This window comes from Methylophilus sp. OH31 (genome assembly GCF_000576615.1).
GTDB lineage: Bacteria > Pseudomonadota > Gammaproteobacteria > Burkholderiales > Methylophilaceae > Methylophilus.
The window spans coordinates 1-169221 of the sequence record NZ_BAUS01000010.1 but is presented as its reverse complement, the minus strand read 5'-3'; the positions used below and the strand labels follow the sequence as shown (position 1 = coordinate 169221).

Here is a 169221-nt window from a genome sequence, read left to right as displayed (position 1 = left end):
ACTCTTCGTATGCGAAAGTAGGTCATCCCCAAGCTCCTATTCTAAAAAGGCCTCAACACTCGCGTGTTGAGGCCTTTTTTATTGCTTCAAAATATCTGAAGGCGACACCTTGCATAGGCGCAGCAGCAGTAGATACAAAACAGAGATGCTCTGCTTGTAAAAACCTGCTCATTCTGGAAATCAATACTTTGCATTTTGCGGGCAGAAAAAAACCCGGTGCAAGCACCGGGTTAAAGTCTATTTAGATATGCTCAAAATAGACTGCCATGAAATCTGTACTGCTTATTGTTTGCACCGCTTGGGCGGTTGTTAATTAGAGTCTTCTCCCTCGTTTTAAGTATAGTAAAAGACTCGTGGGCCGCTGTCATTGACCCAAGTGGGCTATTAAAAAATGAGGGTGAATTCCTGGTGATTTGCTGCGTTACGTTGACTGCTGGGCATCGCATGTCCAGCTTTGAATTTAAAAGGAAATTTGGTATAATCGAAATGATAGATGGGCGTTACGCCCATTTTTTGTTTTCGGACGTAACGTTTTGAATTAAGGGCGCGTATGCAAAACCTGCATTCGGTGGTTGAAAAGACGGTTACCCAGTTGGGGTATGAGTTGGTTGATTTTGAAACAGCCAATCGTGGCAAGTTGCTGCGCGTGTTTATCGACAAACTCACGCCGAAAGACAATAAAGACAGCGTGACGATTGATGATTGCGTGTTGGTCAGCAATCAGCTCGGTAATGTATTGACGGTCGAGCTGGATATTGATTATGACCGTCTTGAAGTGTCCTCTGCCGGTTTGGATCGTGTGTTGAGCAAAGAGACGGATTTTGTGCGCTTTGCCGGTGAGCGTGCGCAAATCAAATTGCGCATTGGTATTCAGGACGATGGCCCTAAAGCGACAAAAACCAGCCTGCCAAGAAAAACATTTCTGGGGCTGTTGCAAGGGGTCGAAGAAGGTAAGGTAGTAGTTGAGTGCGATGGCTGGATTTATAGATTGTCGCTGGATAATATTGATAAGGCTCGTTTGAGCCCTGTCTTTGATTAATTTGTTATAGCTAATCCGTACGGTGAGTTGGAGATTACGATGAGTCGTGAATTATTGTTGTTGGTTGATGCCCTTGCACATGAAAAAAATGTGGATAAAGAGGTGATTTTTACTGCCTTGGAACTGGCATTGGCTTCGGCAACGAAAAAGAACCATGAAGAAGGTGCTGATATCCGCGTGGAAATTGACCGCGAAACCGGTGAGTACGCAACCTTTAGACGTTGGCAATATGTGGAATACGACCTGCTGGAAAGCTCTGCTTACCAATTCGATGAAGAGGATGAGCGTGCAGCCAGCAGACAGATTGGTGATTACTACGAAGAGCCATTAGAGTCGATCTCCTTTGGCCGTATTGGGGCACAAGCTGCCAAGCAAGTGATTTTGCAGAAAGTGCGCGAAGCTGAGCGCGAGCAAATGATTCAGGATTTCCTGGCCCGCGGTGAGAGCCTGGTGACTGGCGTGATCAAGCGTATGGAAAAAGGCAATGCGATCATCGAAGTTGGTCGTATTGAGTGCCTGTTGCCTCGCGAAGCCATGATCCAGAAAGAAAACCTGCGTGTCGGTGACCGTGTGCGTGCTTATCTGTCTCGCGTCGATCGCGGTGGCCGTGGCCCGCAACTGATACTGTCACGCGTGGCGCCAGATTTCCTCAAGCGCTTGTTTGAGCTGGAAGTGCCGGAAATTGAAGAAGGTTTATTAGAGATTCGCTCTGCGGCACGTGACCCGGGCTTGCGCTCTAAAATTGCGGTTAAAACCAATGATCAACGCCTGGATCCAGTTGGTACTTGCGTTGGTATGCGTGGTTCACGCGTACAGGCAGTCACGTCTGAGCTCGGTGGTGAGCGTGTAGATATCGTGTTGTGGAGTATGGACCCGGCGCAGTTTGTGATCAATGCACTGGCCCCGGCTGAAGTGACCTCCATCGTGGTTGATGAAGATGCGCACAGCATGGATGTGGTTGTGAATGAAGAGCAGTTGGCCGTCGCCATTGGCCGTAACGGTCAAAACGTACGCCTGGCTTCAGAGTTAACCGGTTGGAATTTGAATATTCTGACTGAAGAAGCAGCTGCACAGAAGAGTCAGGATGAGTACGCTAAGATCAGCCAGTTGTTTATTGAAAAGCTGGACGTGGATGAAGAAGTGGCTGATATTCTGGTGCAAGAAGGCTTTAGCACGCTGGAAGAAATCGCTTATGTGCCATTGGCTGAAATGTCTGAAATCGAAGCATTTGATGAAGATACCATCAATGAGTTGCGCTCGCGTGCGCGTGCGGCTTTGCTGACAGAGGCCATTGCCAAAGAAGAGAAGGTCGAAGAAGACACCAACGACTTGATGACACTGGACGGCATGGATGCAGATACAGCCCACAAACTGGCTGCGAGCGAAATCCACACCAGTGAAGATCTGGCTGAGCTAGCCGTCGATGAGTTGGTCGAGTTGACAGGAATAGATGAAGAGCGTGCCAAGTCATTGATTATGACCGCACGTGCACCTTGGTTTAAGTAACCTATGCGGTTAAGACATCATGCATACATCTTAATTAAAAAATAAAGTAATTGAACTGGAGCAGTACATGGCACTTTCAACCGTCGCACAATTTGCCGCAGAGCTGGGTCTTCCAACGACTCTGCTCATCGAGCAACTGAAAAGCGCAGGCGTTAATAAAACGTCTGTGGATGATTTTTTGGAAGAAGGTGACAAGGCTGCCTTGCTGGATTACTTGCGTAAAGAGCATGGTGCGGCGAATGCCCCCAAAAATAAAATCACTTTAACCCGCAAACAAAACACCGAGATCAAAAAACTCGATAGTTCAGGTAAAGCACGAACCATTCAGGTAGAAGTGCGCAAAAAACGCGTGCTGGAGCGCCCGGAGCTTGGCTATGACCAGCCAGTAGATGCTGCGTACGATGAAGCTGAAAGTGTTTTGCCTGAGGTGTTGGAAGAGCTGCCACCAGAAATTGAAGAAGTGGTTGTTGAAGCGCCCGTGGTGGAAGAAGTGCCTGAAGTCTTACCAGAGCCGGAACCTGAGCCAGTTGAAGTGCCTGTTGCTGAAGCTGCGCCTGTGGCGGAAGTCCCGGTGGTCGTGAAAAAAGCGGCTGTGCTTTCTGCACAAGAAATTGCCTTGCGCGAGAATGAAGCTGTGCGCGCTGCCAAATTGGCTGCCCTGCAAGCTGAGGATGTGAAGCGTAAGCAGGCATTGACCCTGCGTCGTGCTGAAGAAGAGGCCAAACGCCAGGCTGAAGCAGAAGCGGCTAAAAACAAACCGGCCGCGACCAAATTGTCTGAAGGTACATTGCACAAGCCAGCGAATAAAGTCGCTGACAAGCCTGAAAGCAAAGACAAGAAAGCCAAGACCGATAACCGCGATTGGACTGACAACGAAAATAAAAAACGTGGCATTAAAACCCGTGGTGATGCCCCTGCTGCTGCTGGTGCCCAAGGCTGGCGCACACCCAAAGGCAAGCATCACAAATCAAGCAAAGATGATCAGCACGCATTCAATGCGCCAACTGAGCCCTTGATCAAAGAAGTCATGGTGCCTGAAACGATTTCAGTGGCTGATTTGGCACATAAGATGTCAGTGAAGGCTGCCGAAGTGATTAAGGCCTTGATGAAAATGGGCATGATGGTGACCATCAACCAGGTCTTGGATCAAGACACCGCGATCATTCTGGTTGAAGAAATGGGCCATAAGGCACAAGCTGCCGCCGCTAATGACCCTGAGAGCTTCCTGGAAGAAACCGAAACGGTTGAAGCCGTGATGCAAGCGCGTCCGCCTGTCGTTACCGTTATGGGTCACGTTGACCATGGTAAAACCTCGTTGCTGGACTATATTCGTCGCAGCCGTGTTGCATCTGGCGAAGCCGGTGGCATTACACAGCATATCGGTGCTTATCACGTGGAAACCCCGCGCGGCATGGTCACTTTCCTCGATACCCCTGGTCACGAGGCGTTTACCGCCATGCGTGCACGTGGTGCCAAAGCGACTGATATTGTGATTCTGGTGGTGTCTGCCGATGATGGCGTGATGCCACAAACCATTGAAGCGATTCACCATGCCAAGGCAGGTAACGTGCCTATCGTGGTCGCGATCAACAAGGTCGATAAACCAGAAGCGCAGCCAGAACGCGTCAAAAGTGAACTGATTACACATGAAGTGGTGCCGGAAGAATATGGTGGTGAAGCCATGTTCCGTGAAGTGTCCGCCAAAACCGGCAAAGGAATTGATGAGTTATTAGAAGCTGTGTTGTTACAGGCTGAAGTGCTTGAACTGATGGCACCACAAAACACCCCGGCCACCGGCCTGGTGATTGAAGGTCGCCTGGATAAAGGCCGTGGCCCTGTGACTACCGTATTGGTACAGTCCGGCATATTACGCCGCGGCGATATGTTGCTGGCGGGTACCGCTTATGGTCGCGTACGTGCCATGTTGGATGAGAACGGCAATGATATTAAAGAAGCAGGTCCTTCTATTCCGGTAGAAGTGCTTGGTTTGTCTGATGTACCGAGTGCCGGTGAAGAGACCATTGTGTTGAATGACGAACGTAAGGCACGTGAAATTGCATTGTTCCGTCAAGGCAAGTTCCGTGATGTGAAACTGGCTAAACAGCATGCAGCCAAGCTGGAAAATATTTTTGAAAATATGGGTGAAGGCGCAGTGCAAACACTGAACCTGATTATCAAGTCAGATGTTCAGGGTTCTTTCGAAGCCTTGACCACCAGCTTGCAGAAACTGTCTACCAGCGAAGTGCGCGTCAATATTATTCATACTGCGGTGGGTGCGATCAGCGAGTCTGATGTGAACCTGGCTGCGGCGTCCAAAGCGGTGTTGATTGGCTTTAACGTGCGTGCTGATGCCGGTGCCCGTAAGTTGGTCGAGAACCTGGATGTAGACCTGCGCTACTACAACATCATTTACGAAGCTGTCGATGAAATCAAGGCGGCCCTGGGTGGCATGTTGGCGCCTGAGCAGAAAGAGCAAATGATTGGTACGGTAGAAATCCGTGAGGTTTACCGTATTTCTAAAGTGGGTGCTGTGGCTGGTTGTTACGTACAGGATGGTATGGTTAAACGTAACTCCAAAGTACGCGTGTTGCGCAACAATGTGATTATTCACACGGGTGAGCTGGATTCGCTGAAACGCTTTAAAGATGACGTTAAAGAAGTCAAAAACAACTTCGAGTGCGGCCTCTCTCTCAAGAACTACAACGAGATCGAAGTGGGCGATATCCTGGAAGTCTACGAAGTCGTTGAAGTGGCTAGAACGCTGTAATGGCCAAGGCATTTTCCCGCAATGACAGAATCTCTGAGCAAATGCGCCGTGAACTGGCGGATTTGCTCATGTTCGAGGTCAAAGATCCGCGCGTGCAGATGGTCACTTTGACTGGGGTCGAGGTGACTGGTGACATGGCACACGCCAAGGTTTTTTATACGGCGCAAAAGAATAGCAAAGGCTTGCAGGCTGGCCTGGAAAAAGCGGCAGGTTTTCTGCGTTCGCAATTGGGTAAGCGCATGATGATACGTACTGTGCCACAATTGCATTTTGTCTATGACGAATCCATAGACCGCGGCATGCATATGGACAAGCTGATCAATCAAGCTTTGTCCGATACGCCTCCGCAAGACTAATTTTTATCCTCTTCAGCTATGCAAATCAAACGCATTAAACGCGCCATAAGTGGTGTGTTATTGCTCGACAAGCCGTATGGCTTTTCCTCCAACCAGGCCTTGCAAAAGGTCAAATGGTTATATCAGGCGCAAAAAGCCGGGCATACCGGCACGCTGGATCCTCTGGCAACCGGTGTGTTGCCGATTTGCCTGGGCGAGGCAACCAAGTTTGCACAGCATTTAACCGATGAAAATAAAACCTATGTCGCCACAGTCAGGTTTGGTGTCACCACAACGACTGGCGATAAAGAAGGTGACGTGATCAGCCAGGTGGACTGTCATATCACGCGCGAAGATGTTGAACGTGTGTTGCCGCAATTTATGGGTGAAATTACCCAGGTGCCGCCCATGTATTCGGCACTTAAAGTGAACGGTAAGCCTTTATATGAATACGCGCGCGATGGTGTCGAGCTGGAGCGTGCGCCACGCCAAGTGACTATTCATGCGCTACGCGTGCTGGGGTGTGCTGATAACAGTGCAGAGATTGAAGTGTGCTGCAGCAAGGGCACTTATATTCGCACCCTGGGTGAGGATATTGGTAAAGTCTTGCAGGCAGGGGCGCATTTAACGGCTTTACGCCGCACGGCGACCGCCACTTATCAAATTGCGCATACAGTGAGCATTGAAGCACTGGAGCAGATGACCGCTGAACAGCGTGATGCCTTGCTGCTGCCGGTAGATACGGCGATCACGGCTTTACCCAAAATCCTGCTGCAAGAAGATGCGGCTTATTATTTTAAACAGGGCAATCCGGTGTGGGTATCAGGCAGTATTCCGGCAGGTGAGCTGCGCATTTACAGTGAAGCTGGCCTGTTTCTTGGCGTCGGTTTTCAGCAGCGTGATGGTCGCGTCGCGCCGAAGCGCGTCGTCAATCTATAAGCTGACCAGCTGACTTGCCACTGTCGCGGCAAGTTTCTACAATCATAGGCTTACTCTATTGGGCCAGTATCCATGAGGCGATGCCTTACTCCGCTTGTGTTGAGTCTCTTGCTGCCTTGTTTGCCTGAGGCTGCGGCGCAAGGTGACGTATCCGCCGCCCCGGCCAAGACGACCATTAGCATACTGTACGACACACGTTTTGAAGCCCATGATCCTGGGCCCGATCACCCGGAGCAAGCGCGCCGCGTCAGTGCGATTGTGGAGCGATTGCAGCATAGTGCGTCATTGCGGCCGTTTTTACGCTGGCCTGCGTTTGCTGCGGCTACGCGCGAAGACTTATTGCGTGTGCATAGTGCCGCCTATCTGGATCTACTGGATGCCGAACAGGCACGCGTCCATGCCGGAGCGCACCAGCCGCTTAGCACCGGTGACACCGTGATCTCACAGCACTCGGTAGCCGTGGCGGCATTGGCTTCCGGGGCGGGGATAGCCGGTATCGATGCAGTGATGACACAGCAGTCAGCGGCGGCATTTGCCCTGGTACGGCCACCCGGGCATCATGCCACCCGCGAGCGCGGTATGGGGTTTTGCCTGACCAATCATATCGCCGTCGCCGCGCGTTATGCGCAACAACGTTATGGCATTCAACGCATTTTAATTGTCGATATCGACGTGCATCATGGCAATGGCACACAGGCGATTTTTGAGGCAGATAACAGCGTTTTTTATTTCAGTGCGCATCAGCACCCGCTATATCCCGGCAGTGGCCGTCCTTCTGAGCAGGGTATTGGTGCCGGGCTCGGCTACACGATGAATGTGGACGTACCCCCGGGCAGCAACGAGCAGGTGCTTTTGCACGCATTAGACCAGCAGCTGGTGCCTGCCATGCAGCAATTCCGTCCGCAACTGATCCTGGTATCGGCCGGGCTGGATGCACATGCGGGTGATCGTTTGGGCGCGTTGCAATATTCTGATGAAGGCTATGGCAGGATCGCTACCCGTATTAAACAGCTGGCGGATACCTACGCGCAAGGGCGTATGCTATGGATGCTGGAAGGCGGCTATGTGCCCGCGCAAAACGCCAATGCCGTGGAGTCTATCCTCGCGGCATGGCTGCATTAGGCGTGACCGTTCACTCAATTGTCATAAATATATGTTAATATATTCAATATGTTAAAGCGTTTTTATGTCTATTTCCTGTTGTCGGTGCTGTTTGCCATTGCGCAAACCGGCATTGCGACGCACGAAATCAGCCATATCAAAGAGCTGACGCAACAGTCTCAGCCTGACAAAAAACAAGGCAATGAACCTTGTACCTTGTGTATCAGCCTGGCACATGCCGCAGCTGCGCTGACGCAAACGCCGCAGTGGAGTTTGCCTCCACTCAACGGATTTACGCCTCCAATCGCCGCGGTGTTCGCGGTCGTGACCAGTTGCGTCGCCGTTTATTCTGCGCGCGCCCCACCTTTCATTATTTCCGCCTGATATTAATCGCGCTCCTGGATTGGCATTAGCCATCTCTGGCGCTTATTTATTCTGAGTACAGTGCAACGCGCACTGTCTCTATCGTGTCTGGAAATAACAATGAATATGATCAACAGCATGACGCCACATTCCTGGCGTCAAAAACCGCTATGGCTAGCGATGATGGCCGCATTAACCACCCCTGTCTTCGCTGCAGATAACACTTCAAACATCGATCTTGATCAAGTCCCGGTCACGGGTAATCCTTTAGGTGTCGCTTCTGATGATATGGTCGTCCCTGTGTCGGTGATTGGCGGGCGCGAATTGAGTTTGCGTCGCCAGGGCACATTAGGTGAAACGCTCAATGGCATTCCAGGCGTTACTTCTACACAGTTTGGCCCTAATGCTTCACGCCCGATTATCCGCGGCATGGATGGCGAACGTGTACGTATCATGCAAAACGGTGTTGGCGTGCTGGATGCGTCTTCCCTGAGTTTTGACCATGCCGTTGGTATTGATCCGCTGATTATTGAACAAATTGATGTGGTACGCGGACCTGCGGCTTTGCTCTATGGCGGTAGCGCCATGGGTGGTGTGGTGAATGCCATTGACCATCGTATTCCCAAAGAGTCACTCGATGGCTATACCGGTCGTGCGGAAGCGCGGTTTGGTGGGCCGGATAATACCCGTAACGGGGCGGCAGTGATGGATGTCGGTAACGGCGTATTTGCGCTGCATGCAGATGTTTACAGCCGCGAAACCAGTGACCTGGAGATTCCTGGTTATGCGGTTTCAAAACGTAAAAGTCGTGCAGACGGCACGGCGCGAGATAGCAAAGGCAATGGCAAACTGAATAATAGCGATGCGCTCGCTAATGGCGGTGCATTAGGGGCGGCCTGGACCTTTGATACCGGTTACCTCGGTGTGTCTTATGCAGACTCCAATAATAACTATGGCACGGTGGCAGAAGACAATGTGCGCATTGACATGCAAAACAAACGCCTGGAGTTAGCGGGTGAGGTGCGTGATTTAAAAGGGCCCTTACAAAAACTCAAGCTGCGTATGGCGCACACAGACTATCAGCACGTTGAACTGGAAGATGGCGTGGTCGGCACTACGTTTAAGAACCGCGGTGTCCAGGGTAGCCTGGAAGCAACGCATGCTTCTTTTGCCGGGATTAATGGCGTGTTGGGTTACCAGTTCCAGAATACGCGTTTCCAGGCACTGGGCGAAGAGGCATTTGTGCCTAGCGTGACCACGCAAGACCAGTCTGTGTATGTGTATGAAGAGTATGCGATTAATCAGCACAAGCTGACGTTTGGTGGCCGTACGGGTGAAACAACCGTTAATTCAGCGGATAGTGCCAATTTTGGCGCTGGGCAAAATAAAAGTTTTAATCCTAGCAGCTTTGCCTTGGGAGGGCTGTATGCCATTAATGACAGTTGGAACGCCACGTTCAACCTGTCACATAACGAACGCGCGCCAAGTTATTTTGAGTTGTATGCCAACGGGGCGCATATTGCCACTGGCCAATTTGAGGTGGGTAGCACGCAGCTTAAAAAAGAGCGTTCGAATGGCATAGATGCGCAACTGAAATGGAAGTCGGGAGGCAACAGCGTCACTTTGGGCGCTTATGCGACCAAGTTCCAAAATTTCATTGGCGTGTTTAATACAGGCAACTCGGTGCTGGTTGATGGCGAATTGTTGCCTGAAGCTGAATTTAGAGCTGTCCCAGCCCTATTTAAAGGCGTGGAGCTGGAAGGCAAGTTTGCCTTGAATGATGAGTGGGCGCTGAAGTTGCGTGGTGACTATGTGCATGCCAAAGACACGCGCAATAATGACTATCTGCCGCGTATCTCACCTTTGCGCCTGGGTGGCGGTCTGGATTACCATCTGGGAGGCTGGAATGCGCGTCTAGATGTGTTGCATGCCTTTAAGCAAAACGATGTGGCTGAGAACGAGTTGAAAACCAACGGTTACACCAACCTGAGTGCTCTGGTTGCGTACAAGTTGCCTGTGAAATATCACGTCGAGTTATTTGCCAAAGCCAATAACCTGCTCAATGATGAGATTCGCGAACACGCATCTTTTCTCAAGGATATTTCGCCAGCAGGCGCACGGTCTATCCTGCTCGGTGCCAGGGCTGATTTCTAAGGTAAATGGATGAATAAAAAAGGTTGGCATTGCCAACCTTTTTTATTGCTGCCAATTATGGTGCGATTGGTGACATTAACCTAGCAGGATCAAGCCCCATACTACGCCCAGGTTAATCAGTGCCAGTAATACGGCCGCACTGCCAATATCCTTGGCGCGCTTGGCAAGGGCGTGGCGTTCAATGGACACGCGATCGACCACGGCCTCCACGGCTGAGTTCAGTAACTCGACAATCATCACCAACAGCACGCTGCCGACCATCAGGATGCGGTGCAAGGCTTCTGCTTCGAGATAAAATGCCAGTGGAATCAATACCAGTGACAGCCAGACCTCCTGGCGGAAGGCATCTTCATGTTGGTAGGCGGCTTTAAAGCCATCCATGGAGTAGCCAAAAGCATTGATTAAACGACGAAGACCAGTTTTGCCTTTAAACGGGCTTTCCTGGTGGCTAGATGATTGATTGTTTTGCATGGTTTATCTCTAAATTGCGACATCAGATTTTAACATGCGCTATGATAGCGCTTTTAGCAGTATAGTGAGGAACGAACATGGCAAGATTGGTGCAATGTGTGAAACTGGGCAAAGAGCTTGAGGGCATGGATTTCCCGCCTTATCCCGGTGAGTTGGGCAAAAGGATTTATATGCACGTCTCCAAAGAGGCCTGGGCAGGCTGGTTGAAGCAGCAAACCATGCTGGTTAACGAAAACCGTTTGAGTCTGGCTGATGCCAGCGCCAGAAAGTATTTGGCCGAGCAGACTGAAAAGTACTTCTTTGGTGATGGTGCTGATGTCGCGAGTGGTTATGTGCCGCCCAGCGCTTAATTCGTGCATTTGATTGAAGGCATTAAAAAAAAGCACTCCCAGGAGTGCTTTTTTGTTTTGGAACCATCTTAAGATTGCGTTTCGCGCTGAATGTCTTCCAGGCTGGTGTGGCGCACATCTTTGCCTTTCACCATATAGACGACGTATTCAGAAATGTTTTTGGCATGGTCGCCAATACGCTCAATCGCTTTCGCTACAAACAGCACTTCCAGTGACATGGAAATGGTGCGTGGATCTTCCAGCATAAACGTAATCAGCTGACGCATGGCGGCGCGGAATTGCTCGTCCACTTGCTCATCTTGCTTGGCCACTTCTACCGTCTGGCTCACGTCCAGGCGGGCGAAAGAGTCTAATGAGGTGCGTAGCATTTCACGCACAATCCCGACCATGGTTTTAATCTCATTAAAACGGGGTTTGTACATGCGGTCTTGTTCGTAGATGCGCTGTGCCGTACGGGCAATTTTGGTGGCCTCGTCGCCAATACGCTCAAGGTCGGTGATGGTTTTCACCATCATCATGATCATGCGCAAATCACGTGCAGCAGGTTGTCTGCGGGCGATGATATGGCTGCAATCCTCGTCGACTTGTACTTCGAGTGCATTGACGCGTGTGTCACGCTCCATCACATCCTTGGCCAGATTTACATCGGCACTGGTGAGTGCCTCCAGCGCATTCACAATCTGCTGCTCAACCAGTCCCCCCATTTCCAGAACCTTGGCACGTACTGATTCCAGTTCAACATCATATTGTTTAGAGGTATGTTCAAATTGCATGACAAATTTTCCTAATTATTGTGCCGGTGCAGGTTACCAGCACAATATGACAACTTCATGATAATTTTGCAATTACTTTGTCAGTGTTTTGACACCGTTTGGCGTGGCCAGCAACAAGACGTTAGCTGGGCGCGCTGCGAACAGGCCATTGGTGACGACGCCAACGATGGCATTGATTTTGGCTTCCAGTGCGATTGGGTCGCTAATGGTCAGGCCGTGCACGTCCAGGATCAGGTTGCCGTTGTCTGTGGTGAAGTCACGCAACTGTGGTTGGCCGCCCAATTTGACCAGTTCGCGAGCGACATGGCTGCGTGCCATTGGCAACACTTCTACCGGCAGCGGGAACTTGCCCAATACGGGTACGAATTTGCTTTCGTCGCAGATACAGATAAAAGATTTGGCGACGGCGGCTACGATTTTTTCACGGGTTAACGCACCACCACCGCCTTTGAGCATGTGCATGTGTTCAGTGATTTCGTCGGCACCGTCTACATAAATATCCAGGCTGTCGACGCTGTTCAAATCAAATACTTCAATGCCGTGGGCACGCAAGCGTTGTGCCGTCGCTTCTGAGCTGGCCACCGCGCCGGTAATTTTATGTTTTACTTTGGCGAGTTCATCAATAAAGAAATTGGCGGTTGAGCCTGTACCCACGCCGATAATGCCGTCTTTTACATAAGTCACAGCGGCTTTCGCTACTTCCAGTTTCAGTGCGTCTTGTTGTGCTTTATCCATTGCCATTTGCTTCAATCCTTGATTAATTCTTTATAATACAAACAATTCTCTATCATACACTGCAACCCTGCGGTTTTAAAATCTTAACGCCTTTCATGACCATCAATTACCGCGAAAAAATCGAACACTCCCAAGTCTATGCTGTGGCCAGACACACGCCTTTGGATGAGATGCCTAACCTGTCTGCCCGCTTTAAAAATCGGGTGTTATTGAAGCGTGAAGATATGCAGCCGGTGTTTTCATTCAAGCTGCGTGGTGCTTATAACAAAATGGCCAATTTACCGCCCGATGCGCTGGCGCGTGGTGTGATTTGTGCCAGTGCCGGCAACCATGCGCAAGGTGTGGCGCTGAGTGCACAAAAGATGGGCTGCCGTGCCGTGATTGTGATGCCGACGACAACCCCGGCGATTAAGGTCAATGCGGTGCGTTCGCGTGGGGCCGAGGTGGTGCTGTTTGGCGACAGTTATTCTGATGCCTATGCGCATGCCCTCAAAGTAGAGCAAAGCGAAGGTCTGACCTTTGTACACCCGTATGATGACCCGGACGTGATTGCCGGTCAGGGCACGATTGCGCTGGAAATTGTGCAGGATCACCCGGAGCCGATAGAAGCGATTTTCTGCTGTGTCGGCGGTGGCGGTTTACTGGCGGGGATTGCGGCATATATCAAAGCCGTGCGCCCGGAGATCAAAGTGATTGGCGTTGAGGCGCAAGATGCGGAAGCGATGACAGAGTCAGTGAAACTTGGACAGCGCGTGATGCTGGAGCAAGTCGGCTTGTTTGCAGATGGCGCTGCGGTGAAGCAGGTGGGCGAGCATACCTTTGCCCTGGTGCAGCAGTATGTTGACGAGATGATTGTGGTCGACAACGATGAAGTGTGTGCCGCGATTAAAGATGTGTTTGAAGACACGCGCAGTATTCTCGAACCTGCCGGTGCCTTGGCCTTAGCCGGCTTGAAAGCCTACAGCGAAAAACACCAGTTGCAAGGCAAAACTATGATTGCCGTCGCTTCTGGCGCCAATATGAATTTTGACCGCCTGCGCTTTATCGCTGAGCGCGCCGAGCTGGGTGAGCACCGTGAAGCCGTGTTTGCGGTGACGATTCCTGAAACGCCGGGGGCGTTTAAAGCATTTTGTCGCCAATTGGGTAGCCGGAATATCACTGAATTCAATTACCGTTTTTCTGATAACAAGCAGGCGCATATTTTTGTTGGCCTGGCCGTGCATAACCCGGCGGAGGCGACTGAGATCGCCAGCACATTGGAGGCTGCGGGCTTGCCAACGCTGAATTTGAGCGATAACGAAATGGCCAAGCTGCATTTGCGCCACCTGGTCGGTGGGCATGCGCCACAGGCACAAAACGAAGTGGTTTACCGCTTTGAGTTCCCGGAAAAACCGGGCGCTTTAATGAACTTTCTCGAATCCATGGGTCACAACTGGAACATCAGCTTGTTTCACTACCGTAATCATGGCGCCGATTTTGGCCGTGTGTTGGTGGGGATGCAGGTGCCGCCAGAGGATAAGGCTGCTTTTGAGCAGTTTTTGCAACAACTGGGTTACCCTTACTGGGATGAAAGTCAGAATCCGGCCTATCGCTTATTTCTAGGGTAATTGGTTATAAATAGCCAATATGGTGGCTGTTTACAGCCTTTGTTGGCGGTGGTGATGTGAAAAGTAGTTGTGCGCCGTGGTTTGTCGGCGAGTATGATTCTTGCTGCAACTATAAGCTTTAATAAAAAAATCAGGAGATAAATGCAATGTTGAATTCATCAATGGCGCGTCGTACGCGCATGAGCTTGCTATTACTGGCATTAGTCGCCAGTGTGGCAGCCTGTAACAAGCAGGAAGAGCCGGCCGCCGAAGCCGCCGCGCCAGCCGCTGAGGTCGCAGGCGCTGTGGCTTATGTGTCTACGCAAGATGCTGGCGTGAACGTGATTGACCTGGCGACCATGCAGGTCACCAAGCAATTTGACGTCAAGGCACAAGGACCGCGCGGCCTGGCGGTGACGGACGATGGCAAGCAGTTAGTCGTTGCCACGCGTGAGAATGGCAGTGTTTCTGTTATTGATACGGCCACCGGCGAGGTTGTGAAGCAAATTGAGGTGGGTAAAAACCCTGAGTTCGTGCGTATTAGCGGTAACTTTGCTTATGTGTCGTCTGAGCCAAGCGCCAAAGCTGGTCCGCCACCTAAACCAGGTGAAAAGCATGAAGAGGACGATGACGATGATGAAAAAATTCCGGCCAAAATTGCAGTGGTGGATTTGAGCAAAGGCGAAAAAATCCGTGAAATTACCGGCGGCCCGGAAACGGAAGGCCTGGAGTTTTCAGCAGATGGCAAGCAACTGGTGATTACCAATGAAGCAGATAACACCGTGACTGTGCACAATATTGAGACCGGCGAACTGGTGAAGACCATCGCGACACATGAGTATGGTGATAGACCGCGCGGTATTAAAGTTTCTCCTGATGGCAACACCTATCTGGCAACGCTGGAGTTTGGGAACAAGTTTCTGGTGATGGATAAAGACTTTAATGTGGTGCGCACCGTGGATACGGCTGAAACACCTTACGGCATTGCTTACGATAGCAAAGGCGAGCGTATTTTTGTGGCCACCAATAAAGCCAAATTGCTGCAAGTGTTTGATGCCAAATCCTTTGAAAAGCTGAAAGAAGTGCCCACGGCTAACCGTTGCTGGCATTTCAGCTTTACCCCGGACAACAAGAATATCTTGCTGGCCTGTGGTAAGTCTGATGCTGTGCTGGTGATTGATGCCGACAAGCTGGAAGTGACCAGCCAGGTAGAAGTGAAAAACATGCCTTGGGGCGTGGTCACCTTCCCGAAAGCCATGGGTAGCCTTGAGCAAGCCAAATAAGCGAATCGCCTAGCTATAAAAAGCCCGCAATTGCGGGCTTTTTAATTTGAAACGAGGCGCAGGCTTAAGCGCTGCGTTTGCGGATCCAGAAGGTGAATACGCCTTCGGCTTCTTGTGTGTCCAGCAAGGTATGGCCAGTTTGACGGCAAAAAGCGTCAAAGTCTTTTTTGGAGCCAGGGTCTGTGGCAGTGATTTTAAGCACTTGTTCAGCCGTCAGCTCATTCAGGGCTTTTTTGCAGCGTAGGATAGGCAGCGGGCAGTTCAAGTTGCGGGCATCAAGATCTTTATCGAATTGCATGAGCTTTCCTGAAAATAAGTTAAGCCGCTTGTATGGGTAGGCCAGCACGCGCCCAGGCCAGGATGCCGCCTGCGAGATGAGAAACATCGGTGCGGCCTTGCGCCAGCGCAAATTCGCCTGCGGACACCGAGCGCACGCCGCTGCGGCAATAAAACACAATTTTTTTGTCTTGGGGAAACTGGTCGAATACGGCGGTCAGATTGCCTAAAGGTACATGCAGTGCACCGGGCAAAATGCCGGAAACCAGCTCGTGATCATTGCGGATATCAACAAGCAGCAATGATGGATCGTTTAGTAATGGGTGTAACTCATCCGGTGTTAAGTGTTTTAATGACATCAACAAACCCAGAAAAAGAAGTGCGCCGAGAGGCAGGTAAGGAAGTGGTGGCCAGAGGCAGAATCGAACTGCCGACACGAGGATTTTCAATCCTCTGCTCTACCGACTGAGCTATCTGGCCAACAGCAATTTGGGCATGTCCCGAATTGCAAGACGCGCATTATAGCAAAGATCGCCAAGAATGCACACAAAAGATAAAAAAAATCCTGATATGCTGCACATAGGTTATTTTATGCCGCTTGCGAGCCGGTTGAATCATGCTCAGTGTGGCCGGTTTGGCAGGTTATTGAAACAATCTGCGTCAGTGCGAGTCACAAAAGTGAGGGTTTGTTAATGGGATTGGGTGGGTGTGGAAAATAGGATAAAGCGGATGTCGAATGCCATCATGATTTTGGGTGAAGTGCTGGGGGATGTGTTTCCCGAACGAACCATTATAGGCGGTGCGCCTTATAACGTCGCCAGGCATTGCCATGCCTTTGGGCTGGAGGTGCATTTGCTGACGGCGGTGGGCAAAGATGCGCTGGGCGAGCGTATTGTCGACGAGATGCAAGATTGCGGCTTGTCGATTGCTGGCGTGCAACATTCTGATACTTTGCCCAGCGGGCAGGTCATGGTGCATTTGGACGCACACGGTCACCGCTTTGAAATTCTGGATCAGCAAGCCTACGATGACTTGCAGTGGCCGCCGGTGCAAGCCTTAACTAAGCAGCATCCGCCACGCCTGGTCTATATCGGCTCGCTGGCATTGCGGCATGCGCCTATGCAGGCGCTGGCTGACCAATGGCTAAAAATGTGTACAGCCACGGTTTTTTGCGACATTAACTTGCGTGCGCCGTGGTATGACGCGCACAGCCTGCGCCAGGTATTGCAGGCCGCAGATCTCCTGAAAATTAATCATGAAGAGTTGCCGGAGGTGTGCGCGCTGGTGGGCTTGCCTGTGTCGTCAGATATTAACGACCTGGCGCGGCAGTTGCTAATGGTGTTCGGTTTGAGTGAGGTGTTTGTCACCTGTGGCGAGCAGGGCAGTTTCTGGCTGGATGCTTATGGCAATGGTTTTAGAGCGCCACCGATGAAATTGCAATCGCCTTTTGTCGATAGCGTGGGGGCGGGTGATGCGTATACGGCAGTGGTTATCCGTGGATTGCTGGCCGGTTGGTCGCGGCAAACCATGTTGACACGTGCCGCCTGGTTTGCCGCCTCGATTTGCGGCATTCGCGGCGCAGTGCCAGCCCAGGCAGGTTTTTATGATGATTTCTTATAGCTTGTATCGGGGCCATGAGTCAGAAATTAATTCATAAAAACAGAAGCTTAATCCTATAAAAGACTATGCAAGGCAGGGACTTGCCGATATAATGCGCGGTTCGTGTAATTTGAATGTCGGCGTGGTAAGGCAAATAGGTTGCTTGGCTGCCGCGACATTGACGCTAACTCAAAGGAAAAAAGATGGCTGTTACCGCAGAACAATCCGCAAAAATCATTAAAGAATACCAACGCAGTGAAGGTGATACCGCAAGCCCGGAAGTACAAGTGGCTTTGTTGACTAACCGTATCACTTACCTGACTGAGCATTTCAAATCCAACAAAAAAGACAACCACTCACGTCGTGGTCTGTTGGCCATGGTTAGCCAGCGTCGTCGTTTGCTGGACTACCTCAAAGGTAAAGACGTTAGCCGCTATCAAACGCTGATCGAGCGCTTGAACCTGCGTAAATAATTTGGTTGAAGTGTGACACTTAACACTGTTCACTTTTAACGAAATAAAAGCCGATGGCATGGTGATTGCCTCGGCTTTTTTGCTTTAAAAAATCACCAAAAACGCGGTGGCTTCTGTGAGTGCGTTGCAGCTGGATAAGCAGATGCAGCGTGTTGATGGAAGTCACCACAAATCGGGAAATACAGCCGTCGCGCGTCCAGCAACCCAATGAGGAGCGCTTAAACGCAGTAAGCGAATGCTGTCTTTTCATTATTGAGATTGGCTATTAGGTAGTGAATAGCCATGGTAGAGAAAAGGAAAAATATGTTTGAAATTACTAAAAGAAGCATCCCGTTTGGTGCGCATACCCTGACATTGGAAACAGGTGAAATTGCACGCCAATCTGATGCGGCAGTGATCGTCAGCTACGGGGATACCGTTGTGCTGGTGGCTGTGACTGCCAAGCGAGAAGTGAAAGAAGGTCAGGATTTCTTTCCATTGACCGTGGATTACCAAGAGAAGACTTATGCGGCTGGCCGTATTCCTGGTGGTTTCTTCAAGCGCGAAGGCCGTCCTTCTGAAAAAGAAACACTGACTGCACGTTTGATCGACCGTCCATTGCGTCCGCTGTTCCCTGATGCGTTCTATAACGAAGTGCAGGTCGTGGCGACGGTGCTGTCACTGGATCCGGAAATTGATTCCGATATCCCGGCGGTGATCGGTGCCTCTGCGGCATTGGCATTGTCTGGTATTCCTTTCTACGGCCCATTAGGTGCGGCACGAGTAGGTTATATCAATGGCGAGTATGTATTAAACCCTGATGTTTCATTGCTGAAAGACTCTGCATTGGATCTGGTGGTTGGTGCAACTGAATCTGCGGTGATGATGGTTGAGTCTGAAGCCAAAGAACTGTCTGAAGAAGTGATGTTGGGCGCGGTTGTCTTTGGTCACGAGCAAATGCAACCAGTGATCAAGGCGATCAACGAAATGGCTGCAGAAGCCGGTAAAGATGCTTGGGATTGGACACCGCCAGAGCCAGACACTGCCTTGATCGAAAAAGTGGCTGCGATTGCTGCTGACGACATCAATGCCGCGTTTAAAATCAAATCTAAAGGTGAGCGCTCTTCCACACTGGACGAAATCAAGTCACGTGTCATGGGCACCTTGATTACGGAAGAAACTTCTACGCTGGAAGCCAACAAGATTAAAGACGAGTTCTTTAAACTGGAAGCTAAAACCGTACGTAGCCAGATCCTGAACGGCGAGCCACGTATTGACGGCCGTGACACACGCACTGTGCGCCCGATCACCATCCGCTCAGGTGTCTTGCCACGTACACACGGTTCTGCCCTGTTTACCCGCGGTGAAACACAAGCACTGGTAGTCGCTACATTGGGCACTGGCCGTGATGAGCAAATCATTGACGCACTGTCTGGTGAGTACACTGACCGTTTTATGTTGCACTACAACATGCCTCCTTACGCAACTGGTGAAACCGGCCGTGTGGGTACGCCTAAGCGCCGCGAGATCGGCCACGGTAACCTGGCTAAACGTGCTTTGAAAGCAGTACTGCCTAAAAAAGAAGACTTTGACTACACCATGCGTGTGGTGTCAGAGATCACTGAGTCTAACGGTTCTAGCTCCATGGCGTCTGTCTGTGGTGGTTGCTTGTCCCTGCTGGATGCTGGTGTGCCATTGACTGCACACGTCGCTGGCGTGGCAATGGGCCTGATCAAAGAAGGCAACCGCGTGGCTGTACTGACTGACATTCTGGGTGACGAAGACCACCTGGGTGATATGGACTTTAAAGTGGCTGGTACCGACAAAGGCGTGACCGCCCTGCAAATGGACATCAAAATCACCGGTATCACGGCACAAATCATGCAAGTGGCACTGGCGCAAGCCAAAGAAGGCCGCGCGCACATCCTGGGCTTGATGAAAGAGGCTGTGTCAGGTGTTAACACCGAAATGTCACAGTTTGCACCACGCATCATCAGCATGAAGATCAATCCGGACAAAATCCGTGACGTGATCGGTAAAGGTGGCGCAGTGATTCAGGCACTGACCAAAGAAACCAACACCAGCATCGACATCGAAGATGACGGTACCGTGAAAATTGCATGTACGAATGCTGATGAAGGTGCTGAAGCCCAACGTCGTATTGCACAGATCACCGCTGAAGTTGAAGTCGGCCAGATCTACGAAGGCCCAGTGGTCAAGATTCTTGATTTCGGTGCTGTCGTGACTTTGTTGCCAGGTAAAGATGGCCTGGTACACATTTCACAAATCGCCCACGAGCGCGTCAAAGCGGTGAGCGATTACCTCAAAGAAGGTGACATCGTGAAAGTGAAAGTGGTTGAGCTGGATGACAAAGGTAAAGTGCGTTTGAGCATGAAAGCTTTGATCGATCCACCTGCAAGAGAAGAAGCACCAGCGGCTGAATAAGTCGTGTGTTGTTAAAAAAAGCCCGCGTCAGCGGGCTTTTTTGTGCCTGTCTGTCATGCCATATCAAATAAAAATATGTTTGCGTCAATATACGTATAGGTCATTGTGGTCCACTGCTTCATAATGCCGTCGTATGAATAATAAAAAAAAGATCATACGATAGAGGGTAAGTACACCGATGACAAAATATTCAAAGATTGCCATGGCGATGGCAGGGTTGTTTGCCAGCGTACCCACGCTGGCTAATGAGTCTATAGACTTGGAGGAAATCCAGGTGCGCGCGCATTACGACAACGCTGTTGGTTCATCAGATGCGGCCAGTGAAGGTAAAGTCAACGCTAGCCTGATTAAGAACCGGCCAATTGCGCGTATTGGCGAGATACTTGAATTCGTGCCCGGCATGATCGTGACCCAGCATAGCGGCAGCGGTAAAGCCAACCAGTTTTACCTGCGTGGCTTTAACCTCGACCACGGCACAGACTTTGCCACCTATGTGGACGAAATGCCGGTGAATATGCGCACGCATGCGCACGGACAGGGCTATACCGATTTGAATTTCCTGATTCCCGAGCTGGTTAGCCATTTGCATTATAAAAAAGGGCCATATTCAGCCGAAGAAGGTGATTTCTCCTCGGCCGGGGTTGCCCGTATGCACCTGGTGAATCGGTTGCCGCAAGGCATCGCCAGCCTCACCGTCGGCAGTTATGATTATCAACGCCTGTTACTGGCCAACTCTATAGCGCTTGGTCAAGGTCATTTACTGTATGCGCTGGACGTCAATCATTACGATGGCCCCTGGCAGGTGGCCGAAGGCGTCAAGAAATATAATGGGTTGTTGCGTTACAGTGAGGGGGATGCGCATGACAGCATGACCCTGACCGCCATGGCCTATCATAATCAATGGACGTCCACCGACCAGATTCCGCTGCGCGCCGTGCACAGCGGGCAGTTGGGGCGTTTTGATGCGGTAGATCCAACCGATGGCGGCGACTCATCGCGTTACAGCCTGTCGCTGACCAGGCAGCACCGTGACCAGCAGGGCGGTTGGCAAGTCAGTGCCTATGCTGTGCGTTCCACGCTGGATTTATACAGTAACTTTACCTATTTTCTCAATGATCCCGTAAACGGGGACCAGATTGACCAAAGTGAAAAACGCACCATGCTGGGCGTCAATCTTAACAAATCCTGGTTTGGCGAGCTGGCTGGATTGCCGATGGAGAACAAGCTTGGCTTGCAAACCCGTTACGATAAATTATCACCAGTCGCCCTCTATCACACGGCACAAACAAAACGTTTATCCGTGAGTCGCGCAGACAAGGTAGAAGAAAGCAGTGCTGGGTTGTATGCAGAGAACACGCTCTGGTGGCATGAGAAATTGCGTACCGTGGCCGGGCTGCGTTATGACCGTTATCAGTTTGACGTCAAAAGCAGCATCAACGATAACTCAGGCAATACCAGTGATGGCATCACCTCGCCCAAGCTGTCGGTGATTTTTGGGCCGTGGGCCAGCACGGAATTTTTCTACAATATTGGCAAAGGATTTCATAGCAATGATGCACGTGGTACCACGCAAACCCGCTTGTCCAACGGTGGTGTGGCCTCGCCTGTGACGCCGCTGGTGAGTACACGCGGCAGTGAAGTCGGCGTGCGCACCGAATGGATTCCCGGCCTGCAAAGCTCGCTGGCATTGTGGCAGCTGGATATTGATTCGGAACTGTTGTTTGTTGGCGACGCTGGTGAAACTGAACCCAGCCGCGCCAGCCGTCGCTATGGTGTGGAGTGGAATAACCATTATGTCGTCAACGACTGGCTATTGCTCGATATGGATGTTGCATTCTCCAAAGCCCGCTTTAGAGACAACGACCCGGCAGGGCAATACATCCCCGGCGCAATCAACAAAGTGGCCTCCCTGGGAGCGACAGTGACAAACTGGGGCAACTGGTTTGGCAGCATGCAATTACGCTACTTTGGCCCCAGGGCGCTGATAGAAGATAATTCTGTGCGCTCAAACGCCACGTTCCTTACCTATGCCCGCATCGGCTACCGGTATAATCAACGCACCAGCCTGACACTGGATGTGTTTAATCTGTTTGACCGCAAGGCCAGCGATATCGACTATTACTATGAGTCGCAACTTAAAGGCGAGGCTGCACCGGTCAACGATATTCACTTTCACCCGGTAGAACCCAGAGCTGCACGACTCACATTGACCTATCAGTTTTAGCAAGGACTTAGCCCATGCGACGCATCACGATTTCTGTTGAGGACGACCTGGCCGACGCCTTTGACCAACTGGTGGCCGTCAAAGCCTACGTGAATCGCTCAGAAGCCTTTCGTGACCTGGTGCGCAAAGCCCTTGATGAGGACGTGATGCAAAACAATAACCACGCCCAGGCTGATTGCGTTGCATCGCTCAGTTATGTTTACAACCATCACGAGCGCCAACTCGCCAGTCGCGTGAACCAGTTACAGCATGCACACCACCATGTGATTATTACCGCACAGCATGTGCATTTAGACCATGATAACTGTATGGAAACAGTCATATTGAAAGGCAAGATCGCCGAAGTGGAGGAGTGCGTGAATGCTATCTCGTCACAAACGGGTGTGACGCATGCGAGGGTACATATTATTCCGCGGTAGTTGAGCTGCCACGGTTGTTGGGTTAGCTAGGTTGTCCCAATTGAGCACTCGAGTGCTCAATTGGTAGTAACTATCTCAACGAGGCGATATCGTGTAAATGCAAGTCGTTGAGTTGGATGAGAAAGGTCAGGTACGTTTGTGCTTTTAAAATCTAAATTTTTTCAATTAAAGTTTTATTGGAGATTATGAGTCACAACGCAATTCTAATTGGCTAATTGTATGAGCTGATCTGCACCATCATGTGATGTGGTTACGCAATATAACCGCATTTCTGCTTTATCTGCTTCAGTTTCAATTTCTGCTATATTCTTTTTTGCCGACTTCATTTGTGTTTCACCAAGTGTTGCATCATCAAAGCGAGGGACCGCCATTATCAAAGCAGCAGAAGAGCCTATATATTTGCTAGCACCAGCTAACTCCCACAATTTGGCTCTTGCTGAACTTACGCTCTGTTGCTGCCTCACCGAGTGAAGTACTGAAAAGTGGATGATAGTTTTATTCGATATGAAACCAAACTTGACTGGCTCTCCACCTTCAAATAAGGGGGACTGGCGATTGAAGTATCCAGAGTATTCGGGGTGTAAACTTATGGTACGTTCTCTTACTTCGGTAAGAAAGCGCTTATTAGCGTCACTGACTACAGGTTTATCATCATCATTTGAGTCATCAAGTAAATCTATATTACACATACTTGAGTAAAGTAAAACCGCTTGGCGTAAAGCTTCGAAACGACTGTTTGCTTGAGAAGTATGCACTTCACCTTTTTGCAATCCCATCACCTCAGGCAAGTTTGTTAAACCAATCGTCTGGGCCATTTCTTGTTGTAACTTTAATGCTGTGTCTATTAAATTTTCTAAGTTATTCGCAGCAGGTCCGTAAAGAGTTTTCAGAATGTCGCTCTTGATAAGTCTGTGAGCAGAAATCTGATCCTCATAGTCCACAATAGCGCCAGCCATAATACGCTCGCCTGAGCCCATTACTGGTTGCCAATATATTGGTGTCCAAGTTGCAGTTCTGCTCATTGTAGTTTTTCAGCTAAAAGGTCGTTGGGTTGTGGAAATCGGTTTAACACTAATGCTACTAAATGCGGCATTCTGGATTTAATATATTCACTGAAATTAGTAGTGTCAAGATTGGCGGCGGCTACAGTTACTTCCTCAACTACACTCAAAGATAGCGATCTGGCAGCGGCAACAGCAGCTTGTATCATTGCAGTCCCATGTTGATTGCCTAGTATCGAAAGTTCGACAAGCTTATTGGTATCTGGTTGCGGTATTAAATTAAAACTACGTTCATGGTCAATAAAATAAGGCTCGCCACCGTCCCAAAGTATATTGCCAATATTTCTGTCTTTATTACCTATGGCTTCATCGACTGCTATTGCAATAGGGGTCTGTTTCCATTCTCGAACTATATTAGCCATGCGAAGAAGAATTATTTGTTGTAGCTCCGCCGGTAATGAATCATATTGGAACTTTTGTTTTAAACTAGGATAAGTAACTTCCGCACTGCCATAAGCATATGAACCGTTAGTGCTTACTAAGATAGGCTCTGGTACATTTAATCCCCATTCTCGCAAAAGTAGGGCTGCAAAACATTCCGCAGCAATAGCAGGCAATGATAACTCTTTAAGGATAACGGCTATGTCTGTGTCGTTTGTACGCACAACAGCGCGACAGGGCTGTGTTATACCATCACCAATTTTTGCTCCTTTTACAACTAGTACAGCAGTTCTGAGTTCCATATCGGTTTTTTTAGGATTTTTAATTTTAAAAACATAACCTTATTTGGGGATAGTGAATAGATGTTTTGATAGTTAAGTTTTGATTTGCATTCACTGTGATTAGTCTCTAGGTTACTTTGAGCATAAGCTATCGTCAATTGGAAAGGCAAATTATAGGAGTTTCGTGCCTAAGGCGACTTCGTGCTCCGGTATGCATAACGTTACATTGCCTTCCACATCATGAAAGCCTGTCACCAGGCACTCTGACATCAAGGGCCCAATTTGTTTGGGCGGGAAATTCACTACGGCGACCACTTGTTTGCCGATTAAACTTTCAGGACTATAAAGCGCTGTGATTTGAGCACTGGATTTGCGTACGCCAATCTCTGGGCCAAAGTCGATATGCAGTTTATAAGCGGGTTTGCGAGCCTCGGCAAATACTTCGGCCGCAATCACTCGCCCAACGCGCAACTCCACTTTGGTGAAGTCATTCCATTCGATTTGGGTCATATCACCATATCCTTAAAGATCATCTGGCGATGATCTCCGAAGTTTTAAATCAACGTTAATGATCATATTCTGCAAGTGTTTATCCAAAGGTCAGGGCAATAGCGCGCAGCGTGCTAAAAGAGGTGTCTATCATTACCGCATTTTTTGCGGTGATTGAAAGGGCTTATTACCGCACGTTGAAGTATTTAGTGATCAATGGCGCGCATTAACGAATCAGCGCAGAGATCGCTTTAAATTGTGCATGTGTGGCGGCCTGCATGGGTTCAAACAGCATGGATTCGGTATTGGTGATGATGCAACCGGCCGCGCGCAGGCGTTCGATGGCATTGTTGCGATTGGCTTCATCGCGTGAAATAACGGCATCTTCAACAATAAACACCTGTTTGCCAGCGGCCAGGGCATCGAGTGCGGTTTGTAGTACGCAAATGTGTGCTTCCAGCCCGAATAATACGACTTGTGGTGCAACGCTGATGGAAGAGGCTTGTAGTGTCGGCTCTTGCCAGGCAGAGAAGGCGAGTTTGGCGTATCTGGGTGTGTAATCAGGCAATAACGATTGCAATTCTGGCAAGGTCTCACCCAGTTTTTCCGGGTATTGTTCAGTGACCCATAGCGGAATATTCAGCAACTGTGCACCTTGCAGCAGGCGTTGGATGTTCTTGACGACTGCTGCCATTGGGGCTTCTGCCATCGCTGCGCATAATCGTGTTTGCACATCAACAAGCATCCAAACAGCATCTGTGCTGGCTATGGCAGATTTCATGGCTATCTCTTGGTGAGTTGCTGGTCTATGTCCTGCAGGTCGGCTTCGTTGATAATGCCGCTGGCCGTTTTGAGGCGGATGATGCTGACCAGGTAGTTGTAGCGGGCCTGTAGTAAATCGCGTTTGGCGCTAAAGTGTTGTTGTCTGGCATTAAGCAGGTCTACGCTGGTGCGGATGCCGACTTCATAGCCGAGCTTGGTGGCGTCTAACTGGCTTTGGCTGCTTTGCAAGGCCTGTTCCAGTGCCTTGATTTGTGCAATGCTGCTACTCAATCCCAGGTAAGCACGTTGTGTTTCCAGCATGGTCTGTCGGTGGACATTTTCGAGGTCATCTTGTGCCTTCTGCTTGTTGTAAGCCGCCTGCCTGATGCGAGAGTCTACCGCGCCACCCAGATAAATCGGCACGTTGAGCTCTACGCCGATCACCGCATTTTGCAGGTCTGTCCCAAAACGGTTTTGGCTACCGTTGTAGTGGCTGTCGGTGTAGCTGGCGACCGCATCCAGGGTCGGATAGTGTCCGGATTGGGCGATGCTGATATTGCGGTCACTGATTTCAATCTGCGCCTGCTGGATCTGAATATTCAGGTTGCTGGCGGCAGTCACAGTTTGCCAGTCTTGCATGGGTTTGAGTGCCGGTGTGATTTGCAGGTCGTCACGCACTTTTGCCAGCGTTTGTGGCGGGTTGCCTATGATGGCTTGCAGGCTATGCTGCGCCACAGCTTGCTCATTTTCTGCCGCAATTTCCTGGGCCACGATCAGGTCGTAGCGCGCCTGCGCTTCGTGTAGGTCAGTGACGGTCGTGATACCGGCCTCAAAGCTGGCTTTGGCCTGTTGCAGCTGTTGCTGGATGGCCTGTTTTTGCGCGGCCAGCAATTCGATGCGGTCTTGTGCCTGCAGCACATCAAAATAGGCCTGTGTGGTGCGCAGCATCAGTTGTTGCTGGGTCAGGTGTAGCTGCTTGTCGGTGACGCTGACCTGCACCTTGCTTAAGTCTATGCGCTCAAGATTTTCTTTGCGGTAGATGGGCTGTCGCGCTTCCACTTTGGCGGCGTAGCCTTCAAAACGGTTGACACCTGCTGGCAGCGGTACATTGGCGGTGTTGTACTTTAGGTCGGTGTGATTGGCAGAGGTGCTGGCACTGAGCGCCACGTTGGGGCGGTAGCCTGCCTTGGCTTGCTCAATCAGCTCTTGTGCCGCCAGGTTGCCATGACCAGCCGCAGCCAGTTGCGGGTCGTTTTGCTTGGCTTGCAGATAAACATCAAACAGGCTTTGCGGCGCGGCTTCTGCCCATGGCCCCAGCCAAAGGCTGCTTAGGAGCAATATCCAGTGAGCAGGGCGGCTGAAGGTCATAGGCGTCTTGGATGTAATGGCTGAGAGGTTTAAAAGCTGAATGCCTGAGCCTGCGGGGCGTTTTGCATTTCTGCCAGGCTGGTTTCAAACAGCACATCCTGTTTGTAACTATGCTCTGCCAGACGCTGAATCAGGGTGGCTTGCATCACTGGTGCCTGACCCAGCACGATCAGCAGGCGTCCGCCGATGCTGAGCTGGTAGCGCACCCCTTCTGGCTCTACCGGGCTCGACGCAGTAAACACAATCGCGTCATAAGGGGCTTGTGATTCGTAGCCGTTGTGGCCGTCTAACTCAATCACCTGCACGTTTTGAATGCCTTGTTTGGTCAGCGATTGCGTCGCTTGTACGCATAACTCGGGGAAGATTTCCAATGCAGTCACTTGTGCGCAATGCTGCGCCATCAGTGCCGCCAGGTAGCCACTGCCGGCGCCTACCAACAACACTTTATCTTTGGCTTGCAGTTGCAGCGCCTGCAAAAAGCGGCCTTCTACTTTGGGGCTGAGCATTTGCTGACCATGTGCCAATGGGATCTCGATATCGGCAAACGCCAGTCCGCGATAGGCTTCCGGGACAAAGGCTTCGCGTGGCATATTGTTTAACGTCGCCAATACTTGCGGGTCCAGCACCTCCCAGGTGCGAATCTGTTGCTCAATCATGTTAAAACGTGCGGTTGCCTGATCTGTCATGTCTTGAATCCCAATGTCGATTATTGATAAGCCGTATTATAGGGCACTTCTATAAATTCAATTTGCGTCGCGATACTGCGTTTCTCATAAAAAATTCTTCCTTACATATAAGCCATATGCGGCGTCATCATTTTTTAATCGCGCCTGGTCTGGCTTAGCCACTTGAGTTTATAAAAATGCCCTAGCGTTTATTGCGCCGTGATTGCATGGTTCTTGCCGTGAATCCGGCCCAGAATGTATACAGTGCGGGCACAAACAAAATGGTCAGGATGGTTGCTGCTGCCAGCCCGCCCATAATCGCTACCGCCATCGGGCCAAAAAACACGCTGCGTGTGAGCGGAATCATGGCCAGGATGGCCGCGGCTGCCGTGAGTACAATCGGCCGGAAGCGACGCACAGTGGATTGCACTACCGCTTGTTCCAGCGAGGCGCCTTCGGCAATATCCTGCTTGATCTGGTCGACCAGGATGACGGAGTTACGCATGATCATGCCGGATAGCGCAATGCTGCCCAGCATAGCAACAAAGCCAAACGGCATATTGAAAATGAGCAGGGCAAAGGTGATGCCTATCATGCCCAGTGGCGCCGTGAGCACCACCAGGATGACGTTAGAAATACTGCGAAGTTGCAACATGAGCAGGGTAAACACCACGGCCAAAAACAGCGGTGCGCCTTTCGCCACCGATGTGGCGCCCTTGGCCGCCTCTTCAATCGCACCACCAGTTTCAACCGTGACCCCGGGAGGAAGTTTTTTCAAAATGGGCGTAATCGCTTGTTGAATTTGAGTAGACACCACCGGCGCCTGCATATTGCCGCGTAAATGCGCACGTACGGTGAGCGAAGGCACACGGTTGCGCCGCCAGATCACGCCCTCTTCAAAACCATGGTCGATATTAGCCACCTGTGCTAGCGGTACGCGCTCGCCACGCTGGCTTAACACTGTTAATTGCGCCAGTTGTGATAGCTGGGCATGTTGTTCATTGCTGCTGCGCATGACCAGGTCTATGCGCTCGTTGCCTTCCCTGAATTCGCTGACTACCTGCTCGAAGTATTGCGTATTCAGCAATTGCGCAATGTCTGTCGAATTTACACCTAACAACCTGGCTTTGTGCTGGTCGATATCGACATGAATCACTTTGCTAGGTTCTTCCCAGCCCAGCTGCACGTTGCGCAAATGCGGGTTGGCGCGCATGGCATCGGCAATTTTGTGTGCAACCTCACGAATCGCTGGCAGGTTTTGCCCATCCACCCGGAACTGTACCGGGAAGCCCACTGGTGGACCATTTTCCAGGCGCAACACAGAACCGCGTAATTGCGGAAAATCGTGTTCAAACAGTGCCAGCAGATCGTTGCGCAGCGCCTCGCGCTGCGCCAGGCTATTGGTCAGGATCACCAGTTGGGCAAAGGCACGATGTGGCAATTGCACATCCAGCGGCAGGTAGTAGCGTGGCGCACCCGAGCCCACGTAAGACACCACGTTTTGCAGTGCGCCATGCTGTTTCTGCCAGTTTTGCAGCCATTGTTCCAGTTGGCTGACGGCCGCATCGGTAGACTGGTCGCTGGCGTTTTCGGCCAGGCGTAAATCAACCACAACCTCAAGCCGGGTGGAGTCTGGAAAGAACTGTTGCTGCACCTTGCCGAAGCTCAACATGGCCACCACAAACAGGGCAATCGTGGCCAGAATGACGCTGCCCTTGTGCTGTACACACCAGGCGACAATGCCTTGTAGTCGCAGGTAAAACCTTGTTTCATAGAGTGATGCCGGATGGTGAGCACTTGCTTCGCTGTGGGGGTGCTTGGCCTTGGGTAGCAAATGATAGCCAAGGAACGGAATCACAATGACCGCGGCGATCCACGACAGTGTCAGTGCAATAGCCGAGACCTGGAAAATAGAGCGGGTGTATTCGCCAGTCGACGATACGGCGGTGGCAATCGGCAAGAAGCCCGCCACCGTGACCAGTGTGCCGGTCAGCATGGGCATGGCGGTCGAGGTATAGGCAAACGATGCGGCTTGCATGCGGTCCCAGCCTTGCTCCATTTTGGCAGCCATCATTTCAACCGCGATAATCGCGTCATCCACTAGCAGGCCGAGTGCCAGGATCAGCGCGCCCAGCGAGATTTTGTGTAAGCCGATGTCCAGCCAGTCCATGAACAGAAAGGTGCCTGCCAGCACAATGGGAATCGCCACTGCGACCACAATGCCGGTGCGCCAGCCCAGTGAGAGCAGGCTCACGGCCAGCACGATAATCAGCGCTTCGCTGAGCGAGCGTACAAAATCTTGTACCGAGTGTTGCACGATATCCGGTTGCGAGGTGACCAGTTGTAGCTGCACGCCTAGTGGTAATTGCTTTTGTACGCTGGTGATGGTGTGCTGCATGGCTTTGCCCAGGGCGATGACGTCGCCGCCCTGTTGCATGCTGACGCCAATCAGCAAAGCCGAGGTGCCGTTAAAGTGGATACGCTGTGCGGGCGGATTGGCATAACCATGTCTGATGGTGGCGATATCTCCCAGGGTCAGGTTCTGGTTGCCTGCCCTGATCGGGAACTGGCGCAGGTCTTCCAGGGTTTGTAAGCGACCACTCACATTCAGCCGGATTCTTTCCGGGCCTGTATCGAAAGTGCCTGCGCCTGTGACTGCGTTTTGCTGTTGCAGCAGTTGCGCTAATTGCGCCGGACTGATGCCCAGGGAAGTCAGTTTCTGGTTGGAAATTTCAATGATGATTTTTTGTGGCTGCTCGCCAAATAAATCCACTTTTTCTACATCGGGCAATTTGAGCAGGCGCGCCCGCACCCATTCGGCTTGTCGTTTCAATTGCTGTGGATTGAGACCATCTGCCGTGATGGCGTACATGGTGCCGTAGACATCGCTGAATTCGTCATTGAAGGTCAGGCTTTGCAGGTCGCTGGGGAAAGTGTGGCGGATATCACCGATTTTTTTGCGTACCTGATACCACAACTCCGGGATTTTCTCTGAGAACGTATTGTCACGAATAACGATAAACACCACCGATTCGCCGGGCCGGGAGTAGCTACTGGTGTAGTCAATAGACGGGATTTCTTGCAGCTTTTTCTCGATTTTGTCTGTGACCTGCTGCTCGACTTCCTGGGCTGATGCGCCAGGCCAGCTGCTGCGAATCAGCATGACTTTGAACGTGAACGGTGGGTCTTCGGACTGGCCAAGGTGTGTGTAGGCAAAGATGCCGCCTAGCAATGTCAGCACGATAAAGTACAGCACCAGTGCCTGGTTTTTAAGTGCCCAGGTCGACAGGTTGAAGCCTGGTGTGGCTTGCGCTTCGTCACTGTGGTGTGGCGTGCTCATTAGCGCAATACCTCTTGGCCGGGCGTGACAGGTTGCACCAGCATGCCTTCGGTCAGCGTATGGATGCCGATGGTGGCGATGGTTTCCTGTGCCTGCAAGCCGCTGGTAATCTCGATGCCGCTTTCTGTGAGTGTGCCTGTGGTCACCTGGCGCAGATGGGCCTGGTGCTTGGCGTCAATCACCCACACACTGGCCTGCTCGCCATGGCGGGTGACTGCGGTGCTAGGTACGATTAAGGTTTGCGCTGTCGTGGCTTGCTCAAAGCTCACTTGTGCCGTCATGCCCAGTTTGATGCGCGGATCGCTATTGAGTAATTGAATACGCAGGTCAAACGCATGCGTTTGACTATTGGCCGCAGGCGAGATTTCACGGATGCGCCCTTGGTAGGTTTGCGGCACATCATTCAGGCTGATGCGCGCGCTATTGCCCACATGCAGGCTATCTATCAGTGTTTCAGGCACTGCAATCAGAATTTCCAGCGTCTGCAAATCATAAATTTGCGCAATGGTTTGCCCGGCGGCTACTACTTGGCCCGGCTCGGCCTGAATCATGCCGATGACGCCAGAACGGTCGGCTAGCAGTTGCGTGTAGCCAGTCTGGTGCTGGCTGACTGCGGCTTGCGACTGGGTTTGTGCCAGGCGTGCCTGCGCTGTCTTCACCTGGGTTTCGTAACTATCCAGTGCAGATTTTGAAATAAATGTTTGGCTGTATAACTGCTGGCGCCGCGCCAGTTCAGCTTGTGCCAATGCCAGGTTGGCCTGAGCGGTCTGCACTTCGGCATTGGCAGCCTGTGCATTTAAACGGCTGTCGTTCGGGTCTAGCTGCGCGATCAGCTGGCCTTTTTTTACCAGCTCTCCGACGTTGACTGCGCGGGCAGTAATCTTGCCTGCAATACGAAAACCGATGTTGGACTCGTAGCGTGACTTCACTTCACCGGTATAACTGGCCGCAGCGTGCGTGCCGCTGTTGCCGACGGACATGACCCAGACCGGGCGCGGTGCCGCGGCTTCTTCAGGTGCCTGGTGGCAAGCACTCACGAGTAAGGCAAGGCAGGTGCTGCAGACAATAATGAATGATTTATGCATGCGGAGATTCTTTCATTAATCCATGCAAGCACATCTCCAACATGGCTTGCATACGGGACTCAAGGGGGCGCCAATTGATCCAGGCATCATCTGCCAGGTTGATTTGCAGTGCACATAAGCCATGCATGGCCGCCCATACCGTTTGTGCGATCAGTGCCGGGTCGGTCAGGGTGGGCTTGAACACGCCTGCATGCCAGGCGCTGGTCACCACGCCTATCAGTTGCGAATAGGCATCCTGCTCAGGGTTGTTTTGTTCAATGCTGGAAAATGCAGGATCGCAAGGAGGATGCTGGGTCATCATCATCATGCGGTAATGGTTGGGGTTGGTCAGCGCAAATTGCACATAATGCTGCCCGAATTGCACAAAGCGCTGTAGCGGATCGCTGATGCTGAGCGTGGATTTTAAGGCTTGCGCCAGTTTGATCACATCCGCATCCACCACCGCTCTTAGTAACTGCTCTTTATCGCTAAAATAAAGGTAAAGGCTGGTGGCTGAATAGCCCACGCGTTGTGCCACGGCACGCATGGTGACGGCTTCTACACCCTGGTGAATAAACAGCTCTCTCGCCGCATCCATAATGGCGATGCGCACGGTCTGTTTTTCAGCGTCAGTTTTAACCTTGGGAGGCATTCAGCGGTTTTATTTATAAAAATAACATCGTTAACTTAACACTGTTATTTTTAAATGTCAAATCATGCTGGTGTTTCTGCGCGGAATGGTGCAGAGTAACATATGTGATACACCGGTAGCCAGAAGCGGGGCTGAGTCGCTGGGTAAATCAATGCGGCAGCAGTTTGTCACCGGCATGCATCATACCGATGCCTGTAGCGCCCATCGGGCGATAGGCAACGCGTTCAAACATGACAAGGAGCGATCAGTATGAATGTACGGCAGCGTTGGGTCAGTTTTGCAGGGCGGGTTTTGTTGTCTCTGATTTTTATTATTAGTGGCATTGCCAAGATCATGGATCCGGCAGGCACCATTGCTTATATAGAAAGTGCGCACCTGCCCTTACCGCAAGTGGCTTATGTGGTGGCACTGATAGTCGAGTTAGGCTTGGGCATTGCTTTACTGGTTGGCTTTAAAGCGCAATTGGCCGCAGCAGGGATTGCCATTTTTACCTTTATCACCGCATTGATGTTTCACAGCAATATGGCTGATCCAGTGCAGGTCATAATGTTTCTGAAAAACACCACCATTATTGGCGGTTTGTTGGTGATCATCGCATTTGGCCCTGGTGGCTACAGTGTGGATGGCGGCAAGCACGTGGTGTTAATGGAATAAGGTTTCGTCATTGCGGCTGCCAGCGACTCAGGCAGCCGTTGCTTGGAACCAGTGGCGCAAATGCTCGATCAAGGCCAGTGCATTAGCTGACACCTGTTTGTGGTAAGGATACATGGCATAAATGCCCGCGCGCTGCATGCGGTATTCTGCTAATACCTCAACCAGGCGCCCCTCTTGCAAATCTTCCAGTACATAAAAGGCCGGTAAGCCGGTAATGCCAAGTCCGGCGACGGCGGCATCACGCAATACTTCTCCGTGGTTTGATTTTAAGCGCGCCTGAATCGGGATGCGGTGTATCTGGTCGTTTTCGCTAAACAGCCACTCGCTGGCCCGGTGCGTTAAGCAGGCATGTTTGGAGAGCGACTGCGGCGAAGTGGGTACGCCATAGCGTGTGATGTACTCCGGGCTGCAGCAATAGCACATTGCCGCATCTTCCAGCTTACGTGCCACCATGCCTTCTTCGGGCTGGTCGGTCACGCGTATCACCATATCATAGCCTTCGCTAATCATATCCACATGCCGGTTATCTGCATCCAGCCAGACATCCACCAGGGGATGTTGTTGCATAAACGCAGTGAGGGCAGGCGCCAGCCGCAAGTTGGCATAAGACAGCGGCACAGACATTTTAAGCAGTCCACGCAACTCGTCCGAGCGATTACTGATTTCGAGTTCAGCATCGTGAATAGCTTGCAGGATTTGTTGCGCGCGCTGGAAAAATACTTTGCCGGTTTCTGTTGGCGACAGTTTGCGGGTCGTGCGTAACAACAAGCGCACGCCTAATCTGGCCTCCAGCGCAATGATGCGGCGGCTGACTAGTTGCTTGGAGATGCCAAGCGCGTGCGCCGCACTGGTGAAATTGCCGTGTTTGACCACCTCCACAAAAAAGTGCATTTCCTCTAATGAAGCCATTGATTGTCAACCTATATGAGACAGTTTTACTATTATGCGTGGGATTATCATTTTTTTGTTTCAGGAATACAATGCCATTCATCAGCCAAATAACGGCAGTACACATTTTCTCAGGGAAATGTGCGATGTGCGGCTGATCATCGCATCGCACAACCACAACAAGGAGTACAACATGAACGCAATCCAATCCGCAGCCAGTGTGGCTGGTCGTATTTTGTTATCACAGATTTTTATTATCAGCGGCTTGAGTAAGGCAGCGAATCCGGCTGGCACCATTGGCTATATTCAAAGTGTAGGCGCGCCATTGCCAGAGGTAGCGTATGCGATTGCCTTGTTTGTAGAGCTAGTGCTTGGCATTGCTTTGCTGGTGGGCTACAAAACGCGTTTGGCCGCGGCTGGCATAGCCGTGTTTACTGTCGCCACGGCATTTATGTTCCACAATAACCTGGCCGATCAAATGCAGCAGATCATGTTCCTGAAAAATCTGACCATTGTTGGTGGCTTACTGATGGTGGTGGCATTTGGCGCGGGTGCGTTTAGCCTGGATAACCGTCGCCGTTAATATAGGCGGAGTGTATTCATATGACGACCTTGTTTGTGTCACATGGTGCGCCAACGCTGGCGATCGAACCGGGTAACACCGGCGAGATGCTGGCCGAGGTGGCCGCCGCCTTGCCCAGGCCGGATGCTATCCTGGTCGTCTCTGCCCACTGGGATACGCGCGTACCGACAGTCAGCCTGGCGAACCAGCCGGAAACCATTCATGATTTTGCCGGCTTTCCGCCAGCGTTGTATGCAAAGCAATACCCGGCACCGGGCGCACCAGCATTGGCACAACAGGTAGCGGCATTGTTGCAAGCGCAGGATATTGCGGCGCAAGCGCATCCACAGCGCGGACTGGATCATGGGGCGTGGGTGCCGCTGATGCTGATGTACCCGGCGGCAGATATTCCGGTGACGCAGTTGTCGATTCAAAGTCGTAGCACGCCAGCTGAACAGTTTGCGCTGGGCAGGGCGTTGCAGGGCCTGCATGAGCAAAATGTGCTGATTTTAGCCTCAGGCGCCATTACGCATAATTTGTCAGACTTTTTTACGGCTGACAGAAATGCCGCCCCTTTGCCCTATGTGTTGCCTTTTGCCGACTGGATGGCTGAACGTATTCAAACGCAACAATGGCAACACATGTTCAATTACCGTGCTGAGTGTCCACAAGGGAGTCAGGCGCATCCGAGTGAAGACCACTTGATGCCATTGTTTGTCGCGGCGGGCAGTGCCACTGGTGAGGCCATACGTTTTACGCCAGAAAACACTTATGGTATTTTGGCCATGGATGCTTATCTTTGGGCGACTAACGGGGTCGGTATCGATAAGCCGCTAGCGTAAACCGTATTGGTTTAATTTATTCCAGAGTGAGCGCTCGCTGATCTCTAATAGCTTGGCTGCCTTGGTTTTGTTGCCCTGACAATCATCAAGGGCTTGTAGGATCAGGCGACGTTCAATCGCCTCTGTCGCGCGTGGAATAGACAGATTATTATTGTCAGTGGCCAACGGACTGGACTCTGTGTTTACCGGTATCAGCTGTTGTGCAATATCGGCAGGCAAGTGTTGCTGTTGTATCGTCTGGCTGCCAGCCAGAATCGCGGCGCGTTCCAGAATGTTTTCCAGTTCGCGCACATTGCCTGGCCATTGATATTGCTGCAAGCTCAAGCGCGCACTTTCGCTAAGCTGGCTTTGGCGTTTGCCTAGAAAATAGTCAGCCAGCAGGCTCACATCTTCGCCGCGCTCACGTAGCGGCGGAATCTGTAGTTGAATCACATTCAGACGGTAATAGACATCTTCGCGTAGCTTGCCCTCTTTGACCGCTTGCAAGGGGTCACGGTTGGTGGCGGCGACGACGCGCACGTCCAGCGCAATCTGCCGGTTACCCCCTAGTTTTTCGACGACGTTTTCCTGCAGCACGCGCAAAAGTTTGGACTGTAACTGGATAGGCATTTCTGTGATTTCATCCAGGAACAGGGTGCCGCCATTGGCCAGTTCAAATTTGCCGACCCGCTCTTTTACTGCCCCGGTAAATGCGCCTTTCTCGTGCCCGAACAATTCAGATTCCAGAATATCGACCGGGATCGCCGCACAGTTCACCGCCACGAATAATTCTGACTTGCGCGAGGAGGCGTCGTGCAATGCTTTGGCCACCAGTTCTTTACCCGTGCCAGTTTCACCAACAATAAATACCGTCGCCCGTTCTGGCGCCACTTGCTGAATCATCTGCTTGAGCGATTGCATGGGTGCACTATTGCCAATGAGGCCGGTGACAGGCGGTTGGCTGCTTTCCTTTAGAAACGTGTTTTCGATCTGGATACGATTCACCGCCAGGGCTTTCTGGATAGCGATTTCCAGGGTTTCTAGTTCAAACGGCCGCAGAATATAATCGCTGGCGCCCAGTTTCATGGCTTCAACAGCGGTTTTAATTTCGCCTTGCGCCGTCACCATGATAAATGGCAACTGTTCATATTGTTTGCGGATGGCACTCAGCAATTGCAAACCACTCATGCCAGGCATGTGCAGGTCGCTCACCACCAGGTCAATTTGCTGTTGCTGTATGAGTTCCAGTGCTTCGCGGCCATTGCCCGCAGACAGCGCCCGGTAGCCCGCCTGGCGCAGGCTGATTTCCAGCAGTCTGCGCATATGCGGTTCGTCATCGACAGCCAAAATAGTGTGTTGCGGGGTGGACATGGTTATGCAGTCGCTAACGGAAGTGATAAGTTAAATTGGGCCCCTTGCCAAGGGCTGGTGCTATAGTTGATTGTACCATCGTGCGCTTCGATGATTTGCTTCACCACGGCTAGCCCGAGGCCAACGCCGCCAGCGCGTTGGGTAAAAAAGGCTTCAAATAAATGCCCTTGCTGTGCAGGCGGGACACCAGGGCCATCATCTGCCACCGCAATATGGGCACACTTTGCATCTGCTGATAGTTGCAGCTGAATGCGCCCGCCCTCCGGCAAAATCTGAATCGCATTCATGAGCAAGTTGACCAGCACTTGTGTCATCTGGTCCTGGTCTGCCTCAATGATGACCGGCTGCGCGGCTTGTAGTGTGAGGGTAATTTGCTTTGCCTGCGCCGGTTTTTGTAGCATGGCGACGACATGCTGCAAGTGCGCTTGCAGGTCCAGCGGGATTTTATTCGGCAGCCGCGGGCGGGCAGCATCAATCAGGGCGCTGACCAGTTTATTCAGGCGTTCGGTTTCTGAAATAATAAAACCAAGCACTTCGCGACCATCTTCACTCAGTTGCGCCTCCCTGAGCAGCACATCAGCCGACGAGCGCATGATGCCCAGTGGTGTTCTCACTTCATGACTCATGGCCGCGGCCATTTCTCCTACCACGGCTAATTTGGCAGCGCGGGTCAGTTGCTGCTCTGACTCCGCTAAGTCTGCAGCCATTTTGGTATAAGTCTGATGAAGGGCCTGCACTTCGGCCGGACCACTGAGTGGGGGAATCACCACATTGGGTTGCCGCAACTGCTTTACGAAACGGATAAGATCTTCGAGTGGCTGTGTAATCCGTTTGGCTATCGGCCTGACCAGAATCAGTGAGAAAAACAGGATGGTCACTAATAGCGTCAAGAAAATAAGTCCTAGCCGATGTACGGGTGCGACGGCAACATCATGTTCTTTATTGAGTTTTATCGCCCAGCCATGGATAGGTAATGTACTTTGTATCGGCACGTGGGTATGCAGGCCAAGCCGTTGTTGTGTCCAGTTTTTGGACTGAGCCAAGAAGCGCTGATTTTCGTCCATGAGTGCCAGAGTCGTCGCATGTTGGGCGGCATGGTCCAGCAAGTCCTGTATCACTGACCAGCTAAATGTGGCAATAAGATGGCCGATCGGTTGTCGTGTGATATTGGAAAAAACCGGCGTAGAAATCATCAGTTGATCATTCTGCAAATGGTAGATGGTGATGGGGTGGCCGTCATCTGTGAACGAAAACCAGACCGGTGGGCTAAAAAGCGGCTGGCTGATGCGTTGCGGGTTGCTGGATGAGATGATGGTTGATTGCAGGTCCACCACGTCAATGGACACATATTGTGCAGCATAACTTTTACGTGTTTCTGCCAGAAAGATAGACAGACGCTTGTCGATGTCGCCAATTTGCATATCTTGCATGATGGCTAGCTGGCTCCAGCTGCGCACGTTTTGCACGCGTTCAAACAGCACCCTGTCAATGTGCTCGCCAACGGCTTTACCTGTGGTTTGCAGGTCATGTTTGATCTCTGTGCGTAAGGCCGTGCGAGCCTGGTAGAAACTCAGCACACTGACCAGCAGCGCGGGCAGTAGCCCGGCCAGCAAAAATGCGATCAGTAGCATTTTTCGTATGGTGAGAGGTGCGTGTTCAGGCATGGAGTATGAGAAAATAACGACTTAATTATAGGCGTTGTACTAGCTTAATCGGAAAGTGCTTATGTTCACTATTTTATTGCGCTGTGCAGTCAGTGTAATCAGCCTCTGCTTGATGTGCAAGCCGGTGTTTGCGGAAGATGAGTCTTCGCTCTGGGAGGGCTTCCGCATAGGCGGCTACACCAGCGTTGATTTGCATGTTCCACGTACAGAGCCAACCCGGCTGAACTGGAATGAGTTAAGCATGATCGTGACGTGGGACAAAAATACGCGTATCAAGTTTTTCGGGGAGTTGGACCTGGAAAATGTTGCCAGTTATACCCACGCGCAAGGCCTTGATTTCCGGGAAGCCTATATCAACCCGGAGCGCTTATATTTTGACGTGAATTTGCATGAAAAAGCGAATTTACGGATTGGTCGCTTTTTAACGCCATTGGGCCGCTGGAATCAGCTGCATGCCTCACCACTGGTGTGGACGACGAGCCGGCCATTAGCAACAACTGAATTGTTTCCGAGCTTCACCAGTGGTTTGCAATTATTCGGTAATCTGCCTTTTAAAGAGCGTTCGTTAGACTATCAGGTCTATACGGCGATGATGAATTCACAACCAGAAAGCCGCGGTGAAACACAATATAAAGACGCACATGGCGCTCGTATTGCTATCAATAATATTCTCAACCTGAGCGATGAAAACGCCGGATTGAATACCGTAGGCTTGAATGTTTCCAGCTACCGGGATGAAAAACCCAACGGACTCAGGTATCGCCTGGTGGGGTTGGATTTTTTATTGGAGTTTGATCGCTGGGAGTTGAGTGGCGAAACCTATACGCGCAAAGCAGAGCATGGTCAAAATGGAGGTAGCGGCTCATATTTACAAAGTGCGTTTTTAATCAAGAATGATTGGTACTGGATTACCCGCCTGGAAAGTTTGCATCAACCAGACTCCCGGGATGCTGAGCGCTGGGTGCTTGGTGTCACGAAGCGGCTTAAGCCCAACCAGCTGCTTAAATTTGAAATCGTGGGCGGTAGTGGCGAGTATGAAGACGTGCCGCGCGGATTTGCGACTTCATTTGCGATGATGTATTGATGCGTTTTAACGTGCTTAAGTACTGGATTGTGTTGGCTGGTTGCCTGCCCTCATTCGTGATGGCAGAAGAGCCTGTGATCGCGGTGATTGTCTCGGCGCAAGCGGCTTATAGTGTGCCCGTGACGGTCAATGATCTTGCCCCAATTTATTGGCGTAAAAAACTATATGGCAATCAGGGGCGGCCATTGCATCCAGCTAATTTGTCGACGGAGCATCCCTTACGCCAGCGCTTCTCGCAGCAGGTATTGCATAGTAGCCCCAAGGCGCAACTTGGTTACTGGAATGGGCTTTACTTCCAGGGTATTCAACCGCCTTATACTGTGGAGTCGCAAGAAGCCATGATTCGCTATGTGGCTTACACGGAAAGCGCCATTGGCTATATCGAGGCTTGTAAATTGGACGAACGTGTACGCGCTTTAGTGTGGCTCACCGCTAATAAGATACAGAGTGAGCCACCAGTTTTACACTGTGATACTGGTAATTAGTGCGCGTTAACTGGTTTGGGGAGTAGGTGTTTGCGCTGCTCTTCCTGTAACTCCCTGTTTTGCCCCAACCAGCCAAATTCGGCATGGCAGACTTCAGACTTTAATTCATAGGCCGTCAGCAGCGTACAAAACACATCATCATGGCTGAGTGGATAGTTCGCATATTGGGAAATTTGCGGCAATTGATAGTCAAAGTGCTGGCCTACCCACACAATCGCTGGTACATGTGTCTGTTCTTGCGGGGCGATCATGTACGGCGCGGCGTGCAGGTAGATACCATGTTCACCGAGCGACTCGCCATGGTCTGAGACATACAGCATGGCTGTTTCACGGTGGCTATCATATTTCTTCAGAAACTGAATCACTTCCGACAAGAAGTAGTCGGTATACAAAATAGCGTTGTCATATGAGTTGTCAATTTCCTGTTGCGAGCACTCTGACAAACGACCGGTTTTGCAAATCGGCGTGAATTTTTTGAATTCATCCGGATAGCGACGATAGTATTCCGGACCATGGTTGCCCATCTGGTGCAAGACGATCAGGATGTCATGGTCTTTGTTTTTTTCAACAAACTTGTCCAGTCCGCTCAGCATGCCAATATCGCGGCATTCATTGTCGTCACACGCCGGATTGTGCGCCGGGGACTTGAAATCTTCATAAGGGACACGTAGGGCGACACCCTTGGAATCAGAGTTGTTATCTCGCCACAATACCTTGATACCTTGGCGGCTGAGTACATCCAGTGCATTTTCCATATGCAAAGCCTTTTCTTCATCGTAATGCTTTCTGCTCAGCATTGAAAACATGCATGGGACAGACACGCCGGTCGATGTGCCACAAGACGTGACTTGTTTGAAACTTACAACATTTTCTTTCGCCAACCTTGGGTTGGTGAGGCGGGGATAACCATTCAATGAAAAGCGATCAAAACGCGCGGTTTCGCCAACCACCATGATAATCAGTTCATGGTGCTGGCCTTGTTCAACATTGCGCACATCTAATGCCGTTTTTTGTAAGCCGGTGATGTGGTGCGTGAACAGTTTCTGAGAGGTCCACTTAATCAGCGAGTAGTGAAAAAAAGTCGGGTTTGCATACATACGCACCATTTTATGCTCACGAATAAAGGTCGCGTAATCTGCAGAACATGGCATGATCACCAGTACCATGCCCAGCATCAGCAGGCCAATTTGTTTCAGCCTGACGCTGATGGTATCACGCTGGAAAAAGCGGTCCGGTGTTTTCTTGATCAATATCAATGCTGGAATCACACCCAGCAATAACATTTTGATCACGAAGCCCCATGACAACAGCCCCATCACTTCGCGCGTGTCAGTTTTGGCCGCATTGTCCAGCATGATATGGTCAATAATCACGCCAAATTCATCCATGTAGAAGGCCGCCCATGCCGCAGAAACCATGACCGCAGATAACACCCATCGTGCTGACTTCCCGTGACTTAAGAGCATTAACCACAGCGTAATACTAAAGGTAAAAAACAGACTGATGCTGACGATAAATCCTGCGTTATGCGCGTTCCATGGATAAATGTTGAGCAGGTGCTCAAATAAGGCATGGTTGCTGGTGAGCATCAGCCAGAGACTGACGCCCCAGATCAGGCAAATTTGTGGGGTAAATAAAGCACGCGAAATACGCGCGAGTGCTGAAGAAAGACTCATGAAAGACGACTCTTGGAAAAAGTGAATACCATTAATAACCAGCCGCACATTAACCAAAGCGAGGTCAGTGTGTGCGACAAAAAGTGGGCACCCCTTAATTGTTGTGCCCAGCCTAACATAAACCCAACAGCCAGCCCGGCAATGGCTACCAGTAATGCCTTGCGCGGAGCCTGCGGCAACCACAGCAAGCAGAGAGCTGACAACCATACGCCACTGGTGGCATGCCCAGCCGGAAAGCAATGGCCTGCCTGCATGGCAGGGTGGCTACTGAATGTAGGTACCCAGGGCGAGGCACCACCGTAGCGTGCAATATCCCATGGACACGCATGCGGCATTTGATGCTTGAGGCACGAAATCACGACGGCGTTCACTAAGGCGAGCACGGTGATCCAGCGCAACGCGTATATCGTTGATGCTGAAAAGTGCACAGGCAACTTTTCAGACGGCACATAAGCCAGCAGCAATAGCAATATCCAAAAGATGGTCAGTATGGTTTTGGCATAGGTATGCATGACCGTTTCCAGCAAGACATTGTGTTTGAGTGTAAATGCATGCTGATTGACATCGAAGGCGCTGTCTGCAAGCCGGATATCCAGTGACGTGCCATTTGCCAGCCACACAATGATGACCGCTGCGCACAGCCATAGCCACCACAGCCTGATTAATGTTCTGCCAGAGACCCAGGGTTCCATAAAGCTAACTTGTTTGCGTTAAATTGTTGTGTGCCTGGCAAAGGTTTCAATTTGCCAATAAAAGGATCACCGACCAGAATGTTGTCTTGCAAGAAGGCCGTATTGACCAGGCTTTCATCGGCCTTGAAGCCATCGAATGAAAGGCCAACCATGTCGGCAAACGTGTAAATAAAATCTGCGTTGTCATACTGGCGATGGCCTTGTATTCCGGCAAATACCGTATTGCGGTTAAACCAGTCGGTGGAGTGCCAGACCATGAAAGGAATGCTGTACATGGGCAGTGTAGGCGTGGCCTCATTCCTACCTTGAAAGTTGTAGGGTGCACTGTCATACACATCTTCCCCGTGATCCGAGAAGTAGACTAGCAGGCTATGCTGACGCTTGGCTTTCAGGGTTGAAATTAACTGCGACAATATCCAGTCGTTGTAGCGAACTGCATTGTCATAACTGTTAATCTGATCCACCTGCTTGTCATCCATATGAGGGTTAGGCAGGCCCTGGTTAGACTTGAATGTTGCAAAGGTTTTTGGGTAGCGATGGTCATACTTCATATGCGTACCTAGCAGATGCACCACGATTAATTTCTTCTGATGCGGATCCTCCAGGCTTTTGGCAAATGGGGTGAGTACCTTGTCATCAAAACTGAACGCATTTTGCTGGCGTTCATTATTGAGGAAGTATTGCCGATCTGCCTGCTTGGCGAAGGTGGTCAGCATGGTGTTACGACCGGTTAAACTTTGCTGGTTGGTGATCCAGATCGTGAAATACCCCGCCTGCTTCATCATGGCAATCAATGACGGTTTATTTTTATAGTCGTCGGGATGCAGCTGGTCTGCAAATGTCAGGACTTGTTGCAAGCTTTCAATGGTGTTCGGCCGTGGTGAATAAACGTTGTCAAACAACACCAGCTCATCTTTGATTTTGCTAAGCTCGGGATTGGTATCTCTCGGGTAGCCATAAAGGCTCATGTGCAAGCGGGATGTCGATTCGCCAATGACCAGTACCAGTGTGGTTTGCTCTGGTTTGGCTTGTTCGCTAAGGTTTTTTAATGGCGGTATCTTACGCAGGCTCAGGAGAATGTTCTCGACTTCAGCCAGTTGTTTTTGATAGTTGAAGTAACCTAATATCAACTGAAATGGCGCCGTTGCACCAAAGTGCCGGTCTATGCTTTTCGAGGCGAGATGCCAATGCCCATGGAGGGCGTGCTTTACCGGGGATGTCAGGGCCAGCATGATGGCAATGATTGAATAGCTCAGTGCTTTGGTGCGACTGAGCTGGGCTGGTTGCAAGGTGCGCCAGATTTGATAGGGCACCAACAGATACACCAGAAAAACAGCAGCAAACCACCACACAAAGTAATTCTTGAGATACTCCTGTGATTCTGTCTGGTTAGACTCAAACAAAATCATCATTAAACTTTGTGTGAGCTCCTGGCGATAGACCAGAAAATAGGCCAGCCCTGGTAAAGCCAGGCACGCAATGCCTATTCCAATAAAGGCGCTCAGCGAGCGCATCTGGGCAGGTTTCCACCACAAAGGAATCAGCCACAAGGTGGTGATCAGCGCTGCATCTTTAAATCCCTCACCGGTGACGGCGCCAGATATCCATAATAGCAATGGTGTGAGGCCGCTCAATATCAGGAATAGGCCGTAGGCTTTTAAAAATTGATACATAACTTTCTGGGCTTTTAGTTTATAAAACGGCGACGTTTTGAAAATATGGACGGAGCAATGCAATTCATATGCCGTTTCTATAGTGAGCGAGAGTTGTGTTAACTAACTACTTGAATACAATAGTGAAATTATTTTTATGATAGGCTGGGCAAGCATTGTGAAGAGCCGCTTCGACAACACATTATGCAAAAAATGCAGGCTTCATTATGTTGAGGGCGTAAGGTCTCTGCAAAAAATGCAGAGGAGTATGCTTGTTTTTTATTTAAGCAATTGATTTTAATGATAAATATATTTGGCATGCTGTTTGCAGTTAGCTGAACAAGATTGTTTCAGCGAAAGAAATGGCATGCTGCATTCAGAGTCAAGTACACCGTTTTACCATGCATCATCTGCTTATGAATTGAGGAACTTTGCCCAAGCGAAAAGGTATCAAGTGAATGAGATTACGGGTCATTTGGTTGAGCGGGGTGCGCCGTGCCGCCAGGAGGTGGAAGCCTTTATTGCGGCGGTATTTAAGCAGGTGTACGGCGCGCAGGTGAGTCACTTTATGCCACAACTGGTGGCCTTGCGTGATGCCAACGGCATTTTAATGGCCGCGTTTGGCTTGCGTAATGCGGCACAAGAGCGTTTGTTTCTGGAGCAATATCTGGATGAGCCGATTGAGCAACTGATGTCGCGCCAACTCGGCAGAAATATACGCCGCGAAGAAATTACCTGCATAGGCAATCTGGCGGTGGCGAATCCGCGCAATGCCGGTGTGCTGATTGCGCATGTGATTCAACATAGTTTGAGCATGAATTTGCCGTGGGGCGTGGCGACCGCGCATCATAGCCTGCAAAATGGCCTGATTAAAGGCGGTGTCGATTTGTTTCCGCTGGCCATGGCGAACCCTGAACGCTTGAGCGCAGAGGAACGCGCAAAATGGGGCAGTTATTACAAGCATACACCGCAGATTGTGGCGATTCGTGGTGTAGCTGATCCTTTATAAACGCCAACCATCATGATATTGCAACAGATTCATGCGCAGGCAACACAAAATCCGAACCGGATCGCCCTGGAAGGGCCGTCTGCGCAGCTGACTTATAGTGAACTGGCGGCGGAGATGACGCGCGTGTCTGGCGCCTTGCGCGCGGTGACCAACCGTGCCACTGTGGCGCTGGCGCTGGATAATAGTCCGGCCTGGATTGTATTGGATTTAGCGGTGTTGGCTGCTGGCTGGAGCAACGTGCCACTGCCGGCGTTCTTTTCTTCGACACAAAAACAGCATGCGATTAAGGATGCTGGTGTTAGCCTGATCTTGACTGATATGCCAGCTTCCTGGCAGCAACTATACCCTGACAGTGTTGTTGTCGCTGAATGGCAGGTGGCTGGTCAAGCGGTGACAGTCTTGCGCATCCATGCCCATGATCGCGCCGCCGCTGCCGATAAAATCACCTATACCTCCGGTACAACCGGTGCGCCTAAAGGGGTTTGCCTGTCTGCACACACGATGGGGCAGGTCGCCAGTTCTATTGCCAGTCTGATCGTGCCGGGTGCAGCTGATCGCCATTTCTGCGTGTTGCCGCTGGCCACATTGCTGGAAAACGTGGCGGGCGTGTATGCCAGCCTGATTTCTGGCGCAACGGTGGTGGTATATCCGTGCCACGCAGTTGGTTTTACTGGCAGTCAGTTTGACATCAGCCGCTTGTATCAAGGCCTGCAAGATAGTCGGGCGACGACTGCGATCCTGATTCCTGAGTTGCTGCGTGCGCTGGTGATGTATGTGCAAGCAGGCCAGGCGCCGTTGGCATCGTTGCGTTTTGTCGCAGTCGGTGGCGCCAAGGTGGTGCCGGCGTTGATACTGCAAGCCCATGCGCTAGGATTGCCTGTGTTTGAAGGCTATGGCTTATCAGAGTGTGCGTCGGTTGTTGCACTCAATACGCCACAATCACACAAGCCAGGCAGTATAGGCAAGCCCTTGCCACATGTGCAGCTACGGGTGGATCTGACAGGCGAGCTTTGGGTGAAAGGCGCTTTGTATGATGGCTACACTCAGCCCGAGGGTGGTATTGTCGAGCCGGTGCTGGACGAAGAGGGTTATCTGGCCACTGGTGATCTGGCTTATCAGGATGATGATGGTTATGTGTATCTGTCAGGCCGCAAAAAAAATATGTTTATTACCTCGTTTGGGCGCAATGTTTCGCCTGAGTGGGTGGAGAGTACATTAATACACCAGCCCGCATTGCAGCAGGCGTGTGTATTTGGAGAGGCGAGGCCGTTTAATGTGGCGATTGTGGTGCCGCAGCCGCCGTTTACCACAGAGCAAGTGGCGCAGGCGATTGCGCAAGCGAATCAGCAGCTGCCTGACTATGCGCAGGTGGGAGATGTGGTGTTTGCTCACCAGCCATTTAGCCCGCATAACGGACAACTCACGGCTAATGGCCGCTTAAAGCGCGATGTGATTGCCGCTGCTTATATGGCTGAAATCAATGCGATTTACGAAGGAGTTTAAATGACTTTTTATCAGCAATTATTAAGCGCGACCGAGCAGGAGCGTAACACCTTGATGACGTTGCCGCTGATTGTGCAAGGTGCACAAGGTAATATCACTCTTGACATCTACCGTGCCTTCCTCACCCAGGCTTATCACCATGTCAAACATACGACCCCATTGCTCATGGCCTGTGGTGGCCGACTTAGTGGAGAATACGAGTGGTTGCGTACAGCGATTGGCGAATATATCGAAGAAGAAATGGGGCATCAGGAATGGGTGCTCAATGATATTGCTGCTTGCGGCGGTGATAAAGAGTCTGTGCGCCATAGCGCGACGGCTGCCGATGCCGCCAGTCATGAAACAGAGATGATGGTGGCTTATGCTTATGACATGATCAATCGTGTGAATCCCTTAGGCTTTTTTGGCATGGTATTGGTGCTGGAAGGCACCAGCACCGCCGTGGCTACACAAGCCGGTGAAAAAATCATGCAGGCCCTCAATCTGCCGAAAAAAGCCTTTAGCTACCTGCTTTCACATGGCTCGCTAGATCTCAGCCACGTGACCTTTTATGAGGGTCTGATGAACCAGGTGACCAAGCCTGAGGATCAGCAAATCATTATTCATGCCGCAAAACGCTTTTACCGCTTGTATGGTGAGATTTTCAAGCATGTGGCGGCACAGGCGGCTGCCAGTCAACCACTGGTGGCAGCAGCTTAGGAGTCGGCGATGGAGTTACGTAATCTGCATGTGGTGTTGACTGGCGCAACAGGTGGCCTCGGGACCAAGCTCGCCCTCGCACTTGCTGCGCAAGGTGCTGTCGTCGGACTGGTCGGGCGGGATCCGGTCAAGTTGCATGCGCTGCAAAAAAGAGTCGCGGCGCAGGGTGGCAAGTCACATATTATTGTCACCGATCTGGCTCAGCCCAATATGGCCAGCCAGGTATTAAAACAGTCTTTGCGCGAGATGGGGCATGTGGATTTACTGATTAATAATGCCGGTATTATCGAATTCACCGAGTTTGCCGAGCAAACCGAGGTGAGCATCGATAATATGGTGCATACCAATGTCACGGCGACCCTGGTTTTAAGCCGTGAGTTTGTTGCTTATTTTTTAAAACGTGGCCGAGGCCATTTGGCGTTTGTTGGTTCTATTTTTGGCTCGCTAGGCTTCCCGCATTTTGCTACCTATTGCGCGAGCAAATTTGCCATTCATGGGTTTAGCCAAGCATTGCGCCGTGAGTTGGTGGATGCCAATATTGGCATCACTTACATTGCACCCCGCGCCATTGCCACCCCCATGAATGATGACCGCACCAACGCCATGTGGCAGGCCTCTGGCCAGGCTGTGGATAGCCCGCAAGACGTGGCAGATAAAATCGTGCAGGCATTGCAGAAAGATAAGCAGGAGCTGTTTGTCGGCCAACCGCAAAGCTTGTTTGCCTGGCTGAATGGACTGGCCCCCAGGCTGGTGAATATGGGCCTCAAACGACAGGTCGCGCTGGCGAAGAAGTATTTATAAATGTGATTGTTCTGAAGTGAGTAATAGGTGCGGGTTCATGTAGAACATTCTTTTCCATCCTTGCTTTTCCAATGTGATCTCTGCCGGGTTGGGCATAAGCCTGAGAATGCTGTAATGCAGATGGGGAGCCTTGCTTCTGGCGTTACCGCTATTACCTACCGTGCCGATCAGGCTTTTCTGCGTGACCAGGGTCAATGGCTGCGTTGCCACCGACTCTAAATGTGCGTAGTAGTGAATACGTCCTTTGGGCGAAAGGATTGCGACGACATTTCCGCCTCTTTCAATGTTTCCTGTGAATATGACTAATCCGTTACTTGCTGAAAGCACAGGGGTTTTCTTGCGGGCAAAAATATCTATACCTTTGTGTACACCCGACTTTCCCCAAGGGGCAAACCAGTAACTGTCTTGGTTCCAGTCTTTAGCTGTCGCCGCTTGCACCGGAATGACCGTGTTTTCGGGCATCATGCTTGCCAATACTGTGCAAATGATCAGTCCGTAAAAAATCTTTTTCATCGCTGGCCTCACTTATACGGGCGGCAAGTGCCGCCCTGAAGTTTTATGGATGGCTAAGTGCGTACCAGTTCACTTTTCTGGTCACTATCATGGTGAAGGTCAATAGGCTGAATACCAGCAAGGAGCCCATGAGCAAGGCATTGTCTTCGGAAATCAGAATGCCATATAAGGTGCCATACAACAGGCTCAGCTTGCAGGAAAATATGATGCCATAACGCCTGTTCTGCAGGATGTTCGCCAGATAGTAACCAATCAGGCCGATGCAGGCTGCGCTGGCAATCAGATAGGCATAGCTAAAACCAATATGCTCTGCCAAAGAAATCAGCAGTAAATAAAATATTGCCATGGCTAAGCCAACCAATGTGTATTGTGCGGGGTGAATGCGCAGTTGTTTCATCACCTCAAAGATAAAAAAGCCCGCAAAGGTTAGCCCTATAAACAATAAACCATATTTTGTGGCCCGATCTGACAGGCTGTAGATGTTGACTGGTTCAACAAAGCCGACTGTGATCGCTTCGAGGGGCAGGTTCGCAGATGTGCGGTTTAAACTGGAGAGCAGTCTTTCCTGAATATTGCTGGCGAGTGATGAGACCTCCCATTGGGCATCGAAGCCTTTATCACTAATACGTTGGCTGTTAGCATCAGGTAAAAAGTTACCGTCAAAATGTGGGTGTTGCCAGCTGGAGTGTAAGCGCACGCTATTCTTGTCTGCCAGTGGGATCAGATTAAATTGCTGCATCCCTCGCAGGTGTAGATTCAGCTTGAACGATACCAAGCCTTGTTCTGGTTGCAAGTGGCCCAGATCCGCATGGATGCCTGCACCCAGCAAAGGTAATTGCGTGCCTTGTTTCAGGCCTAATGTTTGGGTGCCCCAATGCAATACCGGTTGACCATCTATACCCCGTGTGTCACTGAGCCCAATCGCAAGTGAGGCCTCACCAAAACGGATGCTGCCGTTTGTATGCTGAGCTTGCACCTTGATTTGATTTAAATTGAAGCCGCCCGCAATATCCCCATTAAAGCGATACATGAGGGCTTTGAAAATGCCGCGTTGTTTATAGTTGTGCGCAAAGTCGCCCGTGACCGTCAGTGTACTTGGCAGCAGGTAGAGATGCCCCTCATCCTTACGTTCAACTATCTTGCTATCCTTATCTCTGCCTACCGTTTCGGTGTAGTGTTCGGTATAGGGAATCACCAATATGGGGCCGGTAAATGTTTGTGCCTCGGTGGAGGATTTTGCGATATTGCTTTCTACGTTAGCTTGCCTGGTCTGGCGTTCGAGAATCAGGTCATTCACATAGCCCAAGGCCAGCGACATCAGTAATATCAGCGCCAATATGCCAAGGGATTTATATAAAAATGGTTTTTGCATTGCAAACTCCTCAATGAAAGAGTTTGCAGCATAAAACTGGCAGGTGAAGCCTTGTTGTGTTGAATGTGAGGCGAGTGTGAAGTGCGCTTGAGTATTTAGCCCGGCCAGCACAAACTGGCAATTGCCCCATTGGGATGTACATTGGTAATGGATACATCGCCATGATGCAAAGCCATGATTTGCTGCACAAAGTTCAGGCCAAGCCCCGTGCTTTTTTGGCCGGCATGTGGTGTATTGGCCGGCCTGGGTAAAGAGTAGAATTTGTCTTTGATTTTATCCAGGGCGTACAGCGGGATCCCGCTGCCCTCGTCTTGAATGCTTAACTGGATGCCAATGTCAGTCTTGCATAATACGATATGAATGTGGCTGTTGTTTGCACTGAAATCCAGCGCATTTTCCAGCAAGTTACTGATGGCCTGACCACAGAGGAAAGCATCTCCTGCTATGGATAAGGAGGTGTCTAGGGTTGTTAGCAGCTGGATATTTCGCTGTGTGGCGCGGTCTTGAATGAGCCGGAGTTGTTGTTCTACCAAGTCAGACAAGGCAATGTGTACGGGGTGTACCAATACTTGTTGTTGTTCCAGCGCGGCCAGTCCCAGTATGTTTTGTATCATATGTTGCAAGCGCTTGGTCTGTATCTTGATGCTGTTCAGAAAGTGTGTCCGGTCTTGCTCGGGCATTTCTGGGGTAATCAGTTCAGTTGCCGCTTGTATGGCCGTCATTGGGCTTTTTAACTCATGGGTGAGTTGGTGTATGGCCTCCTGAATATGCTGATGACCATCCAGTTCATCGCGCATGGTTTTCATGGCTTGTGCCAGCTCTGCTAATTCGTCGTTGCTTGAATCTGGCGCGACGGCTTTATGGCCTTGCGCGACCGCTATGGCGTAATCTCTTAAGCGGTGAATGGCGCGAGTGAAGCGCCATGTAAATAAAATACCCAAGCATAAAGAGAGCGCTAGCAACAGTATGCCCCAACGCATGATCTTTGCCTGGGCGTGCAGGATAAATGGTTGCATGGTGCTATTAGGTTTCGCTACTGTCAGTACGCCGATCAGCTTATCATTGTCCATGACCGGCGCAGCGACATACATTACTGTCTCGCCGTCTGGTCTGGTTGGATCTACAGGGGTGGTTCTTGCACCATATCGGCTTTTCAATGTCAGGTAGACATCATTCCAGCGGGAATAGTCTTGCCCGACTGCCTGATGATCAGAATCAAATACAACCATGCCGGTGCTGTCGGTGATATATACTCGATAATCTGCAGATCGTTTGGGCACTCCCCAAATGTTGGCTGTCCCCGACTTGTGCTGATAGTCATGCAAGCTACGCGCAAATTGACCGTTTTGGATGCTGCCTTGCTTCAGGTCATCTTTGGCCAGTTCGGCCAATAAATTGGCGGTATCCACCAAGGTGTCCTCCATTGCTTGGCGTACACCAGGTTTGACTTCGTCTACAAATACCGCTAATACAAACCATGCGGCAAGCCCCACCAGTAAAAAGTATCCCAGGAAAATTTTAAGGCTGATTTTCATGCAGTTATGATTATGGGAGCAAGCTGTAACCCATACCTCTATGCGTCACAATTAACGTTGTTGCGGGTAGTTGATGTGCGAGTGAAACTTCGCGTAGTTTGCTGCGCAAGGTTTTTACATGCGTATCGACAGTACGCTCCATGGAGTCTTCTGCCGATTGCCAAACGGTATCCATCAGGCTGGCACGCGAAAATACGCGATGCGGTTGCAATATCAGTGTTTTGAGTAACAAAAATTCATAACGTGTGAGCGGCAACAGCTGTTGCTGATAATAGATACGACTGGCATGTTCATCCAGTTGAAATCCTGTGGCAGCGTGGTCAATTTCAGGATGTAAGCGTCGTTGAATAGCCTTGATTCTGGCGACAATTTCCCTGGGACTGAACGGTTTGGTGACATAGTCATCAGCACCTATTTCCAGTCCTAAAACTCTGTCTACTTCGTGATTGCGTGCTGTCAGAAATAAAACCGGTGTATTACAAAAGCGCCGCAGTTGTTTGCAAACATCAAATCCGGTCATATCAGGCAACCCGATATCCAGAATAATCATGTCGAACGATTGTTTTTTTAGCACATCCAATGCTTGTTGGCCGAGGACGACGTGGTGGGCCTGCATTTGCTCAGCTTGACAAGCATAGATGATGGTTTCGGCAATCGAGGGTTCATCCTCGATGATGAGAACGGAGAGAGACATGGCTGCATTGTAGAACAGAATGATCTACAGATACCAGTCAGCGGTATGGCTGATCTAGGTGGAGCATCACTGGCTCGCTGTTGTCGACAACCGTGCACAATGAACAGCAAAGCTAAGTGCCTATTCCCACTCCAGCTGCGGATAGATCACATTCACATTGCGTCGGTTGGCAATATCGAACAATTGCCATTTGTCGTGTTCAGAGGCTGCTGCGGAGTCCATAGTTTGTTCCATGCTGATGCCCTTTTTGATGCTATTGCGGACGTCAGCTAGCAGCAAGTTGAGGTAGCGTAGCTCGTTGCCAATAATGGTTGGTTGATCTGCGCTTTCCAGACCATGCCCAGGAACAATCAGTGCATAATGTGACTGGTTCATACGTTCAAGTGTCGTAATCAGGCCTTTGATATCCCCTTCAACGACAGGGGTGCGTTGCGCGAATAGCAAGTCGCCGGTAAACAAGGTGTTGGTTTTGCTATCGAGTACGGTTAAGTCGGTATGGGTGTGCGCAACCGTTTGTGCCTGTAGCTGCAATGTGCGCCCGCCCAGATCCAGCGTTAATTGATCATGCACGGCAGTATCCGGCGTGACAGTGGTGCTGGCTTTGCCTGCCTCACCCAGCAGGCGGGCATTGAGTTTTTCGTATTGCTCTTTGCGTAACAGCATGGTGTTAGCCAGCTTGTCATGGCCGATGAAATGCGTTGTGCCATTTTGGAAAGCGGCATTACCGTAGGTGTGATCAGGGTGTACGTGCGTGTTGATGACATAACGTATCGGCAGCGGACTGATCGTTTTGATGGCTTGCAGTAATTGTTCACCTGTATGCTTGCTGCCACCGCTATCAATCACAGCAATGGCATCGCGACCAACCACGACACTCAGGTTACAAATGTCGCCCTGGTAGCCGTCGTCAATATCCAGATGTTTGCCGTGATGAACATAGATGCCGTCAGCAATCTGCTTCAGTTCAAAGTCGTCAGCCCATGCCTGGCTACATAACGTTACAAATGCGCACATAAGACTGACGCAAAACCAGTTGATTTTTGATAACATGCTGACTGAACCCATGAATGTTTCATGCATCATAATCAATTCATTCATCATTACAAAGTGACTGCCGTCACAAGTCTTTCAAGGAGAACACATGAGTTCAACGCAACGGTATACCAAGGTTGCCATTATTTTGCATTGGCTGATTGCGCTGGCTATCATTGCCATGTTTGCACTGGGCTGGTACATGGGCGGGTTGCCTAAAGATGGTCCTAAGCAAACCGCTTTTGATCTGTTTGACTTCGGCATCTACACCTGGCAAATGGATGAGCCTGCCAGCGCCAGAACCTTATATTTTAACCTGCATAAATCGTTGGGTTTTAGCTTGTTTTGGCTGATCCTGTTCCGTGTTTACTGGCGGATTAGCCATACACCACCTGCCATGCTGGCTAGCTACTCTGCGTTAGAGCGCAAAGTGGCTACAGGTGCGCATCACCTGTTGTACCTGCTGATGGTGGCGATGCCGTTGAGCGGTGTGTTAATGACGCTTTACAGCAAATTTGGCTTGAAATGGTTTGGGTTGGAGGTGTTTGGCGGCCTGGATAATGCTGATTTGCGCGATGCCTTCAAAGAGTCACATGAATTGTTTGCCAACATCTTGCTGGCGGTATTTATTGTGCATGTACTCGGTGCACTCAAACATCGTTTTGTGGATAAAGATGAGACCTTGTCTCGCATGTCTTTAAAGTAGTCAGTTATTCCGCATATAAAAAACCGCCAGCTAATGATTGGCGGTTTTTTTATTGGCCCCTACGTTACAGGTGATACTGCGGGCTGAGCTTGCGCAGGGTTTCCAGCATGCAGGCGGCATGTTCAGGCGGTGTCCACTGCGTAATGCCGTGGCCCAGGTTGAAGACGTGGCCATGACCATTACCATAGCTTGCCAGGATGCGGGCGACTTCTTTTTCAATCGCGGCTGTTGAGCTCAGCAGAATGGCTGGATCCATATTACCTTGTAGCGCAACCTGGTTACCAACACGTTGGCGTGCTTGCGCGAGATCGACGGTCCAGTCCAGACCTAGCGCATCTGTACCAATGGCCGCCTGTTGCTCCAGCCACAAACCGCCGCCTTTGGTGAAGACGATGCTGGGCACCGTTTTACCTTCCGCAGTCTTGGTCAGGCCGGCGACAATTTTTTGCATATAGTTAAGCGAGAACTCGATATAGGCGTCATGTGACAGTGCGCCGCCCCAGGAGTCAAAAATCATCACGGCTTGAGCGCCTGCGGCAATTTGTGCGTTCAGGTATTGAATCACGGTTTGTGACGTGATTTCCAGAATGCGATGCAACAGCTCAGGTCTGGCATAGCCTATCTTTTTGGTATTGAGGAAGTCGGTACCGCCTTTGCCTTCGACCATATAAGTCGCCAGGGTCCAAGGGCTGCCGGAAAAGCCGATCAGCGGAACGCGGCCATTGAGTGCCTTGCGGATGCTGCTGACCGCGTCAAACACATATTGCAGTTTGGACATATCCGGCACTTCCAGCTTGAGGATATCTTCCTCTGCTTGCAAGGTGCGCTCAAATTTCGGGCCTTCACCCTCTTCAAAATACAAGCCCAATCCCATGGCATCCGGCACGGTCAGGATGTCACTAAACAGGATGGCCGCATCTAATTGCGGGTAGCGATCCAGCGGTTGCAGTGTGACTTCAGTGGCAAATGCCGGGCTTTGGCATAACTGCATAAAGCTGCCTGCGGTTTTCCGGCTCTCACGGTACTCCGGCAAATAACGACCCGCCTGACGCATCATCCAGACCGGCGTGTATTCTGTGGGTTGGCGCATGAGCGCGCGTAAAAAAGTATCGTTTTGGAGTTGAGTCATTGGATAGCAATTGCCTCATCTGTGATGAGGCCGGTCAACAATATGTGAAAGCATGATTATAAAGGCCAAGCTGCTATTTCACCCGAAAGAATGGTGTTTTTTTGCGATATGACAAATAAAAAACGCCGATGATATCCATCGGCGTTTTTGAGGGGGCCATTTTGCTGAGTTAACGTGGCAACGTCGAGCTACCCATCAAGAAAGCATCGACTTCGCGTGCACATTGACGGCCTTCGCGGATAGCCCATACCACCAGTGACTGGCCGCGACGGATATCGCCAGCAGCAAACACTTTGGCTTTGCTGGTTTTGTAACAGCCTTCGCCATCGGTGGTGGCTTTGGCATTACCACGATTGTCTTTTTCGACACCAAAGGCGTCCAGTACTTTTTGTACTGGTGAGACAAAGCCCATGGCCAAAAATACCAAGTCCGCTGGAATGGTGAATTCAGAGCCTGGTACGTCGACCATTTTGCCGTCTTTCCACTCTACGCGTGCGCCTTTGAGCGCGGTCAGTTTGCCATTTTCACCAATCAGTTCTTTGGTGGTGATAGACCAGTCGCGGTCTGCGCCTTCTTCGTGTGAACTGGAGGTGCGCATTTTGAGTGGCCAGTTTGGCCACACCAGTGATTTGTTTTCTTTTTCTGGTGGTTGTGGCATCAATTCGAACTGGGTGACGCTGGCGGCGCCATGACGGTTGGAGGTACCTACGCAGTCAGAGCCGGTATCACCGCCGCCGATGACGACGACATGTTTACCGGTGGCTTTGATCTGGTTGGGCACAGTATCACCGGCGACCATTTTGTTGTTTGGTGTCAAAAAGTCCATGGCGAAATGCACGCCATCCAGTTCGCGGCCTGGGACTGGCAGGTCACGTGGCAATTCAGCACCACCGGCCAGGATCACGGCGTCGAAGTCACGCTCGAGGTCGGCTGCACTGACGTTTTCGCCTACGTTCTGGTTCACCTTAAAGGTCACGCCTTCGGCTTCCATTTGCGCAACACGGCGATCAATGTTGGATTTATCCAGTTTGAAGTCTGGGATGCCGTAGCGCAGCAAGCCGCCGATACGGTCATTTTTCTCCAGCACGGTCACACTGTGGCCCGCACGTGCTAATTGTTGTGCTGCTGCCAGGCCTGCAGGGCCTGAACCTACCACGGCAATTGTTTTGCCGGTTTTGTTGGGGTTGATTTGCGGGGTGACCCAGCCGTTTTCCCAGGCTTTGTCGATAATCGCGTGCTCGATGGATTTAATACCAACGGCATCATTATTGATATTCAAGGTACAGGCCGCTTCACAAGGTGCCGGGCAAATACGGCCTGTGAAATCAGGGAAGTTGTTGGTGGAGTGCAATACATCAATCGCACTACGCCAGTCCTGGTGATACACCAGGTCATTCCAGTCTGGAATGATGTTGTTGATTGGACAGCCGGTCGTACAGAAAGGAATGCCGCAATCCATGCAGCGCGCGCCTTGCTGTTTGGCCTGGTCGTCTGTCAAATGCAGGACGAACTCTTTGTAGTTTTTGACGCGATCTTTGACCGGCAGATTCTCTTCTGCCAGGCGGTCAAATTCCATGAAACCTGTGACTTTACCCATGTGAAATCATCTCTTCCCTGTTGCTTTGTTCAGACGCAACCTTAACAAGGCCCCGCGCGAGGCGGGGCATACAATTAACAAAAACGATTAAGCGGCTTGTTTGGCAGAAGCTGCAGCCATCTCGGTCAGTGCACGTTTGTATTCGTTCGGGAATACTTTGACGAATTTCGCACGTGAGGCCGGCCAGTCAGCCAGAAGCTCTTTTGCCCGCGGACTGCCGGTCAGCGCCAGATGCTGCTCGATCAGGCCTTTCAGAATCACTTCATCAGGCTGACCCAGGTGCTGCACTTTACCTACATCGGCTTCGGCGGCTTCCACTTTGTCCAATGACACCATGCTCATATTGCAACGTTGGGCAAATTTGCCATCAATGTCGTAGACATAGGCAATACCGCCGCTCATGCCCGCTGCAAAGTTCTGGCCAGTTGGACCCAGGACCAGCACAGTACCGCCAGTCATGTATTCGCAGCCGTGGTTACCCACGCCCTCAACCACTGCCGTTGCGCCGGAGTTACGGACGCAGAAGCGCTCGCCTGCGACGCCACTCAAGAAGCTCTGACCGGTGGTTGCGCCGTACATGACGGTATTACCGACAATAATGTTCTCGTAAGACAAACCGCGGAAAGTCGCTGGTGGCTTGATGATGATGCGACCACCACACAAGCCTTTACCCACGTAGTCGTTACCTTCGCCGGTCAGCTCAAACGTAATGCCCTGTGCCAGGAACGCCGCAAAACTCTGGCCGGAGGTGCCGGTGAATTTGACGTTGATGGTGTCGTCAGGCAAGCCTGCATGACCATAACGGCTGGCGACTTCGTGTGACAGCATCGTGCCCACGGTACGGTTGGTGTTGACGATAGGCAACGCGATGCTGACTTTTTCGCCTTTTTCCAATGCTGGTTTTGCCAGTTCAATCAGTTGATTGTCCAGGGCTTTGACCAGGCCATGATCTTGCACGTCATTGTTTTTGCGCGACACGCTGGCTGGCATTTCTGGCAAGTGGAATACCTTGCTGAAGTCCAGGCCATTGATTTTCCAGTGCTCAATCCCGGCTTTCATGTCCAGCAAGTCTGCGCGGCCAATCAGGTCTTCAAACTTGGCAATGCCGATGCTGGCCATCAGTTCACGTAACTCTTCTGCAACGAAGAAGAAGTAGTTCACCACGTGTTCTGGTTGACCGGTAAATTTCTTACGCAGCTCAGGGTCTTGTGTCGCCACGCCAACCGGGCAAGTATTCAGATGACACTTACGCATCATGATACAGCCTTCAACCACCAGTGGTGCGGTAGCAAAACCAAACTCATCTGCACCCAGCAAGGCGCCGATCAGTACGTCACGGCCGGTTTTCATCTGGCCATCGACTTGCAGCACGACACGGCCACGCAACTGGTTCAATACCAGTGTCTGTTGGGTTTCGGCCAGGCCGAGCTCCCATGGTGTACCGGCATGTTTGATCGATGAAATAGGTGAAGCACCCGTACCGCCGTCATGACCTGCGACCACAATGTGGTCGGACTTGGCTTTGGCCACACCGGCAGCCACCGTGCCGATCCCGGTTTCTGACACCAGTTTCACAGAGATAGACGCTTTAGGATTGGCGTTTTTCAGGTCGTGAATCAGCTGTGCCAAATCTTCAATCGAATAAATATCGTGGTGAGGCGGTGGGGAAATCAAACCTACGCCAGGCACCGAGAAGCGCAGTTTCGCAATGTATGGCGATACTTTATGGCCTGGTAATTGACCACCTTCACCTGGTTTAGCACCTTGTGCCATCTTGATCTGGATCTGGTCGGCGCTGCTCAGGTATTCAGCAGTCACGCCAAAGCGGCCAGAAGCCACTTGCTTGATGCGTGAGCGCATGGAGTCGCCCGCTTTCAAGGCTACATCGGCTTCAATCAGGTCGCTACCCAGCACTTTAGCAATGCTGGAATCTATTTGTACCGGAATAAAGCGTTTAACGTCTTCACCACCTTCGCCGGTGTTGGACTTGCCGCCAATGCGGTTCATCGCCACTGCCAGTGTGGCATGTGCTTCGGTGGAGATTGAGCCCAGTGACATGGCGCCAGTCGCAAAGCGTTTGACGATGTCTTTGGCAGGTTCAACCTGATCCAGCGGGATGGCTTTACCAGCTGCTTTGATTTCAAACAGGCCGCGCAAGGTCATGTGACGGCGGGTTTGATCGTTAATCAGTGCAGCATACTCTTTATACGTGTCGTATTGGCCGGTGCGGGTCGCATTTTGCAGCTTGCTGATGGACTGCGGGGTCCACAAGTGCTCTTCACCACGGACGCGGAAGGCATATTCGCCACCCGCTTCCAGGGCGTTGGACAATACCGGGTCGGTACCAAAGGCCTGGCTATGCAAGCGTACGGTTTCTTCAGCAACCTGTTCCAGGCCGATACCTTCAATCTGGCTGACGGTGCCAGTGAAGTAGTCGTTGACGAACTGGCTGTTCAAGCCAATCGCTTCGAAAATCTGTGCGCCACAGTAAGACTGGTAGGTCGAGATGCCCATTTTGGACATCACTTTGTACAAGCCTTTGCCGATCGCTTTGACGAAGTTTTTGCCTGCTTTTTCAACATCGCTGGTCATGGTCTTCATGGTTTCATATACCAACCATGGGCACACTGCTTCGGCGCCGTAACCTGCCAGCAGGGCAAAGTGATGCACTTCGCGTGCAGAGCCAGTGTCAATCACCAAGCCTGTGCTGGTACGCAAGCCCGCTTTAACCAGGAACTCATGCGTTGCAGAACAAGCCAGCAAGGCTGGAATGGCGATGCGGCTGGCAGACACACTGCGGTCAGACAAGATCAGCACGTTGTAGCCGTCATGCACGGCTTTTTCGGCCTGGTCATGCAAGATGTCCAGGGCCTGTTTCATGCCTGCTTTACCAAGGGCTGCATCATAAGTCAGGTCCAGCACGATGGACTTGAACTGGCCTTTGGTCAGGGACTCGATCTGTTTGAGTTTTTCCAGACCATCCAGGCTCAATACCGGTTGGCCACTTTCCAGGCGCAATGGTGGGTTGGTTTCGTCAACCGCCAACAGGTTCGGTTTCGGGCCGATAAATGTCACCAGCGACATCACCAATTCTTCACGAATCGGGTCAATTGGCGGGTTGGTTACTTGTGCAAACAGCTGCTTGAAGTAGTTGTACAAGGTTTTGGCCTTGTTGGACAACACTGGCAGCGCCGCGTCGTTACCCATGGAGCCTGAGCCTTCTTCACCGTTATCCAGCATTGGCTGCAGCACAAACTTCAGGTCTTCCTGCGAATAACCGAAGGCTTGTTGCGTATCCAGCAAATCCGCATTCAGACTGACTTCTCCGCTACCTACATTCGGCAGCTCGGTCAGATGGAAGCGCGTTTGCTCAATCCATTGACGGTAAGGCTTGGCTTGCGCCAATTCAGTTTTTACTTCTTCGTCGTCAATGATGCGGCCTTGCTCCATGTCGATAAGCAACATTTTGCCTGGCTGCAAGCGCCATTTTTTAACGATTTTTTCTTGCGGGAAAGTGATCACACCCATTTCAGATGCCATCATGACGATGTCGTCTTCAGTGACCAGGTAGCGCGCCGGGCGCAAACCGTTACGGTCCAGGGTCGCACCGATCATTTTGCCATCAGTGAAAGCCACGGCAGCCGGGCCATCCCATGGTTCCATCAGCGCAGCGTGGTATTCGTAGAAGGCGCGACGGTCTTCATCCATCAATGGATTGCCAGCCCAGGCTTCCGGGATCAGCATCATCATGGCATGCGGCAGGCTATAACCACCAGCAACCAGCAACTCCAGACAGTTGTCAAAACAGGCGGAGTCAGACTGACCTTCGGCAATCAATGGCCACAGTTTTTCCAGATCTTCGCCCAAGACGGCGGATTTCATTGTTTCGTGACGTGCCGCCATCCAGTTGACGTTGCCTTGTACGGTGTTGATTTCACCATTGTGCGCAATCATGCGGAATGGGTGGGCCAAATCCCAGGCCGGGAAGGTGTTAGTGGAGAAGCGCTGGTGTACCAGGGCTAACGCTGATACTACGCGCGCATCTTTCAGGTCTGTGTAGTAGATGCCTACTTCGTTTGCCAGCAGCATGCCTTTGTAGACAATGGTGCGGGAGGAGAAAGACGGCATGTAAAACTGTGCTTTGTCTTGCAGGTTGAGTGCGCGAATTGCATGCTCAATACGCTTGCGGATGACAAAACATTTGCGTTCAAAGACGGTGCTGTCAGTGGTCGTGCTGGCAATAAATACCTGGCGCATCACTGGCTCAACGGCGCGCGCGGCATCAGCAATGTTGCTGTTGTCGACGGGCACATCGCGCCAACCCAGCAGGGTTTGGTTTTCTTCAGCGATGATTTGCGCAAAAATAGCTTCGCATTTGGCGCGGTTGTCCGCGTTTTGTGGCAAGAAGGCCTGGCCAACTGCATATTGACCAGCAGCAGGCAAGGTCATGCCCAGCTTGGCGGCTTCTTCGCGCATAAAGGTGTCAGGCATCTGCATCAGCAAACCAGCACCGTCACCCAGTTTCGGGTCGTAACCAGTCGCGCCGCGGTGCGTCAGGTTATCCAGTAATTGCAGGCCCTTGGCGACGATATCGTGGCTTTTCTGGCCTTTGATATGGGCCACAAAGCCCACGCCACAGCTATCCTTTTCGTGGCGTCTGTCGTATAAACCCTGAGATTGGGGAGCTAAACCAAACTGGTCGTCCAGAGCGGTTGCGGTATCTTGAGAAGCACTCATCACGTTGTTGTCAGACTGCATGTCCATTGCCAGATTCTTCACTTACAAAACATTTGGAGGAACCTTCAATGATACCGTTAAAGTTTAGCAATTTCAATTGTTTAGCCTGCGTTAAATAACGGATAAATCTATTTTTTTATCTTAATTGAGAATGGTTTTTATTTACCCATGAAAAATGGCAGCAGAGACCGAAGTTTGGCGGTTTTTACGGCGGCAGTTGCGCAAGCTGTGTACGAGATGTGCGCTGTTTTAATTGAGGAAAGTGGGCTTTTGCGGATTGACGTCTTGAAATAAGGCGCGCATTTGAGGTGTCTTATTTAAGCGCCCAATGTGGGGCTTGTTCTTTTGTATGGTCTGCTGGTTTTATTTGCATCACGTGGCACACCGGCGGATGGGCGTGCCACGTGATCATGAGGAATTACAGGCTTGCGAAAGCGATTGCCGCCGCCTGTACTGTTTGCGCGATATCTGCATCGGTATGTGCTGCTGAAACAAAACCTGCTTCAAAGGCCGATGGGCCGAGGTAAATGCCGCTGTCCAGCATGCTGTGAAAGAATTTGTTAAAGGCGTTTTTGTCTGCCTGCATCATCTCTGCATAGCTGCTTGGGTGGCTGGCACTGAAGTACAGGCCAAACATACCGCCGACACTCTGTGCGCTAAATGTCACGCCTGCGGCTTTGGCGGCTTGTGTCAGACCGTCTGTCAGCTTGGCAGTTTGTGCTGTCAGTTTTTCATAAAAGCCTGGTGTTTGCACCAACTTCAAGGTGGTCAGGCCTGCTGTGACCGCCACCGGATTGCCCGAGAGCGTGCCTGCTTGGTAGACCGGGCCTAATGGCGCTAATACACTCATAATGTCTTTGCGGCCACCAAAAGCACCGACCGGTAAGCCGCCGCCGATGACTTTGCCCAGTGTTGTCATGTCGGGTGTGATGCCATACAAGGCTTGTGCGCCGCCCAGGGCCACGCGGAAACCGGTCATCACTTCGTCAAAAATCAGTACCGTGCCGTGCTGGGTGCACAGTTCACGCAGGGTTTGCAAGAATTCCTGATGCGGCACGATCAGGTTCATATTGCCAACGACGGGCTCCAGAATCACGCAGGCGATTTCATCGCCGATGCTGGCGAAGGTGTCTTTGAGCATTTGCGTGTTGTTGTAATCCAGCGTCAAGGTGTGAGCAGCCACTTCTGCGGGTACGCCAGCCGAGCTGGGTTCGCCAAAAGTCAGCAGGCCTGAACCTGCTTTCACTAATAAAGCATCGGCGTGGCCGTGATAACAGCCTTCAAATTTGATGATTTTGCTGCGTTTGGTAAAGCCGCGCGCAACGCGGATGGCACTCATGGTGGCTTCGGTGCCGCTGCTGACCAGGCGTACTTGTTCCATGCTAGGCACCAGCGCGTTGAGCAGCTCGGCCATTTCCAGCTCAAGGCCGGTGGGTGCGCCAAAGCTCAGGCTGTTGGCAGCCGCTTGCTGCACGGCGGCGATGACTTCAGGATGCGCATGCCCCAGGATCATGGGGCCCCAGGAGTTGATATAGTCGATATATTCTTTACCATCAACATCCCACAGTTTGGAGCCCAGGCCTTTTTTAAAAAAGATGGGCGTGCCGCCCACGCTGCGAAACGCGCGTACTGGCGAGTTGACGCCGCCTGGAATCAGTTGCTGGGATTTTTCAAACAATTGCTGGTTGCGAGAGGTCATGGATTATGCAATCTGGTAAACATCAAAAAAACGTATTCTATCAGAGCGGGCAGGCTTGATCATGCTGGTGTAGATCGCTAGTGCAAATCGCTGCAAATCATTAGTGCAGCTGTTGCAGGCGCTGTTGAATGTCCGGCCAGGCCTGGCTGTCCAGTTGCTGGATATGCTGCTCGGCATTGCTTAGTAGTGTGGGTTGTTGCGTTTGTTGCGCCAGGATAGCCAGACCGCTCCAGGCATCAAGATGCGCTGGCTGCAAGCTAACCGCACGTTCATAGGCTTGTTGCGCAGCGGCAGCCTGGCCTTGGCCATGCAGTGCACTGCCCAGGTAAAAACTGGCTTCTGCCGATTGCGGCTCCTGGGCCAGCCATGCGCGTGCAATGCCTTCTAATGCTCGCCAATCCCCGGTTTGATAAGGCTGTACCACTTGCATCAAATAAGGGCGCGCGTCCGCTGGCAAGTCCCAAAAGGCGGTGGCATCGGGCACGGTGGTGGTTGCGGCGCGCTGTTGCATCAGGTTTTTTATCCACTCTACAGGCACGCTGTAAAAATAAGCATCCTTACCCGGGCTTTTAAACGTACTCAGAGATACCAGCTCGCCCGCCTGGTTGAAGGTTGGGCTGCCACTGGAGCCCATAATAAAGGCAGCATCCGTGCGTACAATGAGGCTGCCGTCGTAAGGGTATAAGGCACGCACCTTGCCTGCGATGGTTTGTGGTTTCGGTGGGCCGCCTGGAAAGCCAATCGAAAACACGTCATCCCCATAATGCAGAGAGGCGGCTGAAGCGAGTTTGACCGCTGGTAATTCAAGATATTTGAATTTCAGCAGGCAAATATCATGTCGCCAGTCGGCAATCATCTCGACCGGACTCATACTGTCGCCAAACTTTGAAATGCTGATGCCGTTGCTATTCGCGACCACATGGCAGTTGGTGGCAACCGTATCTTTATCAACGACGACGCCACTGCCGACACCATGGCCACCGCTATTGGTCAAGGCGTGCACTTTTACCACGGAGGCTTTCAGGTGGTAAACCAGGTTAAGGTCAGGTTGGGCATGCGCTGCCTGTGCCAGCAGCCAGCAGGTCATTAAGATAAAGAGGTGAGGCAATAAGCGCATATGAACTCCCGGTATAGGATTGCGGGTCGTGATTGCAATCTGTTTTTGATTCAAAAATGCAAAAAATTCTCATTCCGGCCCATAAACCCCGTGAAAAGCCGTGCAAACAGCGCTAGAATAGCCGATATTTTTGATTGTCTTAAGGATTTACCATGCTGATTACAAGCGAAATCGTCGATTTGAACACTCCAACCGGAGTGATGCGTACTTATGTGCATCGTCCAAAACACGATGGCAAGGTGCCTGCGGTTTTGTTTTACTCTGAAATCTTTCAGCAAACCGGCCCGATTGAACGTGCTGCACGCTTTTTAGCTGGCCATGGTTATGCCGTGCTGGTGCCAGAAGTGTTTCATGAATTAAACCCGATTGGTACCGTGCTGGGCTATGACGACGCCGGCCGCGATAAAGGCAATGCCGACAAAATGGCTAAAGACGTACAAGCCTATGATACTGACAACCGTGCCATGATTGATTACCTGAACGCACAAGCCTGGTATGACGGCAATTTGGGTGCTGCTGGTTTCTGTATCGGTGGCCACCTGGCTTTCCGTGCCGCGTTGCAGCCAGAAGTCAAAGCCACCGCCTGCTTCTACGCCACCGATTTGCATACCAATATTATTCCAAACAAACCAGGCCAGCACAGCATGGAGCGCGTCAACGAGATCAAGGGCGAGTTGCTCATGATCTGGGGCAAGCAGGATCCGCATATCCCGGGCGACAAGCGCGCCGAGCTGTATAACCGCTTTGCGGCCTTGCCAGGTTTGCATTACACCTGGCATGAATTCAATGGCCAACATGCCTTTATGCGCGATGAAGGTGAACGTTATGATGCGCAGTTGGTCAACCTCGGGTATCAGTTGACCTTGCAAATGTTCGGAAACGTACTCAAGTAAGTGATTGCTAGCAAACTTGAGTGAAAGAAAACTATGGTGCTGAATATGTCATGCCAGTTGCGAATTTCAAAACAACGAGCATGCGGTATTCAATACATACCCTAGTCCAAGCACAGGTCAAAAGCCTGTGCTTTTTTTTCAACTAAATTAACCATTTATTAGAGATAACTATGACTATAAAAAATGCGGATATTGGATTGGTGGGATTGGCAGTGATGGGCCAAAACCTGGCACTTAACATTGCGGATCACGGCTATACCATTGCGGTCTATAACCGTGATCCCAAGAAAATGCTGAACTTCATCGAGGAATGCAAAAAGAATGAGCCTTCGCACGAGCGCGTGGTGGGTCATGCCGATCTGGCTTCTTTTGTATTAAGCATCAAACGTCCTCGTAAAATTGTGCTGCTGGTGAAGGCCGGTAGTGCGACGGACGTAACGATTAACGCTTTGCTGCCTTTTCTGGAGCAGGGTGACATTATTATTGATGGTGGCAATGCCTTGTGGACGGACACTATCCGTCGCGAAAAAGAGCTGGCTGCCAAAGGCATCGAGTTTATTGGTTCTGGTGTTTCCGGTGGTGAAACCGGCGCCCGTTTTGGTCCTTCCCTGATGCCATCCGGCACACGCAAGGCCTGGTCTAGCCTGGAGCCGATCTGGCGCGATATCGCTGCTAAAGTCGACCCTGTGACTGGTGCTCCATTAGAAGGTGGCGCACCAGGCAAGCCGGTGGTAGGTGGCTTCTCTTGTGCCGAGTATATCGGCCCGGATGGCGCTGGCCATTATGTGAAAATGGTGCACAACGGCATTGAGTACATTGATATGCAGTTGATTTGCGAAGCCTACTGGCTGATGAAGAACTTGCTGGGCATGCCAGCAGACGAAATCGGTAAAGTATTTGCCGAGTGGAACAAAGGTGAGTTGTCCAGCTTCCTGATTGAAATTACCGCTGATATCCTGCAGCAAAAAGATCCTGCCGGTAAAGGCTTCCTGGTGGACCAGATCCTGGATACGGCTGGTCAGAAAGGCACCGGTCAATGGACCGCCGCCAACGCACTGGAATTGGGTGCGCCTGCGAATGCGATTGCCGCTGCGGTATATGCGCGCGCTTTGTCCAGCCTGAAAGAAGAGCGCGTAGAGGCGAGCAAGATCCTCAAGGGCCCGGCGATTGCGCAAGAGAAAGACAAAGCAGCCATTATTGAGGCGATCAAGAATGCCTTGTATTGCTCAAAAATCTGCGCCTATGCACAAGGCTTCCAGCTCATCGACAAAGCACAAGTGGCTTACAACTGGAAACTCAATTTCGGTGAAATTGCCCAGATCTGGCGTGGCGGTTGTATCATCCGCGCGCGTTTCCTGCAAAAAATCACTGATGCCTATGCATTGAACTCGCGCCTGAAAAACCTGATGCTGGATCCATACTTCACCAATGCGATGAATGAAGGCCAGGCTGGCTGGCGTAAAGTGATTGCGCTGGCAGTGACCAATGGTATCCCGGCGCAAGGCTTTGCGGCCGCGTTGGCTTATTATGATGGTTACAGAAGTGCAGATTTGCCAGCAAACCTGTTGCAAGGTCAGCGTGACTACTTTGGCGCACATACTTATGAGCGTAAAGATCAGCCGCGTGGTCAGTTCTTCCATCTGGATTGGCCTGAGGCTGGTCGTCCGCAACTGGCGATTGAGTAGGTGCTTTGCCGGGCGCCAGTCATGGTGCCCGTAGCATGCATAGATAAGTCGGATGCACAAACAAAAAGATGGCGCTGGTCGCCATCTTTTTTGTTTTCTATCTTTAATATTTGTCGCCTTGCCTGAAGTCTCAGGTTTGGAGGGAGCAAGGGCCGCTACAGGCTGAATAAGATCAGTGTATGACACTCAATGCAGTTTCTGCATTGAGCCAGAAATCGTGACCCGCTACCGGGTCTTGCGCCAGCTAAAGATGCGTGATTAAACGCAGTCGCAGCTGGATTCCAGAAAGCGGTGTAACTCGTTAATTGCTTTCGTGTGTTGCTGTGCTTCAATAGCCGCTTTTGCATCTGCCAGGTTGGCGGCGGTATTCAAGCTTGGTGCATAAATTTCGTCCACTAAAAAAATTTTGGACGGACTTGCCTGGTGTGACTGTGCGATTTGCATTTCAATATTCCTTTTGGGATTTCCAATATTCGGGGCACAAAACGACGAATTGTGTTCGTCGTGCATGTGGCGCCAAAATTAACAAAAAGTTCCTTGTACAGCAATGTGATATCCGCCGTGATGACCAAACTTGTCAATTTCTTACGACATATTTGTATTGCTACAACATACAAGCAAACATGGTGCCATGTTTAATGACCTTAACGCATATCAATCCTGTTAGGATGACAGGGCTTCAATTGCGCCTGAAAAAAAGACCGCACATGAAAAACTGAAAGCCAAATGTGCTGATTTTTCGTAAAATATCGGCTTGATCAATCAAAAATGAAGAGCAGTATGCAAATTTTTGTCAACGGTAAGGCTACGCCACTGCCTGCAGAGGCCATGAGTGTGCTGGCGCTGGTAGAGCATATGCAGCTCACTGGCAAGCGCATTGCCATTGAGCGCAACGGCGATATTGTGCCGCGTAGCCAATTTGCCGAGGTGCAATTGCAGGCGGACGATAAACTGGAAATCGTGGGTGCCGTTGGCGGTGGCTAGTCACCGACTGCTGATATAGATGATTGAGTTAAACGCATTGAATAGAGAGTTTTTGAATATGAATGACGCTTTGGTAATCGCCGGTAAGTCTTATCAGTCCCGCCTGTTGGTGGGCACCGGTAAATACAAGGACTTCACGCAGACGCGTGCGGCCATTGACGCCAGTGGTGCAGAAATTATCACCGTGGCCATCCGCCGGACCAATATTGGCCAAAATGCTAACGAACCTTCTTTACTGGATTATTTGCCACCCAGTGAGTTTACCTATTTGCCGAATACGGCTGGCTGTTATAGCGCTGATGATGCCGTACGTACATTACGCCTGGCGCGTGAGTTGCTGGATGACCATAGACTGGTCAAGCTGGAGGTGCTGGGTGACCCGAATACCTTGTATCCCAACGTGACCGAAACGATTGCCGCTGCCAAAACCCTGGTGAAAGAGGGGTTTGAGGTGATGGTGTATACCTCGGATGACCCGATTATTGCCAAGCAACTGGAAGACATCGGCTGTGTGGCGGTGATGCCGCTGGCCTCACTGATTGGGTCGGGCATGGGGATTTTAAACCCGTGGAACTTGCAGATCATTATTGAGAGCGCCAAGATCCCGGTGCTGGTCGATGCCGGTGTCGGTTGTGCCTCTGATGCGGCGATTGCCATGGAGCTGGGCTGTGCCGGGGTGCTGATGAATACGGCGATTGCTGCGGCGCGTGACCCGGTGCTGATGGCCAGCGCCATGAAAAAAGCGGTTGAAGCCGGTCGCGAGTCATTCCTGGCTGGCCGTATGGCGAAAAAGCTGTACTCTGCCAGCCCGAGCTCACCAACCACGGGCATGATAGGTTAATCATGACGGATACTGGCTTATATGCATGCGAAGTCTCGGTGGTGACCGAGTATTTGACTGCACAATCGTCGCCCGGGGCGGGGCAATATGTGTATGCCTACACCATTACCATCCGCAATACCGGCAAGACGCCGGTGCAACTCATTAGCCGCCATTGGGTCATTACTGATGCCATGCAGCAAGTGCGCGAAGTGAAAGGCCTGGGTGTGGTAGGCGACCAGCCGCTACTGGCACCTGAGGCTGAGTATAGCTATACCAGTAGTGTCATGTTCAGCACGCCTAGCGGTGAAATGTTTGGCACGTATCAAATGGTTGCGGTAGATGGTCACTGGTTTGAAGTGGACATCCCGACCTTTTGGTTACATCAGGCGGCCGGTTTGCACTAACTGTATTGATACCGCTTGCTGAATCCGGCGCATTCCTGCGTCACATATCGAAACTGCCAAATATAAACATTGCAAAAAGCAAAACAGTGATAGCCACCAACCATACTTTTAAATTATGCCAGGCCATGTTGCTGGCCTCCCTATTTTTTCTGGCAGGTTGTCAAAGCGTGCCGCCCGCGACCAAGCCGCCAGTTATTAAGCCAGCCACGCCAGGTAAACCCGCTGTGGCACCTGCGCCTGAAAAACCAGCGGCGACCAATGTGCCGACGCAACCTTATGCTTTGTTAAAGGCCGCCAGTTGGACTGATTTGCCCGGGCTGGCCAAAGAGGATTGGGTCACCAGCTGGCGTGCCTGGATGCAAGGCTGCCAGGGACTCAAAAACAAAGCTGACTGGCAAGCCGTCTGTGCCGTGGCTTTGCTGATCAAGGCCGACGACGCTGCGGCCATACAGGCTTACTGGCAACAGTATTTCAATGTGTATCAGACACAGCAACCAGAAGGTGCGCCGCAAGGCTTGATGACCGGTTATTACCAGCCGGTATTGAAAGGGGCCCGCGCGGCTAGCGCACGCTATCCGGTGCCTCTGTATAAAACACCTGCCGACCTGGTGACGGTGAACTTGTCCGGGCTGTTTCCTGAGCTCAAATACAAGCGTGTGCGTGGCCGCCTGCAAGGACAGTCACTCATCCCTTATTATACGCGCGCAGACATCGAACAAGCGCAATCGCCGTTGGCTGGCAGCGAGTTGTTATGGGTGAATGATGCAGTCGAAGCGTTTTTCTTGCAGGTGCAAGGCTCGGGGATTGTCGAGCTTGAAAACGGCGAGCGATTGCCGGTGGGCTACGCGGATCAAAACGGGCATCCATATCAATCCATCGGCAAGCTGTTAGTCGAGCGTGGCGAGATGGTGGCAAGTGAAGCCTCCATGCAGGGAATTAAAACCTGGGGGCAACAACATCCTGACCAATTACGCGCATTGCTGGATGCGAATCCTAGCTATGTGTTTTTTAAATTATTGCCTGCAGGTTTGTCCGGTCCGCTCGGTGCGCTGGGCGTGCCGTTAAGTGCCGCCCGTAGTATCGCGGTCGATCCGTTTTATATTCCACTGGGGGCGCCCGTTTACCTGGCCACAACTTATCCAAATTCGGAGGCGCCTTTGCAGCAGCTGATGCAGGCGCAAGATACCGGTGGCGCCATCAAAGGTGGCGTACGTGCCGATGTCTATTGGGGTGAGGGCGAGTCTGCTGGCAAGCTGGCAGGCGCGATGCGCCAGCAAGGGCAGTTGTGGGTATGGTTGCCTAAAACGTTCCCGCTACCACACTAGCTGCTATGCACCGCATGCATGACAGGCAAGATTTCGGTTGGCAAGCACATGTGGTTGGTCGGCTACCGTTGCGGCCCTGGTTGCAGGAACGTGGCTCGTTAACGGCTCGATTAAAGCGTCAATATCCGGATTTCTCAGTCAAGGTGTTGTCTCAAGGCTGGCGCAAGCCTAACGTCGATGAGCAGGCAGTGTTACGATTGCCTGCCGCCACCCATGCCTGGGTGCGCGAAGTCATGCTGATGGGGCAGGGGCAGCCGCAGGTATTTGCACACAGCGTCATTGCCCGTAAGGACTTGCGAGGGGCATGGTGCCAATTGCGCAATATTGGGCGTGTGCCATTGGGTGCGGCACTGTTTGCCAATGCCAGTGTGCAGCGTGGTCGTTTACACTACCGAAAATTGTCACCTGCACACCCGCTGTACAAAGCTTTTTACCGTCATTTTCCTGAGCAAGCGCGGCAGGTGCTATGGGCTAGGCGCTCATTGTTTTGCCTGCGGCATTATCGTTTGCTGGTGACTGAAGTGTTTTTACCGTCCTGCGCCCAGCCGCCTGGTCGTTAATCCTTATCAGGAATCCTTTTTATGCAACTTCTCGCCAAATGGCATGCTTATTACCGGCTGACGCGGCTGGATAAGCCTATCGGTATCTGGCTGTTATTGTGGCCTACGCTGTGGGGGCTGCTGATTGCAGGGCAAGGGCAGCCACAGTGGTGGGTTGCCTGTGTATTTGTGCTGGGGACAGTGTTGATGCGGTCGGCAGGCTGTGCATTAAATGATATTGCTGACCGGCATTGGGATGGCGCCGTTGCGCGCACAAACAAGCGGCCGCTGGCGACCGGTGAAATCTCCGTCAAAGAGGCTTACCTGGTCGCCATCGGATTGTCGTTACTGGCGTTTGCGCTGGTTTGTACACTGGGCTGGCAAGTCGTGTTGTGGTCTGTGCCTGCATTGTTTCTCGCCGTCAGTTATCCTTATACCAAACGCTTTTTCGCCATTCCACAAGCCTATCTGGGCATTGCCTTCGGTTTTGGCATCCCGATGACTTTTGTTGCCTTGCAGGGGCAGGTGCCTGCGGTTGCCTGGTGGCTATTGTTGGCCAATGTCTGCTGGTCGGTGGCTTATGACACGGCCTATGCCATGGTCGACCGCGAAGATGACCTCAAAATTGGCATCCGTTCTTCGGCTATCACCTTCTGGCGTTTTGATGTGCTGGCGATTATGGCTTGCTTTGCCGCCATGCTGCTGATTGTGGGCTATGTAGCGCAAGTGCTGGCGCTGGGCTGGCCATTCTGGCTGGGCTGGTGTGTGGCGGTTGCGCAACTGTGGCGGCAATACAGGCTGATTCGTCACCGGCAGCCTGGTGATTGTTTCAAGGCGTTTCTGGAGAATGTCTGGATTGGTGCGGCATTGACCGCCGGGTTGGCAGCCAGTTACTGCTTAGGCGGACTTGCGTAATGTTGAAGGCTCATCCAGTTCGAAGGTGAAATCTGTCCAATACTGGAAGGGCGTGTGTTCAACTGGCGCCAGAATATAAAGATCTTCTGACAGCTGTTGCAACTCACGCAAGTTGCCATTGATCGGTTCTTCATGGTCAGCCGCTTTTGGCGCGGGCGGCACTGCTGGCAAGTTTTGTGTCTGGCAGGCAATTTCTTTCAACAACATCAGGTCTTCAAAGACGCTGCGCTCAAAGCCCATGCGTGGTACCAGTCGCGTGTTGTAAACCAGGTCGTCAATCAAGGCAATCACCTGCGGTGTGCCCCAGGCTTGTTGCAAGGCTTTCATGACGCGCGGGAAGGATTCAATACCTTGTTGCTTCAAGTCCGGCGCGTGCTCCACGTTGAGGTTGAAATGTTTGCGGCATTCGCCGGCAACAATATCAAATTCTTGCTGCTTGCCTTCTTTCGACAGCAGGTCCAGCAAATACAGCCACATCCAGGGTGAGGATTTCGGATGCTTGGCCAAATGCTGCTGCAAATGATCAATCGCCTGATTGACCCGGCCATGTGTGAATAATCGCGAAGCATCTTGCATCACCGCCTGTGTACTTTGCTGCGAGCTCACCTTCAGAGGCACGCCGTGTGGCATCACCGTATCATCGTTGGCATGCATGGGCACTGATTTTAAGCGGCTGCTTGTTTTGGTCGTGGCAGGTGGCTGAGTTAGCGTATTTAAGCCATGTGTGTCACTTGCCTGCTGAGTCGGCAAGACGGTGGCTGAAAAAGGTTTGCCACTCAGTGGGCGCGTCGCCGGGCCCGATGTGCCATCGGTAGGTATAGATGCAGCGTCACTTTGTTTCGCTGTACGGCGTGACTTAATCACTTTTGGCACGGCGGCGTGGCGGCGTAGCCAGTCAGCAAAGAAAAAACCGCTGGCGATCAGCGCGAGCCCCAAGGCAATGACCAGTGTGCGTAATAGGTGATTTTCGTTTTGCAGGTGAGTAAGCTGGGTTTCTAGTGTCGCCAGGATGTCCGCCTGCGCCAGGTTGCTGGCATACAGGACATCAGATTTTGTCTGTAATTGTTTGAAGTTTTGCTGCAAATCGTTAATTTGCGCTTGCAGTGCCGTATAAGCTTCTACTGGGATGGCAGGCGGCGCGGGCGGTGTTTCAACCACTTCTGGTGAAATCACTGCAATGGGCACAGGAGTCGCGTTGCTGATGGGTGGCGTGGCTGCAATAGCGATTGAAACCGTATTGTCGGGCTGAATGGTCACAGTCTGCCGCGTGTGCTGGCAGCGATCAGTCAAGGTCAGTGTCAGCGGGCTGGCAATGGCAGCGTCAGACCACAGCATCAATACGCCCTGCTGGCTACCCAGGGTCGTGTATTCCAGGTGAACAGGGCTGGTCTCTGGCGCTGATTGTTTGGAAGATTGGCTCAGGTTGAAGCAACTGATATCTGTGTCTGCCTGAACATGACTCAGCGGTAGCTGGGCCAATAATGGCTGGCCTGGCGCAGATTCAATCGTGAGTGCGCCAAATTCAGCGGCTTGTAGCAACGATGTAAACGCAAACAGCACGGAAGCACAAAGCCCTCGCCAGCCAGTGGCAGCGCGAAAACGGAGTGATTTAACCTGGTATATGCCTGAAAGCATCTAAAATTATTTTTAGTAGTGTTGCTGCTGTTTAATTAAGTGACTGTGGTTTAAATCAATCTAAAGTAAACGGATGCAGAAAGTCAAAACTTGAGCTAATATAGCATCCGATTGCAATTATCCTTGAAAAAACAAGGCTTGTTTGTGATAAAAGCACGTTTTATATCAAGTAATTTGCCTAATTGATGGCAAAAAAGCCACAAAATAGCTTGCCTCAGTCAGCAACCTGATTCCATCAGGCTGGTTACGATTATTTTAGAATATTTCGTTGACAAGCTTTCTTATGCTGGCATATAATCCGCCCTCTTAATTTATACGCTATAACTCGGTAGTTATAAAATGAAAACTTTTTCAGCAAAATCGCATGAAGTACAACGTGACTGGTTCGTGATTGACGCCACAGACTTGGTATTGGGTCGTCTGGCCAGCGCAATCGCTCATCGCCTGCGTGGTAAGCATAAAGCTATTTACACACCACACGTGGATACAGGCGACTACATCATTGTAGTCAATGCGGACAAAATTAAAGTAACTGGTAACAAAGCGGGTGACAAGCTGTATCACCGCCACTCCGGTTACCCAGGCGGTATCACTACGACTTCATTCTCAAAAATGCAAGACCGTTTCCCAGGTCGTGCGTTGGAGAAAGCTGTGAAAGGCATGTTGCCAAAAGGTCCTTTGGGCTATGCCATGATCAAAAAAATGAAAGTGTATGCGGGCGACAAGCACGAGCACATTGCGCAGCAACCGCAACCATTAACCATCTAATTTAAGACGATTAGGATAAAACATGATCGGTAAATACAACTACGGCACAGGCCGCCGCAAAAGTTCAGTGGCACGTGTGTTCCTGAAGTCCGGCAGTGGCAACATCGTGGTCAACGATAAGCCAGTTGACACATACTTTTCACGCGAAACTTCTCGCATGATTTTGCGTCAACCGCTGGAATTGACTAACAACACAGCAAGCTTTGACATTCTGGTCAATGTGCATGGTGGTGGTGAATCCGGTCAAGCGGGTGCAGTGCGTCATGGCATTACCCGTGCGTTGATTGACTATGATGCAGCTTTGAAGAGCGCATTGTCTCACGCTGGTTTCGTAACACGTGATGCACGTGAAGTTGAACGTAAGAAAGTCGGCCTGCGTAAAGCGCGTCGTCGTAAGCAGTTCTCCAAACGTTAATTTCCAGCGTTTGTTACAAACCTGTTGTGCAAAAAGGTCGCATTGGCGGCCTTTTTCATTTATATTGTTTTACTTTTTATGCATGGGTCGTCATCGAACGCGCATCTGGTAAAGATATGGAAAAAATCAAAGTTGGCATTGTAGGTGGAACGGGTTATACCGGTGTTGAGTTGCTGCGTTTGTTAGCAAGACATCCTGATGTGCAATTGCAAGTGATTACCTCCAGGGGCGAGGCAGGTCTGCCGGTTGCCGATATGTTTCCCAGCTTGCGTGGCGTGGTTGATCTTAAGTTTAGCGATCCGGCCACGGTCGACCTGACGCAATGTAATGTCGTCTTTTTTGCCACGCCGCATGGCGTTGCCATGGCACAAACGCCTGCGCTGGTGGCAGCTGGGGTGAAGGTCATCGATCTGGCTGCTGACTTCCGTCTGCAGGATGCCACTGAATTCGAAAAATGGTACAAATTGCCGCATAGCTGTACTGACGTATTGAAAGATGCCGTCTATGGCTTGCCTGAGTTGTATGCCGCTGACGTGCAGCAGGCAGACGTCATCGGTAATCCTGGTTGTTACCCGACCACGGTATTGCTTGGTTTGGCACCGCTACTGGAGCAGGGCTGGATTGATTTCTCCGTACCTATCATTGCGGATGCCAAGTCTGGTGTCTCCGGTGCCGGTAGAAAAGCCGAAGTGGGCACCTTGTTCTCTGAGTCCAGTGATAACCTGAAAGCCTACGGCGTGGCCGGACACAGGCACCATCCTGAGATTCTGGCCCAGTTAAAGAAACTGTCCGGTAACGACGCGGTCAACCTTATATTCGTGCCGCATTTGATTCCCATGATCCGTGGCATGCTGACCACGTTGCATGTAAAACTCAACGCACAGGGCAAGCAGCAAGTGTTGCAGCAAGTCTATGAGCAGCGTTACCAGGGCGCCACTTTTGTGGATGTGATGCCTGCAGGCTCTCTGCCTGAAACCCGCTCGGTACGTGGTGCCAATGTTTTGCGGATGGCGCTATACCCACAGGCAGGCGATTATGTCACAATCGTTGTCGTGCAGGACAATCTGGTCAAAGGCGCATCTGGCCAAGCCGTGCAGAATATGAATTTGATGTTTAACCTGGCGCCGGATGCTGGTTTGCAAGTGCTGCCTTTGTTGCCATAATGATCAGGCCGATACGCAGAAGACTGAGAAACCATTTTGGCCTGACCGCCAAGCAGGTGGCAGTGCGCTCTCATCGGCCCTGGTATTTTCAAAGCATGCTGGCGGTGACCTATGTCGTTATCGGCTTTGCCTTGGCCTACTGGGTGGTGCATGATGATGATGGTGAGCATATACGTCAGCGTTTGCGGCAAGTGACCACTGAAAATATTGAATTACAGAAAAAACTGATTGCTTCGCAGCGGGAGTTGCAAGTGGAGCTGGCTACCAGTAACAACCTGGCCAAAACCCTGACGGCGCAGCAGGATGAAAGCATCAAACTGAAAGAAGAATTGGTGTTTTACAAGAATATGACCAAGCGTTAGCCGCCTGCATGATATGGCTGATGCTCAATGGCCATCGCCATTTAAGTTAATTCGGAACAGGAAGTAGCATGTTTTTCAAAAAAAGCGTTCAAATCGACAGTCATATTGATACCTTGATCGGCCATGAAACACAGATTAATGGCAATATGCAATTTGCGGGCGGGTTAAGGGTCGATGGTTTGATTGCCGGGAATGTGATTGAAAAACGTGAGCATCCCAGCACGCTGATTATCAGTGAAAATGGCGCCGTGACAGGCGCCGTCGAAGCTTCTAAAATTGTTTTGAATGGCATGATACGCGGCCCGGTGCGCTCTTCAGTGTTTATTGAGTTACAAAGCAAGGCCAGAATCGTGGGTGACTTGTACTATAAATCACTTGAAATGCACACCGGCGCGGTGATTGAAGGAAAACTGATTTACCTGGGGGAGCCATCTGAGGCTGCCGTCCCGGAAGCGACTTGAAATTAAAACTTTCGTCGCCATATTGTTATTGAGAATTTGACAGGAGTCTATGATGACCGCAGAAGCTACCCTTGAAATGCCCGTACCGTTGGTGTTTACCGACAATGCCGCCAAAAAAGTGAAAGAACTGATTGATGAAGAAGGCACGCCAGACCTGAAACTGCGTGTATTCGTCAGCGGTGGTGGCTGCTCCGGTTTCCAATACGGCTTTACGTTTGAAGAAGAAGTAAATGACGATGATACGCAAGTCGATAAAGACGGCGTGACCTTGCTGATTGACCCGATGAGCTTGCAATATCTGGCCGGTGCCGAGATTGATTACACCGATAGCCTGCAAGGTTCACAGTTTGTGATCCGCAACCCGAATGCGACCACTACTTGCGGTTGTGGTAGCTCGTTCTCGGTTTAACGACTGCATTCAGTCATGCGTTTTATGATTGAGAAAAGCCAAGCGTGTGCTTGGCTTTTTTTATGCCGGCTGCTACTTGTCATAAGTATGGCTACCATCAGCCAGGGCTGTACCAAGCATGCAGCAGCGGTGCAAGCTATCCCGGCTGGCGCGACCGTACTTGTTCTGGGCGATAGCATTAGCTACGGTACAGGCGCCGAGCATGGCACGCAGGATTATCCGACACTGCTGGCACGCAAGACCGGCTGGCAGGTCATCAATGCCGGTATTGCTGGGGAGGTTTCCAGCGGTGGTTTGTCACGCTTGCCGGGCTTATTGGTGCAGCATAGGCCTCAAGTTGTCATTATTGAGTTGGGTGGCAATGATTTCTTGCGGCAATGGCGCCAGCGCGTGTTGAGGAAAACCTGAAAAGTATCGTACATTTAGTACAGCAGGCGGATGCAGCCGCTATATTGATTGCCATGCCGGAAGTGAGTCTGGCTGGCCCGCTCAGTGATCACCCGCTCTATGCACGCGCGGCCGAGGCAACTGGCGCACTATTAGTGCCTCACGCAGTGTCTGCTGTCTTGTCAGATGGCCGACTGCTTGCCGATCAAGTGCATCCGAATGCAGAAGGTTATCGTGAGTTGGCGGATGCACTGACAAAACAGCTCCATGACCTTGGTGTGTTGCGTTAGCGGAAACGATCAGTATCGGAGAATATGAAAAGCCCGACAATCTATTGATGTCGGGCTTTTTGTTTTTGCAGGCGTGATTCAGTCTGTGGCTAGCGTTGGTGTAACGGTACAAACTCCCTGCGTTCAGAGCCGACATACAATTGGCGTGGGCGGCCAATTTTTTGCTCAGGGTCGGCATTCATTTCGCTCCATTGCGAAATCCAGCCAGCGGTGCGCGCCAGCGCAAATATGGCGGTAAACATGGAGTTTGGAATACCCATGGCGCGCATGACGATGCCGCTGTAGAAATCGACATTCGGATACAGTTTGCGTGAGACGAAATATTCATCCTCCAGTGCGATTTTTTCCAGTTCCATCGCCAGTTTGAACATAGGGTCATCGTGCAGACCCAGTTCATTCAATACTTCATGGCAGGTTTTACGCATGATGGAGGCGCGCGGGTCCATGTTGCGATAGACGCGGTGCCCAAAGCCCATGAGGCGGAAGCTGTCAGTTTTGTCTTTGGCGCGTTTGATGAATTCACCAATACGGCTGACGTCGCCAATCTCTTCCAGCATGTTCAATGTTGCTTCGTTGGCACCGCCATGGGATGGGCCCCACAAAGAGGCAATCCCGGCCGCGATACAGGCAAACGGGTTGGCGCCGCTGGAGCCAACCAGGCGTACGGTAGAGGTAGATGCGTTTTGCTCGTGATCTGCATGCAGAATCAGGATACGCTCAAATGCACGTGCCAGGATCGGGTTGGGTACATACTCTTCGCAAGGGGTCGCAAACATCATATGCATAAAGTTTTCTGCGTATCCCAGCTTGTTTTGGGGGTACATAAATGGCTCGCCTACATTGTACTTGTAGCTCCAGGCGGCAATCGTAGGTACTTTGGCCAGTAGACGCATGGCGGCCACCCGGCGAGATTCCGGATCAGCCACATTGTTATTGTCGGGATAAAACGCAGCCATGGCACCTACGACCGCAATCATGACTGCCATCGGGTGGGCATCGCGGCGGAAACCGCGAAACACATTGCTCATCTGGTCGTGCAGCATGGTGTGCTGGCTGATGGTGTCGACGAATGCTTCACGTTGTTGCAGGTCCGGCAGTTCGCCATTGAGCAGTAAGTGCGAAACTTCGAGGAAGTTACAGTTTTCTGCCAGCTGTTCAATCGGGTAGCCACGGTAATACAGCAACCCTTGTTCACCATCAATAAAGGTGATGCCGGAGGTGCAAGAGGCCGTAGACATAAAGCCAGGGTCAAACGTGAAATAGCCATGTTTGCCCAGGTTGCGGATATCGATCACATCCGTGCCAAGGCTGCCCTTTAAGACGGGCAATTCAATTGCGGTACTGTCGTTGTCAAATGTAATGGTCGCTTTGGTAGCCATAACGCACTCTGTTTAAGTCAAGGTTGTCTAAATTATACGCAATCGTTTTTGAATATGGTGGCTTGTAAGGAAATGAGGGGAGAAAAGTTCAAAAATCGCCTTCAATCCTGCACCAGTTTAAATCAAACGTTGAGTGCATTCGCACTGCTTTAGGGTGTCTTAGTCCTAATTCGGATAAATCGCGCCTAATACCCGTGGCCCTGCTGCACCGGTGACGGCAGGCAGGTTGCCGGGTTGATGATCCACGCAACGTTGCGCCAGCCAGGCAAAAGCAACGGCTTCCACCCAGTCGACGCCAATTCCCAGGCTATCCGTGTGTTGCACTGGTCGGCCGCACAGGGTTTGTAACCTGTCTATCAAAGCAATATTGTGCGCACCGCCGCCACAGACATAAATTTCTGCGGCACCGCTACAATGCTGTTTCAAGGCATTGGCGATCGTCACTGCCGTCAATTCCAGCAGCGTACGGGCGACATTCTGTGGCGTGTCAGCATGGGCTTGCAGGTGTGCATGGAGCCAGGCCTGGTTAAACAGGTCGCGGCCAGTGCTTTTAGGGATGGGCAGGGCAAAATAGGCGTCAGCAAGTAAAGCGGCCAGCAAGGCTGGATTGACATCGCCACGTACCGCCCAGGCGCCACCAGCATCATAGCTCTGGCCTGTGTGCTGCAGGGTCCAGGCATCCATGAGTAAGTTGCCGGGGCCGGAATCAAAGCCAATCACCTTGCCGCTCACCGGCAAGTCGCTCAGGTTGGCGATGCCGCCAATATTCAAAATGACGCGATGTGTGTCAGGTGCTGCAAAGATTGCCTGGTGAAAGGCGGGCACTAATGGTGCGCCTTGCCCGCCAGCCGCAATGTCGCGGCTACGAAAGTCGCCGACTACGGTGATGCCAGTGCGTTCCGCCAGGCGTGCATGGTTACCCAGTTGCAAGGTATAGGCCTGGCCGTTGGCCAGATCAGGACAGTGGCGTATGGTTTGCCCGTGGCAGCCAATCGCCGTCACGGCTTCTGCCGATACATTGGCTGTTTGCAATAAGCCTTGCACTGCCGCTGCGTAGAGGTCGGCCAGCTGATTGGACACTATAGCGGCGGTATGTAATTCGTTGACGGCTGGCGTATGCAGATCCAGCAGGATTTGTCTGACATCCGCCGGATAAGGCAGGAAGTACTGGCTTTGTTGCTGCAGGTGCTCACCGTGTTGCGCGACTAGGACTGCGTCCACCCCATCCAGACTGGTACCAGACATCAGGCCGATAAACAGGCGCGTTTGAGTGGGTGGGGCAGAAAAATTCATAAGGCATAAGTGTAACACTGCTCATGCCTGGCTTACAGAAATGCATGGGATTACGTTAAAATAGCTGTTTTACTTTCATGACGAGGCGTGCGCAACGCGCGCCTCAAAAAAAGAACCTTTATGACAGACGTAAACCAAGCTTCAGTGACGACTGAAGCACTGAGTCCAGAGATTGTGAACGCACTGGCGATTATCAAGCGCGGTGCCGATGAACTATTAATCGAGCAAGAACTGATTGAAAAGCTGAAAACCGGCAAACCCTTGCGTGTGAAAGCAGGCTTTGACCCCACCGCACCTGATTTGCATCTGGGGCATACCGTGCTGATTAACAAATTGCGCCAGTTGCAGGATCTGGGGCACCAGATTCAATTCCTGATCGGTGACTTTACCGGCATGATTGGTGACCCGACGGGTAAAAGTACCACGCGCCCGCCGTTAACGGTCGAACAGGTGAAGGCGAATGCCGACACCTATTCCGAACAGGTATTCAAGATTCTGGACCCGGCCAAAACTGAGATTGTGTTTAACTCCAAGTGGTTAAGCGACCTCGGTGCCGCGGGCATGATCAGGCTGGCAGCCAGCCATACAGTCGCCCGTATGCTAGAACGCGATGACTTCTCCAAGCGTTTCAAAGGCAACCAGCCAATCGCGATTCATGAATTCTTGTATCCCTTATTGCAGGGCTATGACTCTGTGGCTTTGCAGGCCGATTTGGAACTGGGCGGCACAGACCAGAAATTTAACCTGCTCATGGGCCGTGAATTGCAAAAGCAGGCTGGCCAATCGCAGCAATGCGTGTTGATGATGCCGTTGCTGGAAGGCCTGGACGGCGTCAATAAAATGTCCAAGTCTTTGGGTAACTATATTGGTATCAGCGAAGCGCCTGAGACGATTTTCGCCAAAATCATGTCGATTTCTGATGAACTGATGTGGCGCTATATCGACCTGCTGTCATTTGCCACCCTGGAAACTATCGCCCAGTGGAAAGCACAAGTGGCTGCTGGCGACAATCCACGTAATATCAAGGTCGGTTTTGCACAGGAGATCGTTGCCCGTTTTCACGGCCAGGCGGCGGCTGAAAAAGCCCTGCAAGACTTCCAGACCCGTGCCAAAGGCGGGATTCCTGATGATGTGCCTGAGGTAGCAGTAGCGATTGATGGTGATAGCATCAGTATCAGCCAGTTGCTGAAACAGGTGGGCCTGGTGGAAAGCACCAGTGAAGCCATGCGTGCCGTGCAACAAGGCGGCGTGAAGCTGGATAGCGTAAAAGTTGACGATAAAAACCTGTCATTGGCAAAAGGGGTGACCGTGGTGGCACAAGTGGGCAAGCGCAAGTTTGCCAAAATCACCATCCAGTAAACAGGCGTTACCGATAAAAAAGGCCGCATTTGCGGCCTTTTTGTTTTACAGCGATTTGCGTAAATTGGCTGGTGGGATATTCAGCGATTCGCGGTATTTGGCAATGGTGCGGCGCGCAACCACAATGCCTTGCTGCGCCAGCGTATCGGTGATTTGATTGTCGGACAATGGTTTTTTCTGGTTTTCTTCAGCGACCATTTGTTTGATGAGCGCGCGAATGGCGGTGGCAGAACATGAGCCGCCTGCATCGGTGGCGACTGAGCTGCCAAAAAAGTATTTAAGTTCAAATACACCGCGTGGCGTGAGCATGTACTTATGTGTTGTCACGCGAGAAACCGTGCTTTCATGCAAGTCGAGCTCTTCGGCAATTTCGCGCAATACCAGGGGCCGCATGGCAATTTCACCATGTTCAAAGAAATTGCGCTGTCTGTCCACAATCGCTTGCGACACACGCAAGATGGTAGAAAAGCGTTGCTGGATATTTTTAATCATCCATTTGGCTTCCTGCATCTGGCTCTGCAGATATTGGCCGGAGCTTTCACGGTTGCGCTTGAGGATATCTGCATACAACTGATTGATACGTAGTTTGGGGATCACGCCATCATTGAGCGACGCCATCCAGATGCCTTTGATTTTTTTGACCACGACATCGTGCTGAATAAAGTGGTCATGGCTAAAGGTCGCAAACTCGTTGCCTGGCTTGGGGTTTTGCTGGCGAATCAGTTGTTGCGCGCCTTTGAGTGCAGCTTCGTCGCAAGTGAGTACCTTGCGCAATTTGACAAAGTCTTTGTTGGCCAGCAATGCCAGATGATCTTTGGCAATCGCCATCGCAATACGCAAATAAGGTGTCTCAGGCGGCAGTACTTGCAGTTGTAGCAAGATGCATTCACGCAGGTCACGTGCACCGACGCCGATCGGATCCAGGTTCTGGATCAATTTCAGTGCGGTTTCCAGCTCCAGTAACTCAATTTCCAGCTCTGGCGGCAACAGGTCGACAATCTCCTGTAGATCCTGCTCTAAATAACCATCATCGTTAATGCTGTCGAGCAAAAATTTCACCAGATCCATGTCACGCTTGGATAGATGTGCCAATTGCATCTGGTTGATCAGGTGTTCGCGCAGACTGATATTGTTGGCGTCCTGGCGAGAGAAGTCACTATCTTCATCATCGAGGTTGTTGCGGCCCGCTTCGTCCCAGTTGCTGGCACTGCCAAACTCTTCGTAGTCATCTTCAAACTCGGGCGGCGTGAATTCTTCATTCAGATTTGGTTGTTCGCCTTCAGTGCCGCTCGTTTCGTCACGTGGTTCATCACGCAGACTCTCTGCAGGGGGAGTGAGGTCGTTTTGGGTCGCGACATCAAATGAACTTGCATCCACCTGCTCTGTGTCTGTCGAGCTGGTGGCCAATGGCGAGTTATCTTCAAATTCTCCTTCTTCGCCATCTGCCATTTCCAGCAGCGGATTTTCCTGCAGGATGGTTTCCAGCTCCTGGCTTAACTCCAGCGTGGACAACTGCAACAGGCGGATGGACTGCTGAAGTTGCGGGGTGAGCGCCAGGTTTTGTGAGATGCGTAATTGCAGGTTTTGCTTCATATCAGGTTACAGCCTAAAATTCTTGCCCAGATAGACTTCACGTACGCCTTCGTTCTGAATGATTTCGTCTGGCGTGCCTGCGGCAAACACAGCGCCTTCATTAACGATGTACGCCCGGTCACAAATATCCAGGGTTTCACGCACGTTGTGGTCTGTAATCAAAATGCCGATATTCTGGCTGCTCAGGTAGCGGATAATTTTCTGGATCTCAATCACCGCAATCGGGTCAATCCCGGCAAATGGCTCATCCAGCAGGATGAATTTCGGGTCTGTGGCCAGGCAGCGCGCAATCTCTACACGGCGGCGCTCGCCGCCCGACAGGCTGACTGCCTGGCTGTGACGGATATGCTGGATATGTAATTGATCCAGTAAAGACTCCAGCCGCGCTTCACGCTCTTCTTCCGTGTAAGGGCGGGTTTCCAGGATTGATAAAATATTATCAGTCACCGTCATTTTACGAAAAATGGATGCTTCTTGTGGCAGGTAAGCCAGGCCCATGCGGGCGCGCTCGTGCATGGGCGCGCGGCTGACATCTGCCCCATTCAGCGTAATGCTGCCGTCGTCCAGTGCGACCAGGCCAACAATCATGTAAAAGCTGGTGGTTTTGCCAGCACCATTCGGGCCGAGCAAACCAATCACTTCGCCGCTGCGTAGCTCAAGTGTAGTGTTTTTAACCACGGTGCGTCCCTGATAGGCTTTTTTCAGGTGGCTGACACGTAAGTGGTTATGATCTGGTGAAGCTGTTGTCTGCATAAGGCCGGTCTTTAGGGTTGCGCTTTCGTAGGCTCATTAGTGGTGTCGGCGGGTGCCGGTTCCACTTTGATTTGCAGTGAGCGGTTCATGCGCAGCCCTTGTTGCGAGGTTGGCTTGTTATCAATCACAGGCGGCGTGGTTTTGTTCTTGGGCTGAATGGTCGCTTTGACGCGGCTACCGGCGGTACCATTGGGGTTAGCCTTGGTGCCGCCAATGACTTCGGCGTACTCTGCATTGGCGTCATAACTGATGTAGTCACCGGTGACCAGGTCTTCACCACGTTTGACCCAGGCGTTGGTGTATAGCTGTACCTTGTCCATGCGCGCGTTGTATTCAATACGCTGCCCACTGCCTTGCATCCATTCGTCTTTGCCAGTGCGTTTTTGCTTGAATGTGGTCGGGTTGCCGGTACAGGTGCTGTGCTGAAAGCCATCCTGGTCTTCACGCACAATCATTTTGTCGGCTTTGATTTGCAGGGTGCCCTGGTTGAGGATCACATTGCCGGTATAAATACTGATCTTTTTGGCATCATTCACAGTCACGGTATCCGCTTCCAGCTCAATCGGCTGGTCACGGTCAGACTCTTCAGCCAGCACGCTGGTTGACCACGATAGCAGTGCCCATAAGGTCAAGCAGGTGGCATAAAATAATGGCTTGTGCGTGTTCAACTCATTTCTCCAGAATCAACGACCCTTGTGATTGCCTGTTTTCGCCTTCGCTGCCGGGCTTGCAGTTTTTGCGACTGCGGGTGCGCGTACATAATGTACATGCACCCGGTTAAATAATTGCATGGTGCCTGCCTTGTTATCAAAACGCATGCCGGTACCTGTGATCACCGTCGCCGGTAGCTGGCGGATAGTGACCGGCAAATCGGTGTAAGCGAGGTCTGTATCCGGTTCCAGCGTTAAATGTTCGGTTTGCAACTGCATTTCAGGCTTGGCCAGCGTGCCCTGGCGTATGACCTTGACCTGCTTGCTAAACTCGACCAGTTTACCATTGGCTGACACTTTGCCGTGCTGGCCATGAATTTGCGTGTAAGGTTTATCCTGCCCAAACTGGGTGAAACGCGGGCGCTGTAATTCGGTATAGTCGTTATCCGGAAAATGGCGCATTTCTGCCGCAGCTAACACGTATTTGGTATTGCCAGTGGCGTCGGTACGCGTGCTGACAAAGTTATAGAGCATGTAGTCCGGATCGTGACGACTTAAGCGGCTCAAGCTCAGCGCCTGCTCCTGTACGGTCTGGTTAATCCAGAATGTCAGCAGCGCTAAAAACAGCATTAACGCAATTGGCAATAAGATGGGGTGTTTAAGCATGCGGGCGTTCCAGGGCGTCAGTGAACCTAAACGATTTTTGCCTTGAGTAAATCATGCATGTTAAATGCGCCCACTAATTGCTGCTGCTCGTTCACTGCCATAAACCCGTTAATTTTATATTGCTCCATCAGGTTGACTGCTTCAACCGCCATTTGTTGCATGCCCAATAAACGTGGCTGCGTATTCATGACCGTTTTGATTGATTGTTGCGTATCGGTGGCACCTTGCATAAACAGGCGACGCAAATCGCCGTCGGTGAATACGCCGATCGGGTGTTGTGCGCTATCGACAATCGCTGTAAACCCCATGCCTTTGCTCGAAATCTGTGCAATCGCTTCCTGTACGGTGCCATGCTCGCTGATAGCGGGGATCGCATCCCCCGTGCGCATGACATCTTTAATCCTTACCAGCAGCCGTCTGCCCAGACTTCCGCCAGGATGTGACCGCGCAAAGTCCTCGGCAGTGAATTCGCGCAAGTCGAGAACGCAGAGCGCCAACGCATCGCCCAAGGCCAGTGCGGCCGTCGTGCTGGCCGTGGGTGCCAGCCCCAGTGGGCACGCTTCGTGGCTAACTGCAGCACTTAAATGCACGTCTGACTCGCGCGATAGCGTGGACTCTTCGCTACCGGTAATGCTCAGAATACGCGCACCGATACGGCGAATGGCGGGCAAAATATTGATGATTTCATCACTTTCGCCGGAATTGGATAGCGCAATCACGACATCTTCAGCTGTGATCATGCCCAGGTCGCCATGGCTGGCTTCCGCCGGATGCATAAAGAACGCAGGGGTGCCCGTGCTGGCAAGGGTGGCCGCAATTTTACCGCCGATATGGCCGGATTTACCCATGCCAGTGACAACAATGCGGCCGCGACAGGCCAGAATCATGCTGACAGCGGCTTCAAATTCGCTGCCGATACGGTCGGCCAGTTGGCGGATTTCATCTGCCTCGTGCAGCAGTATGCCTCGTGCACGCGTCACGATGTCTGGACTTTTCACGAGGTGGACACCTGATTTTGCTGTGTTCATGGCGGGTTAGTATAGCAAGTGACGCCCCCGGCAAGAAAGCGAAACACAGCTTTTTTACGGATTTTTTATTAGCGGGCACATTTTTTGCATAAAATAGTGTTTTGTGGCAGGATGCATCATCCTGAAACGCGACTGTTTCAGGTTACATCACTGACGATACGTCATAATATATGGTTTGCTGGCAGACATTCATCTGCACGGCTTGACATTAATGCTTTAGAATTTTTGCATGTTTGATTCCCTGATCCATTTATTATTGTTGCTTACCAGCTCGGTCTTTGCCGTCGGCTTATTCCGCATCCTGGGTTTGCCAGCGATGCTGGCTTACTTCATGATCGGTATTGTGCTCGGCCCGCACGCCCTAGGCTTGCTGGAAGATGAAGAAACTGGCCGCCAGGTGGCCGAGTTCGGTATTGTGTTCCTGATGTTTAGTATCGGCCTCGAGTTCAGCCTGCCTAAACTCTATGCCATGCGTAAAACCCTGTTCGGCTTGGGTGGCGGCCAGGTAGTACTGACTTTGCTGGCCAGTCTGGTACTGGGCAAGCTGGCGGGGCTGAGCCTGACCTCGGCGTTCATTATTGGTGCCGCCATCACCATGTCTTCGACCGCCATTGTGTCCAAAATCCTGATGGAACGTGTCGATTTAAACTCCAGACATGGCCGCCTAAGTATCGGCGTGCTACTGTTCCAGGATTTGGCAGTGATCCCGATTCTGGTGCTGATCCAGACCTTAGGCTCACACAGCGATAACTGGCTGGATGTATTGGGACTGACTTTGTTCAAGTCCTCAATCCTGCTGTTTTTCTTGTTCAAGTTTGGTAAAAACATCCTCAACTTCTGGTTTGAGCTGGTTGCCAAGCAGCGTTCACGTGAGCTGTTTGTACTCAATGTATTGATGGTGACCTTGTTAATGGCAGCGGCCACTAACTTTGTTGGCTTGTCGTATGCCCTGGGGGCGTTTGTGGCGGGTATGCTGATTTCAGAAACCAAGTATCGCTACCAGGTGGAATCTGATATTGCCCCTTTCCGCGATATTTTACTGGGCCTGTTTTTTATCAGTGTCGGCATGTTGCTAGACGTCTCTGTGCTCGTTCAGCATGTGGGATTGATTGCTGTCCTGCTCATCCTGTTCCTGGTATTCAAGATCGGCCTGATCGCCTTGCTGACCAGGTTCTATGGCTTTGAAATGGGCGTGGGTGTGCGTACCGGTATTATCCTCGGTCAAGCTGGCGAGTTTAGTTTTGTGGTACTGGCGCTGGGTTTGCAAACCAATTTGATTGATGGCGACTCCTTGCAACTGGTGTTGTCTGTGGCCGTGCTCTCCATGCTGGTGGCGCCGTTTATTATTCAGAAAAATGGCCGCATTGCGCGTGCGCTGGTCAAAAGCTACAGCCGCAATAGCATCAAAGTAGTGGATACCATACAGGAGCATAGCCAGGATTTGCGTGATCACGTGATCATTTGCGGCTATGGCCGTAGCGGCCAATATCTGGGACGTTTTTTGCGCGAAGAAAATATCCCGTATGTCGCGCTGGATATGGATGCCAGCCGCGTGCAGGAAGCCGCTTCTGCGGGTGAGAATGTGATTTACGGTGATGCCGGGCGGCGCTCGGTGCTGGAAGCCGCTGGCTTGGCCAGAGCGAAAGCCGTCATCATCAGTTATGCCGAAATCCGCGGTACCATGAAGGTCTTGCATGTGATTCAGGAGCGGAATCCCAACCTGCCGGTGATTGTGCGCACGCATGATGACAGTGACATGGATGCACTGCGAGATGCCGGTGCCGCAGAAGTGGTGCCGGAAATCCTTGAAGGCAGCCTGATGCTGGCTTCGCATGCACTGGTGACCTTAGGCGTCCCCCTTAATCGTGTCGTCAAACGCATCCGCCTGTTCCGTGAAGAACGTTACAAAATGTTTAAGGGCTACTTCCGCGGCGTCAGCGATGCTGATACCGCCACTGCCTCGTTACCACAGTTGCACTCGGTGGAAGTGTATAAGAATTTTTATGCGCACGGCCTGCGACTGGACCATATCCCGTTCGGTGATTTTGCCGTCGAGGTCAAGCAGTTACGTCGCCCGAATATGCCCGAGCCAATCGCGCCCAGGGATGACATTATGCTGAATGAAGGCGATATCCTGGTGTTGCTGGGCAGTAATGCCGCCCTCATCGCAATGGAAGTCTATTTGATTTCCGGACGCAAACCGTAAGACAATACACGCCTCATGTCCTGGAAGGGCGCATATCTCCCTGTCAGGCTTTCCAAGCTATTTCAGAAAAAATCTTATGGCTAACAGTTCAGTCGTGGTGGTGGGTGGCGGCATTGTCGGATGCCTGACCGCCATGCAGTTGCGCAAGCAAGGCCATACGGTCACGCTGGTTGAGCGCAACATCATTGCTGCACAAACCTCTGGCGAATCCTCATGGGCTGGTGCCGGCATTGCTTTCCCCTTGCTGCCCTGGTTTTACCAGGAGGTGGTCAATGAGTTGGCGCTGGCGGGTGCGCGTGCGTATCCGGCAGTGAGTGCAGAGTTGTACGCCGAAACCGGTATAGACCCCGAATGTACCCGTAGTGGTATGCTGATTCAGCCACCGTTTGACCTGCAACCAGCCATAGATTGGTGTGAACGGTTTGGCCTTGAATACGCGTTACAGGGCGCTGATCTATTGATTCCCGAAGTCCTGCAAATCCGTAATCCGCGCCTGCTGCAATCCCTCAAAGCCTGGCTGATCAAGCATGGCGTCACGCTGCGCGAGCAGACCCAGCTGATGCCATTGCAAGAAGGTCACGCATCTATCACCAGCTGGCAAACCACTACTGGTGAAACCTTATCTGCCGATGTGTTTATCGTCACCTCTGGTGCCTGGAGTTTTGAACTACTTAAGCAAACGGCCTCCAGTCTCGATATCAAACCTATGCGCGGGCAAATGCTGTTGTATCACATGGCGCCTGGCCTGCTGCCGCATATTCTTTACCGCGATGGGTTCTATATGCTGCAACGGCAGGATGGTCATTTGCTGGCGGGTAGCAGCCTGGAGGATGTTGGTTTTGATACAGGGGTGACAGAGAGCATGCGCATGGAAATGCTGCAAAAGGCGGAAGCCATATTGCCTGCACTGCGTGGACAGCCGATTATCAAACACTGGAGTGGCTTGCGTCCGGGGACACCGCATAATATTCCTAGTATTGGGCGACATCCGCAGATTGAGAATTTGTACCTGAATACCGGGCATTTTCGGTATGGGGTGACTATGGCACCGGAGTGCGCGCGGCGGATTGCGGCGTTGTTGGGTTAGGCTGGGAAAGTGATTCTTTTGTTGTAATGGTGTTTTTCGCTTTTTCAGCGAGTTACTTTTCTTTGCTTGCCCAAAGCGAAGGCTATTCTATGATCGATCTATTTCGCCCTTTCGGCGACCATTCTTTCTTATGCTTGTCCATAAGAAAGAAGGCAAAGAACAAGACACCCCAACTTCCGCTTTTATCCTGTGCTACTCGGCTTGCCGGGCGTCCATCGAAACTCGCCCTGACAAGCCACACAAGACGTGGCTTGTTGCGGAACTCGGACAGCCGATGGCCGAAGACTCCCGCCAACCCTGCGTTGCTCGGCGCGGCAGATGGGGACCCCGAACACCTAGTGAGTGCCACCATTAGTGCTCTTAACAAACCCATCTGTTTTTTGAACCGTTCAGATTTCTACAATGTGAGTTTGGCGAGCTAAATCCCATCCCATCACGCTGAGTAGCGGAGACAAAATAAGAGTAGAGGGAGCGACTGTCTGAATCCCGCGGTGGGCTGCGTAGTGTGCAGCCCGCTAGGATGAGTTTCGTGACCGGCTTATTTTGTTGAGCAACGCAAGGAAGCCGTAAGGCCGTGATGGCTGGGTGCCCTCCTCTTTGGTTACTTTCTGAGGGGCAAGCATCAGAAAGTGACTCGCCTAGAGGCGAAAGAAATGCCTCGATACGGTCAGTGTCGCTTTAAAACTTAATTCTTTTGTATTTACTTGGATAGGCTTTCGTCACTTAAACGGCTACCCAATCCCCACTCTTCCCACCATGCTTCTCTAGCACTCTTACCCCTTGTATGGTCATGCCTCTGTCAATCGCCTTGCACATATCATAAATCGTTAGCAGTCCCACCTGCACCGCAGTCAATGCTTCCATTTCAACCCCTGTCTGCCCGGTAGTTTCACATTGCACGCGGCAGCTAATGCTGTGTTGTGCTTCATCTGCCACAAGATTGACATCTACCCGGCTTAGGCTGAGCGGGTGGCAGAGTGGAATTAAATCACTGGTCTTTTTGCTGGCCTGGATCGCGGCGATACGCGCGATACCGAGCACATCGCCTTTTTTTGCGTTGCCTTGCAAGATGGTTTGCAGGGTGGCGGCTTGCATGGTGATGTGGCCTTCGGCAATGGCGATGCGCTTGGTATGGGCTTTGTCGCCGATATCCACCATGTGGGCATGGCCTTGGGCATTGAAATGGGTGAGTCCTGAGGTTGATTTTGTCATGGGTTTACGCGTGTGAAAAAGGATGAACTCAAGCGATGAAGTCGTTATCATAACAAGTTTGGGTAGTTGGCACAGGCTTGTGATCAGGTTTTGCCATTTCAAGCGCTAGGACTCATGACTTTTAAAAACCTTCAACATGCTTATCAACAGGGTGGCCGACACGTGGTGCGTGGCTTGCTGTTGTGCGGCCTGCTGTTGGTGCCGGGGGCAACGTTACTGGCTAATTATGCAACAGGCGTGTTTTCGGGTAAGCCGTATGAGCCGGATGATCTGGACTTGAGTTTGCCGTCAGATTCATCTAATCAGTTGCCGGAGCTGGGCGATGCTTCGCAAACTGTATTGTCATTGCGTGATGAAGAAAAGATTGCGCACCAGATTCTCAAGCAGGTGGCGACCAGTGAGGATGTGCTGGATGACGCAGAAGTCACCGATTATCTGCAAGCATTAGGGTCACGATTGGGCGAGAGCAGCCCGGACCGGCAGCAGAAGTTTTATTTTTTTGTGGTGCAGGACAAAACCATTAACGCGTTTGCCATGCCTGGTGGCGTGATTGGTGTGCATACCGGTTTGTTTATGGCTTCGAACAGTGAGTCAGAGTTGGCCAGTGTGCTGGGGCATGAGATTGGTCACGTCACCCAGCATCACCTGGCGCGCATGCTGGCGTCACAAAAGTACGATATGTTTAAAAATATCGCGGCGACGGCGTTGGCCTTATTGATCGCGCGTTCGAATCCGCAGGTGGGGATGGGGGCGATGACCGCTGCTTCTGCGGCAGGGATACAAAAGCAATTGGATTACACGCGCGAGCATGAACGCGAGGCCGACCGGGTGGGTTTGACCATTTTGCAAGATGCCGGATTTGATGTGCGCGCTATGCCGGCCTTTTTTACCACCATGCAGCGTGCGACACGCTTTTCTGATGGCGGCAGTATGCCCAGCTATTTGCGTACACACCCTTTGACCAGTGAGCGTATTGCCGACATTGGTAACCGTGTGCAAAACCTGCCTTACAAGCAGATTAACGAAAGCCTGACTTTTTTCCTGATGCGGGCAAAAATCCGCGCTTTTCAGGGTGCCCCGCAACAAATGGTGGAAGAGTTCCAGAATAACATTAGCGAAGGCCGTTACCAGAACGAACTGGCAGAGCATTATGGCCTGGCTTATGCCTGGCTGCGGGCCAATCAGGCCAAAAATGCGCAGGGGGAGGTCGATTGGCTGGTGCAGCATGGTATGGTGAGTCCTTACCTAGTGACGTTAAAGGCGCTGACTTTGGCCAAGCTAGGCCAGGTGCCGCAGGCACAGGCGCAATTTGTGCAGGGCTTGCAGCAGTACCCCAAACATAGAATCCTGGCACAAGGGCAGGCCGAGTCATTAATACGCAGTAATCAATGGGCGCCAGCTGTGACCTTTATTCAAAAGCAACTGGATACTTTCCCCGATGACCCCAAGCTGTATGACTGGCTGGCGGCGGCTTACCAAGGGCAGGGCAAGCAGATGTTACGGCATCAGGCACTGGGCGAAAGCTATGTGCGTAAATATGATTTGCCGCGCGCGATTGACCAGTTTGAGATCGCCAGCAAAGCCAAAGATGGCGATTTTTATCTGCAATCCAGAGTAGAGGCACGGCTGAAAACGCTTAGGCTGCAACTCAAACTGGAGCAGGGGGATGATAAAAATGGATAGCAATATGCAAAGACGGGTGTGGTTGAAAGCAGGGTTAGCGTTAGCCACCATGCCGTTTTGGCTGGTTGCACGCAAACTCGAGGCAGCTACCTGGTTTACGCAAGCCTTTGAGGCCAAGCAAACGGCGCAAGTGATGGCAGCGCTGCAAGCGAGCGCCGTGCCGGTGTCGGCTGATTTGCAGATTGACGCGCCACAGAAAGCCGAAAATGGTGCGGTGGTGCAGGTTGAGTTGACGGGCAAGCAGGCTGCAGGCAGCGTGAGCAGTTTGCGCTTGCTGGCGGATGCTAACCCGACCCCGCTGATTGCCAGTTTTGAACTGGGGAAGCAGGTGTTGCCCAAGCTGGTGACGCGCATCAAACTGGCGCAGTCGGGAGAGGTGATTGCATTGGCGCAGCAGGCAAATGGGCAGTTTCAGCAACAGCGACGCCAGGTCGTTGTGCTGGAAGATGGCTGTGCCGGCAGCGAACGTGAAGAGCCGTTTGCCAGCAGCATGAAAATGCGTGCACGGTTGATGGATGAGCGTTCGCCAGGCAAGCCAGTCACTGAACTAAAGATTATTATTCTGCATCCCATGCGTACTGGCCGCAGTAAAAACGATGATGGCCAGTTGCTGCCTGCGCATTTTATGCAGCTCATGCAGGTGGTACTCAATGGGCAAGTGATTGTTGACGCGCAGACTGGCACCGGCATTTCGCGTAACCCTTACTTTACCTTTTATATACAAGAAGCCAAGGTGGGCGATGTGATTGCGGTAAACTGGCAAGATAACCTGGGTTATGAAGGCCATGGTCAGGTCACGGTGTCGGCCTGATTTTTAATCGCTAATTTTATTGATTAATAATATTTATCAATAAAATTAGAATAATCAATTTTACATATAGTATGTGGTTGCTTAAAATGCATCCATTCGCTGTTGAAACACAGCAAATTTTAATTAAGTCCTGTTTAATAAATCATAAAGGAGAACTAAATGTCATTGATTAACACACAAGTACAACCATTCAAGGCGCAAGCATTCCACAACGGTAAGTTTATCGAAGTGACTGAAGAGTCTTTGAAAGGCAAATGGTCTGTGTTGATTTTTATGCCAGCAGCGTTCACTTTCAACTGCCCAACGGAAGTTGAAGATGCGGCTGACAACTACGCAGAATTCCAGAAGGCTGGTGCTGAAGTGTACATCGTGACCACCGATACGCATTTCTCCCACAAGGTTTGGCACGAGACTTCACCAGCAGTGGGCAAAGCAAAATTCCCACTGGTTGGCGACCCAACTCACCAATTGACACGTGCATTTGACGTGCATATTGATGAAGAGGGTCTGGCATTGCGCGGTACATTCGTGATCAACGCTGATGGCGTAATCAAAACTGCTGAAGTACATAGCAACGAAATCGCCCGTGATGTAAAAGAAACATTGCGTAAGTTGAAAGCAGCGCAATACACCGCTGCTCACCCAGGCCAGGTTTGCCCAGCCAAATGGAACGACGGTGCTGCAACATTGACACCATCTTTGGACTTGGTAGGTAAGATCTAAATCTCTTTGAGATGACTTGAGCACAGCCCTGCGCAAGCAGGGCGCTCAGGTAAAGTCACCCGGTTGTCTTTAATATGGCGGTGGTTTTACCTGAGCGAGCTTCCCCCAACCATGTTTGATCGCCATACGATATGGCCACGGCTTGTTGTTGCCGCAAGGTTTAGACAAGCGCGTGAATTTGGAGAATAAAAAATGTTAGACGATACCTTAAAGACACAACTGCAAACCTACCTAGGCATGCTGCGTCAGCCTATCCGTCTGATCGCATCCCTGGACAACAGCGACAATGCTGCAAAAATGCGCGAGCTGTTGCAAGAGATTGCTGCGTTATCAGACAAAGTCAGCCTGGACGAAACTGGAGATGATGCTCGTAAACCTTCTTTCGTGATTGCCAAAGAGGGCGAGACCCGTGGCGTGCGTTTTGCGGCGATTCCATTAGGCCATGAGTTCACTTCACTGGTGCTGGCTCTGTTATGGACTGGCGGCCATCCGCCCAAAGTGGAGCAGGATGTGCTCGACCAGATCAAGGCGCTCGACAGCGATTTGAACTTTGAAGTCTATATGAGCTTGTCTTGCCATAACTGCCCGGACGTGGTGCAGGCAACCACCTTGATGACGGTATTTAATCCGCGCATCAATGTGACGGTGATTGATGGCGGCTTGTATCAGGACGAAGTCAATGCGCGTAACGTGATGGCGGTGCCTGCCACCTTCTTGAATGGCGAGATGTTTGCCTCTGGCCGTATGCTGGTGGAAGAGTTTCTGGCTAAAGTCGATACTGGTGCAGTTGCAAAAGAAGCCGAGAAAATCAGCGCCAGAGAACCGTTTGATGTACTGGTGGTTGGCGGCGGCCCAGCGGGTGCTTCAGCTGCGATTTATGCAGCCCGTAAAGGCATTCGTACCGGCATCGTCGCTGACCGTTTTGGTGGTCAGGTCAACGACACCCTGGCGATTGAAAACTTTATTTCTGTCAAGGAAACCGAAGGGCCAAAACTGGTGGCAGCACTTGAAGAACACGTGAAAACCTATGACGTGGATATCATGCCGTTGCAACGTGCGGTTGGCCTGAGTGAACCACAAAAGGACAACAAACATGCTGGCCTGATTGAGGTGAAGCTGGAAAGTGGCGCGACCCTGCGTAGCAAGTCTGTCATTCTGGCCACGGGTGCACGTTGGAAAAACCTCAACGTGCCTGGTGAAGTGGAATACAAAAACAAGGGTGTGGCCTATTGCCCGCATTGTGATGGCCCTTTGTTTAAAGGCAAGCACGTGGCGGTAGTCGGTGGCGGTAACTCTGGTGTTGAGGCAGCGATTGACCTGGCCGGTGTGGTCGGGCATGTCACCTTGCTGCAATTTGACACCGAGCTTAAAGCCGATGCCGTGCTGCAACGCAAGTTGCGTTCACTGCAAAACGTGACTATTTTAACCAGCGCGCAAACCACTGAAATCACCGGTGATGGTACACGTGTCAATGGTCTGACTTACCTGGATCGCGTCAGCGGCGAGAGCAAGCATGTCGCACTGGAAGGCGTGTTTATCCAGATTGGCCTGGTGCCGAATAGTGACTGGTTAAAAGGCAGCGTGAACCTGAGCAAATATGGTGAAATTGAGATCAACAACCATAATGCCACTTCATTGCCAGGCGTGTTTGCGGCGGGGGATGTGACTACGATCCCTTACAAGCAAATTGTGATTGCCATGGGTGAAGGGTCTAATGCAGCGCTGGGTGCGTTTGATTACCTGATTCGCCAGTAAGTGTAGTAGCAATAAAAAACCTGCTTCGGCAGGTTTTTTATTTGGGGTGACTTGGAAAACTGATCAGGAAACTAAAGACAATGAAACCGCTTCGGCGACCTTGATACCATCCACCGCGGCGGACAAAATACCACCGGCATAGCCCGCGCCTTCACCACACGGAAATAAGCCTTTGGTATTGATACTTTGCAGACTTTCATCATCTCGCTTGATACGGATAGGGCTAGACGTACGGGTTTCCACACCCGTCAAAATGCCATCTTTCAGATCAAAGTTTGGAATCTGTTTAGCAAAGGCTGGAATCGCTTCGCGAATGGCTTCAATGGCGAAAGTGGGCAACGCCGACTCAAGGTTGGTGAGATGTACGCCAGGGGTGTAAGACGGTGTCACTTCACCAAATTCGGTAGACGGCTTATTCGCCAGGAAATCACCAATCAATTGCCCGGGCGCGGAATAATTACTGCCGCCCAGCACAAACGCCTGGCTTTCCAATTGGCGCTGTAATTCAATGCCGGCTAATGGATGATCGGGGTAATCGACTTCAGGCGTGATGCCGACCACAATGCCTGCATTCGCATTGCGCTCGTTACGGCTGTATTGACTCATGCCGTTAGTCACGACGCGATTAGGTTCAGAAGTGGCCGCGACGACGGTGCCACCTGGACACATGCAAAAACTATACACGCTACGGCCATTTTTGGCATGGTGTACCAGTTTGTAGTCCGCGGCGCCCAGCTTTTGCAGAATATCGTCGCTATAACTTTTGCCGTAGCGCGCACGGTCAATCAGGCTTTGCGGATGTTCGATACGGAAGCCAATCGAGAACGGCTTGGCTTCGATATAAATGCCTTTTTCATGCACCATTTCAAAAGTGTCACGGGCGCTGTGGCCCACGGCCAGTACCAGGTGGTTGGTTGGCAGGTATTCACCGGTATGCACGGTGACGCCCTGTACCTGTTGGTCTTTGACATCAATATCGGTCACGCGCTGGCTAAAGCGGATTTCTCCGCCCAGGCTGATGATAGTGCTACGCATTTCCTCCACCATGCTTACCAGCTTGAAGGTACCGATGTGTGGATGGCTGATGTAGAGAATTTCTTCTGGCGCGCCAGCTTTAACAAATTCCTGCAGCACTTTGCGGCCGTAATGTTTGGTGTCTTTAATCTGGCTGTAGAGTTTGCCGTCAGAGAATGTACCGGCGCCGCCTTCACCAAACTGCACGTTGGATTCTGGGTTCAATTCGCGTTTACGCCATAATCCCCAGGTGTCTTTGGTACGTTGACGGACTTCCTTGCCACGTTCCAGCACAATCGGTTTGAAGCCCGCCTGGGCGAGAATCAGCGCAGCAAAAATGCCGGCGGGGCCAAAGCCAACCACGACCGGTCTATGCGTGTTTTCTACAGCCTTTTCGGGCGCGGTCGTGGCAAATTGATAAGTGGTATCCGGCGCGGGTTTGATATGCGGGTCTTTTTTAAACTTGGCTAAAATTCTCGCCTCATTTTTGACTTCGGCATCAATGTTATACACATACAAGATCGCATGCGATTTTCGCGCATCTACACCGCGTTTAAAAATCTCAAAACGGATTAATTCGCTTTCAGGAATTTCCAGCCGTTTGAGAATTGCCGCCTTGATCTGGTCGTCCTGATGTTTGAGGGTTTCAGCGTGTACCAGCGGTAGTTTGATTTCGGTAATGCGTAACATAAAGGTCTCGTGGATAGTGGTTATCTATCAAAACTCTATTTTATTATAATCAGACTAGTCGTATCATAGATTTTATTCGGCTTCGATTTAATCTGCGCAAAAAAATGACGATATAAACATCGTATGTTTAATTACAAGCGACGAATAATTATCCCGTTAATCATTGCTACTGCACTGTTGTGCGTTTCAATGGTGTGGCTGTTTATTGCCATGTATCAGCTTGTCTATTATTCAGAACAAAAAGACCTGGTCGACCGGCAGCGCTATGACATTGTGGCGCTGGGCAAAGCCATTACTAATGCTGAAAGCGGACAGCGCGGCTACTTGCTCACAGGCCATACCTTGTTTCTGGATACCTTGGAGCAGGGGCGTATCGAGACCAGGCAAGTCATGGCAAAGCTGGATAAGCAATCGCTGGATGTGACTGAGATAAGGCCTGAGCTGGAAAGAGTCAAACAGCTAGTGCATCAGAAATTTGACGTCATGGACCAGAGTATCCAGGTGCAATTGCATGCAGGCGAGTTTTCGCCACATTTGTCGCTGAGCAAGGACAAGGGGCGTGAGGTGATGAAGCTGATTGATGATCAGCTGGACGCGATTGATGGCAAGTTGCAGCGAATGAGGGAAAGCTTTGAGCAGGAAATCCGCAAGCGCATGTTTGCCTCTGTGGTGGGCGCGATTCTACTGGGGGTGCTGATTATTGGCGTATTGCTATTCTCTTATCGCAGTACAACGCATTTGCTGGAACAAGTGCTGGAAAATCAGGCCGTCGCCAAACAAGCCAGCCATCAGGCGGATCACGACTTACTGACCGGCTTGCCTAATCGTCGCAGTGTCGATGTGCATCTGGCCAATACGTATCAATTGGCCAGGCATACCTCCAAGCAGTTTGCGGTGCTTTTTATGGATCTTGACGGCTTCAAGCTGGTGAATGATAAATATGGCCACGGCGTAGGCGATGCGTTGCTGATAGAAGTGGCTGATATGTTTAAAAAAGTACTCAGGCAATCTGACTTTCTGGCGCGCCAAGGCGGGGACGAGTTTGTGCTGGTGGTTGGCAGTTATTTATATCGCCACGAATTGACGCAGTTAGCAGAGCGCCTGATCAGATTATTTGCGCAGCCGGTGGTAGTACGCGGTATCCCGTTGGAGATCGGTGTCAGTATCGGTATCGCCGAGTATCCGCACCATGGCAAGCATGTGAAACAGCTGCTGCATGTGGCGGATAAGGCGATGTATGACTCGAAGAAAAACGGCAAAAACCGCTACAGTTTTGGGTCAGAATAAATGCACTTAGAACACGTCTTGCAGCATCTTTTTCAGTGACTGCACGGTGACCGCTTTTTTAGCCGTCAGTGACCATTCATCCAATGCCTCTAGCACCGCCATCAAGGTTGGCAAGTCCCGGCGCAGATAGCGCAAGCAGTAAGCAATCACTTCGTCTGGCAGTTTCATGCCGCGATCGCGGGCATGCGCGCGCAGGGCATCGGCTTTTTCATCGTCACTGAGCGGATGTAACTGGTAGACCAGTCCCCAGGCCAACCGCGTGGCCAGGTCGTCACGCAAGCCCATTTGTGTAGGCGCATGGTTGCCTGCAGTGACTAATACACCGCCTTCTGCTTTGATCTGGTTGTAGGTATCAAACAGCACGATTTGTGATTCTTCATCCAGTGTGTGCACATCGTCTGCAATGTGCGCGCCCATGTCTTGCGCGGCGAGCAGTAAATGGCTTTTACCACTGCCGGATTCTCCCCACAGGTAAATAAAGCGGGTGGTGGCCTGGCCAGCCAGGACGGCATGCACACTGGCAAGCGCCTCCTGGTTTTGGCCAACGATATAGTTATCAAAACTCGGCGCAGCCGGTGGTTGAATATTGAGCAGCAGTTGTTTCACAGCGGTCGTTTCAGGTGTCTGGAATCACTCGTCCAGGGTTTGAATAATTTGCGGTTGGCTGCTTAAATAAGCTTCGCTACGCAAATAACTTTGTTTGGTGTGGCGCACCCCTACAGCAATGGCGGCACTGACAGGTAATGCCAGCAATACGCCTGCAAAGCCAAATAACTGGCCGCCTGCCATCAACGCCAGAATGACAATGACGGGATGCAGGCCGATGCGGTCACCGACCAGAATCGGGGTGAGGATAAAGCTTTCTACCAACTGGCCGACACCAAACACCAGTAACACTGGCACGACTTCTGGCAACGAGGCAAACTGCAATAAGGCCAGCACCACCGCGAGGACAAATGCCAGCGCAAACCCCAGGTAGGGTACAAAACTCAGCAAACCGGCAATCATGCCGATAGAAAGTGCCATATCCAGGCCAGCCAGCCATAAGCTGACACTGTAAAACACACATAATGACAGCATGACCGACAATTGGCCGCGCAAGAATTCGGCAACGACACGATCGATTTCAACCGACATGTTTTTGGCCCTGCCGACCCAGTCGCGCGGAATCAATTCGCCGATTTCGGCCACCATGTCATCCCAGTCGCGCAAGAAGTAAAACAGCACTACCGGTAACAAACAGATATTGGCAAAGATACCAATCAGGCTCAGGCTTTTCTGGCCAGCGTTGAGCAGAAAGGTGCCTATCATGCTGCCCGCGGTTTGCCAGTGCTCGGTGATCAGCTTTTGTACGTCGGCGTGATTCATGTCGAGGTGGATGCCGAATCGTTGCAGCAGCCATGGCTCGACTTGCTGGTGAAAGTGATCAAGTAGCAGCGGCAGGCGTTGAGCGATCAGCATGGATTGCTGTTGTAGCAAGGGGATAATAATGAGCAACAGGCCGGTAACGACCAGGATGACGCCCAGCATCACCAGCAGCGTTGCCAGTGTGCGGCCAATTTGCCAGCCCTTAATGCCGGTTTCACTCAGGCGGTCTACCAGCGGATCCAGCATATAGGCAATCACCGCCGCCGCCAGAAACGGGGTCAGGATAGGTTCCAGCAGGTAAAACAGGTAGATGAAGACCGCCGTCACAAGCCACCAGCGATGATCGCTGACAAATTGGGTGGCGACAGATTTCTGATGATCCTGGTCTGACATGGGCGTGTGTGACGCATCCGCACAATCCGGCATAGGTCGAAGCGGCAAGATGCGTTAAAATAATGATTATTTTAAAATTATACTGAATTTCAACGCTGTATCGCGCTTTGTTATAAACATCTGCGCTGCTTACAGTGGTTCACCTGATTAATCGCATTGAAAGAAACGAGAGTATCTTGACGACTTCTTCTGATAAAACTTCACTCACCTATCGTGATGCTGGTGTCGATATGGAGGCTGGTGATGCCTTGGTCGAGCAAATCAAGCCGTTTGCCAAGCGCACCATGCGCCCGGAAGTGATGGGCGGGATTGGCGGCTTTGGCTCGCTGTTTGCCATGCCTAAAAAATTCAAGGAGCCAGTACTGGTGTCCGGCACCGATGGCGTGGGTACCAAGCTGAAACTGGCTTTCCAGCTGGATAAGCATGATACCGTGGGTATCGACCTGGTGGCCATGAGTGTGAACGATATCCTGGTGCAAGGCGCTGAGCCGCTGTTTTTCCTCGATTATTTTGCCTGTGGCAAACTCGAAGTTGGCACCGCTGCCGCGGTGATTAAAGGGATTGCCCTCGGCTGTGAAGAGTCAGGTTGTGCGCTGGTGGGTGGTGAAACGGCTGAAATGCCAGGCATGTATCCGGCTGGTGAATACGACCTGGCTGGCTTCGCCGTCGGTTGTGTCGATAAAGCCAATATCATTGATGGTTCTACCATCAAAGTCGGTGATGTGGTGTTAGGCCTGGCTTCCAGCGGAGCGCACTCCAATGGCTATTCGCTGATCCGCAAGCTGATTGAAAAATCCGGTATCGATATGGAATCCGATTTTCATGGTCGTCGCTTTAAAGACGTGGTCATGGCACCAACCAAGTTGTATGTGAAGTCTATTCTCAAGTTGCTGGACACCCTGCCAGTGAAAGGCATGGCGCATATCACGGGTGGCGGTATTACCGAAAATATTCCACGCGTGTTGCCAGCAGGCCTGACAGCGGAAGTGCAAAAATCCAGCTGGACCTTGCCACCGTTGTTCCAGTGGTTACAGGCACAAGGCAATATTGAGCCGATTGAAATGTACCGCACATTTAACTGTGGTATCGGCATGGCAGTGATTGTGGCGGCTGAGCATGCAGAGCAAGCGCAAGCTATGCTGGCTGACGCGGGCGAGACGGTGTACCGCATTGGCCAGATTCGTGCGCAACAAGCAGGTGAAGCACCAACCGTGGTCGTGTAATGCGTGATGGTGTAATGCTGCTTTTCAGCAATCACAAGCGCATCGCGGCCAGTCTGTTAGCCACGATGCTGCTGTTGGTATCGCCTGCATTGTCAGCGGCGCCCAAGCAGTTGACGCTCAAATATGACTTGCTGCAACAGGGCATCACCATCGGCACGGTCAAAGACCAGTTGAGTGTAACCGGCAACCGTTATCAAATCGCATCGCTGGCTGAGGGTAAAGGAATCTATAAGCTCATGGGTGAGCGCACACTCTCCAGCCAGGGCCAGGTGATTGCTAATGCCTTGCGACCCAATCGTTTTGAGTCTCGTCAGTCCAAGCACCCAGATAAAGCACTGATCAGTGATTTTGACTGGTCAAAAAAAGTGCTCAAAATGCAGATTAAAGATGAGCAGGCGACAGACAAGTTATCCAAGGGCACACAGGATTTATTAAGTGTGATGTATTGCTGGATGTGGCAACCGCCCAAGGACAAGCAGGTGAGTTTTGCCGTTGCCAACGGTAAAAAACTGGCACCACATACGTTTGTGGTGACTGAGCAAACTACGCCATTGCAGACTGAAGCGGGGACGTTTAATGTGATTAAACTGACAGATGCAGATGGTGAGAAAACCCTGTATCTGGCCAAGGATAAAGGTTATTTGCCACTGAAGTTGGTGATTCAGGATGATGGTAAACGCATGGAACAGGTGATCACCAGTATCACCGGACAGTAACAGGTTCTGCAGCGAGAGAAAGCGCGTGATGCAAGCATCAGCTCTGCGACACTGGATTCAACAGCATGTTTCATGGCCACTGGTGCTGGCACTCTGCTTGTCGTTACTACTGCATGTGTTTGCGTTTAGTGAAGTGAATTGGCGCAACTGGTTTGACAATGAAGTGCGTGCGCCTTCTGTATTGCAGGCACGATTATTACCGCCTCCTGCACCGCCTGTCTCTACTGCGTTGGCAAAGCCTGTGTCGCCGCTCAACTCACCCAAAAAGCAAGCTGCACCGCCGCCTGCGCAGGCTCCCGCTGTGACGCCAACGCCAGCAGCTGAATCGGCCACTGTGACAGATACGCCGCAGGCGCCATTGGCCGATGCTGAGTCGCCAGCCATCAGTGAGGAGGATACGCAAACCAGCTTGGCAGAAATCAATGCCTGGCATGAAATGGATCACCCTGAGGCTGTGCCGGATGATGCACAGCCGCCGCCTTACCAGCATGTGAGGACTGACTTTGTGGTGTTTGTGAATGGCGAAGAGCGGCCCGCAGGCAGTGCAGAAATTGAGTATGTTCGCGATACATCGGCCACTTATCGTTTGCGTTGGCTGGTGGAAGGGCGCGGTCTGTTAAAATTGCTATATCCCTCGCTAGAGCAGCAAAGCTCAGGCGAAGTGGGCCCTGGCGGTTTGAAGCCGCAATTGTATCGCTATGCCTTTGGCAGCCGCGCCAGTAAAACTTATGAAGCTGTGTTTGACTGGGAAACCAATGTGATTACCCTGAAAACAGCCAAGGGTGAGCAGCGCCGGGATTTGCGCGTCAATACGCAAGATATCCTCAGTTTTATGTACCAGTTTATGTTTGTGCCGCCGTTGCAAGAAATGCATGTGACGCTGACCAATGGCCGCCGCGTTGGTGAATATGAATATACGTTTGAAGGCGAAGATAGCCTGGTGATTGCTGACCAGACCATTCAGACGGTGCACATTGTGCACACACGTGGCGATACCGACGAAAAAGTAGAACTATGGCTGGCCAGCGATTATCGCTATGTGCCGGTCAAAATTAAAAAGCTGGAGAAAAACGGCATGGTGATTGAGCAAGTCGCCACGCGGTTGATCACCGAATAATGTAAGTATTTGAAGGATTCTGATGAACCAATCCCTGATGCGCCAGACGGCGATGTTGTTAAACGACATACTGAAATTCGAAAGTCCGGCCGATGCCAAGCTCAGCGAATTTTTTCGCCAACATCGTGAGTTAGGTACCAAAGACCGTGCATGGGTGGCTGAAACCGCTTATGGTGTCTTGCGCCGTTATCGTTACCTGCGCGAAGTCTCTGTCAGTGAGACAGACGAGCAGGAAGATACGCGTAAACTGATTATTGCCTGGTGGCTCAAGATTGAAGGCAAAAGCATCCGCGATCTGGATGAGATGCTGGATGAACGCCAAAAAGAATGGGCCGTGGCCATTAAAAGCAAAAACAGTGAAGGCTTTGCGCCAGCTGTGCTGGCCGATGTACGCGACTGGTTCTGGAACAAGCTGGTCGAGCAATATGGCGAGGCTGAGGCGATGACCATTTGCCGCAGCATGTTTGAGCAAGCGAGCCTCGATTTACGCGTGAATACCATCAAGTCCAACCGTGAAGAAGTGCTGGCGCGCATGCTGGCAGAAAACACAGTGAAAGATAACGTCATCGCCCCAACCCCTTATTCACCTGTGGGCATCCGTATGGGCGCACGTCTCAATATCGGCAAACACATCCTGTTCACCGAAGGCAAAATTGAAGTGCAGGACGAAGGCAGTCAGTTGTTGAGCTACCTAGTCGCGCCTAAACGCGGGCAAATGGTGGCCGATTTATGTGCAGGTGCTGGCGGTAAAACCCTGGCACTGGGCGCACTCATGAAAAACACCGGCCGTTTATATGCGTTTGATGTGTCTGAAAAACGCCTGAATAACCTGGGTCAACGCCTCAAGCGTAGTGGTTTGTCTAACCTGCAAGCGCAACTCATCAATAACGAAAACGACTTGAAACTCAAACGCCTCAACGGCAAATTTGACCGCGTGTTGGTCGATGCGCCATGTAGTGGCCTGGGTACCTTGCGCCGTAACCCTGACCTGAAGTGGCGTCAGGCGGAAGAAGATGTCGCCGAGTTAAACGTCAAACAAACCAATATCCTCGCCCGTGCCGCCAAACTATGTAAAGCAGGCGGCCGTGTGGTATATGCCACATGCAGTTTGTTGCGTGACGAAAACGAAGCCATTGCCGAAGCGTTTTTACAAACGCATCCAGAGTTTAAATTGGTGCCTGCCAATGAAGTGCTGGCGCAGCAGAATATCGTGCTGGATACCGGTGAATATTTGAAGTTACTGCCGCATCTGCATGGCACAGATGGTTTTTTTGCAGCGGTGTTTGAAAAAGCGGCTTAGCTATTAGCTGCCTCTGGGCAGCCTTTTTACTCGATCAGGTGGTCTGCTTGCATTTGTTTGATCGCATGTGCAGCAACCTCTTGATTGGTGCTTGTCGGTGCATACACTTCGGCGCGGTAATGCCATACAGCGCTTGATTCAGTGGCAGGGCGTATCCAGATATCTACGGTGTAGTTTTGTAAATACTTTGCGGCAGCGACTTTACCTGATTCCAACGTAATGGAGAGAATATGGCTAGGTTTATGCCGTTGAGATGCTTCCATCAATTTGGATAAGTTATTTATTTCATATCCTTTGACCGTATATTCACTGACTGGAATGCCTGCGTGATTCAACTGCTGTTGCAGTTCTACTGCGACTGCATAGGCTTGATGATTCAAAATGTCTTTGCGATTTTGTTCAGGCCGAACAATCATGAGTTGATTGATATTGCCCAAGGGGCCGCGTTTTACTTCTGAAGTTGCTTTAATATCACTACCCGTACTGGCGCAAGATGCAAGAAAAATGAATCCGGCAAAAGTGATCGCGTAGTTTTTTATTAGCATCATTATCCTTATTTCTATATTAGCCATGAGCGTGATTAAGCTTTCTGAATTTAGGATTGTCAGCAAGGTATTTCATCTTCTGGTATGAGTATTAATATATGTAAACTTTATACGTGTTGGTAGTTTTGCACAATGTAATTATTTTTAAGGATGTCGTGTAAATGAAAAGCATTGGACTCAATGGACAAATCTTTTTCGCCGCTACCGCCGCGGTGGCACTTGGCCTTTTTGCACATGGCAAACAAGTCGATAGCGCTTTATACGCCGCCAACCTGGTCGGCACCCTGTTTATCGACCTACTCAAAATGGTGATGATCCCGCTGGTATTTTGTGCCATCGTCACCGGCATTGCCAATCTCCGTCAGCATAGTCAAATTGATATTGTCTGGAAAACCACGCTATTGTTTTTTGCCACGACTACCATCATTGCAGTCGTTATCGGCTTGGGTGCCAGTCATCTTTTCCAGCCTGGAGCAGGTTTGCACCTCAATATGTTTGCCGATGCCCTGCAGCAGTTTGAAGCCAAGCAGCTCACCTTGCCTGAGTTTTTCACGCAATTTCTGCACGGCATCTTTATGAACCCGTTCAAGGCGCTGGCTGAGGGCAATATCCTGGCCATTGTGGCTTTTGCCTTGTTGCTGGGGATTGCGCTGGTAGTATCTGCCGAGCGTTACCCACACTTGCTGGCTGTGTTTGAAGAAGGCATGGCGGTGGCGATGCAGATGATCAACTGGATTATGCGCCTGGCACCTTTGGGCATTGCCGCGTTGCTATTCAAACTGGTCGCCACGCAGGATGTGAGCCTGTTTGCCAGCTTGACCAAGTTTATGCTGGTGGTGACAGGGACCACCTTGTTTCATGGTCTGGTCGTGCTGCCACTCTTGTTATTCCTGCTTACCGGCAAACGTCCCTGGTGGTTTTTACAGCGGGCACGTGAGTCCCTGCTCACGGCATTTGCCACCAGTTCGAGCAATGCCACCATGCCGGTGACCATGCGTTGCGCGACAGAAAATATGCAGGTGAAGCCTGAAATTGCAGGCTTTGTGGTGCCGCTGGGCGCCACCGTGAATATGGATGGGACCGCATTGTACGAAGCTGCGGCTGCCTTGTTTGTAGCACAACTGGCTGGTATTGATTTGTCACTCGGGCAGCAGCTGGTGGTGTGCTTTACCACTATGATCGCCGCCATGGGCGCACCGGGTATCCCGAGTGCGGGTATGGTCACCATGGTTATGGTATTGCAAAGCGTGGGCTTGCCCGCTGAGGCCATTGCCATTTTATTACCGATAGACCGCTTGCTGGATACTGTACGCACCGCGGTGAATGTGGAAGGCGACATGATAGGTAGCCTGGTGGTACAGCATCGAATCGAAAAATTAGTGCAATAAACCGCCATGACTGAATTAATCATCAAACCTGCCCAGGTGCAGGATGCCGATGCCATTTCGGCACTGGTCAATCGTGCTTATCGCGGCGAAAGCAGCCGGGCAGGCTGGACCACGGAGGCGGATCTGCTGGATGGCAAACGCACGACGACCGGCGATGTACTGGCATTGTTAAATCGTCATAATGCCGTGATCCTGACTGGGTGGGTCGCGGAGACGCTGATGGTCACGCTGTGTGCCGAATGGCATGCGGATGAACAAGTCGCGCATCTGGGTATGATTGCCGTAGAGCCAACGGCACAGAATCGTGGCTATGGTAAAAAGATAATTCTGGCGGCCGAGCAATTGTCGGTTGAGCGCTGGGGCGCGCCTGCCAGTCAAATGGCGGTGGTTAGTGTGAGGCAGGCGCTGATTGCGTTTTACCAGCGGCTTGGGTACCAGGCGACGGGGGAATTAAAGCCTTTTCCTTATCTGCCGGAGATGTGGCAGGCGAAGGTGGAGAATATGCAGTTGATCACTTTACAAAAGAATTTGATCGTTTAATGGATTGCTGGATTAGGCTGGGAAAGTAATTCTTTGGCGGGTTGGTTGGGAGGTTGCTTTTCGCCGTTTCGGCGAGTTACTTTTCTTTGCTTGCACAAAGAACAAGTAACCAAAAGAAATGCACCCCAACTTCCGCTTGTATCCTGTGCTACTCGGTTTGCCGGGCGTCCATCGAAATTGGCTACGGCCACTACGTTTAACATTGCTACGCAATGTTAGCCTACGCCGCAACACTTCGTTAGTTGTCACCCTGACAAGCCACACAAGACGTGGTTTGTTGCGGAACTCGGACAGCCGATGGCCGAAGACTCCCGCCAACCCTGCGTTGCTCGGCGCGGCAGATGGGGACCCCGAACGCCACCGTTTAGCAGGTTTAACAAAAGAATCCGGTTTTTAAACCGTCCAAACTAAATCCATGCAAGTTAGATGAGATAAATCCCATCTCATCACGCTGAGTAGCGCAGGCGAAGTGGGAGTAGTCGGCCATCGGCTGTTCGAGTTCCGCGGTGGCTTGCGGGTTGTGCAAGCCGCTAGGGCGAGTTTCGATGGACGCCCACTTTGTTGAGCAACGCAAGGGAGCCTTTAGGCCGTGATGGCTGGGTGCCCTCCTCTTTGGTTACTTTCTGAGGGGCAAGCATCAGAAAGTGACTCGCCGACAAGGCGAAAAGAAAAGTATTGAACACACATATAAATTAAACAGTTCCCTTGACCATTCCCGCAAACCCACGTAAATTCCATAACCTTATGAACAAGCAATTCCTCCAATCTACTGTTGTGGTGATGAACCGAAAGGCATTGTGGCTAGTCGCCACATCGTGCTGCGGTTGCTGCTTGTCGTAATTTTTTTGCAACCGCGGGCTCTCCGCGGTTGATCTTGTCATACCCTTCCCGGTGAGCCCCATTGATTCAGGGCTCATATGAAAGATTCTACCCATCCGTATTACGGTGCCATGCTGGTGCTGGTATCGTCCGTGGCCTTTTCGTCGAAAGCGATTATGGTCAAGCTGGCTTACGCTTATCATCTTGATGCAGCGACTTTGATCGCTTTGCGGATGGCGTTTGCTATTCCGTTCTTTGCCGGGTTAGGCTGGTGGACGATGCGTCAAGGCGTGCCTATGTCCATGACTGGTAAAGATTGGGTGACGTTGCTGTTGCTCGCGGTGGTCGGTGGTTATGGTTCGATGTGGCTGAACTTTGAAGGTCTGCGCTATGTGTCGGCCGGGCTGGAGCGGGTGATTCTGTTTCTGTATCCAACGCTGGTGGTGGCCATGAGTGCGGTATTTCTCAAACATCACATTACCCGTCGCGAGTGGTTTGCCATGGTGACCAGTTATGCGGGTGTGGTGCTGGTGGTCTGGCATGATGTTGAGCTGGCCGGGCTGGATTCTGCCGATACACTGTATGGTGCGTGGCTGGTATCGCTGAGCGCTATTGTGTATGCGGGTTATTTACTGGTGAGTGGGCAATTGATCCCCAAGTTGGGCGCTAGCCGGTTTACTGCGATGACCATGAGTTTGGCGGCGTTTGCCAGTGCCGTCCATTTTGGCACCAGTGGCTCATTTGACCATATGACTATGTTGCCTAACGCAGTATATGCGCTGGCTTTTCTGATGGCGCTGATTGCGACGGTATTGCCTTCGGTACTGATGAATATGGGCATACACCAGCTCGGTAGCCGCAAGGCGGCATTGATCAGTGCGATTGGGCCAGTGTCGACGATTGTGCTGGCTTACCTGTTTCTGGGCGAGTCACTCTCCTGGATACAGGGCTTGGGCACTGCGCTGGTGCTGGCCGGGGTGATGGCGGTGAGCCTGGAAAATAAGCCACGCATATCTGCAACAGCCACGGCCAAAGCTTAATCTGTAGTGACAGGTTTTTAGCGATAATTAACGCTCAAGTTAAGCGTTGGCTCGCTTCGGTCTGTTTCTTATGTGATTCGTTGCCAATCAAAGAATGGGCCGGGGTCGGTTTTGCGTCCCGGCGCAATATCTGAATGCCCGACAATGTGCCTGATGGCATAGCGTTGTCGCAAGGCATTGATCAGTGCTTGCAAGCTGATGTATTGCACATCTTCAAACACCTCAATGTCACTGCCTTCGAGTTCTATGCCGATTGAAAAGTCATTGCAACGTTCGCGGCCCTGCCATTGTGAGAGTCCGGCATGCCAGGCGCGCTGGTTACAGCTCACAAATTGTAATAATTCACCTGTGCGACGTATGAGAAAGTGTGACGAGACCTTGAGGTGAGCAATCTCGGCGTAATAAGAGTGTTCCTGCGGGTTTAACTGGTTGGTGAACAATTGCATAATACCCGGGCCGCCATACTGGTCGGGCGGCAGGCTGATATTGTGGATGACGATCATATCCACTTCGGCAGGCTGTGGTCGTTCATCCTGGTTGGGCGACAATATATATTGCACTGAGCTGGCGAGGCCAGCGGAGTCAATGTGAATAGCAGAGACAGGTGTTTGCGACATGCGAACATTGTAGGTGAATTTGGGCGAATTGCGTTATGATTCCGCCCGCATGCACACGTTTGTCATGCACATGCGGGGCAGGCGGTGGCCGCATGCAAGATCGATTACCGCCAGACAGGAACAGTCATGGTTTTTCTACAATTATTGCTAATGTTGCTGCTGATTTTGGTAGCGGCTGAAGTCTTTACCAATGCCCTGGAACATTTGGGTGAGCGGCTGGGTATTTCCGAAGGGGTGACCGGCTCTATTTTTGCCGCCGTGGGCACGGCATTGCCGGAGACGCTGGTGCCGTTGCTGGCCATTTTTTCCTATACCTCATCAACCGGCGACAGTCATGCCGGGCACGATATCGGTGTCGGCGCCATCTTGGGCGCACCGTTGATGCTGGCGACGCTGTCTATCAGCTTAATGGCGTTCTCGGTGTTGAAGCGTCGTGGCGCGCATGGGCATATCCGTCCTGAGCGTACTGGCCTGATTCGGGACCTCAACTTCTTTATTCTGGCCTTTATTTTCGCCACCATCGCCATGTTTATTCCGCACACCGAAGCATTGGTGCGTTACGGCATCAGCATCCTGATGATTTTGACCTACTTTGTGTATGTGCTGATGACGATTAAAGCGTCCAAAGGCCTGGTAGAAGAGGGGCATGCGACTGAGGCTGAAGACATCATGATGTTATCCAGACTCGGTTTGCCGACCAATATGGCGACCATTGTGTTGCAATTGCTGATTGGCCTGGGGCTGTTGATTGCAGGTGCCAAAGGCTTTATTAACGAGGTGGAAACCGCGGCGGCGATTTTAGGCGTGTCTGCTTTGCTGCTGTCTTTACTGATTATCCCGATTGCGACTGAGTTGCCAGAAAAAGTGAACAGCATTTTGTGGATACGCAAAGGTAAAGATACCTTGGCGTTTGGCAATATCACAGGCGCCATGGTGTTTCAGGGCACACTGTTACCAGCCATTGGTATTATGCTGACTGACTGGGCCCCAAGACAGGAAGTCGCTTTAGGCATATTGATTACCTTGCTGGCAGCCATTTGGGTACGTTACCGCATTGCCAAAGGCGGCTTACTGGTGTGGCATTTGCTGGTGAATGGCTTGTTCTACCTAGCCTATCTGGCGATTGTGTTGAGTTAATCAAACAGATGTTAAAAGGGCGACTATGCAGTCGCCCTTTTTTATTGGCTATTTTATTCCTCGTCGCCTTCGGCATCGTCCAAGTCGGCATCTTGCTCTTTAGATAGGCCAAGTTTGGACAAACGATAGCGCAGAGTACGGAAGCTGATGCCTAATAATTTAGCCGCTGCTGTTTTGTTGTTATTGGTTTTTTCCAACGCCTGCAAAATAGTGCGTTTTTCAATATCTTCCAGATAGTCAGACAAGCTGATATCCATAGGCAACATGGTGCTACTGCCTGGGGTTGCCTGCGCCGTTGGCTGACTTTCGCGTGGTGGTGTGGCGGCGAGAATGGCCGGGATTGGCTGGCTGGGCTCTTCCAGGTTGGGGGCATTCCAGGGTAGCACCGGCTTGTCGCTGAGGCTGGTGGGCATCTCATCCAGTGACAGGTCTTCAACCGTAATGGTGACCCCGTCACATAATGCCAGCGCACGTTCCAGCATATTTTCAAGCTCACGCACATTGCCATGAAAAGGCAGTTGCTGAATATAGACCTTGGCTTCGTCTGCGATGCCGGGGATGCCGATAGCCTGCATCTGGCATAGCTTACCTAGCAAGCGTTCAGTTAGCTCAGGGATATCTTCCGGCCGCTCGCGCAAGGACGGCATTTTGAGTTGAATGACGTTCAGGCGGTAATATAAGTCCTGGCGGAATTCGCCTTTTTCCATCATGGCATTCAGGTTTTTGTGTGTGGCGGAAATAATGCGCACATCCACCGCTTCTTCACTGGTACTGCCGACGACGCGTACTTTTTTCTCCTGGATTGCACGCAGCAGTTTGACTTGCATAGCCAGCGGTAAATCTGCGACTTCGTCGAGGAACAGCGTGCCGCCGTTGGCCGCCTGGAACAAGCCTAGCGTATCCTGGATCGCCCCGGTAAACGATCCTTTTTTATAACCAAAGAATTCGCTTTCCATCAGGTTTTCGGGGATGGCGCCGCAGTTCACGGCGATAAAGGACTGATCCTTACGCGAGCTGTTGAGGTGAATCAGCCTGGCAGCCAGTTCTTTCCCGCTGCCGGATTCGCCGCTGATATAAACGGGTGCCTGGCTGCGCGCCAGTTTGGCGATCATGGTGCGCACGTAAGCCATGGCGGGTGACGCGCCAATCAGGTCTACCGTATTGGCACCCTGCGATTCTTTTTGTGAAGACAGTTTGAGCGCAGACTCTACCAGTGGGCGTAATTGTTTAAGCGAAATCGGCTTGGTGATGTAATCATAGGCGCCCGCTTTTAAAGCAGAAACCGCATTTTCTGCACTGCCGTAAGCGGTAATTACTGCGACTGGAAGGCCAGGGAATTGCGCATTGATATATTGCACCAGCTCCAGCCCAAGGCCATCTGGCAGTCGCATATCTGTCAGGCACAGGTCATAGCTGAATGAGTTCAGCATGTGTTTTGCGTCCGTCACCGAGCTGGCACTTTCTGCTTGTATGCCCATGCGTTCTAGGGTCAGTACCACGAGTTCGCGGATATCGGTCTCGTCATCGACGACCAGGCAGCGATAAGAGTTTGCCATTTAAACGATTGCCTTTTTAACTGTCAGTGAAAATTGCGTGCCATTGGCACTACTGGTGTAATTTAATTTTGCGCCATTGGCTTCGGCCAGTTCGCGGGCGATAAATAAGCCCAGGCCGGTGCCAGTTTTTTCCGTGGTCATGAACGGTTCAAACAAATGCGGCTGTATTTTTGGATCCAGGCCGCTACCGTCATCTTTCACGTGCACGTGAATGAATTGACCGCTTTTATCGCTCACCACTTTAAGTTGCAAACTGAGGGCATGCTGCTGGCTATGCCGCCAGCCATTTTTACATAAATTCCACAAAATCTGGTTGATATGCCTGCGGTCAAACACGATCGCGCTTTCTTTGGCTGGCAGATCCAATGTAAAGCTGCTGAGGTCTATCTTTTCCACGGCACAGAATTGCTGGTAGAACTCTTGCACAAAGTGGTTGATATTAAGCTGTTCCTGATTGGTGCGGTCGCGGCGGTTGAGTTCTAGCACGTCCTTGATAATTTGATCCAGCCGTTGCACATTGTCAGAAATGATTTGCAGCATACGCTGCGTGCCAGGTTGCTGTGTGTCTTCCTGCATCAATTGTGTCGCATGGCTGATCGCACTGAGCGGATTGCGGATTTCGTGCGCAATATTGGCGGTCAGTCTCCCCAATGCCGCCAGCTTCACCTGGTGCGCCTGGGTTTGAATTTGTGACCAGTCTTCAATAAAAATCACCACACCATTATCAATACTTTCAGAAATGGGGTGGAAGCGTATGCCCAGGTCGCGATTGTTAATACCGAGTTTGGTGGCGTCAGTCGCGGCGAGCTTGTTGGCCGGGGAGGATTGCAGTGATTGCATCACGGCAGGCATTAGCTCTGCGAGCGGGGTTTGCAGTTGGATGGCGGCTTGCAGCGTCATCTCTTCCAGCCCTAGCAGTTTGCACGCTTGCTGGTTGTAGTGTTTAAGTTGCTGATGCTGGTCAATCACCAGCACGCCATTCGGCATCTCTTGCGTAATCAGCGCATTGGTTTTAGCCAGGTATTCAATATCCTGGCCGCGCTGTGTCGCAAGATTTTCACTGCGTTGCATGCGCGCCGTCAATGTTTGCGCCAGCCAGGCGGTGGCGAAGCAGCTTAGGGAAAGGACCACCGCATTGCTGAAATCGTTGAGTGGCAAGTTACGATGGATGATCTGGAAGGTGTTTTCGAGCAAGATGCCGATGGTGGCAATGGCGGCATAAAACAAGGCAAAACGGCCATCACTGATCAGGCCGGCAAAAATAATGTTCACAATCAGCAGTAAGCCGATGCCGCTCTGGTTGCCCGGCAAAAAGTGCATCATCAGCACTAAAAACACGATATCCAGGCTGGTCTGGATTTTTAATGCCATGCCACGCTTGCATTGCAGTGATTCAAAGCTAACGCTGACGGCAATCGCGTACAAAAAGAAAATCAACAGTAACCAGAATGAGAGTGAAGGCTCTGAGGGGGCGTTTCTAAAGTAGGGCCAGAGCTGGCTGCCGAACAACATGCCTGAGGCGCCCAGGCGGAACAGGCTGTAAAGCCGCAGATGCTGGCTGTCTGGTGTTTTTTCGAGGGCGGTGATCGTGGTTGCCGTCATGCAACTGACTCCGTAGTCGTGCGGCTGGCGGCGCAGGCGTGACGTGTGTGCGACGGATCGAGCAGGGTGATAGAATTTATTTTTTTGGTCGTCATAAAGGGTGGCCGAACTTTCGCTACTATCGGGCTTATTCTAACAGTAAATAAATTTAAAACTGATATACTCGCAACGGACAGGGAGATAAAACGGTGCATATTTCTGTGATGACAGCTCATAATTCACAACAATATCGCGAAAAAAGCACGTGCGTCAGTGGCAAACACTGGTGATCTCGGGGAAGAGGATTTGTAGTGGCGAGTGCGCAAGAAATATCGGATTTTTTACGACAAGTTGAAAAGCGGGCATTCAGGCAAACCGCGTATGCGGTGCGTGATGACCATGCTGCGTTGGATATTGTGCAGGATGCCATGTTAAAACTGGCTGATAAATATGCCAGCAAACCTGTTGAAGAATACCCCATGTTGTTCCAGCGTATCCTGCAAAATACCATGCGGGATTACTGGCGTCGGCAGAAGGTGCGTAACCTGTGGACCACGCTGTTTTCGTCTTTCGGCCAGTCCGATGACGAAGATTATGATCCGCTGGAAACCATAGAGGTTGAAAGTGCAGGCAGTGACCCCTCTGACCAATTGGAGCGGTCGCAAATCATGGCCCTGATCGAAAAGGCATTGGCAAAATTACCTTTACGTCAACGAGAAGCATTCGTGCTGCGTTATTGGGAAGAGTTGGATGTTGCTGAAACGGCATCGGTCATGGGTTGTTCAGAAGGAAGTGTCAAAACGCATTGTTCGAGAGCGGTCAGTGCGTTATCTACATTGTTAGAGCAAGCCGGGATCGGAACCCGCAAGTTACTAAAGAAGGAGTAAAGCCATGAGGAAACAACGTCATCCAGAAGACGACTTGCCTACCCCTCTGCGCGAAGGTGTTGAGTGGCTGAAGCACGATGATCGGCCTTTACCGGCTGAGGTAGAAGCTCGACTGGCAGAAGCGCGACTGGCTGCATTAGCGAAATTTGCACAATCAAGCCAGTCTGGGCATGCTTGGGCAGATGTATTGTCCTGGGCCTCTTTTGGCCATCCGAGGATGGCCGGTATGGCGGCCTTGTCTGTATTTTTTGCGGTCGGGCTATTTGTCCTGTCCGCCAGCAATAACGATGATGCGATGCTGCTGAGCGATGATTTGCCTGTCGAGGCTTTTGTCGATAGCGGATTCGACGCCTGGCAATATTCAGAAAATATTTGAATGGCCAGCTGGATTGAAAGCAATATTTGGCTGGATGAAGAAAATAATGTGTCAATGGAACAATGAGAAATGATGCAAAATCATTCTGTTTTATTAGGGTGGGTAGTATGGGCTGTGTGCACAAGCGGTAGTTTGCCTGTGAGTGCTCGTGCGGCTGAATATGATTCTGGCCAGCGCTGGCTGGCGATGGCGGATATCGGCGCGATCAAAAATGATCTGTCACCTGCTGATCCTGCTGCCAATGTGACGTGGTCGCACCTGACTGATCAGCAGCGCGCAGTGTTATCGCCTTTGGGTGGTGAGTGGGATACGCTACGCCCATGGCAGCGCGAGAAAATGCTGGATATTGCCAAAGAATACCCCAAGATGGATGCGCAGAAACAGCAGCGCATTCAGCATCAATTGGTGAAATGGAGCCGCATGACGCCGTATGAGCGTGAAAATGCGCGCAAGCGTTATCAGCAGTTTCAGAGTTTGAGCCCTGAGAAAAAAGACGTGCTACGCAAGCAGTGGAAAGAGCATAAGCAAAAAGCTGCGATTACTGAGGGCTATGATCCTGAGTTTGATGGTGCTGAACATTAGTTAGCCTGTGGTGGCGCTAAATCAAATGGCGCTGACAATAAAAAACCCGCGAATCTCGCGGGTTTTTTATTGTATTCGGTTGACTGTTAATTGGCTTCGTCGCCCAGTGTTTTGCTCATTGACAGCCCAGTCAGCACAATGCCACCGTCGTTGTGTGAGGTCAGGGTGCTGTAGTTATGTTCCATCCATTTTTTGATGCGTCTGGCATCGCCGATACGGGTCAGTTTGCCAACGGAATCCAGCAACACCAGAATCAGCGGCTCGCCAGCAATGGTCGCCTGCATCACCAGGCAGCGTCCAGCTTCGCTGATATACCCTGTTTTTGATAAACCAATTTCCCAGCTGCTGTTGGTGCTTTCACGTACCAGCGCATTGGTGTTGTGGAAGTGTATAGGCTGGCGTCTGCTGCCAACATTCAGGTCGTAGTCAGAAGTCGTCGTGATTTGACGAATCAAGGGGTATTGATACGCCGCGTGTACCATTTTTGCCAGGTCCATGGCCGTAGACACGTTGTTGCTGGTGAGGCCGGTAGAGTCTTCAAAATGGGTGTTCATCATGCCCAGGCTGGCCGCCTTGGCATTCATGTCTTGAATAAAGCGCGCTTTGCCGCCCGGGTAGTTGGTGGCCAGCGCAGAGGCGGCGCGATTCTCTGAAGCGATTAATGCCAGGTTCAGCATGTCTTCGCGCGTCATGGTCGTGCCAACCGGCAGGCGTGAAGAGGTGCCTTTCAGGTAATCCACGTCCATTTCAGTAATCGAGACCTGGTCATTCAAATTCAGTTTTGCATCTAGCACCACCATGGCAGTCATCAGTTTAGTCACTGAGGCGATGGGTGTCGGCGTATCCAGATTTTTGGAATAAATGATTTCGTGCGTGTTCTGGTTCATCACCAGCGCTTTGGTGGAGGCGATGGACAGGTTGCCATGGCTACCGGATTTACCTTCGAAAGAATCAAACATTTCTGCATCAATCGCAGGTCTGGCTGATTTTCTGGCATGCGCATGCAGTTTAACCGGGCGCATGGATTTGGTTTTGTCCGGGTTGACGCGGTATTGTGAGGATCGCGTGCTGTATTTCTTGCTCTTGGCGGCAGAAACGGTCTGTTTTTTAGAAGGTGACTTTGCTATGGCTTGACCCGCAGGTGCAAAAGCGATGGAACACATTAGCAACACTTTAAGGCAATGCTTGTAAAAACTCATAATCAACCTTCCGAAAACCCGACTCATTATTGCCCAGTTATTATTCAGAGTCAATCACTTATCGCAATTTTTTCGTGTAAAAAATTAAACCGCTTTTTGACTTACCTGAATAAGTTTTGGCGCGTTTCGCAGACTGTGGCACAATAATTATCTACTAAACTTTTGATTTTTAAATCATATGTCAGCAGGCTTGAAATACTTCTTTTCTAAAGACCACACATGGGCTGCTCAGTCCGAAGATGGGGCATGGTTGGTCGGGATCACTGATTACGCACAGAATATGCTGGGTGATGTGGTGTTTGTGGATCCGCCAAAAGTCGGCCAGTCCGTGGAACAATTCAGTGTGTGTGGCTTGATTGAGTCGGTCAAAACAGGCTCGGATATTTATGCGCCTTTGTCCGGCGTAGTACAGGCCATTAATGAAGAAGCACTGTCTTCGCCGGAGAAGATCAACGATCATCCGTACGCTACCTGGTTATTCAAGCTGGCGCCTGATGCCAGTGGTGTGGCGTCTTTGCTGGACCAGGCGGCTTACGACGCGCAGCTCTAAATCACTGCGCTTTTGGCGCAGCGGCTACTCTACTTTTCTGATTTTGAGTGTCGGTTCGGCGTAGAGTAAATCCGCCAGGTGTAATGTCACCATTTTGCCCGGTTGTGCTTGTTTACCAAGTGTCAGCATAGGGTGATGTATGTTGAGGTCGCGGCTGGCTAATCCCAGAAAAAACAGCATAGTCAGCATAAATGGTAATTTGAGTGAGAGTTGTTGCATATCGTGCTCCTTAAAGTCTTTTCAATTCAAATACATCGCTGTGCTTTTGGTGATTTGTAACGCGAATCAGGTATAATTTGCACTTGGTGAAATTTTTCCAGCAAGTTGCCCTTCAGGTTGTGTTAACAAATGCCTATCTACGATTTTCAATGTACCGCGTGTGGTTACCAGCAAGAGCTGATGCGCAAAGTGTCCGCGCCTTCTGTTGAGGCGTGCCCCAAGTGTGCGCAAGAGACATTTAGCAAGCAGGTGTCTGCTCCTAATTTTCAACTGACCGGTAGTGGCTGGTACGCGACCGATTTCAAAAACAAGCCGGCAACAAGCAGCAGTAAATCCACAGAATCTGCCACAACGACCGAGGCTGCCAAGTGCAACCCAGGTTGTGCCTGCCATTAAAAAACAAGACGCATGAAAAAATATTTCATTACAGGTTTGCTGGTACTGGTCCCATTATTTATTACGGTGTGGGTGCTCAAAACTTTAGTGCAAACACTGGATCAAAGTTTGCTGTTGCTGCCGGTTGCCTGGCGCCCGGAAGCCTTGCTCGGTGTGGATATTCCGGGCTTTGGTGTCATATTGACCGTGGCGATTGTGCTGGCGACTGGCCTGGTGGCAACCAATATCTTCGGCCAGCAGTTGATCGAGTTGTGGGAAGGCTTGCTGATCCGCGTGCCGGTCGTTAAATCCATTTATTCCAGCGTCAAGCAAGTGTCTGACACGCTGTTCTCGGATTCCGGCAATGCATTCCGCCAGGCATTGTTGATTCAGTATCCACGCCAGGGTTCATGGACCATCGCCTTTTTGACCGGTATGCCCGGCGGTGATGTTGCCAACCATTTACAGGGCGAGTATGTCAGCGTTTATGTGCCGACCACGCCTAACCCGACTTCTGGGTTCTTTCTCATGCTGCCTAAGTCCGAAGTGATAGAACTCGATATGAGTGTGGATCAGGCCTTGAAATACATCATCAGCATGGGTACAGTGGCGCCCTTGCCTAAACATCATTAACTGCAACACCACTTTAACTTTATAAAATTATTATGATGCGTACACATTATTGCGGTCACCTGAACCGCGAACATATCGGACAAACCGTGACACTGTGTGGCTGGGCCCACCGTCGTCGCGACCACGGGGGCGTGATTTTTATTGATTTGCGTGATCGCGAAGGCCTGGCGCAAATTGTGATTGACCCGGATACCAAAGACGCATTCGCCATTGCTGAAACCGTACGTAGCGAGTTTGTCTTGCGTGTGGTGTGTAAAGTGCGCGCGCGCCCTGAAGGCACCGTTAACCCGAACTTGCCTACCGGTGAAGTCGAGATGCTGGCGACTGAAATTGAAGTGTTGAACGCTTCATTGACGCCACCATTCATGCTGGATGACGACAACCTGACCGAGACTGTGCGTCTGGAGCATCGTTATATCGACCTGCGTCGCCCTGCCATGCAGAAAAACCTTATGTTGCGTTACAAGGTGGCGAAAAACCTGCGTGACTATCTGGATGATAACGGCTTTATCGAGGTTGAAACACCGATGCTGACACGTTCGACACCTGAGGGTGCGCGTGACTACCTGGTGCCATCCCGCGTACATCACGGCATGTTCTTTGCCTTGCCGCAATCGCCACAATTGTTTAAACAATTGTTGATGGTGTCCGGTTTTGATCGTTACTTCCAGATCACCAAATGTTTCCGTGACGAAGATTTGCGTGCGGACCGCCAGCCAGAATTCACCCAGGTCGATATTGAAACTTCCTTCCTGGAAGAAAATGAAATCATGGATATCGTCGAAGAGATGATCCGCCGCATGCTGAAAAAAATTCAGGATGTCGATCTGCCTGCCAAATTTCCACGCATGCCTTTCTCTGAAGCGATGAACCGTTATGGTTCAGATAAACCAGACATGCGCGTGACACTGGAAATCACTGAACTCAGCGATGTGATGAAAGATGTCGACTTTAAAGTGTTTGCCGGTGCCGCCAATATGGCTGGTGGCCGTGTGGCGGCGATCCGCGTGCCTAACGGCGCTGCGATCAGCCGTTCTGAAATTGATGCCTACACCGAGTTTGTTAAAATCTACGGTGCCAAAGGCCTGGCTTATATCAAGATCAATGACATCACCAAATTGAATGAAGAAGGCCTGCAAAGCCCGATTGTGAAAAATATTCACGTCAATGCGCTGCAAGCCATTATTGAGCGCACAGGCGCACAAAACGGCGACATCGTCTTCTTCGGTGCCGATAAAGCCAAAATCGTGAACGAAGCGCTGGGTGCCTTGCGTACCAAGGTCGGCCACGAAAAAGGCCATGTCGATGGCCGTCAGTGGGCGCCATTGTGGGTGGTGGATTTCCCGATGTTCGAGCACGATGAAGACGGTGACCGTTGGGTGGCCTTGCATCACCCGTTCACTGCGCCTAAAGATGGCCATGAAGATTTGCTGGTCAGCAATCCAGGCGCTTGTTTGTCCAAAGCCTATGACATGGTATTAAACGGCTGGGAAGTGGGCGGCGGTTCTGTGCGTATCCACAAACAAGACATCCAGTCCAAAGTGTTTGATGCACTGAAAATCAGCAAGGAAGAGGCGCAAGAGAAGTTCGGCTTCTTGCTGGATGCATTGCAGTACGGTGCACCTCCGCACGGTGGTCTGGCTTTTGGCCTGGATCGCCTGGTGACCTTGATGGCAGGTGCCGAGTCTATCCGTGACGTGATTGCTTTCCCGAAAACCCAGCGCGCGCAATGTCTGATGACCAATGCGCCGAACGAGGTCGACGAGAAACAATTGCGCGAATTACATATTCGCGTACGTCAGCAAAACGCAGCTGGCAGCTAAGCCTGGCTGGCTTGTGTGACAACTCACACGAACTCTTTAAACGCGTCTGCCTTGGGTGGGCGCGTTTTTTATTGGCGGTAACCGTATGATTAATTTGAGTGCGCACATTAGGACGATTGCCGATTATCCGAAAGCAGGCATCCAGTTTCGCGATATCACGACCTTGCTCAAGGATCCGCTGGCATTTAATGCTACGATTGATGCGCTGGCCTTGCATTATGCGGATGTCGTGCTGGATAAGGTGGTCGGTATTGAGGCGCGCGGGTTTATTGTAGGTGCCGCCCTTGCCAATCGATTAAAGCTGGGGTTTGTGCCGGTGCGTAAGCCAGGTAAATTGCCAGCCAGTGTCATTCGGCAGTCTTACGCGCTTGAGTATGGTGAAGATGCGCTCGAGTTGCATGCCGATGCGATTGTTGCCGGTGAACGTGTGTTGCTGATTGATGATTTGATAGCAACCGGCGGCACGGCGTTAGCCGCGCTTGGCTTGATACGGCAGTTGGGTGGTGTGGTGGAGCATGCCGGATTCGTTATTGACTTGCCTGCCTTGTCTGGCATGCAACATTTACAGGCCAGCGGCGTCCAAACCTTTGCCCTGTGTCAATTTGAAGGACACTGATTTTTGTACTATATTGCGCAGACGCTTTGCACACACTTTTGATACGGCACTAAATAGATTGGAAAATCATGCCATTGACAGGAATTGATCACGTCAACTTTCGCACCGATCGCGACACCATGCATCTGTTGCGCGATTTTTATTGCGATGTGCTGGGCTTGACGGTTGGTAAACGGGTGGCCAGCACGACGTATGGCTACTGGTTGTATATTGGCAAGCAGGCCGTGGTACACCTGGCGGAATATAAAACCGCTGAGCCACCGCAACTGCACGTGCATGGCGTCTATGACCATGTTTCATTCAACTGTAACGACATGGATGCGATGGAAGCCAATCTGCAGGCGCGGGGCGTGACTTATACCACACGTATCCTGGCCAATGGTATCCGTCAGATCAATATGCGCGACCCGGCGGGCAATGGCGTGGAATTAAACTTTTCCGAATATGCAGACCCGAATTACGAGATGCGACCTTCAGGTGACCCAAGTAAGATTTGATCGCGAGTGTGATGTGCATCACATATTCTGATGGTTAAAGCATAAGAAAATCCTTTTCATGCAAATGAAATCAATAATCAGCAGATGGGGAAATGTATGAAGAAAACATGGGTGATGATGTTAGGTGTGTTGGCCTTTGGGTTGACCGGTTTGGCGCAGGCAGAAGCTGATCCAAAATTATGGGCGGTGGTCAAAGAGGCATTCTTTCCCAAGCGCGATATTCAGGAAGTCGACTTTCTTAAAATTGAAGCGCCGCGCCGCGCCGAGAGCGGTGCACAAGTGCCGGTGACGTTTATCTATGACAAGGCAGCGGCCAATGGCGTGGTGCTGAAGAAGCTGTATGTTATTGTCGATGCCAACCCGATTCAATTGGCCTCGACCTACCATTTAACCGACATGCTGAACGGCTTTCAGATGGCAACCCGTATCCGCCAGGAAACGGATTCTTTTGTCAGGTTGATTGGTGAAACGGCCGATGGCAAGCTATATATGGGCAAGCGTGAAATTCGCGCGGCGGGTGGCTGCGGCGGTACCGTGGATAATAATGAAGCCGAGGTGCGCGCGGCCGCCGGCAAAATTAAATTGAACGTGGATGCGCCCAAGTTTGGTGAACCAGCCACGGCGACCTTCAATATTCGCCACGTGATGCGTACCGGCTTGCAGCGCGACCTGGTCTCACAAGGTTATGTGCCTGCGTTTTACATCAATAAGGCGACCTTTACCTACAATGGTAAAGAAGTGATGACGGTGGATGTCGGTGTGGGGACCAGTGAAGATCCTTATATGAAATTCAGTTTTATTCCAGACGCGCCGGGCAAGCTGGAGGTGGTGGCCACCGACAATGAAGGTAAAACCTTTACGCAAACCTTGGATGTCCACAGCTAGATGAAATGTTGCAGATCAGGCCTCTTTTAGAGGCCTTTTTTGTTTTATGGCAAATGACTGTTTAATCGCAGTGCTAAAATAACCGCTTTAGGAAAGGGGACAAAGTGAAAAGTTTTCGTAAAGAGCTGTGGTTTAACATTTCCGCGCGTATGGACTTCAAGAATATTACGCAGGATGTGGTGGCGTGTGTTCGCGAGAGTGGCGTTAGAGAAGGTCTGGTGTTGATCAACGCCATGCATATTTCTGCCAGTGTATTTATTAACGACGACGAGCGCGGTCTGCACCATGACTACAAAGTGTGGCTGGAAAAACTGGCCCCGCATGAGCCTGTGAGTGGCTACCGCCACAATGATACCGGCGAGGATAATGCCGATGCGCATATCAAGCGCCAGATCATGGGCCGTGAAGTAGTGGTAGCGATTACTGAAGGTCAGCTGGATTTTGGCCCCTGGGAACAAATTTTTTACGGTGAGTTTGATGGCCGCCGCAATAAGCGCGTGCTGGTGAAAATTATCGGTGAGTAAATGCAAACACTGCGTGTTGAAATGGAAATACGGTAATGAAGTCTCCTGAGTTATTAGCCCCGGCGGGTGACCTAGACCGCATGCGTACCGCGTTTGATTATGGTGCGGATGCAGTCTATGCGGGCCAGCCGCGCTACAGCCTGCGGGTGCGTGAAAATGATTTCTCGATGCAGAATCTGGCGATTGGTATTACAGAGGCGCATGCACGTGGCAAAAAGTTTTTTGTCGCCAGCAATATTTCGCCGCACAACGCCAAGGTGAAAACCTATATGCGCGATATGGCGCCGGTGATAGATATGCAACCGGATGCACTGATTATGGCCGACCCTGGCCTGATCATGATGGTGCGCGAGCAATGGCCGGAGATGCCTATTCATTTATCCGTGCAGGCCAATGCGGTCAATTACGCTGCGGTCAAATTCTGGCAGCGCATGGGACTCACGCGCGTGATTCTGTCACGTGAATTATCCCTCGATGAAATTGCCGAAATCCGCCAGGAGTGCCCGGAGATGGAACTGGAAGTGTTTGTACACGGTGCTTTGTGTATCGCCTATTCCGGCCGTTGTTTATTGTCTGGCTATTTCAACTCGCGTGACCCCAACCAAGGCACCTGTACCAACAGTTGCCGTTGGGATTACAAAGTGCACGACGCGCAGCCGGATGCAGCAGGCGTGATCCGTTTGAAAGAGTTTGATTTTCAGGCGGAAATGGAGAAATCCAGTTTATCTTCTTGTGGTTCCTTGCCGCGGCATCCGGCAGCCGAGCAGGTGTACTTGATTGAGGAAAAAGGTCGTCCTGGCGAATTGCTGCCTATCATGGAAGACGAGCACGGCACCTATATCATGAACAGTAAAGATTTGCGCGCGATTGAGCATGTGGAAAAACTGATTGCGCTGGGCGTGGATTCACTCAAGATCGAGGGCCGCACCAAGTCACGTTACTACGTGGCTCGCACCAGCCAGAACTATCGTCAGGCGATTGATGATGCCGTGGCGGGACGCCCGTTTGACTGGCGTTTGCTGGGCGAGCTGGAAAACCTGGCTAACCGTGGTTATACCGATGGTTTTTACCAGCGCCACCATACTGCCGAGCACCAGAATTACGTACAAGGGCATTCCAGCGCCAACCGAAGTTTGTATGTCGGTGATGTCGTGGATTACGATGTCGAGCGCGGTCTTGCCTCGATTCAGGCACGTAATAAATTTGCCGTGGGTGATAGATTGCAATTAATCCACCCCAGCGGTAATCGCGATATTGTGGTTGAGCAGTTGTTCGATAAGCGGGGTGAACCCGTACAGCAAGCCGCAGGCAGCGGCCATTTCGTGAAATTGCCAATTGCCGCCACGGCCTTGCATAATGCAATGGTCGCCAGGTATTTGAGTTAATCAGTGATCGACGCCATATAAAACCATAAGGGGAGCAGTGCTCCCTTTTTTGCTATGTTATGGCAGCTGGCAAATCAGCTATGGATATAACTTTCCAGTTGCTTGATAAGCTCTTGCTGGTGGCTGATGGTTTCTTTGAGGATGTCGCCAATCGACAGCATGCCCAGCATTTTTCCATTGTCGACCACAGGCAGGTGGCGGATGCGTTTTTCCAGCATGGTGCTCATGGCCGATTCCACCATCTCTGCCGGTTTGCCGGTAATCACCTTCTCGGTCATGACTTCGCTGATGGTGGTGGTTTTGGATGAGCGGCCTTTGAGGATCACTTCGCGTGCATAGTCTCGTTCAGAGAAAATGCCGACCAGTTCGCCATCCTTGATCACCGCCAGTGCACCGATCTGGTATTCCGCCAGGATGACCAATGCATCGTACACCGGTCGGTTGGGCGCAATACTGATGATGCCTTGGTGTGTTTTATGAGAGAGTACTTGTTGAAGCGTCTTCATCACTTCCTCCTTTCATAGGGCACGGATAGTTAATATACACCGATGTGGTAGTTAGTAACATATTTGTTTCACTTAAATTTGCCCAGTTGACATAATTAGCTAGCTAACTATAATGTAGCTAATTATGTTGCAACTTAGAGATCTCCCTACCCAAGAAATTTTGCAGCGGTTTGCCCAACGGTACCCCGCAGCAGATGTGACGTCTATTGCCAGCTTTTTAATGCTGCTGCGGGTGGCGACTGATTTGTCCGTGGCGCTGGACGCCTGCCTGAGCAAGCATGATTTGCTGCAAGGCCGTTGGTGGGTGCTGATTTTACTTATGCGCGAAGCTGACCTGACGTCTACGCCTTCAGTGCTGGCGGAAAAGCTGGGCGTGACGCGTGCAACCATGACTGGTTTGCTCGACGGCCTGGAGCAGGGCGGCCTGGTACAGCGTATCTCTGTGCCTGAAGACCGGCGTAGTGTCAAAATCCAGCTCACAGCGGCAGGCCAGGCCAAACTGGATGCCGTGATGCCGGATTACTACACACGCTTACGGTTGTGCATGCGGGGCTTAAGTGAGCAGCAACGCAATGATTTGCAAGCGATTTTAGGTGTGATAGACCTCGGGATGTCTGCCTGGGATTTTAATCAGTAAATTCAATTTTTAATGAAAGAGTTTCACCATGGCAACTGTTGTAGATACTTTAATCGCATTGAACCAGCAATTTGACGCCGCGTTTAACAGCAAAAATGCCCAGGCGATTGCGGCCTTGTATGCCAATGACGCGATTGTGATGCCAGCACCTGCCGGTCAGGTGGTCAAAGGTCGTCAGGCGGTGGCCGAGTTTTTCGGTGGCTTGATTGAGGCTGGCGTGATTGAACATGCGCTGACCATGAAAGAAGCGGTGGTGACTGACACGCTGGCAACACAAACCGGTAATTGGGCAGGTGCCTTGATCGGCGAAGATGGTGTCAAGCAGCAGTTTGGCGGCAATGTACAGGTTGTTTTCCAGAAACAAGCGGATGGCCAATGGCTGGCTGTGACACATATCTGGAATTAATACACAGGGAACATACTTCGATGGAACAAGGCTCATGGATCAACTGATCAAACAACGTTCGCAAGCGCTGACCGCGCTGCTGGTACTCACCATCATCTGGGGCTATAACTGGGTGGTGATGAAGAGCGCGCTGCAATATGCCGGGCCGTTCCAGTTTGCGGCCATGCGTACGTTTTTTGGTGCGCTGGTGTTGTTCCTGGTGTTGTATGTGACGCGCCGTCCCATGGGTTTAACCGAGTTTCCGACCATGCTGCTGTTGGGTATTTTGCAGAATGTCGGTTTTACCGGTGTGCTTATGTGGGCGCTGGTAGAGGGCGGCGCGGGTAAAACGGCCGTGCTGACCTATACCATGCCTTTCTGGACCTTGCTGTTTGCCTGGCCGATGCTGGGCGAACGTGTGCACGGCTGGCAATGGCTGGCCGTCATTGCCGCGGTGCTTGGCATGCTGTTTATTTTCGATCCGCTACATATCCGTGCGGATAGTTTTAGTATGTTGCTGGCCGTGTTGTCTGGCGTGTCATGGGCGTTGTCGGCCATCATGACCAAGCAGTTGCACAGGCGCCATCCGAACTTGGACTTGATCAACCTGACGGCATGGCCGATGTTGCTGGGTTCCTTGCCCATGGTGCTGATCGCCTGGCTGGTGCCTGCGCCAGCGATTGATTGGTCGCCTTATTTGATCGGTGCCGTATTGTTTAACGTGGTGCTGTGTGGTGCGCTGGCCTGGTTATTATGGCTGTTTGCCTTGCAGCGGTTGCCTGCTGGCGTGGCGAGTATGGCCTCCATGCTGGCGCCGGTGATCGGCGTGATTGCGGCCTGGATACAGCTGAACGAAGTGCCGGATCATCTGGAAATGATAGGGATGGCGTTGATTATCTTTTCGCTCAGCCTGATTTCGATCCTCATGATGCGACCCGGTTACGGCAAAAGCCAATAATTGAAGCCGACTTTATAAAAGGTCTGACATTGTCAGGCCTTTTTTGTTGTGTACGACGGTCGTTTGGTGATTGGGCGGCTGTGGTAAAATCAGCGGCTTAAATTACTTCAACAACGTTGTTAAAAAATACAAGGAAGCACTATGGCTGGGCATAGTAAATGGGCCAATATTCAGCACCGTAAAGGCCGTCAGGACGCCAAACGCGGCAAAATCTTTACCAAGCTGATCAAGGAAATCACGGTTTCTGCGCGCATGGGTGGTGGCGATACCGCCATGAACCCGCGTTTGCGTGCGGCGGTGGCTGCAGCTAAAGAAGAGAATATGCCGTCAGACAATATCACGCGTGCCATTAAAAAAGGTACGGGCGAACTGGAAGGCGTGAGTTATGAAGAGATTCGTTATGAAGGCTATGGCATCAATGGTGCCGCCATTATTATTGACTGCCTGACTGATAACCGCCAGCGCGCCGTCATGGACGTGCGCCATGCCTTAACCAAGCATGGTGGCAATCTGGGCACCGATGGCAGCGTGGCGTTTATGTTCAAGCACTGTGGCCAATTGGTGTTTGAGCCGGGTGTCTCCGAAGATGCGGTGATGGAAGTCGCGCTCGAAGCAGGCGCAGAAGATGTGATTGCGGATGAAGACGGCAGTATTGAAGTGGTCACTGCACCAAACGACTTTATCACCGTGAAAGAGGCGCTGGAAGCGGCCGGGCTGAAAGCAGTGATGGCACAAGTTACGATGAAATCACTTAATGAAGTGGTTTTCACAGGTGATGATGCAGTCAAAATGCAAAAAATCCTCGATATGCTGGAAGACCTGGATGACGTGCAGGATGTGTACACTTCTGCCGTGATTGAAGAGGTTTAATTGGTGCTGTTCGCTGGCATGTGGTCAACAGCTTGCTAATGGCCGTACACCGCATATTGGGCATAGACCCTGGCTTAAGAGTGACCGGCTTTGGTGTGATCGAAGCGGTGGATGGCAAGTTGTCGTATGTCACCAGCGGCGTGATTAAAACGGCTTCTGCTAAAAAGAGTGCAGAGGGCGAGCCAGAAAAAGAAGCCTTGCCGGAGCGCCTTAAAGTGATCCTGGATGGTTTGTTTGAGGTGATCGCCACCTATCAGCCGACACAAGTGGCGATTGAAAAAGTCTTTGTGAACGTCAACCCGCAATCGACCTTGTTGCTGGGACAGGCGCGTGGCGCGGCGATTTCAGCAGCAGTGATCCGGCAATTGCCGGTGGCCGAATATACGGCGTTGCAGGTGAAGCAGGCTGTGGTCGGTAATGGCCATGCACAAAAAGAGCAAGTGCAAGAGATGGTCAAACGCTTGCTCAAATTACCTGCAACCCCCAGTCCGGATTCAGCAGACGCATTAGCGTGTGCCATCTGTCATGCGCATGGTGGGCAGGGCCTGGGGGCATTGGCCACCACCGGTTTAAGAGTCAGAAATGGAAGATTAATATGATTGCGCGTTTGCAAGGCCGTTTGCTGGAAAAGTCGCCGCCCCTGATTGTGATTGATTGCAATGGCGTCGGCTATGAAGTGGAGGTGCCCATGAGCACTTTCTACAACTTGCCTGAGCTGGGCCAGCCGTTGCAAATATTGACGCATATGGTGGTGCGTGAAGATGCGCAATTACTGTATGGGTTTGGCAGCGAGCAGGAAAAAAATACCTTCAAGCAATTGCTGAAGGTGAACGGTATTGGTGCCAAGTCTGCGCTGTCTATTCTCAGTGGCGTTAGCGTCAATGATTTAATGCTGGCCGTCAGCCAGCAAGAAGTCTCATTGCTCACGCGTATTCCTGGTATCGGCAAAAAAACCGCCGAGCGTTTGCTGCTGGAGCTCAAAGACAAGTTTGTCGTGACTGGCTCTACTTCGGCGCAGCCTTCGGCTAAAGCGGCCACGGACGATATTCTCAATGCGCTGGTGGCGCTGGGTTATAACGAGCGTGAAGCTTCTGCGACCGTCAAATTGCTGGAACCAGGCATCAGTGTCAGCGATGGTATACGCCAGGCTTTGAAGTATCTGGCCAAGTGAGGCATCGCAGTCAATAGCCATGGTCTGTGATAGTCAAACGCCGCATGGTATCATGACAAAAAATAACTTCTCCCAGTGACTGACAATACGCGACCGGCAATGAGGGTTTTTGTTGACTAAATTTGCTTTGCACTTCACTACCGACCACCCATGATTGAAACTGATAGACTCGTCGCTCCTGCCACTGCCAGCACCCAAGAGGAGGCGCTGGAACGTGCATTGCGCCCCAAAGTACTGGATGAGTATGTGGGGCAGGAAAAAGCGCGCGGTCAACTCGAAATTTTTATCAATGCCGCCCGTGGCCGCCAGGAAGCGCTGGATCATGTGCTGCTGTTCGGCCCTCCCGGTCTCGGTAAAACCACGCTTGCCCATATTATTGCCAAAGAAATGGGCGTCAATCTACGCATGACTTCGGGCCCGGTGCTGGAGCGTGCTGGCGATCTGGCCGCGTTGCTGACCAATCTTGAACCTAACGATGTCCTGTTTATTGACGAAATCCACCGCCTAAGCCCGGTGGTTGAAGAGATTTTGTACCCGGCCATGGAAGATTACCGGCTGGATATCATGATCGGCGAAGGCCCGGCTGCGCGCAGTGTGCGCCTGGATTTGCCGCCATTTACGCTGGTGGGTGCCACCACGCGTGCCGGTATGCTGACCAATCCCTTACGTGATCGTTTTGGTATCGTTGCACGGCTGGAATTTTACAGCCATGACGAATTGGCCAAGATTGTCAGCCGTTCTGCCAACTTGCTTGAAGTCGAGATGCAGCAGGCGGGCGCTTCTGAAATTGCGCGCCGCGCACGTGGCACGCCACGTATTGCCAACCGTTTGCTACGCCGCGTGCGCGATTACGCGCAGGTGAAGTCTGATGGCGTGGTGACGGATAAAGTGGCGGACGCAGCGTTGAAAATGCTGGATGTCGATCAGCAGGGGCTGGACGTGATGGACCGTAAACTGTTGCAGGCTGTGGTTGAGAAGTTTGGTGGCGGGCCAGTGGGCCTGGATAACCTGGCGGCGGCCATTGGTGAAGAGCGCGATACGATTGAGGATGTGCTGGAACCTTATTTGATCCAGCAAGGCTATATCATGCGTACCCCGCGCGGTCGTGTCGCCACCCTGATGACTTATCAGCATTTTGGCCTGAAAGCCCCTGCCAGCATGACCTCTGGCGAGCTGTGGCAAAGCGCCGGGCAATAATATGTTTGTGTGGCCGGTGCGTGTGTATTACGAAGATACCGATGCGGGTGGCGTGGTGTATCACAGTCGCTACCTGAACTTTATGGAGCGCGCACGGACAGAATGGTTGCGCGTTGCGGGTTTTGCCCAGGCTGCGTTAAAGCAACAAGAGCAGGTGCTGTTTGTGGTACACAGCATGCAACTGCAATTTAAAAAACCAGCCAGGCTGGATGACCAGTTACAGGTAGTATCACGCTTGATCGAGATGAAGCGTGGCAGTTTTAGCTGCCAGCAGCAGATTACGTGTGGCGAAACGATTTTAATAGAGGCGCAGGTCAAGGTGGCCTGCGTGGATGCGGATTCATTTAAACCAACGGGTATTCCGGCCCGACTCAAAATTGCACTGGAGTCTTCATGAATGTAGCGAACGATATGTCGATTTTTACCCTGGTGAGTGGGGCCAGTTTACCAGTCCAACTGGTGATGCTGATCCTGCTGCTGACCTCACTGGTCTCCTGGTGGTATATCTTCATTAAAGTATTTTCATTGAAGGCTGCCAATGAAAATGTAGACCAGTTTGAGGCGCAGTTCTGGTCCGGTGGTGATTTGAACGAATTGTATGAGCGCATTACTGCAGGCAGAAAAACACCCCAGGGCATGGCCAGTATTTTCCAGGCGGGCCTCAAGGAGTTTATCCGTTACAAACAGCAAAAAGATACCGAAGTGAGTGACGTGATGGAAGCCACACGTCGCGCCATGCGTGCCTCTTATAACCGTGAACTGGATTACCTGGATTCGCATTTGCCATTCCTTGCGTCAGTCGGTTCCGTCAGCCCTTACATCGGCCTGTTTGGCACGGTATGGGGCATTATGAACGCGTTCCGTGGTTTGTCTAATGTGGCGCAAGCTACGCTGAGCCAAGTGGCACCAGGCATTGCTGAAGCACTGGTGGCGACGGCGATCGGCCTGTTTGCGGCGATTCCGGCCGTGATTGCCTATAACCGCTTTGCGGCAGGGGTTGACCGTCTGTCCGTGCGCTACGAGAGCTTTATCGAAGAATTTACCAACATTTTGCAACGTAGAGCCTGATTGGAGTCGCGATGAGCAGAACGCGTAAACGGCGCATGATGAACCAGATTAACGTCGTGCCTTATATCGACGTCACGCTGGTGTTGCTGGTGATTTTTATGGTGACCGCCCCCATGACCAATCCTGGCATGGTAGAGCTACCCAAAGTTGGTCAGGCACTTAAGCAAAGTGGCGACCCGATTGTGGTCACTGTGCAAAAAGAGGGCACCGTTCTCATGGATGGCAAGGAAATGCAGCGCGATGACATGCTGGCATTGATCCGCCAGCGTCTGGCTGAGGCGGAAAAGCCTGTGGTAGTGTCTGCTGACAAGAACACGCCTTATGGTGAAGTGGTGTCAGTCATGGATTTATTGAAGCAGGCGCAAGTGAATCAGGTTGGCTTGTTGTTTCAAAACGAAAAGTAAGCGTTTAGTGATTTAAAACAGATGAAGATCGTATTGTCGCCACAAGATCAGGTCATACGCAAACGCGCAGCCATGCTGTCTGTGCTGATGCATGTGCTGCTATTTCTGGGCATGATTTTCATGGTCGACTGGAAAGCCGTGCACGTGAATCCTAGCGTGATGGAAGCTACTCTGTGGGATAGTTTGCCCAGTAAGCAGCCATCCAAGCCGGCCGCAAAACCTGTGGAGCCTACTCCACCGCCGCCGCGGCCTGAGCCAGAACCCAAACCACCCGAGCCTAAGCCGCCAGAAAAAGTGGCCCCGCCGGAGCCGCAAGTCAAACAAGCGGAACAAGAAGCGGAAATTGCACTCAAAAAACGGGAAGATGAGAAAAAACGTCTCTTAGACGAAGAGAAAAAGAAAGAACTTGAGCAGAAAAAGCAGGAAGAAAAACTGAAGAAAATTCAGGAAGCGCTGCGCAAGCAAGAGGAAGAGGATAAGCTGAAAAAGATTCAGGACGCCATGCGTCAACAGGATATGGATGCGCAGCAATCAGCCGCAGCCGGTGCGGTTGATCCTTCTGTGCTTAGCTATTACATGGGGCTGATGAGTCGCAAGATTCGCAATAATGTTAACTCTGGCTTGTGTCCAGTGACCAATCCGGAGTTGCTGGTTGACATACAAATGACCAATTCGGGTGATATATCTGGTATGCCCAAGCTGGTCAAAGGTTCCGGTGATGCTGTTTGTGATGACGCGGTGATCCGCGCCATTTTGGCTGCAAAACCGTTTGATATGCCCGATGATCCGGCCGCCCGCAAGAAAATGGTGGATCAGATACGTTTGAAGTTCAGGCCGCGTAGCTAATAGAGCAATGACGCTGAACAAGCTTTTCGTTATAATTCTTGTATATAAGCAAACCAAAATGAATAAAACTGTAACCATGCAAAATCTCAAAAATGGTTTGATCCATTTTTTGTCTCACACAATTGGTGCTAGCCTACTGGTGTGGATGTTCACGCTGCCGGCCCAGGCTGCTCTGGAGCTCGAGATCAGTGGCGGTAGCGCGATCCAGATCCCGATTGCGATTCTGCCCATGGCGGAATCCGGTAGCGCCCAATCTGGCAGCCGTTTGCATGAAATTATCAGCAACGATTTGCGCGGTAGCGGCATGTTCCGCATTATCAATACCAGCGGCATGCCTGCGTTGCCAACCAATGCTGCGCAAATTAAATACACTGACTGGACGGCATTGAAAGCGCAAGGCCTAAGCTTGGGTGAAGTGCAACAAGCGGGCGGTAATTTAAAAGTGTCTGTGCAAGTGATGGATGTGTTGCGCCAAACTGCTTTGCTGCAACTGACCTACACCGTCTCGCCCAGCCAGTACCGCCATGTGGCGCATTTGATTGCTGACCAGATCTATGAAAAATTCACCGGCCAACCAGGCGCGTTTTCGACACGCATCGCCTATGTAACCAAAGTTGGTAAGCGTTTCACTTTGCAGATTGCAGATTACGATGGCTTTAATGCGCAAACGCTGGTGTCATCCAATGAGCCGATTATTTCACCTTCCTGGTCGCCTGATGGCAGCAAAATGGCCTATGTGTCATTTGAGAAAAAGAAACCCATCGTATTTGTGCAATCCCTGTACACTGGTGAGCGTAAAATTGTTGCCAATTTTAAAGGCAATAACAGTGCGCCAGCCTGGTCGCCCGATGGCAGCAAGCTGGCTGTCGTATTGACCTATGGTGCTAACTCACAGATTTATACCATTTCTGCCGATGGTTCTAATTTGCAGCAAGTGACGAAGAGTAGTGCGATTGATACATCGCCTGCATTCTCACCGGATGGGCAATGGATATACTTCACTTCTGATCGTGGCGGGCGCCCGCAAGTGTATAAAGTGTCCGCGTCCGGTGGCTCGGCTTCACGGGTAACCTTTGAAGGCAGTTATAATGATGGTCCGCGCTTTTCGCCAGATGGTAAATATCTGACCTATATCCGCAATGATGGCGGTGCATTCAAGGTGGCGGTGCAGGATCTGGGCAGCGGTGATGTCAAAGTGCTCAGCACTGGCTCGCAAGATGAATCACCCAGCTTTGCCCCTAATTCGCGTACCATTATGTACGCAACCCGTGTTGGCGGCAAAGGCACGCTGGCGACCGTCACTGTTGATGGTCTGGTCAGGCAGCGTTTGTCAGAAGCGGGTGGAGATATTCGTGAACCTGCATGGGGACCTGCACAAGCAGCGCCCAAGTAGTCTATCCGTGGTCAATCTATTTAGTCACTCATTTTAAGGAGAAAGTATGAACAAGACAATTTGGACAGTTGCAGCACTTGCATTGGTGTTGACTGCTTGTAAAAGCACCCCGATGAACCCGGCAAAAGTGGAAGATTCCAGCGTGACTCGCCCAATTGCCAAATCACAAAGCAACACTGGTGCTGACAGCTCTGCCAGCACAGACAAAATTAATATCAAAACCGTTGATGTTGACAGCAGCAAAGATGAGTTGAGCGCTGCTGAGTTGGCTAAACGTCAAGTGTTCTTTGATTATGACAGCGATGCGATTCGTGAAGAGTACAAAGGCCTGGTAGCTAACCACGCTAAATACCTGGTTGCGCACCCGCAAACTAAAGTGGTGCTGCAAGGCAACACCGATGAGCGCGGTACCCACGAGTACAACCTGGCATTGGGTCAGCGTCGTTCAGTAGCGGTTAAAAACGCGCTGAATGTATTGGGCGTGAGCGATAGCCAAATCGAAACCGTGAGCTACGGTGAAGAGCGTTCGAAGCAGAATTGTGCTGATGACGGTTGCTTCCAGCAAGACCGTCGCGTAGACATCGTCTATGCAGGTCAGTAATTTGCGACTCTCTGTTGCTTTGATTACCCTGGGCCTGACAGTGTCGACTGTCAGCCAGGCAGCCTTGTTTGACGATACCGAGGCCCGGAAGCGGATCTTCGAGCTGGAAAACAAGCAAACGACTGACCATGATGCGCAACAAAAAGCCATCACTGACCTGACGCGTACCCAGCAGTCGCTGGACCGGCGTGTGCAAAGCCTGGAAGCCCTGATTAACGGTAAGGGCTTGCTGGATATGCAAAATCAGCTGGAGCAGATGAGGCAGGATGTGGCACAGCTCAAGGGGGATCTTGAGCTTGTGACGCATCAGCTGGAGGATATGCGTACCAAGCAAGGGGCTGCATACACTGATCTTGATACGCGTGTGCGCAAGCTGGAAACGTTGGCGCAGTCAGTCAGCAGTGGGCAATTGCCAGTGTCATCATCTAACGGTAATGGCGGTAGTGCGGCAGATGCGAAAGCGGATGTGTCACAGCAGGAAGCCAATGCGTTTGCTGAAGCAGAGTCTTTAAATCAGGCTGGCAAGTACAAAGAGGCGTTTAATGCTTATGATGCCTTTTTGAAAAGCCATGCAGGCAGCAAGCTGGTGCCGGATGCGCTGTATGGCATGGGCTACACGCAGTTTGCGCTCAAGAGCTACAAATCTTCTGCTGCGACGCAGCAAAAGTTTTTGGATAGTTATGCTGCGCATGCCTTGGCGCCTAATGCCATGTTGAGTTTGGCTAACAGCCAGATTCAATTAGGCCAGATTCCGGCGGCCAAAAAGACTTTGAAAGACCTGATTGCCGCTTATCCGTCAGCAGAAGTGACGCCAAGTGCGCAAAAACGTTTGAAAGTGCTGGAAAGTATCAAATAGCAGAATTTCGCGAGTTCGGCGATAATAGCGGGCAGATAGCAATATCTGCCCGTTTACTTTTTATATCCCCATGACCACACTCAGAATTTTCGAGATTTTCTATTCCTTGCAGGGCGAAAGCTCGCGCGTTGGCCTGCCTACTATTTTTATCCGCCTGACTGGTTGTCCGCTACGTTGTGGCTATTGTGATACCGAGTATGCGTTTAAAGGTGGCAACAATATGACGCTGGATGACATCATGCAGCAGATTGCGGCTTATGGGACGCCTTATGTCTGTGTGACGGGCGGCGAGCCATTGGCGCAAAAGCCATGTATTGAATTATTGACTCGCTTGAGTGATGCTGGTTACCAGGTGTCATTGGAGACCAGTGGTGCTATGGATATTGCGCCAGTCGATCCGCGCGTCAAAGTGATCATGGACATTAAAACGCCTGGTTCTGGCGAAGTGGACAAAAACCGTTGGGAAAACCTGGCTTTGCTCAAAGCGGAGGACGAAGTGAAATGGGTGATTTGCAGTCGCGAAGATTTTGACTGGGCCAAGCAGATGTTACAAACCCGGCCATTTCCAGCGGACTGTGACCAATTATTTTCCCCGAGTTTTCATGATGTCAGTGGCGAAACGCTGGCCAGCTGGATTTTGCAGGATCACCTCAAGGTGCGCATGCAATTGCAATTGCACAAAATCCTCTGGGGCGAGAAACAAGGAGTTTAAGCTTGCTTGCAACACATAAACCCAAAGCCGTGATTTTGCTCTCCGGCGGGCTTGATTCCAGCACGGTGCTGGCGATTGCCAAATCACAAGGCTATGACTGTTATTGCCTGAGCCTGGATTATCACCAGCGCCATAATGTCGAATTGGTGGCGGCGCAACGCGTGGCGGTTGCACTGGGTGCCACCGAACATAAAACTGTGCAGCTGGATTTGTCGCTGTTTGGTGGTTCGGCGCTCACTGACAGCAATATCGCTGTGCCAGAGCAGGAAACACAAGGTATTCCCGTGACTTATGTGCCTGCGCGCAACACTATTATGTTATCGTTGGCGCTGGCCTGGGCAGAGGTATTGCAGGCACGCGATATTTTTATCGGCGTCAATGCACTGGATTATTCCGGCTACCCGGATTGCCGGGGTGAATATGTCAAAGCTTTCCAGCAAATGGCCAACCTGGCGACCAAGGCGGCAGTAGAGGGCCAGACGATTACGGTGCATGCGCCATTAATAGAGATGACCAAAGCGGATATTATTCGCAGCGGCCATGCGTTGGGGCTGGATTACGGGTTAACCGTCTCCTGCTATCAGGCCAATCAGCAGGGCGCGGCCTGTGGGGTGTGTGATTCCTGTCGTTTCCGCAAAGCAGGGTTTGCGCAAGCCGGAGTGGCTGATCCTACACCGTATGTAGGCGCATCTTCTGGTGCGTGAAAAACACTTGCCATGCTTTGATAATATCAAGTATAATCCGCGCCTTTCTGCAAAGAAATTCAATTTTAAGAGAACAAGATTATGGTCGTTATTCGTTTATCACGTGGTGGCTCCAAAAAGAACCCGTTCTACAGCCTGGTTGTAGCAGATTCGCGCAACCGTCGTGACGGTCGTTTTATCGAGCGCGTTGGTTTCTACAATCCATCTGCACGCGCTGGCGCTGAAGGCTTGCGTATCGATGAAGCACGTACACAATACTGGGTGGACAACGGTGCACAACTGTCTGAGACCGTGGCACGTTTGGTAAAATTCCACGCTAAAGGCGCTGAAGGTATGGCTGCTGTTAAAGCGAAAGAAGTTGCCAAAGCTGAAGCTGCTAAAGAAAAAGCAATCGCTGAAGCTGCTGCCAAGTTGAAAGCTGAAGCTGACGCCGCCGCTGCAGAAGCTGCCGCTAAAGCGGAAGCCGATGCTAAAGCCAAAGCAGAGGCTGATGCAGCTGCTGCCGCAGAAGCCGCTGCTGCTGAAACACCAGCTGCTGAGTAATTGTTTTTAGCGCCTTAATTCAGATGGCGTTTGAAAACATGGTCGTAATGGGGCGCATCGTCGCCCCATATGGCGTTTATGGCTGGGTGAAAGTGGTGCCGGATACGGAGTATCTGGACGGCTTGCTGGATTATGATGCCTGGTGGGTAGGTAAAGCGCCGAATTGGCGTGAAGCAACGGTTGAACAAGCCAAGCTTCACAATGACGTGTTGCTGATCAAGCTGGCGGGAGTGGCTGATCGTGATGCAGCGTTTGCCTTGAAAGGGCAGCAAATCGCCGTACCGCGTGAGTCGCTGCCTGAGCCTGAAGAAGGTGAGTATTACTGGTCAGACTTGATTGGATTGAGTGTGACCAATACGCAGGGTGTGGCTTTTGGCAACATTACGCAGGTGTTTGAAACTGGCGCGAATGATGTGCTTGTGGTCCGTGAAGCGCAGCCAACCAGCGTTAAAGGTAAAGATGGCAAGTTGCAGCAGGAGTACCGTGAGCGCTTGATTCCGTTTACCAGTGAAGCGGTGCCCGAGGTGGACTTGCAAGCAGGCACTGTGCTGGTAGATTGGGATGCTGATTTTTAAAGAAGGTGGCTCTCATGATGCAGATTGAAGTCATCAGTTTGTTTCCTGAGATGTTCGCGGCACTGACGGAATACGGCATTACCAGCCGTGCCAGGCAACGTGGTTTGTATCAGTTAACGCTGACCAATCCTCGCCAATATACGCAGGATGTGCACCATACGGTCGATGATAGACCTTATGGTGGTGGCCCTGGCATGGTGATGCTGGCTGAGCCGCTGACTGCTGCGATTGGTGATGCCAAAGCGCGGTTGCAGGCACAAGGATTGTCACCCAGGGTGATCCATTTGTCACCACGCGGTAAACCGCTGACGCATGAAAAGGTGTTGCAGCTAAAAGAATGTCAGGGGCTGGTGTTGTTAGCCAGTCGCTATGAAGGCGTAGACCAGCGTGTGCTGGATACACTGGTGGATGAGGAAGTCTCCATTGGTGACTATGTATTAAGTGGTGGTGAGTTACCCGCCATGGTGCTGCTGGATGCGATCATTCGGCAGTTACCAGGCGCGTTGGGTGATGCTGATTCGGCACAGGAAGATTCGTTTGTGAATGGCCTGCTGGATTATCCGCACTACACGCGCCCGGAAGAATTTGCAGGATTGAAGGTGCCCGAAGTATTACTTTCCGGGCATCATGAAAAGATTAGACAATGGCGATTACAGCAATCGCTACTGCTAACAAGGGCGAAACGCCCGGATTTATTGGCCGAAAGGCCGTTGACGAAAGAAGAGGCTAGGCTACTCAAGGATGTAGAGTAGGAACGAGCTCTTTACAATTAAAAGGAACCAATATGGCAGACATTATCAAAATGTTAGAGCAAGAAGAAATTGCTCGTTTGAACAAAACCATCCCTAGCTTTGCGCCAGGCGACACAGTGATCGTTGGTGTAAACGTGGTTGAAGGTACACGTAAACGTGTGCAGGCTTACGAAGGCGTTGTGATCGCCAAGCGTAACAGAGGCCTGAACTCCTCATTCATCGTGCGTAAAATCTCTTCAGGTGAAGGTGTTGAGCGTACATTCCAGACTTACTCTCCACAAATCGCTTCTATCGAAGTGAAACGCCGTGGTGATGTTCGCCGCGCTAAACTGTACTACTTGCGTGAGCGTTCAGGTAAATCTGCACGTATTAAAGAGAAATTGGTTGCGCGCGAGAAAGACATCGCTGCAAACAACGCTTAATTTAAACGTTGCACCAAAAAGCCCGGATTTCGATCTGGGCTTTTTTATTGCCTGTTGCCGCTGCGCTTGGTTGCAGCCTGGGCAAGATTGCAGTTTAATAGCGTGATGAAGAGCCTTTATGATGAACTTGATGCCTTAGTCCCGGCGCCATTCGGCTTCGTCGGCGTACGCTGTGATGAGGCAGGCGAAACCTTGCAGTTTTTGTTGCATGCCTTACCGGTCAAGGCTCGGCCGAATCTGCGTGCACAAGCGGTGGCTGACCAAGTGGCGGCCTATCTCGATAATCCAAACCATGATTGGCAACAGATTAGCAGTAATCGTGGCACCCCATTTCAGCAAGGTGTATGGCAAGCCATGCGTGAAATTCCCGTCGGTGAAACGCGCACCTATGGCCAGTTAGCTGCTGCGGTAAAGTCTGGTCCGCGTGCAGTTGCGAATGCCTGTGGCGCCAACCCCTTGCCTTTGTTTAATCCTTGTCACCGCATCGTGGCTAGCAATGGCCTGGGCGGTTTTATGCAAGGCATAGACGGCGGCTTGGAGATCAAACGCTGGTTGTTGGCGCATGAGCAGCGACACAAATAAGCGATCACATGCGGCAAAAAAAGAATGCTGTAGCAGTCACAGCGCATTTTCCTGAAATTGATGTTTTTATCGACCAGCTATGGCTGGAAGATGGCTTGTCAGCCAACACCCTATCAAGCTATCGCAATGATTTAAAGGGCTTTGCCGAGTGGTGTGGCAAGCAATCGTTAGTGCTGTGGGGTGTGCAATCACACCATGTTCAGGAATACCTCGCCCATCGCTTTCCGTTAGTCAAAGTTCGCAGTATCAATCGCTTGATTGCAACCCTGCGCCGGTTTTACCGCTATGCCTTACTGGCTAACCTGATCAAGCAAGATCCGACGCTGCATATCGAAGCGCCAAAAATGCCAAAATCACTGCCCAAGACCTTGAGTGAGTCGCAGGTGGAAGATTTACTGTATGCGCCGGATGTGAATGCACCGTTGGGTCTGCGCGATCGCGCTATGCTGGAATTGTTGTATGCCAGTGGTTTGCGCGTCTCCGAGTTGGTTAATGTGAGTATTGCCGAAGTCAGTACGCAAGATGGGGTAGTGCGGGTGACGGGCAAGGGCAGTAAGACGCGCTTGGTACCTATGGGGCAAGAAGCGGCAGAATGGATCGACCGCTACCTTGCTATCGCGCGGCCTGAAATATTAAAAGGCGGCCTGAGTGATGCGGTATTTGTCACCACGCGCGGCGCGGCCATGACGCGGCATGCATTCTGGCACATTATTCAGCGTTATGCAGTGCAAGCCGGTATCTCTCAACATATCAGCCCGCATGTGCTGCGCCATGCGTTTGCTACACATTTGCTCAATCATGGCGCGGATTTGCGCGTGGTGCAGATGTTATTGGGGCATGCGGATATTTCGACCACGCAGATTTATACGCATGTGGCCAGGGAGAGGTTGCAGCAGTTGCATAAGGTGCATCATCCGAGAGGGTAGACTTTAGAGGATGTTACGTGCTCTGTCAGAGTTGAATGCTGATGGTTTGTAGTATGAGTTTCTATCAAAATAAAGGTGTAATACCTTTATTCCAATATCAGAGTCAAATGTTAGGTTATCGAAAAGTGCGTATTTCTCAATTAGAGCTTTAAACTTTTCTCCTGTTCCTGCTAATCCATTGTAATAGAAGAAAACCATTTCGACCCAGGATAGCTGACTTCTGAATATGCTTACATAAAGCCATTTTTGTTCCTTAGTAAGTCTTTCTTCTGGCAGTCCATCGATCCAGCTTATTAACTTGTAACCTGTTCTGAAGAGGCTATCTAGCTGATATTCATTTTGATAATAAAGATAAGACCATTGTTTGTGAATATGGCCTGCAACGTTTCCTTGAAAATCTGTAGCGATGATTTCAACTTTTTTGTAAGAGCTGTGATTGTAAAAAGTGCTTCTATAAGAATTGTTAAACTCATTAGCCAATTTCTGCTGACCAAAGTTGTTATTATCTCGAACACACATTGAACTGAAAATCGCATAATCACTAAGAGAATGTTGTAATAGGTTATAAAGTGCCTCTTTACCTACTATGCGATTTTGGGGAGGGGTTGTTGTTGATATTGTATTGATTAGGTCTCTGTAAGTGCTTAGCCAAGCGAAGAATGTTTGTTCAAAGCTTTGTAATTCAATAGCTTTATTTTGAGCATTTAGCGCGAATGATGAGTTTGCAATCTCTTTGCGTGTAAGCTCTAGTTCATTTCTTGATAGTTTTAATTCTGTTGATTGATAAAGAATTGTTGCTAATAAAGCTAAAAATGAAGCAAAGCCAAAAATCGGGTTAAGCAGGCCGCCAAAATAATCCCCAAGTTGTCCGAATTCGGCTCTGAGCGTGCTAGATTCATTTGTACTTATTTGTATGATCGGCAACACTTGCCCACCAAAAGAGATTGAATACGGAAGGTAAACGGTTTTATAGGCAAAGAGAGCAATTATCAAAACAATCGAAAAAATTATTATTTTGCCAGTATGTCTTTGTATGCAAGCTGGAAATTTATGTCTCATTTTGATCGCTCAATTTGAATCCCTAAAGCCTTCAACCCCGGTAATATCCCCGGTTTACTCACTTTTAACTTCACATTCTGCGCTTTAAATTCCTGCAGAATCAGCTGGCACACATGCTCACCCAGGGCTTCAACCAGTTTAAAGCTGTGTTCTGCTAATGTTTCCCGAATGCGGGCAGCCACTTGCCCATAATCAATCGTGTCTTCAATCGCATCGGTCTGGCAGGCTTTGCTAAAGTCATAGCCGATTTCGATATCCAGAATGACAGTCTGCGCGACCGCGCGCTCCCACTCGGGAACGCCGAGTTTGGTTTGCACTTTGACTTGTTCGAGAAAGATAATATCCATTGAGGTGCACCCTTGTTGTTATTTCCGCGCAGGCCGGAATCCAGTATGATTCGGCATCATACAACATCGTGCGGTGGCTGGCATAAGCGGCTGCATTTCAGTGGAATTTAAAGCATGAACGAAATTGGGTTTGATATTGAGGCGCTGGTGTGGGTTGTGGCGGCTTATTTGATTGGGTCGATTGCCTTTGGCATTATCATCAGCAAGCTGTATCGCCTGCCTGATCCACGCACGGTGGGCAGTGGCAATATCGGCGCGACCAATGTGGCGCGTAGCGGTAAGAAATCCGCTGCGATTCTGACTTTACTGGGTGATGCTTTTAAAGGCTGGTTGCCGACCTGGTTGGCATTGCAAGCCGGGATGTTAATGGATGTGGTCGCGTTGGTGGGCCTGGCGGTATTTATTGGGCATTTGTACCCGATTTACCATAAGTTCAAAGGCGGTAAAGGCGTGGCGACAGCGCTGGGAGTGATGATTGCGTTTTCCGGCTGGTTGGCGTTAAGTGTGGTGGCAGTCTGGCTGGTTGTGTTTTTAATCAGCCGCATTTCTTCTTTGTCTGCCTTGGTGGCTGCAATATTGGCCCCCGTGATTGCCTGGCAGTTCTTGTCACCTTATCCGGTGTATGTGGCGGTGGTGGTTGTGATGACGGCGTTTCTGATTATTCGCCATCAGGGCAATATTGAGAAGTTGCTGGCAGGCACTGAAAGCCGCTTCGGCAAAAAATAGCCAACCATATTTAGGCGGGGGCTTTGAGCTCCGATAAATCCCAGCGCGGGCGGATGCTGAAGCTGTAATCTTGTTTCACTGCTTGCATGGCGTGTAAACGCATGGCACCGGCAAACGCAATCATGGCACCATTATCGGTGCAGAACTCCAGCCGTGGGTAACTGACGCTGATGCCGCGCTTGCTGGCGGCTTCGTTCAGCCTGATGCGCAGGCGCTTGTTGGCACCCACGCCGCCCGAGACCACCAGCCGTTTGAGCTTGGTTTGCTTGAGTGCTTTCAGGCACTTGTGCACCAGAATCTCGGTGACAGATTCCTGAAACTCCCAGGCAATATCTTTGACGGTGTCATCATCCAGTTGTGGCTGGTTGTTCACCAGCGTGAGCACCGCTGTTTTGAGGCCGCTAAAGCTGAAGTTCAAATCCGGGCTGTTGAGCATGGGGCGCGGTAGTTGAAAATGCGGTTTGCCCTGGTCTCCTAGTTTGGAGACGGCCGGTCCGCCGGGATAACCTAACCCAAGTAATTTAGCGGTTTTGTCGAATGCTTCGCCAGCGGCGTCATCCAGCGTATCACCTAAGAGCTCATATTGGCCGATACCGTCTACGCGCATCAGTTGGCTGTGGCCGCCTGAAACCAGCAAGGCTACAAACGGGAAGGCTGGCGGATTTTCTTCCAGCATGGGCGCCAGCAAATGGCCCTCCAGGTGGTGCACGCCGATGGTGGGTACATTGAGCGCCATGGCCAGTGATTGCGCAACGCTGGTGCCTACCAGCAAGGCGCCCGCCAGGCCAGGGCCTTGTGTATAAGCGATGCCTTCTATGTCTTGCAGGGTTTTATCGGCCTCTGCCAGGACTTGTTGGGTCAGTGGTAACGCGCGGCGGATGTGGTCGCGTGAAGCGAGTTCTGGCACCACGCCACCATAAGCGGCATGCATGTCTACTTGTGAGTGCAGGGCGTGCGCCAGCAGCCCGCGGCGCGTGTCGTACAACGCTATCCCGGTTTCATCACAAGAAGATTCAATGCCCAATACCAACATACGTGCTTTCTCGCAGACAATATTTTGCGGAAATGATTGATAAATCCAAATAAGCGCGATAGAATACGCGGTTTTCAGTGCTGCATCAATCCGCATGCACGATTTGCCAACCATTTTTGAAGGATAGGGATTTACATGACCGCTATTCGTGTGAAAGAGAACGAACCGTTTGACGTTGCAATGCGCCGCTTCAAGCGTTTGATTGAAAAAACCGGTTTGTTGAACGACTTGCGTGCACGCGAGTTCTACGAGAAGCCAACTTGGGAACGTAAACGTAAAGCCGCTGCTGCGGTTAAACGTCAGTACCGTCGTCTGCGCAACCAACAGTTGCCGACAAAACTCTACTAATTTTTAGTGGAAGTGAACGGTTAGCCGCTTTCAGGTTAACCGATGATGCGAAGGTTGTGGGTTTCCGCAACCTTTAGCTATTTATACAGCCCATATTTAAGCCTCCATTCAGATAAAGATATTTCTATGAGCCTGAAAGCACAAATCTCCGAAGACATGAAAACCGCCATGCGTGCGAAAGACATGCAAAAGCTGGGTGTGATTCGTTTGTTGCAAGCGGCGATCAAGCAACGCGAAGTCGACGAGCGTATTGAGCTGGATGATGATGCCGTGATTGCGGCGATTGAGAAAATGCTCAAGCAGCGCCGTGATTCGATTGCTGCGTTTGAAGGTGCTAACCGCCACGACCTGGCGGATCAGGAAAAGTTTGAAGTCACTGTATTGCAGGCTTATCTGCCAGCGCAATTGTCTGAGGATGAAATCAACGCCATCATTGCCAAGGTTATTGCTGAAACGGGTGCTGCGGGTGCCAAAGACATGGGTAAAGTGGTGGGTGCGGTGAAACCGCTGGTCGCAGGTAAGGCAGATATGGCAAAAGTCTCTGGCCTGATCAAGGCTGCCTTGGGTTAATTAGTCTTTAACCGCATCAACAACGGGGCGCATTTGGCGCCCTTTGTTTTTTAGTGCGCATAAGCGATACTTGCATCTATGATCCCCGAAAGTTTTATTCAAGAACTGCTCAATCGCGTAGATATTGTCGAAGTCATCGACAAGGCAGTACCGCTGAAAAAAGCCGGGGCCAATTATTCGGCCTGCTGCCCGTTCCATAACGAAAAATCCCCCAGTTTTACCGTCAGTCCGACCAAGCAGTTTTACCATTGTTTTGGTTGTGGTGCGCACGGCTCCGCCTTGAGCTTTTTGATGGAGTATAACGGCCTTAGTTTTGTTGAGGCCATACACGACCTGGCCAAACAGATTGGCATGATTGTGCCGCAAGAGCAGCGCGACCCTAATCAACCGGCTTCCCCTTCAAAGGCGGTGTTATTGAGTTTGCAAGAGACCTTGCAACAAGCCGCCAACTATTACAAAGCAGAATTGAAAAAATCACCGCGCGCGATTGATTACCTGAAAAACCGCGGTTTAAGCGGTCAGGTCGCGGCCAAGTTCCAGGTTGGTTATGCCCCGGCTGGCTGGCAAAATCTGCAAACAGTGTTCCCGCAATATGAGGCTGAGGCGCTGGAGACGGCCGGGCTGGTGGTGCAGAATGAGCAAGGGCGCCGTTACGACCGCTTTCGTGACCGTATTATTTTCCCCATCCATAACCAAAAAGGCGAAGTAATTGGCTTTGGCGGGCGCGTGATTAACCCCGAAGATACGCCAAAGTATTACAACTCGCCGGAAACACCGCTGTTTCAAAAAGGCCATGAATTATATGGCTTGTTTATGGCGCGTCGCGCCATCCGTGATGCAGGCCGCGTGTTGGTGGTTGAAGGGTATATGGATGTAGTGGCACTGGCGCAATATGGCATTGAATATGCCGTCGCGGCGCTGGGTACAGCAACTACCCCGTTTCATATTGCCAAGCTGATGCGGCAAACCGATGAAATTGTATTCAGTTTTGATGGCGACAAAGCCGGGCGCACGGCGGCCTGGCGCGCGGTAATGAACGCTTTGCCTGCGATTAAAGATGGTCTCAAGTTGCGTTTTTTATTTTTGCCTGCCGAACATGACCCGGATAGTTTTGTGCGTGAATTTGGTAAAGAGGCATTTGAAGCTGAAATGGATAAAGCAATGCCGCTGTCGCAATACATTATCCAGCATTTGAGCGAGCATAACCCGATGGCTTCGCAAGAGGATAAGCTGCAGTTTTTGAATGATGCCGAGCCTATTCTCAAGCAAATTCAGGCGCCGCGCTATGCCATGTTGTTGCGCAAAAAAGTGGCCGAGATGACCGGCTTGGCCGGCGGCGAAATGCAGCGCATGCTCAAGTTGCCAGATCCGGTTAAAACCAAACAAAAGCCTGCGCGCCAGCGTTCGCGCACACCGCTATCGCTGTATGTGCGCCTTGCCTTGATGTTGCTGATGCGGCCGCAATGGGCTAAGCCGGCGTTGATGACAGAGATTGTCGGCGAAGGCGATGAAGAGCAGATGTTACGTGTGGTGTTGAGGGCTGCTGTTGCCAAGCCGGAAGCGCGGCCAGTGGTATTGCTGCAAATGATCACACCGTATATTTCTGAGGTTTTGCGACACCAATTGCAACGTGAGTTGTCTTTATTGGACGAAACGCTGGACTTCACGCTTGAATTTGAGGGGGCGTGTACCCAATTATCAGACATGGCAATCATTGCGCGTGAAAAGTCCTTGTTAGGGCGGCTGACTGAAAAGCCATTTTCTACGCTGTCGGACGCAGAGCGTGAGGCCCTGCGGCAGTTAACCAGCAAGCGCTAGTCAGCAATTCCCTAAAAACCGTGTGGGCATGCTTAAAAAATATGCAAAAATCTGGTAAAATAAAGGGTTTCCCGTAATGTTAAATCGAGTGATGTGACAGTAGCGGTAGCCAGCACTCGGCATCAATCATTTTAGAGGTGGAATCGGCCATGGCCAGACCCAAAGCAGATAAGAGTTTAGACAAAGAACTCGGAATTAACGAAGTCGAAACACACAAAGACCCCGCCACCCAGGCAATGGATGCCGAGGCACGCCGTACGCGCCTGAAAACCCTGATTGTTCTGGGTAAAGAGCGTGGTTATTTGACCTACGCCGAGATTAATGACCATTTGCCGGATGACGTACAAGACTCCGAGCAGATCGAGAGCATTATCGGCATGATCAATGACATGGGTATCCAGGTCTATGAAGAAGCGCCGGATGCCGAAGTATTGCTGATGTCTGATGCGCCTCCGGCGGTGACTGACGAAGATGCTGCCGAAGAAGCCGAGCAAGCGCTGGCGACGGTAGACTCAGAGTTCGGTCGTACGACTGACCCTGTGCGTATGTATATGCGTGAAATGGGCACGGTTGACCTGCTGACACGTGAGGGTGAAATTGAGATCGCCAAGCGTATCGAAGATGGCCTCAAGCACATGGTGCATGCGATTGCCGCCTGTCCGACCACCATCGCACAATTGCTGGAGATGGTAGATAAGGTCGAAAAAGACGAGATGAGCGTCGACGAACTGGTAGACGGTTTGATTGACAGTGATCTCGGCCTGGATGACGCTTTGGCAGTGGCTGACGCAGAAGAAGAGGAAGCTGCTGACGAAGAAGAGGAAGAGGACGACGAAGATGGCGATGCTAAAGCATCCGCCTTGTCTGCCGAAGCGCTGGCCAGACTCAAAGACGAAGTCCTGTCTCGCTTTGCCGTCATTCGCGCTGCAAATACGCAAATGAACAGCATTCGTGAAGCCAAAGGTACCAATGATGCCGAGTACAAAACCCTGCATCAACAGGTGCTGGATGAACTGACGGCTTTCCGTTTCTCTGCCAAGCAAGTAGAAGCACTGTGTGACCAGGTGCGCAACATGGTAGAAGAAGTGCGCACGCATGAACGCAAAATCATGGATTTCTGTGTTGAAAAAGCCAACATGCCGCGTCAGCAATTTATTAAAAGCTTTGTCGGCAACGAAATCAACCTCAGCTGGTTAGATGGTGAACTTGCTGGTAAGCCTGCCTACGCAGAGCGTTTAAGCCGTTTCAGACACTCGATTCTTGACCAGCAAGAGCGCCTGCAAAACCTGCAGAACCGTGTTGGCTTGCCAATTAAAGAGTTGCGTGAAATCAACAAACAAATGACCACCGGTGAAGCACGTGCCCGTCGCGCTAAACGCGAAATGATTGAGGCCAACTTGCGTCTGGTGATTTCTATCGCCAAAAAATACACCAACCGTGGCTTGCAATTCCTTGATTTGATTCAGGAAGGCAACATCGGCCTGATGAAAGCCGTGGATAAATTTGAATACCGTCGTGGTTACAAATTTTCTACCTATGCAACATGGTGGATCCGTCAGGCCATCACGCGTTCGATCGCTGACCAGGCGCGTACCATCCGTATTCCGGTGCACATGATCGAAACCATCAATAAGATGAACCGCATCAGCCGCCAGATTCTGCAAGAAACTGGTCTGGAACCTGATCCGGCAACCTTGGCTGAAAAAATGGAAATGCCGGAAGAAAAAATCCGCAAAATCCTCAAAATCAGCAAAGAGCCTATTTCGATGGAAACGCCGATTGGTGACGACGAAGACAGCCACTTGGGCGACTTTATTGAAGACAACACCACACTGGCGCCAATGGACGCAGCGGTTTACGCCAGCCTGCGCGACGCAACCAGTGAAGTGCTGGAGTCACTGACCCCGCGCGAAGCCAAAGTACTGCGCATGCGCTTTGGTATTGAAATGAACACCGACCACACCCTGGAAGAAGTGGGCAAACAGTTTGACGTGACGCGTGAACGTATCCGTCAGATCGAAGCAAAAGCACTACGCAAGTTGCGCCACCCAACGCGCTCCGAACGTCTGCGCAGCTTCCTCGAAAACGGTCAGGATTAGTTTATAATCCCACGCTTTCCGGCCCCTTAGCTCATGCTTGGTTAGAGCAGCGGACTCATAATCCGTTGGTGCTGTGTTCGACTCACAGAGGGGCCACCAAAAATCGCTGTAAATCAAAGGGTTACGTTAATTCGTAGCCCTTTGTTTTTTTGTCATCTCGCAAAAAGTTCAACCGATGTTCTGTAATCACTCTTGTCCGACCCATATTTATGGATCTTAATTAAGGCCGATAACAATAGTATTTGTTGATTGGTTGTGCGTTCGCACTCGGAGAACTTGGTAGATAATCCCTTGTGAGTAAAGTGTTTAGATTTTTCTCGGATTGGAAAGAACGGCCATAAAAGGCCGTTTATAAGCTTCTTGTCAAAGTCGATCAAAAGGGCTGATGACTGATTTTGTTGCTTGCAGCACATGCGTGTAAATCATAGTGGTTTGTAAGCTGCGATGCCCTAGTAGCAATTGAATCGTGCGGATGTCGGTACCTGAGTGCAATAAGTGTGTTGCAAAAGAATGACGTAGTGTGTGAATAGATGCATGTTTTCTGATATCGGACTTAATAACTGCAGAGCGAAACGCCCTTTGAAGGGTAGTGTCAGCCATATGCCAACGTACCAGGTGTTGATCCTTCCAAGGCCTCAAAATAGAAGAAGGAAACACAAACTGCCAGCCAAGTGTACGCGAAGCTAATGGATATTTTGTATACAGAGCATTTGGCATCACTGCATAACCACCACCTTTGAGTACATCCGTGGAGTGTAGTTGGGCGACCTTGATTAGATGTTCTTGAAGGCTAGTGATCAGCATGGCCGGAAGAATAGTTGTTCTATCTTTGCCGCCTTTGCCATCTCGCACGACCAAGGTTTTCGAGCTAAAGTCTAAGTCTTTTATGCGCAGCCCAATGCACTCACTAATTCTTAACCCTGCCCCATAAATAAGTTGAGCCATTAATTGGCAAGTGCCATTCATCATGGTCAATACATTGGTAACCTCATCTACCGTTAAAACAACGGGAACTGTATGTCGACGTTGAATACGCTGGAGATTAGCCATTTGGCCTAATGGCTTTTGTAGGACGGCTGAGTATAAGAAAACGATTGCGTTCAAAGCAATCGTTTGAGTCGAGGCAGAAACTTTTCGATCCCGAGCAAGATGATTCAAAAACAGTTCAACTTCTGCTGAACCCATAATTTGAGGGTGGCGTTTATTGTGAAAGTAAATGAATCTTCGAATCCAGTGAGAGTAAGCTTCTTCAGTGCGTGGGCTGAAGTGTCGTCTTCGACACACAGTGCTTACCTGATCCATTAGACGCGGCGGGTTAGATAGATTTTGACCCCATAAATGTAGCTCCTAAACAGTGGTTGAAAATGATGAAGTTTACCTAAATTAAAAGTGGTTGCGTCCGCAATTACACTTAATTATTATACGGACAGGTTTCCTTCTAAACATAAGAAATAATTGGAACGACGCATGAGAGTTTCCCTTTTAAGAATATTATTATGCGGACAGATGCGTCCGGTTAATAACTGTTAGGGTTTATTAAGCATATGACCAATTTTGCTTTTTATGCTTCATTTTTCATTACCGCTATTTCAGCGGTGGCAATATATTTCAGAACCAAAAAACATATCAATAGCGCTGTTATTTCAACCAAGTTAGCTAAAAACAGATATTTACCGCTAGTCCTTCTCTTTGGTGTTTTGTCAGGTTTAGTATTATTTCCTACTCTGGTTTTTGTTTTTAATTATTTTGGCTTTCCCTCAACATATGGTCATGGTGAGGTTCTAATTGCCGCACCAGTTTTTAACTTTTTGTTTGCTTTAGTTATTGGTATTGTTGGTCGTGTCGTTTTAAGTTGGGAGCCAATGCAGTGGTAAACCCTAACCCATCATTCAAGCGGGACGCCTAACGGCGCCCCTTAATTCAAACGTTAGGCCATAGACATGCATGCATCTATTTCCCGCAAGCTTTGGCTAGTGCTTTTAGCTTGCCTTTCTCTCGTTGCCGCTCACTTGGGGCTTTACCTCACCGTTGCGAAGTTTGTGCCAGCACCTAAAGTTTGGTCTATGCTTCTATCCGTAGATTCGCTGACTGGAATTTCTCACTGGAGCATTGTGGCGTTTATTTGTGCTGGGCTCGTCATCTCTTGCATATGGCCAACGCGTGCCCGTGCTTTTTCCCTTATCTTGGTCGCCATTCTTTTTAACTTGTTTGTTTTGTTGTTGACTGGGCCACTCGTTATATATGGTCCAGGCCACATTTTAGCCACGATAATATGGGTCACTGTTGCTTTACGTTACATAAAGGCGCTTCCTCGTGTCCCATGTTAGGCCTAACCCATCACTCAAGCGGGACCTGCTAAAGCAGGCCCCTTAATTCAAACGTTAGGACTGTCTATGAAATGGTTAGATAAACTATTAGGACGAAACAACGAAGGTCCTATCGAAGATGACCTAAATCCGTCCATCCCTGAAGTCAAAGCTGATCCAGAAACTGAAGCTATGCTTCAGGCTACTTACGAAGCACGAGATGCATTTTACAAAACTCTGGGTAAAGTTGATTCCGACGTAATAGCGCCTCTTATTAATCCTGCCTTTATGGGAGGTCCTAGTTGGCCCACCTTGCGCCAAGCTTGGAAAGTTATTAGGCGCCCAGAATCAATTATTATTGCAAGTGATGGTCTATCTGACCCGTTTGAAGATGAAAAAATTCCACTTGGTTTTCGAGTTGAGGTTTGCGCTGAAATGGTAGGTACGATTGAGAATATTGCAGGTTCATGGCTCTTTGACTTAGTCCATCAGGTGAGTCAGAACGTAGCCTATCATGGTGGTTTTGACCAATTGATTGAACGCTATGAAACAGTCTCTACCATCTTGCCTATTCCTGAAGCCCCTTCTTTGTTCAGAAATGAGAAGGATGAGGTAGGATTAATCATTGGATTCCCTGCCAAAACTATTCCCAAAGGTTTTGAAACTCCTTTTGGATTTGTAAAATTGTTAGTAGTAACACTTCTTCATCCAGATGAGCTTGCATTTATTGAAAGTGGAGAGGAAATGGAGATTTTGAGAAAACAGCTAGTCGAAAAGTTGCAAAAAACTAAAACAGCGCACTTGTGCGTTACTGATAGGCTATCAGTAATTGAATAGTCCTAACCCATCAGTCAAGCGGGACTGGCGAAATTGCGCTTTGAATAATCAATTATTAATAACGAGGGTCGAGCCACCATTGTCGCCAGCCCCTTACTTCACACGTTAGGTATTACCGTGAACTCTCAAGAACCTGAAATCAAACCATCTCCATATCAAGTCGGCGAAATCATTATTGCCGGCTTGTTTGAATTCCCGTTCGACTCTTTTGTGACGCAAAGAGATGCAAACCTCTTTTCAACGGCAACAATTACTAGATTTGATTTTTTAAATGAGTTGTTTCTACTGTCTGTGGCCGCAACAATGCATGCCGTTGAAACTGCGGGGATTTCATCAGATTTGGTTAATAACATATTCAAGGGGATGACAGATAAACTGGCTGCTTCGAGCAATGAAATGGCAGCATTTGCCCATAAAAATATCGAAGAGGCATATCCTTACTACGTTGAGGCTTCTGAGCAAGTTATAACCAATCCAGAAGACGATTTGGATTTGTCAGAAATTGAGTTGGCTTTTGGAGATCGCTTATTTTTCTACGGCGAGGAGTCTGATGAGCGTGGTAAGGCTTGCGTTCTCTTGTGTGCAGCAACACCAAAAGCAGTTTGGCCTGCACAGCTAAATGGAGCCTCTGCAACTCTTGCATGGTCTGGGCTTGTAAATGCTCAATAATTTACCTAACCCATCATTCAAGCGGGACTGGCTAAAGCCAGCCCCTTAATTCAAACGTTAGGGCAAAAAGTGCGCGTCATTTTAGTTGCAATATGTTTACTAACTTCGGTTTACGTATCTGCCACAGAAATACAAGAGTGGGTGAAGCTAGCAGAATCAGGAAATTCGGAAGCCATGTATAACGTTTTTGTTGAAACCATGAAATTGGGCAGCCATGAACATCCACTTCCCGAAAAGGAAATAGAAAAAGCCAAATATTGGTTGCTTAAAGCTGCGGAAAATAATAATTGGCGTGCAGCCTATGTACTCCAACTTTGCTATGAAAAGGGTTGTATGGGGCTACCTATTGATAGTGAGAAGTCTGTTTATTACAAAAATATAGTGGCTAAATTTGGCCCTAACCCATCGTTCAAGCAGGACCAGCTAAAGCTGGCTCCTTAACTCAGACGTTGGGCATCATGATAGAACGTTCATTAGCATGGTATCCGTTATCAGATATAGACTGTCCATTTGGGTCTATCTCGTATTCATACCATCGTGGAAAGAAACTATCAGTTACTCTGCATGGCGAGCGTACGCTAAATCTCAATTTCACTACAGTAACTGCGGTTCGTTTTGAGTTGGAATGTCCTGGATATGACCCAATTCCACGACCATTACCAGTTCTTGAACAAAATCCATACTATACGTTTCCGTTACTTATAATCGAAAACTCGCAATGGAGCGAACAGTTTATCCCAATATACGGAGAGCTATTTCACTTTGTACTTATTAGCTCAGATGATCTTGTGCAAATAATAGCCAATCCAAACGTTCTGGCAGAGTGGGTGGCGTAAACTATGCCCAACCAATCAGTCAAGCGGGACTGGCGAAAAGGTGCTTTTATGAAGTGTTTATTAATAACAAGGGCTGAGCAACCAGTGTCGCCAGCCCCTTACTTGAAACGTTAGGCAGATATGGTGTTCTGGCTCATTCCACTGATAGTCATAGCTATAATTGCAGGTCGCTATTTCTACCGACCAAGCTGGGAGTATTTACGCAACCGAGAACCCGATAAAATGCGATGGGTCGGCATGTACTCTCCTAAAGATTTGCCAGTGGTAGAGGATGCTCTGGACGACATAAAGAATGCATTCTTGCTTCGGAACGATGATGTATTTCGCCTTCTTCCCAATGATTTTCTTCTCGATGTTTATAAATCTGCATACCCTCATAAGGGGGGCAGATACTCTCGAGTTCGAGAATTTGGCTCTATTTCTCAGGCAAAAAGGAATCACAGAGAACATACTGGTTGAGTTAACAAATCCAACAGTCGGAGACATCATAAATCTATGCCTAACCCATCATTCAAGCGGGACGCCTAAAGGCGCCCCTTAATTCAGACGTTAGAAAGCAAAATGGCTTACTCACTTTACATAGAGCGCAACAATAGTGAAATAACCCTCGATGAGTGGATTGCTGCTATTAATCAAATTAGCAGTGTTCGGCTAGACAATGATGATTCGACTGCAAAAAACCCAAAGACTGGTGAGAAAATCACCATTAGAGGAAATGTGGGCGATGCCTCAATTCTTTTTGGATCTTCAGGTTTTCTTGGGTTTGGTAAAAAATCTGAGTGGGTAAAAGTGTTTAGTTTCCGTAGAGGTAAAGCATCATTCAATGCCTCTCATGATATTGAGTCTCCAAAAAATCCAACACACATTGCTGCGGCTGCCTTGGCCAAATACTTGAATGCTCAAATCGTAGGTGATGAAGGTGAAACCTATGAGTGGTAAGCCTTTTAACCCATCAGTCAAGCGGGACTGGCGAAAAGGTGCTTCTATGATATGTTTATTAATAACGCGGGGTGAGCCAGCATTGTCGCCAGCCCCTTACTTTAAACGTTAAGGCTTATCTCATGCGCATTACCGAAATGGAAGGCAAGGTCTTTCGTAGTCCAAAGGGCGATGAATATGGTGTCATCCGCGCCCTCCAAGGTTCGCGGCCAACAATCCTGGATGGCGAGGTGTTTGCGGATGATGGTAGCGGTAACTTCTTCGTGTTGCTGCCGTCTGGGGCAGTCGCTTTCTGGGACCATGAAACGAGTGAAAGTACAGTTCTGGCCGAGTCCTTGGCTTCATTCTTCTCAGCGTTGCTAACCCCCGAGCCGGTAATTTTGCGTGAAGGCCAAGTCAAGTCGGTGTGGATAGATCCCGAGTTCGCGAAGGAGTTTGGTTTGCGGGACGGCAGCAAATGAATTAGCACCTGACCTTAACCCTGCAATACATCAGACGGGTTACGCGCGCCGATGCTTTCCACGTTAATTGAAAGGGTTGATTCAGACTATAAAGAGGTACAACAAAAGTTCAACGCTATAGTTAGATGACACGTCTACTTAGTTGCATGACGTAATCTAAGTATATGTATTGTTGCGTAATGGTAAGCATAGTGCCTCAACAATGTGGACTCATAATCCGTTGGTGCTGTGTTCGACTCACAGAGGGGCCACCATTTATAGAGAGACTCAAGGTTAACGCCTTGGGTCTTTTTTGTTTTGGTGTGTTAATCTAATTACTAACAATCAAACACATTTGATGCTACTGCCTGACTTTTCTTTAGGGAATCAAGTTGCCATTTATAGCTGAGAGAATGCCTGCTGAGGCAAAAGAGAGATTGCCCTTTACAGTGGCAACTGATCACATGGGGAGTAAAGCGACACTAGATCTCTGGGCAGTAGACCAAGCCAGAAATGCCTACATAGTTCTTGTTCGAAAAGAGGGCGGTCCGTACGAAGGTACTCAAATTACAAAGCATTATGTTTTAAATTGGCAAGGCAACTTAATTAGGATTTCAGCTGACCCGCTTGATAAAACCTTTAGTGAAGATGGTGCGACGATGCATTGGCGGATTAATAAATTAGAAATTCCTGAAACACTAAATAGTATGAATGTGGAAATTACACACTTAATCAAAGATGCCTTTAGAGCCATAGGTGAGGTTTTCAATGGTGAGCGATTCCATGCAGTCGATGTTGAATTCAAAATTACGCCATATGTGACTCATTCAAATAATGGTGGTTCCAATTAAGATTTTATTTCAAGTTTAATCGACGCACCCGACGACTCGTCGCCTTTGGATGCGCTACATGACTGAGTAGGCAACGAGAGTTTCGTCAGGTCGTCAAGTTGCGACAAATCGTTTTTTTCTCCAAAACTTCATCCGCCTCGCAGCCCCCAAACCTGTCTATAGTCACACGCCTTGAGCCATAGCCAAAAAATCGGGGGGCTGGCTGATACGACGGTAATCCCGGTTGAGATCGTTGGCCGTTATGTTGGCTTGGCGAGGGAGTCGGAGCTTGTCCAGCAGGGAGTGACTAGCGTTGATAATCAGATTCGATTGTTAGGTGGGCAGTTCATCATGAGAGACTCAAGGTCAACGCCTTGGGTCTTTTTGTTTTGTGGTGAGGTAAAGCTAGTTCCAATTCATTTGAATGTAAATAAATAATCGTAATGTGCTTGAGGGTAGGTACAAGAGGAAACTAAAATAATTATGAATAGCAAAGTGCTCGCTCAGAAGCTGGGATGGACACTATTTTTACTGTGGATATGTTACGTTCCAGAGGTTAAGTTGGACATTGATGATGCTTATGTGAAGTCTGGTACATTAAAACTTTCTGGATCTCGCAACGGTTCTTACCATCTTTTTAATGGTAAGGCTGTGTGCGAGAAAATGATTTGGTTTGGATGCAGCTCAGGATTACTCCGAAACTCAGCGCTTCAGATGGTTGATGATGGAAAAACGCCAGTTGAGTTGGTTTTTGCACCAAACCGTGGAAATGCAATTTGGAATGAAGACATTGTTATTGAAGTGAGGGCATTTGGTGCTGTAGTGCCTGGATACTCCAAAGCTGAAATGATTGAAAGAATGCAGTCTTTTCAAAATCGATATTTAGCTTCTATGATTAATTTACTTATCTTCTTTCCAATTATTTTGTTTCCTCAGATTTTAAAGGTATTTGTAAGAACGGATTAACCCTACGACTTATCGCCTTTCAATACGCTAAATGGCTGAGAGGGCAGCGTCGGCTTTGTCGGGTCATCAATCCACAAATTCAGCTCACACACTAAAAACTCACCCGCCTGCAGCTCCAAACCCTACCCATAGTTGCACGTCTGGACCCACAGTAAGACAAACAGGGATTGGTAATACGACGGTAATCCCGGTGGCAATCGTTGGCCGTTATGTTGGCTTAGCGTTGGAACTTGGAGTTTTCCAAGCGGAAGTGTCTACCGGTGATATTAAAGTTCGATGCTCAAGTGGGCAGTTCAAGATGAGACTTGAGGTTAACGCCTTGGGTCTTTTTTGTTTTGGGTGAGGTAAACTAGAACTACGCTAACTGTACTGATTTACTATCGGAGTAACCAAAAATGTTAAGTAGGCAGCAATGGCAATGGTGCGCAGATAATTATCGGAAAGTGCGCATTTTTTGTTTGATTGGATTCACTTTGATTCTCACTTTTTACATGATTTTGGTTGTTCATACTGGAATCAAAAAGGGAAAGTCATGGATTCCTTATGCTCCGCAAGTCTCAGTTCGTGAAAAATTTAACTGTGATGAAAAAATAAAAGTATACCGAGCAACTCATGCCGTCGAACCTATGCCCAAAATCAATCAGGCTAACGGTTGGCTTTTAGAACGCTATTATGCTCTTGCATTTGATGCGGATTGGTCACTTAAAGTTTTTCCTGAGTGTTTGGGAGCTACGTTAGCGGATCTTAAAGATGACCCCAATCCTTTCGTCATTAGTGTATATGACACTCAGGCTAATCAGCTTGTCTACAAAATAACGAGAGAATAAAAAGAGTTTAATCTCATCTGGGTTGATTGAGTGGGCAGCGTCGGTTCCGTCAGGTCGTCAATTCGAAAATTCAGCTTACACCCCTATTTCATCCACTCGCAGCCTAGGACCTTGCTCATATTCACTCGTCTTGAGCCATGGCCAAGCAATCAGCGGCTGGTCGATGCGACGGTGATCTCGGTGAGAGTCGTTGACTATAATATTGATCGGGCGTGCGATCTTGTAGTTGACTGTAATAACTTTCTTGGACAATACTTCAACTAAATAACAAAAATTAAAGGGGTGGATGTGAAAGTTAGTCGAATGATATGGGGCGTAGTTTTGTTAACTACGATGTTACTCACTGCTGGTTGTGCATCTATTGATGACAGTCCAGGTGATCCTAATTTGAGCAAGCAGGGGATTCTCATCGTGGCTGGCGAGGGCTTCAATCCACGCTACGATGATCCCAAAGATATAAAAGCCTCGTCCACTTGGTTCATAACATCTCAAAAGGTTGCAGAAGCCTTGTATGCAGACTTGGATAAACGTCATGTTAAAACTCAATTGTTTATCAATTCAAACTCTAATCTTGACTCCCAAACCTTAGTTGCACAGTTAATTGCCCAGAATAAGCGGGATGGCCTCATACGAGTCAAAATCGTACATGTCAAAAATGCCACAGAGAATACTATTAACCTGATCTTGGCATATTCATCTTTGCAGTATGGCAGGAATAATCAAGGTGAAACAGTCACTCTTGGTAAAGGCATGGAGCAGAGTTATACGTTACTAGGAAAGAATTTCGAAGGGTCTCAAACACCATTAACTGCATTCACAAGTGACTTCACTAGTAGACTTAAAAAAGCTGGATATATTTGAGCGTCTTTTGTTCTACTTATACTGTTAAAGGTTAATTAAAAGCATTATGCATCTAATTAAAGCGCTTCTCTTTGTATTGGTATTAGCCTTTATTATTTCTTGTCCAGCCCACTCAGAGGAAAGCCCGAGTGTGTCTTCATATAGCACAATCGTTTCTACTCCGATATTCAGCCAGAATTTAGTGCATGGCTTGCCTAGTGGATGGAAGCTGGTTAATCCTGGAAAAGCAAATCGTCCTGAAGGAATGCTTTTTAGTCTAAATTATGCTTTAGATGGCCAAACCCCCGCCAATTGGACAGAGCTTATTACAGTTACTGGTTTCAAGAACCTGGCACAAAATGCAAATGCAACTCCTAAAGCTCTAATTGGCAAAATGGCTGGACAAAAAGAGTCTGTTTGCCCTGACAATTCAGTAGCCGTTTCTGGCGGGGATGTGGCATTCGGTGAGGTTCGCGGTCATGTAGCAGTGCTAGGTTGCGGTAAATTGCCAAATGACCTTGGGGGAATGAAAGCTGGAGAAGGTGAAATAGGTGTATATATTGTCCTTAAGGGAGCTAATGACATGTATGTCATTCAGCGTATGCAGCGTGTTTCGTCATTTGAGCCTGAGTCGCAGCCTATAACGCCCCAGGATCTGGATGAGTTACTTAAGTCCCTCTCTCCCATTGGCTTATGTGAGTTAACTGATACCCCCAATCAATGCCAACCAAAGCTTGGCGGTAAGAAATGAAAATTAAGTGCTAAAACTCATAATCCGTTGGTGCTGTGTTCGACTCACAGAGGGGCCACCATTTATAGAGAGACTCAAGGTTAACGCCTTGGGTCTTTTTTGTTTTTTGGGTGAGGTAAATCCCCCCTTGAATTACAGGTTCTTTTGCAATCAGATCTAGTTGATCAAATGTGAGTTAATCTGCGCCGATAGGCGGTGCCGACTAAACCGAACCCTAATATCATCAAACAATAAGTTTCTGATTCAGGGACAGTACTGACTGATACCAAGGACCAAATTCCAGGGTTGCCCATATTCCCTTTAGATGCATAGTCAGGTAAAGGTACTAAAGTATCGTCCCATTGCATGCCTAAGTAAAAATTTACTGTCTCAATTCTTCTATCAAGGTGAGTTCCAGTCAACTGCCATTGAGTAATATTTCCAGAGTTATCAAAAACGAACTTTGAAAAGAAAGTAGCATTCAACAAAGAAAATGTTGTTACACCGTCGGAAATGGTCGCACTAACAATACCGTTATTATCAATTAAAGTGGTATCGGTATAAATGTTATCAAAAGTTACAGACGCCGTAAGATGGGTGACTGCTGTTAAAAGCATAGGGTCATCAATAACCGTATCTAAAGTATTACCTGTGTATTGATAGTTAGTTTGAGCTGCCGATGTATAGCCTGTTGCGAGTAGAGCTAGGTAAATTGATAGTAGTGCTTTCATCCAAATCTTCATGTTAATCCTCTCGATTTAAGAATTTATATAAATAGATCAACTGCTCAAAGGTTAAGGCATGTATCTCCTGGCAAATGCAAATTCAGGGAGCTAGAGCACCTTATGACAAATTTAAGTGTGTAATAAATTAATCTACTGGCTATGGCTCCGTAACTAAACCCCTCATGCTCTATAAACAGTCCATAGTTGCATACGATACTTTTATTTCGGGAGGCTTTTTGCCTTTTGTATTTCTCCTTGTTTGACGTGTTCAGCGTCGTTCCAGCAGGTATTTCTTTCCTCGAGTGCAATCCCATTGCACTTGGTTATGGCAACTTCATGGTTACCATTCGCATGTGCGATCAATGCAGCATAACGAGTTTTTGCAGTTGGATGCGTATTAGCATGAAGCTCAGCCCGGTCGATGTCTTGTTTAGTGCTCGCTTTTGCAATACAAACATCGCTTTCGTTCCAGTTCAATGTGTCACAAACCTTAATGCCCTGTTGGTATTCAAATGCAATGGATTGTTGTAATTTCAATATTTCCTTTTTGGTTAGTTCTGATGCACTTGCTAGGGTATGACACCCTAGACTCAAGCTGACAACTAATGCCACATAACGTAGATACATGTTGGTGTCCTTTAGGTTATAGAGTCTGAACACTGCTTAGAGTCCTGATTCTGAGAGTCTTAGAGCCAGCAAAGCTCGCGTACTGTTTATCATTTAGCCATGCTCTTATCCAGCGGTCTGTCTGATAAGTAACTTAGTGAGCAGAGTATGAATTGTATTTGTGTGCTAGCAGACGGAGCATCATTCTGTCTTTGTTTAGACTTCGATGATGAGGTCAGTAGGTTCTTTATAAAATGAATAGGAATGCCAAAATGGATACCGTAAAAGCTACTACTTGTTTTTTGATGTCTAATAACAGACCATGGGAGAAGCCCCGTAGTCGTTCTTCAAACCAATCCAGAGACGATAAAGAAAATTATCCCTCTTCAGAGCATAGAGTAAAAACAAGCTATGGGCACACAAGTGCCGATGTCGAAAACCAAATTCTAGATTGGTTAGAGGATATGAAAGGTGATGGAGAAAATAAACCGGTTTAATACAGAAATTCAAAAGCCCACCTCATACATTCAATGTACTTGCCAGCTTTTCGCCTTTCGATGCGCTATATGGCTGGTTGGATAACACCGGATTCGTCATGTCGTCGAGTCGCAACTAGCTAACTTGTATCTCTGTAGACCACCTACGGCAGCCCATAGTCGTACGTCTTGAGCCATAGCCCAACAATCAGAGGCGGGCTGATACGACGGTAATCCCGGTGGCAATCGTTGGCCGTTATGTTGGCTTGGCGTGAGAGTTGGGATTCATCCAGGCGGAAGTCACTTAGCGTTAGTACGAGATTCGATTGTTAGGTGGGCAGTACACATGAGAGGCTCAAGGTTAACGCCTTGGGTCTTTTTTGTTTTTGGACGGGCGTGGGCGCTCAGTCCTAGAGTTCCACAAGTTAGTTGAAGCTCTTACCCTTGGTGATGTCGTAAGTCACACGATTCAAAAATGTAATATAGACTGATATGAATGCTTGTTTATTACGTAACATTGACAGGCCTTTTCCAGCAATGCTAATGAATTCAAAATATGCATCTGACCACGGCTGTAATGTAAAATCTGCGCTTGCTGCAATGTGCTGGCAGCTTTGTTAATTCCCGAGCGCCGCACGCCTAGTAGGTTGGCCAATAGTGCTTGTGTCATTGTAAAATTTGTACGAGAAATACGGTCACTGTGGGTGAGGAGTAAGCATGCCAAACGCTGCTGCAAATCGTGCAAGCCATGGCATATAGCGGCTTGTGCAAACTGAGCATTGATCACTGCAATATACGCATCCAGCACCTGGCTAAAACTCTTATTTTTAGTCTTGAGCGTGTACAAATGCCGCACTGAAATGCGCAAGGCAGCACCAGAGCTTAGAACTGTTGCAGTGTATGGCTCAAAATGCACTCCGAGGGCTGGAGCAATCCCTATCATTCCTTCATTACCAATCAAAGCCAATGCAATTGGCTTGTCATTTTGCTGTTGCATGACTAATGCAATTACGCTCCCAGTAGGGAAGTAGGCATATTCGATCGGTACCTCAGGTCTGTTTAGCTGTTGACTCGGCAAGAGTTCTACCCAATCACCATGTTTAAGCAACTGATCATGGCAATGTCGATCCGTCTGACCAATCAGTCGATTGTGATGCAGGGCATGTTTCATAAATTTACGATAACACTCTCAAGAATCGTGGTTCTGTTCGTTCGCACACATGTAACACTTAAATTATCAAAGCCTGGCTATGTATGCTGACAGACAGTAATAAAGATGCAGTCTCTGCACAATAGAGATGCATGGATCACTATGTAGTGACCACAATGTCGAAGAAAGGGATGACATGAACCTAGAAACCAAATTGATAGTACTTGATACACTCACACTGTATCGAAGTAAAAAAGCGTATTCATATGCAGCCGATAATAGTGGCTCAGCGGCATTTTTTGAGTTATCGCAGAGTGATGGCTGCACCATCAAGGTAACGACTAATCTGCTTATCGAAGCATGGCATGGAGGGTGGTACGGTGCGGGGATAGGGCTGTTGATTGGAGCTTATATTTTATTCTTCCCGTTATGGATTACTGTTTCTCCAGCTTGGTATACCAGCGCGCCCTGGTATGTGATTCTTGCCATTACGACCATCACTAGCATGCTGTTATTCAGTTCTAGTGCCGCCGTGCTTGGAGCGCATGTGTTGAACTCTGACTTGAAAAAGGGCCTAGCCATCGCCAAGAGCGAAGCAGCCTTATTGATGATGCCTGTGCATTTCAGGGAGTAGTCGGTCAAATTCAGTTTTCACCACTTGATAACACTCACAAACTCTTTTCTCTAGCTTGGGGCGATCAAGCACATGGATATGGCCGCGAGAATACTCTATCAATCCGGCACGTTGTAGTTTGCCTGCAGCCTCTGTGACCCCTTCGCGGCGTACACCTAACATATTGGCGATCAGTTCTTGAGTCATATCCAAGTCGTCCGAAGATAACCTGTCCAAACTCAGCAATAACCATCGACACAACTGCTGCTCAATAGAGTGGTGCCGATTACATACGGCCGTTTGGGCCATTTGTGTAATTAACGCTTGGGTATAGCGTAACAACAACTGCATCATGGGCCCTGCACGGTTAAACTCCAGCTTCAACAGACTGGAGCGCATTCGATAACCATATCCGGCACTTTGTACGACGGCACGACTCGGGGTAGTCTCACCACCCATGAACAGAGATACGCCCAAAATACCTTCGTTGCCTACCACCGCAATCTCAGCCGAAGCACCACTTTCCAGAACGTATAATAAAGAAACAATCGCAGTCGTTGGAAAGTAAACATGTTTTAAATGCCCACCAGACTCATACAATGCTTGCCCGAGTGGCATGGAAATATATTCGAGTGTGTCTTGAATGCGACTGTAATCAGCTTCTGGCAGCGCGTCCAGTAAATGATTTTGTTTCGGGGAGTGTAGGGCGTGCATTGGAGCCTCTTTTATTTGAGTGCCGTCTCAGCATAGTACAAGCCACTATACGCTTATGTACGATAGCGTACATAAGCTATTTAAAGGAAGTCATGTTCGTTGTCGCACGGACATACCGGGTTTTGACAAATAGAATCGCAAACAGAGACTTCTTAAACCGTTCTTCAGCATTTACTAGACAACTATGACTAGCGTGGCTAGAGCGATAAAGGAACCATCATGAAACGATTGGGCCCAGTTTTCAGCATCACCCTATTAATGATCAGCCTTAATGCATCGCCAGCTTCAGTTGACCTGAAGGAGCTCAATAATTGTAGTAACAACAGTGAATACAAAAGCATGGATAGCAACAAGGATGGTCAGATTTCCAAATCAGAATTTATTAGGTTTCAAGAGCAGTATTTTGACAAAGTCAAACAAAAAGGCAGCATGGTCATTATGGAGGAGCTGGACGAAGTAACAAACCATACCTCAATTAATCACATGGCCATTGAGGCAGCATCGGGCAGCACCGATGTCAAGGGTAGGGGCGATGCCGTTAACAGAAGTAAGTATTAGTCGGTTGACCTGGCTCTTATAGAGATAATGCGTGAATGGCTGCTGAGACTATCACCTAGTCTAAGGCTTGGTAGTATGGAGCAAGTGATCCCAGATATTTGAGGTTACACCAAAATATATGTTTGGCGAACTGTGATGTAAACAATGCATTTTACGTCGTTGTTGCAGCCAATGTGAGCGTGGGGGATCCCAGTGATGAATCGCATGGTGCGTGATGGCATAGGCTAAGTATCCGATTAACAATCCGAGTGTAAATGTCATGGCTACCGCCGGCGTTAATAACCAATACAGAGGCAAATACACGGTCAACGCAATGGTGCCTAGGCTGACTACTGTAGCAGTACAAATAAAAGCACGTGGTTGCCTGTGATGCTCGCTATGCCAGTGTGAGAAAGGGAGATAACGATGCAGTATAAAGCGATGCAAGCAATATTCTATAAGGCTCCAGCTTAAGCTGCCGAGCAGGATACATGTAGCCACAGACCAGACTGACAAAGCTACAGGGTGCAAAACCAGATAGCAAGCCAGCAGTATCACTGCCAAAAAATATACTGCAAAATCAACCATGTATGCGAATTTGCTGTGCTTAATCAACAATAATGCATCAACTGAATGTTTAAAGTCTGCCATGATATGATGACAATATCGCTAAGCGATTTTGATCTGATTGATGACACTTTTAACGCCCGGTGTATTCCAGGCCGAGTGATTAGCAACTTCACGCTCCGTCCAGCTATCCACATAACCCGAGAGTGTGATTTCGCTGTCGTTTATATGAATCGCAACGTGTTTTAAACCTTCTACGGCACATCTTTTCAAGGCTTGCTCAATATCGCCTTTAACTATGGCACCTTTAACCTTGGGCTTGATCGCTAGCTGGTTGCTCAGACCCACGACGCCCATCAAGTTGCATAAAGCATAACCGATATTACGTTTTTGAAACTCCCATCCAACAAAACCGGTCAAGGTAACCCAGCCACTGTTGACCATGATTGTTACCGAATTGTTATACAAATCATTAGACCAGCGCACAACATTCTCGGCTGATTTGGCGATATCGGCATCAGTGCGCTCAGTTCTGGTAAGTAGTTTTACATCTATTTTGACGGCTAGAGCTTTCACGCCGGAGACTCGTTGTGTAGCATCCTCAGCACGCCGTTTTTCGGCAAAGGTATCCACATGTCCCGCCAGAGTGATTGCGCCCTCTTTTGCCTCAACATTGATATTAGCGGCATTAACAGATGGTTCCCATTCTAGTTCATTCAATACGTCCTGCCGCAGTTGCAAATCTGTTTTCATGCTTGCCTCCTTGACGCGCGTGTTAAGTCATCATGCTATAAGCAGCGGGTAGGGCGCACTGTTCGTTAACGTACACTATTAGAATGAATTATAAAAAAGCGCCATATGAGTGGCGCTTTCTTACAATTTAGAACTTAACTAAATCGCGTGATTTAATCCTACTTTTTCAGGCGTCTGCTTCCGATCAATCCAATTAAGCCAATGCCGGCCAGCATCATGATGTTAGCCGAAGCTTCAGGGACTGTGGTAGTAGGGCTAAAACCTGCAGCATTGGAGCCGATACCATCCAGTATGCCAAAATTTCCTGGCTGATAGCTGGTCGCGTTGGTACGAATGATTTGGATAAAGCTAGTGGTACCCGGCGGGATATCTGCAACACTCACAGGGGAAAAGTTAAGACCAATTACCCCGGCCATTGTCCGATCAGCATAAGTCGAAATCTCGGTCCCATTGGTAAAAATGCCAAATCCGGCCGCCGTCTGATAAACATCTACAGCATTAGTCCCCAGACTACTAAAGTCAAAGGCCGTCATTCTGTCGATGCCATTCTGAGAGGTGGCGTTATTGGTAAATTGATAATAAAAATCCAAACCAGAAGCCGTGCTGTAAACAGCGGTTCTTGCAGTGCCGTTGTAACTTAGATTGCTGATCACAGTGGTAGCAGTGTCCAGCAAAGTACCACCAAATCCGCTGGCCACAATATCTACATTAGCTGTGGGTGAGTTCACCAATAATGCGGTTGCGTGCGCATTACCGATCACACTGGCCAAGGCAAGCGCAGTGACTAAACATTTAAATTTAAATTGCATGCTGATCTCCTGGATGAATGGTTAAATGGACAGAGCGGTTATCAAAAAAATCACTGCTCTGGACACGCATCATTGCGTATTGAGATAGGAGGCTCTGTTCGCTGAGACACAGTTGGTTTAAATAGTTTTGAAGCCTTAAAGGATTGAGCGGCATACTCCGTAACGCGGCTTTAAGGATTAGGGCGATGAGACGAAACATGCGCAACTAGAGGTTCGATAGCGTACAGACTATGCGCGACTTTCTCCGCAAAATGAGCGCTACTCCAGACATCTTCGTTTTGCAGGCGAAAGGGTTAGCATGCCATCTTATCAACATCACCTCTCCTGTGTTTTTCGACATCATGCTGATGCATTAGCAGCATGGGATATCCTCGCTTACCAAGGCATGCCGGTTAGGCAGATGTCTATTGAGCCTAGCCTACCCACTCTGCCTGAGCTTGTGCAAAGAACCCGTAGTCAATACGCCTTTAACAATATGTTGTTACTAGGGGGAGTCGGTGCCACAACGGGTCTACTACTGGCCAGTCTGGCTGAGTTGGCACTGATTGCGATCCATGCACCGTTATTAAACACGGGGCTAGTTATCACTACCCTAGCATTGCTTGGCTCTGGTGTTACCTTAGGCTTGACGCTAGGAGCTGTCTGCGGGGCAATTATGCAGTCTCCCCAGACAAATGGAAGGCAGTCAGTCAAGAGACTAAATGGCTTTTATGATTGGATGCATAGCGGTCTTCGCAACCAGAAGATGCAATTATCCGTCAACACGTTTTCAGCAGTAGAAACAGCCATGGTTACTAGGATCATGCATGATGCATCGGTCAGCCTATTTCGCGATTATCGTATCGTACACCGTTAAGAAACGGTTAATGTTTTTAAGTTACAGGAGTGCAATATGCGCACATATAATTTTATCAAGCTCGTTCTTGTTATCGCTGCCCTGTCATTGGATTTGAGCGCTTGCAGTAATTCTGATACTACTCGGGATACTAGTGCTGAAATGGACGATGCGTTAACACAACCTGGTCATCGCTTAGACGTGCTTGCAGACAAAGTGACAGTAGAAAGTGAACGGATCAAAGCGCAGTTACTAGATGCTCTTATTACTACAAAAGTCAAAGCGGCATTTTTGGCGGATGTGACTCTTGCTGAAGCTGGTATCCAAGTGAGCACGCTTGATGGGATAGTGACTCTGACCGGGAATGTTCAGTCACTTGCTGTGAGTGAAAAAGCCTCGGAAACTTCCCGACACATTTCGGAAGTCAAAGAGGTAACTAACGCGCTCACCATCAAAACGTGACATCACGCTCTCTAAACACAAGGAGAAAATCATGGACTGGGATCTGATACAGGCAAACTGGACGCCACTGGAAAGCATGATTCATAGCCAATGGAGCCGACTGACTCAAGATAATATTTATATGATTGCTGGGAAACGCGATCTGTTAGGGGCGAAATTGCAACAAATCTACGGTATCAATAAAGATGAAGCGAATAAACAAATTAATGCATTTGCAAACTCAATGCAGGCAATCATTCATGTAAAGTAAGTCATCAATTGAGCTACCTAGCCACCATTGCGTTTTTCTTTCAAGTGGCAGGCTTGGTTTGATTGTGACTATCCTACCCATTTTAGTGTTATCAAAGCACATGCAAACCAGGCAAGACCGCTGGCCCAGTGATAGATGGATACCCCGTTACTTTAGGAAACGCGCCTCATGCACGGATTTATACAAAACATTAAACAACGCAGTGAGCTTAATACGGACTTCCGGCGTGTTTTATATACAGCAAAATATAGTCAGTTGGTACTGATGCTGCTCAAGCCAGGTCAAGAAACCGGGTTCGATACCCATATGCAGGATCAGTTTTTCAGATTAGAAAAAGGCATGGGGCATGTCATTATGGGCGGCGTAACTACAGAAATATATAGTGGCTTTGGCATTCTCGTGCCTGCGGGAGCCAATCACAATATTATTAATACGGGTCAAATTGATATGCAGTTATATATCATCTACTCACCACCTAATCATTTAGATGGCTCGGTATACCATACTAGCTTACAAGCCAGTGCTGTGAGTAAGCACTTTGACGGTCAAACCACTGAATAGATGGGCGCTAAAGAGTTATTGTCTGCTGTGTTGGCTAACGAACAATCAGTCCTGAGCATTTAGAATAAAGTAGAAAGCTGACTGCTGAAAACCCTTAGTAGTCATTTATTGTTCTACAACATAAAGGATTAAAATGATGTCAATTTCTAATGAAGCAAGTGGATTACACCAACAAGCAGCAAGCGATCATGAAGCCGCGGCCAAGCATCATAAAAGTGCCATGGATAGTCATAATAAAAACAATATTTCAGAAGCCAAAGAAAATGCAAAAAAGGCTATGGAAGCCTGTAATTCCGCACAAAAAAAATCTGAGTCTGCTTGCAGTTCAACCGAAAAATAAGTGAAGTGATTATTTGATTCTTCTCAAGAAGAAATCAATCCCGCTGAGGCGGGATTTTTACTATCTTTAAAATCTCCCATAAGGTCACGGTCAATGGGTGTGTGTGGGGGCAAGCTCTAACATATATTGAATTCTGCATGACGCACTCGACGACTCGTCGCCTTTCGATGCGCTATATGGCTGGTTGGATAACACCGGATTCGTCATGTCGTCGAGTCGCAACTAGCTAACTTGTATCTCTGTAGACCACCTACGGCAGCCCATAGTCGCACGTCTGAAGCCATAGCCATGCAATCACGGGCTGGATGACACGACGGTAATTCCGGCGGCAATCGTTGGTCGTTATGCTGGCTTGGCGTGGTAATTAGGAGTTTTCCAGGCGGGA

The 169221-nt window shown here is 50.3% G+C and carries 178 protein-coding genes and 2 tRNA genes; 118 read left to right on the top strand and 62 right to left on the bottom strand.

All coding sequences use genetic code 11. The annotated features are described in order from the left end of the window. The 9 genes from OH31_RS15205 to OH31_RS12325 all read left to right on the top strand — a co-directional run. The coding region (locus tag OH31_RS15205; RefSeq protein WP_206773615.1) for a hypothetical protein at positions 1-245 on the top strand (245 nt) is incomplete at its 5' end. A gap of 305 nt (positions 246-550) precedes the next feature. Next, positions 551-1039: a ribosome maturation factor RimP gene (rimP, locus tag OH31_RS12360; protein WP_019883794.1), complete on the top strand. Its 489-nt coding sequence runs from the start codon at positions 551-553 to the stop codon at positions 1037-1039. 39 nt (positions 1040-1078) lie between these two features. Next, on the top strand, positions 1079-2545 hold the full coding sequence (gene nusA / locus OH31_RS12355; protein WP_019883793.1) for a transcription termination factor NusA: 1467 nt from the start codon (positions 1079-1081) through the stop codon (positions 2543-2545). A gap of 67 nt (positions 2546-2612) precedes the next feature. After that, positions 2613-5312, top strand: coding sequence for a translation initiation factor IF-2 (infB, locus tag OH31_RS12350; protein ID WP_024930970.1), 2700 nt, complete (start codon positions 2613-2615; stop codon positions 5310-5312). Next, on the top strand, positions 5312-5668 hold the full coding sequence (gene rbfA, locus OH31_RS12345; RefSeq protein ID WP_019883791.1) for a 30S ribosome-binding factor RbfA: 357 nt from the start codon (positions 5312-5314) through the stop codon (positions 5666-5668). The genes infB and rbfA overlap by 1 nt, the downstream gene beginning before the upstream one ends. An 18-nt stretch (positions 5669-5686) precedes the next feature. After that, on the top strand, positions 5687-6586 hold the full coding sequence (gene truB, locus OH31_RS12340) for a tRNA pseudouridine(55) synthase TruB (protein WP_024930969.1): 900 nt from the start codon (positions 5687-5689) through the stop codon (positions 6584-6586). 99 nt (positions 6587-6685) lie between these two features. Beyond that, complete coding sequence (locus OH31_RS12335) at positions 6686-7708, top strand: histone deacetylase (protein WP_242402280.1); 1023 nt, start codon at positions 6686-6688, stop codon at positions 7706-7708. A 48-nt stretch (positions 7709-7756) separates the two neighbouring features. Then, positions 7757-8071, top strand: a complete 315-nt coding sequence (locus OH31_RS12330; RefSeq protein ID WP_024930967.1) for a hypothetical protein — start codon at positions 7757-7759, stop codon at positions 8069-8071. A 99-nt stretch (positions 8072-8170) separates the two neighbouring features. After that, positions 8171-10204, top strand: a complete 2034-nt coding sequence (locus OH31_RS12325) for a TonB-dependent receptor (RefSeq protein WP_024930966.1) — start codon at positions 8171-8173, stop codon at positions 10202-10204. A gap of 75 nt (positions 10205-10279) precedes the next feature. On the opposite strand, the gene OH31_RS12320 is transcribed toward OH31_RS12325, so the two are convergent. After that, positions 10280-10675 (bottom strand): diacylglycerol kinase, encoded by a 396-nt coding sequence (locus OH31_RS12320; protein WP_024930965.1) that lies wholly within the window; start codon positions 10673-10675, stop codon positions 10280-10282. A 77-nt stretch (positions 10676-10752) separates the two neighbouring features. Here OH31_RS12320 and OH31_RS12315 point away from each other — a divergent pair, with 77 nt between their 5' ends. Then, on the top strand, positions 10753-11025 hold the full coding sequence (locus tag OH31_RS12315; protein ID WP_019883785.1) for an oxidative damage protection protein: 273 nt from the start codon (positions 10753-10755) through the stop codon (positions 11023-11025). A 68-nt stretch (positions 11026-11093) separates the two neighbouring features. On the opposite strand, the gene phoU is transcribed toward OH31_RS12315, so the two are convergent. Together phoU and rpiA are read right to left on the bottom strand one after the other, a co-directional pair. Further along, entirely contained in the window at positions 11094-11798 is a 705-nt protein-coding gene (gene phoU / locus OH31_RS12310) for a phosphate signaling complex protein PhoU (protein WP_019883784.1), read from the bottom strand. A 72-nt stretch (positions 11799-11870) separates the two neighbouring features. Next, complete coding sequence (gene rpiA / locus OH31_RS12305; protein WP_019883783.1) at positions 11871-12533, bottom strand: ribose-5-phosphate isomerase RpiA; 663 nt, start codon at positions 12531-12533, stop codon at positions 11871-11873. 95 nt (positions 12534-12628) lie between these two features. Here rpiA and ilvA point away from each other — a divergent pair, with 95 nt between their 5' ends. Both ilvA and OH31_RS12295 read left to right on the top strand, forming a co-directional pair. Then, on the top strand, positions 12629-14140 hold the full coding sequence (ilvA, locus tag OH31_RS12300) for a threonine ammonia-lyase, biosynthetic (protein WP_024930963.1): 1512 nt from the start codon (positions 12629-12631) through the stop codon (positions 14138-14140). A gap of 161 nt (positions 14141-14301) precedes the next feature. Further along, positions 14302-15402: a glutaminyl-peptide cyclotransferase gene (locus OH31_RS12295; RefSeq protein ID WP_036299251.1), complete on the top strand. Its 1101-nt coding sequence runs from the start codon at positions 14302-14304 to the stop codon at positions 15400-15402. Positions 15403-15466: 64 nt separating this feature from the next. Here OH31_RS12295 and OH31_RS12290 read toward each other — a convergent pair whose 3' ends face one another. The 3 genes from OH31_RS12290 to OH31_RS12280 all read right to left on the bottom strand — a co-directional run bounded on the left by OH31_RS12290 (position 15467) and on the right by OH31_RS12280 (position 16158). Further along, a complete protein-coding gene (locus OH31_RS12290; protein WP_019883780.1) occupies positions 15467-15700 on the bottom strand; it encodes a sulfurtransferase TusA family protein in 234 nt (77 codons plus the stop codon). Between the two features lie 19 nt (positions 15701-15719). Next, positions 15720-16037 carry a rhodanese-like domain-containing protein gene (locus tag OH31_RS12285; RefSeq protein WP_033425686.1) on the bottom strand — a complete coding sequence of 106 codons (318 nt, stop codon included), beginning with the start codon at positions 16035-16037 and terminating at the stop codon, positions 15720-15722. 45 nt (positions 16038-16082) lie between these two features. Beyond that, positions 16083-16158: transfer RNA gene (locus OH31_RS12280), tRNA-Phe, on the bottom strand. 249 nt (positions 16159-16407) lie between these two features. On the opposite strand from OH31_RS12280, the gene OH31_RS12275 reads away from it, so the two are divergent. From OH31_RS12275 to nikR, 5 genes are all read left to right on the top strand, one after another. Continuing rightward, positions 16408-17298, top strand: a complete 891-nt coding sequence (locus tag OH31_RS12275; RefSeq protein ID WP_024930960.1) for a PfkB family carbohydrate kinase — start codon at positions 16408-16410, stop codon at positions 17296-17298. Positions 17299-17480: 182 nt separating this feature from the next. Next, positions 17481-17750: a 30S ribosomal protein S15 gene (gene rpsO / locus OH31_RS12270; RefSeq protein ID WP_019883778.1), complete on the top strand. Its 270-nt coding sequence runs from the start codon at positions 17481-17483 to the stop codon at positions 17748-17750. A 303-nt stretch (positions 17751-18053) separates the two neighbouring features. Then, positions 18054-20174 (top strand): polyribonucleotide nucleotidyltransferase, encoded by a 2121-nt coding sequence (gene pnp / locus OH31_RS12265; protein ID WP_024930959.1) that lies wholly within the window; start codon positions 18054-18056, stop codon positions 20172-20174. A gap of 178 nt (positions 20175-20352) precedes the next feature. Next, entirely contained in the window at positions 20353-22398 is a 2046-nt protein-coding gene (locus OH31_RS12260) for a TonB-dependent receptor (RefSeq protein WP_024930958.1), read from the top strand. 14 nt (positions 22399-22412) lie between these two features. After that, entirely contained in the window at positions 22413-22817 is a 405-nt protein-coding gene (gene nikR / locus OH31_RS12255; protein WP_024930957.1) for a nickel-responsive transcriptional regulator NikR, read from the top strand. Between the two features lie 203 nt (positions 22818-23020). Here the strand turns inward: nikR and OH31_RS12250 are convergent, their stop codons facing one another. The 9 genes from OH31_RS12250 to OH31_RS12205 all read right to left on the bottom strand — a co-directional run bounded on the left by OH31_RS12250 (position 23021) and on the right by OH31_RS12205 (position 32880). Beyond that, complete coding sequence (locus OH31_RS12250; protein ID WP_148296214.1) at positions 23021-23839, bottom strand: hypothetical protein; 819 nt, start codon at positions 23837-23839, stop codon at positions 23021-23023. Continuing rightward, positions 23836-24561, bottom strand: coding sequence for a hypothetical protein (locus OH31_RS12245; protein WP_024930955.1), 726 nt, complete (start codon positions 24559-24561; stop codon positions 23836-23838). Before OH31_RS12245 ends, OH31_RS12250 begins: the two co-directional genes overlap by 4 nt. A 150-nt stretch (positions 24562-24711) precedes the next feature. Further along, positions 24712-25050 carry a tRNA-binding protein gene (locus tag OH31_RS12240; protein WP_024930954.1) on the bottom strand — a complete coding sequence of 113 codons (339 nt, stop codon included), beginning with the start codon at positions 25048-25050 and terminating at the stop codon, positions 24712-24714. Between the two features lie 205 nt (positions 25051-25255). Beyond that, the gene (locus OH31_RS12230; protein WP_024930953.1) at positions 25256-25810 is read right to left on the bottom strand and encodes an isochorismatase family protein; all 555 of its coding nucleotides are present in this window, start codon (positions 25808-25810) and stop codon (positions 25256-25258) included. Between the two features lie 2 nt (positions 25811-25812). Continuing rightward, the gene (locus tag OH31_RS12225; RefSeq protein WP_024930952.1) at positions 25813-27159 is read right to left on the bottom strand and encodes a TolC family outer membrane protein; all 1347 of its coding nucleotides are present in this window, start codon (positions 27157-27159) and stop codon (positions 25813-25815) included. 29 nt (positions 27160-27188) lie between these two features. Further along, positions 27189-27845 (bottom strand): protein-L-isoaspartate O-methyltransferase, encoded by a 657-nt coding sequence (locus tag OH31_RS12220; RefSeq protein ID WP_024930951.1) that lies wholly within the window; start codon positions 27843-27845, stop codon positions 27189-27191. A 181-nt stretch (positions 27846-28026) separates the two neighbouring features. Further along, positions 28027-31164 carry an efflux RND transporter permease subunit gene (locus OH31_RS12215; protein WP_024930950.1) on the bottom strand — a complete coding sequence of 1046 codons (3138 nt, stop codon included), beginning with the start codon at positions 31162-31164 and terminating at the stop codon, positions 28027-28029. After that, positions 31164-32249, bottom strand: a complete 1086-nt coding sequence (locus OH31_RS12210) for an efflux RND transporter periplasmic adaptor subunit (RefSeq protein WP_024930949.1) — start codon at positions 32247-32249, stop codon at positions 31164-31166. Before OH31_RS12210 ends, OH31_RS12215 begins: the two co-directional genes overlap by 1 nt. Beyond that, complete coding sequence (locus OH31_RS12205) at positions 32242-32880, bottom strand: TetR/AcrR family transcriptional regulator (protein ID WP_024930948.1); 639 nt, start codon at positions 32878-32880, stop codon at positions 32242-32244. Before OH31_RS12205 ends, OH31_RS12210 begins: the two co-directional genes overlap by 8 nt. A gap of 249 nt (positions 32881-33129) precedes the next feature. Between OH31_RS12205 and OH31_RS12195 the strand changes: the two genes are divergently transcribed. Beyond that, positions 33130-33534, top strand: a complete 405-nt coding sequence (locus tag OH31_RS12195) for a DoxX family protein (RefSeq protein WP_024930947.1) — start codon at positions 33130-33132, stop codon at positions 33532-33534. 27 nt (positions 33535-33561) lie between these two features. Here OH31_RS12195 and OH31_RS12190 read toward each other — a convergent pair whose 3' ends face one another. Next, positions 33562-34443, bottom strand: coding sequence for a LysR family transcriptional regulator (locus OH31_RS12190; protein ID WP_024930946.1), 882 nt, complete (start codon positions 34441-34443; stop codon positions 33562-33564). A gap of 172 nt (positions 34444-34615) precedes the next feature. On the opposite strand from OH31_RS12190, the gene OH31_RS12185 reads away from it, so the two are divergent. Then, positions 34616-35005: a DoxX family protein gene (locus OH31_RS12185; protein WP_024930945.1), complete on the top strand. Its 390-nt coding sequence runs from the start codon at positions 34616-34618 to the stop codon at positions 35003-35005. A gap of 20 nt (positions 35006-35025) precedes the next feature. Beyond that, the gene (locus tag OH31_RS12180) at positions 35026-35826 is read left to right on the top strand and encodes a class III extradiol ring-cleavage dioxygenase (RefSeq protein ID WP_024930944.1); all 801 of its coding nucleotides are present in this window, start codon (positions 35026-35028) and stop codon (positions 35824-35826) included. Here the strand turns inward: OH31_RS12180 and OH31_RS12175 are convergent. Together OH31_RS12175 and OH31_RS12170 are read right to left on the bottom strand one after the other, a co-directional pair. Next, positions 35818-37176, bottom strand: a complete 1359-nt coding sequence (locus OH31_RS12175; protein ID WP_024930943.1) for a sigma-54 dependent transcriptional regulator — start codon at positions 37174-37176, stop codon at positions 35818-35820. The two genes, OH31_RS12180 and OH31_RS12175, sit on opposite strands and share 9 nt — an antisense overlap. A 2-nt stretch (positions 37177-37178) precedes the next feature. Next, a complete protein-coding gene (locus OH31_RS12170; protein ID WP_024930942.1) occupies positions 37179-38807 on the bottom strand; it encodes a sensor histidine kinase in 1629 nt (542 codons plus the stop codon). Positions 38808-38901: 94 nt separating this feature from the next. Between OH31_RS12170 and OH31_RS12165 the strand changes: the two genes are divergently transcribed. Both OH31_RS12165 and OH31_RS12160 read left to right on the top strand, forming a co-directional pair. After that, positions 38902-39924, top strand: coding sequence for a hypothetical protein (locus OH31_RS12165; RefSeq protein WP_024930941.1), 1023 nt, complete (start codon positions 38902-38904; stop codon positions 39922-39924). Beyond that, positions 39924-40409, top strand: a complete 486-nt coding sequence (locus OH31_RS12160) for a hypothetical protein (RefSeq protein WP_024930940.1) — start codon at positions 39924-39926, stop codon at positions 40407-40409. The genes OH31_RS12165 and OH31_RS12160 overlap by 1 nt, the downstream gene beginning before the upstream one ends. Here OH31_RS12160 and OH31_RS12155 read toward each other — a convergent pair. The 3 genes from OH31_RS12155 to cptA are packed head-to-tail and all read right to left on the bottom strand — an operon-like array spanning position 40406 to position 44450. Further along, positions 40406-42085 carry a phosphoethanolamine transferase gene (locus tag OH31_RS12155; RefSeq protein ID WP_024930939.1) on the bottom strand — a complete coding sequence of 560 codons (1680 nt, stop codon included), beginning with the start codon at positions 42083-42085 and terminating at the stop codon, positions 40406-40408. The genes OH31_RS12160 and OH31_RS12155 overlap by 4 nt on opposite strands. Continuing rightward, positions 42082-42777, bottom strand: a complete 696-nt coding sequence (locus OH31_RS12150) for a phosphatase PAP2 family protein (RefSeq protein WP_024930938.1) — start codon at positions 42775-42777, stop codon at positions 42082-42084. The genes OH31_RS12155 and OH31_RS12150 overlap by 4 nt, the downstream gene beginning before the upstream one ends. Next, a complete protein-coding gene (gene cptA, locus OH31_RS12145) occupies positions 42747-44450 on the bottom strand; it encodes a phosphoethanolamine transferase CptA (RefSeq protein ID WP_024930937.1) in 1704 nt (567 codons plus the stop codon). The genes OH31_RS12150 and cptA overlap by 31 nt, the downstream gene beginning before the upstream one ends. Before the next feature lie 433 nt (positions 44451-44883). On the opposite strand from cptA, the gene OH31_RS12140 reads away from it, so the two are divergent. From OH31_RS12140 to OH31_RS12125, 4 genes are read left to right on the top strand one after another with little or no spacing between them, the layout of a single operon-like run. Continuing rightward, positions 44884-45438 (top strand): thermostable hemolysin, encoded by a 555-nt coding sequence (locus OH31_RS12140; protein WP_242402279.1) that lies wholly within the window; start codon positions 44884-44886, stop codon positions 45436-45438. 12 nt (positions 45439-45450) lie between these two features. Beyond that, positions 45451-46941, top strand: a complete 1491-nt coding sequence (locus OH31_RS12135) for an AMP-binding protein (protein ID WP_024930935.1) — start codon at positions 45451-45453, stop codon at positions 46939-46941. Further along, the gene (locus OH31_RS12130) at positions 46942-47640 is read left to right on the top strand and encodes a TenA family transcriptional regulator (protein WP_024930934.1); all 699 of its coding nucleotides are present in this window, start codon (positions 46942-46944) and stop codon (positions 47638-47640) included. 9 nt (positions 47641-47649) lie between these two features. Further along, the gene (locus OH31_RS12125) at positions 47650-48441 is read left to right on the top strand and encodes an SDR family oxidoreductase (RefSeq protein WP_024930933.1); all 792 of its coding nucleotides are present in this window, start codon (positions 47650-47652) and stop codon (positions 48439-48441) included. On the opposite strand, the gene OH31_RS12120 is transcribed toward OH31_RS12125, so the two are convergent. From OH31_RS12120 to OH31_RS12100, 5 genes are all read right to left on the bottom strand, one after another. Beyond that, complete coding sequence (locus OH31_RS12120) at positions 48436-48954, bottom strand: M23 family metallopeptidase (RefSeq protein WP_024930932.1); 519 nt, start codon at positions 48952-48954, stop codon at positions 48436-48438. The genes OH31_RS12125 and OH31_RS12120 overlap by 6 nt on opposite strands. 43 nt (positions 48955-48997) lie before the next feature. After that, positions 48998-50326 (bottom strand): cell envelope integrity protein CreD, encoded by a 1329-nt coding sequence (gene creD, locus OH31_RS12115; RefSeq protein ID WP_024930931.1) that lies wholly within the window; start codon positions 50324-50326, stop codon positions 48998-49000. A gap of 95 nt (positions 50327-50421) precedes the next feature. Beyond that, entirely contained in the window at positions 50422-51861 is a 1440-nt protein-coding gene (gene creC / locus OH31_RS12110; protein ID WP_024930930.1) for a two-component system sensor histidine kinase CreC, read from the bottom strand. Between the two features lie 10 nt (positions 51862-51871). Further along, positions 51872-52555 (bottom strand): two-component system response regulator CreB, encoded by a 684-nt coding sequence (gene creB / locus OH31_RS12105; protein ID WP_019883740.1) that lies wholly within the window; start codon positions 52553-52555, stop codon positions 51872-51874. A gap of 120 nt (positions 52556-52675) precedes the next feature. Further along, positions 52676-53638, bottom strand: a complete 963-nt coding sequence (locus OH31_RS12100) for a quinoprotein relay system zinc metallohydrolase 2 (protein ID WP_242402278.1) — start codon at positions 53636-53638, stop codon at positions 52676-52678. 58 nt (positions 53639-53696) lie between these two features. Between OH31_RS12100 and OH31_RS12095 the strand changes: the two genes are divergently transcribed. Then, complete coding sequence (locus OH31_RS12095) at positions 53697-54293, top strand: cytochrome b (protein ID WP_024930928.1); 597 nt, start codon at positions 53697-53699, stop codon at positions 54291-54293. 64 nt (positions 54294-54357) lie between these two features. Here OH31_RS12095 and hemE read toward each other — a convergent pair whose 3' ends face one another. The 5 genes from hemE to OH31_RS12065 all read right to left on the bottom strand — a co-directional run bounded on the left by hemE (position 54358) and on the right by OH31_RS12065 (position 64572). After that, positions 54358-55422 carry a uroporphyrinogen decarboxylase gene (gene hemE, locus OH31_RS12090; RefSeq protein WP_024930927.1) on the bottom strand — a complete coding sequence of 355 codons (1065 nt, stop codon included), beginning with the start codon at positions 55420-55422 and terminating at the stop codon, positions 54358-54360. 169 nt (positions 55423-55591) lie between these two features. Continuing rightward, positions 55592-57019 (bottom strand): glutamate synthase subunit beta, encoded by a 1428-nt coding sequence (locus tag OH31_RS12085; protein WP_019883735.1) that lies wholly within the window; start codon positions 57017-57019, stop codon positions 55592-55594. Between the two features lie 87 nt (positions 57020-57106). After that, on the bottom strand, positions 57107-61756 hold the full coding sequence (gltB, locus tag OH31_RS12080; protein WP_370576186.1) for a glutamate synthase large subunit: 4650 nt from the start codon (positions 61754-61756) through the stop codon (positions 57107-57109). A gap of 418 nt (positions 61757-62174) precedes the next feature. Beyond that, positions 62175-63455, bottom strand: a complete 1281-nt coding sequence (gene hemL / locus OH31_RS12070; RefSeq protein ID WP_024930925.1) for a glutamate-1-semialdehyde 2,1-aminomutase — start codon at positions 63453-63455, stop codon at positions 62175-62177. Between the two features lie 100 nt (positions 63456-63555). Continuing rightward, entirely contained in the window at positions 63556-64572 is a 1017-nt protein-coding gene (locus OH31_RS12065; protein ID WP_024930924.1) for a serine protease, read from the bottom strand. A gap of 152 nt (positions 64573-64724) precedes the next feature. Here OH31_RS12065 and OH31_RS12060 point away from each other — a divergent pair, with 152 nt between their 5' ends. Further along, a complete protein-coding gene (locus OH31_RS12060; protein ID WP_019883731.1) occupies positions 64725-65465 on the top strand; it encodes a dienelactone hydrolase family protein in 741 nt (246 codons plus the stop codon). A 170-nt stretch (positions 65466-65635) separates the two neighbouring features. Next, complete coding sequence (gene gndA, locus OH31_RS12055) at positions 65636-67150, top strand: NADP-dependent phosphogluconate dehydrogenase (RefSeq protein ID WP_024930923.1); 1515 nt, start codon at positions 65636-65638, stop codon at positions 67148-67150. Positions 67151-67408: 258 nt separating this feature from the next. Here the strand turns inward: gndA and OH31_RS12050 are convergent, their stop codons facing one another. Next, complete coding sequence (locus OH31_RS12050; protein ID WP_024930922.1) at positions 67409-67594, bottom strand: hypothetical protein; 186 nt, start codon at positions 67592-67594, stop codon at positions 67409-67411. Between the two features lie 336 nt (positions 67595-67930). On the opposite strand from OH31_RS12050, the gene thiS reads away from it, so the two are divergent. From thiS to ubiA, 6 genes are all read left to right on the top strand, one after another. Next, positions 67931-68134, top strand: a complete 204-nt coding sequence (thiS, locus tag OH31_RS12045; RefSeq protein WP_019883728.1) for a sulfur carrier protein ThiS — start codon at positions 67931-67933, stop codon at positions 68132-68134. 58 nt (positions 68135-68192) lie between these two features. Next, entirely contained in the window at positions 68193-68975 is a 783-nt protein-coding gene (locus OH31_RS12040) for a thiazole synthase (RefSeq protein WP_024930921.1), read from the top strand. Between the two features lie 2 nt (positions 68976-68977). Beyond that, positions 68978-69361 carry a Co2+/Mg2+ efflux protein ApaG gene (apaG, locus tag OH31_RS12035; protein WP_019883725.1) on the top strand — a complete coding sequence of 128 codons (384 nt, stop codon included), beginning with the start codon at positions 68978-68980 and terminating at the stop codon, positions 69359-69361. A 125-nt stretch (positions 69362-69486) separates the two neighbouring features. Then, a complete protein-coding gene (locus tag OH31_RS12030; protein WP_024930920.1) occupies positions 69487-70686 on the top strand; it encodes a murein transglycosylase A in 1200 nt (399 codons plus the stop codon). Positions 70687-70700: 14 nt separating this feature from the next. Next, positions 70701-71246 (top strand): chorismate lyase, encoded by a 546-nt coding sequence (locus OH31_RS12025; RefSeq protein ID WP_024930919.1) that lies wholly within the window; start codon positions 70701-70703, stop codon positions 71244-71246. Positions 71247-71267: 21 nt separating this feature from the next. Next, the gene (gene ubiA, locus OH31_RS12020) at positions 71268-72140 is read left to right on the top strand and encodes a 4-hydroxybenzoate octaprenyltransferase (RefSeq protein WP_024930918.1); all 873 of its coding nucleotides are present in this window, start codon (positions 71268-71270) and stop codon (positions 72138-72140) included. On the opposite strand, the gene OH31_RS12015 is transcribed toward ubiA, so the two are convergent. Continuing rightward, positions 72123-73700: a FimV family protein gene (locus OH31_RS12015; RefSeq protein ID WP_024930917.1), complete on the bottom strand. Its 1578-nt coding sequence runs from the start codon at positions 73698-73700 to the stop codon at positions 72123-72125. The genes ubiA and OH31_RS12015 overlap by 18 nt on opposite strands. Before the next feature lie 414 nt (positions 73701-74114). Between OH31_RS12015 and rplM the strand changes: the two genes are divergently transcribed. The 8 genes from rplM to OH31_RS15285 all read left to right on the top strand — a co-directional run bounded on the left by rplM (position 74115) and on the right by OH31_RS15285 (position 78030). Beyond that, positions 74115-74543: a 50S ribosomal protein L13 gene (gene rplM, locus OH31_RS12010; protein ID WP_019883720.1), complete on the top strand. Its 429-nt coding sequence runs from the start codon at positions 74115-74117 to the stop codon at positions 74541-74543. Between the two features lie 22 nt (positions 74544-74565). Beyond that, on the top strand, positions 74566-74958 hold the full coding sequence (rpsI, locus tag OH31_RS12005; protein WP_019883719.1) for a 30S ribosomal protein S9: 393 nt from the start codon (positions 74566-74568) through the stop codon (positions 74956-74958). A 116-nt stretch (positions 74959-75074) separates the two neighbouring features. Further along, positions 75075-76121 carry an N-acetyl-gamma-glutamyl-phosphate reductase gene (argC, locus tag OH31_RS12000; RefSeq protein ID WP_024930916.1) on the top strand — a complete coding sequence of 349 codons (1047 nt, stop codon included), beginning with the start codon at positions 75075-75077 and terminating at the stop codon, positions 76119-76121. Next, on the top strand, positions 76121-76483 hold the full coding sequence (locus OH31_RS11995) for a hypothetical protein (RefSeq protein WP_019883717.1): 363 nt from the start codon (positions 76121-76123) through the stop codon (positions 76481-76483). The genes argC and OH31_RS11995 overlap by 1 nt, the downstream gene beginning before the upstream one ends. Before the next feature lie 68 nt (positions 76484-76551). After that, entirely contained in the window at positions 76552-76944 is a 393-nt protein-coding gene (locus OH31_RS11990) for a polymer-forming cytoskeletal protein (RefSeq protein WP_019883716.1), read from the top strand. Positions 76945-76996: 52 nt separating this feature from the next. Beyond that, on the top strand, positions 76997-77353 hold the full coding sequence (gene erpA, locus OH31_RS11985) for an iron-sulfur cluster insertion protein ErpA (protein ID WP_019883715.1): 357 nt from the start codon (positions 76997-76999) through the stop codon (positions 77351-77353). 87 nt (positions 77354-77440) lie between these two features. After that, positions 77441-77761, top strand: coding sequence for a GDSL-type esterase/lipase family protein (locus tag OH31_RS15290; RefSeq protein ID WP_242402277.1), 321 nt, complete (start codon positions 77441-77443; stop codon positions 77759-77761). Continuing rightward, the gene (locus OH31_RS15285) at positions 77731-78030 is read left to right on the top strand and encodes a hypothetical protein (protein WP_242402276.1); all 300 of its coding nucleotides are present in this window, start codon (positions 77731-77733) and stop codon (positions 78028-78030) included. Before OH31_RS15290 ends, OH31_RS15285 begins: the two co-directional genes overlap by 31 nt. An 89-nt stretch (positions 78031-78119) precedes the next feature. Here OH31_RS15285 and gltA read toward each other — a convergent pair whose 3' ends face one another. Together gltA and OH31_RS11970 are read right to left on the bottom strand one after the other, a co-directional pair. Then, positions 78120-79409: a citrate synthase gene (gene gltA, locus OH31_RS11975; protein ID WP_019883711.1), complete on the bottom strand. Its 1290-nt coding sequence runs from the start codon at positions 79407-79409 to the stop codon at positions 78120-78122. A 165-nt stretch (positions 79410-79574) separates the two neighbouring features. Continuing rightward, on the bottom strand, positions 79575-80702 hold the full coding sequence (locus OH31_RS11970) for an anhydro-N-acetylmuramic acid kinase (protein ID WP_019883710.1): 1128 nt from the start codon (positions 80700-80702) through the stop codon (positions 79575-79577). 120 nt (positions 80703-80822) lie between these two features. On the opposite strand from OH31_RS11970, the gene tyrS reads away from it, so the two are divergent. Further along, positions 80823-82061, top strand: coding sequence for a tyrosine--tRNA ligase (gene tyrS / locus OH31_RS11965; RefSeq protein WP_019883709.1), 1239 nt, complete (start codon positions 80823-80825; stop codon positions 82059-82061). A gap of 45 nt (positions 82062-82106) precedes the next feature. Here the strand turns inward: tyrS and OH31_RS11960 are convergent, their stop codons facing one another. The 5 genes from OH31_RS11960 to OH31_RS11940 are packed head-to-tail and all read right to left on the bottom strand — an operon-like array spanning position 82107 to position 86751. After that, positions 82107-83654, bottom strand: coding sequence for an RNA polymerase factor sigma-54 (locus OH31_RS11960; RefSeq protein ID WP_024930914.1), 1548 nt, complete (start codon positions 83652-83654; stop codon positions 82107-82109). 6 nt (positions 83655-83660) lie between these two features. Further along, positions 83661-84407 (bottom strand): LPS export ABC transporter ATP-binding protein, encoded by a 747-nt coding sequence (gene lptB, locus OH31_RS11955; RefSeq protein ID WP_024930913.1) that lies wholly within the window; start codon positions 84405-84407, stop codon positions 83661-83663. An 11-nt stretch (positions 84408-84418) separates the two neighbouring features. Further along, complete coding sequence (gene lptA, locus OH31_RS11950; RefSeq protein ID WP_019883705.1) at positions 84419-85075, bottom strand: lipopolysaccharide transport periplasmic protein LptA; 657 nt, start codon at positions 85073-85075, stop codon at positions 84419-84421. Positions 85076-85090: 15 nt separating this feature from the next. After that, positions 85091-85723, bottom strand: a complete 633-nt coding sequence (lptC, locus tag OH31_RS11945) for an LPS export ABC transporter periplasmic protein LptC (RefSeq protein WP_019883704.1) — start codon at positions 85721-85723, stop codon at positions 85091-85093. 26 nt (positions 85724-85749) lie between these two features. Further along, the gene (locus OH31_RS11940; RefSeq protein WP_024930912.1) at positions 85750-86751 is read right to left on the bottom strand and encodes an SIS domain-containing protein; all 1002 of its coding nucleotides are present in this window, start codon (positions 86749-86751) and stop codon (positions 85750-85752) included. Between the two features lie 229 nt (positions 86752-86980). On the opposite strand from OH31_RS11940, the gene OH31_RS11935 reads away from it, so the two are divergent. Beyond that, entirely contained in the window at positions 86981-88957 is a 1977-nt protein-coding gene (locus OH31_RS11935) for a cation:proton antiporter (RefSeq protein ID WP_019883702.1), read from the top strand. A gap of 76 nt (positions 88958-89033) precedes the next feature. Further along, positions 89034-90044, top strand: a complete 1011-nt coding sequence (locus tag OH31_RS11930) for an FAD-binding oxidoreductase (RefSeq protein WP_024930911.1) — start codon at positions 89034-89036, stop codon at positions 90042-90044. Between the two features lie 723 nt (positions 90045-90767). Here the strand turns inward: OH31_RS11930 and moaC are convergent. Then, the gene (gene moaC / locus OH31_RS11915; RefSeq protein ID WP_024930910.1) at positions 90768-91256 is read right to left on the bottom strand and encodes a cyclic pyranopterin monophosphate synthase MoaC; all 489 of its coding nucleotides are present in this window, start codon (positions 91254-91256) and stop codon (positions 90768-90770) included. A gap of 114 nt (positions 91257-91370) precedes the next feature. Here moaC and OH31_RS11910 point away from each other — a divergent pair, with 114 nt between their 5' ends. From OH31_RS11910 to ahpF, 4 genes are all read left to right on the top strand, one after another. Then, positions 91371-92939: a M48 family metalloprotease gene (locus tag OH31_RS11910; protein ID WP_242402275.1), complete on the top strand. Its 1569-nt coding sequence runs from the start codon at positions 91371-91373 to the stop codon at positions 92937-92939. Positions 92940-92943: 4 nt separating this feature from the next. Beyond that, positions 92944-93750 carry a thiosulfate oxidation carrier complex protein SoxZ gene (soxZ, locus tag OH31_RS11905; RefSeq protein ID WP_242402274.1) on the top strand — a complete coding sequence of 269 codons (807 nt, stop codon included), beginning with the start codon at positions 92944-92946 and terminating at the stop codon, positions 93748-93750. Positions 93751-93909: 159 nt separating this feature from the next. Then, positions 93910-94473, top strand: coding sequence for an alkyl hydroperoxide reductase subunit C (ahpC, locus tag OH31_RS11900; protein ID WP_019883695.1), 564 nt, complete (start codon positions 93910-93912; stop codon positions 94471-94473). A 192-nt stretch (positions 94474-94665) separates the two neighbouring features. After that, positions 94666-96228, top strand: a complete 1563-nt coding sequence (gene ahpF / locus OH31_RS11895) for an alkyl hydroperoxide reductase subunit F (protein WP_024930907.1) — start codon at positions 94666-94668, stop codon at positions 96226-96228. Positions 96229-96291: 63 nt separating this feature from the next. Here the strand turns inward: ahpF and OH31_RS11890 are convergent, their stop codons facing one another. After that, positions 96292-97932 (bottom strand): NAD(P)/FAD-dependent oxidoreductase, encoded by a 1641-nt coding sequence (locus OH31_RS11890; RefSeq protein WP_024930906.1) that lies wholly within the window; start codon positions 97930-97932, stop codon positions 96292-96294. Positions 97933-98121: 189 nt separating this feature from the next. Here OH31_RS11890 and OH31_RS11885 point away from each other — a divergent pair, with 189 nt between their 5' ends. After that, positions 98122-99219 (top strand): diguanylate cyclase domain-containing protein, encoded by a 1098-nt coding sequence (locus OH31_RS11885; protein WP_019883692.1) that lies wholly within the window; start codon positions 98122-98124, stop codon positions 99217-99219. Between the two features lie 6 nt (positions 99220-99225). Here the strand turns inward: OH31_RS11885 and OH31_RS11880 are convergent, their stop codons facing one another. Both OH31_RS11880 and OH31_RS11875 read right to left on the bottom strand, forming a co-directional pair. After that, positions 99226-99825 (bottom strand): DnaA ATPase domain-containing protein, encoded by a 600-nt coding sequence (locus OH31_RS11880; RefSeq protein WP_019883691.1) that lies wholly within the window; start codon positions 99823-99825, stop codon positions 99226-99228. A 24-nt stretch (positions 99826-99849) separates the two neighbouring features. Further along, the gene (locus tag OH31_RS11875; RefSeq protein ID WP_024930905.1) at positions 99850-100980 is read right to left on the bottom strand and encodes an AI-2E family transporter; all 1131 of its coding nucleotides are present in this window, start codon (positions 100978-100980) and stop codon (positions 99850-99852) included. 176 nt (positions 100981-101156) lie between these two features. On the opposite strand from OH31_RS11875, the gene purM reads away from it, so the two are divergent. From purM to OH31_RS11855, 4 genes are read left to right on the top strand one after another with little or no spacing between them, the layout of a single operon-like run. Beyond that, positions 101157-102203, top strand: coding sequence for a phosphoribosylformylglycinamidine cyclo-ligase (gene purM, locus OH31_RS11870; RefSeq protein WP_024930904.1), 1047 nt, complete (start codon positions 101157-101159; stop codon positions 102201-102203). 14 nt (positions 102204-102217) lie between these two features. Next, positions 102218-102919, top strand: a complete 702-nt coding sequence (locus OH31_RS11865; RefSeq protein ID WP_242402273.1) for a DUF3108 domain-containing protein — start codon at positions 102218-102220, stop codon at positions 102917-102919. A 28-nt stretch (positions 102920-102947) separates the two neighbouring features. After that, complete coding sequence (locus tag OH31_RS11860; protein ID WP_024930902.1) at positions 102948-104036, top strand: DUF3108 domain-containing protein; 1089 nt, start codon at positions 102948-102950, stop codon at positions 104034-104036. A 22-nt stretch (positions 104037-104058) separates the two neighbouring features. Continuing rightward, the gene (locus OH31_RS11855) at positions 104059-105336 is read left to right on the top strand and encodes an RsmB/NOP family class I SAM-dependent RNA methyltransferase (protein ID WP_024930901.1); all 1278 of its coding nucleotides are present in this window, start codon (positions 104059-104061) and stop codon (positions 105334-105336) included. A gap of 26 nt (positions 105337-105362) precedes the next feature. Here OH31_RS11855 and OH31_RS11850 read toward each other — a convergent pair whose 3' ends face one another. Further along, complete coding sequence (locus OH31_RS11850; RefSeq protein ID WP_242402272.1) at positions 105363-105908, bottom strand: hypothetical protein; 546 nt, start codon at positions 105906-105908, stop codon at positions 105363-105365. A 134-nt stretch (positions 105909-106042) separates the two neighbouring features. On the opposite strand from OH31_RS11850, the gene OH31_RS11845 reads away from it, so the two are divergent. The 3 genes from OH31_RS11845 to OH31_RS11830 all read left to right on the top strand — a co-directional run bounded on the left by OH31_RS11845 (position 106043) and on the right by OH31_RS11830 (position 109668). Beyond that, positions 106043-107269, top strand: coding sequence for a dicarboxylate/amino acid:cation symporter (locus tag OH31_RS11845; protein ID WP_024930899.1), 1227 nt, complete (start codon positions 106043-106045; stop codon positions 107267-107269). Between the two features lie 6 nt (positions 107270-107275). Next, positions 107276-107809: a GNAT family N-acetyltransferase gene (locus OH31_RS11840; protein WP_024930898.1), complete on the top strand. Its 534-nt coding sequence runs from the start codon at positions 107276-107278 to the stop codon at positions 107807-107809. A 917-nt stretch (positions 107810-108726) separates the two neighbouring features. After that, complete coding sequence (locus tag OH31_RS11830; RefSeq protein WP_024930896.1) at positions 108727-109668, top strand: DMT family transporter; 942 nt, start codon at positions 108727-108729, stop codon at positions 109666-109668. A 68-nt stretch (positions 109669-109736) separates the two neighbouring features. Here the strand turns inward: OH31_RS11830 and ampD are convergent, their stop codons facing one another. Beyond that, complete coding sequence (gene ampD / locus OH31_RS11825; protein ID WP_024930895.1) at positions 109737-110285, bottom strand: 1,6-anhydro-N-acetylmuramyl-L-alanine amidase AmpD; 549 nt, start codon at positions 110283-110285, stop codon at positions 109737-109739. A 126-nt stretch (positions 110286-110411) separates the two neighbouring features. Here ampD and OH31_RS11820 point away from each other — a divergent pair, with 126 nt between their 5' ends. Then, a complete protein-coding gene (locus OH31_RS11820; protein ID WP_024930894.1) occupies positions 110412-111422 on the top strand; it encodes a sodium:calcium antiporter in 1011 nt (336 codons plus the stop codon). Positions 111423-111475: 53 nt separating this feature from the next. On the opposite strand, the gene OH31_RS11815 is transcribed toward OH31_RS11820, so the two are convergent. Together OH31_RS11815 and OH31_RS11810 are read right to left on the bottom strand one after the other, a co-directional pair. After that, a complete protein-coding gene (locus OH31_RS11815; RefSeq protein ID WP_024930893.1) occupies positions 111476-112978 on the bottom strand; it encodes a sigma-54 dependent transcriptional regulator in 1503 nt (500 codons plus the stop codon). Further along, positions 112979-114580, bottom strand: a complete 1602-nt coding sequence (locus tag OH31_RS11810) for a nitrogen regulation protein NR(II) (protein WP_024930892.1) — start codon at positions 114578-114580, stop codon at positions 112979-112981. Positions 114581-114870: 290 nt separating this feature from the next. Between OH31_RS11810 and OH31_RS11805 the strand changes: the two genes are divergently transcribed. From OH31_RS11805 to OH31_RS11795, 3 genes are all read left to right on the top strand, one after another. Then, the gene (locus OH31_RS11805) at positions 114871-115446 is read left to right on the top strand and encodes an RNA polymerase sigma factor (protein ID WP_024930891.1); all 576 of its coding nucleotides are present in this window, start codon (positions 114871-114873) and stop codon (positions 115444-115446) included. Positions 115447-115450: 4 nt separating this feature from the next. Further along, entirely contained in the window at positions 115451-115822 is a 372-nt protein-coding gene (locus OH31_RS11800; RefSeq protein WP_024930890.1) for a DUF3619 family protein, read from the top strand. A gap of 138 nt (positions 115823-115960) precedes the next feature. After that, positions 115961-116404, top strand: a complete 444-nt coding sequence (locus OH31_RS11795; RefSeq protein ID WP_024930889.1) for a DUF3106 domain-containing protein — start codon at positions 115961-115963, stop codon at positions 116402-116404. A gap of 86 nt (positions 116405-116490) precedes the next feature. On the opposite strand, the gene pbpG is transcribed toward OH31_RS11795, so the two are convergent. After that, positions 116491-117567 (bottom strand): D-alanyl-D-alanine endopeptidase, encoded by a 1077-nt coding sequence (pbpG, locus tag OH31_RS11790; RefSeq protein WP_024930888.1) that lies wholly within the window; start codon positions 117565-117567, stop codon positions 116491-116493. 214 nt (positions 117568-117781) lie between these two features. Here pbpG and OH31_RS11785 point away from each other — a divergent pair, with 214 nt between their 5' ends. Beyond that, a complete protein-coding gene (locus OH31_RS11785) occupies positions 117782-118153 on the top strand; it encodes a glycine cleavage system protein H (RefSeq protein ID WP_024930887.1) in 372 nt (123 codons plus the stop codon). 24 nt (positions 118154-118177) lie between these two features. On the opposite strand, the gene OH31_RS11780 is transcribed toward OH31_RS11785, so the two are convergent. Further along, positions 118178-118372, bottom strand: a complete 195-nt coding sequence (locus OH31_RS11780) for a hypothetical protein (protein ID WP_019883668.1) — start codon at positions 118370-118372, stop codon at positions 118178-118180. Between the two features lie 129 nt (positions 118373-118501). Here OH31_RS11780 and OH31_RS11775 point away from each other — a divergent pair, with 129 nt between their 5' ends. The 8 genes from OH31_RS11775 (at position 118502) to yegQ (ending at position 125110) form a co-directional block, all read left to right on the top strand. Further along, positions 118502-118768 (top strand): FmdB family zinc ribbon protein, encoded by a 267-nt coding sequence (locus OH31_RS11775; protein WP_019883667.1) that lies wholly within the window; start codon positions 118502-118504, stop codon positions 118766-118768. Positions 118769-118780: 12 nt separating this feature from the next. Continuing rightward, complete coding sequence (locus OH31_RS11770; protein ID WP_019883666.1) at positions 118781-119380, top strand: DUF502 domain-containing protein; 600 nt, start codon at positions 118781-118783, stop codon at positions 119378-119380. Positions 119381-119412: 32 nt separating this feature from the next. Further along, positions 119413-121203 (top strand): aspartate--tRNA ligase, encoded by a 1791-nt coding sequence (gene aspS, locus OH31_RS11765; RefSeq protein ID WP_019883665.1) that lies wholly within the window; start codon positions 119413-119415, stop codon positions 121201-121203. An 85-nt stretch (positions 121204-121288) separates the two neighbouring features. Next, positions 121289-121819: an adenine phosphoribosyltransferase gene (locus OH31_RS11760; protein WP_024930886.1), complete on the top strand. Its 531-nt coding sequence runs from the start codon at positions 121289-121291 to the stop codon at positions 121817-121819. Between the two features lie 68 nt (positions 121820-121887). Next, a complete protein-coding gene (locus tag OH31_RS11755) occupies positions 121888-122316 on the top strand; it encodes a VOC family protein (protein ID WP_019883663.1) in 429 nt (142 codons plus the stop codon). Positions 122317-122412: 96 nt separating this feature from the next. Beyond that, positions 122413-123201: a quinoprotein dehydrogenase-associated SoxYZ-like carrier gene (locus OH31_RS11750; RefSeq protein ID WP_024930885.1), complete on the top strand. Its 789-nt coding sequence runs from the start codon at positions 122413-122415 to the stop codon at positions 123199-123201. Between the two features lie 104 nt (positions 123202-123305). Beyond that, positions 123306-123725, top strand: coding sequence for a secondary thiamine-phosphate synthase enzyme YjbQ (locus OH31_RS11745; protein ID WP_024930884.1), 420 nt, complete (start codon positions 123306-123308; stop codon positions 123723-123725). A gap of 35 nt (positions 123726-123760) precedes the next feature. Then, positions 123761-125110 carry a tRNA 5-hydroxyuridine modification protein YegQ gene (gene yegQ / locus OH31_RS11740; protein ID WP_024930883.1) on the top strand — a complete coding sequence of 450 codons (1350 nt, stop codon included), beginning with the start codon at positions 123761-123763 and terminating at the stop codon, positions 125108-125110. 74 nt (positions 125111-125184) lie between these two features. Here the strand turns inward: yegQ and OH31_RS11735 are convergent, their stop codons facing one another. Then, the gene (locus OH31_RS11735) at positions 125185-125616 is read right to left on the bottom strand and encodes a CBS domain-containing protein (protein ID WP_024930882.1); all 432 of its coding nucleotides are present in this window, start codon (positions 125614-125616) and stop codon (positions 125185-125187) included. A 124-nt stretch (positions 125617-125740) separates the two neighbouring features. Between OH31_RS11735 and OH31_RS11730 the strand changes: the two genes are divergently transcribed. The 22 genes from OH31_RS11730 (at position 125741) to xerD (ending at position 141218) form a co-directional block, all read left to right on the top strand. Next, positions 125741-126253 carry a MarR family winged helix-turn-helix transcriptional regulator gene (locus tag OH31_RS11730; protein WP_024930881.1) on the top strand — a complete coding sequence of 171 codons (513 nt, stop codon included), beginning with the start codon at positions 125741-125743 and terminating at the stop codon, positions 126251-126253. Positions 126254-126281: 28 nt separating this feature from the next. Then, the gene (locus tag OH31_RS11725) at positions 126282-126659 is read left to right on the top strand and encodes an SgcJ/EcaC family oxidoreductase (RefSeq protein WP_019883657.1); all 378 of its coding nucleotides are present in this window, start codon (positions 126282-126284) and stop codon (positions 126657-126659) included. 34 nt (positions 126660-126693) lie between these two features. After that, entirely contained in the window at positions 126694-127596 is a 903-nt protein-coding gene (locus tag OH31_RS11720; protein WP_024930880.1) for a DMT family transporter, read from the top strand. A 141-nt stretch (positions 127597-127737) separates the two neighbouring features. After that, positions 127738-128466, top strand: a complete 729-nt coding sequence (locus OH31_RS11715; RefSeq protein WP_019883655.1) for a YebC/PmpR family DNA-binding transcriptional regulator — start codon at positions 127738-127740, stop codon at positions 128464-128466. Between the two features lie 38 nt (positions 128467-128504). Further along, complete coding sequence (ruvC, locus tag OH31_RS11710) at positions 128505-129065, top strand: crossover junction endodeoxyribonuclease RuvC (RefSeq protein WP_024930879.1); 561 nt, start codon at positions 128505-128507, stop codon at positions 129063-129065. After that, the gene (ruvA, locus tag OH31_RS11705; protein ID WP_024930878.1) at positions 129062-129637 is read left to right on the top strand and encodes a Holliday junction branch migration protein RuvA; all 576 of its coding nucleotides are present in this window, start codon (positions 129062-129064) and stop codon (positions 129635-129637) included. The genes ruvC and ruvA overlap by 4 nt, the downstream gene beginning before the upstream one ends. A 150-nt stretch (positions 129638-129787) precedes the next feature. Continuing rightward, positions 129788-130834, top strand: coding sequence for a Holliday junction branch migration DNA helicase RuvB (gene ruvB, locus OH31_RS11700; RefSeq protein WP_024930877.1), 1047 nt, complete (start codon positions 129788-129790; stop codon positions 130832-130834). A gap of 1 nt (position 130835) precedes the next feature. Beyond that, positions 130836-131231: a tol-pal system-associated acyl-CoA thioesterase gene (ybgC, locus tag OH31_RS11695; protein ID WP_024930876.1), complete on the top strand. Its 396-nt coding sequence runs from the start codon at positions 130836-130838 to the stop codon at positions 131229-131231. After that, positions 131228-131902, top strand: a complete 675-nt coding sequence (gene tolQ / locus OH31_RS11690; RefSeq protein WP_019883648.1) for a protein TolQ — start codon at positions 131228-131230, stop codon at positions 131900-131902. The genes ybgC and tolQ overlap by 4 nt, the downstream gene beginning before the upstream one ends. A gap of 11 nt (positions 131903-131913) precedes the next feature. Next, the gene (locus OH31_RS11685; RefSeq protein ID WP_019883647.1) at positions 131914-132306 is read left to right on the top strand and encodes an ExbD/TolR family protein; all 393 of its coding nucleotides are present in this window, start codon (positions 131914-131916) and stop codon (positions 132304-132306) included. Between the two features lie 21 nt (positions 132307-132327). Next, complete coding sequence (locus OH31_RS11680) at positions 132328-133152, top strand: cell envelope integrity protein TolA (RefSeq protein ID WP_024930875.1); 825 nt, start codon at positions 132328-132330, stop codon at positions 133150-133152. 58 nt (positions 133153-133210) lie between these two features. After that, positions 133211-134545, top strand: a complete 1335-nt coding sequence (tolB, locus tag OH31_RS11675; RefSeq protein ID WP_024930874.1) for a Tol-Pal system beta propeller repeat protein TolB — start codon at positions 133211-133213, stop codon at positions 134543-134545. A 46-nt stretch (positions 134546-134591) separates the two neighbouring features. Beyond that, positions 134592-135146, top strand: a complete 555-nt coding sequence (gene pal, locus OH31_RS11670) for a peptidoglycan-associated lipoprotein Pal (RefSeq protein WP_019883642.1) — start codon at positions 134592-134594, stop codon at positions 135144-135146. Further along, positions 135133-136002 (top strand): YbgF trimerization domain-containing protein, encoded by an 870-nt coding sequence (locus tag OH31_RS11665; protein ID WP_024930873.1) that lies wholly within the window; start codon positions 135133-135135, stop codon positions 136000-136002. The genes pal and OH31_RS11665 overlap by 14 nt, the downstream gene beginning before the upstream one ends. Before the next feature lie 70 nt (positions 136003-136072). Next, positions 136073-136714, top strand: coding sequence for a 7-carboxy-7-deazaguanine synthase QueE (gene queE / locus OH31_RS11660; protein WP_024930872.1), 642 nt, complete (start codon positions 136073-136075; stop codon positions 136712-136714). Positions 136715-136716: 2 nt separating this feature from the next. Then, positions 136717-137418: a 7-cyano-7-deazaguanine synthase QueC gene (gene queC, locus OH31_RS11655; RefSeq protein ID WP_024930871.1), complete on the top strand. Its 702-nt coding sequence runs from the start codon at positions 136717-136719 to the stop codon at positions 137416-137418. Positions 137419-137499: 81 nt separating this feature from the next. Next, positions 137500-137961, top strand: coding sequence for a 30S ribosomal protein S16 (gene rpsP, locus OH31_RS11650; RefSeq protein ID WP_019883638.1), 462 nt, complete (start codon positions 137500-137502; stop codon positions 137959-137961). 38 nt (positions 137962-137999) lie between these two features. Further along, entirely contained in the window at positions 138000-138536 is a 537-nt protein-coding gene (rimM, locus tag OH31_RS11645) for a ribosome maturation factor RimM (protein WP_235273005.1), read from the top strand. 17 nt (positions 138537-138553) lie between these two features. Continuing rightward, positions 138554-139288 (top strand): tRNA (guanosine(37)-N1)-methyltransferase TrmD, encoded by a 735-nt coding sequence (trmD, locus tag OH31_RS11640; protein WP_198289774.1) that lies wholly within the window; start codon positions 138554-138556, stop codon positions 139286-139288. Positions 139289-139320: 32 nt separating this feature from the next. After that, positions 139321-139710 (top strand): 50S ribosomal protein L19, encoded by a 390-nt coding sequence (rplS, locus tag OH31_RS11635; protein ID WP_024930869.1) that lies wholly within the window; start codon positions 139321-139323, stop codon positions 139708-139710. Between the two features lie 105 nt (positions 139711-139815). Beyond that, complete coding sequence (locus tag OH31_RS11630; RefSeq protein ID WP_024930868.1) at positions 139816-140292, top strand: methylated-DNA--[protein]-cysteine S-methyltransferase; 477 nt, start codon at positions 139816-139818, stop codon at positions 140290-140292. A gap of 8 nt (positions 140293-140300) precedes the next feature. Beyond that, complete coding sequence (xerD, locus tag OH31_RS11625; RefSeq protein WP_024930867.1) at positions 140301-141218, top strand: site-specific tyrosine recombinase XerD; 918 nt, start codon at positions 140301-140303, stop codon at positions 141216-141218. Between the two features lie 3 nt (positions 141219-141221). On the opposite strand, the gene OH31_RS11620 is transcribed toward xerD, so the two are convergent. Both OH31_RS11620 and folB read right to left on the bottom strand, forming a co-directional pair. Continuing rightward, complete coding sequence (locus tag OH31_RS11620; RefSeq protein ID WP_024930866.1) at positions 141222-142277, bottom strand: putative phage abortive infection protein; 1056 nt, start codon at positions 142275-142277, stop codon at positions 141222-141224. Then, a complete protein-coding gene (gene folB / locus OH31_RS11615) occupies positions 142274-142624 on the bottom strand; it encodes a dihydroneopterin aldolase (protein ID WP_024930865.1) in 351 nt (116 codons plus the stop codon). The genes OH31_RS11620 and folB overlap by 4 nt, the downstream gene beginning before the upstream one ends. Positions 142625-142738: 114 nt before the next feature. On the opposite strand from folB, the gene plsY reads away from it, so the two are divergent. Continuing rightward, on the top strand, positions 142739-143350 hold the full coding sequence (gene plsY, locus OH31_RS11610; RefSeq protein WP_019883629.1) for a glycerol-3-phosphate 1-O-acyltransferase PlsY: 612 nt from the start codon (positions 142739-142741) through the stop codon (positions 143348-143350). Positions 143351-143360: 10 nt separating this feature from the next. Here the strand turns inward: plsY and tsaD are convergent, their stop codons facing one another. After that, positions 143361-144383, bottom strand: coding sequence for a tRNA (adenosine(37)-N6)-threonylcarbamoyltransferase complex transferase subunit TsaD (gene tsaD, locus OH31_RS11605; protein WP_024930864.1), 1023 nt, complete (start codon positions 144381-144383; stop codon positions 143361-143363). Between the two features lie 135 nt (positions 144384-144518). On the opposite strand from tsaD, the gene rpsU reads away from it, so the two are divergent. The 5 genes from rpsU to OH31_RS11580 all read left to right on the top strand — a co-directional run bounded on the left by rpsU (position 144519) and on the right by OH31_RS11580 (position 149317). Further along, positions 144519-144731 carry a 30S ribosomal protein S21 gene (gene rpsU, locus OH31_RS11600; protein ID WP_018987466.1) on the top strand — a complete coding sequence of 71 codons (213 nt, stop codon included), beginning with the start codon at positions 144519-144521 and terminating at the stop codon, positions 144729-144731. 126 nt (positions 144732-144857) lie between these two features. After that, positions 144858-145301 carry a GatB/YqeY domain-containing protein gene (locus tag OH31_RS11595; protein ID WP_024930863.1) on the top strand — a complete coding sequence of 148 codons (444 nt, stop codon included), beginning with the start codon at positions 144858-144860 and terminating at the stop codon, positions 145299-145301. 78 nt (positions 145302-145379) lie between these two features. Further along, a complete protein-coding gene (dnaG, locus tag OH31_RS11590) occupies positions 145380-147119 on the top strand; it encodes a DNA primase (RefSeq protein WP_024930862.1) in 1740 nt (579 codons plus the stop codon). 149 nt (positions 147120-147268) lie between these two features. Continuing rightward, the gene (gene rpoD / locus OH31_RS11585) at positions 147269-149218 is read left to right on the top strand and encodes an RNA polymerase sigma factor RpoD (RefSeq protein WP_024930861.1); all 1950 of its coding nucleotides are present in this window, start codon (positions 147269-147271) and stop codon (positions 149216-149218) included. Positions 149219-149238: 20 nt separating this feature from the next. Next, positions 149239-149317 (top strand) — tRNA-Ile (locus tag OH31_RS11580). 264 nt (positions 149318-149581) lie between these two features. On the opposite strand, the gene OH31_RS11575 is transcribed toward OH31_RS11580, so the two are convergent. Then, positions 149582-150520: an integron integrase gene (locus OH31_RS11575; RefSeq protein WP_024930860.1), complete on the bottom strand. Its 939-nt coding sequence runs from the start codon at positions 150518-150520 to the stop codon at positions 149582-149584. A gap of 242 nt (positions 150521-150762) precedes the next feature. On the opposite strand from OH31_RS11575, the gene OH31_RS15035 reads away from it, so the two are divergent. From OH31_RS15035 to OH31_RS11515, 11 genes are all read left to right on the top strand, one after another. Then, complete coding sequence (locus tag OH31_RS15035) at positions 150763-151092, top strand: hypothetical protein (RefSeq protein ID WP_148296213.1); 330 nt, start codon at positions 150763-150765, stop codon at positions 151090-151092. Between the two features lie 519 nt (positions 151093-151611). After that, entirely contained in the window at positions 151612-152361 is a 750-nt protein-coding gene (locus OH31_RS14500) for a hypothetical protein (protein ID WP_024930859.1), read from the top strand. A 117-nt stretch (positions 152362-152478) separates the two neighbouring features. Continuing rightward, positions 152479-153030: a hypothetical protein gene (locus OH31_RS11565; RefSeq protein WP_148296212.1), complete on the top strand. Its 552-nt coding sequence runs from the start codon at positions 152479-152481 to the stop codon at positions 153028-153030. 69 nt (positions 153031-153099) lie between these two features. Further along, positions 153100-153471 (top strand): sel1 repeat family protein, encoded by a 372-nt coding sequence (locus OH31_RS11560; protein ID WP_148296211.1) that lies wholly within the window; start codon positions 153100-153102, stop codon positions 153469-153471. Between the two features lie 956 nt (positions 153472-154427). After that, a complete protein-coding gene (locus OH31_RS11545; RefSeq protein ID WP_024930855.1) occupies positions 154428-154805 on the top strand; it encodes a hypothetical protein in 378 nt (125 codons plus the stop codon). A gap of 122 nt (positions 154806-154927) precedes the next feature. Further along, the gene (locus tag OH31_RS11540; protein WP_024930854.1) at positions 154928-155266 is read left to right on the top strand and encodes an SMI1/KNR4 family protein; all 339 of its coding nucleotides are present in this window, start codon (positions 154928-154930) and stop codon (positions 155264-155266) included. A gap of 392 nt (positions 155267-155658) precedes the next feature. After that, on the top strand, positions 155659-156096 hold the full coding sequence (locus tag OH31_RS11535) for a hypothetical protein (RefSeq protein WP_024930853.1): 438 nt from the start codon (positions 155659-155661) through the stop codon (positions 156094-156096). 462 nt (positions 156097-156558) lie between these two features. Continuing rightward, complete coding sequence (locus OH31_RS11530) at positions 156559-157041, top strand: hypothetical protein (protein WP_024930852.1); 483 nt, start codon at positions 156559-156561, stop codon at positions 157039-157041. A gap of 395 nt (positions 157042-157436) precedes the next feature. Then, entirely contained in the window at positions 157437-157868 is a 432-nt protein-coding gene (locus tag OH31_RS11525; protein WP_024930851.1) for a hypothetical protein, read from the top strand. A 288-nt stretch (positions 157869-158156) separates the two neighbouring features. Then, positions 158157-158729: a hypothetical protein gene (locus OH31_RS11520; protein ID WP_242402271.1), complete on the top strand. Its 573-nt coding sequence runs from the start codon at positions 158157-158159 to the stop codon at positions 158727-158729. Between the two features lie 46 nt (positions 158730-158775). After that, entirely contained in the window at positions 158776-159459 is a 684-nt protein-coding gene (locus tag OH31_RS11515; RefSeq protein ID WP_242402270.1) for a hypothetical protein, read from the top strand. Between the two features lie 164 nt (positions 159460-159623). On the opposite strand, the gene OH31_RS11510 is transcribed toward OH31_RS11515, so the two are convergent. Both OH31_RS11510 and OH31_RS11505 read right to left on the bottom strand, forming a co-directional pair. Continuing rightward, a complete protein-coding gene (locus tag OH31_RS11510; RefSeq protein ID WP_024930848.1) occupies positions 159624-160169 on the bottom strand; it encodes a PEP-CTERM sorting domain-containing protein in 546 nt (181 codons plus the stop codon). 213 nt (positions 160170-160382) lie between these two features. Then, positions 160383-160790, bottom strand: coding sequence for a hypothetical protein (locus OH31_RS11505; RefSeq protein WP_024930847.1), 408 nt, complete (start codon positions 160788-160790; stop codon positions 160383-160385). A gap of 251 nt (positions 160791-161041) precedes the next feature. Here OH31_RS11505 and OH31_RS15030 point away from each other — a divergent pair, with 251 nt between their 5' ends. After that, positions 161042-161266 carry a hypothetical protein gene (locus OH31_RS15030; protein WP_148296210.1) on the top strand — a complete coding sequence of 75 codons (225 nt, stop codon included), beginning with the start codon at positions 161042-161044 and terminating at the stop codon, positions 161264-161266. Positions 161267-161714: 448 nt separating this feature from the next. On the opposite strand, the gene OH31_RS11500 is transcribed toward OH31_RS15030, so the two are convergent. Beyond that, positions 161715-162416 (bottom strand): Crp/Fnr family transcriptional regulator, encoded by a 702-nt coding sequence (locus OH31_RS11500; protein ID WP_024930846.1) that lies wholly within the window; start codon positions 162414-162416, stop codon positions 161715-161717. A gap of 175 nt (positions 162417-162591) precedes the next feature. On the opposite strand from OH31_RS11500, the gene OH31_RS14610 reads away from it, so the two are divergent. Continuing rightward, positions 162592-163029: a hypothetical protein gene (locus OH31_RS14610; RefSeq protein WP_148296209.1), complete on the top strand. Its 438-nt coding sequence runs from the start codon at positions 162592-162594 to the stop codon at positions 163027-163029. Here OH31_RS14610 and OH31_RS11490 read toward each other — a convergent pair. Then, a complete protein-coding gene (locus tag OH31_RS11490) occupies positions 162997-163722 on the bottom strand; it encodes a Crp/Fnr family transcriptional regulator (RefSeq protein ID WP_024930844.1) in 726 nt (241 codons plus the stop codon). The two genes, OH31_RS14610 and OH31_RS11490, sit on opposite strands and share 33 nt — an antisense overlap. Before the next feature lie 219 nt (positions 163723-163941). On the opposite strand from OH31_RS11490, the gene OH31_RS11485 reads away from it, so the two are divergent. Beyond that, entirely contained in the window at positions 163942-164280 is a 339-nt protein-coding gene (locus OH31_RS11485) for an EF-hand domain-containing protein (RefSeq protein ID WP_024930843.1), read from the top strand. A gap of 60 nt (positions 164281-164340) precedes the next feature. On the opposite strand, the gene OH31_RS15380 is transcribed toward OH31_RS11485, so the two are convergent. From OH31_RS15380 to OH31_RS11470, 3 genes are all read right to left on the bottom strand, one after another. Further along, entirely contained in the window at positions 164341-164847 is a 507-nt protein-coding gene (locus OH31_RS15380; protein WP_370576185.1) for a sterol desaturase family protein, read from the bottom strand. Between the two features lie 81 nt (positions 164848-164928). Then, complete coding sequence (locus OH31_RS11475; protein WP_024930841.1) at positions 164929-165579, bottom strand: BON domain-containing protein; 651 nt, start codon at positions 165577-165579, stop codon at positions 164929-164931. A 158-nt stretch (positions 165580-165737) separates the two neighbouring features. Then, complete coding sequence (locus OH31_RS11470; protein ID WP_024930840.1) at positions 165738-166388, bottom strand: PEP-CTERM sorting domain-containing protein; 651 nt, start codon at positions 166386-166388, stop codon at positions 165738-165740. Positions 166389-166686: 298 nt separating this feature from the next. On the opposite strand from OH31_RS11470, the gene OH31_RS11465 reads away from it, so the two are divergent. From OH31_RS11465 to OH31_RS11445, 5 genes are all read left to right on the top strand, one after another. Then, on the top strand, positions 166687-167244 hold the full coding sequence (locus OH31_RS11465) for a hypothetical protein (protein WP_024930839.1): 558 nt from the start codon (positions 166687-166689) through the stop codon (positions 167242-167244). A 36-nt stretch (positions 167245-167280) separates the two neighbouring features. After that, positions 167281-167685 (top strand): BON domain-containing protein, encoded by a 405-nt coding sequence (locus OH31_RS14605; RefSeq protein WP_024930838.1) that lies wholly within the window; start codon positions 167281-167283, stop codon positions 167683-167685. Between the two features lie 31 nt (positions 167686-167716). Then, positions 167717-167935 (top strand): hypothetical protein, encoded by a 219-nt coding sequence (locus tag OH31_RS11455; RefSeq protein ID WP_024930837.1) that lies wholly within the window; start codon positions 167717-167719, stop codon positions 167933-167935. Positions 167936-168103: 168 nt separating this feature from the next. After that, entirely contained in the window at positions 168104-168496 is a 393-nt protein-coding gene (locus OH31_RS11450; RefSeq protein WP_024930836.1) for a cupin domain-containing protein, read from the top strand. A gap of 136 nt (positions 168497-168632) precedes the next feature. Then, on the top strand, positions 168633-168836 hold the full coding sequence (locus OH31_RS11445; protein ID WP_024930835.1) for a hypothetical protein: 204 nt from the start codon (positions 168633-168635) through the stop codon (positions 168834-168836). The last annotated feature ends 385 nt before the right edge of the window (positions 168837-169221 follow it).

Coding starts and splice junctions, on each gene's coding strand:
- rimP (WP_019883794.1), top strand. CDS start 551: ATGCAAAACCTGCATTCGGTGGTTGAAAAGACGGTTACCCAGTTGGGG.
- nusA (WP_019883793.1), top strand. CDS start 1,079: ATGAGTCGTGAATTATTGTTGTTGGTTGATGCCCTTGCACATGAAAAA.
- infB (WP_024930970.1), top strand. CDS start 2,613: ATGGCACTTTCAACCGTCGCACAATTTGCCGCAGAGCTGGGTCTTCCA.
- rbfA (WP_019883791.1), top strand. CDS start 5,312: ATGGCCAAGGCATTTTCCCGCAATGACAGAATCTCTGAGCAAATGCGC.
- truB (WP_024930969.1), top strand. CDS start 5,687: ATGCAAATCAAACGCATTAAACGCGCCATAAGTGGTGTGTTATTGCTC.
- OH31_RS12330 (WP_024930967.1), top strand. CDS start 7,757: ATGTTAAAGCGTTTTTATGTCTATTTCCTGTTGTCGGTGCTGTTTGCC.
- OH31_RS12325 (WP_024930966.1), top strand. CDS start 8,171: ATGAATATGATCAACAGCATGACGCCACATTCCTGGCGTCAAAAACCG.
- OH31_RS12320 (WP_024930965.1), bottom strand. CDS start 10,675: ATGCAAAACAATCAATCATCTAGCCACCAGGAAAGCCCGTTTAAAGGC.
- OH31_RS12315 (WP_019883785.1), top strand. CDS start 10,753: ATGGCAAGATTGGTGCAATGTGTGAAACTGGGCAAAGAGCTTGAGGGC.
- phoU (WP_019883784.1), bottom strand. CDS start 11,798: ATGCAATTTGAACATACCTCTAAACAATATGATGTTGAACTGGAATCA.
- rpiA (WP_019883783.1), bottom strand. CDS start 12,533: ATGGATAAAGCACAACAAGACGCACTGAAACTGGAAGTAGCGAAAGCC.
- ilvA (WP_024930963.1), top strand. CDS start 12,629: ATGACCATCAATTACCGCGAAAAAATCGAACACTCCCAAGTCTATGCT.
- OH31_RS12295 (WP_036299251.1), top strand. CDS start 14,302: ATGGCGCGTCGTACGCGCATGAGCTTGCTATTACTGGCATTAGTCGCC.
- OH31_RS12290 (WP_019883780.1), bottom strand. CDS start 15,700: ATGCAATTCGATAAAGATCTTGATGCCCGCAACTTGAACTGCCCGCTG.
- OH31_RS12285 (WP_033425686.1), bottom strand. CDS start 16,037: ATGTCATTAAAACACTTAACACCGGATGAGTTACACCCATTACTAAAC.
- OH31_RS12275 (WP_024930960.1), top strand. CDS start 16,408: ATGTCGAATGCCATCATGATTTTGGGTGAAGTGCTGGGGGATGTGTTT.
- rpsO (WP_019883778.1), top strand. CDS start 17,481: ATGGCTGTTACCGCAGAACAATCCGCAAAAATCATTAAAGAATACCAA.
- pnp (WP_024930959.1), top strand. CDS start 18,054: ATGTTTGAAATTACTAAAAGAAGCATCCCGTTTGGTGCGCATACCCTG.
- OH31_RS12260 (WP_024930958.1), top strand. CDS start 20,353: ATGACAAAATATTCAAAGATTGCCATGGCGATGGCAGGGTTGTTTGCC.
- nikR (WP_024930957.1), top strand. CDS start 22,413: ATGCGACGCATCACGATTTCTGTTGAGGACGACCTGGCCGACGCCTTT.
- OH31_RS12250 (WP_148296214.1), bottom strand. CDS start 23,839: ATGAGCAGAACTGCAACTTGGACACCAATATATTGGCAACCAGTAATG.
- OH31_RS12245 (WP_024930955.1), bottom strand. CDS start 24,561: ATGGAACTCAGAACTGCTGTACTAGTTGTAAAAGGAGCAAAAATTGGT.
- OH31_RS12240 (WP_024930954.1), bottom strand. CDS start 25,050: ATGACCCAAATCGAATGGAATGACTTCACCAAAGTGGAGTTGCGCGTT.
- OH31_RS12230 (WP_024930953.1), bottom strand. CDS start 25,810: ATGAAATCTGCCATAGCCAGCACAGATGCTGTTTGGATGCTTGTTGAT.
- OH31_RS12225 (WP_024930952.1), bottom strand. CDS start 27,159: ATGACCTTCAGCCGCCCTGCTCACTGGATATTGCTCCTAAGCAGCCTT.
- OH31_RS12220 (WP_024930951.1), bottom strand. CDS start 27,845: ATGACAGATCAGGCAACCGCACGTTTTAACATGATTGAGCAACAGATT.
- OH31_RS12215 (WP_024930950.1), bottom strand. CDS start 31,164: ATGAGCACGCCACACCACAGTGACGAAGCGCAAGCCACACCAGGCTTC.
- OH31_RS12210 (WP_024930949.1), bottom strand. CDS start 32,249: ATGCATAAATCATTCATTATTGTCTGCAGCACCTGCCTTGCCTTACTC.
- OH31_RS12205 (WP_024930948.1), bottom strand. CDS start 32,880: ATGCCTCCCAAGGTTAAAACTGACGCTGAAAAACAGACCGTGCGCATC.
- OH31_RS12195 (WP_024930947.1), top strand. CDS start 33,130: ATGAATGTACGGCAGCGTTGGGTCAGTTTTGCAGGGCGGGTTTTGTTG.
- OH31_RS12190 (WP_024930946.1), bottom strand. CDS start 34,443: ATGGCTTCATTAGAGGAAATGCACTTTTTTGTGGAGGTGGTCAAACAC.
- OH31_RS12185 (WP_024930945.1), top strand. CDS start 34,616: ATGAACGCAATCCAATCCGCAGCCAGTGTGGCTGGTCGTATTTTGTTA.
- OH31_RS12180 (WP_024930944.1), top strand. CDS start 35,026: ATGACGACCTTGTTTGTGTCACATGGTGCGCCAACGCTGGCGATCGAA.
- OH31_RS12175 (WP_024930943.1), bottom strand. CDS start 37,176: ATGTCCACCCCGCAACACACTATTTTGGCTGTCGATGACGAACCGCAT.
- OH31_RS12170 (WP_024930942.1), bottom strand. CDS start 38,807: ATGCTACTGATCGCATTTTTGCTGGCCGGGCTACTGCCCGCGCTGCTG.
- OH31_RS12165 (WP_024930941.1), top strand. CDS start 38,902: ATGTTCACTATTTTATTGCGCTGTGCAGTCAGTGTAATCAGCCTCTGC.
- OH31_RS12160 (WP_024930940.1), top strand. CDS start 39,924: ATGCGTTTTAACGTGCTTAAGTACTGGATTGTGTTGGCTGGTTGCCTG.
- OH31_RS12155 (WP_024930939.1), bottom strand. CDS start 42,085: ATGAGTCTTTCTTCAGCACTCGCGCGTATTTCGCGTGCTTTATTTACC.
- OH31_RS12150 (WP_024930938.1), bottom strand. CDS start 42,777: ATGGAACCCTGGGTCTCTGGCAGAACATTAATCAGGCTGTGGTGGCTA.
- cptA (WP_024930937.1), bottom strand. CDS start 44,450: ATGTATCAATTTTTAAAAGCCTACGGCCTATTCCTGATATTGAGCGGC.
- OH31_RS12135 (WP_024930935.1), top strand. CDS start 45,451: ATGATATTGCAACAGATTCATGCGCAGGCAACACAAAATCCGAACCGG.
- OH31_RS12130 (WP_024930934.1), top strand. CDS start 46,942: ATGACTTTTTATCAGCAATTATTAAGCGCGACCGAGCAGGAGCGTAAC.
- OH31_RS12125 (WP_024930933.1), top strand. CDS start 47,650: ATGGAGTTACGTAATCTGCATGTGGTGTTGACTGGCGCAACAGGTGGC.
- OH31_RS12120 (WP_024930932.1), bottom strand. CDS start 48,954: ATGAAAAAGATTTTTTACGGACTGATCATTTGCACAGTATTGGCAAGC.
- creD (WP_024930931.1), bottom strand. CDS start 50,326: ATGCAAAAACCATTTTTATATAAATCCCTTGGCATATTGGCGCTGATA.
- creC (WP_024930930.1), bottom strand. CDS start 51,861: ATGAAAATCAGCCTTAAAATTTTCCTGGGATACTTTTTACTGGTGGGG.
- creB (WP_019883740.1), bottom strand. CDS start 52,555: ATGTCTCTCTCCGTTCTCATCATCGAGGATGAACCCTCGATTGCCGAA.
- OH31_RS12100 (WP_242402278.1), bottom strand. CDS start 53,638: ATGATGCATGAAACATTCATGGGTTCAGTCAGCATGTTATCAAAAATC.
- OH31_RS12095 (WP_024930928.1), top strand. CDS start 53,697: ATGAGTTCAACGCAACGGTATACCAAGGTTGCCATTATTTTGCATTGG.
- hemE (WP_024930927.1), bottom strand. CDS start 55,422: ATGACTCAACTCCAAAACGATACTTTTTTACGCGCGCTCATGCGCCAA.
- OH31_RS12085 (WP_019883735.1), bottom strand. CDS start 57,019: ATGGGTAAAGTCACAGGTTTCATGGAATTTGACCGCCTGGCAGAAGAG.
- gltB (WP_370576186.1), bottom strand. CDS start 61,756: ATGAGTGCTTCTCAAGATACCGCAACCGCTCTGGACGACCAGTTTGGT.
- hemL (WP_024930925.1), bottom strand. CDS start 63,455: ATGACCTCTCGCAACCAGCAATTGTTTGAAAAATCCCAGCAACTGATT.
- OH31_RS12065 (WP_024930924.1), bottom strand. CDS start 64,572: ATGCGCTTATTGCCTCACCTCTTTATCTTAATGACCTGCTGGCTGCTG.
- OH31_RS12060 (WP_019883731.1), top strand. CDS start 64,725: ATGCTGATTACAAGCGAAATCGTCGATTTGAACACTCCAACCGGAGTG.
- gndA (WP_024930923.1), top strand. CDS start 65,636: ATGACTATAAAAAATGCGGATATTGGATTGGTGGGATTGGCAGTGATG.
- OH31_RS12050 (WP_024930922.1), bottom strand. CDS start 67,594: ATGCAAATCGCACAGTCACACCAGGCAAGTCCGTCCAAAATTTTTTTA.
- thiS (WP_019883728.1), top strand. CDS start 67,931: ATGCAAATTTTTGTCAACGGTAAGGCTACGCCACTGCCTGCAGAGGCC.
- OH31_RS12040 (WP_024930921.1), top strand. CDS start 68,193: ATGAATGACGCTTTGGTAATCGCCGGTAAGTCTTATCAGTCCCGCCTG.
- apaG (WP_019883725.1), top strand. CDS start 68,978: ATGACGGATACTGGCTTATATGCATGCGAAGTCTCGGTGGTGACCGAG.
- OH31_RS12030 (WP_024930920.1), top strand. CDS start 69,487: ATGTTGCTGGCCTCCCTATTTTTTCTGGCAGGTTGTCAAAGCGTGCCG.
- OH31_RS12025 (WP_024930919.1), top strand. CDS start 70,701: ATGCATGACAGGCAAGATTTCGGTTGGCAAGCACATGTGGTTGGTCGG.
- ubiA (WP_024930918.1), top strand. CDS start 71,268: ATGCAACTTCTCGCCAAATGGCATGCTTATTACCGGCTGACGCGGCTG.
- rplM (WP_019883720.1), top strand. CDS start 74,115: ATGAAAACTTTTTCAGCAAAATCGCATGAAGTACAACGTGACTGGTTC.
- rpsI (WP_019883719.1), top strand. CDS start 74,566: ATGATCGGTAAATACAACTACGGCACAGGCCGCCGCAAAAGTTCAGTG.
- argC (WP_024930916.1), top strand. CDS start 75,075: ATGGAAAAAATCAAAGTTGGCATTGTAGGTGGAACGGGTTATACCGGT.
- OH31_RS11995 (WP_019883717.1), top strand. CDS start 76,121: ATGATCAGGCCGATACGCAGAAGACTGAGAAACCATTTTGGCCTGACC.
- OH31_RS11990 (WP_019883716.1), top strand. CDS start 76,552: ATGTTTTTCAAAAAAAGCGTTCAAATCGACAGTCATATTGATACCTTG.
- erpA (WP_019883715.1), top strand. CDS start 76,997: ATGACCGCAGAAGCTACCCTTGAAATGCCCGTACCGTTGGTGTTTACC.
- OH31_RS15290 (WP_242402277.1), top strand. CDS start 77,441: ATGGCTACCATCAGCCAGGGCTGTACCAAGCATGCAGCAGCGGTGCAA.
- OH31_RS15285 (WP_242402276.1), top strand. CDS start 77,731: ATGGCGCCAGCGCGTGTTGAGGAAAACCTGAAAAGTATCGTACATTTA.
- gltA (WP_019883711.1), bottom strand. CDS start 79,409: ATGGCTACCAAAGCGACCATTACATTTGACAACGACAGTACCGCAATT.
- OH31_RS11970 (WP_019883710.1), bottom strand. CDS start 80,702: ATGAATTTTTCTGCCCCACCCACTCAAACGCGCCTGTTTATCGGCCTG.
- tyrS (WP_019883709.1), top strand. CDS start 80,823: ATGACAGACGTAAACCAAGCTTCAGTGACGACTGAAGCACTGAGTCCA.
- OH31_RS11960 (WP_024930914.1), bottom strand. CDS start 83,654: ATGAAGCAAAACCTGCAATTACGCATCTCACAAAACCTGGCGCTCACC.
- lptB (WP_024930913.1), bottom strand. CDS start 84,407: ATGCAGACAACAGCTTCACCAGATCATAACCACTTACGTGTCAGCCAC.
- lptC (WP_019883704.1), bottom strand. CDS start 85,723: ATGCTTAAACACCCCATCTTATTGCCAATTGCGTTAATGCTGTTTTTA.
- OH31_RS11940 (WP_024930912.1), bottom strand. CDS start 86,751: ATGAACACAGCAAAATCAGGTGTCCACCTCGTGAAAAGTCCAGACATC.
- OH31_RS11935 (WP_019883702.1), top strand. CDS start 86,981: ATGTTTGATTCCCTGATCCATTTATTATTGTTGCTTACCAGCTCGGTC.
- OH31_RS11930 (WP_024930911.1), top strand. CDS start 89,034: ATGGCTAACAGTTCAGTCGTGGTGGTGGGTGGCGGCATTGTCGGATGC.
- moaC (WP_024930910.1), bottom strand. CDS start 91,256: ATGACAAAATCAACCTCAGGACTCACCCATTTCAATGCCCAAGGCCAT.
- OH31_RS11910 (WP_242402275.1), top strand. CDS start 91,371: ATGACTTTTAAAAACCTTCAACATGCTTATCAACAGGGTGGCCGACAC.
- soxZ (WP_242402274.1), top strand. CDS start 92,944: ATGCAAAGACGGGTGTGGTTGAAAGCAGGGTTAGCGTTAGCCACCATG.
- ahpC (WP_019883695.1), top strand. CDS start 93,910: ATGTCATTGATTAACACACAAGTACAACCATTCAAGGCGCAAGCATTC.
- ahpF (WP_024930907.1), top strand. CDS start 94,666: ATGTTAGACGATACCTTAAAGACACAACTGCAAACCTACCTAGGCATG.
- OH31_RS11890 (WP_024930906.1), bottom strand. CDS start 97,932: ATGTTACGCATTACCGAAATCAAACTACCGCTGGTACACGCTGAAACC.
- OH31_RS11885 (WP_019883692.1), top strand. CDS start 98,122: ATGGTGTGGCTGTTTATTGCCATGTATCAGCTTGTCTATTATTCAGAA.
- OH31_RS11875 (WP_024930905.1), bottom strand. CDS start 100,980: ATGTCAGACCAGGATCATCAGAAATCTGTCGCCACCCAATTTGTCAGC.
- OH31_RS11865 (WP_242402273.1), top strand. CDS start 102,218: ATGCTGCTTTTCAGCAATCACAAGCGCATCGCGGCCAGTCTGTTAGCC.
- OH31_RS11860 (WP_024930902.1), top strand. CDS start 102,948: ATGCAAGCATCAGCTCTGCGACACTGGATTCAACAGCATGTTTCATGG.
- OH31_RS11855 (WP_024930901.1), top strand. CDS start 104,059: ATGAACCAATCCCTGATGCGCCAGACGGCGATGTTGTTAAACGACATA.
- OH31_RS11850 (WP_242402272.1), bottom strand. CDS start 105,908: ATGGCTAATATAGAAATAAGGATAATGATGCTAATAAAAAACTACGCG.
- OH31_RS11845 (WP_024930899.1), top strand. CDS start 106,043: ATGAAAAGCATTGGACTCAATGGACAAATCTTTTTCGCCGCTACCGCC.
- OH31_RS11840 (WP_024930898.1), top strand. CDS start 107,276: ATGACTGAATTAATCATCAAACCTGCCCAGGTGCAGGATGCCGATGCC.
- OH31_RS11830 (WP_024930896.1), top strand. CDS start 108,727: ATGAAAGATTCTACCCATCCGTATTACGGTGCCATGCTGGTGCTGGTA.
- ampD (WP_024930895.1), bottom strand. CDS start 110,285: ATGTCGCAAACACCTGTCTCTGCTATTCACATTGACTCCGCTGGCCTC.
- OH31_RS11820 (WP_024930894.1), top strand. CDS start 110,412: ATGGTTTTTCTACAATTATTGCTAATGTTGCTGCTGATTTTGGTAGCG.
- OH31_RS11815 (WP_024930893.1), bottom strand. CDS start 112,978: ATGGCAAACTCTTATCGCTGCCTGGTCGTCGATGACGAGACCGATATC.
- OH31_RS11810 (WP_024930892.1), bottom strand. CDS start 114,580: ATGACGGCAACCACGATCACCGCCCTCGAAAAAACACCAGACAGCCAG.
- OH31_RS11800 (WP_024930890.1), top strand. CDS start 115,451: ATGAGGAAACAACGTCATCCAGAAGACGACTTGCCTACCCCTCTGCGC.
- pbpG (WP_024930888.1), bottom strand. CDS start 117,567: ATGTGTTCCATCGCTTTTGCACCTGCGGGTCAAGCCATAGCAAAGTCA.
- OH31_RS11785 (WP_024930887.1), top strand. CDS start 117,782: ATGTCAGCAGGCTTGAAATACTTCTTTTCTAAAGACCACACATGGGCT.
- OH31_RS11780 (WP_019883668.1), bottom strand. CDS start 118,372: ATGCAACAACTCTCACTCAAATTACCATTTATGCTGACTATGCTGTTT.
- OH31_RS11775 (WP_019883667.1), top strand. CDS start 118,502: ATGCCTATCTACGATTTTCAATGTACCGCGTGTGGTTACCAGCAAGAG.
- OH31_RS11770 (WP_019883666.1), top strand. CDS start 118,781: ATGAAAAAATATTTCATTACAGGTTTGCTGGTACTGGTCCCATTATTT.
- aspS (WP_019883665.1), top strand. CDS start 119,413: ATGATGCGTACACATTATTGCGGTCACCTGAACCGCGAACATATCGGA.
- OH31_RS11760 (WP_024930886.1), top strand. CDS start 121,289: ATGATTAATTTGAGTGCGCACATTAGGACGATTGCCGATTATCCGAAA.
- OH31_RS11755 (WP_019883663.1), top strand. CDS start 121,888: ATGCCATTGACAGGAATTGATCACGTCAACTTTCGCACCGATCGCGAC.
- OH31_RS11750 (WP_024930885.1), top strand. CDS start 122,413: ATGAAGAAAACATGGGTGATGATGTTAGGTGTGTTGGCCTTTGGGTTG.
- yegQ (WP_024930883.1), top strand. CDS start 123,761: ATGAAGTCTCCTGAGTTATTAGCCCCGGCGGGTGACCTAGACCGCATG.
- OH31_RS11735 (WP_024930882.1), bottom strand. CDS start 125,616: ATGAAGACGCTTCAACAAGTACTCTCTCATAAAACACACCAAGGCATC.
- OH31_RS11730 (WP_024930881.1), top strand. CDS start 125,741: ATGTTGCAACTTAGAGATCTCCCTACCCAAGAAATTTTGCAGCGGTTT.
- OH31_RS11725 (WP_019883657.1), top strand. CDS start 126,282: ATGGCAACTGTTGTAGATACTTTAATCGCATTGAACCAGCAATTTGAC.
- OH31_RS11720 (WP_024930880.1), top strand. CDS start 126,694: ATGGATCAACTGATCAAACAACGTTCGCAAGCGCTGACCGCGCTGCTG.
- OH31_RS11715 (WP_019883655.1), top strand. CDS start 127,738: ATGGCTGGGCATAGTAAATGGGCCAATATTCAGCACCGTAAAGGCCGT.
- ruvC (WP_024930879.1), top strand. CDS start 128,505: ATGGCCGTACACCGCATATTGGGCATAGACCCTGGCTTAAGAGTGACC.
- ruvA (WP_024930878.1), top strand. CDS start 129,062: ATGATTGCGCGTTTGCAAGGCCGTTTGCTGGAAAAGTCGCCGCCCCTG.
- ruvB (WP_024930877.1), top strand. CDS start 129,788: ATGATTGAAACTGATAGACTCGTCGCTCCTGCCACTGCCAGCACCCAA.
- ybgC (WP_024930876.1), top strand. CDS start 130,836: ATGTTTGTGTGGCCGGTGCGTGTGTATTACGAAGATACCGATGCGGGT.
- tolQ (WP_019883648.1), top strand. CDS start 131,228: ATGAATGTAGCGAACGATATGTCGATTTTTACCCTGGTGAGTGGGGCC.
- OH31_RS11685 (WP_019883647.1), top strand. CDS start 131,914: ATGAGCAGAACGCGTAAACGGCGCATGATGAACCAGATTAACGTCGTG.
- OH31_RS11680 (WP_024930875.1), top strand. CDS start 132,328: ATGAAGATCGTATTGTCGCCACAAGATCAGGTCATACGCAAACGCGCA.
- tolB (WP_024930874.1), top strand. CDS start 133,211: ATGAATAAAACTGTAACCATGCAAAATCTCAAAAATGGTTTGATCCAT.
- pal (WP_019883642.1), top strand. CDS start 134,592: ATGAACAAGACAATTTGGACAGTTGCAGCACTTGCATTGGTGTTGACT.
- OH31_RS11665 (WP_024930873.1), top strand. CDS start 135,133: ATGCAGGTCAGTAATTTGCGACTCTCTGTTGCTTTGATTACCCTGGGC.
- queE (WP_024930872.1), top strand. CDS start 136,073: ATGACCACACTCAGAATTTTCGAGATTTTCTATTCCTTGCAGGGCGAA.
- rpsP (WP_019883638.1), top strand. CDS start 137,500: ATGGTCGTTATTCGTTTATCACGTGGTGGCTCCAAAAAGAACCCGTTC.
- rimM (WP_235273005.1), top strand. CDS start 138,000: ATGGTCGTAATGGGGCGCATCGTCGCCCCATATGGCGTTTATGGCTGG.
- trmD (WP_198289774.1), top strand. CDS start 138,554: ATGCAGATTGAAGTCATCAGTTTGTTTCCTGAGATGTTCGCGGCACTG.
- rplS (WP_024930869.1), top strand. CDS start 139,321: ATGGCAGACATTATCAAAATGTTAGAGCAAGAAGAAATTGCTCGTTTG.
- OH31_RS11630 (WP_024930868.1), top strand. CDS start 139,816: ATGAAGAGCCTTTATGATGAACTTGATGCCTTAGTCCCGGCGCCATTC.
- xerD (WP_024930867.1), top strand. CDS start 140,301: ATGCGGCAAAAAAAGAATGCTGTAGCAGTCACAGCGCATTTTCCTGAA.
- OH31_RS11620 (WP_024930866.1), bottom strand. CDS start 142,277: ATGAGACATAAATTTCCAGCTTGCATACAAAGACATACTGGCAAAATA.
- folB (WP_024930865.1), bottom strand. CDS start 142,624: ATGGATATTATCTTTCTCGAACAAGTCAAAGTGCAAACCAAACTCGGC.
- plsY (WP_019883629.1), top strand. CDS start 142,739: ATGAACGAAATTGGGTTTGATATTGAGGCGCTGGTGTGGGTTGTGGCG.
- tsaD (WP_024930864.1), bottom strand. CDS start 144,383: ATGTTGGTATTGGGCATTGAATCTTCTTGTGATGAAACCGGGATAGCG.
- rpsU (WP_018987466.1), top strand. CDS start 144,519: ATGACCGCTATTCGTGTGAAAGAGAACGAACCGTTTGACGTTGCAATG.
- OH31_RS11595 (WP_024930863.1), top strand. CDS start 144,858: ATGAGCCTGAAAGCACAAATCTCCGAAGACATGAAAACCGCCATGCGT.
- dnaG (WP_024930862.1), top strand. CDS start 145,380: ATGATCCCCGAAAGTTTTATTCAAGAACTGCTCAATCGCGTAGATATT.
- rpoD (WP_024930861.1), top strand. CDS start 147,269: ATGGCCAGACCCAAAGCAGATAAGAGTTTAGACAAAGAACTCGGAATT.
- OH31_RS11575 (WP_024930860.1), bottom strand. CDS start 150,520: ATGGATCAGGTAAGCACTGTGTGTCGAAGACGACACTTCAGCCCACGC.
- OH31_RS15035 (WP_148296213.1), top strand. CDS start 150,763: ATGACCAATTTTGCTTTTTATGCTTCATTTTTCATTACCGCTATTTCA.
- OH31_RS14500 (WP_024930859.1), top strand. CDS start 151,612: ATGAAATGGTTAGATAAACTATTAGGACGAAACAACGAAGGTCCTATC.
- OH31_RS11545 (WP_024930855.1), top strand. CDS start 154,428: ATGGCTTACTCACTTTACATAGAGCGCAACAATAGTGAAATAACCCTC.
- OH31_RS11540 (WP_024930854.1), top strand. CDS start 154,928: ATGCGCATTACCGAAATGGAAGGCAAGGTCTTTCGTAGTCCAAAGGGC.
- OH31_RS11535 (WP_024930853.1), top strand. CDS start 155,659: ATGCCTGCTGAGGCAAAAGAGAGATTGCCCTTTACAGTGGCAACTGAT.
- OH31_RS11530 (WP_024930852.1), top strand. CDS start 156,559: ATGAATAGCAAAGTGCTCGCTCAGAAGCTGGGATGGACACTATTTTTA.
- OH31_RS11525 (WP_024930851.1), top strand. CDS start 157,437: ATGTTAAGTAGGCAGCAATGGCAATGGTGCGCAGATAATTATCGGAAA.
- OH31_RS11515 (WP_242402270.1), top strand. CDS start 158,776: ATGCATCTAATTAAAGCGCTTCTCTTTGTATTGGTATTAGCCTTTATT.
- OH31_RS11510 (WP_024930848.1), bottom strand. CDS start 160,169: ATGAAAGCACTACTATCAATTTACCTAGCTCTACTCGCAACAGGCTAT.
- OH31_RS11505 (WP_024930847.1), bottom strand. CDS start 160,790: ATGTATCTACGTTATGTGGCATTAGTTGTCAGCTTGAGTCTAGGGTGT.
- OH31_RS15030 (WP_148296210.1), top strand. CDS start 161,042: ATGGATACCGTAAAAGCTACTACTTGTTTTTTGATGTCTAATAACAGA.
- OH31_RS11500 (WP_024930846.1), bottom strand. CDS start 162,416: ATGAAACATGCCCTGCATCACAATCGACTGATTGGTCAGACGGATCGA.
- OH31_RS14610 (WP_148296209.1), top strand. CDS start 162,592: ATGAACCTAGAAACCAAATTGATAGTACTTGATACACTCACACTGTAT.
- OH31_RS11490 (WP_024930844.1), bottom strand. CDS start 163,722: ATGCACGCCCTACACTCCCCGAAACAAAATCATTTACTGGACGCGCTG.
- OH31_RS11485 (WP_024930843.1), top strand. CDS start 163,942: ATGAAACGATTGGGCCCAGTTTTCAGCATCACCCTATTAATGATCAGC.
- OH31_RS15380 (WP_370576185.1), bottom strand. CDS start 164,847: ATGGTTGATTTTGCAGTATATTTTTTGGCAGTGATACTGCTGGCTTGC.
- OH31_RS11475 (WP_024930841.1), bottom strand. CDS start 165,579: ATGAAAACAGATTTGCAACTGCGGCAGGACGTATTGAATGAACTAGAA.
- OH31_RS11470 (WP_024930840.1), bottom strand. CDS start 166,388: ATGCAATTTAAATTTAAATGTTTAGTCACTGCGCTTGCCTTGGCCAGT.
- OH31_RS11465 (WP_024930839.1), top strand. CDS start 166,687: ATGCCATCTTATCAACATCACCTCTCCTGTGTTTTTCGACATCATGCT.
- OH31_RS14605 (WP_024930838.1), top strand. CDS start 167,281: ATGCGCACATATAATTTTATCAAGCTCGTTCTTGTTATCGCTGCCCTG.
- OH31_RS11455 (WP_024930837.1), top strand. CDS start 167,717: ATGGACTGGGATCTGATACAGGCAAACTGGACGCCACTGGAAAGCATG.
- OH31_RS11450 (WP_024930836.1), top strand. CDS start 168,104: ATGCACGGATTTATACAAAACATTAAACAACGCAGTGAGCTTAATACG.
- OH31_RS11445 (WP_024930835.1), top strand. CDS start 168,633: ATGTCAATTTCTAATGAAGCAAGTGGATTACACCAACAAGCAGCAAGC.